The organism is Streptomyces sp. NBC_00775, from assembly GCF_036347135.1.
GTDB classification, from domain to species: Bacteria; Actinomycetota; Actinomycetes; order Streptomycetales; family Streptomycetaceae; genus Streptomyces; species Streptomyces lutosisoli.
In genome coordinates this window covers 10089360-10315458 of the sequence record NZ_CP108938.1, presented here as the reverse complement: position 1 = coordinate 10315458, position 226099 = coordinate 10089360, and the positions used below count along the sequence as shown (strand labels likewise).

Genomic DNA, 226099 nt, shown 5'->3' with positions numbered 1-226099 from the left:
CCCGGCCGAGGGCGTCGAGTCCCTCGCCTCAGCAGTGGAACGCCTCCGCGACGCCTTGAGTATCGAGCCGACGTTCCAGGCTCTCGGCATCGACGAGCGGTCCTTCCTGGGCGCACTGCCCCAGCAGGCTCTCAACGCCTACGAGGACCAGTGCGCCCCGGCCAACCCACGGATGCCCATGCTCGACGACATGCAGGAACTCATGCGTAGGGCCTACTACGGCCGTGTGCAGGGCCCTGGGGACGACGAACGGGCAGAACGACCGTAACTGGCGCATCGCAGCCGCCGTTCCGATGAGCTGACCAGGCCTGGCGTGTTCAAGCGACCGTGTGGGCGGGCCTCGTGGCTCGTCGCCGCCCGCACCGTCCGGGCGACGACCGCCTCGTAAGCGCGCCTCCGCGAGGACGGCCGTGGCAGGGGCCGAGGGGGCAGCGCCACAGCGCCGTCCGACCCCGGCCGCACGGACCCTGTGGGGCCGATGCGCCCGAGGTGATGGGGCCCTTCGGCCCCTCTTCGCCCACTGGCGCCAAACGGCTCCGAAACGCGGTCCGACGCCTGCTACACAGAAGACCGCCGCCCCCACGCGATGCGGCCCTTTCCCCTTCATACGCCCTGTCCGGGAGGTCCCATGCTGTCCGCAGAATCCGCCGCTCTCGTACGGGCCACCCTGCCCGCCGTGGCAGGGGCGCTCGACGAGATCACCACCCGCTTCTACGACACGATGTTCCATGACCGGCCGGAACTGCTCGACGGGATGTTCAACCGCGGAAACCAGGCCAGCGGCGCCCAGCGCCGCGCCCTGGCCGGCTCGATCGCCGCCTTCGCGACCGCGCTCCTCGACGATCCGGACACCCGCCCGGACGTACTGCTGGCCCGGATCGCGCATAAGCACACGGCCGTCGGCGTCACCGAGGACCAGTACACGATCGTGCACAAGTACCTGTTCGGCGCGATAGCCGAGGTCCTCGGCGGCGCGGTCACACCCGAGGTGGCGGCCGCCTGGGACGAGGTCTACTGGCTGATGGCCGGCGCCCTGATCAGCCAGGAAGCCCGCCTCTACCAGGACGCAGGGGTGCAGCCCGGCAAGATCTGGCGGCAGTGGACGGTCGTCGAACGCCGCGCCGAGACCACCGACGTCGTGTCCTTCCTGCTCCGCCCGGCGGACGGCGAGCCGGCGCCGCGGGCTCGGGCGGGACAGTACGTGAGCGTACGCGTGCGCATGTCCGACGGAGTGCACCAGTTGCGTCAGTACAGCCTGTCCTCGGACCCGGGCGGAGAACTGCGGCGGATCACCGTGAAGCGAGTCACGGGTGACGCCGACGGTCCGGAGGGCGAGGTCTCCAACCTGCTGCACGACCACGTCCGTGAGGCGGACGAGCTCACGCTGTCCACGCCGTTCGGCGATGTCTTCCTCGACGACCAGGCCGACGCCACCGTCCCACTCGTCCTGGTCTCGGCGGGAATCGGCTGCACTCCCATGGCCGGCATCCTGGCCCACCTCGCCGCGCACGGCTCGACCCGCCCGGTACTGGTCCTGCACGCCGACCGCTCCCCCGCCGACCACGCCCTGCGCGCCGAGACGCGCGACCTCGTCGGGCAACTGCCGGGCGCCCAAGCCGCCTTCTGGTACGAGCGACCCGGACCGGGAGAACCCGCCTCCCGCACGGGCCTGATGGACCTGAGCGAGACCCAACTCCCTGACGGCGCCACGGTGTTCCTGTGCGGCCCGCTCCCCTTCATGCGCGAGGTACGCGGACAACTGCTGAGCGCCGGGGTTCCCGCACGACGCATCCGCTACGAGGTCTTCGGGCCCGACCTCTGGCTGCCCGACACCGCGGCCTGAACCGCACCGAACGTTCTGATGTCCCCAAGGAGGAACCCCGCATGACGACCGACAACACCCAGGCGTCGCCCAGGGTGTCCCTGGAGGACTACACGCAGGAGACCCGCTGACCGTCAGCAGTCCTCAGCAGGTCATCGAGAAGACGCTGACCTTCCGCGAGTACGCCGGCGACTACCAGCGGCAGTTGTTCCTGGTGGACCACGCCGGCCTGCCGCTGAAGACCGTCCTCGACCGACTGACATGCTCGGCGAGGAGGTCGTTCCGGTACTGCGCAAAGGAGTTCGCGGTGGGCCGTCCGGCCGGTGTCCCGGACGCGTCCACGCGCCAGTCCCTCGTCAGGGCTTGATCGGGCCCTTATGCCGGGAGCAGTACGAGCTTGCCGCCCAGGTGCCCCGACTGGCTCACCTCCAGCGCGGCCGCCACCTCGTCGAGGGGGTACGTCCGCCAGATCGGCACCCGTAGCTGCCCCGCCTCGATGAGGGCGAGGATGTCCCGGAGCGCTTGAGGACCGCCCGCTCCCGGCTCGGTCATGTGGATCTGGATACCGCTGCCGGCCGCGTCGAAGGCCACGAGAGACAGGACGCGCGACGGGCCACCGGCGAGCTCGATCGAGTCCGGGATCTCACCGCGGCCGGAGGCGTCGAGGACCGCGTCGACGCCCTGGGGGGAGATGGCCCGTACGCGCTCGACCAGCCCCTTGCCGTAGGTGACCGGTTCCGCGCCGAGGGAGCGGAGCTGCTCGTGGTTGCGCTCGCTCGCGGTGCCGATGACGCGCGCCCCACGGGCGACGGCCAGCTGCACGGCGAACGTGCCCACGCCACCGGCGGCGGCATGAACCAGCAGCGTCTCGCCCTTGGCGACCTTGAGCTTGTTCAGCACCTCCCAGGCGGTGATGCCCGGGCCGGCCAGGGTCCCGGCCACCTCCCACGGAACGGAGGCCGGCTTGGCGACCAGCGCGGCGGGGTCGGCGAGTGCGGACTGGGCGTAGGACGGGGTGATGGAGGCCCCCAGTACCTCGTCGCCGACGCTGAACCCGGTCACACCCTCGCCGACCTGGTCGACCACACCGGCCACGTCGGACCCGAGGCCGCCGGGAAGGTCGAGGGGCATCACCTGGCGCATGTAGCCGTGCAGGATCTTCCAGTCGATCGGATTGACACCCGCGGCCCGCACCGCGAGCCGTACCTGGCCGGGACCCGCGGTAAGCGGTGGAACATCGACGACACGCAGCACGTCAGTGGCGCCGTACTCGGAGAACTGCACTGCGAGGGGCATCTGCTCGGCTCCAAGCTCTTGTGGTTTCTTGAGGGGCGATTGCTTGCGTGGGGATGGAATGGGCGGCGTGGCGGTGTCACTCGCCGCAGGGCCCCGCGTGGTCGCAGTACGGCTGAAGACGACTCTGACCGCAGCCGCACAGCACGACCCTGGTTTCGGCACGCGGGCCTTCCGGCGTGTCCACGCTCAGCTCACCGCGCACGGTCAGCTGTCCGGTAGAGCCGCGTGTGATCTGCGTAGGCCGGTCCGGGGACTCCGTCCCGCCGTCCGCGAGTTGGTACTGCAGCGCGCCCGAGGGACAGCGGCGCACCACTTCGGCCGCGCGCTCGGCCGTGGCACCGTCGGGCCGGATCCACGGGCGCTTCTCCGTGTCAAAAACCTCGGGCAGGCCATGGACGCACTCGGCGGCATGCAGGCAGCGCCCGGCCTCGAAGGTCACCGTGATCGACTGCCCCTGGTACGTCTTCTTCTCGGATCTGCCGCTCATACCGGCCTCCGTCACTGCCGTGCTCGGCTGTTCAGTCGCTGACTCTGCTGCGGGACTGGTACAGCAGGTCCTGGTACTCGGGGTGTCGGGCGATCCATCCCGCGAAGAACGAGCAGGTGGCCAGCACCCTCAGGTCCGCGGCACGTGCCTCGTCGAGGGCGGTGCGGACCAGTGCGGACCCGACTCCCCTGCCCTCGTACTCCGGCGCGACCTCGGTGTGTACGAACGCAACGAGTTCCGTCGTACGGATGTACTCTGCGACGCCCGCGACCTTGGACTCCCCGTCAACCCGGGCCTCGTACCGCTTGGCCTCGGGAACATCGCTCACTTCTACAGCCATAAGCCCTCCTCTAGGACCTGATCCCGCTCAAGCCGACGGGAGTCCGACCAGTCGGGCTCAAGACTAGCCCCACCCGGTTGATGCATCAACTTATTCCCACCGCAAACGAGTTAACGCCGGCTCGTCTCTGCGCAATACGAGAGCGCGTACACGACACGTATGCATTCATGCTGCCGGATGGCCTGGGTATCGATCGGACCCACCACGTCAAACGCAAGTAGATGAGCTGTCAACGATCTCGTTACACTCGTTTCCATGAACGCGACGCCGCGCTGGCTCAGCCCCGAGCAGAAGGCCTCCTGGGACAGCTTCATCCGCATGCAGGAGACGCTCATCGGCCGGCTGTCGCGACGGGTTCAGGCCGACTCCAAGATGTCGGCCTCCGACTACATCGTGCTGGCGAATCTCACCGAGACAGGCGGCGGACGGATGCGCTTCCTGGACCTGGCCAAGCTGGTGGAGTGGGAGAAGAGCCGAATGTCCCACCAGGTCACGCGTATGACGAAGCGCGGACTGGTGACGCGGGAGGAGTGCCCCGACGACGGACGCGGAGCGTTCATCGTCGCCACTCCGGCCGGCTACAAGGCGATCCAAGAAGCCGCTCCCATACACGTCGAGCATGTTCGCCGGCTGTTCATCGACGCCCTGACCCCGGAAGAGCTCAGCACACTCGCCCAGATCTCGAAACGGGTCCTGGACCACATGGAGAAGCAGCCCGACTGACCGATTGAGGGGCAGGAAGGCCATGACCTGTGCCTGTGGAGGCACCCACGATGCAGTCGGCGTGGAGAGCGGAGCGGTCCACCGCGCGAGCGGCAACATGCTCGAAGAGTGAGCAGCCGAGCAGAGTGAGGGAGCACTCCACGCGGGGCAGGACCTCGGGGCATGGGGCGCGCTCGACGGACCCGTCCACGCGAAGGGGCGCCAGTCCCGTTTGAGCGTCTCGCCGCACACGCCGTCGGCTGCGAGCAGGAGCCCCCAGCCTTGCTCGGTCCCGGGAGCCGTATCGCCCAGGGACCACCGACGTCCCAGCGCGCGGACAGCGCGCCCTCCACGTTCAGCAGGGCGAGAACGTCGGACAGCGGATCCACGTGAGGCGCTCCGAACGATCGGGAGGACTCTGGGAAACAGGACCGGCGGCCACCACCGCGGGCGCGCTCACCGCGGGTGGCCGATGCGAAGCCGCCGGTTCACATGGCCAGGATCAACGTCACGACGGTCGCGACCGAGACAAGGGCCAGCACAATGGGCGCCATCGCGTTCCCCTTGGTCTCGGGGTTGACATAGTCCCCCGCCCTGGCGTGAAAGACGACCGCACCGACCAGCGTGATGGTCATGCCGACAGCGGCGGCGATACCCAGGGGCTGCCAGAAGAGCCCGATGACCAGGCCCACGGCGGCGGCGACCTCAGCCAGTCCGATGAACCGGACGAACCCTGCACTCAACCCCATGTGGGACTGCAGCCCGGCGGGGACATCACCTTTGAGCAGCGCCTTGGGCGCACCTGCGGCCAGGCTCACTAGGGCGAGGATCACACTGAGGATGGCGGCGGTGATGTACATGGGATTCCCTTCACGCTGCCCGCGCCCACACGGGAAAAGGCGCAGGATTAGTTGATTGATCAACTGCAACCCTAGGATGACATTGTTGACTCGTCAACCGTCGACTCCGCGATGACGTCGCCGCACGCCAGGGGGCGGGAGCCCCCGGCGGTACAGCAGGAATACCCGCACCCTGCATCACGTTCCCCGCGAGAGTTGACACATCAACCATATGGAGATGGGTGCGATGCAGTTCGGAATCTTCACCGTCGGTGACGTGACACAAGACCCCACTACCGGCCGGACACCGACCGAGCATGAGCGGATCAAGGCGATGGTCACCATCGCGCAGAAGGCCGAGGAGGTCGGGCTCGATGTGTTCGCGACCGGCGAGCACCACAACCTGCCGTTCGTGCCCTCCTCCCCCACCACCATGCTGGGCTGGATCGCCGCGCGCACCGAACGCATCATCCTGTCCACGTCCACCACGCTGATCACGACCAACGACCCGGTGAAGATCGCCGAGGACTACGCGATGCTCCAGCACCTGGCCGACGGACGCGTCGACCTGATGATGGGCCGCGGCAACACCGGCCCGGTCTACCCCTGGTTCGGAAAGGACATCCGCCAGGGCATCAACCTCGCCATCGAGAACTACGCACTCCTCCACCAGCTCTGGCGCGAGGAGGTCGTCGACTGGGAAGGCAAGTTCCGCACGCCGCTGCAGTCGTTCACGTCCACGCCCCGGCCGCTGGACGGCGTACCTCCCTTCGTCTGGCACGGCTCCATCCGCTCCCCCGAGATCGCCGAACAAGCCGCCTACTACGGCGACGGCTTCTTCGCCAACCACATCTTCTGGCCCAAGGAACACTTCCAGAAGCTGATCAGCCTCTACCGCGAGCGGTACGCGCACTACGGCCACGGCACCCCCGAACAGGCCATCGTCGGGCTCGGCGGCCACATCTACATGCGGCCCAACTCCCAGGACGCCATACGCGAGTTCCGCCCCTACTTCGACCGCTCACCGATCATGGGCGGCGGACCGTCCCTGGAGCAGTACATGGACGAGACACCGCTGACGGTCGGCAGCCCCCAGCAGGTCATCGAGAAGACCCTGACCTTCCGCGAGAACTTCGGCGACTACCAGCGCCAGCTGTTCAACGTGGACGGCGTGGGCGTGCCGCTGAAGACCGTGCTCGAACAACTCGACCTCCTCGGAGAAGAGGTACTGCCCGTCCTGCGAAGGGAGTTCGCCAAGAACCGGCCCGCCGACGTACCCGACGCACCCACCCACACCTCACTGGTCGCTGCCCGCGACGCCGAGCGCGCATCATCCGCCCAGACGACCGCCTGAGACGCGACGACGAACGCGCGGGCATGTTCCGTTCCGGCCAACGGGACGTGCCCCCGTCTCTCAGGCGATCGGGAGTGCCTCATCAGCCGACGCAAGTGGGGCTGTGGACTACTCGTAGATCTTCGCCGCTTGGAGCGCGCGGGCGATGAAGGTCCAGTCACCGCCTGCTGGAAGCTCTTTGCCGAAGTTCTGATACCAGCCTGGGGAGTTGTCCACCCATGCGGCGAGGGCTTCGAGGAAGTTGCCGAGTGTGTTGTTCTCCCACGCATCGCCTTGCTGCTGGAAGTCCTGGTGCAGCTTGCGAACGAAGACGACCAATTCCTCACGGCTGCGGATCTCATCATCTGGAGTGAGAGACATGACGGCAAGGTATCCAGTGGCCCCGCCCTACTAGCGCGTGGCGAGCCGCTCCAGCAGGGCGGCGCTCCGTGCCAGCAACGCCCGCTCCTCATCCGTGAGTTCGGCCTCGATGGCCTGCGCGAGCCAACCGACCCTGCGGCCGCGCTCCGCTTCGAGCGCGGCCCGGCCCGCATCCGACAGCTCGACCAGCGACTTGCGGCCGTCCGTGGGGTGCGCCCGGCGCGTGATCAGGTTCTGTTCCATGAGCAGCCCCACCGCCCGGGCCATCGACTGGGGGCGTACGCGCTGATCGGCGGCGAGGTCGCTGGTGGTCATGGCGCCGTCGCGGTCGAGTGCACCGAGCACGGCGACCTGGCCCAGCGGGATGCGGTCCTCGTGTTTGACGCGTCGGGTGAGCTTGCCCATCGCGGTGCGCAGTTCGGCGGCGATGGCGGCGGCTTCCGAGGTGGGCATAGGGCACTTTAGCCCGTTGGCCAGCAAAGCTGTGCACCTGACCTGCACAGCAATGATGTACAGCAAAACTGATCAGCATTGCTGTAGAGTTTGGCGTCGTCGGGCTCAGCGCCAGCGTTGTCGCAGCCGGGGCCACGGCACACGACAACGGGAAGGGACTCCCATGTCCGTAAAGGCAGTCGGAACCGTCAACGCCGCCATCGAGACCGTCACCGCCCGCCGGATCATCGACAGCCGGGGCAACCCCACGGTCGAGGTCGACGTCGTCCTGACGGACGGGTCCCTGGGGCGCGCGGCTGTCCCCTCCGGCGCCTCCACCGGTGCCCGGGAGGCCGTGGAACTGCGCGACGGAGACTCGGCGCGCTGGCACGGCAAGGGCGTCGACCGCGCGGTGGCCCACGTCAACGGGGAGATCGCGGCGTCCGTGCGCGGCCGGGACGCGGCGGACCAGGCGGGTCTCGACGCCGCGCTGGTCGCCCTCGACGGCACCGCCACGAAGTCCCGGCTCGGCGCCAACGCGATCCTCGGCGTCTCCCTCGCCGCCGCCAAGGCCGCCGCGGCGGCCCACCGCCAGCCCCTCTACCGCTACCTCGGCGGCGCCGACGCCCACCTCCTGCCGCTGCCGATGATGAACATCGTCAACGGCGGCGCCCACGCCGACAATCCGCTGGATTTCCAGGAGTTCATGATCGCGCCCGTGGGCGCGGACACCTTCGCCGAAGCCGTCCGCATGGGCAGCGAGGTCTTCCACACCCTGCGCCGCGATCTGCTGGCCGCCGGGCACTCCACGGGCGTCGGCGACGAGGGCGGCTTCGCGCCCGCGCTGCGCACCGCTGAGGAGGCGCTCGACTTCGTGATGACCGCCATCGAGCGCACCGGCTACCGCCCCGGCACGGACATCGGCCTGGTCATGGACCCGGCGTCGTCGGAGTTCTTCCGCGACGGGGTGTACGACTACGCGGGCGAGGGGGTGCGCCGCACCCCCTCCGAGAACGCCGACTACCTGGCCAAGCTCATCGACGCCTACCCGGTCGTCTCCATCGAGGACCCGATGGCGGAGAACGACCTGGACGGCTGGCGCGAGCTGACCGCCCGCGTCGGCGACCGCTGTCAGCTCACCGGCGACGACGTGTTCTGCACCAACGAGACGCTGCTGCGCGAGGGCATCCGCACCGGCGTCGGCAACTCGGTCCTGGTCAAGGTCAATCAGATCGGAACCCTGACCGAGGCGCTGGCCGCGGTGGCCACGGCCCACCAGGCGGGCTGGACGGCTGTCATGTCGCACCGCTCGGGCGAGACGGAGGACACCACCATCGCGGATCTGGCGGTGGCGACCGGCTGCGGTCAGATCAAGACCGGCTCGCTCTCCCGCTCCGACCGCACGGCGAAGTACAACCAACTGATCCGGATCGAAGAGGAGCTGGGCGACTCGGCGCGCTTCGCGGGCCGCTCCGCACTGCGTCGGGCGTGAACGGCAGCCAAAGGTCCAGGCGCGACGGACTGGACGACTCCCGGCTGCCCAAGGGTCTGCGGACAGACACCACGCTTCCCGGGGGCACCGGCGTACGCCTTGACCGCCGCGCGACCCAGCGCAGACTGCGCACCACGCTGCGCGGCGGCCACCAGTTCCTCACCCCGGCGGTTTGAACGGCGGAGCCCGGCGGCTCGCTGTCGCAGATCAGGCATGTGATCCGCTGAGCGCTGACACACCACCACAAGGGGTGAGGCGCGGAGTGGTGAGGGGCCCTGTCACTCCCTGGCTCACTGCGGCCTGCCACCGAGCAGTCGGAAGCGCGAGGCTGGACAGCGTCACCCATTCCCACCCGAGGAGCGGAGCACCACTCCATGGCGGACGAGCAGGACGTTGACCAGGTCGTCCGGGCCCTCCACGCGCAGGTGTGGCACTGATCGAGGACGACACCGACGCGCTCGAAGACCTGCTCGACGAGGGCTTCACCCTCACCCACCTGTCCGGGTACGTGCAGCCGAAGCAGGAGTGGCCGGCGCTTCGCGCGGTCGGCACCAGCTGGTGACCGGGCCGCATCGCCACCCGAACAGATCGAGAAGGATCCGACCAGCATGAGCGGGCAGAACAAGGAAATCGTCGTCGTCATCGGCCCTGGCAGCATCGGCCAGGCCATCGCCCGCCGGGTCGGCTCCGGCCGCACCCTGCTGCTCGCCGCCCACAGCGAGGAGGCGACCAAGGCCGCCGCCGAACAGCTGCGCGGAGACGGATTCGAGGTAGCCACCCAGGCCACCGACATCTCCGATCCGGCCCAGGTCGAGGCACTGGCCGCCACAGCCGCCGGGATGGGCGCGGTCACCCATGTAATCCAGGCCGCCGGCGTGTCGCCCACCCAGGCCGGCATCGAGCGGATTCTGCATGTGGACCTGCTGGGCACCGCTTACGTGCTCGACGCGTTCGCGCGGGTCATCGCACCCGGCGGGGCCGGCATCGTCGTCGCCAGCATGGCCGGACACCGGGAGAGCCCCTACGAGCGCGACATCGAACACGCGCTCGCCACCACCCCGACCGACCAGCTGCTCTCCCTGCCCTTCCTGAAGTCCGACCAGATCGGCACCACCGTCCACGCCTACGCGCTGTCCAAGCGCGCCAACTCGTTGCGCGTGCAGACCGCCGCCGCTGCGTGGGGCAAGCGCGGGGGGCGCGTCAACGCCATCAGCCCGGGCGTGATCATCACTCCGCTGGCCCTGGACGAGCTGTCCGGCCCGCGCCGCGAGTGGTTCGAGCACGTGCGCGAGGTCTGCGCCGCCAAGCGGTTCGCCACCTCCGACGAGGTCGGCGACGCCGCGGCCTTCCTCCTCGGCCCGCAGGCCGGCTTCATCACCGGGACCGACCTCCTGATGGACGGCGGCGTGACCTCCGCCCTTCGTGTCGGGGAGCTGACGACCCCCTGATGGATGAAAAGTATCGACCGCGGATCGGCAAGGACCGACCCGCCTGGATGAGCGCAATGGCGCAGCTCGCACAGATCACGAAGGAGGCACAGGGATGACCGAGTGGACCGACGGCGAGCTCGACCGGATCGGCTCGGCCGAGGAGCTGGACCTGGAGTCCGAGCGGGGCGACGGCACCCTGCGGGACCGCGTGACGATGTGGGTCGTACGCGACGGCGACAGCGTGTACGTACGCTCGGTCAAGGGCCGGGGCGGCCCCTGGTTCCGCGGCATCCAGACCCGCCACCAGGGCCGTGTCCACGCGGGCGGGGTGCACAAGGACGTCACGTTCGAAGAGGCGGACCCAGGCGAGTACGCGGGGGTCGACGCCGCCTACCGCCGCAAGTACGGGCGCTACACCAGCATCGTCGAGCACGTCCTCACCGCCCACTCGCGCGAGTCGACCCTCAAGCTCGTCCCCCGCTGATCCGCACGAGCGGGAGGCCTGGCCCGGGAAGTCCTCGTTGAACTCCGGGATCTTGCAAAGCAGTTCGTCGGTTCACTGCTTCACGCCGGTCCATCGCCCGGTAGCCCTCCGGTACTTCGGCTGATACGTCGGCCAGGGAGACGGTGCGGTCGGAGACCCGGCTGATCACGCCGCCCGCGCGGACGGCGCCGGCGGACTGGTTCGGCGATGCCGGTGGGATGTGGGTGTCTGAGACCATTGGGCTCGGGCGTATGACCATCGGGAGGCACCATGACGCGGGAGACAGGGCGGGGCAAGAGTTCCACCCCGCCGCGCAGCGCGGACGTGGCCCAGTTGGCAGGGGTCTCCCAGAAGACGGTGTCGAGGGTCTTCAACGACGAGGCGTACGTCTCCGCGGACGTACGTCGACGCGTGCTCAAGGCCGCCGAGGAACTCGGCTACCGGCGCAACAACGCGGCGCGCGCGCTCGCCTCGGGCCGGACACGTTCCATCGGTGTGGTGACGCTCGGTACCGCCTTGTACGGACCCGCGTCGCTGCTCATGGGCGTCGAGCGGGCGGTCCGGGACACGGGATACGCGCTGCGTGTGGTCAACACCGTGGAAGGCGACCCGACGGGCATCGCCGGCGCCGTGGACTCGCTCCTGGACCAGGGTGTGGACGGCATCGTCATCTCCGAGCCGATCGACGAGGGCGGGGACGGGGACAGGACAGAGGGCTCCCTCCGCGTCGACGTGCCGGTCCTCGTCTGCGGCGCGCCACCGCCGTTCGCCGCGCCCAGGGTGCTGGCCGCGGGGGTCGGCGCCGAGCAGATGGCGCGGACGGTCACCGAACATCTGCTCGACCTGGGACATCTCACCGTCCACCACCTCGCCGGTCCGCAGCGGTGGTACGCCGCCCGGGACCGTCTCGACGGATGGCGGGCGGCACTCGCGGCGCACGGCCGGGACGAACCGCCGGTCGTCGAGGGCGACTGGTCGGCCGCCTCCGGCTACGCGGCGGGCCGAGAACTGGCCTCCGACCCCGACGTTACGGCGGTCTTCGCAGCCAACGACGACATGGCCATCGGGCTGATCCGCGCGCTGACGGAAGCCGGCCGACGCGTGCCCGAGGACGTGAGCGTCGTCGGTTTCGACGACATCCCGGTCGCCGCCTATGTGTCCCCTCCCCTGACCACGGTGCGTCAGCCGTTCGACGCCGTGGCCCAGGAAGGACTCAAACGTCTCGTGCACGCCATCGAGAACCCGCAGGCCGACCCTTTGGCGGCGAGTGACCCGCCGGTCGACCTCATCGTCCGCGCCTCGACAGCGCCTCCGCCGCCGCCGAACGGACGTGCCTCCACCCAGCGCTGATCAGCTCAGCCGGAGGCAGCGATCTCCGGGGCGGCGTCGAGTCTTTCGGCGATCTGCTGGGACTGGTGCGCGACCTGGCGCAGGGTGTCGTCGCCCTACATGCCTTGGCTGCCGGTGAGAAACCAGATCTCCTGGCCGGTGTGCGTCTGGGCTGGTGTCGTCATGACGGGGTTCCTTTCGGGCGTGAGCACACGTGGGTGGCTCAGGCGGATGCCGCTGCGCGGATGCGGCGCAGCCGGTGCATGACCTCATTGGTCCCGCGGCCGAAGTAGTCGTGCAGGAGCCGGTATTCGGCGTACAGGCGGTCGTAGGCGGCGGCTCGTTCGGGGTCGGGCTGGTAGGCCCCGCGGTGGGCCTTGCCCATGGCGTGGGCCGCGGCCCGGATGTCGGGGTACGCTCCGGCGGCGACGGCGGCGTGCATCGCGGCGCCGAGTGCCGGGCCCTGGGCGGAGCCGATGACGCCGAGCGGACGGCGGGTGACGTCGGCGTAGATCTGCATCAGCAGCGCGTTCTTCGTCAGGCCACCGGCGACGATGAGTTCCTCCACCGGTACGTCGGCTGCCTCGAAGGCGTCGATGATGGTGCGGGTGCCGAAGGCGGTGGCCTCCAGCAGGGCCCGGTAGATGTCCTCGGGCCGGGTGGAGAGCGTCAGTCCGACCAGTACACCGCTGAGGTCGTGGTCGACCAGGACGGAACGGTTGCCGCTGTGCCAGTCCAGGGCGATCAGCCCGTGCTCCCCCACCTTCTGTTCGGCCGCCAGCGCGGTGAGGTGTTCGTGGGCGCTCCGTCCCAGGCTCGCGGCCCGCTCCGCGTACTCGGCCGGAAACCCGTTGCGGACGAACCAGGCGAAGATGTCGCCGACGCCGCTCTGTCCGGCCTCGTATCCCCAAAGACCCGGCAGGATGCCGCCGTCCACGACCCCGCACATGCCCGGCACGGTCGCCCGCTGGTCGGAGCTCATCACATGGCAGGTCGAGGTGCCCATGATGGCCACCATCTGTCCCGGCTCCACGGCTCCCGCCGCGGGCGCCGTCACATGGGCGTCGACATGGCCCACGCACACGGTGATGCCCTCGGGCAGCCCCGTCCAGGCCGCGGCCTCGGCCGTCAACGTCCCGGCCGGCGCGCCCAGTTCGGCGATCGGCTGGTCCAGCTTGTCGGTCACGAAGTCGGCGAAGTCCGGGTTCAGCGCCGCGAGGTAGTCGCGGGAAGGATAGGCGCCGTCCTGGAGCTGGCCCTTGTAGCCGGCGGTGCAGGCGTTGCGGACGTACGTTCCGCACAGCCGCCATACGATCCAGTCCGCGGCCTCCACCCACCGCTCGGTCCGGCGGTAGACCTCCGGATCCTCCTCCAGCACCTGCAGCGCCTTGGCGAACTCCCACTCCGAGGAGATCTTCCCGCCGTACCGCGCCAGCCACGGCTCCTTGCGCTCCACCGCGAGCGCGTTGATCCGGTCCGCGTGGCCCTGGGCTGCGTGGTGGCGCCACAGCTTGACGTAGGCGTGCGGGCGGCCGGTGAGGTCGGGCTGTTCGCACAGGGGGGTGCCGTCGGCCAGCACGGGCAGCACCGTGCAGGCGGTGAAGTCCGTGCCGACACCGATCACCTGCTCCGGGCGCACTCCGGCACGGGACAGCGCCTCGGGCACCGCGTGGCGCAGGGCGTCGAGGTAGTCCGACGGAACCTGAAGGGCCCAGTCGAGCGGCAGCCTCGTGCCGTCGGGCAGTTCGCGGTCCAGGACCGCGTGGGTGTAGGCGTGTTCCGCCGTGCCCAGCTCCGCCCCGTCCCGGACGCGGACCACCACGGCCCGCCCGGACAGCGTGCCGAAGTCGACTCCGACGACGCAGGGTTCGAGGTTCGCGCGGTCATCGTGGTCTGTGTTCACGGCTGGCCGTCCTTTCGGTGAGGTGATCGTCGTGGTGGGCCGTCCGGACCTGGCAGCAGGGATGTCGGCGAACGTTCGATCGGGCGAATGAGGGTGGGGGGCCTGGCAGCGAGTGCCAGGCCCCGGCTTCACGGTGACTACTGGACGAGTTCCCAGTCCTGCGAGCCGTCGGTGGCCGCGGTCTGCAGGGTCAGCTGTGCCCCGGTGGACGCTCCCGTCAGGTAGAGGCTCGTGTTCTTGACAGACTGCAATTTGTAGAACCCGTCGCTGGTCTTGACGAGGTTCCAGCTGCCGGTGTCGCTGTTGTCGACCCATTGGCCGATCTTCTGGCCTGCGGTCGCGCTGCCGGTCCAGATGGCCGCGGCCCGGCCGCCCGACTTGTTGAGCAGGGTCACGCCGCCGCTCGGCTCGGTCACCATGTGCCAGTACTGGGTGTCCGCGTTCGCCGCCGAGCCCGCGGCCTCCAGGCGGACGTCGGGGACGTCACCGTTGCCGATGTTCGCGTCGTTGGTCTTGTTGCCGGTGCCGATCACCTGGTCGGTCTTGCGGTTGACCAACTGGTAGTAGGCGCCGTCCGAGTGGCCGAGGTCGGTCTCGGCGTAGGCGATGGTGGAAGTGCCCTGGTTGTTGAGGATCGCGAGGCGGCCGGTGCCCGCCACGTACTGGAGGTCGCGGCTGTAGCCGGCCGGGGAGGTCGTCTGGTACTCCTTCCACGTGCCGTCGCTGCGCCCGCTGTCGTTGACCCAGACGTTGCCGCTGCCGGCCGCGTTGTAGACCAGGCGTCCCCCGGGAAGCCTGATGACGACTGGACTGCCGTTGACCGCGAGAGCGTGGGATCCGCTGTCGAGGGACAGGGAGGTGACGCCCGTGCCCGTGGCGGAGCCGAGGAAGAACTTCAACGGGTTGTCGGCGAGCACGTACCGGGTGTTGACCCCTCCGCCCCAGTACTCCAAGGTCAGGAGCCACTTGCCGTCCGTGGTGCGGACGACGTTCGCCATGCCCGGCCGCCCGCCGCCGATCTCCGTCTTGCCGCCTCCCATGTCCTGGTTCAGTCCGGCGATGTCGACGACGGGGTTGCTCCACTGGGCGCTGGTGCCGTTCCAGGTTCTGTGGGCGAGGATCTGGCCGTGCGAGTCCGTGGCGGTGTCGTTGGCGGGGTCCAGTGTCGGGACGCCGGTGGTCGCGTTGAAGCCGGTGTAGTCGTTCTCGTCGGAGTAGTAACAGACGAGTTGGCCTTTGTAGACCATCAGGTACGGCTCCCAGACGGGGTCCACCTGCTTGTTCGTGTTGGCGGCCGCGATGTTCTGGCCGACCGCGCCCGCGCTGCCGCCCTGCCAGCCGCCGGTCGCGATGACGTTGACGACACTCCACGTCGCACCGTCGTCGGTGCTGGAGTACAGGGCGATCGCCAGGTCCTTGCGGTCCCCGTCGTTCGACGGCGTCCAGTTGGGGTCGGCCGCCTTGTGCTCCTTGTAGTAGTAGTCGTCGCCCGAGACGACGCCGGCGAGGAGGAGCGTGCCCTGCTTCAGGTTCCCGACGTCCTGCGGAAGCGTGTAGAGGTACGGGTTCGTCCAGTTGCTCGTGTACTTGGCGTACTGGGGGTCGCTGGAAAGGTACGCCGGAGCCTTGACCTCGGACAGTGACTGCCAGGTCGTTCCGTGGTCGTCGCTCTTGTAGACGGGGAGGGTCTGCTTGTCGGCGCTGCCCGTCGACGTCACGACGGTGGACTTCTCGAACGACGCGACCAGTCGCCCGCTGGGCAGCTCCGCCGACTTCGGGTAGACCGCGCAGTTGCCCCGGCCCTTCAGGCACGGCTCGCTGCCCAGCTGGTAGAGGATGCCGCCCGTCGGGTCGTAGGCCTGCGCACTGAACATGGGTGTCGCCAGGATCGCGGATGTCGCGGTGAAGATGCCGAGGGCTCGTCCAAGCCTTCTTCGCTGCATGGCCCCTCCTCAGGGGATGACTACGGTGAGGTGCTCACAAGGGGTGGATCAGGAGACGAACACGCGTACGTCCCAGGCGCCGAGGTCCAGCGGCGTGCCTGCGGGGTGGGACGTGCCGTTCAGGGCGTCGGAGAGGTCCGCCGGGGCGGGGAGGCTCACCGGCTCCCAGCTCCAGTTGTGGACGATGTGGACGCGGCGGCCGTCGGGTGACGTGCCGGTGGTCGCGGTGACGGACGCGGGGAGGTCGCGCCACCCGCTGCTCGCGGCCGGGGCCAGCCACTCGGCCAGCGTCCGGGCGAGGTCGCGGCCCGGTATCGCGCCGACGCAGGTGACCCGGCCCTCGCCGTGGCGGCGGGTGGTGACGGCGGGCCAGCGGCCGTAATGCGGGTGCTCGTACGTGGCGAGGACATCCGCGTCGACGACCGTGAGTCCCTCGATCCACTGCATCGCCGTGGCGTCCGCGGACACGTCGAGCGGGCTGCCCGGCACGGCGCGGACCGGGACCTCGCGCGTGAGGTTGCTGAACTCGTCGTACCGGACGCCCGCGGCGGGGACGAGACGTCCGGGGGTCGGCTCGTGGCGCGCCCGTGCCTCGTGGTCGGCGTAGGCGGTGCGCGGGCCAAGAACCAGGTGGCCGCCTGCTCGGGCGTAGGCCTCCAGCCAGTCGAGCGTGGTGTCGTCGACGACGTACAGCGCCGGGGCGACAAGGACGGGGTGGCGCTGGACGGCCTCCTCCGGTGTCATCCCCTCCCGTTCGCCGCGCGGGTCGTGCAGTTGGCGGGCGTGGACGATGCGGACCTGGCGGCCGGCGTCGAACGCGCCGCGGTAGAAGGGGTCGAAGAACCGGTGGTAGGCGGTGGCGTCCGGTTCGCCGTCGGCGGTCGCGAGCGGCGGGTACTTCTGCATCAGCCACTTGCTCGGCATCGAGTAGACCATCGTGATGTCGGCGTCCGGTTCCAGACCGGCGACCAGCGGGCCGGCCGCCTCGAACTCCGCGCCGAGACGGGCGACTTCGGCATAGGTACGGCCGGGCAGGCCGCTGTGCGGGAGGACTCCGCCCCAGTAGGTCTCCGCGCCGAAGCGCAGGGTCTGCCACTGCCAGTACTCGATCATGCGGGCACCGCGGCCGACGAGAGCCCAGGCGGCCTGGCGCCATTGCCCGTCGTAGCCGGGCCGGTTGTCCCACGGAAAACCGATGCTCTGGGCGTTGGTCTCGGTGACCAGGAACGGCTCCTGGCGCGAGGAGAACATCCAGTCGGCGGTCTGGTACATCGACCACACCCCGGTGGTCTTCCACTGCTGCTCATGGGTGTCGGGAGTCGGATCGGGCAGCAGCAGGCCGTCCTGCATGTCGTAGTACGGGTTGCCCGACGCGATGTCGAGGCCGTCCGTCATCTCGTCGTCCTCCACCCCTTGGCGGGTGTAGGAGATGCAGGTGGTGACGAAGTGGTCGGGGCGGGCGTACTCACGGACGATGTCGGCCTGCCAGCCGATGAACTCGGTGACCTGCCGGGCCTGGAACTCCCGCCATGCGACGTCGTACTGGGGCTGTTCGTTGCCGTCAGGCGTCCACAGGTCCGCCCAGGTCGACAGCCGATGGGACCAATACACCAGCCCCCACTCGCGGTTCAGGGTCTCGACGTCCCCGTACTTCTCCCGCAGGTGGTCCACGAAGCGCTGGAAGACACCGCGGTTGTGGAAGAGGTGCAGGCCCGGCTCGTTGTCCACCTGCCATCCGATGACCGCCGGGTGGTCGGCGTACCGGGCCACCATCTTGCGGATGATCCGCTCGGCGTGGAACCGGAAGGCGGGGTGAGTGAAGTCGATCTCCTGGCGGGCGCCCCAGCCGAGGCGCTGCCCGGTGGAGTGCTCTGCGGTGATCTCCGGGTACTGACGGGCCAGCCACTGCGGCGCGGCGTACGTCGGGGTCCCGATGATGACGGAGATGCCGCGCTCGTGGGCGCCGTCCAGCACCGGCTGGAGCCAGTCGAGGTCGAAGCGGCCGTTTTCCGGTTCCCAGGTCGACCACACCGACTCGCCGACCCGGATCACGGTGAACTTCGCCTCGGCCATCAGGTCCAGGTCGGTCTTGAGGCGTTCGTCGGGCAGCAGTTGGGAGCCGTAGGCGGGCGTGTACTCGTGGTAGTACGCGGCGCCGAAGAGGACGCGGGCAGGCAGAGCCGCCATGAAGGGAAACCTCCGGGGAAACGGGGAGTGGTGTGAGGACAGCGCGGGCTACTGCTTGACGCCGCCGGTGGCCAGGCCGCTCTGCCAGTACCGCTGGAGCAGCAGGAAGGCCAGGACGAGCGGGATGATCGAGATCAGGGAGCCGGTCACGACGAGGGCGAGCATGTCGCTGCTGGCTCCGGCGCCACCGTTCTGCGCCTGGGCGGCCCAGGAGGAGAGCCCGACCGTGATGGGGTACAGGTTCGGGTCGTTGAGCATGATCAGCGGCAGGAAGTAGTTGTTCCAGGTGGCTACGAGCGTGAAGAGGATGACCGTCACCAGGCCGGGGGCCAGCAGCCGCAGCGCGATCGTGAGGAAGATCCTGAGTTCTCCGGCGCCGTCCATGCGGGCGGCCTCGATGAGACTGTCGGGGATGGCGTCCTCGGCGTAGATCCGCATGAGGTAGAGGCCGAAGGGGCTGATCAAGGACGGCAGGATGACGGCCCAAGGGGTGTTGACCAGGCCCGCTTTGGCGAAGAGCAGGTAGGTGGGGATCGCCAGGGCGGTGGTCGGGATCATGATGGCGCCGAGGATGAGGTTGAAGGCGGCGCCATGGCCTCGGAAGCGGTACTTGGCGAAGCCGTAGCCGGCCGCCGCCGCGAGCAGTGCGGCGCCGAGCGCGCTCACCCCGGCGTAGAGGACCGTGTTGAGCAGCCAGCGCCCGTAGACGCCGTCGTCCTGGGTGAAGGTGGCCTTGATGTTCGACAGCAGCTGCGGGGCGTGCGAGAACCACAGGCCGAAGCTGTTGAAGAGATCCTGGGTGCTCTTGGTCGAGGCGATCAGCAGCCAGAACAGCGGGAGCAGGAAGTACGCGAGGACGGCCAACATGGCGATCGTCAGCGGGGTGCTGCGCCGGCGGGCCGACGACCGGCGCCGTGTGCGGGCCTCGGCGGGCGGCCGCTTACCCGTCGAAGCCGGCGAGTGTGCGGGGGTCACGGTGGTCATGAGGTCCTCCTGCGGTTCGCGGTGAGCAGGAAGGCGTACGACACGATCACGATGACAAGACCGAGGATGAAGGACACCGTGGCCGCGTAGTTGGTCTGCTGGCTGATGAAGGCGACGGAGTAGGCGTAGAGGTTGGCGGTGTAGGAACTGCTGATCACGTCCGGGGCGACGCTCATCAGCAGCTTCGGTTCGTTGAACAGCTGGAAACTGCCGATCACCGAGAACAGCAGAGTGAGGGTCAACGCCGGGCGCAGCGCGGGGAGTTTGATGGACCAGGCGATGCGCCAGGCGCCGGCGCCGTCCATGGCGGCGGCCTCGTAGAGCTCGGCGGGGATGGTGCGCAGGGCGGCGTACAGGATGATCATGTTGTAGCCGACGAACTCCCAGGTCACGATGTTCGCGAGGCTGCCGAGCATCCAGCTGTCGCTGAGGAAGTGCGGGGCCGGCAGGTGGAGATGGCGGCTGATCTGGGCGAAGGGGCCGAAGTCGGGGCCGTAGAGGTAACCCCACATGAGGGTGGCGATCACGCTCGGGACGGCGTACGGGACGAAGATGCCGAGGCGGATCACTCGGGCGAGGCGGAGCAGGCCGCTGTCCAGGGCGAGCGCGAAGAACAGGGCCAGCAGCAGCATCACCGGGACCTGGATCAGGAAGAACAGGGCGACGCGGCCGATGCCCTTGAGGAAGAGCGGGTCCTTCAGCGCGGTGACGTAGTTGTCCAGGCCGACGAAGGTCGAGCCGCCGATGAGCTTCTCCTGGAAGAGGCTCAGGTAGGCGGCGTAGCCGAGCGGGGCGAGGAAGAGCAGCAGGAACAGCGCCATGAACGGGGCGATGAACAGTGGCCCTGCCGACCGGCGGCGGCGCGTGCCACCGCGCCCGGGGCGGGTCGGCCCGTCTCGGCGCTGGCCCTTGGGGGAGGCCGCGGCTGTGGCAGTCATCATCGGGCCTTTCTGAGGGGTGGGATCGGGGGTGGGGGACGGCCGGGTCCCACGCCGCGGCGCGGGACCCGACAACCCGTCAGGAAGTCTTGACGGTGAAGCCCTGGCTCTTGGCGTAGGTGGTGAGCCGCGTCTGCCATGCGCCGAGCGCGCGGACGGTGTCGGACTTGCCGGCGAGGGACTTGCCGACGGTCTCGGTCCAGTCCGTGGCCACCTGGTCGAGGAACGGCGGCCACTGGAAGGAGGGGTTGACCGTGCTGCTGACGTCGGCGAAGACCTGGTTGACCTTCTGGCCGCCGTAGAAGGACGGCGCGTCTCCGACGAACTCGGCGTCCGCGAGCACGGCTTTCGTCGCCGGGAAGAAGAACTGCTCGGTGGCGAACATCTTGGCGCTGGCGGGGTCGCTGTTGAGGAACTGGGCGAACCGGGCCGCCGCGATCGGGTTCTTGGTGGAGCGGATGACCGCGGTCGTCGAGCCGCCCCAGTTGCCCGAGCTGGGCTTGGCGGCGTCCCACTGCGGCAGCGGGGCCGCGCGCCACTTGCCCGCGGTGGACTTGGCCGAGCCGGAGAGGAAGGCGGGCCCCCAGGCGGCGGTGAGCCAGGTGGCGTACTTGCCCTTGTTCAGTCCGGCGTACCAGGAGTCGGTGAAGTCCGGATCGACGCCGATCACGCCTTCCTTCGCCAGTCCGCCCCAGTACGCGCCGAGCTTCCGGGAGATGGCGTCGTCGACGCTGATGGCGATGTCGCTCTTGCCCGAGGTCACGTACGGCTTGGCGCCCGCCTGCCAGAGCAGGCCATGCCATGCGGCGGCCTGGTTCGCCGCCAGGTTGGTGAGGTACACGTCCGGATCGGACTTGTGGAGCCTCCGGGCCGCGGCGGCGAACTCGTCCCAGGTGGTGGGCACTTGGATGCCGTGCTTGTCGAAGATGTCCTTGCGGTAGAGCATGCCCATGGGCCCGGTGTCCTGCGGGATCGCCCAGACCTCGCCCTTGCTGCCGCTGACCTGGCCCCAGGTCCAGTCGACGAACCGGCTCTTCAGCGCGGAGGCGCCGTAGGGCCGCAGGTCCAGCAGGCTGTTGGTGATGGTGAAGGTCGGGATGGCCTGGTACTCGATCTGCACCATGTCCGGGGCGCCGCTGCCGGCCTTCAGGGCAGTGCGCAGCTTGGTGTACTGCGGAGTTCCCTGGCCGGCGTTGACGACCTTGACCTTGATGGCCGGGTACTTCTTCTCGAAGAGCGCGACCTCCTGGGCGATGTTCGGGACCCAGGTCCAGAACGTCAGCTCGGTCGGGGTCTTCATGGCCTTGTCGATGTCGGCCTGGCTGACCGGCTTGGCGGACGTGGCGGACGAGCCGCCCGAGTCGCCGCCACCGCAGGCGGACAGTGTGCTCGCAAGCGTCAGGGCTCCGGTCGCGGCGAGGAAGCCACGACGGTTCAGGGAGGCCGAGGAGGAGGCTGTGGAATATCTGGACATGGTGAACTCCGCAGTGAGGCGTAAGGGATCCGCGCGCCGGGCGACGGCGTGCTGAAGGGATGCCGGGAGGAGCGTTCAGGCGTGAGGAGCGGGGCAAGGCCGGCGGGACGAACGCATTTCCTCGCGGATCCCGGGGCCGAGCACGTCACGCTCGTTGACCGAAAGGGGGCTCGCGCCGGTGAGGGCGTGAGAAGGGGCGCCGGCCTGGGCGGTGATCGGCTCAAGCGGAGGTGCCCAGGCCGCGGCTCTGGTGAGTGGGAGGTGCGGCGACCTGATGCAGGTGGGTCGGCTCGCTCACTCGAGTACGGGTGTCGTAGCAGGTGGGAGGGGTGGACGGGCTATGAGTGGGCGGAACTCCCCTCGTGGTCGGGGCCGGAGAACGGGGTTCTTGCGGAGTCAGTCGGTGGTCCGTCGGCGTTCCGGGGTCGTCCGGTTCGGCGGGGGTGCGGTCGACTCGCGGACGACGAGGTTGACCGGCGGGTTGTCCACCGGTACCGGGTCCGCGTCCGGGTTCTCGATGGCGTGCACGAGCAGCTTGAGGCCGTCCTGCGCCGTCGCGTCGAACGGCTGTCGGACCGTCGTCAGGGGCGGTGTCACATAGGCGGCGACCGGGATGTCGTCGAGTCCGACGACACTGATGTCCTCCGGTACGCGCCGGCCGGCTTCCAGCAGTGCGCGGATCAGACCGATGGCCATGTCGTCGTTGGCGGCGAAGACGGCCGTCACGCTGTCGTCGGCGGCCAGCCGGCGACCGGCCGCGTAGCCGGAGGCGGCCGACCAGTCACCCTCGATGACGGGCGGTTCCCGTCTGCCGTGCGCGGCCAGCGTCGCCCGCCATCCCTCAAGACGGTCCCGGGCGGCGTACCAGCGTTGGGGACCGGCGAGGTGATGGACGGTCGTGTGCCCCAGTTCGAGCAGGTGCTCGGTGACGGCCTGGGCCAGCTGGTGGGAGACGAGCCCCGTGGTCACCACGCGGGAGGCGGCGAACGGCGGCGGTGCGCCGAGGATCAGGACCGGGACCTCGACGCGGACGGAGAGGTTCGCGCCGCCCTCCTCGTCGATCGGCTCGGAGATGACGATGCCGTCCACGCCCTGATCGAGGAGCGAGTCGACGGCACCGGCGATGCCCGCGGCGTCGCCCTCCATCGTGTTGACCACGCGGAGCGCGTAACCGGTGTCCCGTACGGCGCGTTCGACGCCCATCAGCAGTGAGGCGGGCCCGTACAGGGCCGTTCCGAGCGTCACCACACCGATGGTCTGGGTCCGTCCGGAGGCCAGCGCCCGGGCGGCGTGGTTCAGCCGGTAACCGAGGGTGTCGGCGGCTTCCAGGACACGTCGGCGTACGTCGTCGGAGACGTACTGCTCACCGTTCATGACCCGGGACACCGTCTTCTGCGAGACGCCCGCCAGACGCGCCACGTCGATACTGCGCGGCGCGGTGCCTGTGCTGCGGCCTGTCAGTCGTGCCATGGGCGCCTCCTGATCTCCGGCAGGTGACAACGCGGCCAGTTCCCGCCTGACTGCGCTGCCATGACTGCGCAGACATATCTACGCAACGGAACGAGACGCGTCAAGGGATTGCGCAACATCTCTGTCATCGAGGCGCGCTGTCGAGTGGCGGCGGCCAGGGTGCGAGGCTGCGTCCGCCGCGCACTGCCAGAGCCGGATGGTGGGGAGTTGGGACAAGGGCCGGCTCGGGCACCGCCTCGTGGCGGATGGCGCCTGCGAGAGCGGTTGCTAGCATCCCGCAACGTGAACGACAGCGTGTACGTGGGCAATGCGGGCAAGGACGCGCCACTGGACCGGGGGTGGCTACTCGGCCATTTCAAGGACGTCGACGATCCTCGTCACAGCGAGGCCGTGGAGATCAAATGGGGCGTCCATCCTCGCGGCGACGAGCGATTGCAATGGGTGAGAGGCGAAGAACGCACGGCTCTCCTGGTTCTTGTCAGCGGCCGCTTCCGCGTTGAACTACCCGGCCGCAGCGTTGTTCTGCAAGAGCAGGGCGATTACGTCGTGTGGGGCCACGGAGTCGACCACTCGTGGTTCGCGGAGGAGGAGTCGGTGGTGCTGACCGTCCGGTGGCCGTCCGTGCCCGGCTACGCGGTGACGGAGAAGGACCGGGCGCGACTGGAGAACTGAGTACGGAGGTCGGTCCGCGTGGGTTCCAGCGTGTGGACCTGCGACACCATCGCCCTGCCTCGACCGGAGGCGCGGCCGGCTGCCGATGTGGCCGGCGGGAGTGGCGACGGACACTCAGCACGCACACCCGGAGGGGTCACGGGGCTGCCGCAGTGAAGAACATGGCACGTGAGCAGCACAGCGGTGGCAGCGGCGGTACCGAGCTGGGGCGTTTCCCGCGCGCCCGCCGCTCCCGGTGACACCCGACGACGTCGGTCTGCCGGTCAGCGGAAGGCTGCGCCGCACGCCCGGCCTGCGCCGCGAGGAAGTGGCCACCCTCGCCGGGATCAGCAACGACTACTACGCACATCGCGAGCACGGCACGGAGACCCGCCCCAGCCCCTCCGCCATCGACGCCCTCGCTCGCGCTCTTCGCCTGGGCGACGCCGAACACAAGCACCTGCGGGACCTCGCCGCCCGTGCCGACGGGCAGCCGGCCGCACCGGCGGCCGTGCCCATCCCGTCCGTGCCCGCCGGCACCGAGCTGCTCCTGGAGAGACTGCGTCCCAACCCCGCGTACGTGGTCGGCCGCACGCGTCCACAGCGACAACTCGGACTGCACCGGCGATCGGTGGCTCCTGCGGACTCAGGCCCCCACGGTCCCGTCGACACCCTCACGCAGGAAGTCCGCGTGTCCGTTGTGGCGGCCGTACTCCAGGAGCACGTGCACCATCACCATCCGCAGCGACACCTCCTCCTCCCATCTTGGCTGATACCCGGCCAAGTCCATGGACTCAGCCTCCCGCTCGATACGGCGCGAGTTCTCCACCTCGGCCTCCCAGGCTGCGAACGCCTCGCCCCTGGTCGACGCGCTCGCGTCGTACGCCGCCTGGAAATCGATCTTGTCGGACCAGACCATGGGCGCGTCGTTGTCCTCGAACACCCGACGGAACCAAGCACGCTCGACCTCCGCCATGTGCCGCACCAGGCCCAGCAGCGAGAGCGTCGACGGCGGCATCGACTGCTGTCGCAACTCCTCGTCGGTAAGCCCTTCGCACTTCATGGCGAGGGTCGCGCGGTGGTAGTCGAGAAAAGCCCGCAGCATGTCGCGTTCGCTGCCAAAATTGGGCGGTCCTATGCGGTTGTCGCTGGTCACTGACCGTGCTCCTCATCCGTGCCTGCATTCGGGGCCAGTATCCACTCCCGTCGGCCGTCCCCATGCGAGTGCCGCCAACCGGATCTGACTGTCACCACAGAGGTCGCCGGTCACAGGAGTCAGCAAGGCTCATCTCGGCAGGAGCCCTGCGGGCCACCGCCCGGCAACCGTCCGGCCCAGCCTGCCGTCACCCGTTCGGATCGGTGGTGCAGCACGTCGCTAGGGTCCCGGCCATGGCTAACGATCTCGGCTTCACCTGCTCCTGCTGCGGCGAACACCACGCAGAACTCCCGATGGGGTTCTCCACCATGGCGCCCGACGTCTGGTCCGAGAACTTTGCAGACGATTCCGCCAGCATGCTCTCCTCCGACCAGTGCATCATCAAGAACGAGCACTTCTTCATCAGAGGCCTGATCGAGATACCCGTGATCGACAGCGATGACGCCTTCTCCTGGGGTGTCTGGGTCTCCCTCAGCAGGGACAACTTCGCCCGTGCCCTCGACCTCTGGGAGGCACCCGGCCGAGAAGCCGAACCCCCCTATTTCGGCTGGCTGACCACCGAGTTGGGGCTCTACTCCCCCAGCACCACCAACCTGAAGACGCACGCTCACACGCGTCCTGTCGGCCGGCGTCCGTTCATCGAGCTGGAGCCCACTGACCACCCCCTCGCGGTCGAACAGCGGACCGGCATCACCATGGACCGTGTCCGAGAGATCGCCGAGGCGGTCCTGCATCCCAAGAGCAGTAACGCCTGACCTGGCATCGCTCCGCTCTACTGCGGGCTGCCCGCCTGTCCCTGAGCGTTCAGAACCGGCAGGCCAGGGCGGACCAGGTCCAAGGGATCCGCAGCTACTACCTTGAGCTGGTCCGCCTGGAACTTGACGACATGCCACTCTTCCAGCCCGTTTGGGGCGACACCGACATCGTCGATCCTCACGAGCAGAAGCGGCATGTCTACGCCGACCTCATGATGAACTATGCGTGGATGGGCTTCGAGATCGGGACCATACGCGAGAGTCTGCTGCGGGACATGCTCGCCGGGATGTTCACCGGAGAGGCCGGGCGGCACTACTGGAGCAGAGCCCACACCTCGTGGATCGCCAGTTCGTCCGGAAGCCGCGTCGGTCGTCGCTTCCTGGCCGTTGTGGGCGAGGAGCATGCTCGGGCTGTCGCTTCCGGACCGCCGACTCGCTCGCCCCTCGCCTCCCGTCCGCCTGCCGTGCCCGGTGCGGGGGCGTCGCCCGCGTTGCGGACATCGGTGGGCGCGTTGATCGGCCTGGGCGCCGGCCTGGCGCTCGGATCGCTGGTGCGCAGCCGACGTTAGGGGTGCCGGTCGCATGCGAGATGATCGCAGTGTGGCTCGTGTAGTTGCGGAACTCCTCAGTACTGCTGCTCCACTTGGTGCATCTTGATCGCTTTCTGAGGTGCGTCTAGGCTCCCGTGCCATGGGGGAACCGGACCACGGCCGTCGGCCGTGGCGCGAGCGGCCGGGCGGTCGTCGTGCGGTCGCGGCACTGCTCGGGGCGGTGGGACTGGCCGTTCTGGGAACCGTGTTCGTCGTTCTGCCGGGTGTGGTGGTCGACCACGATCTCGCCGGGGCCGTCGTCACGCCGCAGGATCGACTGAAGGCCGTGAACGACGTCCGGACCACTCTCCTGCAGGTGGTCGGCGGCCTGGTGGTGCTCTTCGGCGCCTATGCCACCTGGCGGCAACTTCGGGTCAGCCAGGATGGCTTGCGTGCTACCCAGGAGGGCTACGTCACCGACCGGTTCAGCCGGGCCGTCGATCAGCTCGGCAGCGACAAACTGGATGTGCGCGTCGGCGGGCTCCACGCGCTGTGGCGGGTCGCGGAGCAGTCCGCTCGTGACCGCGAGGCCGTCATCTCCATCCAGGCCGCGTATCTGCGGACGCACCTGCCCTGGCCGCCCACCGGGCCGGAGGCGCCGGCGGCGGACGTGCCCATCAACGACATTGCACCGTTGGAGGCCCGCGCCGCCGACTCGCAGGTGGCGCTGACCGGCCTCGGCGTGCTGTGCCAGCACCGGGAGCAGTCCTGGGTCAATCTCAGCGCCACCGACTTGCGACGGGCCGACTGCGACGGGCTGTGGCTGCCCGAGGTCAATCTCGACCGCTCCTGCATGGAGGCAGCGGGCCTGTACCACGCCAACCTGACCCAGGCGTCCCTGGTCTCGGTCAACCTGCGGCACGCCGACCTCAAGACCGCGATCCTCCGCCGGGCCCGCTGTGCACTGGCCGACCTGCGCGGTGCGCGGCTGGCCGAGACGGACCTGCGGGACTCCGACTTCACCGGGGCCGATCTGCGCGAGGCGAACCTCCGCAAGGCAAACGCGCGCGGTGCGATATTCCGCCGGGCCGACCTGCGCCTGGCCGACCTGCGCGGCACCGACTTGAGCACGGCCGACCTTCTCCAGGCGCGCCTGACCGGCGCCCGGGCCAGCGCTCACACTCGCTGGCCCGCCGACTTCGACCATGCGGCCGCCGGCGTCGTCGTCACCGAGGACCCCGGCCCTGAGCCCCCGCCGCTGCTCCAGCCGCCGGGGATAACGGCGCAGCACCCCCCGCTGCAATCCATGCCGTGACGCCCGGACAGAGGAGCACAACCGCTCGCGCCGATGAGGCGGTGCGGTGGGACGAACTCATCTGGTGAGGGCTGGTGTGCCATCTCATGACGTTGGTGCCATGAAGGAGGACATAGGTGTGCCCAGCCACAGTGGGCCGGGAGGCGGGTGACGGCTGAGTCATCGGTGAGTGCATACGGTCGCGTACTCGACCGTCCCGCGAAGCAGGCGGCTTCCCGCTTCACGCCCACCCCTGCGCCGGGACTCGGGGGCCGACCCGCTCAGCGATGAGCCGCCGGTAGTTCGGGCACTGGGTGACGTCCTCGTGCTCGCAGTTCAGGCCGCCCTCGATGAGTTCCAATGAAGCCCGGGCCGCCGCGATTCTCGATCGGAGCGCCTCGGCCTCGGGCCGCAGCATCTCGTGCCGGGTGGCGCGATCAACGGTGGCGGCCAGCCGGCCACACCGGGCGCCCCGCCTCAACGAAGCACCGGCCTGCGGGGGATGAACGTTCGCGTATGACCTGCCCATTGGTCGGGCGTCGCCTGGCCCCCGGATATGAGGCTGCTGTGAATCTGTGAGGCGGTTGAACGCGACTGGGCTCATCTACGTATGGGACGGGGGATTTTCATGCCTGGCCTGCTACGAAGCGTAGGAGCACACACGTGAGACGCAACACACGCAGACGGCCCACGGGTGCGCGTCGTGCGACATTTGCCGCAGCCGCGCTGATATTGGGCGGAGGTGGGCTGGTAGCGGTCAACGTCTACGCTTCAGCGACGGAAGGCAGCTCGAGCGGCGCGCCCAGCCAGCAGGGGAACCCAACTGGCAGTAACCAGACCAAGGCATGGGGAGCCGCCACAATCGACTGCCCGGACGTGGGCAGCCAACTCACGGAGGTTCCGCAGCAAGCGAGGGCGGACACCGACAAGCAACTCGCCCTCCTCGACGAGCAGATCTCCGAAGCGTATGCCCGACTGGCCTCGACGCAGCAGGCACAGGCGGAGGATGCGAACTTCGTGCAGAACTCGATCCTCGGCCCGCTGAACGAGAAGCGGGGCGCGGTCATCGAGCGCATCAAAGCCGGCTTCAAGGGCGCGGGCGCCGAGGCGCCGAATTCGCTCGACGGTCTCGCCTCTTGCACCGCGGTCCCCGCCGACCCGGCCCAGAACAACGCAGGTGGCCAGAGCGACAACGGCCAGCAGCAGAACAACAACGGCGATCAGAACAACGGGCAGCAGGGCGGCAACGCGAACGGTGTCAGCAGTCCCGTCGCCGCGGACTTCGTGGACATCACGACAGTTCAGCCGAACGTGCAGCCGAAGCCGCGCAGCGGCGGCGACGCCTCGACCGGCACGTTCACCAGTTCGTGTGGTGTGAACGCCAACAAGAAGTTCAACACCGACAACGTGATCGTGGCGCCCGGTGTCGCCAACGGCGCCCACCACCTGCACGACTACGTCGGCAACCAGTCGAACGACGGGTTCGCCAGCAACGACGATCTCGCCAACGCCTCGACCACGTGCCAGAACCAGGGCGACAAGTCCACGTACTACTGGCCGGTGGTCCGGCTGCAGGACGGTACGCAGGAGTTCGACGCCGACAAGAACGGTGGCGGCCTGGAGGGCAACGTCGGGAAGGTCCTGCAGGCAAAGCAGGCGCAGATCGAGTTCATCGGCAACCCGCAGAGCAAGGTCGTCGAGATGCCGACGTTCCTGCGCATCATCACCGGCGACGCGAAGGCGTTCATCAACGGCACCGCGAACGCCAACGCCCACTGGAGCTGCACCGGCTTCGAGGACAAGGTGCAGTTGACGGACAAGTACCCGATCTGTCCCCAGAACAGCAGCGTGGTACGGACGTTCGCCTTCCAGAGTTGCTGGGACGGTCAGAACATCGACAGCGCCAACCACCGCGCGCACGTTGCCTTCACCGACGCCGACGGCAACTGCTCAGGCGGCTTCAAGGCGATTCCGCAGCTGACCATGCGGCTGGTCTACGACGTACCGGCGCCGACCATCGAGAACGGCCAAGTGAAGAACCCGTACGCCGTGGACGGGTTCCCCGAGCAGCTGCACAAGGCGATCACCGACCACGACGACTTCATCAACGTCTTCGACGCGTCCCTCATGCGGGAGATGGTGGACTGCATCAACTCCGGCCGCCAGTGCGGCGACGGTGCAGGCGGTGGCGACGACGGTGACGGTGCGGGCAGCAGTGGCGGTGGCGGTGCAGGCGACGATGGCGGTGGCGGTTCTGGCACGGCTGAGCCGTCGCAGGACGAGCCGACACCGAGTCCTGACGCCTCGTCCGGTGGCGACGAAGCGACGGACCCCGGCACCCCCGCGGGCACGCAGACTCCGCCGCCCCCGACCAGCACGCGGGGCACCGAACCGGCAGGCGGCGGCTCGGCCACCGGCGACGGTGGTGTGGTACCCAAGGCGGACACGAAGCCCTCGGCCGCAGGAAGCGACGCGGCCGCCACACCGCAGGATGGCACGGACGACGACCACAGCAGCGAATCGTCCCACCCCGGGCAGACGCCGGCCTCAGGTGTAGATGCTCCGTCCGCGCAGGCGACGGCGCAGAGCACGTCGCAGGCGCAGACCGAACCGCAAGCGGTTACGGGCGATCTGGCCAACACCGGCACGAACCTGTGGCCGGCCGCGGCCGGAGGGATTCTCGTGATCGCGGGCTTGGTGCTGCTGCGCCGTATCAGACGCGGCTCCGTGTGACCCAGTGGCGGGTGGCCGGCCGCCACCCGCTGGGTGGGATGGGCACTGGCTCGGAAGAGCTCCTGCACTGATCGGGAAGGGGAACAGCGCGCTGAGGCAAGGCAGCCGATGTCTTGCCTCCGCGTCGCGACGCCCATCCCACCGCTCCCCAGCCGGATCCCTGGGCTCGCGATCCTCTCCGGACCGTTCCCCGCATGGTCCGCTTCAGGTGAGTGGCGGTGCCAGGGTTGCGGGGGTGGGCCCGTCGGGGCGGACGGTGATGCCGTACACCGCCTTCGTCGGGGTGGAGTGGAAGGCCAACGTGTGGACCGGCAGCAGATGTTCGAGCAGGACCGTCGATTCGCGGAGCGCGAATTGCAGACCGAGGCAGGCGCGGGGACCGATACCGAAGGGGAAATAGGCGCCCGGGTGAGTGGGCCGGCCGTCCGGGGTGATGAAGCGCCGGGGGTCGAAGTCCTCCGGGTCTGGCCACAGTTCGGGATCGCGGTGCGTGAGGTACGGGCAGACCAGGATGTCGGTGCCCGCCTTGACGGCGTAGCCGGCAAGGGTGTCGTCCTCGGTGGCGTGGCGGGGCAGGATCCAGGCGGACGGGTAGAGCCGGAGCGTCTCGTGGACCAGCGCCTGGATGGCCTGGCGGCGTTGCGCTGAGCCTTCGCCGCCGACGGCAAGAGCTTCTTCGCGTGCGGCGGGGTGCCGGTCGAGGAGCAGGTAGAGCCAGGTCAGGGTGGTGGCGGTGGTCTCGTGCCCAGCCACGAGCAACGTGACCAGCTCGTCGCGGATCAGCCGGTCGGTGTACTCGGGGCGCTCAGTGGCGGCGTCGATCAGGACGTGCAGCAGGCCGGGGCCGTCGGGGCCGGCCGCCCCGCTGCGGGCGGCCTCGATGGCGTGCTGGGCGACCGCATCGATCCGGGCGAGATCGGCGGCAACGGCGTCCTGGGCGTCGGTGACATCGGCGGGCAGAGTCGGTAGGGCGGTCGCCACGGCTGCCACGGCGGCCAGTTCGCGCTCGGTCCCTTCGTCGAGAGGGTGCCCGGTCAGGGAACGCCAAATGGCGTCCAGGGCGAAGCGGCGCAACTCCCGCCCGACATCGAGGGTTTGCCCGGTACGGGCGTACCCGTCCCAGCGCCCGGCGGTGGTCCGGGCAGCCTCGGTGATCCGCTGCTCGTAGCGGCGCATGCCGGTACCGGTGAACTGGGACTGCAGCAAGCGGCGTTGCCGCTTCCACGCCGTACCGGTGGCGGCGAGGACGCCGTCGCCGATCAGCACACGGGCACGGTGGGAGCGCTTGACGTACCGCTCCGGGTGCCGGGCGAGTACGTGCTGGACCGCCTGCGGGTCGGTGACGAGAACGGTGGGGGCCGGCCCGAGGCGGAACGCGGCGATGCCGCCGACCCGCTCGCGCACCTGGAACAGCAGTTCAACCAGTTCGCCTCCCCCTGATCGCCACCGCTCCACGACTCCAGGCTCGGCTTCGGGAACCGGCCGCCCCGTTCCGGGAACGTACGGAAGGGAGCCGAGACTGGCTTCGGTGTCCATGTTTCCTCTCCTGGTCAACCGCTGGGCTTGGCCGTAGCGGAGCGCCGGCACCACGGACTGTACGGGAGCGGGCACATCAGGTGACAGTCCGCCTCGGCGCGGGAACTGCCCGGGCATCGCCCGGATCCCGCCACCCCCGCGCCGTGCAACCGCACGCTCCAACGGCGGGCGTACCCCTTCCACTTGGTCTCCTCGAACTGCTCCCAGGGCCTGTCCGGAGCTCTGGTCACGCGCCAGGGAAAAAGGGTTGGGCGAGGCGATGTTCGCGCTGGTAGCTTGCAGACGACCGAGACACCGCCCGAGGAGGTGAGACCCATGAACGCTGTATTCGTTTGGGTGCTCCCCCTGTTCGTCACGGTCGGGCGATTGACGTAGGTGTCGCCGGGAGCGCCGCAACAACAAGGCACTCCCGAAAGGCAACAACCTATGCATTCTGTGCAGTTCACTGCGGAGACATCGTCGAACGGTGTCCTCGAACGAGACTTCACCGTGGGCGAGCTCCCCGGCGTGCTCTGGTCACCCGCATCCGGCGCCGATCGCGCGCCCCTGGTGCTGATGGGCCACGGCGGCGGCACGCACAAAAAGGCACCGGCGATGACGGGCCGTGCACACCTCCTCGTGACCGGCTGCGGCTTCCACGTCGCCTGCATCGACGCGCCCGGGCACGGCGACCGGCCGCGCACAGCGCACGACGAGCAGGAGATCGCCGTGATGCAGCGGGCGATGGCGGCGGGTGAGCCGGTCGGCCCGATCGTCGTCCGCTACAACGCCCACCTGGCAGAGCGCGCCGTGCCCGAGTGGCAGGCGACCCTGGACGCCCTCCAGGAACTGCCGGAGATCGGCACCGATGGGCCGGTCGGCTACTTCGGCCTGAACATGGGCACCGCGATCGGAGTGCCGTTGACGGCGATCGAACCCAGGATCACCGCCGCGGTCTTCGGTCTCTTCTGGCCCGATCCCCTGGCCGAAACGGCGAAGCGGATCACCATCCCGATCCAGTTCGCGCTCCAGTGGGACGACGAGCACATCCCGCGCCAGTCCGGTCTCGCGTTGTTCGACGCCTTCGCCTCGAAGGACAAGACGTTGCACGCCAACGCTGGCCGGCACAAGGAACTGCCCAGGTTCGAGGCCGACAGCGCGGTCCGGTTCTTCGCCCGGCACCTCGGCCGAGCGGTCACCTCGCCGGCCTGACGTGAGCGGTGGCGGCGTCCGGCCTGCCAGCGGGACGCCGCCACCGCGGCCCGGGTCGAGACCGCGCATCCACATGACGGATCCACGCAACTGAAGCCCCGCCAGGACACCGTCTTCCTCGCTGCCAACAACGAAGGGTGTGAACGGCCGTGGTGTGGCGGCGCATGGGCTTCTTCGAAGCGAAGCGTTCTGCTGTCGGCCAAGACTGTCGCGGCTCCGATGACACGGGCGACAGGATCGTCACATGCAGCCGACCTTCGTTCTCGTGCACAGTCCGTCCGTAGGTCCCTCGACCTGGCACCCGGTGGCCGAACACTTGACGGCGGCGGGACACCGCGTACGGGTGCCGTCCCTGCTGCACATAGGCGCCGGTGCTCCGCCATTCTGGCCCCGCATCGTCAATGCCGTCCGCGACGACCTCCGGCAGGTCTCGGCCGGCAGTCCCGTCACCTTGGTGGCCCACAGCAACGCAGGCTTGTTTCTCCCGGCGATTCGCTCGGGCCTCGACCATCCGGTGACCAGCTCGGTCTTTGTCGATGCCGCGCTGCCGGCCCTGATCGGACCAACCCCTGTTGCCTCACCCGAGTTGCTGGAGTTCCTCGGCCCGATGGCTGTGAACGGCAGGCTGCCACGCTGGACCGACTGGTGGGACGAGGCAGACGTCGCACCCATGTTCTCTGATCCGATGGTGCGACAGACAGTCATTGAGGAGCAGCCCACCCTGCCGCTGTCCTACTACGAGCAGCACATCCCGGTCCCCGACGGATGGGACGACCATCCCTGCTCCTACCTGCTGTTCGGCCCTCCGTATGACGACCCTGCCGCCGAGGCACGCGAACGCGGCTGGCGCGTGGCACACCTGCCCGGCGCGCACCTCCATCAGATCATCGATCCTGCCGGCACAGCCCGGCATCTCGTCGAACTCGCCACTGCGACTTGATCCACTTCCGACAGGCACCCCAATAGCAAGGCGACGAGAAGGTGATTCTCCTAATCCGGCCACGACCCTCGACGGCCAGGTGTACCAACAGCCCGCGAACAGAACCTGCCTCATGAGGCCGCCCGACCGGATCGTCTCGACCAGTTCGGCGACGGGTTGCAGGCCGATGGCAACCAACCTTGCCTGGGCGGCCACTTAGGTCTGACATCCCGAGACCTTCCCGAAGGATCCACCTCATGAGACCGCCCCGTACGACCCACCGCCTGCGCAAACGCCTCATGCGCCCGATCCCTGTCGCGGTCGCCGCCACACTCGTGGCGGCGACCGGTGCTCTGGTGCCCATGCTGGCGAACGGCGCTGAGTCCAGTTGCAAGGTGGACTACCGCGTGACCGGCGAGTGGGCCGATGGCTTCCAGGGGGCCGTCGAGATCGCCAACTCCGGTAAGCCGCTCGCCCGTTGGAAGCTCACCTTCGAACTCGCCGGCGGCGAGAAAATCACCCAGAGCTGGAACGGGTCCTGGACCCAGTCTGGTACGACCGTCACGGTGAAGAATGTGAGCTGGAACGGCTCGCTGGCCACCGGAGGCACGGTCTCCACCGGATTCGTGGGATCGCGGTCCGGCGCCACCTCGGTGCCCGGGTCGTTCAAGCTCAATGGCAAGGCCTGCGACTCCGGCGTGGACTCGAGCCCGAGTGCCGGTTCGACCGTCGCCCCCAGTTTCAGTGAGTCCAGCTCCCCCACGGCCACCCCGACCGCCGCGGCCACGCCGTCGGTGACCGCCACCCCCAAGGCCAGTACTACGGCCACCCCCACCGCCACCGCCACCGCCACCGCCTCCGCGGCAGCCACGGCGACGGCGACGAGCGCGGCCGAGTGGAACCCGCCGTCCGGCCTCGTCACGCCGCTCGGCCAGGTCTGGGACCACATGGCATCGACGTACCCCGACATCTACGGCTTCAAGAATTACGGCTTCGACCAGATCATGGCCAACAAGGGCAGCATCAACTACTGCGTCCGCTGGGACTCCGACAACCCGGTCACCGCCACCCTCCGCGACCGGATCGAGTCCACCCTGCAGAAGCAGTTCGGGAAGTGGATGGCCGCCCTCACCGAGGACGGCAAGGGCTACAACCAGTGGCCGTACGCCAAGGTCTCGGTCAAGGTCGTCGGCTGGGCCGTCAAGGACCGCTCCACCCTGAAGTGGACCGATGACTCCGTCGACATCTACGCCGGCAACCTCGACGAGGGAGGCGCCCCCCAATGTGCCCCGCCCTGCGGCCGGTTCTTCCACCAGGACGGCGACTACTCCCAGTGCCCCGGCAAGGAAGAGCACCACTACGACCAGTCCCTCTGGCTCACCAAGGGGATGGGCTTCGGCGGCGCCGGCGGTGACTGGGGCCAGCGCGTCGACCAGGAGTACTTCACGGACGCCCTGGACGAGGAGAACCTGCACATCTATCTTCACGAGGTCGGCCACACCTTCGGCCTGGACGACTTCTACGACTGGACCCCGACAGGCGTCGGCGGCTTCATCATGAACGCCGGCAGCGCGACGGAGATCACCGAGTTTGACAAGTGGATGGTGCGCGACTTCTGGCGCCACATCAAGAGTCGTTACGGATACTGATCCACGCCCGTCCTCCGGGAGTGTGAGGGGTGGCGGTCCGGGATTCGGACCCCGACAGCCATCCCTGACACGTGGGAGTCGGCCGTACCGAACAGCGGCCGGTGGTGCGGGCGCAGTTGCTCCGCGACTGCTGCGACTGCTGCGACTGCTGCGACTGCGAACTGGACAGTGAGTTGAGCCCCATCACTCCAGCCGTTGCCCACTCCGGTCGGCAGCACCTTCACCGACGCGCTGGTCAGCCCCGTACGGTCCGCGCATGTACGCAGCAACACCGCCCCCGGCACGAGCCGCTGCACAGCCGTCCCACGCCCGTACGGCAGGATGGGGCCATGAGCGTAGTCAAGATCAACGTACTGACCGTCCCCGCCGAGCAGCGAGAGACGCTGGAGAAGCGCTTCGCCTCTCGCGCCCATGCCGTGGAGAACTCCGACGGGTTCGAGTGGTTCGAACTCCTCCGCCCCGTCGAAGGCACCGACAGCTATCTCGTCTACACACGGTGGCGTGACGAGGAATCCTTCCAAGCGTGGATGGAAGGCCCCATGAAGACAGCCCACCAGGGCGGTGACACGGCCGGCGGCGAACGCCCCAAGCCGGCCGCGAGCGGGTCCACCCTGTGGTCCTTCGAGGTCGTGCAGCAGGCGGCACCGACAAGCGCGTAGGGCGAATCTCGGGTCCAACGAGCCGGGGTCGGGCCATCCGATGATGCGTTCCGTACGGGAGTGCGTCACGACCTGTGCCGGTGCCAGAGCCGGGCTGCGGTCCCCATCCGGCGGGTCGCCCACGAAGGCCTTCCCGTCGGCCGGGTCGCCGACGCAGCCGGACAGAGGCTGTTCGGGGCGGCGGAGTGCGATGGCGGAACACGGGGTCTCCCCGAGACGGGTTCGCCGGGCTCCGGAATGCGTACCCCGATCTCGAACTGGACGCGTGGACGCGACCGCAGTTGCGCGACCTCATCGGCACGGTCCGCCGACGCCTCGTCACTCCATGGTCCCGAGCGACACGACGCATGATCGACCCGGATCACGCGCCCACCTCCTCCGCCTCCTACCCTGGGGGGGCAACCATTCGAATCCAGAGGAGCAGAGCAATGAGCGACAACGTCTTTTTTGAGGTGTCCGCCAACGGCGAGCTGATCGGCCGTATCGAGTTCAAACTCTTCGACGACGTCGTCCCGAAGACCGCGCAGAACTTCCGCGAACTGGCCACCGGCGTGCACGGCTACGGTTACAAGGGCTCGCCGTTCCACCGGGTCATCCCGGACTTCATGCTCCAGGGCGGCGACTTCACCAACCAGAACGGCACGGGCGGCAAGAGCATCTACGGCGAGAAGTTCGCCGACGAGAACTTCAAGCTCAAGCACACCAAGCCGGGCCTGCTGTCCATGGCCAACGCGGGCCCGAACACCAACGGCTCGCAGTTCTTCATCACCACCATCGTCACCGACTGGCTGGACGGCAAGCACGTCGTCTTCGGTGAGGTAGTCGAGGGCATGGACGTCGTGAAGGCGATCGAGGGGCTCGGCAGCCGTTCCGGGACCACCGCCAAGAAGATCGTGATCTCGGACTGCGGCACCGTCTGAGGAGCCTGACGGCCCAGGATTCGTCCGGCCGATCATGAGCCTGCCCCCTGTCCGAATCGTTGATGCGGACAGGGGGCGAGCCAACGAGAATCCGCTCATGGCCGGGACCACCTGGCGGCTCGATGGGGCGCCCGTGTGCTCGCGCCGGGTGGATCACCAGGTCGTGGCGACTGAGCGGAGGGCGGTCCAGGTGTCGCTCTCGCGGGCGTAGTCCATGGTGAGTTGCAGTGGCCAGGCCGCGTGCGCACCGTAAACGGTCGCGTCGGTGACGATCCGGCCGACGAGGCGGGCAGTGCCGCCGTCGACGTCGACGAAGGTGACCTCCTTGGACACTCCGCCGGCCTCGACGGGGCCCTCCTGTCCACGCGGGGTTGGGACGCAGGCTCTCCAGCAGCAGTTTCACCCCGGGGTGGCCAGGTCCTTGCGGCGCAGCCCGGGGGTGCGGCGCCGCCCGGAGCCGACTGTGAGACTGGCCTCGGCGTGGGTCTCCCCGGCCCGGCGGGCGCGCAGGAAGCGACCCATCTCGGTACCCCTGCCGGACTGCTGCTCATGTGTCATGTCTTCGAGTGTGCGGGCACCGGTGACCGCGCGGTAGGCGCGAAGGGGGCCGTGTCGCACCCCGGAACCGCGCTCCCCGGCACGAGGAAGGCGTACGGGCCGTCCACCGCGGTCCAGGGCTCGCTGAAGCGGCTCGGCACCGACGACATCGACCTGTACCCACCGTCAACCGTCACCAGGCCGAGCCCACTATGAATGATCTCTAGACCACTGAGCTCAGTGGAGTCGCCAGGACCTCGGGAGCGTGGGGGTAGGCGGCTGACCGGTGCTGGAAAGAGAGGATCTTCGGGTTCTGGACGACGCCGTCGCGGATCTCGATGGCCTTTCTGACCGTGACGTCGGTGTCCCATGCCGCGGGGCCGCTCATGACCTTGCGCAAGTAGGGAAGGAGCGCCTCGCTGATTTCCCAAGTGGCGGAGTTCCACAGGTGGGACGGGCTGTGATCCACCGCGTAGTAGTGGCAGCCCGACCCCACCACGGGCATGGGCTCGCCGAAGGTGGTCGGGCGGGCCCATTCGAAGCCCATGCCCTCGTCGCAGGCGACGTCGATGAAGAAGGTCCCCGGACGGAACAGGGCGAGTTCCTCGTCGGTGACGAACATGAGCGGCGCGTCGGTGTCCTGCAGGACGCAGTTGACGATGATGTCGAACCCGGACAGGTACTCCGCCAGCGGCACGGAACCGGCCGCGGTGAATGCCCGCAGGCGCGACGGATCGTCCTCCTGCTCCTCGAAGTGACCCATCACGACCGAGGGCATCGGCGAGGCCACCGCCGCGGCGGCGCGCTGGGTGAGCACCGTGACGTCGGAAACCCCCATGGCGCCCAGACCCGTGACCGCTCCGCGCGCCGTGGCGCCGAAGCTGATGACCACCGCGCGCAGGCGACGCCCGTAGCTGCCGGTCAGACCGCCGAGTTGCAGGGCGTGCAGCACCGAGCAGTAGCCCGCGAGTTCGTTGTTCTTGTGGAAGACATGGACGCTGAAGGCGCCCGTGGACGTCCAGTGGTTCATGGCTTCCCAGGCGATCAGGGTCAGCCGTCGGTCGATGCCGATCTGGGTCATCTTCTCGTCCTGCACGCAGTGCGGCCATCCCCACAGCACTTGGCCCTCGCGCAGCTCGGCGATGTCGTCGTGCATCGGTTTGGGCAGCAGCAGGACGTCGCACTCGGCGACGAGCCGCTCGCGCGAGCGTAGGCCGCCCACGAGTGGTCGCAGCGCGTCGTCGGCGACGCCGAACCGTTGGCCGTAGCCCTGTTCGAGGAAGATCCTCTCGCGTACGTCCGGGGCGATCCGGTCGAGGTGGCGGGGGTGCAGCGGCAGCCGGAACTCGTTCTCCTTGCGGGAGGAGGCGAGTACTCCGAGACTCATCAGGCTCATGTGGGGCGGCTCATTTCCGACCGGACGCTATGTGCTCCGGCCTTGCCGTTCCCCGAGGGCGACGCCGACATGGATGACGGCGTGCGAGGTGCGCTCGGTACCGCCACCGTACTCCCGCCCCGACCGCGGACCGCCCACCGCTCGTTTGAGCTCGATCGAGGCGAGGGTCGGTGATCAGGAGGTGGTTCGGGCCGACGGCCCCAGCTGGTCCACCGCAGGAAAGCACCGCTGCCGATGCATTCCGTTGCTGCGTTCAGTCGTCGTGCTCGCCCGCAGCGGCCGGATCGATGTCGTCGCCGACGGAGTAGGTGTCTTTGACCTTCACTTGAGCGACACCGCGGCCTTCCGCGAAGACGCCGCGCCAGTCACCGACGACGTGCAGTTCGTCGGTGCCCATCGCGCGGACGACGGTGAGGCCCTCGTCGTATGCCTTGTAGGCCTTCATCCAGAGATTGGCGAAGGCCTGGGAGCGGATGAGGTGCATCCAGTCGGGGCGGTACAACTCACGGTTGTAGTTCGACTCCCCCATCGTGGAGACGAACTTCGAGTACATCGCCTTCACGTACTCCAGCGTCACCTCGTCCTGCTCCGCGATCGCCGCGTCCCGGGCGTCCTTGAGGATGATGCGGAACTTCTCCAGCAGGCCCTCGGTCGCTCCGGAGGTGAACGACTCGTGGATTTCGGGCGGGTCGCACAGGGCGTAGGCGGGTGAGGACAGGCGGAGCAGGAGGCGGAGGGTGGGTTCGGTGACCCACAACGGGCCGGGTTCGTCGCGGTTGCCGAGCGGGCTGGGAAGGACGGTGTCATGGTCCCAGGCCGGTGGGGTGATGAGGTGGACCCCGGCGCGGCGGCGGTCGTGGGTGGGGTCGGTGGAGTGTTCCAGCTGGCCGATGGGCAGGTGGGTCTTGAGTGCGGACAGGTAGGCGCCGTTGATGTCGAGTGCGGTCACCTCGTGGCGTCCGGAAGGGAGTTCGGGGCGGGTCCATTTCGGACGGGCCTCCCAGATCCGGTCGGCGCCGCGGGCGGTCTGCTTGCGCAGGATCTCGGGGATCCACGGGTGGGCGACGATGTCGTAGCGGCCGCCCTTGCGGGTCTCGTCCAGCAGCGCCATCGCGTCCGGGATCGCCCGCTTCACCAGCGCCGCGGTCGCTTCCTCGACATCGCCGGCGTGCTGGGCGAGTGCGGCCACGACGGCCTCACCGATCAAGTCGGGAGCGTCGGACGCGGCCTGGATGCGGCGTCCGACGGGGACGATTTTCACCTGCTTGCGCAGACCGGAGCCTTCCGGCTTCACCCGCGTGCGCGGACCGGGGCTTTCCGAATCGCCCTCACGCAGGGCCGGTTGGGACGGTCGCGACGCCTGTGCGGGCTCTGCCGTGCCGCAGTCGGCGGGGTCCAGGTGCTGCGGGAAGCCGGCGACCTGGTCGTAGGCCGGACTGCCGCACAGCACGCAGGGCCGGGGCTCCGCGAGGGTCTCCACCTCGTACGCGATGCCGTCGGCCGCCTCGGCCTCGGCTTCACCCTCGTCTTCGCCGGTATCGGAGCCGACGTCCGCGCCCTCGTCCGCGACAACGACCGCTTCCTGGGCCTCGGTCTGAGCCTGCAGTTTGGCCTGTGCGCTCTCAAGGAAGTACGCGTACTTCTCCCGGACCTCGCCGCCCGGGTCCCGGCCCGACTCCCAGCCACCGACCGTGGAAGGGCTCACCCCGAGAGCCTGTGCCACCTGCGTGCGCGACAGGTTCAACTCCTCGCGCAGCCCGCGTCGTACCTCGACGGGCGGCAGCGGAACCTCCTGCTTGGCGGCTGCCAACAACGCGTCGATCGCGTCGAAGTTCGTCATCGGGCGACCCTCTCCTGCACAGCCGAGCCATCGCCAGGGCCACGCCGGCCGAGCGCGCGGCGCCGGAGGTCCGGCAGGGATTCGGAGGCCCGGGTCGGCCCGGCCATCAGGTCCAGCACATCGATACCGAAGTGTTCGGCGACCGCCTCGCAGTCGTCCAGGCTCCATGCGGCCGCACCGGACTGCCGGCGGCTCACCTGGCCCTGACTCACCCCTAGAGCGGCGGCGAGATCGGTCTGCGACTCGCCCGTGGCGTGCATGAGCGCCGCCACCGCCGAACGGACCCGGTCGGCCAGAGACATCCCCATGCCACCGAACCTACCACTCAAACCTCATGAACTATGCGAGTTGAGCATGGCTTGATCACAACCACCCTGCGGACCATGACCCTATCCAGCGGCACCGATGCTCACGGGAGCGATGCCGCGGCCCGGACAGGCCAAGCAGCGCCTAGGCGCAGGACGGGCACAGCCCTCGGTAGGTGACCTCGACCGCCGACACCGTGAAACCGAACCGCTCCTCCGCCGGGAGGTCGGACAGCGGGTTGCCTGCCGGGTGGACATCGCGGATGGTGCCGCAGCTGGAGCAGACGAGGTGCTGGTGCGGGTGGTGCGCGTTAGGGTCGTAGCGCTTGGCACGGCCGTCGGTGGAGACCTCTGTGACCTCACCGAGCGACACCAGTTCGCCCAGGGCGTTGTAGACGGTCGCCCGCGAGATCTCGGGCAGCCGCCGTGCCGCGCGGGCGTGCACCTCGTCGGCCGTGAGATGCACGTGGTCGCCGTCGAGGACCTCCGCAACGACACGCCGCTGGGATGTCAACCGCCAGCCACGCGCTCGCAGCCGCTCCAGCAGGTCACTCATATCGGTTCACCTATTCAGGTTCGGTGGGATACCGGAAGTTTACCTATGGACATCCGGGTTCCGATTGGATATGGGTTTGGCGCGCTTCTTGACTTGGACTCTGTCCATCGTAGGATCAGTTCTGGCGATAGCCAAGGGACAGAGGGACAGGAAGATTCCAGTACGGCAGGAGACAGAGACGTGACGGGACCACCGCCGAGCAGTTGCGGCGGTGCCGGCCTGCGGGTGACGGCCGCGCACGTCGCGCCGCTCGGGACCGTCCGGGACCTCCACGCGCTCACCGCGGCGGGAACCGTACGCCGCGTCGAACAGGCCGGCAGCCCGGCCCGGTTCGAGGGACGCGTCGAGGACAACCACCATCACGTCGTGTACCGGTCGTACGGTGTCGTCGCCGACGCCGACCGCGCGACCGGCGAAGCGCCCTGCCCCACCGCGTCCGACGACCACGGCTTCTCGACCGACGAGGCCGAGGTCGTCCACGGGGGCCTTGCGCCCCGCCCGTTCCATCGCCCGCAGTTCTTGAGCACCGTGATCCGCCTGGTCCGGAAGGATTCCCATGTCTGACAACCAAGATGCAAACGTCGTAGACGCGAACACGGAGGGCGGAGGTGGTTGCCCGGTCGCGCACGGACGCGCCCCGCACCCGACCCAGGGCGGCGGGAACCGCCAGTGGTGGCCGGAGCAGCTCAACCTGAAGATCCTCGCCAAGAACCCCGCCGTGGCGAACCCCCTCGGCGAGGAGTTCGACTACGCCGCGGCGTTCAAGACCCTTGACCTCCCGGCCGTCAAGCAGGACATCGCGGAGGTGCTGACCACCTCGCAGGACTGGTGGCCGGCGGACTTCGGCCACTACGGCCCGCTGATGATCCGCATGGCGTGGCACAGCGCGGGCACCTACCGGATCAGCGACGGCCGCGGTGGCGGCGGCGCCGGTCAGCAGCGCTTCGCCCCCCTGAACAGCTGGCCGGACAACGGCAACCTCGACAAGGCCCGCCGTCTGCTGTGGCCGGTCAAGAAGAAGTACGGCCAGAGCCTGTCGTGGGCCGACCTCATGATCCTGGCCGGCAATGTCGCCCTGGAGTCGATGGGCTTCGAGACCTTCGGCTTCGCCGGCGGTCGCGCCGACGTGTGGGAGCCCGACGAGGACGTCTACTGGGGCCCGGAGCAGGTCTGGCTCGACGACCAGCGCTACACCGGCGACCGCGAGCTGGAGGACCCGCTCGGCGCGGTCCAGATGGGCCTCATCTACGTCAACCCGGAGGGCCCGAACGGGAACCCGGACCCGATCGCCGCCGCCCGCGACATCCGCGAGACGTTCCGCCGCATGGCGATGAACGACGAGGAGACCGTCGCCCTCATCGCCGGTGGCCACACCTTCGGCAAGACCCACGGCGCGGGCGACGCGGACCTCGTCGGCGCCGAGCCCGAGGCCGCCCCGATGGAGCAGATGGGCCTCGGCTGGAAGAGCGCCTACGGCTCCGGCAAGGCCGGCGACGCCATCACCAGTGGCCTTGAGGTGACCTGGACGGCGACGCCGACCCAGTGGGGCAACGGGTTCTTCACGAACCTCTTCGAGTACGAGTACGAGCTCACCCAGAGCCCGGCCGGTGCGAACCAGTGGGTGGCGACGAACGCCGAGGCGATCATCCCCGACGCTCACGACGCGTCGAAGACGAAGCTCCCGACGATGCTCACCACCGACCTCTCGCTGAAGTTCGACCCGGTCTACGAGCCGATCGCGCGCCGCTTCTACGAGAACCCGGACCAGTTCGCGGACGCCTTCGCCCGCGCCTGGTACAAGCTGACGCACCGCGACATGGGCCCGATCCAGCGCTACCTCGGCCCGGAGGTTCCCTCCGAGGTGCTGCTGTGGCAGGACCCGCTGCCGGCGCGCGAGGGCGCGGTCATCGACGCCGCCGACATCGCCTCCCTCAAGGAGCAGATCCTCGGCTCGGACCTGACGATCGCGCAGCTCGTCTCCGCGGCCTGGGCCTCGGCGTCCTCCTTCCGCGGCAGCGACAAGCGCGGTGGCGCCAACGGCGCCCGCATCCGCCTCGAGCCGCAGCGCGGCTGGGAGGTCAACAACCCGGACGACCTCTCGCAGGTGCTCCGTACGCTCGAGGGCGTCCAGGAGTCCTTCAACTCCGCCGGCGGCAAGCAGGTCTCCCTCGCCGACCTGATCGTTCTCGCGGGCTCCGCGGCCGTCGAGCAGGCGGCCAAGGCCGCCGGCGTCGAGGTCGAGGTGCCGTTCACGCCGGGTCGTGTGGACGCTTCGCAGGAGCAGACGGACGTCGAGTCGTTCGCCGCGCTCGAGCCGAAGGCCGACGGCTTCCGCAACTATGTCGGCAAGGGCAACCGCCTGCCGGCCGAGTTCCTGCTGACGGACAAGGCGAACCTGCTGAACCTCAGCGCGCCCGAGATGACGGTCCTCGTCGGTGGTCTGCGTGTCCTCGGCGCCAACTCCGGCCAGTCCAAGCACGGCGTCCTCACCAACCGGCCGGGCACGCTGACCAACGACTTCTTCGTCAACCTGCTCGACCTGGGTACGGAGTGGACGTCGACGTCCGCCGCGCAGGACGAGTTCGAGAGCCGCGACGCCTCAGGCGCCGTCAAGTGGACCGGCACCCGTGCCGACCTCGTCTTCGGCTCGAACTCCGAGCTGCGCGCGCTCGCGGAGGTCTACGCGAGCGATGACGCGAAGGCGAAGTTCGTGAACGACTTCGTCGCGGCGTGGGGCAAGGTCATGAAGCTGGACCGGTTCGACCTCGTCTGACACGACGGTCTGATCAGGGACCTCTGATCAGACCGTCCCATCAGGCGCTCCTGATCACGAGCGCCTGATCACGACGCCCAGGTCGGCCCGCGCGGGCCGACCTGGGCGTCCTCAGCCCGAAGATTCCCGACACCGTCCGCCCCCACCGCGAACCGGCTCCGCTCATCCCACGGATAGCCCTAAAGCCCGATATCTCGCCATTTCTGCGGTGAGCCCTTGAACGTCCTATGCTGATCTCGGGAGGGCTCGGGCATTTGTGACGGCCGGTCCTGGGCCGGCGGGAAGCGGGCTTCCATGGCTGAGCGTTTCAAAAACTCTGGGCTGATCGGCGAGCTGTCGGCTGAATTCGCCGGCACCATGATCCTCATCCTCTTCGGTGTCGGCGTGGTGGCCCAAGTGGTCGCCGGCGGAGGGCTCACGACGCCACCAGGCGGCCTTGGAAACCACGACAGCATCGCCTGGGCGTGGGGTATCGGCGTCACCATGGGTGTCTATGTCGCAGCACGGCTGAGCGGAGCCCACCTCAACCCCGCGGTGACGCTCGCCCTCGCCGCGTTCAAGGGTTTCCCTTGGAAAAAGGTGGCGCCCTACATGGTGGCCCAGACGATCGGCGCGTTCGTGGCGGCCCTCATCGTGCGCTGGAACTACACCGAAGCGCTGGGGACGTACGACCCCGGTCACACCATCAAGACGCAGGGTGTCTTCTCCACGCTGCCCGCCAACGGCAACCCGAACCTGCCGGTCCACGAGTGGGGCGCGTTCCGCGACCAGATCATCGGCACCGCCATCCTGCTGCTGATGATCCTGGCCATCACGGACCTGCTCAACACACCTCCTGGCGCCAACCTGGCCCCGTTCATCATCGGCCTGGTCGTGGTGGGCATCGGCATGGCCTGGGGTACCGACGCGGGCTACGCGATCAACCCGGCACGTGACTTCGGTCCCCGGCTGGCCAGCTTCCTCACGGGCTACGGCGGAGCGTGGCGAGATCAGTACGGGAACTTCTACTTCTGGGTGCCGATCATCGGTCCGCTGATCGGCGGTCTGGTCGGCGCTGGCGTGTACAAGACCTTCATCGGTCGGTTCCTGCCTGGGGCGGAGCCGGAGCCTCCCGGGCGCATCGCCGTCCCCGAGGACTGACACCGACAACAGAGGCGGTAACCCATGGCTGACTTCGTAGGCGCGGTGGACCAAGGCACCACCAGTACCCGATTCATGATCTTCGACCACGCCGGCAACGAGGTGGCGAAGCACCAGCTGGAACACGCCCAGATCCTTCCGCGCTCCGGGTGGGTCGAGCACGACCCGGTGGAGATCTGGGAGCGCACCAACTCGGTGATCCAGAACGCCCTGCGGCACGGGAATCTGTCCCCCGAAGATCTGGCGGCGATCGGCATCACCAACCAGCGGGAGACCACCGTTGTCTGGGACCCGCGCAACGGCCGTCCCTACTACAACGCCATCGTCTGGCAGGACACCCGCACCGACTCCATAGCCGCGGCCCTGGAACGCTCGGGCCAGGGCGACGTCATCCGCCGCAAGGCGGGCCTGCCGCCGGCGACCTACTTCTCCGGCGGCAAGATCCAGTGGATCCTGGAGAACGTCGACGGCGTCCGCGAGGCGGCAGAACAAGGGCATGCCATCTTCGGCAACACGGACTGCTGGGTCCTGTGGAACCTGACCGGCGGCCCCGACGGCGGGATCCACGCCACCGACGTGACCAACGCCAGCCGCACCATGCTGATGGACCTGGAAACCCTCGACTGGGACGACGAGTTGCTGGGCTTCTTCAACATCCCGCGAGCGATGCTGCCCACCATCAACCCCTCGTCCCACCGGGAAGCGTACGGAGTGACGCGCAGCTCGAGGCCGCTGCGCGCCGCCATCCCCATCGCCGGGGTGCTCGGCGACCAGCAGGCGGCCACCGTCGGTCAGGTCTGCTACGCGCCCGGCGAGGCCAAGAACACCTACGGCACCGGCAACTTCCTGGTGCTCAACACCGGCACGGAGCTGGTCCGTTCGCAGCACGGCCTGCTCACCACCGTGGCGTACCAGTTCGGCGACAGCCCGGCGATCTACGCCCTGGAGGGCTCCATCGCGGTCACCGGGTCCGCGGTGCAATGGCTGCGCGACCAGATGAAGATCATCAAGGACGCAGCCGACAGCGAGACGCTGGCCCGTACCGTCGAGGACAACGGCGGCATGTACTTCGTCCCCGCGTTCTCGGGCCTGTTCGCCCCGTACTGGCGCTCCGACGCGCGCGGCGCGATCGTCGGCCTCGCCCGGTACAACGACAACGGCCACCTGGCCCGGGCAACCCTGGAAGCCATCTGCTACCAGAGCCGCGACGTCGTCGAGGCCATGGAGCAGGACTCCGGAGTCCACCTCGATGTGCTCAAGGTCGACGGCGGTGTGACCGCCAACGACCTGTGCATGCAGATCCAGGCCGACGTTCTGGGCGTACCGGTCAGCCGTCCGGTGGTCGCCGAGACCACCGCGCTCGGCGCCGCCTACGCGGCCGGTCTGGCCACCGGCTTCTGGCAGGACACCGACGAACTGCGCACCCACTGGCAGGAGTCCAAGCGCTGGGAGCCCCAATGGTCCGAAGACCAGCGCGCGGAGGGTTACGCGGGCTGGAAGAAGGCGGTGGAGCGCACGCTCGACTGGGCCAAGGTCGAATAGACCGGCCGCGCCACCGGCGCCCACTGCCGCGGCCCCGTCCCGCACCGCGATGCCCTGCCGGACGGGGGCACGGCCGTCCCCGGCTCATCCATGCCGGCGGGCACGAGGGCTGTGATGCCGACATGAGAAATTCCCGCGCTGACGACGACCCTCCGAACCGCGCGTGCCGGAGAGGAGCCCGTCCCGGGACCTCGCGCGCTGCCCGGCGTACGGCTCTGCCCGCGGCGTGCGCGGCCCTGCTGATCGGAGGCTGCGCCCTGCCCCCGGGGACGAGCGGCACGGCGCTCTCTGCCGCGTCGGCCACGCCCGCGGCTACGGCGAGCGCCTCCGCCCCCACTCCGTCGGCGCTGAAGCCCATCGATCCGGCCGCGCTCCAGTCCGCCGTGGAGCGTGCGGCGAAGGAGCTCATGGTCCCCGGCGCGGTGGTCCTGCTCCGCACTCCGCAGGGAACCTTCCGGGCGGTCGTCGGCACGACCGAGCTGGGCACGGCCACACCGCCCACTACGGGTGACCACTTCCGGATCGCCTCCAACACCAAGACCATGACCTCGGCGCTGATCACCCTCCTCGCCCAGGACGGGAGGCTCCGGCTGGGCGACCCGGTGTCCGCCTACGTCGCGGGAGTGCCCAACGGGGACCACATCACCATCGCCGAGCTGCTGAAGATGCGCAGCGGGCTGTACAACTACACCAGCGCACCCGAACTGGCCGCGAGCATGGACGCCGACCCGGGGAAGGCCGAGACGCCGCAGGCGCTGCTGGACATCGCGTTCCGACGCCCGCCGAACTTCGCGCCCGACGCGTCCTACGAATACAACAACACCAACTACGTACTGCTCGGCCTGGTCGCCGAGAAGGCGGGTGGCCGCCCCTTGGCCCAGCAGTTCCGGGACCGGCTGTTCACCCCGCTCGGACTGGACGGTACGTCGCTGCCGGCCTCCGACAACCTGTCCCTCCCCGTCCCCTACTCGCACGGCTACATGTACGGCGGAACGGCCTACGCGCTGGTCGACCAGCCCTACCCCGTCGACATGCAGGCGGCGGCACGGTCGGGAAAGCTCCGGCCCTTGGACTACACCCACCAGAACCCCTCCTACGCCACCGCCCCCGGAGGCGTCATCTCCACCGCGGACGACCTGGCCACATGGATCCGGGCCCTGGTGACGGGCAAGGTCCTGAACGCCGCGTACCAGCAGCAGTGGCTCCACAGCCCGCAAGCCGAGGACCCGGCCGCGCCCGACGGGCAGAAGTACGGGTACGGCATCGCCCACCAGCGCTTCGGTCCGAACGCCTCGATGTACTACCACGGCGGTGAACTCCCCGGATTCAACTCCTTCATCGGCTACGACCCGGACAACGACGTCACGCTCGTGATCTGGACGAACCTGACCCTGTCGCCCGACGGCCGGACCACGGCCCAGGCCCTGCTGCCCACCGTCCTCAACCAGGTCTACGCCGGCCTCTCTCTGCCCACCGGCTCCGGCTAGTGCTGTGAGCGCGCCGGCAGCCTTACGCCTCCGCGGGGGTGGCCGGTCGTGTCGCGTAACGGTGACGCATGCCGTCGCTGGCCGCGGGACCCGCCGTGAAGACGTAGGTGTCGCTGTCGTCGAGTCGGCGGCCGGTCTTGGCGTCGACGACGACGGGCTCGACCTCCTCGCCGCTGTGTGCGTCGACGAGGATCATGCTGCGTTCGGCCGGTGTGAGGCGGGAGTTGCCCCACGCGGCCAGGGCGACGATCACCGGTCGCAGGGAGCGCCCGAGTCCGGTGAGAACGTACTCGTGACGTACCGGGTTGGTCTGGTAGGGCCGGCGCTCCAACAGCCCGTCCGCGACGAGGGTTTTCAGCCGGGTGGTGAGCATGCTGGAGGAGATGCCCAGGCTCTCCTGGAACTGGTCGAAGCGGGTGTAGCCGTCAAAGGCGTCGTGGAGGATCAGCAGCGTCCACCACTCGCCCACGTGTTCCACCGTCGTGGACAGCGGGCACTCCCGGTCCTCCAGCCTGATCCGGCTCGCCACGGCGACCACCCCTCCAGTTACTGCTAAAGTCGAAGTTAGTAGCTTCTATTTTAGCAGGAATGACGGGAGCGGCGCTTTCCGCGCCCGCACCCGGGAACGGAGCACGCCGTGACCACACCCATCAGCGAATCCCTCGAAGGCCGACGCGCTCTGGTCACCGGCGGCACCAAGGGCACCGGAGCCGCCATCGCCCGACGTCTCGCCCAGGCCGGCGCAACCGTACTGGTCACCGCCCGCAGCCGCCCCGACGACGTCGAGGAGAAGGCGTTCATCACCGCCGACCTGTCCACCACCCAGGGCGCAGCCCACGTAGCCGCCGAGGTGGACGCCCGTGCGGGAGGCGTCGACATCCTGGTCAACACCCTCGGCGGGTCCGAGGCACCGGCCGGGGGGTTCAGGGCGCTCGGCGAGGACGACTGGGCCAGGGAACTGAACACCAACCTGCTGGCCGCCGTCCGCCTGGACCGCGCACTCCTGCCGCACATGATCGCCACGGGCAAGGGGGCCGTCGTGCACGTCACCTCGATCCAACGCCGCATGCCGCTGTGGAACGGCACCCTGGCCTACGCCGCCGCCAAGGCCGCCCTGACCACCTACAGCAAGGGTCTGGCCAACGAGGTCGCCCCGCACGGCATCCGAGTCAACACCGTCTCACCGGGCTTCGTGCAGACCTCGGCCGCCGACCACCTCGTCGCCCGGATCGCCCATGACGCGGACATCACCCAGGAAGCGGCGCTGGGCCGGCTCATGGACTCTCTGGGTGGCATCCCGCTCGGCCGTCCCAACCGGCCCGAGGAAGTCGCCGAACTCGTCGCCTTCCTCGTCTCCGACCGCGCCTCGGCCATCGTCGGCGCCGAACACGTCATCGACGGCGGCACCACCCCCACCGTCTGAAGCCTCCACCACCCCAAGGAGCGTCATGCACGACAACCAGCCCCGAACCATCACCCCGGACACCCTGCCCGAGGTGATCACCCGCTACCTGAAAGCGCATCGCGCCCACGACACCGCCACCGCCATCACGGCGTTCACCCGCGAAGCCACGGTGATCGACGACGGCAACACCTACGACGGCATCAAGGCGATCGAGGGATGGCTCGACCGCTCCGCCACCGAATTCACGTACACCATCCACCTCACCGACGCCCAGCAGACCGACGCAACCCGCTACATCGCCACCCACCACCTCGAAGGCAACTTCCCCGGCGGCACCATCGATCTGCGCTACCAGTTCACACTCCGCGACGGCCTCATCGAACGCCTCGTCATCGAACCCTGAGTCCCCTCCCACGCGTTCGGGTTCAGCACGTGCACGCCTGACCTGACGATGACCTCGATCACGCGGCCGGACTGGTGACCGCCGCACGCCGGGCGGGAAGGCTTCCCCTGCAAGGGAGACCCGGGGGAAGGGGCGGGCGTGTTGGAAGAAACCCATGTTGATCAAGCTGCGCTGTGGACTGCGGCCGTGGATCCTTCCGGCTCCTCCGCGCCCGTGTCTTGCTGCGATCGTGAAGTACCAGAGGCGGCAACGGCGAAAGGACCTGACGACGTGCACCTCTCAATCGTCACCCGACCCAGGGTGGAGGGAAACAAGATCCCTGAGTCGTGCCGGTGCCAGCTGGTGAAGGTCTACGGGCGCGCACGGGCGTGAGCGCGGTGCACGCGTCACTGGCTCGGCCGACTGACGACCAGCACCAGGCGACGGTCCGAACCGGTCATTCGGCCGGAGTCGAGTAGTACGGCGATCGCCGCCACTCCTCGCGGCCCACCGAGGACAGCGCCGGCTTCCACAGGACCACGCCGTGCCGTCGTTCCCAGACCGCGATCCGCCACGCGTGAACGAGCGAGATCAGCAAGACGGCCGGCAGCGTCAGCGCGAGCAGCGGCTGGTGGAAGAAGTACACGCACACCAGCGTGTACACCAGCATGGCTGCCGCGAGACGGATCCGTCCCCGCCTCATGAGCCGCCGCTGCTCTGGCTCCTGCCCGCTCAGCGCCTGCGGATCGCCGACCGGTACCGCGCTCTCGTGGGCGCGCAGCTCGCGAGAACGCCCTGCGAGGAGATTGACGGTCCACAGAGCAGCCACCGCAACCAGGACACCTATCTGGATCACTCCGGCACGGCCCGAGAGCCTGAGGTCGCCCCGCTCGATGAAGAGCACGGTGTCCAGCACCACAGCCACGGAGGTGCCTGCCACAGCTTCGCCCGCTCCGGATGCGACGACGCGCACCAAGACACCCGTAGCCAGTTCGCTCACAACGTTCCTTCCTTGCATCATCGTTCGGGTGCCGCACTCATGCGGTTCCGCTCGGAAAGCGCGTAACACCGTCGAGCGGTGCATCAAGAGACTGAAGCAGTGGCGCGACATTGCCACCCTCTACGAGAAGACCGCCACCATCCCCTGGTCCGCAAGGTGATCCAAAACGAACCGTCTGTCCATGACGAGCCGCGCCAGCATGTCCAGGTCATGAGGCGCCACCGACCGCGCGAGTACGTGACTCTTAAACGAGGCCAAATCGCGACCTACTCGGATCCAATCGGTATCAACCACACTTAGACACATGGGGGGTTTATCCGATCAATACCAGTTCATATGTGATCGCTGCGGCGAGGCGAGCTCCACCGTGCGCGAGCGAGGGCGAATCGACCTCATGGCCAAGCTCTGCGATGCCTGCTGGAACACCATCGCCAACGAGATGGCCGAAGTCGATGGAGCCACAGCCGCCCCGCGACCCGATCCCGACCCCGACGACACGACATGGATCGAACCGCCCATCTGCCCCAAATGCGGAGTAATGATCCAGGTGCGTCCCACTAATTACGATCGGTGGGTCAGCCTCGCCACGGTGGAGCTGCCCGCCAAGGACGTCCCAGAGCCCTTCCGCTGGCGTTTGACGAAGCTCTCGGCCCGGTCCTCCATCGTCACTGACATCGTCGCCGTACGGGTCCGTGGCGTCGATCCGCTGCCGAGCGAGCCCGTCGTGCCGGCTCACCGCATGATGTGCGTCCCCGACCAGGGCGTGTATCGAAAGTGGATCTTGAGTGATGAATGATCGTGGTTCATGGCGCGGGGAGATCTCACGGATGCGCAGTGGGCGTTGTTGGAGCCGTTGTTGTCCAAGGCAGCGAAGGTGGGACGGCCGCCCATCTGGCCCCAGCGGCAGTTGATCGACGGCATACGGTTCCGGGTCCGGACAGGAGTTCCTTGGCGGGATACGCCCGTCGAGTACGGTCCCTGGGGCCGGATCTACGATCTGTTCCGCCGATGGCAACGAGACGGCACCTGGCACCGGGTCCTCACCCGACTTCAGTCCCAGGCCGACGCGAAGCGCGGGATCACGTGGGACCTGAGCGTCGATTCCACAGCGTGTCGCGCCCATCAGCATGCGACAGAGGCCAGGAAGCAGGGGGACCTACAGAAGGAACCACCGGGCGGAGTGCCGGCCGAGGCGACTGTGCTGGTCGCAGCCGTGAACGAGTGGCTGTGACCAGCAATGTCGCAACGGCCCTCAGACGACGTCGAATTCGTTGCCCTCGGGGTCCTGCATGGCGGCGGCGTAGAGACCCATGTCCGGCTCATCCTTGATCCGCAGCACGGTGGCACCAGCTATGACCAGCCGTTCCACCGTAGCCTTGACCCGCTGTGTGCGGACGTCCAGCGAGACGTCACGGCCACCGCCGACCTTCAGGTCGAAGTGCCACCGGTTCTTGGCGGCCTTCGGCTCCGGAACCTGCTGGAACCACACCCTCGGTCCACGTCCCGCGGGATCGATGATCGACTCCGGAATATCCCCGGCACCTGCCGGCAACTCTGCCTCGGGCACCCCCACAGCCGCCCAGTAAGAACGCCACGTGGCGTGCCCGCCCGGCGGAGGCTCGGGCACGTAGCCCAGGGCCTCGGCCCAGAAAGTCACCATTCTCTGCGGATCGGAGCAGTCGATCGTCAGCTGCACTGTCATCTCCATGATCGGAGCATCCCAGGCAGGTCTGACAGACGGTCCACTTTCGCAACAGGCCCCAGGGGAGCCACGGGGAACGTCGGCGAACAGCGCGAGAACCCGCACGTCAGCGTCTCGGCAGCTCGGGCCCGATCCGCATGGGCGATCTTCCGAACTGGGGCTCCAAGACTCAGGCGGCGCGCTTGGCCGGCGCCGACCTCGTGGGCAGCTGCCGCACTACAGGTTTCGATCAGAGAGGACAGATGCGGCCACACCCGAGGAAGTGAGGCGCAACTCAGCTTGACTTGCCAGTCGCCTGTAGTGAGGCCAAACAGGGATTCCTGGAAACATTCTGTCTCGATGTTCAATAAAGGGTGCGGCGGCGTACTTCAACCGGCCCAGAGTCGGAGCCCAGAGATCCAGGAAATCCTGCTCACTCACGTATTTCTTCTCGCAGTAATATGCGGCAACGTCTAGAGCCGCCAGGGCCCTATTGGCGAGTTCGTAGTCTTCCTGCCTGAGGTCCTCGACTACACCCTGCCGACGATAGAGATCGAACAATACCCTTCTCCCTCTCTGCAATTCAGGAGAAATGAGTGTCTCGTGTAGCTTCAGGAATACATCCCTCTTATCCGTCCGCGTCGTATAGCGAACGGCGACACCACTCACGAGTAGAGCGATAGCCGAGACGACGAGTCCCGTAATCTGCATTTCCGACTCCCGAACGACAGAGCGATCGCACCCTTGGACTGCGCACAGGGCGCAGTAGCAGGCAGTCTGGCAGAGGCGCGCCACGGCCGTGCCACATCGTGCGGTCTACCAGGGGCAATAGCGGTTCGCCGTAGTCGAGATGCGCCGCTGACCTGGCCACGCATATACGCGAGTCGTTCCAGGCCCGCCCCGCGCCACCCAAGTTCATGCACAAGAAGCACTTCCCATTGGAACCCCACCGGGCGTTCGCTTTGGTGATCTTTCCGTCGACTGGCGACCGGTGGACAATGCGGCGCGACGCCGATGAGGATCTCCGAATCCCCCACCGCAGCTCGGTCGTTCCCGCAGACTTGCTCTGGTTTCCCAGTGACGAAGGGACGGCAAGCATGGCGAACAGCGCCTTACTCGTGATGGACGTTCAACGGGACATCGTGGCCATCGCCGACGATGGCTCCGGATATCTGCCGCGCTTGCGCAGGGCGATCGACGGTGCCCGGGCTGCCGGCATCCCCGTGATCTACGTGGTCATCGGGTTACGGCCGGGCGATCCTGAAGTCAGCCCTCGCAACAGGGTGATCACAAACGCCGTGCGGGCCGGCCTGTTCACCGAGGGTGCCCCTGGCACCGAGATCCATCATGACGTCGCGCCCCAGCAGGGCGACGTCGTGGTCACCAAGAGGCGGGGAAGCGCGTTCTCGGGCAGCGACCTCGACTTGGTACTCAGGGCTCGCGATATCGACAGCCTTGTTCTCACCGGCATCGCCACCAGCGCTGTAGTGCTGTCCACCCTGTGGCACGCCATCGACCTGGACTTCGGCCTCACCGTCCTGGCGGATGCCTGCCTCGACACCGACCCCGAGGTGCACCGGGTCCTCACCGAAAAGCTGTTCCCGCAGTGGGCAGATGTCCTTGCCGTCGAGGACTGGCTCAACGCCATCAGCCGCGGCGGGACAGCCAATCAGTGATGCAACATGACTCACACCAGTTCGGGTTGCGGTTCCGGTTGCCGTACCGGTGCGGCCTTCGGTTCCCACATTTTGGTGGTCCGTACGTAGCGGTGGACCACTGAGGTCATCGCCAGAAGGAGAAGTGGTCCAGCCACCCACGGATGTTGGGCCATCTCCATCGGCAGATAGCGATAGGACACCAAGAGCGCGGCGAAGACCGTTGCGCCGTAGGTGACCAGCTGGATTCCCGGCCGGTCCCAGCCGCGGTCGTGCGCGCGCAGTGCCGCCTCGATCGTGAGCGCGAACACCACGCCGGCAATGAGATCCGCGCCATAGTGGTAGCCGAATCCCAGCGTTGCGCTGAGCGTGGCGATCAGCCAGAACGCGCCCGCCCATTGCAGAATCCGTGGCCCTTTGCGGGAATGAACGAAGATCACGGTGGCCCACGCCGTGTGCAGGCTGGGCATGCAGTTGCGTGGGGTGATCTCGTCGAACGGCATCGGGTGCGGGGTAGTGAGCGGCGGCGGCGTGTCCGGCCACAGGTTGGCCACCGGCCAGTGCCCGCCGCCAGTACCGAAGGCGCCGGTGCCGTAGGCGAAGACCGGTCCGACCACCGGGAAGATCATGTAGATGGCCGGCCCGAGGAGGCCGATGACCAGAAAGGTGCGCACCAGATGATGGCGCGGGAAGCGGCGCTCGACCGCCACGTTGCGCAGTTGGTACAGCGCGACGACGACCGCGGCCACCGCGAGCTGAACGTAGACGTAGTCGAGAACATGGGCGCCGATCGGTCCGGTGGCCTCGACAACCCGGCCTGCCAGCCACGACGGGTTGCCCAGCGCGTGATCGGCGGTAGCCACGTACTGGTCGAGCACAGTTGGGCGGGTCTTCGAGGTGACGAGTAGCCAGGTGTCGCCGGTCTTACGGCCGGCCACCAGCAGCAGGGCCAGCCCGACGCCCTTCAGCAGCAGGACACGTTCCCGGCCGGTGCGGCGGGTGACGGCGATGACCGCGCAGCCCAGAATCACCCACAACGCGCCGTTACCGAAGGGCTGGCCGTCGGTCGTCCTGGCGTCGACCGCCCACCGCACCAGCGCGAAGACGACATCGATACCGATCGCGGCACCAGCCGCGATGAACCGCTGTCGCCAGGTGAGCACCACCATCATCAACGCCATACTGGCGTACAACAGCGGCCCCGATTTGGGGGCGAATATCAGCTCTCGCACCTGGTTGGTGATCGGCCCCGGCAGGCCGTAGCGACGCGCGACGATCTCCAGAATGATGAGGAATCCGAGTGCCACCACACCCGCCGTGGCCCACAGCATCGCCCGCGGTTGACGCCACGCGGCGAACGGAGTTCTGCACTTTATTCGCGAAAATATCCGCGACGCTATAGATATCAATTGTCGTTTGGCCGATTTGTAGATGTTGGTTACATTGGTCGCCCTTCATGCCGGATGGCATGGTTTTCCGGCATGAAGGGCGGACGATCAAGACACTCGCCGTGAGTTCGAACATGTTAGCGGAGCGGTGCGGGTGTCAGGAGCTCGTGAGGATGACGAGTTGCTGGGTCGCCCGGGTCATCGCGACATAGCGGTCGACCGCTCCTTCGATGCCCTTGCCGAACGCCTCTGGGTCGATGAGGACGACCAGGTCGAACTCGAGCCCCTTCGAAAGCTCCGGGGTCAGCGCCCGGACACGGGACGTCGTGCGGAATGTGGGATCGCCGATGACGCAGGCGATCCCGTCGGCATGTGCGGCGAGCCAGGTGTCGAGGATCGAGCTCAGATCCGAAGCGGATCCGTGGACGACGGGGACGCCGCCGCTGCGGATGGAGGTCGGCACGTTGGCGTCCGGGAGCACGGCCCGGATGACCGGCTCGGCTTCCGTCATGATTTCTTCCGGCGTCCGGTAGTTGACGCTCAGGGAGGCCAGGTTGATCCGGTCGAGCCCGATCCGTTCGAGCCGTTCCTGCCACGATTCCGTGAACCCGTGCCTCGCCTGGGCGCGGTCTCCGACGATGGTGAAGCTCCGGGACGGGCACCGGAGCAGCAGCATCTGCCACTCGGCGTCGGTCAGTTCCTGGGCCTCGTCCACGACGATGTGCGCGAACGGGCCGGCGAGCAGGTCCGGTTCGGTGCCGGGCAGTGCGCTCTCGTCGATCAGGGTGTCCTGCAGGTCCCTTCCGCGCAGCATCCCCACCGCGCCTTGACTCTCGTCGATCTCGGTGTCCCGCAGCAGGATCTCGATGACATCGGCCCTGCCCGCGCGTTCGGCGGCGACAGCGGCCTCGTTCCGACGCTTGCGTCGGGACGCCTCCGGGTCGCCGAGCCGCTGCCGTGCCGCGTCCAGGAGCGGCAGGTCGGACACCGTCCAGGCCTGGGCTTCCCCGCGCTGCAGCAGCGACACGTCATCGGGGCTGAGCCAGGGAGCGCACATCCGCAGGTAGGCGGGTACCGACCACAGGTCTCCGACCAGGTCGGCCGCTTCGAGGAGCGGCCACGCGCGGTTGAAGGCCGTGAGCAGCTCCCTGTTCCGCAGCAGCGACTTGCGGAGCAGGTCATCAGGGGCGTCGCCGTCGTGCTTGTCCACCAGGATCGTGAGCAGCTCCTCCAAGACCTGGTCGCGCGCCTCGTTGTGCGGAGTACCGGGTTCTGCCGCTTCGAACGCTGTGGCCCATTCATCGGCGCTCAGCCAGATGTCGGACCAGTGGGTCGTGACCGTCATCCCCTTGATGGGCGGCTCCTCGTAGAACCTGACGGCCGTCTCGATCGCTTTCACCATGTGCGCGGACGACTTGAGGAGGGCCACATTCGGGTCGGCCTCGATCGCCGCTGCGGCTCCCTCGTCGACCAGGTCCCGCAGGGTGCAGGTCTGCACGCCCTCCTCTCCGAGGCTGGGGAGGACGTCGGCGACATAGGCCAAGTAGGGCCGGTGCGGTCCGACGAACAGGACGCGGCCCCGGTGGTGACCGAGGCGAGGATCGGAGTAGAGGAGGTAGGCGGAGCGGTGCAGGGCGACGACGGTCTTCCCGGTACCCGGACCGCCGTCGACGACAAGAGCGCCGCGGGATCCCGCGCGGATGATGGCGTCCTGGTCGGCCTGGATGGTGCCGAGCACGTCTCGCATCCGTGGCGACCGGTTGCTGCCCAGGCTGGCGATGAAAGCGGACTGGTCGTCGAGCGCGGCGTGCCCCACAATCCCGTCCGAGGTGAACACCTCGTCCCAGTAGTCGCTGATCCGGCCGCCGGTCCAGCGATACCTGCGGCGGCTCGCCAAACCCATCGGGTTGCCGTGGGTGGCTCCGAAGAACGGTTCGGCCGCGGGCGAGCGCCAGTCGACCAGCAGCCGACGACCCGCACTGTCCGTAAGGCCAAGTCGTCCTACATACACGGGTTCGGGGTCGTCCACGCCGACCATGTGTCCGAGGCACAGGTCCAAACCGAAGCGGCGCAGCGCGCGCAGGCGAGCGGTCAGCCGATGGATCTCCATGTCCCGGTCCATCCCTTGCCGGCCCAGGCCTCCGGGCGCCCTGCGCGCGGCTTCGAGGCGGTCGGACAGCTCGGCGATCGACTGCTCAAGGCACTCCGCGATGGCCGCGAAGTGCTGGTCGTCGCCGGCGATCAGCGTCGGGTCGCCCTTTGCGGAGAGGTGGTCGGGAAGGTCAAACGCCCTGGTGGTCAGGGGGTTCACGTGATGGGCTCCGATCTGAGGTCACTTGCGACCATTGCGTGCGGCAGGGGGTCTGGACCGGCGTGACGAACCTGGCGGACATGACGAGCGACGCTCCGCCCGAGGTGGACTCCGCGGCCGTAGCCGGTCCAGGTCGCCAGGGATCGCAGGTTCTCGTGTTCTGGGTCCTGGCTCGACGATCCCGCGTGGTTCACGCGGGCACCGGCGGCCTTTCTCGGCCGACCGCGTCGAGCAGCAGCTTCGCGGCCACCGTCGCCCCGTCGGTGCGGATCGTGCCGGCCACGGCCCTCGCTCGTGCGCGGGTCTCGGGGGTCAGGGCGGTGGTGAGCGCGGCCGACAGGGACTCGAAGGTCGGAGTCGGACCGTCGTGTGCCGCGCCGATGCCCAACTCGGCCACCCGGGCGGCCCAGTACGGCTGGTCCACGATCTGGGGTACCACCACCTGCGGCGCGCCAGCCCGGGCGGCCGTCGTCGTCGTACCCGCGCCGCCGTGGTGCACGACGGCGGCCACCCGGCCGAACAGTGCCTGGTGGTTGACGTCGCCGACGGCGAAGCAGTCGTCCCCCTTGTCGATCAGGCCAAGGTCGGCCCAGCCCTGGGCGACGATGGCGCGACGGCCCTGCGCGCGCACCGCCTCGATGGCCACTTGGGCGACGTCCGTCGAGTCGCGCATGGGCATGCTGCCGAAGCCCACGTACACCGGCGGTGCGCCGGCCTCCAGGAACGCCGTCAACTCGGCCGGCAGCGGGCGTTCGTCCGGAAGAAGCCATGCGCCGGTCTGCACGACATCGAGGTCCGCCGTCTCCTGCCACGGACCCAGGACCGGGTCCGCCGCCAGCCACGGCCGGTCGGTGAAGACATGGCTGCGGACGTCGTCCACCGGAGGCCGGCCGATCGACACCCGGTGAGCGTTGAGCCCGGGGCCGAACAGCGCGTTGAAGCTCTCGGCGTTCCAGTCCCACCGCGCACGGTTGTCGGTCATGCCCGGTGGGAACGGCCGGCCCGGCAGCGCGTGCGGTGCGTGGTGCGGGGACGGCAGCATGGTCGGGAAGTAGCTCACGTACACGAAGGGGATGCCCAGTTCCTCGGCCACCGACTGCGCGGCGGCCACGGCCGGGACCAGGCCGGTCGCCACCACCGCGTCACATCCCTCGGCCGCCGCGGCGACCGCCTCGTACTGCGCGGCGACCAAGGCGGCCGCGCGCTGGGGCAAGCCCTCCGGTGTCGGTGACGCCGTCCCGGTCACCAGTGTGCGCACCGGCTCGGCGGCCGGCACCAGCTCCACGCCGACACCGGCCAGCAGCTTCGCGAACTCCTCGTCCGGCGGCGCGCAGACCCTCACCTCCGCGCCAAGTTCCCGCAACCGCACCGCGAGTCCCGCCATCGGCTGGACATCCCCACGCGACCCATACGTCGACAACAACACACGCACTCTGCGACTCCCGATTTCCGCGGATTCTGGCCTCGGCCGGAGATTCTGCGCCACGACCGGGGCCTTGCCGCAAGCCCCCCAGTGCGCTATACGTTGAGAGTGGAAAGGAGTGGGTACTCCCCCTTTCCCTTCATCGTCCGCTGTGGACGGACAACCTCCTCGCGAAGCGCCGACGCGCCGCGTACGACGGTGCCATCGGTTCGACTCCGGACAGACCTGCTGTCGCCGTATGGATCGGTGGCGGCGGGCGAGGTTCCTCGACCGGCTGCACCGGTCGTCTTGCTCGAATGGGAGAACGCCGCGCCGCGCAGCGGGTGCCACCGAGCGCTGCCGTGCGAGTGCGTACGGCAGCGCTCGGTGTGTGTACGGACCGCTTCCGCGCAGAGGTGAAGAGACCGGGCGGCCATGATCACCGTGATGGCTCTGCCGCCGTCGGCACGCGGACCGGAGTGCGCGGTGAGACGGAACGGAGGAGCGTGGTGGTGTAAGGAGGAGTGACATGGCCAGCAGGGCCGCTTCCGGGCGACGGGACGGTGAGGAGCGGGGCTGGCTGCGTGGCTCGCCGCCTCCGCGCTGGGTTCGGATGCTGCCGCCGGCGCTGCTGGTGGGGGTCTGCGCGGCGGGGTTCGCGAGTAGCCAGCCGCTGGACATCGGCTTTCTGCTGGGCACCATTCCGTCGCTGGCCGTGCTCTCCTACGGGCCTGTGGCGACGGCACTGTTCGGCTGCGCCGTCGTCGTTCTGATGAACGTGCCCGCTCTGCAGCTCAACCACCCGGGCAACACCGACCTGCTGACCATCAGCTTCATCGCCGTGCTGAGCGTGTTCGTGTCCCTGGTGCGCAGCCGTCGGGACGCCCACCTGGTCACGGTACGGACCGTCGCGGAAGCCGCCCAGCTCGCGGTCCTGCCGCCGCTTCCCGAGCGCGTCGGCCGGGTGCGCTGCGCCGGTCTGTACCGGGCGGCACAGAGCGGGACGCTGGTCGGCGGCGACTTCTTCGAGGTGCGCGAGGGACCCTACGGAGTCCGGGCCGTCATGGGTGATGTGCAGGGACACGGGCTGTCGGCCGTCGGTACGGTCGCGTCGCTTCTCGGAGCGTTCCGGGAGGCGGTTCTCGACCAGCCCGAGCTGGAGGCGGCCGCGGCCCGCCTCGATCGGAGGCTGGTCGTGGACTCCGCGGGAACCGAACACGCCGAGTTGTTCGCGACCGCCCTACTCCTGGAGTTCTCGCCCGGCGCGGATGAGGTGCGACTGATGTCCTGCGGGCATCCGCATCCGCTGCTTCTGCGGGGAGCGGAGGCAGTCGAACTCGCTCTCGAACCGGGGGCTCCGCTGGGTCTCGGGCTCTTGGACGTCTCCACGCCGAAGGGGCGCACCGTCCGGCTGGAGCGCGGTGACCGGCTGTTCCTGGCATCCGACGGGGTGACGGAGAGCCGGGACAAGAGCGGCGCCTTCTACCCCTTGGCCGAGCGTCTGCCCAAGTTCGACGAGGAGACGCCGGCCGCTCTGATCGACAGCGTGTGGGAGGACCTTGTCCGGTTCTGCACCACGGTGCGTGACGACGTCACCATGCTGGTCCTCACACCGCTGCCGGAAGACGCGGAAGGCGGCCCGGCCGGCCCCGGCGGGCACCTCGGTTGAGGACTCAGCACACCCCCGGGGCTGTACCTACTAGTATGTACGGTCGTGATCACGGAGGCGTGGGACCTCCGGCGAAGCACTCGCGTCGCCGTCAGCCCGCCGCCCCCGCCGCGATGTCCAGCGCCGCGATGTAGCCGAACGTCATCGCCGGACCGATCGTCGAGCCCGCGCCCGCGTAGCTGTGACCCATGACCGCCGCGCTGGCGTTCCCGGCCGCGTACAGGCCGGGGATCACGGTGCCGTCCGAGCGCAGCACGCGCGCCCGGGCGTCGGTGCGCATCCCGCCCTTGGTGCCGAGGTCGCCCGGGACGATCTTGAAGGCGTAGTACGGGGCGAGCCACAGGGGTGCCAGACAGGAATTGGGGAGGATCGCGGGATCCGTGTAGTAGTGGTCGTAGACACTGTCGCCGCGGTGGAAGTCGGTGTCCTTCCCGTTCTGGGCGAGGCCGTTGAAGCGGCTGACGGTGGTGCGCAGGGCGGCCGCGGGTACGCCGATGGCGGTGGCCAGGGCGTCCAGCGTCCAGGCCTTGTGCGCGGCGCCGGAGGTGTACCACGCGTCCGGGAACGTGAACGTGGGCGCGACGTCCTTGAAGAGGTAGCGGTTGCGGTAGTTCTGGTCGACGATCAGCCAGGCCGGGATGTCGGGCGCGGCCGCGTCGCGCTCGTACATGGTGTGCACGACGTCGCTGTAGGGGGCGGCCTCGTTGACGAAGCGCGCTCCGGCGGCGTTGATCAACAGGCCGCCGGGCAGAGTGCGTTCGGCGAGGCAGAAGTAGGGCTCGTCGGGGAGCGGGATCGCCGGGCCCCACCAGGCGTCGTCCATCAGGTCGAGTGCGGCGCCGGCCCGCTGCCCCGCCCGGATGCCGTCGCCGGTGTTCTCCTTGGCGCCCACCGTCCAGGCGGTGCCGATGGGCTGCTGCTGGTACTGGGCGCGCATGGCCGCGTTGTGCTCGAAGCCGCCGGAGCCGACGATCACCCCGCGCCGGGCGCGGACCAGGCCGGATACGCCGTTCTGGGTGACCACCACACCGGTGACGGCGCCGCTCTCCACGTACAGGTCGGACAGCGGGGTGTTCAGCCACACCGGCACCTGGGCGGCGAGCAGCCCGGCGCGCAGCCCGGCCGCCAGTGACTGGCCCATCGTCAGGGGCTTCTGGCCGAGGAGTGACGCCTTGGTGCCGCGGGCGAGGCATTCGGTGGCGACGGCGGCGCCCTTCGCGCTGACCAGGGAGAGCGTGAGCCATTTGTAGTCGGCGCTGAAGACGACCATGCCGCTCGGCACCGCCATGTACGGCGGGTTCAGATGGGCGAGTTCGGCGCCCAGGATGTTCCCGTCGAGCTGGTCCGGCTCCATGGAACGGCCATTGGGCAGGCCGCCCGGCAGCTCGGGGTAGTAGTCGCTGTAGCCCTCCATCCAGCGGAAGCGGAGCGGGCTGTTGGCCATGACGAAGGAGATCATGGCGGGTCCGTTGCCGAGGAAGGCCTGTTGGCGGTCGGCGGAGACGGCGGAACCGACCACCGCGGCGAGATAGGTGGCGGCCTTCGCCGGGGTGTCGGGGACGCCGGCGGCGAGGATCACCGGGTTGTTCGGGATCCAGATGCCCGCGCCGGAGCGTGCCGCCGAGCCCCCGAAGGTGGCGGCCTTCTCCACGACCACACAGCTGAGGCCCTGTTTCGCGACCGTCAGCGCGGCGGTCATCCCCGCCGCTCCGGAACCGATCACCACGACGTCGTACGTGCCGAGCAGGGGCAGATCGGCCGCCTCGGTGACACCTGGGAGGCCGGCCGCGAGCGCGAGCCCGGCTCCCGTCGCGGCACCGAGCACGCGGCGCCGCGAGGGGCCGGGTGCGGCGGGGATTTCGGTACGTCTTGCGGGGTCCGCGCTCGTGGACATGGCAGGGCGCTCCAGCAGGGCGAAGGAATGTGAGGCGTGCAGTGCTCCGGGAACCAACGGGCCCCCGCCGTACCGATTCTGATGCGGCGTCAGGAATGTGGCGCGGGGGTCTTGTGAAGTCAAGAGGCCCGGACCGCAACTCCCCTACCACCCCAAGATCGGGCAGAAGTTACCAACCGGTATGTAGTGACTTAACACGCAAGCAACAGTAGAACGTGTTCCCACTCAAAGAGAGTGAGGAGCGTCACATGAGTGACACTACCCAGCAAAACAAGGACTTCAGGGGTGTCTCCCGTCGAAGATTCATTGCTGGAACAAGTTCTATTCTTGGAGCCATGACCCTTGCGGGTCACGCCGCGGCGGCTGCGGAACAGGTCGTCACGGCGGCCGGACCGATCGCCTCCGGGGCTCACGTTCCCGTCCTCGTGATCGGCACCGGATACGGCGGCTCCGTCGCCGCCCTGCGCCTCGCCCAGGCCGGTGTCGACGTACAGATGATCGAGATGGGGATGGCCTGGGACACCCCCGGCTCGGACGGCAAGATCTTCGCCAACACGACGAGTCCGGACTACCGGTCGTACTGGCTGCGCACCAGGACCAAGCAGCCTCTCAGCAACTTCCTCGGCTTCCCGATCGACAAGGACGTCCCCCTCTACACCGGGATCCTGGACGCCGAGGAGATGGGCGGCATCATCGTGTACCAGGGCCGCGGCGTCGGCGGCGGTTCGCTGGTCAACGGCGGTATGGCGGTCACGCCCAAGCGCGAGAACTTCGGCGCCATCCTCCCGTCGGTCGACGCCGACGAGATGTACGGCACCTACTACCCGCGCGCAAACGCCGGGCTCGGGGTCGGCACCGTCGATCCGACGTGGTTCGAGAGCGCCGACTGCTACCAGTACGCGCGAGTCGGCCGCAAGCAGGCCCAGCGTTCCGGCTTCCCCTTCGTCTTCGTGCCCGACGTGTACGACTGGGACTACATGGAGCAGGAGGCCGCCGGAACCGTACCCAAGTCGGCGCTGGCGGGCGAGATCCTCTACGGCAACAACTACGGCAAGAAGTCGCTGCAGAAGACCTACCTCGCCCAGGCGGCGGCCACCGGCAAGGTCACCATCTCACCGCTGCACAAAGTCACTTCGGTCTCCCCGGCCGCCGCCGGCGGCTACACGGTCGTCATCGACCAGCTCAACACCACCGGCGGCACCACGGCCACCAAGACGGTGACCGCGGACCGGGTGTTCTTCGCGGCGGGCAGCGTCGGCACCAGCAAGCTGCTGGTCAAGCTGAAGGCCACCGGGGCGCTGCCCAGCCTCAACTCCGAGATCGGCCAGGGCTGGGGCGACAACGGCAACGTCATGTGCGGCCGCGCCAACCACCTGTGGGACCCCACCGGGGCACTCCAGGCGAGCATTCCCTGCGGCGGCATCGACAACTGGACCGCCGGGGGCGCGTTCGCCGAGGTCGCTCCGCTGCCCACCGGCATCGAGACCTACGCGTCGTTCTATCTGTCCATCACCAAGAACCCGAACCGCGCCCAGTTCTCCTGGAACGCCGCCACCAACAGCGTCGACCTGAACTGGCAGACCGCCTGGAAGCAGCCGGCCATCGACATGGCCAAGTCGATCTTCGACAAGATCAACGCGAAGGAAGGGACGATCTACCGGACCGACCTCTTCGGCGTCTACAAGATCTGGGGCGACCACCTCACGTACCACCCGCTCGGCGGCGCGGTACTCAACAAGGCCACCGACAACTACGGCCGTCTGCAGGGCTATTCGGGCCTGTACGTGATCGACGGCTCACTCATCCCCGGCAACACCAGCGTCAACCCGTTCGTCACCATCACGGCGCTCGCCGAACGGAACATCGAGACGATCATCGCCACCGACCTCTAGCGCGTCCGGGCCGACCGGGCGGCCCGGACCCCGCTCAGTGGGTGGGCAGCACGCACACGGTGTCCAGGCCCAGCACATGGTTGAGCCGGCCGAAGGCCAGCCAGGATCCGATGCTCATGCTCAGCTCCACAATCTCGCGCTGGCTGTAGAGCGCGGTCATCCGAGTCCAGAACTCGTCGTCGAGACCGTGGTGATCCAGGGCGTACCGCTCGGCGTACTCCGCGGCCAGCCGGGTGCGGTCGTCGAAGGCGTCGGTGGTACGCCACTGGGTCACCGCGTCCGCGAACTCCTCCTCGACCTTTTGCCCCTCGCGCTCCGTGCGCCAGTCGAGACAGAACTGGCACCCGTTGATCTGCGCGACGCGCAGCCGCGCGGCCTCGAACTCGCGCAGGCCCAGGGTCGAGTGCTCGTACACCGACAGCGAGAAGTTCGCGGCGGCCATGCCGATACCGGGGACCATCTCGCCCCACACGTACCCGATCGGCTCCTGGTCCTCGGGAATGTCGATGCGCATGGTCATTGGGTCACTTCCTTCCGAGTCTGCCGGCTGCGGGGCGCAGCGGGACGTCGAGCGCGTCATACAGTCCGGGTGCCGCGTCGACGAGCCAGTCGATGGCGCTCACCAGCCGGCCGACCGCGGTGGCGTTCCCGCCCGCGGAGCGGTTCTCGCCCTCGTCGGTGGCCTCGACGGTGACCTGGATGCGCGGGCGGCCCTCGATGATCACGCGGTGGGCGCCGTCGCCGTCCGGCGGCGTCGGCCAGTCCGGTGCGCAGGACGGATGGATGCGGGTGACGTGCTCGATGACGATCCGGGGTTCGCCCCCGACGATCCCTCGCACCTCGAACCGCACCGCGCCCTGGGTGCCTGCCGCGAACTCGCCCATCGTCCGGGTGCGCACCGTGGTCTCGAGCGGGCGCCGGTCCATGGTCTCGCGGATGTCGTCGAGTTCGACGCCGAGGGCCCTGGCCATCAGCCGTATCTGCCCGCCCCACACCATGGTGGGAATGGAGGGCGCGAGCATCAGCGGCTCGTACTCCATCGGCTGGCCCATGCCGACCAGGTAGCGGACGGATTCTTCCTGTTCGTACGTGGAGTAGTCGAAGATCTCCTGACAGCGGATGGCGTCCACCTCGGTGCCAAGACCACTGATCAGCAGGGGCAGTACGTCATTGCCCCAGCCGGGGTCGACGCCGGAGACGAAGAGTGAGCCGCCGCCGTCCTCGATGGCGGCGAGCACCGGATCGCGGAACTCCGGCGGGGCGTTGCGCTGATCGTAGAGCGGGTACAGCGCGGGGGTGACGACCACCGCACCAGCCCGGATCGCCCTGCCGATGTCGGCGAGGGCCTCGTCGGGCCGGATGTCGCCGGACGCCGCGTACACCACGGCCCCGGGACCAAGGGCCAGTACCGCGTCGATGTCGTCGGTCGCGGCGACCCCCAACTCCTGGTCGAGCCCGGCGAGTTCGCCCGCGTCGCGGCCGACCTTGCCCGGGTTGTGGACGAGCACCGCCGCGAGTTTCAGCGCCGGGTGGGCCTCTACGGCGCGGATGGCCGCGCGGCCGACATTGCCGGTACCCCAGACCACCGTGGAAATCATGCGGCGGAGGGTAGCGAGAGGACCTCAAGGTTCCTATAGCCGTGACCGGTGAAGATGCCGGATCCGGGCGCCGGCCGCCCCGGCGGTTCACCGGCGTCGGTGGTCCGGGGAGGGGCCCGCGCGGTCCTAAGCTCGGCGTATGGCCAAGTACTTCGACGTGCACCCGGAAAACCCGCAGCGACGCATCATCGGCCAGGTGGCCGAGATCGTCCGAGGCGGCGGGCTGATCGCATACCCGACGGACTCCTGCTTCGCACTCGGGTGCGCGCTGGGCAACCGGGACGGGCTCGACCGCATCCGCTCGATCCGCCAGCTCGACGAGCGGCACCACTTCACCCTGATGTGCCAGGACTTCGCGCAGCTGGGCCACTTCGTACGCGTCGACAACGCGGTGTTCCGCGCGGTCAAGGCGGCGACCCCCGGCAGCTACACCTTCATCCTCCCGGCGACGAAGGAGGCGCCGCGCAGGCTGCTGCACCCGAAGAAGAAGACGGTCGGGGTCAGGATCCCCGACCACGTCGTTGCCCAGGCTCTCCTCGCCGAGCTCGGCGAGCCGCTGCTGTCGACCACCCTGCTGCTGCCCCACGAGGACAAACCCCTCACCCAGGGCTGGGAGATCAAGGAAGAGCTCGATCACGTGGTGGACGCGGTCATCGACTCCGGTGACTGCGGCACCGAGCCGACGACCGTCATCGACTTCTCCGGCGCGGAGCCGGAAATCGTCCGCCTCGGGGCGGGCGACCCCTCACGGTTCGAGTAGCAGGCCCATGGACTTCGAACCGTACCGCGGTGAACTGGTCACGTACTGCTATCGGATGCTGGGATCGTTCCACGAAGCCGAGGACCTGGCGCAGGAGACGTTGCTGCGCGCGTGGAAGGCCCGCGACCGGTACGACGGTACGCGGGCGTCCCCGCGGACCTGGCTGTACCGCATCGCCACCAACGTGTGCCTGACCGCGTTGGAGGGGCGCGCGCGGCGTCCGTTGCCGTCCGGGCTGGGCGCCCCGAGCGACGATCCCGGGGCCCCGCTCACACCGGCGTACGACATCCCTTGGCTGCAGCCGTTCCCCGACACGCGGTTCGGCACAGAGGCACGGGCCGACCTACGGCTCGCGTGGGTCGCGGCGGTGCAGGTCCTGCCGCCTCGGCAGCGGGCCGTGCTCGTGCTCCGCGAGGTGCTGGAGTTCACCGCCGCCGAGGTGGCCACGCAGCTGGGAACCACGGTCCCGGCCGTCAACAGCGCGCTGCAGCGGGCCCGCGCCGCCCTCGTGGAGGTGGGTGAGGCGGACGAGGTCGCGGAGCCGGACGATCCCGAGGTACGCGCGGTGGTCCAGCGGTACCTGCGGGCGTTCGAGGCGGCCGACGTCCCCGCGCTCGTGCGGCTCCTCACCGACGACGCCATCCTGGAAATGCCGCCGGTCCCGCTGTGGTACCGGGGCCGTCACGACTACGGCCTGTTCATGCGCCGCGTGTTCGACCTGCGCGGGACGGGCTGGCACATGCGGCGCCTGGCCGCCAACGGCCAGCCCGCGCTCGCCGCGTACGCGCCGGAACCGGGCGGCGGTCATCGGCTGCACACGCTCCAGGTCCTCACGATCACCGGCGGCCGGGTCGCACACAACGTCGTGTTCGCCGATCCACACGTGTTCCAGGCATTCGACCTGCCCCCGGGGATCTCCTCCGACAAGTCGCGCCGGGCGCGATGAGTTCGGCCGATGCCGCCGGTATGTACAGGTGAGCATCGACCGAAGGGACATTCACCATGAGCGTCATCGTCATTCAGTTCATCACCCTGGACGGAATCGTGTCCGACCCGGACGGGTCCGGGGGCACAGCGACCGGAGGCTGGGCGTTCCGGCACGGTCCCGAGACGGCCGCAGGGGACAAGTTCCGGCTCGGGAGCACGCTGGACACCGGGGTCCTGCTGCTGGGCCGTACGACCTGGCAGCTGTTCTCCCGGATCTGGCCGGGACGCGACGACGCGTTCTCGGCGCGGATGAACGCCGCGCCGAAACTGGTCGCCACCCGCACGCTGACCAGCACATCGGCATGGGCGAACTCCCGGGTCCTCGACCACGACCTCGTCGACGCCGTCAAGCACGAACAACGCGATGTGATCGTCACCGGCAGCCTGAGCGTGGTACGCGCGCTGATGGCCGCGGACCTGATCGACGAGTTCCGGCTCCTGACCTTCCCCACGGTCCTCGGCACCGGCGACCGGCTCTTCCCTGCCGGCGGTCCGCCCGCATACCTGGAGTGCCTGTCGGCCGAGCGGGCGGGCGCCGCCGTCCTCGCCCGATACGCGCGGCCGACGCGATAACAGTCAGCGTGGCCCGGGGCGTCCTCGCGGACGCCCCGGGCCACGGCCGGTTCGGAAGGGATCAGGTGGTGCCGGTCAGCTGGTCGTGACGGCGGTGTCGTCGACGACGAAGCTGGTCTGGAGCGAGGAGTCCTCGACGCCGCTGAACTTCAGCGCGACGGTGGTACCGGCGTAGGAGGACAGGTCGAACGTCTTCTGGGTGTACCCGGTGGCCTTGTTGAGGTTGGAGTACGTCGCCAGAGTCGTCGACCCCGCGGTGACCGTCAGCTTGTCGTACTGGGTGCTGGTCGTGGTCTCCGCACTGTCGATGTGCAGGTAGAAGGTGAAGCTGGCCTTGCAGCCGGAGGGGATGGTCACCGACTGGGAGAGCGTGTCGGTGTGCGTCGAGCCGTAGCCGTCCAGCCAGGCCTTGTACGAACCGGCGTGGGCCGCCTGGCTGCTGGAGCTGGTGATGACACCACTCGTCGCGGTCCAGGTCGTGTTGCCGGACTCGAAGCCGGGGTTGCCGAGCAGCTGCGCCGAGGTGCACGTGCCGCCGCCACCGGAGGAACTGACGGTCCAGGTGAACGACGCCGTGCCGGTCGCGCCGGTGCTGTCGGTGACCGTGACGGTCGTGCTGTACGTGCCCGCCGTCGTCGGAGTGCCGGTGATGGCGCCGGTCGAGCTGCTGATCGACAGGCCGGTCGGCAGTCCGGTCGCGGCGTACGTCAGCGAGCCGCTGTTGGTGCTGCTGGCCGAGATCTGCAGGCTGACGGCGGTGCCGACGGTGGAGGACTGGCTGCCCGGGTTGGTGACCGTGACACCCGTGGTCGGCACGGTGATGTGGCTGCCGACGTTGATACCGGCGAAGGCGTTCCCGACCCCGGCGTACTGGGTGGAGCTGGTGCCGTACAGCGCCGCGGCGGCGTTCAGCGCGGCGGTGCGGGCGCCCGCGTAGTTGGTGCTGGACGTCATGTACGTCGTCAGCGCCTTGTACCAGATCTGCAGCGCCGCGGCCCGGCCGATGCCCGCGACGGCGACACCGTCGGAGGTCGGCGAGTCGTAGGTGACGCCGTTGATGGTCTTGGTACCGCTGCCCTCGGAGAGCAGGTAGAACATGTGGTTCGCCGGGCCCGAGGAGTAGTGGACGTCCAGGTTGCCGACTCCGGAGTACCAGCTGTCGGCGGAGCCGCCGTCCTTGCTGGGCTCGTCCATGTAACGCAGCGGCGTGCCGTCGCCGTTGATGTCGATCTTCTCGCCGATGAGGTAGTCGCCGACGTCGCTGCTGTTGTTGGCGTAGAACTCCACGCCGGTGCCGAAGATGTCGGAGGTCGCCTCGTTGAGGCCGCCGGACTCACCGGTGTAGTCCAGACCCGCGGTGTTGGAGGTGACGCCGTGGCTCATCTCGTGGCCGGCGACGTCGAGCGAGGTGAGGGCGTGGGTGCTGCCCGAGCCGTCGCCGTAGGTCATGCAGAAGCAGTCGTCGTCCCAGAACGCGTTGACGTACGCGGTGCTGTAGTGGACGCGGGAGTAGGCGGCGACACCGTCGTTCTTGATGCCGCTTCTGCCGAAGGTGTTCTTGTAGAAGTCCCAGGTCGTCTGGGCGCCGAAGTGGGCGTCGACACCGGCGGTCTGGGTGTTGGAGCCGGAGCCGGTGCCCCATGTGTCGTCGGCGTCGGTCATCAGCGTGCCGGTGCCGGACGTGCCGTTGCTGAGGCTGTACGTCTTGTGGCCGCCGCGCGTGGTGTCGTACAGCTGGTACGTCGAGCCGGACAGCGTGGTGTTGATGCTGACGGTGCCGCTGTACTGGCTGTTGCCCGTACCGGTCTCGACGCCCTGGAACTGGGAGAGCTTCGCCCCGGTCGCGGCGTCGGTGATGACGTGCAGCTTGCTCGGGGTGCCGTCGTCCTGGAGGCCGGTGACCACGGTCTCCCAGGCCAGGACAGGGGTGCCGGTGCCGGCCCAGATCACCTTGCGCGCCTTCTCGGCGGCGGGCTTGACCGCGTCGAGCGCCTTGGCGGCCTTGAGCGCCTTGCCCTGGGCGGTGGCCGCGGCGAGCTTCGGGGTGGTGGAGGCGACCTTGATGGTGTGCTTGTTGTTGAAGGTCGTGCCGAGCGTGCCGGTGCCGGAGGCCGGGGTGTGGACGACGAGGTCACCGCCGAGGACCGGAAGGCCGGCGTAGGTGCGCTCGTAGCGGGTGTGGAGGGTGCCGTCGGCGTCCTTGACGACGTCCTTGACGACCAGCTTCTCCTTGGCCCCGAGGCCGAGCGAGCCGGCGGTCGTAGCCGTCTTCGCCGTCGCGGTCCTGATGAGCGCGGTGCGCTGTGCGGGGGAGAGCTTGGCCTGAAGTGCGCCTGCCTTGAGGGGACTTGCGTGGGGGGCGGGCTTGGCGGCCGCCGGGACCGCCTGTATGCCGACGGCCAGGAATGCGGCGGTGGCCACGAGGGCTCCGGCCGCGGTCGCCTGACGGGGGATACGTCTCACTCGTACTCCTTCTGCGACGGCCACATGTGGGGCGGCCGGTGACAGACCCGGGCAGACGGGTGTGCTGTCCGGGACGAGCTGAGCAGGGGCGTGCGGGAACGAGACCGTGGGGCAGGCCGTGTGCGACCCGCGCGACAGGTGGGGGAAGGATTGCATCGTTGACCGATGCATGACACCTACTTGGGGGTAATCAAGGGTTATCCCTACTCCGCGTTGGAGCACCCCGCCGCTGCACCCTCGCGGACGCGATGTCCGAGAATCGGCGCATGGACGTGACCGAACTGCTCGAAGCGGCTTCCCTCTTGGTGCCCGAGGAGACCGCCACCGAGAACGACCTCACGGTGCGCGACGTCTGGGACCACCTCGTCGCCGACGAGTGGGAGATCGCCCTCGGCCTGCTGGAGCAGCTCGGCGACGCCGGTCCCCTGCCGCTGAGCTTCTGGGAGACGCTCGCCGGAGCCGCCGAGCAGTTGCGGATGGAGCGGAGCGCGGCCTGGTGCCACTGGCGCTGCCACGAGATCCGTCAAGGCGTGATCCGGGCGGACTTGACACTCCGTCCGGCCGGGGAGAGCCGACGGACGACGCCCATCGGCGGAGCGGGTGCGTTGCGGCCGATGTGGGACATCGGCCACAGAACCCCCGCGGGTGAACTGTCCGTCAACATCGCGGCACTCTGGGTCGAGCAGAAGCCCTTCCTGGAGCCCGGCGGGCGGGCGCTGGTGCGGCTCGTACCCCTCGTTCCCTCCGGGTGGCGGCATGTTGAGCCCGGCCAGCGGATCGACTTGTACGAGGACCGGTCCGTGGGCGGCACTGCGGTGGTCCTGGAGGTACGTCCCCCCGTGTGAGCGAGGCGGTTGCGGAGGTACGTCCGCCCGCCGCGACGCCCGACGGTCTCACGGCCGGCCCGCACCCGGGACCTCGACTTCCGTTGCCAGCACCTGGCCGGATCCGGGCGTGACCATCTCGGACTCCGTCATCCCCCGCCACTCGGCGGCCACGATGAACAAGGTGGTGCCGTCGGGGCCGCCCAGCGCGCAGGCGAAGCCGCCACGGTCCAGATCGATCCGGTCCAGGACCTCGCCGCCCTCGGCGACGCGCACGCAGCACCGGCCCGGCACGTCGGCGTACCAGACGGCGTTCCGCGCGTCGACGCAAATGCCGTCCGGCGTGCCCTCGCCGAGGTCGGCCCAGACACGCCGGCCGGACAGCCCGCCGTCCGCGCCGATGTCGAAGGCCACCAGGCTGTGCCGGTAGGAGTCCGCGACGATCAGCGTGGAGTTGGCCGGCGTCACCGCCATCCCGTTGGGGAACGCGATGTCGTCGGCCACCTGGCGCACCGAGCCGTCCGGCGTGACCAGCGAGACCGAGCCGGGCCTGAACTCCTCCCCCGCCATCGGGTTGAAGTCGCCGCGGTTGACATAGGTGTTGCCGCGGCCGTCGATCACGATGTCGTTCCATCCCGGCCTGCCCAGGTCCGCATACGTGGCCAGGGAGCCGTCGGGTTCCCGGCGCAGCAGTCGCCCGTCCGGCGACGAGACGATCACCATCCGCCCGTCGGGGAGCCAGGCGGTGCACAGCGGCAGCGACGCCACGCGCGCGATCACCTCGCTGTGACCGGCCGCCGGATCGACGGCGACGACCTCGCCGGCGGTCCAGTCGGAAAAGTACAACCGGTCACCGTGCCAGCGCGGCGACTCGACCAGTCCCCGTCCGCCGAGCAGCGTCCGTACCTCGTTCATCCTCACCACAGCCCTCGTTCCGCACCGGCACCGCACCGGCGGCTCACTGTCTGAACGAACGGCCACCCGCGGAATCGACAGGGCCCGGCGCCGTTCCGTCGAACGGGACGGAAAAGGTCGAACAGGGCGGAGGAAGACGCCGGACGCGCCTGGTGTGACGGGCGCTGTCCCCACCCGAGATCGGGTGGCTGGCCACGGCGACCGCTTCGCGTGCCGGTGATGTCATGATCCATATGGCCATCACTTCACGTCCGCGCGAGCGCGCCGCCGTCCGGCTCGGGGCGCTCTGCTGGATCGCGGGTTCACCTTCACCGACCCCGACCGCCTGGACCTCGGCCGGACCAACGCACGTCAGCACGTCGCGTTCGGGTAGGGCATCCACCAGTGCCTCGGCCAGCCGCTGGCCCGCGCCGAACTCCAGATCGTCCTGCCCGAGCTGTTCCGACGGCTGCCCGGACTGCGTCTCGACGCGCCCTTGGAGGACCTCTCCTTCAAAGAAACCTCGGGCGTCGACGGAGTCAGCGAACTGCCGGTGACCTGGTGAGCGAACCGCCGCCACCCGGCCCGAACCCGTCACCACTCGGCGAACCAAGCGGAGACCCCCCATGAACATGAAGGTGGAAGTAGACGTCCCCAAGTGCGTCGCTTCCGGACAGTGCGCGCTGCTCGCCCCGGAGGTCTTCGACCAACGGGACGACGACGGCATGGTCGTCCTGCTCGACGAGACCCCGCACCCGAACTGCACGACAGCGTCCGCGAGTCGGCGCTGGTCTGCCCGGCCGCCGCGATCCGGCTGGTGGAGTCATGACCCCCAGCACGAACCCCCTGAGTTCCGCCGGCCTCCCGGACCGCGTCGTGATCGTCGGCGCATCCGCCGGCGGCCTGGCCACGGCCGAAGCACTCCGCAGGCAGAGCTACCGGGGAACGCTCACCTTCATCGGCGACGAGCCGCATCTGCCGTACGACCGTCCCCCGCTGTCCAAGCAGTTCCTGAGAGGCGAATGGCAGCCCGAGCGGCTCAGGCTGCGTCCACCGGCGGAGATCGACGCACTGGACATCGACCTGCGGCTGGGCACCTCGACCACCAGCGTGGACCGCGACGAGCGCACCGTGACCCTCTCGGACGGCCAGCCCCAGCCCTACGACGCCCTGGTCGTCGCCACCGGAGTCCGGCCGCGGCGCCTTCCAGACAGCACGGGCGTCTCCGGGGTGCATGTGCTGCGCACCCTGGAGGACGCGACGGTTCTCAAGACACGGCTGACTCCCGGGCGGCGCCTGGTCGTCGTCGGCGCAGGTTTCATCGGCGCCGAGGCCGCCGCGGCGGCCCGTAGGCTCGGCATCGACGTGACGATGATCGAACCGGCGCCCATACCGCTGGCGCACGCCGTGGGCGAAGCCGTGGGCCGGGCCCTGACCCGGCCCCACCTCGACCACGGTGTCGACCTCCGCACCGGGGCCACGGTCAGCGAGGTCCTCTCGTACGACGGCCAGGTCACCGGCGTCGGCCTGGCGGACGGGACCGCCGTCCCGGCGGACGACGTCGTGGTGGGCATCGGCTCACACCCGAACGTCGAATGGCTGGAAGGCCCCTCTTCATGGCCGACCGCGCCGCGGTTGAACGCTGGAAGCAGACCTTCGCCCTCTACTTCGGCGAGGTCAAGGGCGACCCGACGCCCGGCTGGCTGGGACTGCACCCAGGGGCATAGACCTGGGGCGGGGGGCGCCCCTCTCTCCGCACCAGGCACCCTGCCGCCCCGGGCATGATCGGTACGGTGATACCCGGGACGGCAGAAGGGGCGGCGAGGCCGTGAGCGAGCAGGCGGGCATCAGTACGGCGAAGGAGGCCGCCGACCACGAGCTGATCCTCGCGTTCGGGCGGCTGCAGGGGGCGGCCAACCGACTGGAGTACATCCTCGGGCGGGCCCTGGAGGAGGAGTGCGGGATCAGCCATTTGATGTTCGAGGTGTTGCTGATCCTCGGGCGGGCGGGCGCACCGGGTATGTCGATGCGGGCCATCGCCCAGGAACAGGTCCTGACCACGGGCGGCGCCACCCGACTGGTGGACCGCATGGTGGCGGCGGGACTCGTGGCGCGCACCGACTCCCCCGAGGACCGGCGCGCGAAGCTGGTGCGACTCACTCCGCTGGGTGAGGAGACGGTGGTGCGCGCTTCTCAGGTGCACGTGGCGAACATCAAGCGGCACTTCGTGGAGCCGCTCCCCGCCGAGGACCGCGAGCGGTTCGCGGAGGACCTCCGCATCCTCAGCCACGCGGCCCGGGACGTGCTGCCCCGACTGCCCTGACCTGCGGACCGGCGACTGCCCTGATGTAATGACCACTGCTCCAGCCGTGTGTCCCACCTCACACCGCCCAGGAAATATCTGACGCGTCAGTTACTGTTTTGTCAGATGAATGCCCGCACCCGGTGGGCAGGGCACGCCTTCGAGGTCATCAATGAAGCTTGTCTACGTCTTCGACGCCTACTGCGGCTGGTCGCACGGATTCTCCGGAACACTGCGCGAGGTCACCACCCGCCACCCCGAACTGCCGGTCCACGTAATCTCCGGCGGCCTGTTCACCGGACCGCGCCGGGTCCCGATCCGTGAGTTCGGCTACGTCCAGGGCGCCAATGCCAAGATCGCCGAGCTGACCGGCGCCGAGTTCGGCGAAGGCTACGAGCGGCTGATCGCCGACGGCTCGTTCGTGATGGACTCCGAGGCTGCCGCCCGCGGCGTCGCCGCCCTGCGCCAGGCGGCTCCGGCCCGCGCGGCCGAGCTCGCCGTCGCCCTGCAGCACGCCTTCTACGTCGACGGCCTGAGCCTGTCCGACCCGGTCACGTACCGGACGGTGGCCGCGGCGGCCGGGCTGGACTCCGACGCCGTACTCGCCGCGTTCTCAGCACCCGAGACACGGGCGGCCGCCGAGGCCGACTTCCGCCGCGCCGCCGCGCTGGGCGTCACCGGCTTCCCCACCCTGCTGGCCGTCGACGGCCACTCCGTCACTCCCCTGGCCTACGGCCACGCCACCGCCGACGAGGTCGCTGAACGCCTCGCCACCGTGGCCGCCTGACCTCCCACCCCCCTTCGCAAGGAGCCCCGCATGACCACGCTCGCCTTCAAGATCCTGGACCTCGACTTCCCCGCCGGCAGCAAGAACAAGACCGCCACGCTCGTCACGGGGGAGAGCGAGGCGCTGCTGGTCGACGCCGCCTTCACCCGCGCCGACGGACACCGCCTGGCCGCCGAGATCCTCGACTCCGGCAAGAAACTGACCACCGTGTTCGTCAGCCACGCCGACCCGGACTTCTACTTCGGCGCCGAAGTGATCGCCGACGCCTTCCCCGACGCGGTCTTCGTCGCCACCCCGATCGTCATCGAGCACATCCAGGACTCCTACGAGGGCAAGCTCAAGGCGTGGGAGGCGCTCGGCCCCAACCTCCCCACCCGCCTGGTCGACCTCACCCCGCTGACCGGCGACCTCACCCTCGAAGGCCACCGCTTCCAGCTCAAGGGCGGCCCGGCCGGTCTGCCCGACCGCCACTACCTCTGGCAGGCCGAGCACCGCGCGCTCCTCGGCGGCGTCCTGCTCTTCCAGCAGGAGCACGTCTGGGTCGCCGACACCCCCACCCCGGGCGACCGCGCGTCCTGGATCGACCTGCTGGACGAAATGGCCGCCCTGAAGCCGGGGTTGGTCGTCCCCGGCCACCGCCTGCCCGACACCGCCGCCGACGCGACCGCCATCACGGCCACCCGCGACTACCTGCTCGCCTTCGAGGAGGAGCTCGACAAGGCCGCCGACGGCGCTGCGCTGACCGAGGCGCTCGTCACGCGCTACCCGGACAACGGGATGCTGATCGCCGCCCAGATCGGGGCGAAGGTCGCCAAGGGCGAGATGAAGTGGGGCTGACCATGAGCGAGTTCGCCACGTCCACCGCTCCCGCCGACGTCGTACGCCGCCAGTACCTGGCCTCCGCCGCCGGTGACCTGGAAGCCCTGCGGACCACCCTCGCGCCCGACGTGGAGTGGACCGAGATGGCAGGCTTCCCGCTCGCCGGCACCTACCGGACCCCGGACGGCGTCACCTCCAACGTCATGGAGCAACTCGGCAAGGAGTGGGACGACTGGGCCGCCCACGACGACACGTACGTCGTGGACGGCGAGAACGTCGTCGTCCTGGCCCGCTACACGGCCGTCAACAAGGCCACCGGCAAGCCGATCGCCGTCCGCGTCGCCCACCACTTCGTCGTACGCGGCGGACTCATCGTGCGCTTCGAACAGTTCGTCGACACCGCACTCGTGCGGGAGGCCATGAGCGACTGAACGGTTCTTGTTCCGGCGGCAATGCCCGCTCTGCGTCGCCGGAACCCTTCATGCCGCAGTTACTCATTGCGTGTGCGCGGCCGGTTGTACCGCCCGTCGGTGACGGGCTCAGCCCAGGGGGCTCGGGGCTGCCGTCGGACACCGAAAGGTCATCCGAGATGGCTGGCCGGGCCCCAAACTGCCCGATTGGCGGGCGCCGGTGACTCACCGCACTCTGATGGAGAACGTTCCTCACGCCGGTTCGGATGCCCGCCGCCTCAGCAGCGCGCTCCACGTGAACCGGGACCGCCGGGAACAACGAGAGCTGTGGGAGTAGCTGTGACGCAGGAGGAGACCAGGTCGCCGGCCGAGTTGTACGACGAAGCCCGGGCCGAGGGCGGCACCCTGACCGTCTACGCGGGCGGTGACATCGCCAATCAGCAGGACATGACGGTGGCGGCGTTCAACGCCGAGTTCCCCGACATCGAGCTGAACATGATCGTGGACTACAGCAAATACCACGACGTACGCATCGACCGTCAGCTGGCCGCCGGCACGCTGGTGCCGGACGTGACCCATCTGCAGACCACCTTCGACTATCCGCGCTGGAAGGGCCTTCGGGTACTGCTGCAGTACAAGCCGGCCGGCTGGGACACGATCCACGACCTGTTCAAGGATCCGGACGGATTCTGGGTGGCGGGCAACGTCTTCGCGTTCAGCTACATGTACGGACCCGGCGGTGGTCCGGCAACACCCAAAGACCTCGTCGACCCGCAGTGGAAGGGCCAGATCGCGTCCTCCCACCCGGGCGACGACGACGCAAGCCTGTTCCTGTTCAAGAGCTACGTCGAGGCGTACGGCTGGGAGTGGCTTCAAGCGTTCGCGGACCAGCAGGTCGACTTCCACCGCGGCACCAACACACCCGGCGAGGCCGTCGACGAAGGCCGCAAGAAGGTTGGCGTGGGCGGCGCGGCCACCGGCGGCCCAGGCTCCACCTGGGCCGTCCCCGGCGACGACCACCCCTTCCTCGCCTGGGGCCAGCGGGCCGCGATCCTACGTGCGGCACCCCATCCGGCCGCCGCGAAGCTCTATCTGAACTGGCTGGTCTCACCCCAGTGGCAGGCCGCCGGCTTCCACGGCTGGGGCGTGCGTACCGACACCCTGCCCGAGGACGGCCGCGCCATCTGGGACTATCCCAACGCCGGGCTGACCGAATTCCCCGCCTTCATGGAAGACCGCGCCGAGGTCGAACGCTGGCGCCAGACCATGAACCTCTACCTCGGCGAAGTCACCGGGGAGCCGACCCCCGGCCGACTCGGACTGCACCCCACCCGCCACGCCTGACCACATCCTCCGCTGCGCGGCTTGCACACGGGAGCCCGGCCGTTGCTGCTCAGTCCCCACCCGGCGCCGGGACAACCGCACCTCCTCGATGTCGAGCTGCCGCTGGACCTGGCGCAGCACGGTGTCGTCGATCTCGTTGTCGTCGCGCAGGCGGAGCACAGAGGCGCGTTTACGGGAGAGGAGGGCCAGGCGCAGGGCGGTGTAGTGCCGGTCGTGGCGCAGGGCTTCCTCGTCCTCGGTCTCGCCGCCGCCCGCACGGACAAGGAGGAGGTGGGTCTCGTACTCCTGGCGCAGGCGTTCGGCGACGGCCGGGTCGGTGCCCAGGTCGTCGGCGACCTCCGGGAGTGCCTTGAGTGCCTCCTCGGTTGCGGTCGTCTCGGCGAGGAAGCGTTCCTCCTCCACCGATGTGTCGCGGGGCAGCCGGGCCCAGCGCACCACGGCCGGCAGCAGCAGTCCCTGTACGACGAGCGTGGTGACGATGACTCCTGAGGTGACGAAGACGATCGTGTCGCGGTCGGGGAACGGGGCGCCCGAGTCGAGCGTCATCGGCACCGACAGGGCCACCGCCAGCGAGACCGCGCCGCGGAAGCCCGCGACCGAGGTGACCACCCGGGCCCGGTAGTTCATCCGGCGAAGGCGCTGCCGCGGGCGGTGGTCGAGCAGGCGGATCAGGTACGGGAAGCTGAAGTTGAAGGCGAAGCGCGCCGCGACGACCACGGCGGAGACCGCTCCGACGGCGATGAGGGCGTGGGTGAGGTCGTCGCCGTGGAGTTCGCGTACGGCCGCCTGGGCCTGCAGGCCGACGAGGACGAACAGGGAGCCGTTGAGCAGGAAGGTGGCCTCACCCTCGGCTACGCCGGCGTGTACTCCAGTTTCCTGCGCCACGCCGAGGCGGCCTCGGCCCGCTACGGCATCGACGCCCGCAGCCTCCTCGTCGAGGTCGGCCGGCGCGGCATGGTCGGCGGCCAGGAAGACATGATCACCGACATGGCCCTCGACCTGCTCGCCGCCCGGGAGGCCACGTCATGACCGACAGGACAGGCCGGGTCGACGTCCACCAGTACATCGTCCCCTCCTTCTACCGCGACCTCCTGACCAAGGCGGGCATCGCCGAAGCCGGCGGCCGCGGCCTGCCCGAGTGGAGCCCGCAGGTCGCGCTGGAGCCGATGGACCTGCTGGGCACCAGCACGGCCATCGTGTCCGTCTCCACCCCCGGCACCGGCTTCCTCACCGACCCCGGCGAGGCCGCCGACCTGGCGCGGCAGCTCAACGACTTCTCCGCGTCCCTCGCCGCCGATCACGCGGGCCGTTTCGGGTACTTCGCCGCCCTGCCCATGCCCGATGCCACCGCCTCCGCCGCGGAGGCCCGGCGGGCGCTGGACGAACTCGGCGCCGACGGAGTCGCCCTGCTGGCCAACAACCAGGGCGCCTACCTCGGCGCAGGCGGCCAGGACGCGCTGTGGCGGGTCCTGGACGAGCGGGGCGCGGTCGTCTTCGTGCACCCCGCCGAGTTGCCCGCACCGGCCGTCGAGGGCGTCCCGCCTTTCGCAGCCGACTTCCTCCTGGACACGACCCGGGCCGCGTACCTCCTCGTACGCAACGGCATCGCGCGCACGTACCCGGACATCCGGTTCATCCTCAGCCACGCCGGCGGCTTCGCGCCCTACGCCTCCCACCGCATGGCCGTCGCCATCGCGAGCGACACCGGACGCAGCCCCCTGGACGTGCTGGACGACTTCCGCGACTTCTACTTCGACACCGCACTGTCCTCCAGCCCCGCCGCCCTGCCCACCCTGCTCGCCTTCGCCCGCCCCGGGCACGTCCTCTTCGGCAGCGACTGGCCCTTCGCCCCCACCCCCGCCGGCCAGTACTTCGCCAACGGCCTCGACACCGGCGTCGACCCCGACACCCTCGGGGCCATCAACCACACCAACGCCGAAGCCCTGTTCCCCCGCCTGGCCGCCACCCCCGCACCGACTCCGTCCCGTCCGGTCCCGATTCGTCTGCGCCAGGCCGCCCAACGGGCCGCGGCCCGCCTCTTCTTCAAGCTCGTCCAACCCGGCACCGATTGAGGCACGTGGCCCTTCAACTGGCCCCGGTGGTAGCGCCGCCGTCCGGCTCGGGCACCAACACCGCGCCCAGCAAGGCGACTTGGTCCGCACGTCAACGGGGAACGCGCCGATATCGCACCTCCCTCGGCGCGAGGGTGCCTACCATGGCCGGATGCCTCGACTTCAGCGCCTGCGCCTCGATCACGCCCCCGCTCTTCTTGAGTTCGAGCGGGAGAATCGCGAGTACTTCGCGGCGTCGATTCCCGACCGCGGCGACGCGTACTTCGCGCACTTCGACGCCCGGCACGATGCGCTGCTGGCCGAGCAGGCGGACGGGCTGTGCTTCTTCCACCTTGTGGTGGACGACAGCGGGGCGGTGCTGGGGCGGGTCAACTTGATCGATGCGGCGGGCGGTTCGGCCGAGCTCGGATACCGGATCGCCGAGCGGGCCGCAGGGCGGGGACTCGCCACGGCCGCCGTGCGCGAGGTTTGTGCCCTGGCTGTCGCGGAGTACGGCCTGAACACGCTGCGCGCCAAGACGACTCTCGACAACGCCGCTTCGCGAGCCGTCCTGGCGCGTACGGGATTCCGGCCCGCCGGTGACATGCTCCTGAACGGTCGCCCGGGTCTCCGCTTCCTCCGGGAGCTGCGGGACACCGACGAGGTGGCGCCGGAAGGTGCGCCGGCCGTCAGGGAATCGGTTCGGCGGAGGGGTTGATCGGCGACTGGTAGGCGCCACTGGCCAGCATGCGCACCTCCCCCGCCGCGCTGATCTCGGCGCGGAGGATGCCGGTGGGATCGCAGTACACCGGGTTGCCGCCCGGTCCGAGGGCGTCGGTCCGTTCGACGACCACCTCGTCCGTCACGAGGCTGGTGCCCGATCCGGGATGGGTGAAGCTCAGCCGATACTGGTCCGGGGTCTTCATGACGACCTCCCACGCTCGGGAGACAAATGCGGGCAAATAGATACCCCTCCATGATGCGGCCAGATCCCCTCGGCAGCAGCACCCGGCGACGGCGAACGCCCCCGGACCGTGCCACAGGCCCGAGCCCACCGCCACTCACCATGTGTGACGCCCCTCGCCACCCGGCGCCGGGCAGTGTAGACATAGCACATGGTCGGACTATTGGGTCGATCCCGGGCTCAGTCGACCCGCCGCCTCAAGACAGCGCTCGGTCAGCGTGAGCCACACGGAGGCAGGCACCGACGCAGCCCGTCCGCCGGGCCACGGTCGGCGCTGAGCGGGCGCAGCGTCGCCGGACAGGTCTTCCTCCTGCAAGTGGTGATCGTGCTGCTCCTGGTCCTGTCCGCGGTCGTGGCCCTGGTGCTGCAGGTCCGGCACGACAGCACACAGGAGGCCCGCAACCGTTCGCTCGCCGTCGCCGAGACCTTCGCCAACGCACCGGGCACCGCCGCGGCGCTCAGCGCCCCCGACCCCACGGCCATCCTTCAGCCGTCGGCCGAAGCCGCCCGCAAGGCGTCGAAGGTGGACTTCATCGTCGTGATGAACACCGACGCGATCCGCTACACCCACCCCAAGCCCGACCGGATCGGAAAGAAGTTCGTCGGAACCACCGCCCCCGTACTCGCCGGCCACTCCATCACCGAGCAGATCACGGGCACCCTCGGGCCGCTGGTGCAGGCCACCGTTCCCGTCAAGGCGCCCGACGGCAAGGTCGTGGGCATGGTGTCGGCCGGGATCACCACCGCGAATGTCGGCGGTGTCGCGGACCGGCAACTGCCGATCCTGCTGGCTGCCGCGGGCGTCGCCCTCGCCCTGGCCACGGCGGGGACGGCGCTCGTGAGCAGACGGCTGCTGCGCCAGACCCGTGGCCTGGGCCCGTACGAGATGACCCGCATGTACGAGCACCATGACGCGGTGCTCCACGCCGTACGGGAGGGAGTGATCATCGTCGGCGGTGAGGGGCAGCTGCTGCTCGCCAACGACGAGGCGAGCCGGCTGCTCGACCTGCCCGACGACGCCGAGGGGCAGCAGGTCCTCGACCTCGGCCTCGACTCGGACACCGCCGGCCTGCTGGCCTCGGGACGAGTCGCCACCGACGAGGTGCACCTGGTCGGCGACCGGCTGCTGGCCATCAACCAACGGCCCACGGACCTTCAGGGCGGCCCGGCCGGCAGCGTCGCGACGCTCCGTGACTCGACCGAACTGCGCGCGCTCTCCGGCCGGGCCGACGTGGCACGCGAGCGACTCAAACTGTTGTACGACGCAGGGGTGGGCATCGGTACGAGCCTGGACGTGACCCGCACCGCCGAGGAACTCGCGGAGGTGGCCGTCCCGCGGTTCGCGGACTTCGTCACCGTGGACCTCGCCGACGCCGTGCTGAACGGGCAGGAGCCGGACGCGGGCACCGATCTGCGCCGCGCGGCGTCCGGCGGAATCCGCAAGGACGCTCCGCTGTATCCGGTCGGCGAACACATCGGATTCGCCTCCTCCACACCACAGGCCCACAGCCTCCGCACCGGCCAGGCGGTCGTCGAACCCGACCTCGGCGGGTCTCCGGGATGGCTGGCACAGGACCCCCCGCGCACCGCCCAGGTCGTGGACTACGGAATCCACTCCCTGATCACGGTTCCCCTGCGGGTGGGCCCCCTGGTGATGGGCGTGGCCAACTTCTGGCGCTCCGAGAAGCCCGAGCCCTTCGACGTGGAGGATCTGGCCCTCGCCGAGGAGCTGGTGGCCCGTGCGGCGGTCTCCATCGACAACGCGCGCCGCTACACCCGCGAGCACACCATGGCCGTGACGCTGCAGCGCAGTCTGCTGCCTCGCAACCTGCCCGAGCAGAGCGCCCTGGACATCGCCTACCGCTACCTTCCCGCCCAGGCGGGAGTCGGCGGCGACTGGTTCGACGTCCTGCCGCTGCCGGGCGCCCGTGTCGCGCTCGTCGTGGGCGACGTCGTCGGCCACGGGCTGCACGCGGCGGCGACGATGGGCCGGCTGCGTACGGCGGTCCACAACTTCTCCGCCCTCGACCTGCCTCCCGACGAGCTCCTCGGGCTCCTGGACGAGCTGGTCGGCCGTATCGACCAGGACGAGGTCGCGGAGGACAGCGGAGCCGCCGTCACCGGCGCCACCTGTCTGTACGCCATCTACGACCCGGCCTCCCGGCGCTGCACGGTCGCGCGGGCCGGACACCCGCCGCCGGCCCTGGTCGGCCCCGACGGCGGCGTCGAGTTCCCCGAGGTGCCGGCCGGTCCCCCGCTCGGCGTGGGCGGCCTCCCGTTCGAGACGGCCGAGCTCGAGCTGGCGGAGGGCAGCCGCCTGGTGCTCTACACGGACGGGCTCGTCGAGGACCGGGAACGGGACATCGACACCGGCCTTGAGCTGCTGCGCACCGCTCTGGCCGGGGCCGACCCGTCGCCGGAGGACACCTGCCGGGCCGTACTCGACGCCCTGCTGCCGGCCCGGCCGAGCGACGACATCGCCCTGATCGTCGCCCGCACCCACGCGCTCGGTCCCGACCGGATCGCCGAGTGGCAGGTGCCGTCCGACCCGGTGGCCGTCGGCGAGGTGCGCGCCTCGGTCACCCGGCAGCTGGCGGAGTGGGGGCTGGACGAGCTGGCGTTCACCACGGAGCTGATCCTCAGCGAGCTGGTCACCAACGCGATCCGTTACGGCAGCGGCCCCATCCGCGTCCGTATGCTGCGCGACCGCACCCTGATCTGCGAGGTCTTCGACGGCAGCAGCACCTCACCCCACCTGCGCTACGCGGCCACCACGGACGAGGGCGGACGCGGCCTGTTCCTGGTCGCCCAGCTCGCCGAGCGCTGGGGCACCCGCTACAACCCCGCCGGCAAGGTGATCTGGGCCGAGCAGTCGCTGGCCTGAGCCGAGGCACCACCGGGGACCGGCTGGTACGGGCGCGCTGGAGGCGTCGGCGCTCAGCCGGGTGGCGAGGGACCTCTGCGTACGTCCTCCTCCGCCGCGGGCGCCGAGTGCGTCGTCCCGCTCGCGTCGTCCGTGGCCTCCTCGGCCGGTGCGATCGGAAGGGCGCCGCCGCCGCGGAGCCGCTCCAGGTCGGAAGGGCGCACCTGGATGACAAGCAGAGCGATCAGCGCGCCGAGGAGGGCGAAGACGGCGGCCATGACGAACGCGCCCGAGATGCCGGACGTCAACACCTGGTCGCTCCAGGGCGCCGGAAGCTGACCCGTTCTGCGGAACTGCAGCTGCTGCGCAGGGGTCGCCTCCGCCAGGAACGTGCCGACCTGATCCGTGGCCTCGTTGCGGCTGGCCGTACCGAAGACCGTCACCAGCACGGACAGGCCGAGCGACCCTCCGACCTGCTGGGTGGCGTTGAGGATTCCGGAGGCGGCTCCCGCCTCCTTCGACGCCACGCCCGAGACCGCCATCAGCGTCAGCGACACGAACTGCAGGCCCATGCCAAGGCCGAAGACCAGGATGGGGCCAAGAATGCTGCCCAGATAGGTGCTGTGAACATCGGTCATGGTCAGCCAGGCGAGCCCCACGGCAGCCAGGATCGCGCCCACCACCATGAAGGGTTTGGGCCCCCACTTGGGCAGGAGGTTCGAGGTGAATCCCGCGCCGATCGCGACGATTGCGCTCACCGGCAGGAAGGCGAGGCCGGCCTCCAAGGGGCTGAAGCCCAGGATGTTCTGCACGAAGAGCGTCAGGAAGAAGAACATCCCGAAGATCGCCGCGGCCAGGCTCAGCATCATCCCGTAGACGCCGGCGCGGTTACGGTCGCGAAACATCCACAGGGGAGTGATGGGCTGCCTCGACCGGCGCTCGACGGTGATGAACACGACTAGGAACACCAGAGCCGCCCCGAAGGCCGCGAGGGTGACGCTGTCACTCCAGCCGTCCTCCGAGGCCCGGATGAAGCCGTAGACGAGCAGCACCATGCCCAGCGTGGAGGTGATGGCGCCGAGGAGGTCGAAGTGGCCCGGGTGGCGCTCGGACTCCCGGATGTGGCGGGGTGTGGCAAGTACGATCAACAGGCCGATCGGGACATTGACGAAGAACACCCAGCGCCAGTCGAGCCACTCCACGAGAACACCGCCCGCGAGGAGCCCGATCGCACTGCCTCCGGCGGAAACGGCGGCGAACACGCCGAACGCCCTGTTCCGCTCGGGTCCTTCGCGGAAGGTGGTGGTGATCAGCGACAGCGCGGTGGGGGAAGCGATCGCGCCGCCGACACCCTGCAGTGAGCGCGCCGCGAGCAACTGCCAGTCCTCCTGGGCGAGTCCGCCGAGCAGCGAGGCCAACACGAAGAGCAGGACGCCCAACATGAAGACCCTGCGCCGGCCGAGGATGTCGCCGGAACGTCCGCCGAGCAGCAGCAGACCACCGAAGGTCAGCGTGTAGGCGTTGATCACCCAGGACAGGTTCTCGGTCGAGAAGCCGAGCGAGGTCTGGATGTGCGGCAGCGCGATGTTCACGATGGTGATGTCGAGGACCACCATCAGCTGGCACGAGGCGATGACGAGGAGCGCGATACGACTGCCTCGGCCCCGCTCCGGGGACTCGGCAGGTGCGGCAGGTGTCGGGTGAGCGGCCGTCATGGGAGGGCCCAGTGTCTCGGGTCAGCAGTGAACGCAGACGTTCACTACATCGACGTTAAGCCTGAGCTCCCGACCCCACCAATCGATCAAAGGGCCCCGGTGGGAAGGCGATGGGACGGGCCGAGCTCAGCGGGCCAGGCGGCCGAGCAAGGACGAGGCGGACAGGATGCCGAGGGCCGCGGCCAGGACAAGAACCCCGTAGTCGAGGGCCAGATGGGCGGGTGTGCCGAGCAGCAGGCCGCGCAGCGCGTCCACCTGGTAGCTGAGGGGGTTGAACTTGCTGACGGTCTGGAGCCAGCCCGGCATGACGGCCACCGGATAGAGGGCGTTGGAGCCGAAGAACAGCGGCATGGTGATGGCCTGGCCGATGCCCATCAGGCGGTCGCGGGTGAGCACGATGCCGGCGATGGTCATCGAGAGGCAGGAGAAGAAGGCCGAGCCGAGGACGACGGCCACCGCGACGCCGAGCAGCCGCAGCGGATTCCAGGTCATCGCCACCCCGAGCAGCGCGGCGATGACGACGACCACGACCGCCTGGATCAGCGCCTTCACCCCGGCGGCGAAGGCCTTGCCGGTGATGAGCGCCGAGCGCGGGGTCGGTGTGACGAGGAGCTTGGTGAGGATCCCGGCGTCCCGCTCCCAGATGATCATGATGCCGTAGAAGATGGCGATGAACATCGCGGACTGGGCGATGATGCCGGGCGCGAGGTAGTCGAGGTAGGGGATGCCGCCGGTGGGTATGGCCTTGATCCGGGTGAAGGTCTCGCCGAAGATCAGCAGCCAGAGCGCCGGCTGGACGGCCCGGGTGTACAGCTCGGTGCGGTCGTGGCGCAGCTTCTGCAGTTCGACCGCGCACATCGCGCCGACCCTGGCGGGCAGCACCTTCCAGCCGGTGCGGGCCCGGGGCGGGACCAGGAGCAGGTCGAGACCGGCCGGGTGGACGCGGTCAGCCGACACGGGACGCGGTACGGCGGGTGCTTCGGACATCGCTGAAGTCTCCTGACTGGTCGTCGAGGCCGCTGCCGGCGATGTCGCGGAAGACGTCTTCCAGCGTGGGCAGTTCACCGTTCTTCGTGGTGCCGCGCCGCTCACCGAGGCCGGTCCTCAGCTCGTCGGGGGTACCGAGCGCGCGGACGCGGCCCCGGTGCATCAGCGCGACCCGGTCGCAGTACTGATCGGCCTCGTCCATGTAGTGGGTCGTCACCAGGACGGTCATACCGGTGGCCGCGCGCACGGCGTTGATGTGCTCCCACACGCTCGTCCGGGCGATCGGGTCGAGGCCGATGGTCGGCTCGTCGAGGATCAGCAGCCGGGGCGCGCTCACCAGTGCCTGGGCGAGTTCGAGGCGGCGGACCATGCCTCCGGAGTACGTCTTGGCGAGCCGGTCGGCGGCGTTGGTCAGGTCGACCGCCGCGAGCGCCTGGCCGACGCGCGCCGCGCGCTCCCGGCGGGAGACATCGAAGACGCGGGCGAACAGGGCCACGTTCTCCCGGCCGGTGAGCCCGGAGTCGGCGGAGAGCTGCTGCGGTACGTAACCCAACAGGCGGCGTACCGCCATGCGTTCGCGTGTGGCGTCGTGCCCGAAGACCCGGACCATGCCGGCGGGGACGGGCAGCAGCGTGGTGATGCAGCGGATCGCCGTGGTCTTGCCCGCGCCGTTGGGCCCGAGCAGTCCGAACACCTCGCCGTCGCGGACGGAGAGCTCGAGCCCGTCGACCGCGGTGGTCTCACCGAAGGCGTACGCGAGCCCGGCACAGGTGACGGCGTCCGTCCCGGCGTCCGCCGCTGCGGTCCGGGGGCCGGCCGGATCCGGGCCACTGCTCGCCGGCGCGGCCGGCCCGTCGGCGGCATCCGTACCGCTGTCGATCGCCTGGGCATGCCCCTCGGCGGCGCCGGTCCCCTCGGCGTCCGGGCTCCCCCGCCGGGCGGGGTCTCCCCCTCCGGTCGTGTTCCGCGTCATGTCTCCTCGGCCTCCTCGTGCAGGTTCGCCGCCAGCTTGCGCAGGGCCGGAAGGGCCGCCTCCAGGGCCGCGCGGTCCGCCTCGTCGAGACGGGTCACCTGGCGGCGTACGAGTGCCGCGCGCCGCGCGCGCCAGTCGCGCAGCCGTGCGTCGGCGGCCGGTGTGGGCAGCAGTCGCGCGGCCCGCCGGTCGGCCGGGTCCGTCTCGCGGATCAGATAGCCGTCCCGCACCAGTTGGTTGACCAGCGTCGAGACCGAATTGCCCGCCAGGTAGAGCTCCTTGGCGGCTTCCGACACGCCGATGCCCGGGCGGGCCACGACCAGGCGCAGCAGCTCGACCTCGGCGCCACGCAGCCGCGGGGCGGTCATGCCGCGGCGCAGCCGCCGCCGGATCAGCCGCTGCACTCCGGCCAGGGTGTCGGCCAGCGCCTCGGGGAAACTCTCTGACTCCACTCTTCGAGAATAGCTCTGTGTCAGAGGTATTTCAGGAAAGGGAGAGTCAAGAGGGGGCAAGCGGAAGGCCGGGCGGCAGCCCAGGGGCCGGGCACGAGAGGCCGGCGCGGCGGCAGCGTCGTACCCGGCCCTGGTCCTGGCCGAGAGCCCGGTGTCCCCGGTGTCAGCGGTCCTTGAGTTCGTCGATGCGGACGGGTCCACCGGTGGTCACCGACTGGATGGCGGCGAGGGCGATGGACAGGGCGGCGCGGGCGTCCTCGCCGGTGACGGCGGGGGCCCGGCCGGTGCGGACGCACTCGGTGAAGTCGGCGAGTTCGGCCACGTAGGCACCGTGGAAGAGGTCCTGGTCGTACCGGACGGATTCGGCTGTGATGCCGTCCGAGTCGTAGGAGGTCAGAGGGGTGCGGCGGAGGTCGCCCATGGTGAGCATGCCCGCCGAGCCGAACACCTCGCCGCGGACGTCATAGCCGTACACGGCCTGGAAGTTGGCCTCGGCGGTGGCGAGCGCGCCGTTGTCGAAGCGGATCGTGACGACGGCGGTGTCGAGCAGCCCGTGGTCCTTGAAGTCGGGGCGGACGAGCGCGTCGGCCCACGCGAAGACCTCGACAGGCTCCGCGCCGGGGTTGAGGAAGCGCAGGGTGTCGAAGTCGTGGATCAAGGTCTCCAGGAAGATCGTCCACGGCGGAATGCGTGCCGGGTCCGCCAGCCTCGGGTCACGGGTGAGAGAACGGAGCAGCTGGGGGGTGCCCACCGCGCCGGCGGCGACCTTGTCGTGAGCGGCGCGGAAGCCCGGGTCGTAACGCCGGTTGAAGCCCACCTGGAGGGCCACGCCGGCCGCACGGGCGGCGGCGATGGCGCGGTCGGCCTCGGCGAGAGCGACCGCCATGGGCTTCTCGCAGTAGACCGCCTTGCCCGCCCGTGCCGCCGCCTCCACCAGGTCGGCGTGGGTACGCGCAGGCGTGGCGATCACCACCGCGTCGACCTTCGGGTCGGCCAGCAGGTCACCGATGTCGGTGTACGCCATGGCACAGCCGAGCGGGGCGGCGAGGCGCTCCGCGGCGCCCGGGGCGGGGTCGGCGACGGCGGCGAGACGGACGCCGGGCAGACGGTGGGCGAGGGTCTCGGCGTGGAAGGAGCCCATCCGTCCGGCGCCTATGAGACCGACGGCGAGCGGTTGCTGCGTGGCCATGCGAGTTCTCCGTACCTGAGTGAGGGGGTGCGTGGGAGGTCTTCGTCGGTGAGCGAGCGCGGGAAGGGCCGTTGTCAGTGAGCGAGTGCGGGAAGGGCCGTTGTCAGAGCGTGAACGCGGAGCGGAAGCGCTCCAGGGCGAGGTCGCTGTCGTCCGAGGCCCACGCCTCCATGGCGACCGTGCCGTCGTAGCCGAGGTCCGCGAGGGCGCGCGCGACGGCCGGGTAGTTGATCTCCCCGGTTCCCGGCTCGCAGCGGCCGGGTACGTCGGCCACCTGGATCTCGCCGATCAGACCCCGGCCGTGGGCGCGGCGCAGCAGCTCGATCAGGTTCCCCTCGCCGATCTGCGCGTGGTAGAGGTCGAGGTTCATCCGCAGTCCGGGGCGGCCCACGGCCTCGACGAGGGCCAGGGTGTCGGCGGCCTTGGCGAAGGGCACTCCGGGGTGGTCGACAGCGGTGTTGAGGTTCTCCAGGGTGAAGACCACCCCGGCGCTCTCCCCCAGTTCGGCGATGCGGGTGAGCGTACGGTGGGCGGCGATCCACATCGGGCCGGTGGCGTCGCCGGTGACGGCGGTCACCGGGAGCCCCTCGGAGTCCAGGCCGGTGCCGTGCAAGTTCAGCCGGGGGCAGCGCAGCCGCTCGGCCGCCTTGACCGACTCCTCGGCGGTGCGCAGCAGTTCGGCCGCTCCGTCCTCGTCGGTCAGACTGCCGCTCAGGTAGCCCGTCATCGAGGAGAAGACCGCCCCGCTCCGCTCCAGTGCGGTCAGGTCGTGCCGGGTCCAGTCCCAGATCTCGACCTGGAAGCCGGCGTCGTGGATACGCCGCGCCCGGTCCTCGACCGGCAGCTCCCGGAAGACCATCTCGGCGCAGACCGCCAACGTGTACATCGCCCATCACCCGCTTTCCGACGTCCGGGCTTCTAGAACGTTCTAGTCCCGGAGCAGCAGTACGCCAGCCTCCGAGCGGCTTGTCAAGGCTCCGCGAAGGCCCAGAGCTAGAACGTTGCAGTTGTACCGACCAGGGTGTTCGCGTCTGGTCTACGATCCTCGACGGGAAGACCACTTCGACCAGGAAGGGCCTCCGTGCCACCCACTCCCGCGGTCCCGAGCGGAAAACGGCCGACCCTCGCCGATGTCGCGGCGCGGGCGGGCGTGTCCGTCGCCCTGGTCTCGGTGGTGATGCGCGGGGCCAAGGGTGCCGGAGCCGCCACCCGCGAGCGGGTGCTCCGGGCGGCGAAGGAGATCGGCTACCGACCCGACTCCCGGGCGCGCCTGCTGCGCAGCAGCCGCTCACGCCTGCTCGGGGTGCAGTTCGGACTCCAACAGCCGTTCCACACCGACCTGGTGGAGTTCCTGTACGCCGCCGCCGAGCCCGTCGGCTATCAGATCGCCCTCAGTGCCGTCGCCCCCAGCCGCAGCGAGCGGCAGGCCGTGGAGGCGCTGCTCGGCGACCGCTGCGAGGCCCTGATCCTGCTCGGTCCGCAGGCCCCCGCCGCACGGCTGGCGGAACTCGCGGCGCAGCTGCCGGTCGTGTCCGTGGCCCGGCGGCTGCGTCCACCCGCCGCGGGCGTGGATGTCGTACGGACCGCCGACGACGAGGGCGCCCGCCAGGCCGTCGACCACCTCGTGGCCCTCGGTCACCGCGACATCGCCCACATCGACGGCGGCCGGGCGCCCGGCGCCGCCGACCGGCGCCGCGGCTACCGCACGGCCATGAACCGCCATGGCCTCGCCGACCGCGTCCAGGTCCTGCCCGGCGGACTGACCGAGGAGGACGGCGCCGCGGCGGCCCGCGACCTCCTCGACGCCGGCCTCGCCTCCACCGCCGTCCTCGCCTTCAACGACCGGTGCGCCACCGGCGTCCTCGACACCTTTCTGCGCGCCGGCGTACCCGTCCCCGGCCGGATCTCCGTCGTCGGCTTCGACGACAGCCGCCTGGCCCGGCTCAGCCATGTCGACCTCACGACCGTCGGCCAGGACATCTCGCGCCTCGCGCAGTTGGCGGTCGGCCGGGCCGTGGCACGGCTGGAAGGCGAAGCGGGGTCCGGCGCGCCGGGGCAGGAGATCGTCGTCGAGCCGCACCTTGTCACGCGCGGCACCACCGCCGCTCCCCCGCCGGCCTGAGCCGTCGGCGCTCCGCACGGGTCCTCGATCCTCCAGAACCAGGCAATCGACATGCCCACCCGCCCCATTGACACTTACCGTCCAGTAATATCGCGCGACAGGCCCCCAGAGGAGGAACCGTGCCACGGTCGGAACGCTCGCCCTTGTTGCTCGCCGGCCTATTGGCCGCCGCGGGCGTCACCCACTTCGTCGCACCACGGCAGTACGACGCGACCATCCCGCGGGCCCTGCCGGGTACGCCGCGGACCTGGACCTACGCGAGCGGTGCCGCCGAGCTGGCGCTGGCGGCCGGGGTGGCGCTGCCCCGTACACGGCGGGTCGCCGGGCTCGCCACCGCCGCCTTCTTCGTCGGCGTGTTCCCTGCCAACGTCAAGATGGCCGTGGACTGGCGCAACCGTCCCGCGCCCCTCAAGGCTGCGGCTCTCGCCCGGCTCCCGCTGCAGGTGCCGCTCGTGCTGTGGGCCCGTGGTGTCGCCCGGAGTGGGGAGGGACGGTCATGACGTCTCGCGTGAACGTGGGTGACACGGTCGAGGACTTCGCCCTGCCGGACGAGACCGGGGCGAGCCGGAGTCTGTCCGAACTGCTCGGCGACGGGCCGGTCGTGCTGTTCTTCTATCCCGCCGCCCTCACCGCCGGCTGCACCGCCGAAGCCTGCCACTTCCGTGATCTGGCCGCCGAGTTCGCCGCCGCCGGCGCGCGGCCGGTGGGGATCAGCGGCGATTCCGTCGACCGGCAGCAGGAGTTCGCCGGGCGCCACACGCTCGGATTCCCGCTGCTGTCCGACACCGACGGGACCGTCCGTGAGCGGTTCGGGGCGAAGCGCGGCTTCTCCTTGGCCCCCACCAAGCGGGTCACCTTCGTCATCGCACAGGACCGCACGATCCTGGAAGTGGTCCGCAGCGAAATCCGGATGAGCGCACATGCCGACCGCGCTCTCGCCGCCCTGCGCGAGCACGAGAGCTGAATCGCCGACGGCCCAAGGGCATGCCCACGTGAACAGGCCCCGCCCCATTGCGGATGGCGGGCGGGACCCGTTCACTGCGCCTCATTTTCGGCGGCTCTCGCGGCCTCGGGCAGGGCGCGCGACCGGGCATGTCCGCAAGGCGGCACGTACCCGGTGCGAGCGCCGCACATCCCGTGCGAACGACTACCGGTCACCGCGCAGGGATCGTGGTCATCTCACAGGGGATTGAGGTGATTGCGCGTCAGATCGCCTACACCGCACGGAAGTTCGTGATCACGGCAGGAGTCGCTGCTCCTTGGCGACGGACACCGCGCCCGCTCGGGTGTCCACCCCGAGCTTGGCGTAGATCCGGCCCAGGTGGGTCTTGACCGTGGCCTCGCTGATGAACAGGGCCCGGGCGATCTCCCGGTTGCCCAGGCCGCGCGCCAGCTGCTCAAGGATGTCGCGCTCGCGGTCGGACAGGGCGGGACGTGGGCTGCGCAGCTGGGCCAGCACCCGGTCGGCGACCGGGGCCGACAGGGCGGTCCGGCCGGATGCCGCGCTGTGGATCGCCGCGAAGAGCTCTTCCGGGCGCTCGGCCTTGAGCAGATAACCGGTGGCGCCGGCCTCGATGGCCCGGGAGATGTCGGCGTCGGTGTCGAACATCGTGAGCACCAGCACGCGGGGTCCCCGCACGCCGGGTTCGTCGCCGTCGCCCGACGACAGGTGCCGGGTGGCCGTCACGCCGTCCATGCCGCCGCCGAGCTGAAGGTCCATCAGGACGACGTCGGGCCGGACGCGGGCGGCCACGGCGAGAGCCTCCTCTCCGCTGCCCGCCTCGCCGACCACCTCGATACCCTCGGTACTGGCCAGCAGCGCGCGCAGCCCGGCACGCACCATGGCATGGTCGTCGCACAGCAGCAGCCGGATCGGCGCGGGGGATTCCTGGGGGCTCACGGGCCGTTCTCCGTCGGGGTGTTGGGGGCGAGGGGCGCGAGGGGAATCGCCGCCGAGACCACGGTGCCCTCGCCCGGCGTGGATTCCACGGTGAGTGTGCCGCCCGACTGTCGGGCCCGGATGTGCATGGCCGGCAGCCCGTGTCCACGCGACCGGTCCGCTGCGGGGGCCGCCAGCGCGGCCGGGTCGAAGCCGCGGCCGTTGTCGGCGATGTCCAGCGAGATCTGGTCGTCCAGACACGTCAGGGTCAGCGCGGCCCGTGTCGCCGCGGCGTGCTCGCGCACATTGGCCAGCGCGCCCTGCGCGACGCGCAGCAACGCCGCCTCGACCCGCTCCGGCAACGGGCCCGGAGTGCCGTCGAGCCGGAAGGCCACGGTCAGCCCCGTACCGCTCTCCCGGTCGGCGAGCGCGCTCAACGCCTCGGCCAGCGAACGCTCGGCGAGGTCGGCCGGGGCCAGGTCGTGCACGAACCGGCGCGCCTCGACGAGACTGCGGGAGGTGATCTCGGCCGCGTCCCTCATGTGTCCGCGGGCCGCTTCGGAGTCCGCCTGCCACATACGGTCGGCGGCCTGGAGCAACATCTGCTGGCTGGACAGGCTTTGGGCGAGTGTGTCGTGGATCTCCGTGGACAGCCGCTGTCGCTCCGCGAGGATGCCCGCGCGCCGCTCGGTGGCGGCCAGGTCCCGTCGGGTGCGGACCAAGTCGTCGATGAGGACGCGCTGTCGGGCAGCCTGCCGTTGCAGATGGACCAGTACGGCCGTGGCGACCGCGGCGATGGCCGGAGGGGCCACCACCATGTTGGGGTTGAGCGTGCCGTGCGACACCCGTATCTCGGAGGCGACGACCAGGGCGGTGAGCCCGGCCACCACGGGCACCGCGATCCGCGCGGGCAGCGTGTGCAGTCCGGCGAACAGCAGCGGCATGGCACACCAGGTGGCGCTCGGTGCCAGGGCGAGCAGGGCGATCCAGGCGGCCGAGACCGATCCCAGCCAGGCCAGGTGCCGTGCGGTGGGCCGGCCACCCGGGCGCGGCGCGGGGGCCCACCACCGTCCGAGGACGTAGAGCAGCCAGAAGAGGGCGAACAGCGCCATCACCCAGGCGGTGCGCGGGCCGCTCTGATCGCGGGTCAGGAAGCGGGCGAGCGAGGAACCGAGCAGCAGGAAGAACGCGGCGTGCATGACGAGCGCCAGCCACCGCCCGTCGGGATCGTCCAACTGGCCCTCGACCCCGTCGCGCCGATCCGGATCGCCCGGCTCGCCCTCCGGCTGGTCGCGCGCGTCGCGATCGTCCAGATCACCCTCCACCCGGTCGCGCCCCTCTCGATCGCGCCCCTCCCGATGGCCCAGCTGCCCCTCCGCCCGAGCGCACCCATCCCGCTCACACCGCTCGCCGTCCAGCGCCGCCCCCTGCCCGATCGCCGCCGTCACAGGGCGCACGCCCCCGCGTGACCGATCACCCTGTCGCACCGACGGCCCCCTCGCTCGCCCAAACCGGCCTCTCTCGTTCGACAGTCCAGCGTCCCCGGCGCGACGGCGCATCATCCGATCGGTTGACATCGGCGTCCCCCGAACCGCCTCCGCATCGAGGCCGGTCGGCCGCGTCGGGCCCCCGCTCGTGCGCCGAGGCTGGGGGCGAGACCCGCGAGGCGCGGCGGCCCGGCCGCGGCGCCCGCGCCGAACGAGGAGGGCTGATCCGCGTGCCTGCCAAGAACGTCACCGTCAACCGGGCCGCCCTCGGGCACCGCGTCGCCTACGCGCTGCGTCATCCCGAGCGGGTGCCCCGCCATCTGGTCCGCGCCACTCGGGACGCGTGGCTTCGTCACCGCCGGCCGGACCACATCGCGTACTACCGCGCGGTGATGCGGTCCGACACCCGTGCCGACCCGGACGCGGCGGTCGGCAGCCATACGCATGAGCGGTGGCTGGCGCTGGGGGCCATGCAGTTCGACTACCTGGTCGGCCACGGTCTGCGCCCTGAACACCGGATGCTGGAGATCGGGTGCGGCAACCTGCGGGCGGGCTGGAGGTTCATCCGGCACCTGGAACCGGGGCACTACTACGGCATCGACATCTCCCCCGACATCCTCGTCGCCGCCCAGGACACGATGGTCCGCATGGGGTTGCAGAAACGGCTCCCCACGCTCACCCCGGTCAACGATCTGACCCTGCGCTTCCTGCCCGACGCCCACTTCGACGTGGTGCACGCGCACAGCGTCTTCTCCCATTCCCCGCTGCCCGTCATCGAGGAGTGTCTGGCCAACGTCGGCCGGGTGCTGGCACCCGGCGGCTGGTTCGACTTCACCTTCGACCGCACCGAGGGCAAGGAGCACCACGTCCTGCGGGAGGACTTCTACTACCGCACCGAGACGCTCGTCGCCCTGGCCGAGAAGCATGATCTGACGACGCGCTTCATGGCCGACTGGGAGGAACTGCCGCACGGCCAGTCGAAGATCCGCGTCACCCGCCGCGATGCGCCCTGTCCTGAGGCGGACCCAACGGTCATGCTGGACCCCGACGAGCCGGCCGCACGATCAACGGAGCCCACATGACAGACCAGGTCACCCGTCTCGAAGTGAAGCCGGTCGCCGGCCATATCGGCGCCGAGATCACGGGAGTCGACCTGGCCGAGGAATTGAACGACGAGGTCGTTGCCCGGATCCGGGAGGCGGTGCTCCGCTGGAAAGTGGTGTTCTTCCGCGAACAGAAGCTGGACCACACCTCGCATGTCGCGTTCGCACGGCGGTTCGGCGAACCGATCCGGCTGAGGTCACGGGGCAGTGCCTCGCCCCGGGACTTCCCCGAGGTCGAGACGACGGCCGACCGGCTGGAGCTCGGCGGACGGTACGGCATGGACCACGAGGAGTGGCTGCGCCGGCGCCGCCATTCGCTGCTGCGCGGGTGGCACTGCGACCACGGCGCCCGAGTGGATCCGCCGGCCGCCACGATCCTGCGTGCCGAGACCGTGCCGCCGTACGGCGGTGACACGACCTGGTCCAATCTGGCGGTCGCCTACGCGGGACTCTCCCAGCCCGTACGGGACTTCGTCGACGGGCTGCGCGCGGAGCACCGGCTGGGGGTCGGGTACCAGGCGCGGCCCGGTGACGACGCGTACGTACGGCATCTGCTGGACCATCAGGTCGCCTCCGAGCATCCGCTGGTGCGGGTGCACCCGGAGACGGGTGAGCGGGTGCTGTTCGTCAACGGCTACTACATCGAGCAGATCCTGGGGGTGTCCCGGATGGAGAGCCGGGCGCTCCTGGAGATGCTGCTGGAACAGGCGACGCGGCCCGAGTACACGGTCCGGTTCCGGTGGGAGCCGGGCAGTGTGGCCTTCTGGGACAACCGGGCCACGGTCCATCTGGCGCCCAGTGACACGGCGCATGTCGACCACCCCCGGGTCATGCACCGCGTGATGCTCGCCGGCGAGGTCCCGGAAGGGGTGGACGGCAAGCCGTCGGTGCCGATCGTGGGCAGCGAACCGCAGCGCTGGTAGACGGCGGGGCAGGATCGGAGCGCCGTCAGAAAATGCCCTGTCCCGGTACCAGGATGCCGTGCGGGTCGTAGGTGTGTCTGGCGGTGGCCAGTTGGCGCCAGCTGGAACCGAAGTGGTCGCGCCAGTCCGACGGGCCGAAGGGGACGGAACCGACCGGGTAGTGGGTGCCGCCGGCCGCGTGGACGGTGTCGTAGGCGGTGCGGTTGGCGGCCAGGAGACGGTCGATGGTCGCGGTGTCGTCGGGCGGGGTGGTGCGCAGGACTGCCAGCAGGTAGGGCACGGGGTCGTCGGGGGTGCGCAGCAGCGGCGTGTGGAGCCGTTCGCGCAGCAGTGGGTAGAGGAGGACGACGCCCGGGCCGAGGTCGGCCGAGGTGAGGTCGTCCAGCAGGGATCCGGCGACGGAGACCGCGGAGCGGCCGGGCAGCAGCAGGTTGAGCCAGGGATGGGCGTACGCCCAGAGGCCCGCTTCCTTCAGGGCGGCGACGCCGGGGGCGAGCCGGTCGAGGAAGTCGTAGTACGCGAGGTCGGACGTCTGCACACCGGACGGGTCGTGGCGCAGTCCGCGCAGCAGTGTGCTGTCGTCGGGGGTGGGACCGACGGGCGGGCCGTAGGCGACGGCTTCGAGGAGGTAGCCGCGGAAGGCTCCATCGGTGTCGGCGGTGACTTGTCCCTCGACGTAGGCGAAGCGGCCTTCCCGCACCAGCAGTCGCTGGTCGTCGAGGAACATCCGCAGGTCGTCGTACGGGAGGAGGTAGTGGCGTACGGTCTCGGGCGCGGGGACCAGGCGCAGGGTGGCGCCGACGATGACCGCGCACTGGCCGAGTCCGGCGAGTACGGCGCGGAACAGGTCACGGTGGCGCGTCGGGGAGCAGCGGACGAACTCGCCCGCGCCGGTGACGACGTGCAGTTCCGTGACGTTGTCGACCTGGGCACCGTGCCGGTGGGTCTGGCCGCCGAGACCGCCGACCGACAGGGTGCCGCCGACGGAGAGTTCGAGATAGTCGGTGAGCGTGGGCGGTGTGAGGCCGTGAGCCAGGGTGGCCTTGGCGACGTCGCTCCACTTGGCACCCGCCCCGACCGTGACCGTCGCACTCCGTGCGTCGACGGGGCCGATGGCCGCGAGCGGTGCGGTCTCGATGATCAGGCCGCCGTCGACCTGTGCCTGGCCTTGAGTGGCGTGGCCCTGGCCTCGGGGGGCGACCCGCAGCCCGTGCGCGGCGCAGAAGCGGATCATCGCGGCGATGTCGTGGACGGAACCGGGTCGCAGGACCGCGGCCGGACGCCGGTGAACGATGTGACCGAAGTCGTCGGCGGCGGCGTCGAGCGCTGCCGCGTCGGTGTGCAGGGTCCCGTCCAGCGGCGGAAGGCCGGTGAGCGGACGGTCGGACGCGGTGGCCGCCCAGCTGCGGGTGAAGGGGTCGAACCCGATCACCGCGGCGCCGGCGGCGGCGAGGCCGTGCAGTGCGGTACGTCGCGACGGTGTGCGGGGCATGCGCTCCTCCTGGGGCGGACCGGATGAAGCGATCAATGTTCGCCGAGTGTAAGACAGTTGACACTGATGAACCGGGCGGGACACAGGGGTGTCGAAGGGTTCTCGGGAGCGGAGCCGGACCACAGCGGTGGCGAACCGACGGTCGCGTTCCGCCGCTGCGGTGTGCGGTGAGACGAGTGCGGCCGCCGTCCGGGAGGGACGGCGGCCGACTTCACGCCTGCGCGGCGCGGATCATTCGTGGGGCGTCTTCACGCCGCCGCGGCACGGTCACTCGTCGCAGACCACTCCGTCCTGGGTGTCCTCGCAAGTTGCTTTCACCTGCGCCCAGTTCGACACGAGACGTGCCAAGGGAGTTGTGGTGCCCCGAGGGGCCGTGACACAGCAGTGACATGTGTTGCGGAATGCGGGCCACCGGGTGCGCGGTCCGGCCGCCCGCCGGAACCTTCCGGCGGACCACCGGACCGCGCACCGCAGGGTTCACTCGCCGGCGCGGTCGTCCTTCGGCTCGTCCCCGTCCGTGTCCTTCTCCGGCCCACTCAGGTACCCCGGCAGTTCGAGCAGACCGCCGGCCTTCTCGGGGCGGCCGTCGGAGTTCTGGCCGCTCAGGTTCTGCCGGACCGAGTCCAGGATCGTCAGGCCCTGGGCGACCAGCCCGGCCGCGATCTCACCGAGGCCGTCCGCGCCGTTCAGGACGTTGACGTTGGCTCCGGCGAGTCCGCCCGCCGCTTCCTTCACGATCTGCGGAAGCTGCTCGATCAGCATCCGGTCGAGTGCGACGCGGTCGTGCGACGCCGCGGCCTCGGCCTGGATCTTCATGCGTTCCGCCTCGGCGATGGCGAGCACCTTGATCCGCTCCGCCTCGGCCTCGGCGGGCTTCACGATCTCGCCCACCAGCTGCTGCTGGCGCAACTCGGCCGCACGCTGGGCGAGTTCGGTCTGCGCGGCGAGCACCTCCTGCTGGGCGTGGGCCTGCGCCAGCGGTCCGGCCTGGGCGGCCTGCGCCTGGGCGCGGTCCACCTCGGCCGAGTACTCCGCCTTCACGACCGCGGTCTGCCGGGCGTACTCGGCCTGGTTGCGCGCGGCCACCTGCTCCGCCTCGACCGAGGCCTGGGTGGCCTGGGCCTGCGCGATCTGGGCCTGCCGCTGGATGGCCGCCTTGTGCGGTGCGGACATGGCCTCGATGTAGCCGACGTCGCCGTCGTCGATCGACTGGATCTGCAGCGAGTCCACGATCAGGCCGATCTTCGCCATCTCGACCTTCGAGGTGTCCAGAACCTCCGCGGCGAGCTTCTGCCGCTCGGTGACGATCTCCTCGACGGTCATCGAGCCGATGATGGCGCGCAGATGACCGGCGAAGATCCGGCCGGTCAGCACCGACATCTGGTCCTGGTCGGAGAGGAAGCGCTGACCGGCGTTGATGATGCTCTCGTGGTCGTTGCCGACCTTGAACGCGATCACGGCGCGGACGTGCAGCGCGATGCCCTGCCTGGTCACACAGGTCTCGGTGACCTCGGCCTCGCACATCGACAGGGTGAGAAAGCGGGTCTTACGGAAGACGGGCAGCACGAACTTTCCGTGCCCCGTCACCACTCGGAACGGCGCGCCCCCCAGTCCCCGCCTGCCTCCCGATATCAGCATCGCCTCATCGGGGGCGGGAACGCGGTAACCGAACATCCTGATTCTCCTTAACCGGCGTCGACGGGATCGCCGTCCAACGCGTCCAACGGGTCGACCCAGCGGATGACGTCGACCTCACGACATCCGCGGGATTCGACCACGAGCACGGTCGCCCCCATGGGCAGGGGCTCCTGCGACCAGGCAAGGAAGGTCTCGGATCCGCCTCTGACCCGCACGAGGATCTCGCCTGGACCGGCGCTTCCCCGCGTGCCGATGAGGAGCTCCCCGGTACAGCCGATCACGGCATCGTCCTGCACCATTGTCGGCCGCCTCCCCGTATCTCTGGTTCTGCTTCCGACCTTAGACCTCACCCCCGTCGGACGCCTACGCGCCTGTCGCTCTCCGAGTCACGCGCCGCGGTGCCTACGCTCAGCTCTTGGTGAACCGGTAGGTCTTGCTGTCGGTCAGGACACAGAAGCCGGGCGACACGACGATCACCCGCAGAGTGCCGGTGCGCCGGTCGTAGTCGATGCCCTCCGCCTCGAAGGTGCCCGAGCAGGAGCTGCGCAGCGGGAGCTGGCGCAGCGCGGTGACATGGCCGGACACGTCCGCCGTGCCGTTCGGCTCGCCGGACAGGTCGATCTGCAACAGCGGCTTGGTGATGCCGAAGAGCGTGCCCGCCGGGTCGTCGGACGAGCACAGCAGCCGCGTCGCGGTGACGAAGTCGCAGCCCTGTACGTCGCGTACGGCGTGGTCGAGGTTGACGGTGGACGCCTGCGGGAGGTTCGCCGAGGGCGAGGTGCTCGGGTTCACGCCAGGAGTCGGGAACACCAGCAGCCGGCTCATCGTGCCGTACTCGCCGGACACCATCCACGTACCGCTGGGCGAGATGGTGACGAACGAGTTGTTCAGCGCCTCTCCCGCGCTCAGCGCGTGGACGTACTCCGACCAGCCGCCGCCGGGCGCCTGCACCCGGAACATCTTCGCGCTGCCGGAGTCGGCCTGGTACGGCTCGACGTAGTAGCCGTCGTAGGAGGCGTCGGGGTCACCGACATGGTTCCAGCCGCGACTGCTGACGCTGGACGGGATCGTGCCGATGCCCGTGTAGCGGTTGGCGCTTCCCGCCGGCACCTCGACCGAGGTCAGCCCCTGGCTCTCGGTCAGCGGGTCGGCGCGGTCCGAGCCCACCTCGTTCCAGGTGTCGGCGGCCGCGGCGGGCGTGGTGGTGGCGACGGAGAGGACGGCGGCCGTGGCGAGCGTGACGAGACCGGCCAGGACCGTGTGACAACGTTGCCGTGCGAGCATGCGCATGAGGTCTGCTCCTCGGTGGGGGGTGTCTGTTCGGCGCACAGTCTGACCCGTCACAGTGGTCATGTACAGACCAATGAATGGACGTCAGTCGTCATCCCGTCGTCCAGCGGGCAACCTGGTCGGTCCCCCTACGCCAGTGCCACCGCGCCGAGTTCCGTACGCGCGCGGAACGCCGCGCCGAGCGCGACGGCACCGTCGCCGAGCCGGGCGCCAAGAAGACGCGCAGCCATGCCGCAAGGAGGAGCCATGCCGCAATCCCGCACCGCCGTCGCACGCCCCCGCATCGCCATCGCCGGACTCGGCATCGAGTCGTCGACGTTCTCGCCGGCGCGGACCGAGGCTCCCGCGTTCCATCCGCTGCGCGGCGCGGGCGTCCTGACGCGCTATCCGTTCCTCGCGCCCGGGACGCCGCTGCTCGGCGCCGCCGAGTGGCGCGGCGCGCTCGTCGGCAAGGCACTGCCCGGCGGCACGGTGACCGCCGCCGCGTTCGCCGGGCTCTCCGACGAACTCGTCGGCGGCTCGCGGCGATGCCACCTCTCGACGGCCTCTGGTACGACATCCACGGCGCCATGACGGTGGAGGGCGTCGACGACGCCGAGGCGGTCCTGCTCGCCCGGATCCGCGCGACCGTCGGCCCGGACGTGATCGTGTCCACCTCCATGGATCTGCACGGCAACGTCTCGCGCGAACTCGCCCACATGAGTGACCTGATCACCTGCTACCGGACGGCCCCGCACGAGGACCACGTGGAGACCAAGGAGCGGGCCGCGCGCCATCTCGTGGACCTGCTCACGACCGGTGCGCCCCGGCCGGTCAAGGCCTGGATCCCGATGCCCGTGCTGCTGGCCGGCGAGCAGACCTCGACGCGGATCGAACCGGCCAGGAGCGTCTACGCGGCGGTCGACGACGTGGAGGCGACGGACGGCGTCACCGACGCGGCGGTCTGGGTCGGATACGCGTGGGCGGACGAGCCGCGCAACCGCGCCGCCGTCGTCGTCACCGGACCGTCCGAGGCCGCCGTCACCGCAGGTGCCGAACGGCTGGCCCGCGGATTCTGGGAGGCTCGGCGCGCGTTCGCGTTCGTCGCGCCGACCGGATCACTGGACGAGTGCCTCGACGAGGCTCTGGCCTCGGACGCCCGGCCGTACTTCATCAGCGACACCGGCGACAACCCGACAGCGGGCGGCGCGGGCGATGTCACCTGGGGGCTCGAACGGGTGCTGGCCCGGCCGGAGTTCAAGGAGACGTCCGGCCCGACGGTCATCTACGCCTCGGTGCCGGGCCCGGACGCGGTGGAGGCCGCGGAGAAGGCGGGCGTGGGGGCGGCCGTCACGGTCACGGCCGGTGCCGCGGTGGACAACCGGCATGCCGGGCCGCTCACCATGACCGGGGTCGTGCACGCGGTCCGGCACGGCGACCGGGACGCGGAGACCGAGGTCGTACTGCGCGTGGGCAGCGTGCACGTGATCATCACCAGGCTCCGCAAGCCGTACCACCACGAGCACGACTTCACCGCTCTGGCGCTCGACCCGCGCGGCGCGGACATCGTCCTCGTCAAGATCGGCTACCTGGAACCGGAACTGTTCGACATGTCCGTCGGCTGGAAGCTCGCGCTCACTCCGGGCGGCGTCGACCAGGACCTGGTCCGGCTGGGGCACCGCCGTATCCGCCGCCCATTGTTCCCGTTCGACCCGGACATGGCCGCACCGGACCTCACGGCCCGGATCATCCCTCCCTCGAACACACCGCTCACCGGGGGAGACGAGTGAGCCGCGGCTCTCCGGGAAGTCCCGGGGACCCTGGAACTCGGACCCCGGAAGTGTCGCGGCCGCCCGGGAAGTCCGGGACGTTTGGATGTCCCGGACTTCCCGGGCCGTCCGCCGGGCAGGGCAACCCTGCCCGGCGCGACCAGGCCGTCAATGGTCGGTCGTCAGTCGTTCAGGCAGACATTGCCGATCGCCGGGTTCAGCAGACCCACCACGTTGACGGTGTTGCCGCAGACGTTGACGTCGAAATCGACGGGGATCTGGATGACGTTGCCGGACAGGACTCCGGGACTGTCCACGGCGACACCGACCGGGTCGGGGTCGGCGGCGGAAGCGGTCCCGGCGGTGGCCAGAAGGGCCACTCCGGCCAGCCCGGCGGCGGCCATCAGACGAACACGCATTGCAAGCTCCGATCAGTCGCAGGGGTGCGAGTTCCTCCACCATCACCTCCGCGAGCGGCGACCGACATCGCTGTACGCCCGAACGGGGCCCTCGTGCCGAGGGCCACCCCCTGAGCTGCGTCGGGGCACACCCCGCGCAACGCGTCGCGCGGGGTGTGCGGAATGCCCGTAGCGTGAGAACAGGTCAGGTGGAACAGGGAGAGATCATGTCAACCAGCCAACCCGATTCGCCCGCACCGTCCGACGACACGGTGACCCCCGACGCGCTGCTGCACATCGGTTCCAACGGCGAGGTGACCGCCGAGGACCTGGTGCTCGCCGCAGGGCGCGACATCACACCGGCGAACCTCGCCTGGGCCGAGCGCAAGCTGAAGGAAGAGGGACCGGCGGCCCTCGACAAACTGCTTCCCTAGCTTGACCGGCTCCGATGCGGAGGAGCCGGTCAAGGAACCGCGGATCGAGAACCGCAGGTCAGGAAGGGTGGATCAGGAGCTGGGGCACTCCTTCCAGGCCAGGTGGTAGACGGTGCTGATGTCACCGTCCGTCGAGTCCATGGTCATGAAGCTGCTGCTGCCGGGAGCGGAGGTGCCCGCGTTGACGCGGAGCTCCGTGTTGATGTTGAAGTTCCGCTGAACCCCGCAGGGCGCCCACACCAGTTGGGCCCAGTCGGTGGTGTCGGTGGACTGCCAGTTGTCGTCGTACGGGCCGCTGAAGGGGTGGGTGATGGCGGCCGTGTTCGGGGAGCCCTGGAAGTAGTACGAGGCCTTCTCGGTGCTGCTCGCGCCCCGCTGGAGTGCGGCGAAGCCGCGGTAGTCCGCGCTGGCGATGGCGTACGTGAAGCCCTGCGGGACATGGACGATCAGGTTGAGCTGGCAGTTCTTGCGGAACGCCGTGGGGTCGGAATTGCCTCCGACCTGGGCGAGGTACTCGCTGTAGGTCACCGTGAAGGCCGTGTTGTCCGGGGAGACCGCGACAGCGGCGGTCCCCTGGGGACAGCCGGATCCGTTCACCGTGGCGACCTTGATGACGATCTTGTCCGGGGGCGGGTCGACGAACCCGGAGGACGGGTCCTGAGTCGGGAGCGCTGAGGCGAACAGGGCGGCGATCGCGCCACCCAGAAGCAGCCCACCAGCCATGGTGCTCCAATCCGTTGCGTTGGTGTTCCGGCGGCAGCACAGGGCGTGTGCCGCCGTGAAATGGGGGGTGCGGTTCCCCGCGCGAGCGGGGAACCGTCGCAGACCAGTGCGTTGGATCAAGCGTGGCTCGTTTACGCATGCACATGACAAGCACACATGCGCGTCTCGCCCCCGGATGTGAAGGAGCCGTGAAGACCGGGGGTGACCGAATCGTACGTACGCGTGTCCGGGGCGGCCAGGGTCATCTCCGGCCATTCGACGCCGTGATTCGACGACGCCGTTCGACGCGCGTCACGCCAAGCCGGTGATCCGCGCCGCTCACCGACCGTAGCGGCCGACCAGCGTGCCGGATCCGGTGGTATGTCCGGCGAGCGCGTGCTTCACCTCGTCGGCCGAGGCGCCCGCGGAGAGGGTCGGTTTCCCGTCGGCGGCGAACACCGAGAAGACGTAGCGGTGAGGAGCGCCCTTGGGCGGGCAGGGCCCGCCGTAGCCGCGTTTCCCGAAGCCGTTACGGCCCTGCACGGCCCCGCTCGGCACCTCACCCGCACCGAGCGCCGTCTCATGGGGATCGATGCCCCATACGACCCAGTGCACGAAGGTGCCGCGCGGGGCGTCCGGGTCCTCGACCAGGACCACCAGCTCGGCGGCGTCGCGCGGCACACCGGAGAAGTTCAGCGGCGGCGACACGTTCTCGCCGTCGCAGGTGTAGCGGCGCGGGATGGTCCCGCCGGCGTCGAAGGCCGGACTGGACACCGTGATCGTCTTCGCCGCGTGGGCCGCCGATGCCGCGGACGCGGTGGAGGTACCGGGGGCGGAGGCGGTGGGCGTGCGGGAAGCTCCTCCGTCGCCTCCGCACCCGGCGATGAGCCCCAGCACGGCTGCCGCGACGAGGGTTACGGCCCTCCGGCGGCTTCTTCGGCGCATGTCCGCCACGTTAGCGCCGGGCGGGCGGAGGGGCAGCTCGACGACCCACGGAGTCAGCGGCCCGGAACAGCGCGCCCAGCACCTGACGCGTGGCCAAAAGTCGCGCGTCGACGGGGAGTTGGGGTCGCGGAGCCCGGCGGGGCCGCACCGGTTCGTCTAGGTTGATGTTCGGCCGTCGAACATCGCTGCGCAGGAGGCGCTTCCGTGTCAGACCCTGACCCCCAGCTCGTTGCCGCCGCGGAGATACGCGCCCGGATCGACACGAGCAAGCCCCACTCCGCGCGCTTTTGGAACTACTTCGTCGGCGGCAAGGACAACTACGAGGTCGACCGCGAGATCGGTGACCACATCAAGCAGATCTTCCCCGGCCTGGTGGACGTGGCGCGCACCAGCCGTCACTTCCTGGGCCGCGCGGTCCGGTATCTGGCGGTCGACCAGGGCATCCGTCAGTTCCTGGACGTCGGGACCGGACTTCCGACCGCCGACAACACCCATGAGGTCGCCCAGCGGCTGGCACCGGACGCGCGGATCGTCTACGTCGACAACGACCCCATGGTGCTCGCTCACGCCCGTGCGCTGCTGACCAGTACGCCCGAGGGCGAGACCGCGTATCTCGACGCCGACCTGTACGACCCCGACGCCATCCTGAAGGCCGCCGCGGGCACGCTGGACCTCTCCCGGCCGGTCGCCCTGATGATCCTCAACACGCTCGGCCACGTCGCCGACTACGAGCAGGCGCGGGCGCTGGTGTCCCGGCTCATGGACGGGCTCGCGCCGGGCAGTTACCTGGTGATCAGTGACAGCACCGCCACCAGCGAGGGCATGATCGCGGCGTCGGAGGCGTACAACTCCAGCGGGGCCGTGCCGTACTACGTGCGCAGTGTCGAGGAGATCGGCGGCTTCTTCGACGGGCTCGAACTGGCCGAGCCCGGCATCGCCCAGGTCACGGGGTGGCGTCCGGAACCCGGGGGTTCATCGAGCACGGACGTCGCCGTCGACGCCTACGGAGGAGTGGGCCGCAAGGCGTAGTGATCCGGCCATACGGTGGCGGGGCGACGGGCATGGTGGCGGGCGGAGAAGCGTGGTGACCGCGCGAACAGCCCGCCGCCTCATCGTGCCCTGCCCACCCCTGCGAGACTGAGCCGCATGGATCCACGACACCTGAGACTCGGTCGCCGTCGCATATGGATGAGCAGCGCGGCCTGCTTCCTGGTGCTCGGGCCGATCGGCTGGTTCCTGGCCGGCTGGATTCCCGTCGTGCTGCTGGCCGTCGCCCTCGTCGCGGCCACGTCGGTCTCGCACTGGAAGGCCACTTCCTGGCTCGCGCCCGCCATCGCGAAGGGACAGCGGGAAAGCCGCCGGGACGTCGCGACCTTCTGCGTGGTCATCGCCGTCAGCGGCTACGCCCAGCCCCTGGCGATGCCTTCCAGCTCTCCCCGGGACACGGCCGCCCTGCGCCTGGAGGCGTACCGGGCCGCCGCGGACGACGACCTGGCGGAGGATCTCCGCCATCTGGCGGCCGACGCACTGGGCGCCGCCGACCACGCGTACGCCGAGGACACCCCGGCAGGCTGGCGAGCCGCCCGCGCGAGCGCGGAGCGCCTGGCGCACGCCGCCCAGGAGGGCAACCCGTACGTGCGACAGCTCCTCATCCAGTGGGTGGAGCAGAACCCCGCCGGGGAACGTTAGGGCCTGTCTTTCGGATCAGCCCTGGGCCGCGAGGCCTGCACCGCCCCGGTCGGGGTTCACGAGTCCGCTTCCCGCCGAAGGAAGTTGGTCACCTGGCAGGCGAGACTGTCCCTGGTCGTGCCGGAGCGTGTGCTCGCGTCGGCAGAGGTCTCGTAGAGGTCGATGCCGCCCGCCCAGAGGTAGCGCTCGGTCCACTCGTCGTCGACCTTCAGCTGGATCTGGATGTCGGCGCGGTGCAGGACGGCGTCGGGACCGGCGGCGTAGAGGACCGCTGTGGCCCGGCGCAGGGGGTAGACGTCGTAGCCCTCGATGAACTGTGAGTTCCGCCAGTCGAGGAACGCGCTCTCGCCGTCGGCACCGATACGGATATCGATCTGACCGTCTTCGAGATGGATGCCGAAATGCTCAGTGGTTCGGTTTTCCACGGTCACCCGAAACCTGAAGTAGGTGAGTCCGTCGGCGGCGTCGTCACGCCCTCTCGGGGGCTCCGCCTTCTCCACACCGTGGACGCGGACACGCAGGCCGGCATGCTCCTCGTACTCCTGCCAGTCCCCGACCACGTTCGGCTCGCGCACAGTCCACCTCTCCACTTCAGAGAGCTGTTTCCTATCTGTGCCCTCAACGAAGTGTCAAATGAGCGGAACATGCCGTGGCCAGGGATTTCCCTTTGCTTGATCGGCGATCAAGCCGTGCCCAGCCAGAACCTTTCCCGGGCGGCTTCGACGGCATTTCCGCGCGTGCTGCACATCACGTTCCGCACATGACGTTCTCCGGCGTCTCATCCGCCGTCGCGCAGTGTCCGCATCTGCTCGTCGAGCGGGCCGAGGCCGACGTCGCGGCGGCGTTCGTCGAGGGTCTGGGGGCGGCGGATGGGGTACGGGCGGAGGGTCAGGGGATTGACGCGGGTGCCGTAGAACTGCGGCCGGCCCTCTTCGACGGCGCAGTGGTCGGCGATATAGGCGTGGTGCACGGCGGGGCAGCGCCCGTCCGCCGCGGCCTGGGCGATCAGGTCGCGGCACCTGAGCTGGAGGTCGAGGTCCGGTGCGTGCAGCAGGATCATCAGGGCTGCCGTCGAGGCGGGCGCGCCGACCACGTCGGCGGTCGGCCAGCCGTGCCGGCGGACGATCGTCCTGAGCGCTTCGGCATTGGCTTCGCGGCACTCGGTGAGCAGGCGTCGGCACTGGGCGATGGGGTCCACCCGCGCCTCCCGCATCAGTCGCTGCTCGTCGTCCGCCCGGCGCACGAGTTCCCCGGCGAGAGCCGCCGCGAGTTCCGGGATCATCGGCCGCGCGTCCTCATGCCCCGGCCGCGCGTCGCCGCCGACCGCCAGATGCCCCGGGGAACCCTTCACGGCATCCCCCGAAGCATCAGCGCGAACCACACCTTCTTCCCTGCGCTGCCCGGGTCGGCCTGTGCGATCCCCCAGTCGTCGGTCAGCGCGGCGACGATGGCCAGTCCGCGTCCCGACTCCTCGGCGCCGTCCGCCGTGCGCAGCCGAGGCAGGGCGGGCGAGCGGTCGGCGACCGTCACACGCAGCTCGCGCTCGGTGTACTCGACGGTGACGGTGATCGTGCCGCCGGGATCGGGGCTGCCGTACTTGACCGCGTTGACGAACAGCTCGTCGGCGGCGAGGACAGCGTTGTCGAGGTGATCGGGCGAAAGCCCCAGATGGGTGAGGTACTCGGCGAGCATGCCCCGGACCCCCGCCGCACGCGAGGGATGGGCGGGGACCGTGGTCCGCAGGAGGTGGGCTTCGCTCGCCGACAGCACGGGCATCGCGGGAGTCATAGGCGTTCCGGGAGTCAAGGGAGACACGGGGGACACGGGGATCGCGGCGGGGTCAGCGGACAGGGCCCGGCCCGCAGGCGCGTGGGCGTCCGCCGCGCGGACGTCGTGCGCCGCTGACCGCGCATCGTGCGCCGTCGCCTGCACGTCGGGTGCCAATGAGGGCGAGGGCCCGCGGCGATGCGCCCTGGATGCCGTCATCGGTCCTCCTTCGGATGCAGCACGGGTGGGGGGTCGGTCTCGGTGGCTGCCCGTGCAGCCAACACGCCGGACCGGCGGCGGGACCAGGGGGTATCGGGGTTGTCCGGTTGCAGGCACGTAGTGGCATGGGATGTATGTTCGATCGCGTGAGCAACGTGAACGGGGGCCGGCCGGCGCTGGACCGGCCCGGCGGCACCGGATGGCCGGGGGTGCTCGGCAAGCGCGTACTGGTCACCGGTGGTACGCGGGGGCTCGGCGAGCAGATCGTGCGACTGCTGGCCGCGGAGGGCGCGCGGGTGGCGACCTGCGCACGCACCGCGCGGGATCTGGAGACGCTGGCCGCGTCGATGGACTCCGGCGTGTTCACCCGGCCGCTCGATGTCACCGCGCCCGAGGAGTTGGAAGGGTTCGTAGCCGCCGTGGTGAAACGTTTCGGCGGCCTGGACGGGGTGGTGGCCTGCGCGGGCGGTTCCCGCGGGGGCGGGTTCGAGCAGGCGGACGCCGTGGACTGGGCGGCGACCTGGGAAGTGAACGTCGGCCACACCGTGCGGCTGGTGCGGGCCGCGGTCCCGCATCTGCGGGCGGCGGGCGGTGGCTCGGTCGTGGTGATCTCGTCGATCTCCGGCTGGAAGCCGGGCCCGCCTGTCCAGTACGGGGTCGCGAAGTCCGCGCAGATCCAGCTGGCCGCGTCGCTCGCCCGCGAGCTCGGTCCGGACGGGATCAGGGTGAACGCCGTCTCCCCCGGGTCGATGCTCATCCCCGGCAGGCGCTGGGAGCGGATGCGCAGGGAGGAACCCGAGGCATTCGCCCGGTTCGTGGCGGCGGAGCTGCCGGGCGGAGAGCCGGTCGCGCCCCAGGAGGTCGCCCGGGTGGTGGCGTTCCTGCTCTCGGACTGGTCGAGCGGGATCTCGGGCGCCCACCTGCCGGTCGACCGCGCCCAGAACGCCCCCTCCCCGGACGGGTACTGAGACACCCGGCGGATCGGACCGGAAGAGAGCAGCGGTGCCGGTCACGCCCGTCTCGGGCGTGACCCGCCGTCCAGTCCCTGAGTCGCCCGGCGTCCCGGCCGCGCCCTTCCCCGTCATGCCACCGCTCCCAGCACCCCCCGAGACCTGCGCTCGAACTCCTGCACCACGGGCTCGTGACGGCGGGGCTCAAGGCGTTTGCGGAAGTCGCGCAGGGCCTGGATCGACCGTTCGCTGTGCACGGTGCTGAGGGTGTCGAGCGCCTCGGTCGCGGTGCCGACGGCCTCGTCGAGGCGGTCCTGCTGGAGATGGGCGGTCGCCAGGACGGAGCGGCTGATGGCCTGGCGCCTGCGCCGGTCCGCGTTGGCGCTGAGCGACTCGCTCGCCGTGCGCTCGGCCTGGGCGGCCTGCCCCAGATCACGGAAGCACAGGGCTGACTCGGCCTGAAGATAATGATGGTCGAGATAGCGCACCCACACCGACTCTTGCGCTGCTCCCTTGCTCGCGTCCAGCTCCCGCTCGGCGAGACGCAGGGCTTCGGACGCCTCGTCCGAGCGGCCCTGCGCCGCGTGCCCGCGCGCCGACATGGCGTACAGGCGCATCAGGCCGAGCGGGCTGCCCGCGCCCTTCGCGGTGACGATCCCGGCGCGGGCCAGGGCCACCCCCTCGTCGGGGCGGCCGAGGTTGGTGGCCAGATGGGAGAGTCCGGCCAGGATCTGGCCGCCCAGCACCCGGTCGCGGCCCTCGGCGCAGAGTCTCAGCGCCTGGGTCATATAGCGCTGGGCCAGGCCGTACTCCCCCGCGTCGTACGAGCTCCAGCCGGCCATCGCGGCCAGGCGCGCGGCGGCGGCGTACAACTGGCGGCGCAGCCGCGGTGGCGTACCGCGCCGCTGGAGCAGGGGGACGACCTCGGTGGACAGGTAGTGCACGATGCTGGTGCGCACTCCGCCGCCGCCGTAGTGGTTGTCCATCTGGTCGAACATGGCGATCATCGCGTGCACCTGCTCGACCGGTCCGCCGCTCGCCGTCAGGGCCGGTTCGACGGCCTCATGGTGCTCCAACAACCAGAGCAGCCACTCGCGTTGAGGGTTCGTCAGGGCGGCGGCCACAAAGGGGACCGAGCCGAGGAGGCTGCGCCGGGAAATGTCGGTGGACCCCAGCTCCGCCAGGGTGTGAAGGGTTTCTGCCACGTCTTCGCCATAGCCGAGCGCCCGGCTCACGACCGGGCGCTGCTGATCGGAGAGGAAACCGAGGTCCGCGGGTGACACAGCACGGCAGAGCCGCTCGGACAGTACGGCGGCGATCAACTCCGGTGTGGTTCCCCGCGGTTGCTGGCCCTGGAGCCAGCGGGTGACCGACGCCTTGTCGTAGTGGGAGTCCGTGCCCTGACGCCGCCCCAGCTCGTTGACCCGCAGGGCGAGTGAGGCGTAGGAACAGCCGGCTTCCTTGAGGGCGGCCGCCAGCACCTTGTTGGCCCCGGTGGGGACCTTGCCGGCGTTCCTCGTTTGTCCGTCGGTCACGGTGGCCATCCCGGTCTCGCCTCGCGGTCGCGTACGGCTGCGCTCGTACGTACGTACCTGCCGAGACGTCAATCCCCGGACGGGCGAGCACAGTTGGACGCCATCGCCACGGAGTGTGCGATACGTCACTCGATCACTATGGTCGCCGACACACTCAGTGTGCAACCGGCGTTCTGATAATTTCAGAACGATTCGCATCGCCCTGTCTCTGTCATCGACCGCGTGGCACACTGCACGCTGTGACGGCCGTTCCGGGAGGTAGGACGTGAGCGAGAACCGCTCTGGCGGCAGCGCCCCCACCGTCCTGCGGATGGTTCTCGGGAAGCGGCTTCGGCAACTGCGGGAACAGGCGGGGGTGTCGTTCGAGAACGCCGCACGGGCCATCGAGGTCACTCCGCTGACGGTTCGCCGGATCGAGAAGGCCGAGGTCGGGCTCCGCATCCCGTACGTACGGGAGTTGCTGCACACCTACGGGGTCCCGGCGGCGGAGATCGACGACTTCCTCGCCCTGGCCAGGGAAGCCAACCAGCCCGGCTGGTGGTACAAGTACCGCGACGTACTGCCGGAGTGGTTCAGCGCCTATGTGAGCCTGGAGAGCGAAGCCAGCGTCATCCGCCTCTACGAACCCCACTACGTTCCCGGCCTGTTGCAGACGCGCGACTACGCCACCGCACTCATGCGCGTCGGCTTCCCCAACGAGTCGAAGGAGGACATCGCCCGCCGCGTCGCCCTGCGGGTCAAGCGCCAGGACCTGCTCGCCAAGCCGGACGCGCCCGCCATCTGGGCCGTTCTGGACGAGACGGTGCTGCGCCGGCCGGTGGGCGGGGCCGAGGTGATGCGGGCTCAGATCGACCGGCTGCACGAGGTCCTGGACATGCCGAAGGTCCGGATCCAGATCATGCGTTTCAGAGTGGGGGCCCACCCGGGTGCCTTCGGCCCGTTCCACCACTTCCGCTTCGGCTTCTCCGAACTCCCCGACGTCGTCTACACGGAGAGCCTCGTCGGAGCGGTCTACGTCGACCGGCCCGACGACGTCGTCAGCTATCTCGAAGTACTGGACCGGATGTCCGTGCAGGCGGAGCCGGTCGCTCGGACCAGGGCCATCCTGGGTGAACTGCGTAAGGAGTTGTGATCCATGGGATCCGTCCACAGCGGCATGTCCGCCGTCGATCTGGGAACCGAGGGCTGGGAAAAGCCCTGGAGCGGCACGAACGGCGGAAGCTGTGTCGAGGCCAAGCGGCTGCCCGACGGCAGCGTCGCCTTCCGTCAGTCCAGGGACCCGGAGGGGCCCGCGCTGGTCTACTCCCGGGACGAGATGATCGCGTTCCTCCAGGGCGCCAAGTCCGGGCAGGCCGACTTTCTGATCGCCTGAGCACCACCACCGCGTGGCCCTGAGGCCACCACTACGCCCGCACAACCGGACAACCCGCACGGCTACTCCCCCCGTGCGGGTTGTCCCCTGCACACTGGGGGAGTCGGTCGTCCGGGAGGGAGTGGGTGCGGGGATGATCCTCCACCAGGCCCTCGCCCAGTGCCGGACGCTGGTCGTCGAGGGTCCCGACGGCATCGGCAGAAGCGGTCTGATCGCCGAACTGGCCCGGCACGGATTCATGATTCGCCGCTCGCCTGGGCACCTTCACCATGTGAATCCCACCCAGCCTTACCGCGAACTCCTCGCCGCGCCGGGGCGGTTGGCCGTCGACGGCGGTCTCGTCCACGAGCTGGTCTACGGCCCGCTGCGGCGCGGGCGTTCCCGGGTGACGTGGATCCAGGCACTCGACTTCGCGGAAGCGGTGGCCGAACGCGACGGCGCCCTCATCCATGTGACGGGCGAGACGGACGACACCGAGGCGGTCGACGCGTACGAACGGGCGCTGCGCACCCTGTCCCAGCATGTCCCCGTGGTCACCCTCGACGCGGCACAACTGGGCCGCCCGATCCGCGCCCCCGCCACCCCACAGCCCCAACTCGGGGGCTGCACACAGGCGTTGACGATAAGTTAGAGACCGACCGAGTGACGTACGGCAGGAGACTTCCCATGGCAGACGGCCACCCCACCCCCGACCAAGAAGCGCTGTCCAAGATCGACACCACGGTGCCGCACTCGGCTCGCATCTGGAACTACTGGATGGGCGGGAAGGACAACTACGAGGTCGACCGGGTGGCGGGCGATGCCTACCGCGAAGTCGCCCCGAACATCGAGACGATGGCCCGCGCCTCCCGCGGTTATCTGATCCGCACCGTCACCTTCGTGGCCGGCGAACTCGGCATCCGACAGTTCCTCGACATCGGCACCGGCCTGCCCACGTACGACAACACCCACCAGGTCGCCCAGCGCGTGGCGCCCGAGTCCCGGATCGTCTACGTCGACAACGACCCCTTGGTGCTCCGGCACGCCCAGGCGCTGCTGACCAGCACCCCCGAGGGCGTGACCGACTACATCGACGCGGATCTGCACGAGCCCGAGAAGATCATCGAAGCGGCGAACCGCATCCTGGACTTCGACCAGCCCGTCGCCCTGATGCTCATGGGCATCCTCGGCCACATCCAGGACTACGAGGAGGCCAAGTCGATCGTCCGCCGCCTCCAGGCCGCCCTGCCCTCCGGCAGCTACTTCGTGCACTACGACAGCACCGACACCGACGCCGCGCTCAAGGAGGCCCAGCAGGGCTACGACGACACGGGAGCGATCCCGTACGTCCTGCGCAGTCCCGAGCAGGTCAGCGCCTATTACGAGGGGCTCGAACTGGTCGAACCCGGCATCGTGTCCTGCCCGCTGTGGCGCCCGGAGCCCGGTTCCTCGCCCGAGCCCACGGACGTCCACGGGGGCGTGGCCCTCAAGCCGTGATCAGGCCTGTGCCGCCGGTTCGATGTTCTGGTTGAGGCGGAACAGGTTGTCCGGGTCGCGGTCGGCCTTGATGCGGGCCAGGCGGGCGTAGTTGTCGCGGTAACTGGCCCGCACGCGCTCCTGGCCCTCGTCCATCATCATGTTGACGTAGGCGCCGCCCGCGGAGAACGGGTGCAGGGCGTCGGAGTAGTCGACGCTCCACCGCTTGATGAGCTCGGCATGGGCCGGGTCGGGGTCCACGCCCGCGAACACGGAGGCCCAGCGCGCGTCACGGTAGCTCCACGCGGTGTCCGTCGGGGCGTGGTCGTGCACGGCGCCGTCGATGGGGTACAGATGCATCGTCGACTTCCATGTCGGCAGTTGGGCACCGAACTTGGCGTGCAGGTCGATCGCGTCGCCGGGGATCTCGTTGACGAAGTCGGCCCGCCAGTACCACTGGTCGCCGGGCGGGTAGACCCCGTCGAACGCCGACTGGATGGCGGGGTGCGGCATCGGCGCGGGGCCGTGCAGCAGCGGTGCGGGCAGGGCGTCGAGCAGGGGTGCCATCTCCCTGGCCGCCGCCTCCGTGTCGTCCCCGACACGGCACCACACGACGCCGCAGACCTTGCGCAGATGGATCTCCTCCGGGAACGGCGGGCCCGGCGGGACGGATCCGAACAGGAAGAAGGCGCTCAGCTCGCGTGGCGCGTGCGGGATGAAGTCGCGGTAGGCGGCGAGGACTTCGGCACCGAGTTCGACGGGCCAGAAGGTGGGCCCCGCGACGACATTGCTCACCTCGTGCAGGCGGAACACGAACGAGGTGACGACGCCGAAGTTTCCCCCGCCCCCGCGGATCGCCCAGAACAGGTCGGCGTTCTCGTCGGCGCTCGCCCGCACGGACTCTCCGTTCGCCAGTACGAGGTCGGCCTCCAGGAGATTGTCGATGGTCAGCCCGCAACTGCGGGTGAGGTGCCCGAGGCCGCCGCCCAGCGTGATGCCGCCGACGCCCGTCGTGGAGATGATGCCGCTCGGTGTGGCCAGACCATGTGCGTTGGTGGCACGGTCGACCTCGCCCCACACGCAGCCTCCGCCGACGCGTACCGTGCGGGCCTTCGGGTCGACCTCGACGTCCTTGAGCGGGGAGAGATCGAGGACCACGCCGTCGTCGCAGGTGCCCAGGCCCGCTCCGTGATGGCCGCCGCCGCGCACCGCGAGCGGGAGGCCGTGGTCGCGGGCGAAGCCCACGACATGGGAGACGTCCTCAGCGCCGGTGCAGCGAGCCACCAGGGCGGGCCGTCGGTCGATCATCGCGTTGTACACGGTACGGGCCTCGTCGTACCCGGAGTCGTCCGGTCCGATCAACTGCCCTTTGAATCCCGCCAGTTCCTGGCGTGCCGCCTGTGCCGGTGTGATGGACATGCGCATCCCCCGTGTCTGGGGACCGGTTCCGGGGTCCCGTGTCCGGGTCCCCGTCTTTTCCAGTCTCCCTCTGATGAGTCCGATACGCCCGTTCTAGCCCGGTTCCCGGTATGCGGATATCCGTGCCCGCCACCCACCTCGCGCCCGGCGGCTACCTAGGGATGGGCCAAGAAGTCGTCCCGGAAGTGTGACGTGAGAGCGAACGGCTCCTGCGGGACATCGTGGTGCAGCAGACTCACCTCCGACGGCGGTCCTGGGACCAGTGAAACGCGCGCTCTGGATCAGCACGAAGGATCACACCAGGACCGCCGTCGCCGCGATCCATCGCCACAGCAATCCCCCCTTGCGCGAGGTCCTCAGCCTTCGGCGGCGGGAAGCATGCCCAGTTCCACCGCTCGCGCGGCGGCCTGGCGCCGGCTTCGGACGCCGAGTTTGTCCAGGACGGCGGAGACGTGGTTGTCGACCGTGCGCACCGACACCACCAGCTTGTCCGCGATCTCGGGGTTGGTCAGCCCCTCCGCGAGCAGCCGCACGACCTGCAGCTGGCGCTCGGTGAGACCGGCGGGATTCTCCCGTGTCACCGCGAGCGGGCCCCGCGGGATCCGGCGTATTCCGAGCGCGCGCAACTCCCCGCGGACCAGGCGGGCGAGCGGCTCCGCACCCAGCGCGTCCAGAGCGGCGAGCGCGGTCAGCTTGTCCTCGGGATCAGGGCTCTCGGCAAGGGCGGCGGCATGCTCGTACGGGCACCCGGCCGCCGCCCAGATCTGGGCGGCCTCGCGCCAGTGGCCCGCGGTCTGGAGAGCGTACGGGTGCTCCGAACCGTCCGCCTCGACCGGATGCCCGGCCTTGGTGAGCCAGTAGCCGAGCTCCGCCCGGTGCGGCATGGCGGAGAGCCGATGAGCCTCCGCGAACACCGGGCCGGCGGCCTCGGCCACCGCGAGGTGATCGCCTCGCAGCCAGGCCGCCTCGGCCAGGGCCGCCGCGACCGGTCCGGTGCGCTGGAGCTCGCTGCTGCGCACCGCGATCTCCCAGGCCTGGGTGAGCAGTTCGTCACCGCCGCTCCTGCCGCGGCGGACTCGTACGCGTGCCAGCACGGTCAGCGCGGGGCAGCGGGCGGGCACGAAGTCGTGTGCGCCGGCCTCGGCGTACTTCTCGGCGTCGTCCCAGGCCCCGGCGGCGAGTTGCCGCAGCGCCATCTCGACGTTGAGATAGCTGAGGAAACCCAAGTGCTCGGCCCGGTCCGCCAGTTCCATCGCCGGGGCCAGGAAGCGGTCGGCCTCGGCGAAGTCGAGGTTTTCCAGCAGGGTCCAGATGATGTTGGCGTAGGCGCGGCACGCGTGCTCGACCTCGCCCGCGCCCAGGGCCACTTTCAGGCTCTCCTCCACCTGCGCCCGTCCCCGTGGGTCGCCGGTCCGCCAGCGGGCGGAGCCGACGTTGTTGAGGGCGTGCGCGAGGATCTCCAGGTCGCCCGCCCGGCGGGCCAGGGCGATGGCGCGCTCACCGACGGCGATCGCCTGCGCATGCCGGTCGGACAGCATGTGCAGCTGGGAGGTGTTGCTCAGCGCCAGGGCGAGCAGCCGGTCGTCACCCGCCTCTTCCAGTACGGCGATGGCTTCCCGCGCGGCCTCCCGCGCCTCCTCGGCGTCACCGGCCCACCAGTGGATCCTCGACAGCCACCGCAGATCCGCACCGAGCGCCCGCGCGTCTCCCAGGGACCTGCGCAGCGCGACCGCCTCCCGCTCGGCGCGGACGGCGGCCCCGGAGTCCGCGATCGTGTAGCTCTCCACGGCGTATCGCTCAAGGAGGCCGGCCAGCTCAAGTGGGGTATGGCGCTCGCGCTGCCGCAGGACGAGCCGCAGGTGGGCGGCGGCTTCGCGGTGTGCGCCCGCACGGGAGGCGTCCCGGGCGGCGTCGGGTCCGTAGCGCGCGATCGCCTCCTGGTCGCCGGCCTCCGCCGCGTGATGCACGATCCGTGACGCGTCGGAACCCGGCAGGGCGACGAGTGCGGCGAGCACGTCCCGGTTCAGTTCGATCCGCCGTGCGGCGGGCAGTGAGTCGGCGATGGCACGGCGGATCAACTCGTGCCGGAAGCCCGCCCGCTCCGGCGTGACGACCAGCAGCCCGCGCCGCTCGGCCGCCGCCAGCTCGGCCATCCCTTCTGTCAACAGTGCGTTGACCAGGGGGCGTTCCACCGCGGACGGCACCACGGCCAGCTGCTCCAGCGCGTCCCGGGTCCCCTCGTCCAGCCCCCGCAGCCGGGCCAGTACGGCGTCCACCACCGTCGGAGGCACGCTGCCGGTGCCACCGGCAGCCACCACCTCGGCGACGAAGAACGGATTGCCCGACGTCACCTCGTACACCTCGGCCGGATCCAGTCGGCTGGCCGCGCTCAGCCTGCGTACGGCCTCCGGCGAGAGCCGGGACAGCGGCAGCCTGTGCACCCGCTCCGCCCGGGACACCTGGCCGAGCAGATGACGCAGCGGGTGCTCACGGCCCAGTTCGTCGTCCCGGTATGTCAGGACCAGCACGGCCGGGAGCCGCTCCACCCGGCGGACCAGGAAGCGCAGGGCGTCGAGCGACGCCTCGTCGGCCCAGTGCACGTCCTCGACGACGAGTATCGCGGGGTGCGGTGCCCCTCTCAGCTCGATGCGCAGGGCGTCGTACACCCGATGACGGTCGCCGCCCTCGGTGAGCGCCTGTGCCAGTTCCGGGCCGACGCTTCCGACGAGGTCACGGAAGGGTCCCAGTGGCCGTCGCGTCGCGAGATCATCGCACTCCCCCAGCAGCACCCGCGCCTCGGGTGGCATGACCTCCGGCAGGGCCTTCACCAGGCTGGACTTGCCGATACCGGCCTCGCCGAAGACAAGCGCCACCGATCCGGCGCCGTCGGCCGCTTCCCGCGCGGCGGCAGCCAGTCGGGCGAGCTCGTGGTCGCGTTCGAGGATCCCCCCATCCACGGCGCAATTCTGGCACAGCCACGCTTTTCCGGCGGGGTCTCGGCGAACTCGCGGGCGCCGGGTGTACGGGTGTACGGGTGAGGAGTTTGCCCGAATCAGGTCGCGGACCGCCCGCGCCGCGTCTCGGTCCGGTGCGGGCGGGACAGCAGCACGAGACTGCGGGGTTCGACACGGACGTCGGTGTCGGCCTTGCGTTCCGACTCGTCCGGCAGGCCCTGCGGATCGGCGGTGTCGATCCGCACCGTCCATCGCTCGCCGTAGCCGGCGTCCGGCAGGCGGAAGACCACGGGCTCCCAGTAGCTGTTCAGGAGCAGCAGGAAGGAGTCGTCGGCCACGGGGTCGCCGTACGGGTCGGGCTCGGCGATGGCGTCGCCGTTGAGGAAGACGGCGACGGCGTGGGCGTCGGGGCGCGCCCAGTCCTCGTCCGTCATCTCGCGGGCGTCCGGCCGCAGCCACATCAGGTCCGGCAGCGGCTGATGCTCGTGCGTCGCGGTGTCGCCGAGGAAGAAGCGGCGGCGCCGCAGTACCGGGTGGGCGGCCCGCAGGGCGATGGCGCGGCGGGTGAACTCCATGAGCTCGCGCTGGTCGTCGCTCAGGTTCCAGTCGATCCAGGAGATCTCGTTGTCCTGGCAGTAGGCGTTGTTGTTGCCCCGCTGGGTGCGGCCGAGTTCGTCGCCGTGGGCGAGCATCGGAACGCCCTGGGACAGCAGCAGGGTGGCGAGGAAGTTGCGCTGCTGGCGGGCGCGCAGCTCCAGCACCCCCTCGTCGTCCGTGGGGCCTTCGACGCCGCAGTTCCAGGAGCGGTTGACGCTCTCGCCGTCCCGGTTGTCCTCGCCGTTGGCCTCGTTGTGCTTGTCGTTGTACGAGACCAGGTCGCGCAGGGTGAATCCGTCGTGCGCGGTGACGAAGTTGATGCCGGCGCGCGGCCGCCGCCGGTCGTGCTGATAGAGGTCGGACGAGCCGGTCAGCCGGGACGCGAACTCACCGAGCGTGTGGTCGCCGGCGCGCCAGAAGTCCCGTACGGAATCACGGTACTTGCCGTTCCACTCGGACCACAGCGGCGGGAAGTTGCCCACCTGATAGCCGCCCTCACCCACGTCCCAGGGCTCGGCGATCAGCTTCACCCGGCCGACGACCGGATCCTGCTGGACCAGGTCGAAGAACGCCGACAGCCGGTCCACCTCGTGGAACTGCCGTGCCAGGGTGGCCGCGAGGTCGAAACGGAACCCGTCGACGTGCATCTCGGTGACCCAGTACCGCAGCGAGTCCATGATCAGCTGGAGCACGTTGGGGTGCCGCATCAGCAGACTGTTCCCGGTCCCGGTGGTGTCGTAGTAATGCGCGCGGTCGCCTTCCACCAGACGGTAGTACGAGGCGTTGTCGATGCCCCGGAAGGAGAGCGTGGGGCCGTGCTCGTTGCCCTCGGCCGTGTGGTTGTAGACGACGTCGAGGATCACTTCGAGGCCGGCCGCGTGCAGCGCCTTGACCATCGACTTGAACTCGGTGACCTGCTGTCCGCGGGTGCCGTGGGCGGCGTAGGCGTGGTGCGGCGCGAAGAAGCCGATCGTGTTGTAGCCCCAGTGGTTGGACAGCCCGCGGTCGCGGAGGAAACCGTCCTGGGCGAACTGATGCACCGGCATCAGCTCGACGGCCGTCACTCCCAGCGAGGTCAGGTGCTCGACGACCGCCGGGTGGGCCAGTCCCAGATAGGTACCGCGCAGTTCGGCCGGGACCTCGGGGTGCGTGCGGGTCAGACCGCGCACATGGGCTTCGTAGATCACCGTCTGCGCGTACGGGTGCCTCGGCGGACGGTCGTCGCCCCACTCGAAGGCCGGGTCGGTCACCACGCCGAGCAGGGTGTGACCGGCGCTGTCGGCCGGGGAGGGCCCGTCGGGTGTCTGCTCGAAGAGCGAGGCGTCGTTGTCGGCCTGTCCGTCGACCGCCCTGGCGTACGGGTCGAGCAGCAGTTTCGCCGGATTGCACCGGTGGCCGGCGGCCGGGTCCCAGGGGCCGTGCACCCGGTAGCCGTAGCGCTGCCCCGGGCCGACGCCGGGGAGGTAGCAGTGCCACACGAAGCCGTCGACCTCGGTCAGCGTGACCGTACGAAAGTCGCCGGACACGCCGGACGCGCCGATCAGGACGAGATCGACGCGTTCGGCGACTTCGGTGAACAGGGCGAAGTTGGTTCCTTCGCCGTCGTATGTCGCGCCCAGTGGATAGGGGCGCCCGTTCCAGGTGCGCACGTGATCACCGTACGGCGATCACGGCCGCGGTGCCGTCACAGCGTCCGCTGATGGCGGTGACCGCGTAGCTGCCGTCATGGGATCACCCGACGGCGACGGCAGCCTCCTTCTCGTCGAGGGGGCCTGCGAACGCCGGCTCCGGCAGCGGTACCTCGCGAGGCGCCTGTCGCGCCTCGCGCAGGCTGGGCGCGGGTGCGGCCGGGACCAGCGGGGCGCGTTCCGCGGCCCGGGCCCGCCACGAGAACCAGATGATCTTGCCGCCGGCGCCGGTGGCGCAGCAGCCCCAGCCGTCACTGAGCGCGGCGATCTGCGCGAGGCAGCCCTGCGGCGCGTTGTGCGGGCGGATGTCCTGGCTGTTGTCCGAGACGGCCGCGATGAGGTGCTGGCCGTTCCACCACATCTCGATGGTCGTGTTCTTGTCCGCCGCGTGCTCCTCGATCGTATGGAGCAGCGCCTCGGCGCAGTGGCAGACGGACTCGACGAGATTTTCCAGATTCCAGTACCGGAGGTGCGCGGCCAGAATGCGCCTGACCTGCCCGACCCTTTCCGGGCTGACCTCCACGTCGAGGTGGTAATAGCAGGGCACTGCAGCTTTCATCGTCGTTGGCTCCTCACCGGCGAAGCTCTTGCTTCTCCTCGCCCCTGCGGGCCGAGCCCCGAACACGAAGCGTGAGCAATGATCGCTTCTGAGTCAGTCCCAGAGTGAGAGTGCTACTCCATTCGTGCAACACGAGAGCGCCCCCCAATATTGTTGAAGACCTAACAAGACGCTCGGTGGCGGTACGGGCACCATGAGTGAGAGCTCTGATCTCCGTAATGGATCGGTGCCTCTGCGTGCACGGCCCTCACCCGCCATCCAGGCGAGCCGTGCGCGGTCCAAAGAGTGGGAAGGTGACCAGCGTGATGCTGCTGCCTGCCAAAGCCGAGGTCGCCAGGCATCTGGAGCGATACCGGGCCTGGGAACGCCTGTTGCTCGCGGCCCCCGCCGACCACGAGGTGCGGGGCAATTTCGAGAACACCGGGTACACCCTGTGCGTCCTGATGGGGAAGCGCTGCGCGCGGGAGGCCGCGGACGCCGCCGAGCACTATCTGCGGGATGTTCCGGCACGGATCTGAACCGGTTCGGCGTGACGCGGATCCCAACCGCGGGTTGGGCTCAACGACGGCGGAGGCGAAACCCATGGACACAACCCCGGACACCGGCCGCATCCCGATCGTGGATGTCCGTCCGGTCGTCGAGTACGGCAGCCGCCCCGCGAAGGCGGTCGCCGGCGAGACCTTCGAGGTCACCGCCACCGTCTTCGGCGAGGGCCAGGACGCGGTCGCCGCCAATGTCGTGCTGCGCGACCCGAGCGGCCGCCTCGGCCCGTGGACGCCGATGCGCGAACTCACCCCCGGCAGCGACCGATGGGGCGCGCACGTCACACCGGACGAAATCGGCCACTGGACCTATCTGGTGGAGGCCTGGAGCGACCCCGTCGCCGCCTGGCGCCGCGCCGCCGAGATCAAGGTCCCGGCCGGGATCGACCTCGGGCTGACCCTGGAGGAGGGCGCCGCCCTGTACGAGCGCGCCGCCGCGGGAGTACCGGAGCCGACGGGCCGGGACGTGGTGCTGGCCGCCGCGAACGCCCTGCGCGACGAGTCCCGGCCACCGGCCGCCCGACTCGCGGCCGCCCTCACCCAGGAAGTGGACTCCGCCCTCGCCGAGCACCCGCTGCGTGAACGACTCACCCGCTCACTGCCGTTGCCCCTGCTCGTGGAACGGAAACGGGCGCTGTACGGCGCGTGGTACGAGTTCTTCCCCCGGTCGGAGAACGGGCAGCCCGAGAGCGGGCTGTCGGAGAACGGACGGCCGGTCCCGCCGGTGCACGGCACCTTCCGTACGGCCGCCGAACGCCTGCCCGCCATCGCGGAGATGGGCTTCGACGTCGTCTACCTGCCCCCGGTCCACCCCATCGGCACGACCTTCCGCAAGGGCCCCAACAACAGCCTGTCGGCGAGCTGTTCGGATGTCGGTGTGCCCTGGGCGATCGGCTCCCCGGAGGGCGGCCACGACACCGTCCACCCGGATCTGGGCACGATCGACGACTTCGACGCGTTCGTACGCCGGGCAGCGGACCTGAACCTCGAAGTCGCCCTCGACTTCGCCCTCCAGTGCTCCCCCGACCATCCGTGGGTGGAGAAGCACCCCGAGTGGTTCCACCACCGGCCGGACGGCACGATCGCGTACGCCGAGAACCCGCCGAAGAAGTACCAGGACATCTATCCGATCGCCTTCGACGAGGACATGCCGGGGCTGATAGCCGAGACCGTACGGCTGCTGCGCTTCTGGATGGATCACGGCGTCCGCATCTTCCGCGTCGACAATCCGCACACCAAGCCGGTGGTGTTCTGGGAGCGGGTCATCGCCGAGATCAACCGCATCGACCCGGACGTGATCTTCCTGGCGGAGGCGTTCACCCGCCCGGCGATCATGCACCGGCTCGCGACGGTCGGTTTCCAGCAGTCGTACACGTACTTCACCTGGCGCGACACCAAGGAGGAGCTGACCGGCTATCTCACCGAACTCTCCGGTGAGACGGCCGCGTTCATGCGCCCCAACTTCTTCGTCAACACCCCCGACATCCTGCCCGGCTACCTCCAGCGTGGGGGTCGGCCGGCCTTCGAGGTACGGGCCGTGCTCGCCGCGACTCTCTCACCGGCGTGGGGGATGTACTCCGGATACGAGCTGTGCGAGAACACCCCCGTCAAGCAGGACAGCGAGGAGTATCTCGACTCCGAGAAGTACCAGCTGCGGCCGCGCGACTGGACGTCGGCCGAACGCGAGGGCAGGTCGATCGCGCCGCTGATCACCCGGCTGAACCGGATCAGACGGCGTCACAAGGCCCTGCACGAGCTCAGGAACCTCCACTTCCACTCGGCGGACAACGACGCCCTCATCGCGTACAGCAAGCGCACGGGCGACGACACGGTTGTGGTGGTGGCGAACCTCGATCCTCACCACACCCAGGACGGCACGGTCTCGTTGGACATGCGGCACATCGGCCTGGACTGGGACAAGTCGGTGCCGGTGCGCGACGAGCTCACCGGCGAGACCTACCACTGGGGCAGGGCCAACTATGTGCGTCTGGGACCGGGCGGTGCGCATGTGCTCACCGTCGGCCCCTCGTCGCGGATCGGAGCGTCACCCGCATGATGGTCAACGAGCCCGTCCCGGACACGTTCGAGGACACACCGGTCAAGGACCGCGATCCCGAATGGTTCAAACGCGCCGTCTTCTACGAGGTCCTGGTCCGCTCCTTCCAGGACAGCGACGGCGACGGTGTCGGCGACCTCAAGGGCCTCACCGCGCGACTGGACTATCTGCAGTGGCTGGGCGTCGACTGCCTGTGGCTGCCCCCGTTCTTCAAATCGCCCCTGCGCGACGGCGGGTACGACGTCTCCGACTACACCGCGGTGCTGCCGGAGTTCGGTGACCTGGCGGACTTCGTCGAGTTCGTGGACGCCGCCCATCAGCGCGGCATGCGGGTGATCATCGACTTCGTGATGAACCACACCAGCGACCAGCACCCGTGGTTCCAGGAGTCGCGGTCGAATCCGGACGGCCCCTACGGCGACTACTACGTCTGGGCCGACGACGACAAGCAGTACCAGGACGCCCGCATCATCTTCGTCGACACCGAGGCCTCCAACTGGACCTTCGACCCGGTCCGCAAGCAGTACTTCTGGCACCGCTTCTTCTCCCACCAGCCGGACCTCAACTACGAGAACCCGCGAGTCCAGGAAGAGATCCTGGCGGCACTGCGCTTCTGGCTCGATCTGGGCATCGACGGCTTCCGTCTCGATGCGGTGCCGTACCTCTACCAGGTCGAGGGAACCAACTGCGAGAACCTCCCCGCCACCCATGAATTCCTGAGGCGGGTCCGTACCGAGATCGACGCCCTCTATCCGGACACGGTGCTGCTGGCGGAGGCGAACCAGTGGCCGGAGGACGTGGTCGACTACTTCGGCGACTTCCCCTCGGGCGGCGACGAGTGCCACATGGCGTTCCACTTCCCGGTCATGCCGCGCATCTTCATGGCCGTCAGGCGTGAGTCGCGCTACCCGGTGTCGGAAATCCTCGCCAAGACCCCGGCGATCCCCTCCAGCTGCCAGTGGGGCATCTTCCTGCGCAACCACGACGAACTGACCCTGGAAATGGTCACCGACGAGGAACGCGACTACATGTACGCGGAGTACGCCAAGGACCCGCGGATGCGCGCCAACATCGGCATCCGCCGCCGCCTGGCCCCGCTCCTCGACAACGACCGCAACCAGATCGAACTCTTCACCGCCCTGCTGCTGTCCCTGCCCGGCTCGCCGATCCTCTACTACGGCGACGAGATCGGCATGGGCGACAACATCTGGCTCGGCGACCGCGACGCCGTACGCACCCCCATGCAGTGGACCCCCGACCGCAACGCCGGCTTCTCCTCCTGCGACCCCGGCCGCCTCTTCCTCCCCACGATCATGGACCCCGTCTACGGCTACCAGGTCACCAACGTCGAGGCGTCGATGTCGTCACCCTCGTCGCTCCTGCACTGGACCCGCCGCATGATCGAGATCCGCAAACAGAACAAGGCATTCGGCCTCGGCTCCTACACGGAACTCCAGTCCTCCAACCCGGCGGTCATCGCGTTCCTGCGCGAATACCAGGACGACCTCGTCCTGTGCGTCCACAACTTCTCCCGCTTCGCCCAGCCCACCGAACTGGACCTCCGCGTGTTCGACGGACGCCACCCTGTGGAGCTCATCGGCGGGGTGCGGTTCCCGGCCATCGGTGAGCTTCCGTACCTGCTGACCCTGGCAGGACACGGCTTCTACTGGTTCCGGCTGCGGCGCGCTGTCGCACCCGGCGCCACCAGGCGTTCCTGACCGTGTGCTGCCGCCCGCTCCCTCAGCCCACATGCCTCAGGCTCCCCCAGCCCGCATGCCTCAGAAAGGACGTGTCGCCATGGCGAAGACCGCACTGCACCGTCCCAGCGGCCTCGGCACCGCTCCGCTGCTGACCTCGCTCGCCGAGCTGCTGCGTGCTTGGCTGCCTCGGCAGCGCTGGTTCGCGGGCAAGGGCAGGCCCGTCACCGATCTGAGCCTGATATCAACGACCGAGCTGTACCCGGGGTGCCTCCATCTGCTGGTCCGCACCGAACACCTCGGCCCGCCCGCCCACGGCGGCCCCGGCACTCCCCCGCCCGACGACTGCTACCAACTGCTCGTCGGCGTACGGGACGTCCTGCCGCCGCGTCTGGCCCACGCCGTCATCGGACGGGCGAGCGCGGGCCCGCTGGCCGACCTGATCGTGTACGACGCCCTCCACGACCCCAGGGCGGCAGGCCTGCTCCTGGAGCGCCTGCGCCGGCCGGGCACACTGGGCCCACTGCGCTTCGAGCGCGACACACGCGTGACGGTGCCCGCCGGTCTCGCTCCGCGTCTCCTGGACGCCGAACAGTCCAACACCTCCCTGGTGTACGGGGATTCGTTCATCCTGAAGATCTTCCGCCGCGTCCAGCCCGGCATCAACCCCGACCTGGAGGTGCCGTGGGCGCTGGCCCGGCAGGGCTGTACCCGCGTGCCCGCTCCCGCTGCGTGGTTCCGGACCTCGCGACCGCAGGAGGCGACACTCGGCGTTCTTCAGCCGTACCTGCGCGAGGCCGCGGACGGCTGGACTCTCGCGCTCGAGTCCCTCTCCCTGGGGCGGGAGTTCACCGAGGAGGCGTACGAACTGGGACGGGCGACGGCCGAGGTGCATCTCGCACTGGCCTCAGCCTTCCCCGTCGATATGCCAAGCCCCCGCCAGAACAGGCACCTTGCGGCTGCGATGAGTGAGCGTCTCGACGCCGCGGTCCGATCCGTTCCCGAACTCCGGCCGCATGCACCGGGCTTGCGGTCCGCCTTCGACGCGCTCGCGGCCCTCGACGGGGCGGTCCGTCCCGCACAGCGGATTCACGGCGACCTCCACCTCGGCCAAGTCCTGCGGGCCCGACAGCAGTGGTCCGTCATCGACTTCGAGGGCGAGCCGGCCCGCCCGCTCACCGAACGCCGACGCGTCCAGTCCCCCGTGCGCGATGTCGCGGGCATGCTGCGCTCCTTCGACTACGCGGCCCGTTCCCGCCACCCATGGCGTCCCGAGTGGGCGCAGAGCTGCCGCGAGGCCTACTGCGCGGGCTATGCCGCCGAGGCGGCCTGGGACCCTCGCGAGGAGCCCGAGCTGCTGCGCGCGTACGAGACGGACAGGGCCGTGTACGAGGTGCTGTACGAGGCGAGACACCGTCCTGACTGGCTGCCCGTGCCGATGGCGGCGGTCAGGCGTCTCGCCGAACGCTGCTGAAGGCCCTCCGGCAGTGCTGCCCCACCCGCCCGTATCCCCCCTCTTGAGGAGGCTGACGTCGTGACAGTTCGCACCGCATCGGTGAATGTCCAACCGGCCGCCGCCGCTTCGTTGGACGCGACAGACCGGGGGCGACTGCTGTCGGGCGCCCACCACGATCCGCACGCGCTGCTCGGCGCACACCCGGTGCCGGGCGGCGTCGTCTTCCGGGCGCTGCGGCCGTTCGCCCAGGCGGTGGCCGTGGTGATCGATGGAACGCGTACGCGGCTGGACGACATGGGCGACGGGCTCTTCTCCCGCGTACTGCCGCTCGACACCATCCCCGAGTACACGCTGTTGGTGACGTACGACGGCACCGAGTCCGAGGTGCGGGACCCGTACCGTTTTCTGCCCGCACTCGGCGAACTCGATCTCCACCTGATCGGCGAGGGCCGGCACGAGGAGCTGTGGACCGCGCTGGGCGCCCACCCGATGACCCACGAGGGCGTCCTCGGCACCCGCTTCACGGTGTGGGCCCCGAACGCTCAGGGGGTCAGGGTCTGCGGGGACTTCTGCCACTGGGACGGCAACACGGGATTCCCGATGCGCTCGCTCGGCTCCTCCGGGGTGTGGGAGCTCTTCCTTCCCGGCTTCGGCGAGGGCACGCTCTACAAGTTCGACATCACCCGCCCCGACGGCACGCACACGCTGCGCGCCGACCCGATGGCCCGGCGCACCGAGGTGCCTCCGGCGACGTCGTCGATCGTGACGGAGTCGTCCCACGTGTGGGCGGATGCCGAGTGGATGGCGGGCCGGGCGGCGGAGCACTCTGTGCACGAGGCTCCGTTCTCGGTCTACGAGGTGCATCTGGCGTCCTGGCGACCCGGGCTGACGTATCGCCAACTGGCCGAACAACTACCGGCGTACATCGGCGACTTGGGCTTCACCCATGTGCAGTTCATGCCGGTGGCCGAGCACCCCTTCGGCGGATCGTGGGGCTACCAGATCACCGGGTTCTACGCGCCGACGGCGAGGCTGGGCACCCCGGACGACTTCAAGTACCTGGTGGACGCGCTGCATCAGGCCGGCATCGGCGTCCTGATGGACTGGGTACCCGCCCACTTCCCGCGCGACGACTGGGCGCTGGCCGAGTTCGACGGCCGACCGCTCTACGAGCACGAGGACCCGCTACGGGCCGCGCACCCCGACTGGGGCACCCTGGAATTCGACTACGGACGCCGCGAGGTCCGCAACTTCCTCGTCGCCAACGCCGTCTACTGGTGCGAGGAGTTCCACATCGACGGCCTGCGCGTCGACGCCGTCGCCTCGATGCTCTACCTCGACTACTCCCGCGAGCCGGGCCAATGGGTCCCCAACGAACACGGCGGCCGCGAGAACCCCGACGCCGTCGCCTTCCTCCAGGAGATGAACGCCGCCGTCTACCGCCGCAACCCGGGCGTCGTCACCATCGCGGAGGAATCCACCGCCTGGGACGGCGTCACCCGGGCGACTTCTGAGGGGGGTCTGGGCTTCGGCCTGAAGTGGAACATGGGCTGGATGCACGACTCGCTCGAATACGTGCAGCGCGATCCGATTCATCGCCAGTACCACCACAACGAGATGACGTTCTCGATGGTGTACGCCTACAGCGAGAACTACGTCCTGCCCATCTCCCACGACGAAGTCGTCCACGGCAAACGCTCACTCGTGTCGAAGATGCCCGGCGACTGGTGGCAACAACGCGCCAACACCCGCGCCTACCTCGGCTTCATGTGGGCCCACCCCGGCAAACAACTCCTCTTCATGGGACAAGAATTCGCCCAGGGCGCCGAATGGTCCGAAGCACACGGCCCCGACTGGTGGCTCCTCGACCCCGCCTACGGAGCAGAACCGGACCACCGGGGCATACGCGACCTCGTCCGCGACCTCAACACCGTCTACACCCGCGAACCCGCCCTCTGGCAACGCGACACCGACCCCACCGGCTTCACCTGGATCGCCGGCGACGCCGCCGAGGACAACGTCTTCGCCTTCCTCCGCCACGACGCCCACGGCACACCACTCCTGGCCGTGTCCAACTTCTCCCCCGCCGTCCGCCACGCCTACCGCCTCGGCGTCCCGGAGGACATCCCCGCCTGGCACGAGATCCTCAACACCGACGCCGCCCGCTACGGCGGCAGCAACGTCCTCAACCAGGACCCCGTCAAACCCGAACCCCACCCCACCCACGGCCGCCCCACCAGCATCCAACTCACCCTCCCCCCACTCGCCACCCTCTGGCTCCGCCCCGCCTAAACGTTCTTCGCCCCGCCGCCCCTACCCGACCCATCCCCAGGGGCTCCGCCCCTTCAACCCCGTTCGGCTGTGCGTCGGGTGCGGGTGGGTGGGGGCTGGGCGCGCAGTTCCCCGCGCCCCTGGGGTAGGTGGGCGTGAGGGCTGCTTGTTGGGTGCGGGGCGGTGGGGGGCCGGGCGCGCAGTTCCCCGCGCCCCTAAACAACCGCCGGCCCGCCCCGGGTTCTTTTAAGGAGCGCGGGGAACTGCGCGAGCAAACCCCACCGGCCCGCGCCCGACACACAACCGAACGGGGTTGAAGGGGTGGCGGGGGCGACGAAACCCCTCAGGGCGCCGACGGCTTGCCCGGAGTGTCAAGCCAGGTGTGGAACAGGGTCGTCAGATCCTTGCCTGATGCGTGCTCCGCGAGGTGGATGAACTGGGACGTGGTGCCGTGCCCGTCGCGATGGTCGGCGGCCCAGGACCGCAGGATGTGGAAGAACACCGGGTCACCGACGGCCGTACGCAGCTTGTGGAGGGTCATGGCGCCGCGGGCGTACACGGGAGTGTCGAAGATGTGCGCGCCGCTGCCGGGGTCGGCGGGCGGGAACGCCCACAGGTCGCTGCTCGCGGGGCTGGCGTACAGCGAGTCGAAGGTCTTCTGCGCGCTCTTGCCGCCGTGCTGCTCGGCGTAGAGCCACTCGGCGTACGTCGCGAAGCCTTCATTGAGCCAGATGTCCTTCCAGCGGGTGAGGGTGACGGAGTCGCCGAACCACTGGTGGGCGTTTTCGTGGACGAGGGTGCTCAGGTCCGGTGCCGAGTCGTAGACGGGCCGGGTCTGCGTCTCCAGCGCGTAGCCGACCTGGGGTGCGCGGTCGACGATCGACCCGGCGGCCCGAAACGGGTAGGGGCCGAAGATCTTGCTCTCCCAGGCGAGGACCGACGGCAGCTTCTTCAGGACCGGCGCGGCGGCTGCCGCCTCGCGCGGGTCGACGGCGTTGTAGACCTTGATCCCGTCCGCGGTGGTGTACTGCTCGACGTCGAACTTACCGACGGTCGCTGTGGCCAAGTACGCCGCCATCGGCTCGGACTGCCGCCAGCGGAAGGTGGTCCGGCCGTGGGCGGTCTTCTGCCCGAGGAGGACTCCGTTGGCGACGGCGGTGCGCCCCTTCGGCACGGTGAGCGTGAAGTCGTACGACGCCTTGTCCGTGGGGTGGCTGTTGGCGGGGAACCACGTCATGGCGCCCTGGGGCTCACTCGCGACGAACGCGCCGTCGTCCGTGGGAATCCAGCCGTCGAGGGAGCCGTCGGGGTCGGTGACCGGCTTCGGGGTGCCGGAGTAGGTGACGGCGACGCGGAACTCCTGGCCCTTGCACAGCGCGTCCCGCGGGGTGACCACGAGTTCCTGTCCGTCACGGCGGAAGGACGCCTTGGCGTGGTCGACCGTGATGCCCGTGACCTTCAGTCCCTTGAGATCGAGGTCGAAGCGGGTCAGCCGCTGCGTGGCCCGGGCGGTGATGACGGCCTTGCCGTCGAGGTGACGGCTCTGCGGGTCGTAGCCGATGGTGAGGCCGTAGTGGTGGACGTCGTAGCCGCCGTTGCCCGAGAGAGGGAAGTACGGGTCTCCCGCGCCGGCGGAGCCCACGGTCCCGGCCGCGGCCGGTCCGGCCCCCACGAGAAGCGCCGCGACGGCCACGGGGACCGCCGCGACAACGGCTTCTCGGCGAAGGACAGTTGTGCGTCTGGTCGTGGGCTGCTGCGGGCGTCGCGTCACGTTCGCTCCTCCGGTCGATGGAGATCACACAAGGGGTAGATGGCGATCACTCGGGGGTCGCGAGTGACCACACATGGGTCAGCGGTGATCACTCGCGCACAGCCTATGAGCCTCCTCGCCCCACAACCCCCTCATTCAGGTCAAGTTACGCCGGGCCTGGATCACGACCGTCCCCCAGAAGGCGTTGACACGGTCGGTGGGCCGGAAGACGTAATCGGTGGTGAAGCCCGACTCGGCGAGGATGCGCAGCCAGCCGGTGACGCTGTACATCCAGCGGACGGTCCACAGGGACCGGGCCGGGCCGGTGCGTACCAGCAGGCGGCGGCGCCCCTCGGGCGTCCCGGCCGAACGGGACAGGCAGGACAGCACCAACCGTCCGCCGGGCTTGAGCCGTTGGGCGACGCGGGGCAGCAGTCGGTGCGGGTCGGAGAACCAGGCGGCGCCGTAGTTGGAGAACACGGCGTCGAGCGGCGGCAGATGGGGCGCGACCGCCACGGCGTCGCCGAGCCACCACTCCAGCGCGTCGATGTCACGGAAGCTGGTGGCGGCGTGGTGGATGCGGACCGGGGAGAGAGACAGGGGCGCACGCCTGTCTCGCCGTGCGCCGGTCCCCCTGCCGCGCCCCGTGAGCCCGGTGTTTCAGGTGCTCTTCGTCCCGAAGCTCGAAGACCGCACCCCCTGGCCGGGATGGCGGACATCGTGGTGAAGTTTGTCCACCCGCCCGGAGATCCGGCGCCCGGCTGCCGCCGCTGTCGGTCGACGGCGCGTCATCGCCCCGCACACCGCACAGGAGACTTCTCGTGACCGGAACCCCGCACACCTGGCCCCACGCACCGGTCAAGGTCGGGCTTGTCGGCGCGGGGCCATGGGCGCGCGCCGTGCACGCGCGCGTGCTCGCCGCCGGGCCCGAGACGCGGCTGACGTCCGTGTGGGCACGCCGCCCCGAGGCGGCGCGAGAGACGGCCGCTCCTTACGGTGCCGATGTCGCCGCGACGTTCGAGGAACTGCTCGACGGCTGCGAGGCGGTCGCCTTCGCGGTTCCGCCCGCCGTGCAGGCGGAGCTCGCGTCGGTCGCCGCGAAGGCGGGCAAGGCCCTGCTCATGGAGAAGCCGATCGCGCTGGACCTGCCGTCGGCGCAACGCCTCGTGGACGCCGTCGACACCGCCGGTGTCGTCTCCCAGCTCGTCCTGACGAACCGTTACCACCCGGCCACCCGGCAGTTCCTGAAGACCGCCCAGGGCCTCGACGTCGTAGGCGCACGGTCCTGCTGCCTGAGCGGCGCGTTCCTGGGCGGTGACTTCGCGACCCCGTGGCGCCTCGAACACGGCGCTCTGCTGGACCTCGGGCCGCACCTTCTCGATCTGCTGGACGCGGCCCTGGGGCCCATCGTTCGTGTGCGCGGTGCCGGAGACCTCCGCCGCTGGATCGAGCTCACCTGTGAGCACGCGAGCGGGGCCATCAGCCAGGCGTCCCTGTCGGGGTCGGTCGACGTCGAGCGCGGCATCACGCGGATCGAGTTGTTCGGCCGGCATCCCGAGCTCGTGTTCGACAGCACCGCCCTCGACCACGAGGAGTCCTGGCCCGTGCTGCGCCGGGAGTTCGCCACCGCCGTACGGACGGGGCAGTCCGGCGAGCTCGACGCGCGCCGTGGGCTGTATCTGCAGACCCTGATGGCCCAGGCGTTGGAGAGCTAGAGCATCGCCACCCGGAAGGCGACGCCGTTCAGGCGAAACGGCCGGCAACCGGGAGTGGGTGCGAGGAGGTGTGTCGACAACACAGCTGTGAGTCTGCCGCTGATCGCTCCCATGCTCGCCACACCCGGCACGCTGCCGCCCGCCGGGCAGGACATGCGCTGGGCGTACGAGACGAAGCAGGACGGGCAGCGTGCCGTGGTCTATCTCCCCGGGGACGGAAGCGTGCTGCTGCGGGCCCGGTCGGGCGAGGACATCACCGCCGCGTATCCCGAACTCCGTTCGCTGGGCGGCGTTCTCGGCTCGGCCCCCGCGATCCTGGACGGCGAGGTGCTGGTCCTGGACGAGCAGGGGCGGGGTGACTTCCAGCTCCTGCAGTCCCGTATGGGGCTGGCCCGGTCGCCGGGCAAGGCAGCGCGTCGTGCGGCGGAGGCTCCCGCGCATCTCGTCCTGTTCGACGTGATGTACCTGCGGGGCGATCTGACGGGCCTGCGCTACGCGCGCCGCCGGCACGAGTTGGAGGGGCTCGCGCTCGACGGGCCGTTCTGGTCGACACCGGCCGCGCTCGTCGGCCATGGGGAGCTGGCCCTGCGGGCGACTCGGGAGAGCGGCCTGGAGGGGCTGGTCTGCAAGCGGTTGGACTCCGTGTACGAGCCCGGGGTGCGCTCACGCGCCTGGGTCAAGATCCGCAACGTACGGACCGTGGACGTCATCGTCGGCGGCTGGGTCCCCGGCAAGGGACGCCTGTCGGGGCTGCCCGGTGCCGTTCTCGTGGGACAGCGCGAGGCGGGGCGGCTGCGCTATGTCGGGAGCGTGGGGACGGGCTGGAGCGAGGCCGAGCGGTCGGAACTCGCCCGGCTCCTGCGGACCGCGGAGACCGACCGCTGTCCGTTCGAGACCGTCCCACGGGTGGCCGCGGCGCACTGGGTCCTGCCACGGCTGGTCGGTGAGGTCCGGTACAGCACCCGTACCCGGGCCGGACTGCTGCGGCAGCCGTCGTGGCTGCGCCTGCGCCAGGACCTGGCCCCCGAGGACTCCGCGGCCGATCTTCCTTAGGGCACACAGAGAGAACGCACAGACAGAGCGCACAGACGACATGACCGCCCCGTGGGGCGGTCATGTCGTGCCGCGGCCCTGTTACGTCCTTCCGGGGCCGCCGCTGCCGAAGGATCCGCTGGATCCGGGGACCCAGCGCTTTCGATGCTGGTCGTCGGCGTGCCTGCTCCCCGCGGCGTGGATGTTGTACGGCATCAGCCGCTCGCTCTCGTCCGCGGCGAGCGGTACCTCGTCGGGTTCCCGCATCTCGCGGATTTCGTGGACCGCCCCGGTCGCGGGCAGCCTGGGCTGCTCGTCGGGGGTGGGCGGGGCCGACTCCTGACGCCGTACCTTGATGCCCAGCCGGACGGCCCAGACCAGCGCACCGGCGATGACGAGGCCACCGATAAAGGCGGAGACCGCGTTGACCGTCGAGTTCGCTGCGATCAGTTCATAGCTCGCGGTGTTCATGGTGCTCGCGTACCCCCAATGCCAGGGGAGACTTGCGTGGTGCCGCCATCAGCGACGGCGTTCCTATTGTATTCCGGTTCATTGCATTCTGGTTTATTCCGGACAGTGCGCCACGGCCCCGAACATCGTGACGGACATGTGCAGCGCACCCTGCGCGGCGGCCTCCGTGAGGTCCGCGTACAGGCGGTCGCGCTGCCCTTCGGTGATCAGCGCACGGCGCAGGGCCGACTCGCCCAGCATGCGGATCAGCGGCCAGGCGACCGAGGTGTGGTCCTGGAGCAGGGCCTGCGATCCCCGGTCGTCGATCACCAGACCGGCCGCCGTCAGCCGGCCCACCAGCTTGCGTCCGGAGTACGGGTCGGCGGCCGCGGACAGCGCGCCGGAGGTGAGGGCCGCGACGGTCTCGGGGTCGCCGGGGTGCAGGATCGTGGTCGCCCAGTCGGTGTCCAGCAGGGCGACCCGCCCGCCGGGGCGCAGCACGCGCGCGATCTCGGCGACGGCCTTCTCCGGTTCGAGAAGGTGCTGGAGCACCCGTTCGCACCACACCACGTCGACCGAGGAGTCGGGAACCGGCAGGGTGAGCGCGTCGCCGTCCACGAAGCGGGCCGGGCTGCCGGCCTCGGCCGCCCGCTGTTCGGCCACCGCGCGCAGCCCGGGGTTCGGTTCGATCCCGAGTACCTCGCCCCCGGGAGTCACGGCGGCCGCCAGGTGCCGGGTCTGCGATCCGGAGCCGGAGCCGATGTCGAGCGCCCGCTCTCCGGGCCGTGCGGCCAGAGCCTCGTGCGCCCACGCCCGCAACCGTCGTACGCCGTCGTTGGCGTCCTGCGCGTCCAGTGCCCCCACCAGCCGTGCGACGCTCTCGGCGGTGAAGTTCTGGGCGTGGAAATCCGACGTAGGTCGTGTGTCCCCCATGGCGGTCACTCTATGACCGTCGCGGGCGCTTCCGGCGTCAGATCGTGTAACGCCTCAAGGCCGGTGTCACGGCGGCCAGGCCCAGCACGGCGGCGATCACCAGCAGGCCGCCGCCGGCGACCGCCGCGCGTGCCCCGAGGACCGATCCGACCGTGCCGTGCAGGACATCGGCGAGGCGCGGGCCGCCCACGACGACCACCGTGAACACACCCTGCATCCGGCCGCGCATCTCGTCGGTGGCGGCCGACAGCAGGATCGCGACGCGGAAGACGCTGGAGACCATGTCGGCGATCCCGGCCGCGGCGAGGAAGGCCACCGCCACCCACAGGCTGGTGCTGAGCCCGAACCCGGTGATGGCCGCGCCCCATGCCGCGACCGCGACGATGACCATCAGGCCGTGTCTGCGGGCGCGGGAGAAGGTGCCCGACATCAGTCCGCCGATCATCGCGCCGATGGGGATCGCCGCGAACAGCAGGCCGAGTGCGAGCCCTTCGCCGTAGGGCGCGTACGTGTGTGTGGCGAGCTGCGGGAACAGGGCGCGGGGCATGCCGAAGACCATGGCGATGATGTCGGCGAGGAAGGACAGCAGCAGCACCTTGTGCGCCGAGATGTAGCGGAAGCCGGCGGCGACCTCGCGCCAGCCCGCCCGCTGGGCCGCCCCTTCCGTCAGCGGGGGCAGGGCGGGGAGCCGCACCACCGCCCACACGGTGAAGCAGAGGGCGAGCGCGTCGATCAGATAGAGCTCGGGCAGGCCGACGACGGGGATGAGCACACCGGCGAGCAGTGGCCCCATCACCAGGCCGGTCTGCATGACGGTCGCGCCGAGCGCGTTGGCCGCGGGCAGTTCTTCCGCGGGGACCAGGCGGGCGATGGAGGCGCTGCGGGCCGGGGAGTTGAGGCCGAAGAACGCCTGCTGGAGGGCGAGCAGCGCCATCAGGACGAGCACCGAGCCGAGTCCGGTGACGGCCTGTATCCAGAAGAGCAGCGAGGTGACGGCTATACCGCTGTTGGTGATGAGGAGCAGCTTGCGCCGGTCCATGCTGTCGGCGATGGCGCCGCCCCACAGCGCGAAGACCACGAGGGGCAGCAGTCCGGCGAGGCTCGCGTAGCCGACCCAGGCCGAAGAGCCGGTGATGTCGTAGATCTGCTTGGGCACGGCCACGGCGGTGAGCTGGCTGCCCACCGTCGTGACGACGGTCGAGGACCACAGCCGGCGGTAGGCGGGGCGGCGCAGCGGCCGGGTGTCCATCGCCCAGCGGCGCCATCCGCTCCGGTTCGCCCGCTCCGGTGCCGGTGTCCGGTCCTGTGCCGCGGGGCCGCTGTCCGTACTGTTCTCGCTCGTGTCCACGCTCGTCCTGGCTGCTCGATACATCTTTCGGTTCAGGGATCACTATGGCCGAGCGGGAGCGGAACGCGTCCACGGGGGACCGGACTTGCGGGGGCCGCAGGGACTACAACACCTCAGGCACCGGCGATCAGCGAGGCACCCATGGCGATCATCGTCGTGGCGACCAGGCCGTCCAGCACGCGCCAGGACGAGGGCCGGGCCAGGAAGCGGCTGAGCAGCCGGGCGCCGAAGCCGAGCGCGACGAACCAGCACAGGCTGGCCAGGGCCGCGCCCAGGCCGAAGGTCCAGCGCAGCGGGCCGCGGTCGGCCGCGATCGAGCCGAGCAGGAACACGGTGTCGAGGTAGACGTGCGGGTTGAGCCAGGTCAGGGCCAGGCAGGTGAGTACGGCGCGACGCCGCGAGCCCGTCGGCACGGTCGCCGCTTTGAGGGCCGAGGGCTTCAGGACCCGCCGTGCGGCGAGGAATCCGTAGACCAGGAGGAAGGCGCCGCCGACCAGCCCGACCGCGGTGAGGGCCGCCGGCCAGGCCACGACCACCGCACCCACCCCGCCGACACCCAGCGCGATGAGCGCCGCGTCGGACAGGGCGCAGATGCCCACCACGGTGAGGATCGCGTCCCGGCGGATGCCCTGGCGCAGCACGAACGCGTTCTGGGCGCCGATGGCGACGATGAGGGAGAGGCCGGTGCCGAATCCGGCGGCCACGGCGGTCAGGGCGTCTGTCATGACATCGACGCTAGAAAGATGATCGTCAAGAGTACAGCTAAAGATTCTTACGTATCATTAGCGTTCGTGATGACGGAACTCCCCCTCGACCAGGTGCGCACGCTGCTCGCGGTGGTCGACGAGGGCACCTTCGACGCGGCGGCCGCCGCCCTCCATGTGACGCCGTCGGCGGTCAGCCAGCGCGTCAAGGCGCTCGAACAGCGCACGGGCCGGGTCCTGCTGATGCGGACGAAACCGGTACGGCCGACCGATTCGGGCGAAGTCGTGGTGCGCTTCGCGCGTCAGCTGGCCCGGCTGGAGCGCGACGCGCGGGCCGAGCTCGGTCTGACCGGTTCCGGGGAGCCGACGCGGCTGTCGATCGCCGTGAACTCCGACTCCCTGGCGACGTGGTTCCTCCCCGCGCTGACCCGTGTCCCGGAGGAGCTGCGGCTCTGTTTCGAGCTGCGCCGCGAGGACCAGGACCATACGGCCACGCTGTTGCGCGAGGGGCTGGTGATGGCGGCAGTGACCTCGTCACCGGACGCGGTCACGGGCTGCTCGGTCCGCGCGCTCGGCCGCATGCGCTACCTGCCGGTCGCGAGCCCCGGTTTCGCCGGGCGATGGCTCGGCGGCCCGCCGAAGACGCCGCTGCGGGACGTGATCGGCGACGCGCCCCTGGTCGTGTTCGACCGCAACGACGGCCTCCAGGACGACTTCGTCCGCGCGTTCCGGGGCGGACGCGGCGCCGGCGCGCTGCGGCACTTCATGCCCACGTCGGAGGGGTTCGTGGACGCCGTCGTGGCCGGCATGGGCTGGGGAATGGTGCCCGAAGTGCAGGCCGAACCGCTGCTGCGGGCCGGGCGGTTGGTCAACCTCGCGCCGGACCGGGCGGTCGACGTTCCGCTGTTCTGGCAGCAGTGGAAACTCGACTCCCCCGCGCTCGCCGCCGTCGCCGCGGCTGTGGCGGCCGTCGCCGCCGAGACGCTCGCTCCCGGACCGGGTTCCTGAATCACTCGCGTACGAGCGGCTCCCGAACCTCGTACGACCCGGTATCTTCGCGCTGGGCACAAGCGAGCGCAGCCGCGGAAACGGCCGCGCGACGCCGTGCCCGGGAGGGCGTCGAGGTGCGGTCAGGGGCCTGGGAGGCGCATTCTTGCTGTGGTACCCCCCTGGCGGTGGGCGGACGAGGGCAGACCGATGACTGGGAGCGCCGAGCGTGAGGACCAGGCGCTGGCAAGCCTGGCCGACCTGCTCAGCGGCGCCGTGACGGACGCGATCCGGGCGGCGCGCGGCTTCGCGGGAGGCGTATACCTGCGTTCGAGTACGCCCGGGCTGCTCAGGCTGGCCGTGCTCGCGGGGCTGCCCGGCCCGCTGTTCCGCCCCTGGTGGCGCATGCACGTGGACCGCCCGTTCCCCGCCGCCGACGCCCATCGGCTCGGCGTGGAGGTGCTGCTCACCGACCCCACGGAGACGATGCGCCGCTACCCGCAGCTCGCCGCGGGACTGCCGTTCCCTTTCGGTTCGCTGTATGTCCCTGTCGTGGGCGCCGCGACGCCGTTCGGCGTCCTCACGGTGCTGCGGCCCTCGGCGTCGGACGCCACCGAGGTGCTGCCGGACCGTGACCGGATGACGGCGGTGGCCGAGGAACTGGGTGCCGTTCTGGCGTCGCTGGACAAGAACGGGCAGAGCGTCTTCTGGGACGGGGAGCCGCTGTGCACGCGGCCACCGGCCGACGCTCCTTCCTCCCGGTGTGTCGGCGGCTTCACCTGGGATCCCACCGACGACACGGTCATCGCCGACGACGCCCTGTGGGCCCTGCTCGGCACCAGCCGCGAGGGCTTCACCGGAACGCCGGAGGCGCTGGCCCGTGCGGTCACCCGCGACGATCCCCGACTGCTGCTGGCGGCGCTGCGCGACACGGCGGCCGGGAGCCCGCCGCCCCACCCGCTGCCGGTGCGCACCGCGGACGGCGGACTGCGTCTGCTGGAGCTGTGGATCTCGGGTGCCGCGCCCGCCCCGCCGTACCGGGTCAGCGGCGTGGTCGTGGATCCCGGCCCGGGCCCGGCGGCGGACGGAGCGGCGGATCTGCTGCCGGAGGGTGTGTTCGCCTTCGACCGGCTCGGACTGATCACCTACGCCAACCCGCGCGCCGCCGAGCTGCTCGGCCGGCCGCTCCCGGAGCTGCTGGGGCGTCCCCTGTGGGACGCGGTGCCCTGGCTGGACCGGCCGGCCTACGAAGATCATCTGCGTGGGGCGCTGCTGTCGCCGGATCCGGTGCACTTCCAGATCAGACGACCGCACGGAGACGGCCGCGAGGAGACTCCGGGGCGCACCGGAGGCACCTGGCTGACGCTGTCCGTCTACCCCGGCCCCAACAGCCTGACGTGCAAGATCGTGCCGATGGGGCGGGTCGCGGACACCGCGGAGGCCATCCCGTACGACGAGCGGGCGATGGCGGCCGTGCCGGTGGGGCCCGATGCCGACGAGCCCATGTCCGGTGTCCCGACGACACCGCCGCAGTACCGGCCCATCATCCTCGCCATCGCACTGACCGAGGCGGTGACGGCCCGCCAGGTGTCCGAGGTGGTGATGCGGGAACTGCTGCCCGCGTTCGGCGGACGCCGGCTCGCCATCTATCTGCTCCAGGACCGGCGCATGTACCTGGCCTGGGAGACCGGCTTCCCGCAGGGATTCCTCGCCCCGTTCGACGGGGTGGGCCTGGACGCCAAGCTGCCCGGGGTCGAGGCACTCACCAGCGGCCGCCCGCTCTTCTTCGAGTCGATGCGGCAGCTGGCGGCCGCCTATCCGGATATCGCGCTGGACGCCAAGGAGGGGGCCCGTGCCTTCCTGCCGCTGATCGCCTCGGGGCGGCCGGTAGGCTCCTGCATCCTCGGCTTCGACCGCTCCCGCGACTTCAGCACCGAGGACCGTACGGTGCTGACGGCGCTCGCCGGGCTGATCGCGCAGGCCCTGGAGCGGGCCCGGCGCTACGACGACGAGTCCGCCCTCGCCCGCGGGCTGCAGGAGGCCCTGCTGCCGCACCGGCTGTCGGCTCACCCGCTGGTGAAGACGGCCGGGCGGTATCTGCCCGGCACCGTGGGCATGGATGTGGGCGGCGACTGGTACGACGTCGTGAAGGCGGGCGACGGGCTCGCCCTGGTCATCGGCGACGTACAGGGGCACGGCGTCCAGGCGGCGGCCACGATGGGCCAACTGCGCAGCGCGGTACGGGCGTTCACGCTCGGCGACCATTCCCCGGACGAGGTGATGAGCGGCACCAACCAGCTGCTCATCGATCTCGATCCGGGTCAGTTCGCCAGTTGCTGCTACGTCAGGGTCGACCCGGTCACGGGAGTCGCCCGAGCCGCCCGGGCCGGCCATCCGCAGCCCCTGCTGCGCCATCCGGACGGCCGCACCGAGGTGCTGGACCTGCCCGGCGGGGTGGTGCTCGGAGTGGACCCGCGGGCCCAGTACCCGGTGACGGAGCTGCTGCTGGAACCCGACGCCGTGCTGGCCCTGTACACGGACGGCCTGGTCGAGCGGCCCGGCACCGACATCGACGAGGGCGTCGAGATCCTCCGCGCGGCCCTGGCCCGCGCGGGCACCCCGCACGGCAGGCCGGGCAGCCCCTCGTTGTCCCGTGCGGCCGACCTGCTCACCGCGGAGGCCCGGCAGGCCATTCAGCGCCCCGACGACATCGCGCTCCTGCTGACCACACGCCGGTCACGGCGCGGCGGTGGCCACTAAGCGCTCCGCTGGATGTGCCGCGATATGCCGTCGATCGTCTGCGGCACCGTCGTGGCTGGTCGCGCAGTTCCCCGCGCCCCTTCAGGGCGCTGCGGAACCGCAGCGGACTTCACCCGACCTGCTTAGCCACCGGCCACGACGAGGACCGTGCCGTTCCTCTCAGTGAGCGGCGTCCAGCCGGGCCCGCTGATCCGCCGTCAGTTCCAGCTCCACCGCGGCCAGGTTCTCCTCCAGCTGGGCCACGGAGGACGCCCCGGCGAGGGGGATCACCGGCAACTCGGCACCGATCTGCCAGGCCAGCACCACCTGGTTGAGGCTCGCCCCCGTCTCCTTCGCCACGTCCCGCAGCACGGCGAGCCGGGCCGGCGTTCCCGGGTGGTCGTAGGCGGACAGCAGCGGCTTGTCCGGCCGTACGTACGCGCCGGTCAGCAGGGGCGAGTAGGCGACCAGCGTCAGCGCGGGCTCGGCTCGCAGATAGCTGAGCAGTTCCCCCGTCGCCGCGCCGAGATTGCCCTCGGGGAAGAGTTCGCTGGGCACGTCGGCGCGCGGCCGCAGGAGGCTGTGGTGGTACTGCAGGACCTCATAGCCGGGCAGTCCGGCCGCGGCGGCGAGGGCGCGGGCCCGCTCCACCCGCCAGATGGCGTGGTTGCTCACCCCGAGCAGCCCGACACCGCCCTCGGCGACCAGCTCACCGAACGCCTCCACGGTCTCCCGCGGTTCCACGGTTCGGTCCTCTATGTGCGCGTACAGCAGGTCGATCTTCTCCACGCCGAGGCGTTCCTGGCTGCGCTGGGCCGCCTCGCGGATCACCTTGGCGGACAGGCCCTCCGGGTTGTCGATGTATCCGGTGCCGGGGGCCAGCGGCCGCGCGCCCAGTTTGGTCGCGATGACGATCTCGTCGCCGATGCCGCGGCTGCGCCGCCAGCGTCCGAGCAGCGCCTCGCTCTGGCCGCCCTGGCTGTCGTCGGTCCAGAAGGCGTAGTTGTCGGAGGTGTCGATGAAGTTCCCGCCGGCCTCGACATAACGGTCGAGGACGGCGAAGGAGGTCTTCTCGTCCGTCCGTGAGCCGAACAGCATCGCACCGAGTGCGAGCACGCTCACCTCACGGCGGGTCTTCGGGTCGGTGCCGATCGTGCGGTACTTCATGGTGTCCCTCCCGTTCGGGCCCGAAATCCGCGGGCCTGAACAGGAGTCTGGAACTTGAAGTGCTCTTTAAGTCAAGCCTTGTTGTCAAGCCTTGTTGAACGGTCCTTCCAGGGCTGCCCATTGCAGCAGCATGATGGTCTTCGCGTCGGCGATCTCCCCGGTGCGGATCATGTCCAGGGCGCTGCGGAAGGGCAGTTCGACGATCTCGATGTCCTCGCCTTCCTCGTCAAGCCCGCCGCCCTCGTGGGTACGGGTGGAGGGGCCGTACGAGGCGGCGTAGAAACTCACCCGCTCGGTGACCGAGCCCGGGCTCATGTAGACGTCGAAGACGTGGTGGACCTCGCCGACGGTGTGCCCGGTCTCCTCGATGACCTCGCGCCGCACGGCGACTTCGGGATGCTCGTCCTCCTCGTCGAGCAGCCCGCCCGGTGTCTCGATCAACATGCCGTCGGGGTGCCCGTTGACGTACACGGGGTAGCGGAACTGCCTGGTCAGCAGCACGGTTTCGCGTTCGGCGTCGTACAGGAGGAGGGTGGCGCCGTTGCCGCGGTCGTGCGTCTCGCGCTCCTGGGTGCTCCAGGTGCCGTCGGCGTGCCGGAAGTCGAAAGTGGTGGTGCGCTCCACGTACCAGTGGCAGGACAGGAGTTGCACGTCCCGGATCTTGACGCGGGGGTTGCCGGTCAGGTCGCGGCCGACGCGGTCGAGTCCGGTGCGGCCCCGGCGGTCCGGGGTGTCGATGCCTGCGGTCATCGTGCGCGGGCCGGGCGGGAGCGGGAGAAGTCGTTCATGGCCACTGTCTACCATCTCGAATCGAATACCGAGGTCACAGCGGGGCTTCGCCCGTCTAGGCTCACGGCATGGAACAGACGGAGATCATCCTGCGCGCCATCGGCGTCCTCACCGAGACCAACGCGATGGTGCGCAGGATCGCCCAGGACGAGGACGCCGAGGTCGAGTCGGCCGAGACCCACCTCGGCGCGCTGGTCACAGAGGTGTTCCCCCGCGTCGAGGTGCCCGCCGACGCGGGACCCGCGGAGGCGGGCCAGGCCGTCGCAGACGCCTACCTGCCCGCCGCCATCTCGCTCGTGGGCGCCTTCGCCTTCCTCTTCTCCGAACTCGCCGACATCCACGACTCCGGCCGAACCGACATCAAGACGGCCGATCTGCTCCGGGACCTCGCCCTGCGCATGTCCAGGGCAGAGAACACCTAGGGATCAGCCGCGCACGGGCCTGCCCGGCGCCCCGGTCACCTGTTGCTGGACATGGCCACCACGGCGAGTTCCGGCTCGGCCCGAGGTGTCAGGCGGCCCGAGCGGGCCAGCAGGCCGACGCATCCGGCACAGAGCGCGCCCGTCGCCGCGAGCGCCCACCACGTCAACTCCGGGTGCCCCTCGCGTTCGGCGGCGTCCCAGAGGGCGCCCGTGATCAGGTTTCCCAGAGTGATACCGAGTCCGGAGACGGTGTTGTACAGGCCGTAGTGGGTGGCGACCAGCCGCCCGCCGGCGAGCGAGACGACGGTGTCCATCTCGAACGGGTAGACCACGGCCGTGCCCAGTCCGAGCAGGGTGACCGTCGCGAACAGGGGGGCCAGAGCCGTCAGCCGGCCGATGGCACCGGTGTCTCCGGTCACCGCTCCGGTGTCGAGGAGCAAGGGCAGGAAGGCAGCGCCCATGAGTGCGATGCCGTGGACGATGGCGCGACGCGCGGTCCATCGCGCCCGCACCCATGCCGTGATCTTCATCTGTCCGGCCACGGCCACCCCGGCGGAGACCGCGAACAGGGCCGTGGTCACCGCGTCGCCGCTGTCCGGGGCCACCCGGTGCGCCTGCAACGGCAGCGCGAGGTAGACCTGGAAGGACAGGACGTACGAGCCGATCATGGCGGCGGAGAAGAGCAGGAAGGGCCGGTTGCGGACGACGGTGCGCCAGTCGGCGAGCAGGCCGCCGGGTTCCGTCGTCGAGTTGCCCCCGCGATCGGGCAGCATGCGGAACTGAATGACCGTCAGGGCGAGGAACAGCAGCGCGGCGACGGAGCAGACCAGCCCGAAGTCGGCGGACAGCAGCGCGAGTCCGACCAGCGGACCGACGAACATCCCGGCCTGGTAGAAGACGTTGAACGTCGCGAACGCCGCCACTCTCCGCTCCCCCACCTCCTGCGCGAGACAGGCGCGGACCGCCGGGTTGAACAGGGCTCCGGCGAACCCCGTCAACGCCGAGGCCGCGACGAGAGCCGGCAGCGAGTCCACGAACCCCAGCAGGCCGAATCCGACGGTACGGAGCCCGCATCCGGCCATGATCATGGGCTTGTGGCCGAGCCGGTCGGCGAGCGTGCCACCGATCAGGAACATCCCCTGCTGGGTGAAGTTGCGCACCCCCAGCACCAGGCCGACCGCCCAGGCGGCCATCCCCAGCCCGTCCGCGAGATGAACGGCGAGATAGGGCATCAGCATGTAGAACGCGGTGTTGATGGTGAACTGCTGAACCATCAGCAGCCGGACGCATCCGTTGAACGAACGGAACTGCTCGGCGAGTGACTTCATCGCGCCGCCCCTCCCGTCCCGACGGGTGCGGTGACGCCGGTGCAGCGGGTCCAGCGCTCGACCGTACGCTCGCCGGGGTGCGCGATCTCGTCCGGCTCGGCGGCCGGGAGTCGACGGAGGAGGTCGTGGGTCCGGCAGTAGTCGTCGCTGTAGACCGTGTCCCAGTAGCGGTGCACACCGTCGGGGAAGACCGCCGCGATACGGGTGCGCGCGGGCTGCGTACGGGCCAGCCAGTTCGCCACCAGCGCCACCGCGCCGACGCTCCATCCGCCGCTGGCGTAGTGGCCGCGGGCCAGTTCGCGGCAGGTCCACACCGCCTCGCCGGGAGCGACCCAGTGGACCTCCGCGAAGGCCGCGTGGTCGACATTGCCCGGATGGATGCTGCTGCCGAGGCCCCGCATCAGGCGCGGGCCCGCCGGCTGGCCGAAGACGGTCGAGTGCACCGAGTCGACGCCGACGAGTCTGAGCTCCGGGTGGAAGGCGCGCAGGGTGCGGGCGATGCCCGCCGAGTGTCCGCCGGTGCCGACCGCGGCCACGAGGACGTCGATCCGGCCGAGCTGGACGGTGAGTTCGAGGGCGAGCGGGGCGTAGGCGGCGACGTTGTCGGGGTTGTTGTACTGATCGGGGCACCAGGCCGAGGGCGTACGGGCGAGCAGTTCGCCGACCCGTTGCCGGCGGGCTTCCTGCCAGCCTCCCACCGGGTGCGGCTCGGTGACGACGTCCACGTGCGCGCCGAGGGCGCGGAGCTGGTGCGCCATCAGTGGCTCCAGGCCGGGGTCGGTGACCAGCGTGACCGGGTGGCCGTAGGTGATCCCGGCCAGCGCCAGGCCCAGGCCGAGGGTGCCGCTGGTGGACTCGATGATCGGGGCGCAGGGCGCGAGGTCGCCGCGCTCGCGCGCCGCGGAGACCATGTGCAGCGCCGGACGGTCCTTGATGCCGCCAGGGTTGGCGCCTTCGAGTTTGGCCCAGAAACCCCGTCCCGCGGGGTTGAAGGGTTCGCCGATCCACAGGACGGGGGTGTTGCCGACCAGGCCGGCGGGTGACCGGCGCGGTGCGCCGAGCGGGTCGGGGAGTTCATGTGCCGCGAGGAAGGAGGAGATGTCGCGCGAGGAGATCCTGCGCAGGGCCGTGCTCATGTCGTGGTCCTTCCGCGGCCCGCGATGAGGCCGCGTGTCTGTGCCGTACGGGGAGGTGTGCCGGACACCCGGCGGGCGTGCCGGGCGGGCGACGTCACGTACGGCTGACGCAGACGAGTCGCAGCAGTCGGGGACCGCCGAGGGGCAGTCCGTCGGAGATTTCTCGTCGCCCGGGTGGCCCGCCGGATGTGGCCGGTTCCTCCCCGCGGCCGCGGAGCACGAGGAGGGCGAGCAGCGACAAGGTCAGCAGCAGGGCCCCTGCCGGCGCGCGTACGTTCGCGGTCCAGTCGGCCGGGTCGCAGCAGGTGGCGCCGTGTCCTGGGTCGTCGTCGCCTTCACCGTTCGCCGCGCAGTCCGACGCGGCGGAGACCCACGGCGGGTCGTCGGCGCCGGACTCCGCGTGCGCCGAGGGCGCGGCCGCCGCAGGGTGGGGGTGGCTCGCGGCCGCATGCGCGGCACACGCCACGACGTGGGCCATGAGCAACAGAGTCAGGCCCACGAGGAGTGCGAGGGTCGGCTTGCGCGACGCCGTGCGGCCGACCGGTTCCTGCGGCATGTGACTGATCGTAAGCGGAACGTCACGACGCGGGCGTATTAACGCTCTTCCGGTTAGCGCTCTTCCGGGTGAAGCGGCCCGGTGCCGGCTGACCTGACATCTACGCCCGCCGCCGCACGGCCACTCCCCCTTCGGTACTGTCGCAGAGCAACGTCCGGAGCGATCACAGGCGTAGACCCCAGAGTGCGTGTGAGCCGAAACGTACGAACAGGAGCGGCCCTCGGGCACCTGCTGCTCGTCGTGGTGCTGGCGCTGGGCGTGTTCGTCATGCACACCGTGGGACACCCCGACGGCTCCGCCGGACCGGAATCCGCGACGCTCCGCGTCGCCACCATCAGATTCGCTTCACCCCCGGCCTGAAGGCCGGAGCACTGCGAATGAATCCCGGTAGCGCCGGCTGACGTCGGCGACGGCGTCAGCGGGCCCGGGAGGTCCTGTCTCGGCGCAGGACGAAGCGGCCCAGGCCCGTCAGGACGGTGACCTTCAGCAGGACGACCGCCAGGACGACGCCCACGGCCCATCCCGTCCACCGCAAGTTCGCGAGCAGGACTCCGCCCAGCCCGAGGTGTACGGCGACGGCGAGCACGCCGATCGCCACGAGGGCCGCCGTCCTGGCGCGCCGACGGCTTCGTACGACCTCTCCTCGCGTCGCCGGAGCCAAGTCGACGGCGTTGTCGTCGGCCGGCTCCATCGCGGTTTCGGGCCCTTTCCAGGTCACCGTCAGCTCCTCACGCCTGCCGAACCTCGCGACGTGCCCGGCGACGAGGTCCTGGAGCCGCCGCAGGTTCTCCTCGTCGACGGCTTCGACATGTGCGGTCAGCGCGCCCGGTTCGGCCCGCAGCTCGCACCGGCCCCAGGGAAGGCGGACGCTCCCCCGCGTCTCGGACCATTCGACCTGCGCCTGGGCTGCCGCCGCCCGCGTCTCGTCCAGCGCCTGCGCGTCCTCGCCGTTGTGGCCGCGCGGCCGATGGCTCAAGTGCCGCCCCTTGTTGTCGAAGTGCTTGCAGAGCTGGACGAGATACCGGCTCGGACGATCGGTCTCGACACGGGCTTCGGCGGTCAGCATGGTGTTCCTTTCTCCGCGCGGGCAGTGAGGTGCCGCCCCCGTGAAGGCTCAGATCCGGGTGAGGGCGACCAGCCAGGCCTGGATGCCGACGGGGTCGGTGGTGATGTCGAGCGTGGCCGGTTCGATCGAGTCGATGCGCCATCCGTCGGCGAACGCGGCCTCGATCTCGCCGCGCGTCAGCCGGTGCACGTGTCCCCACTCGCCCGGCTGCCGGTCACTGAAGGCGAGGATGAAGCAGCGGCCGCCCACCGGCAGTACGGACCGCAGGCCGTCGACGTAGGCGGCGCGATCGTCGCCGTCGAAGATGTGGAAGAGCCCGCAGTCGAGCACGGTGTCGAACCGCTCGTGCAGATCGGCCAGTCGACGGGCGTCGTGGAGCATGAACCGCGCCGGGAGGCCTCGGTCGCGCGCCTTCGTTTCGGCCACGCGCAGGGCGTTGGAGGCGAGGTCGACGCCTGTCGCGTCCAGACCGAGCCCCGCGGCCAGCAGCGCGTGCTCACCGGTTCCGCAGCCCGCGTCCAGCACCCGGCCGCGGAGGGCGCCGGCCTCGGCGAGGGCGAGAAGCGCCGGCTGAGGGCGGCCGATGTCCCACGGCGGCGGACTCGCGTACAGGTCCTCCGGCCTGCGCGCGGTCTGGGGATCGTAGCGAGGGTGAGGGGTTGAGCCAGCCATGGTCGTGTCCTTCCCTGGCCGCGAAGGTCCGGAGTCCCGGTACGACTTCAGCTTTATCGAGACACTCTGTCGCTGTCAACCCACACTGTCTCGTCAACGTCGGGTCGTACACTGGGGAAGTGCCGAAGCTGTGGAACGAGACGATCGACGCGCACCGGGCGGCGGTGCGCGCCGCGGTCATGGACACCACCGCGGCGCTGGTCGCCGAGCACGGACTGGCGTCGGTGACGATGTCCCAGATCGCGAAGGAGTCCGGCATCGGCCGGGCGACGCTGTACAAGTACTTTCCGGACACCGAAGCGATCCTGCTCGCCTGGCACGAGCGGCAGATCGGCGGCCACCTCGATCTCCTCGTCGAGGCCCGGGACCGGGCCGTCGGCCCCGGCGGACGGCTCAAGGCCGTGCTGGAGGCGTTCGCCCTCATCTCCCACGAGTCCCGCTGGCGCCATGACACCGACCTCTCGGCGTTCCTGCACCGGGATCAGCACGTCGCTGAGGCACAGCAGCGACTCCACGGCATGGTCCGGGATCTGGTGGCCGAGGGCGTTCGCACTGGCGACCTCCGCGACGACATCGCCCCCGGCGAGCTCGCCACCTACTGTCTCCACGCCCTCACCGCGGCCGGCGACCTGCCCTCGAAGGCGGCGGTCCGCCGGCTCGTCACCGTCACCCTGGCCGGAATGCGTCCCGACGACACTCCTTGAGTCGGGCATGTCCGGCTTCCCGCACCCACGGTTCCCCGTCGACCGCGGTGCGGTCAGGCGACGTCAGTGCACATGCGGACCCCCGGTCATCCGAGGCTTCCCGCGCGGTACGAGCAGCAGCGCGACCCCGGCCGCGACGGCGGCCGCGACCGCGCTGAGCGTGAACGCGTCCCTGAAGCCGTCGATGGCGCCGTGCTCGATGCCCGCGGCCGCGACGGTGGACATGACCGCCACGCCGATCGAACCACCCACCTCGTGGAAGGTGCTGACAACACCCGAGGCGACCCGGCCCCCTCATGCGCGACCATGGCCAGCGCCGTGGTCGTGGCGGTGACGAAGACCGCGCCGATGCCGAGCGAGGCGACAGCGAGGCCCGGCAGCAGGTCGGCGTACACGCTGCCGTCGCCCGACAGCCAAGCCAGCGGCACGGTCCCCGCCGCCGCGACCAGCATGCCGCCCACGGCGGTCGGCCTGCTGCCGATCCTGCGCATCCTCGCGCTGCGCAACGTCGTCGCCCGGGAGCTGCACCGGTTCCCCGAACTCAGCGAGGCCTGGCGGCACGGCAGTACCGAGCGCCACCACCCCGCCGTCGCGGGGGCGCTCAGGAAGCTGGCCGAACAGGGCCGACTCGACATCTCCGACTTCGATGTGGCCACCCTTCAGCTCTACTCGCTGCTGCTCTATCCCCACATGGTCTTCAGCGCCTACGGCACCGACATCGACGACAGCCTCACCGACCGTCTGATCGCCGACGGCGTCGACATGTTCTTGAGCCACTACGCTCCGCGCCGCACCTGGTCGTAACGGGGTGCCCGAGTCCTCAACGGCGGCGCCACCAACGTCGTTTCCGCTGGGCCTGGAGAACCTTGAGGTTGTCGGCGGCGACAGGGTTGCCGTCCGATCATCCGTTGACCGCTGGTTGAGGCAGTGGCCGGCAGGACGTCAGACGTCCGAGGTCGACCGCGTCGGCCATCGCCTGCATTCCCTTGTCGTTGGGGTGCAGGTGATCGCCGCCGTCGAAGAACGGCAGGATCAGTTGCGGGTCGTACGGACTGCGTGTGATCTTGTCGAAATCCGTCACGGCGTCGAGCGCGCCGCTGTTCCTGATCCAGTCGTTGACGCCCTGGCGCACGGCCTCGGAGGCGGCGTCGTACTCGTACCAGCCCTTGAACGGCATGACGGTCGCGCCGACGACACACTTGCCCGCCGCGTGCGCCCGGTCGATGATCTGCTGATAGCCGGCGATCATGTCGTCCACCGTGACGCCGGAGTGGGCCTTGATGTCGTTGATGCCTTCGAACAGGAACACCGTGCTGACCCCGGGCTGGGAGAGCACATCACGCTGCAGCCTGTTCAGCGCGGCCTCCCCGGCGCCGTCCGCGAGCACCTTGTTGCCCGAGATGCCTTCGTTCGCCACTCCCTTCACGGTGCTGCCGGACGCGGCCTGGAGCCGCCGGGAGAGATAGTCGGGCCAGCGGCGGTTCTCGTCCGTGGTCGAGGCCCATCCGTCGGTGATGGAGTCGCCGAGGGTGACCACCGAGCCGACCGCCGTGGACGTCTCCACGTCGACGGCGTCGAGCCAGTACCAGGAGCCCATCGGATCGGTCCAGTTGGCCGCGCCCTCCTCGGCGGCGTGGTTGCCCGCGGTCGCGTAGTTGGTCTGCATGGCCATGCCGTGACCGGTCGTCGGTCCCTGAGCGCCCGTCACGTACAGGCTGATGACCAGGTTGGCCTGGGCGGCCAGCTTCCCGGGCAGCGGATCGCTCAGCACGGTCTCGCCGGCCGGGACGCTGACGGACGCCGCTGCGCCGAAGGACAGGGGGTGGTTGGAGCCGGGGACCAGCTCCGCCCCCTGCTTCTGCAGCCCGGCGTACGCACTCGCGAAGGTCACCGGGTGGTCGCCGAAGGCGTTGGACAGCCGGATACGCATGTTCGTGCCGCCGACGCTGGTACGCACGATCAACCGGTAGCTGCGGTCGGCGGGCCCGGCACCCTGCCGGTCGGCACTGGCGCCCCACGTGACGACGGAGTGCTTGCCCTTCGCGGCGGCCGGGGTCGCCATCGTGCCCGTCGGGGCCTGCGACAGCGGTCGTGCCTGCGCCGGGGACTGCGCCTGTGCCGCCGACGAGGCGGTCAGGGGACCGCAGACCGCCAGGACCAGTGCTGAGACGACGCCCACCGCGGGGCGCCGGTACCAGGCGGCCCTCATCCGAGGTTCCGCAGCGTGACGGACTCACCGGGCTTGAGGCTGATCTTCCGCGAGGCGCCGCCCGCGACGACGGTCGTGTCGCTGCCGCCGACACTCTTCAGCGTCGCCCGGGTGACCTTGCCGTTCTTCCAGCTGAGGTCGGCGACGAAGCCGCCGCGGACGCCCACGCCGGACACCGAGCCGGATGCCGCCCAGGCGGCGGGCAGCGCGGGCAGCAGCTCGATGTGCCCCGGACGCGAGTAGACCAGCATCTCGACGATCGCCGCCGGGGTGCCGAAGTTCGCTTCGATCTGGAAGATGCCGCGGCCTGTCTCCACCTCGTAGATGTCGAAGAGGTTCATCGCGCTGCCGTTGCTGCCGTTGACCGACGGCTTCAGGTTGTTGACGACCAGTTGGTACGCCTTCTCCGCGTTCTTCAGCCGCGCCCAGCACAGGCTCCGCCAGGCGTTGGCCCAGCCGAAGCTGTTCATACCGCGCGCGGTGAGCAGGGCGGTCGCGCCGTCGAGGATGTCCTTCGGCGTGGAGTCGTCCGGACGGATCCGGTCGCCGGGGAAGAGCCCGATGAGCGGGGAGAGGTGCCGGTGGGTGGTCTCGCCAAGGTTGTCGGGCGACATCCACTCCTCCAGCCAGCCGGTCTTGGGGCTGACCACGGGCAGGTACAGGCGCTCGCGCAGACCGTCGATGGTCTTGCGGTAGGCGGCGTCCTTGGCGAGCACCTCGGCCGCCGTGTGGAAATCGCCGAAGAGGTTCCACACCAGTTCCTGGGCGTAGGTGATGCCCTTGGCGTCCAGCGGGCCCTGTTCGGGCGACCAGTCGCTGTCGGCGATCAGGACCTCGCGCGAGGCCCCGGACGCGTCGGTGACGGTCGTGGTGATCAGCCGGGCCTCCCAGAACTCCACGGCGCCCTTGAGGAGGGGGTAGACCTTCTTGAGGTAGGCGCGGTCCTGGGTGTACTCGTAGTGCTCGAACAGGCTCTGGCACAGCCAGGCGTTGCCGGCCGGGTGCCACCACCAGCCGCCACCGCCATAGGGGTTGGTGGAGATGGCCACGGTCCAGCCGGCGATCTTGCCGCTGGAGTTGCGGTATCTGTTGGTGGAGTCGTTGAACAGCCGCTGGGTGACGTCCGTCCAGTCGGGCAGCTGCGCGAGGCAGTAGTCCGTGAAGGCGTCGAAGCAGTCGGACAGGCCCGCCCGGTCGGCCATCCAGTAGTTCATCTGGATATTGATGTCGGTGTGGTAGTCGGCCATCCAGTCCGGGTCGTTGCCGTCCAGCCACGGGCCCTGGAGGCCCATCGGCAGGCTGCCCCGCGATCCGGAGATCATCAGATAGCGGCCGAACTGCAGGTAGGCGGCCTCCAGTTCCGGGTCGGGGACGTCGTCCCGGTGGCGCGCCTGCACCCGTTCCCAGGTGTCCAGCTCGCGCTGCGCGGCGGACGACGTGCCGAGGTTGATGTCCAGCTGTCCGAACACGGCGCGGAAGTCGGCGACATGCGTGTGCAGCAGCGTGCTCGCCGAGTGGCCGGCCGCGCCCAGGACCTTGGTCCTGGCGAGGCGCTGCGGGTCCACGGAGGGGTCGCGGAACTTCGCGGCCGCGTCGGGGGCGTAGTTGGTGCCACCGCTGACGACGATGGTGAGGTCCTTGCAGCCGCTGAAGGAGATCGACGTACCGTCGACGCGGACCCTGCCGGTGCTGCTGTAGGCGGTGACGGCGGCGCCGTACTTCAGGCCGTTGGCGAGGGAGGCACCGAACGACGCGTACCGGCCCGCGCTGTTGGCGGTGGTGGACTCGCCGTGGGTGCCGGCGAGGGAGACGGTGCCGGTGTAGGAGCCGCCGCCCTGCTGGGAGAAGTACAGGACGATGGCGTCGTCGGGGCGGCTGGCGAAGATCTGCCGCCGGTACGTCACGCCGGAGATGTCGTACGAGGTGCTGACCAGGCCCTGGGCCAGGTCGAGGGTACGGCGGTAGTTGTTGACGTTGCCCAGGTCGTGGTCCGGGATGGCGACGGTGAGCTTGGCGAGCAGCGTCAGGGAGCCGAAGTCGTCGCGGCCGTAGGGGAACTGGCCGTCGCTCTGCAGCTTGTCGTTGAGATCGCCGGTCCACAGGGTGGCGTCGGTGATCATCAGCAGTTCATGGGAGGGGTCGTTGCTCGCGAGCGCCCCGAGGCGACCGTTACCGACGGGCAGCCCCTGCTCGATCATCGAGGGGGAGGAGCCGGGAGCCTGCCACCACAGCTGGTTCTTCGCGGCGTCGGCCGCGGACAGCAGGGGCGACTCGGTGGGGCGCAGGGGGGCCGCCGAGGCGGTGAAGGCGGGCAGACCGCCCAGCGCGGTGGCCGCGCCGGCAACGGCGGCGAGAGCGAGGAAACCTCTGCGGCTGGTTCTGTCGTCACGTGGTTCGGTGTGCTGGATGTCCACTGTCGTGCACTCCATATCCGGGGAACGGCTCGTGCAGAAGGGGCCCGAGCAGAAACGGCTCGTGCAGAAATGACGGCTGCGGGCCGTCGGCGCTGGACCGGTCCCGCGGGACCCGGGTCGTGACACCGGACCCCACGGGAGCGGGGTGGACGGACCGAGAGAGGTCAGACGGATTGCGGGACGACGATCTTGTCGATGTCGGGTGCGTATCCGCTGCCGCTGTCGAAGGTGATGGTGTTGGAGCCCGCCTTCAGTGCCAGCTGGACGCTGACGGTCTCGGCCGTGCTCCAGTCGCCCGTGGAGGGGAACTTCAGGCTGGTGCCGTTGCCGCTGTTGGAGAAGACGGTCACCGAGCGGGGGTCGCCGCTGACATAGGCGACCTTGACGGTGTAGATCCCGTCCTTCTTCGCCGTGATGTCGTTGAACCGCAGCTTGCCGCCGGAGTAGAGGTTGCCGACCTTCTTGCCACCGGAGCAGGCGTCGCATCCGGCGACAGAGGCATTGCCTGACAGGGTGTTGGCCGCGGCCTCGGCCTCGTAGCCCGTGGTCGTCAGCGTGCTGCCGCCGGGCTTGACGGTGAACAGCCGCGAGCCGTGCGCGGGCAGCGCCTCGGTGATCTTGTTCTTGTAGGTCCCGAGGTTCGCCTTGTTCCACAGGTCGCGCACGGAGGCGTTGCCGGTGAATCCGAAGGACGCCCAGTCGGCGGTGACGGAGGCCGGCGAGTCGCCGAGGTTGAACAGGGCGACGGTGTAGCTGCCGTCGGCGTTCTTGGTGCCCCAGACCTGCTGGTCGCCCACCGGGGTGACCGGACGCGCCACGGGCGAGGCGTTCTGGTCGACGGCGATGACTTCCTTGTTGGTCAGCAGGGATACGCCGTAGCTGTCCAGCTTGGTGAGGTCGTCACCGGTGAACAGCGGCGACTTGTTGATGGCCCACAGGGTCATGTAGCTCTGCCGCTCGGCCTTGGTGAGACCGTCCATCTCGCCGTTGCCGACATCGATGCTGTCCAGGTCGTTCCAGCCGCCCGGGCCCGCTTTGCGGCTCCACGCGGGGGCGTCGTCCCACCGGTCGTCGACCGAGTTCTCCCAGCTGACAAGGGTGTTGCAGTAGCACTCGACGTCGGTGTCTATGCGCCAGCCGTTGGAGTACCGCTTCCAGTCGGCGGCGTGGCCGATGTCGAGCGACCAGGAGAGCTCGAGATGGATCGGGCGTCCGGCGGCGGCGATGGCCTTCTGCCAAGCGGCGACATCGGCGACGTTGTCGTAGTTGTCACCGGACTTGAACGAGCCCGGGCCCACACCGTCCAGCTTGAGGAAGTCGTAGCCCCAGTCGGCGAACATCTGCGCCTGGGAGTCGATGTACTTCTGCGCACAGGAGTTGCCGAAGTCCAGCTTGTAGGCGCTGTCCCAGCCATTGGTGGTGCGCAGGTTCGGGTAGACGATGTCGGCGGTGGTGCAGCCGGGGGCATTCCAGACGGGCACCTTGCCGTCGCCGTACGCCCCCTTCTCCAGGCCGGCGGGCAGGTAGATGCCGGCCTTGAGGCCCTTGGAGTGGATGTGGTCGGCGACCGACTTCATACCGTGGGGGAAGCGGACCGGGTCGGGTGTCTGCCGGCCGTACTGGTCGAACCCCGACTTCCAGTTCTTGTCCATCCACCAGCCGGCATCGATGTTGACATGGTCGTAGCCGTACTGCTTCAGCTTGGCGGAGAGAGCGTCCGTCTGCTTCAGGACGTTCGCCTCGGTGAGGTAGCTGTAGTCGCCGTCCGGGTTGAGGCCCGGGTATTTCGACGACTGCATGCTCCAGCTCGACCAGCCCATGTACGGCGTGGCCGCGATCGGTGCGGCGGCGGTGTCCTTCTCAGTGGAATGGGTGTCGGCCTGGGCGGCCGGGACGGTCGTCGCGACGCCCGCGGTGAGGGCGAGGACCAGCACGGCTCTCAGCGCGCGGATGGGCATGACGGAGTACGAGGGTGACCGCATGGGTCGGACCTCCAGGGACGGTGTCAGCGGGGGCGGCGAAGGCGGGGGCGGCGAGCGCCCCGGCCTTCCGGCGGCTCAGCCCTTGCCCGAGCCGATGGTGAGTCCGCTGATGAACTGGCGCTGAAGCGCGAAGTACACCAGCAGCGTGGGGATCGCGGTCATCAGCGCACCGGCCGCGATGAGGTTGGGGTTGGTGAAGTACTGGCCCTGGAGGTTGGCCAGGGCGGAGGTGATGGGGCGCTTGTCGCCGGTCTCGATGAGTGCGAGCGGCCAGAAGAAGTCGTTGTAGATCCAGATCGATTCGAGCGTCGCGAGTGCGGCGAACGCCGGTCGGCACAGCGGCAGGATGATCTGGAAGAACTGCCGCCAGACGGGAGCGCCGTCGACGAGCGCGGCCTCGGAGATCTCCCGGGGAATCGTCTTCATGTAGTTGCTGAGGACGAAGGTGCAGAACCCGCACTGGTAGGCGATGTGGATCGCGATGATGCCCCAGGCCGAGTTGTAGAGGAGGAGGGAGTCGCTCATCCACTGCGGAAGCGGGACAAGAAGGTAGAGCCGGTACAGCGGGGTGATGAGGACCTGCGCCGGAAGCAGGTTGCCGGCGGTGAACAGCATCAGCAGGACGATGTTCCAGCGGAAGTCGAAGCGGGTGACGAAGAAGGCGACGGCCGCCGAGAAGAGGAGCGTGCCGAGGACCGACGGGACGGTGATGAGGACGGAGTTCCAGAAGAAGTGCGGCATCCCGGACTGCTGCCAGGCGTCCGTGAAGTTGCCGAGGCTCAGGCTGTGCGGCCAGGAGAGATAGCCGTGCTTCGCCGTGTCCGAGTAGGGGCGCAGCGAGGTGTACATGGCCCAGAGGAGCGGGACGAGCCAGAGGAGGGCGATGCCGGCCAGCATCAGATGGCGGCCCGTCTGGCGGCGGGGTCCCGCGGGGGTCTGCCGTGTCTGGGGCTCCCGCGTTCGGGAGGCGGGCCGCGTCGCCGTCGTGGTCACTGGTCCTCCTTGCGGACGGTCTGGACGAGGAACGTCCCGATGGCGGCCAGGGAGACCAGGAGCAGGACGACGGCGAGGGCGGAGCCGTAACCGATGTGGCTGGACTCGCCGATGATGTTGTCGGTGATGAGGAGGGACAGCAGCTCCATGCCGGGCTTGCTGCCGACGCCGCCGCCGAGGACGTAGACGATGTCGAAGGCCCGCAGGGACTCCATGACGGTGACGACCAGGATGATGATGTTGACCGGTTTGAGGGCGGGGAAGACGACGCGCAGGAAGGTCTGGCGGCCGTTCGCGCCGTCGAGCGCGGCTGCTTCCTTGAGCGCCGGGTCGAAGCCCTTCAGTCCGGCCAGATAGAGGATCATGATGTAGCCGGTGTGCCGCCATCCCGAAGCCACCAGTACGGCCCACAGGTTGAGGTCGGGATTGCCGAGCCAGTCGATGTGGTGACCCGAACCGGCCGCGTTCAGGATGCCGTTCAGGAGTCCGGTGTCCGGGTTGTAGATGATCTCCCAGATGAAACCGACGACGGCCAGAGAGAGCACCATCGGCAGGAAGATCGCGGTCTGGTAGATCCTGGTGAAGCGGATCTTCCGGTCGAGTTGATAGGCGAGGAAGATGCCGAACGGGGTGGGCAGCAGCGCCGTGAACAGCAGCCAGATCACGTTGTGCCGGACCGCGGGCCAGAACGGCGGGTAGTTGGTGAAGATCTGCTGGTAGTTGTCCAGGCCGGTCCAGTGGATGTCGGCCAGGTCGATGCCGTCCCAGGTGGTGAAGGAGAGTCCCAGGGAGGCCAGTGCGGGCAGCCAGACGAAGAAGAGCAGGGCGGCGAGCGGGATGCCGATGACGACGGTGAGGAAGAGCCGGTCGCCGGGGCCGAGCCGGCGGGCGCGGGAGCGTTTGGGTGTGACGGGCGTGACGGGGGCGGAGGACACGTGGGGGCGACCTTTCCGGTCCTGGTCAGGCCGTGAAGAAGCGCGAGCGCTGGGACTCGATCTTCTTCAGCGTTCCCGAGCCGTCGTCGGGGTGGCCGAGCCACTGGGTCAGGCCGGGGAGGACCACGGTGGAGATGAAGCCGGGGTCGCTGTCGCGGTCCGCGAACTGGCTGATGTGCCGCGCGGAGGCGATGAGGTCTGCGGACTTCTTCTGGAGTGCGTTGTACGAGCCGGTGTCGGCCTGTTCGTTCACGGCGAGGTTGCTCGGGTCGACACCCATGTACGACTCCTCGGCGTGGGCGCCGCCGAGGAACTCCAGGAGCTTCTTGGCGCCGTCCTCGTTCTTGGGCCTGCGGCTGAGCATGAAGCCGTCGGTGGGGGCTTCGACGGCGTCCTGGCCGTGGGCGGCCTCGATCTCGGGGAAGGGGAAGAAGTCGATGTCGGCGCGTATCTTCTCGTCGGTGATCTGCTGGCCGAGGAAGAGCCCGATGACGGCCATACCGGACTTCTTGTCGAGCAGGGACTGGGCGGCGTCCTGCCAGGAGCGGCCGCCGGCGCTCGGCTGGTAGTAGGGGGTCAGCTCACGCCACAGGTCGAGGACGGCGACGGTCCGCTTGTCGGTCCAGGAGACCTTGCCGCGCATCAGGGACATGTGGAAGTCGTAGCCGTTGGCCCTGAGGTCGAGGTAGTCGAAGGCGCCGAGGATGCTCCAGCTGTCGCCGCCGCCGTATCCGGAGGCGATCGGGGCGAGGCCGTCCTTCTTCATCTGCCGGGCGAGCGCGATGAACTCGCCCCACTTCTGCGGGACTTGGTAGCCGCGCTCCTGGAAGAGGCTCTTTCGGTAGAACACGGCCCACGGATAGTTGTACAGCGGCACGAAGTAGAACTTGCCGTCCTCGCCGCGCGAGAGCTGCTTGGTGGCGTCACTGAAGCCGGCACCGATCTTGTCCCATACGTCGTCGAGGGGGCTGCAGAGCTTCTTCTGGGCGAAGTACTGCATGCGGTAGCCCGCGAACCAGGTGAAGACGTCGTCCGGGGTGCCCTGAAGGTAGGTGGAGATGCTCTTCTGGAAGGTGTCGTGGTCGACGGTGTTCGTCTTCACCTTCAGCCTGCTGTCCTTGGCGAATGCCTCGGTCACCGCGGCGTAGGCCTTCTTGGGGGTGGCGTCGGCGCCGTTGGATCCGAAGGTCACCGTCTTCGGGTCGGCGCCCGCTCCCCCACCGCAGGCGCTCAGGACGGGCGCCCCCAGTGCGGCCGCGCCGAGTCCGAACAGCCCACCGACCACTCTGCGCCGGCCTGGTCCCCGCGCAGCCAGGTGATCGCGGCTCTGCTGCGTCATCGTTACTCCTCGTGCGTGCGGTTACGTGTCTGATCTGATGAAGGACTGGATCGCGGTGGCCGCGGCCCCGCGCGCCCACTCCTCGAAGGGCAGCGGGCGGGTCCGCACATCGCACCGCGCGGCCGATCCGAAGGCGGCCGCGGTGAACGCGTCGCGGATCTGCTCGGCGAACAGGTCGTAGGCGGCGAGGCCCTCGCCGGAGATGATCACTCGCTCGGGGCCGAGCAGGTTGGCCACGGTCGCGATGCCCCGCCCGATCGCCTCCCCCGCCCGCGCGTACACCTCGCGCGCTCCGGGGTCACCGTCGTGCGCCAGCTCCAAGGCCTCGGCTGCGTCGGCCACTTGTACGCCGGTGACCTCCCGGATCCGGCCGACGATCGCCGAGTCCGCGGCGATCGCCTCCACACAGCCGCGGTTGCCGCAGTGACACAGGGGCCCGGCCGGGTCGATGGCGACGTGCCCGATCTCGCCGGCCACGCCGTGCGCGCCCGAGACGACCTGCCCGTGCACCACCAGGCCGCAGCCGATGCCCGCGCCGACGGTCACCACCGCGAAGTCGGACAGGCCCACTCCGGCGCCGAACCACTGCTCGGCGACGGTCAGCGCCCGGACGTCGTTGTCGACGGTGACCGGCAACCCGGTGGTCATCGCGGCCAGTTCGGCGAGCGGTACGTCGCGCCACTCCAGGAACGGCGAGTAGCGCACCACTCCGGCCGCGCGGTCCACATCGCCGGACACCGCGATGCCCAGTCCCTGAACCGGCACCCCGAAGCCGTCGGCCTCGGTCAGCAGCTCCTGGACGAGCCCCGCGGTCAAGGCCAGCACCGCCCTGGGATCGTGGGTCGTGAGCGGCATGTGCCGGGCGACCCTGATACGGCAGCACAAGTCGGTGAGCACGGCGATCAGTTCGTCGCCCGTCATCTTGACGCCGATGAACAGACCCCTACCGCCGTCGACCCGCACCGGGTTGGCGGGCCGCCCGAGGGACGGCTGCCGCGTGTCCTCGTCGACGTCCTCCAAGAGGTATCCGGCCTCGATGAGGGGCCGGACCGCCTTGGTGACCGCCGCCGCCGACAGCCGCGTCCGTCCGGCTATCTCCGAGCGGGTGAGCGGGCCGTGCGACAGCACGGTGGTGAAGATCTGAGCGGCGGCCGGCGTGTGTGCCGGGAACGCCTCGGTGCGAGAGGTCGAGCGCATGGCCGGAACCTAAGTCCCTTATTTTCTGCTGTCAATGAAAGAAGCAGGATTATCTTGAGAGCCACCTTTGACGGTCCAGTGACCTGCAAATGATAGATGCAGATGGGGTGTTGACATGTGATCGAAGGTCGCGGTTGGCTTTCGAGCATCTCGTGGCACCACCGGAACGTGAGGACGCCTCTCGATGATCTCCTTCGCCCCGGACACCGGGGTCTGGCTGCTGGACACACCGCGCACGTCGTACGCGCTGAGAATCGACGAGACCGGAGCACCCTGCCATCTCGGATGGGGCCCACGCCTGACGCTCGCGGAGGCCGAGGAACTCACCCTGCCGCGGCCCGTCCCGACCAGCAGTTTCGAGGGAAGACCCCCCGCCGGGGAGGAACTTCCCGTAGACAGCGGGACGCGCTACGGGCCGCCGTCGCTGCAAGTCCGGTTCGCGGACGGATCCCGCGCCTTCGAATGGCAGCCAACCGGCCATCGCGTCCACGAAGGCGAGCTGGAACTGTCCTTCCGCGACCGCCACTACCCCCTGCGGGTGGCGCTCCACTACCGCCTGCGCGGCGACACGGACGTCATCGAGCGCTGGACCGTCGTCCGCAACGCCGGCGACGAGCCCGTCACCCTGCTGCGCGCCGACTCGGCCGCATGGACCCTGCCCCCACTACGGGACTACCGGCTCAGTCGTGTCACCGGACAGTGGTCCGCCGAGACCCAACTGCACCGATCCCAACTCCCTTATGGGGAAACGGTGTTGACGAGCCGCCGCGGGATCACCAGCCATCACGCGAACCCGTGGGTGATGCTGGACGGGGGCGAGGCGACAGAGGAACACGGCCGGGTGTGGAGCGCCGCTCTCGCCTGGAGCGGGAGCTGGCGGATCACCGCGCAGCGCACCCCGGACGGGCACGCGGGATTCACCGGTGGCCTGGGCCATGACGGTACGGCCGTGCCGCTCTCGCCGGGCGAGGAGTTCACCACTCCCCCGTTCGCGGGCCTGTTCACCGACGGCGGTTTCGGCGCCGCCAGTCGCGCCTGGCACACGTACACCCTGACCCATGTCCTGCCGCATCCGGACGAGGTCGCCCCGGTGCTCTACAACTCCTGGGAGGCCACGGGCTTCGACGTCGACGAGGTCGGCCAGAAGGCGCTCGCCGAACGGGCCGCCGAGCTCGGAGTCGAGCTGTACGTCGTCGACGACGGCTGGTTCGGGGCGCGCCGCAGCGACCGGGCCGGCCTGGGCGACTGGACGCCCGCCCCCGACCGCTTCCCCGACGGGCTGGCACCGCTGGTCGAGGCCGTGCACCGGCTCGGGATGGGCTTCGGCCTGTGGGTGGAGCCCGAGATGGTGAATCCGGACAGCGACCTGTACCGCCAACACCCGGACTGGGTCCTGCACTTCACCGATCGCCCGCGCTCCGAGCTGCGCAACCAGCTCGTCCTCAACTTCGCTCGCCGGGACGTCGCGGACTGGGCGTACGGCTGGCTGACGCGACTGGTCGGCGACCACGGCATCGACTTCCTCAAGTGGGACATGAACCGGGCGTTCAGCGAGCCCGGCTGGCCCGGCCGGCAGGACGGCGCCGACCGGCTCGGCCCGCAGTACGTGCGCAATCTGTACGAGGTCATCGACCGCCTGCGCGCGGACCACCCGGCGCTGCGCATCGAGTCGTGCAGCGGCGGGGGCGGCCGGGTCGACCTGGGCATTCTGTCCCGTACGGACCAGACGTGGGCGTCGGACAACACCGATGCCGCCGACCGGATGGGGATCCAGCACGGCTACGGCCAGGTCTATCCCGCGCGCACCATGGGCTCGTGGGTCACGGACACACCGAACCAGCTCACCGGCCGCACGGTTCCGCTGCGCTTCCGCTTCCACGTCGCGATGGCCGGGGCGCTGGGCATCGGGGGCGATCTCGCGCGCTGGTCCGAGGAGGAAATGCGGGAGGGGGCCGCCCTGGTGGCCGAGTACAAGAAGGTGCGCCATCTGGTGCAGCACGGGCGACTGGACCGGCTGTCGGCACCTGCCGAGGACTCCGTATCGGTGGTCCAGTACACGGCACCGGATGCCTCCGAAGCCCTGCTGCTCGCGTACCGCCGTGTCACCCGCCACGGAGCGCCCCAATTGCCGGTCCGCCTGCGTGCCCTCACCCCGGGTACCCGTTACCGCGACACCCGCATCGGCACCGTCCATCACGCCACCGTGCTCGGCGAGTACGGGCTCCATCTCGATCTGCCGCCGGGCGACTGGTCGAGCATGGCGGTGCACCTGGTGCGGGAAATGGACGGCTGACGGCGGAGGGACCGCGACGATCGACGGCTTACGTAGTGTTACTGAAGCGCGAAGCTGGCCTCGACCCGCCTCCAGGGCGCCGAACTGCGGGACGCCGACCTGAGCAATTCCGACTTGAGCAACTCGGCCCTCAGCGAGGCGAATCTCCTGAACGCCGATCTGAGCGGTGCGAACCTCGAACACGTTGACCTGTCACGCGGTCAGCTGTCCGGCGCCAATCTCTCCAAAGCGAACCTGAAGAGCGCGAATCTGCAGAGGACGCAGCTCGACGGGAGCGACTTGCGTGGCGCGGACCTCAGTCACGCCGATGTGCGGAGCGCCAGCCTCCGCGGCGCCAACCTGATCAGGGCAAACCTGTCCCACACCCGGCTGTTCGGTGCGCGCTGGACGCTCGGCACGAAGTGGCCGACCGCCATCTATCCGGCGATCATGACCAGGTCGGTGGAAGTGGAGCCCGGCGAATGGGAGATCCGGGGCGACGGCGCCGACGAGCGCACGCAGGCGCCCAGTTCCGTATAGCCGACTGAAAGAGTTGAACGGACGAGCCGGCGAGTCGTACGACCATGCCGTCGACCGCGACACGTACGCCACCACAGCGGTTACGGAACGCCCGCTGTGGTGGCGAGCCGTGCGGTCAGGAGGGCTTGGTGGCGGAAACGGCGGTGACGGTCACCGTGTCGTCGCACTCGGCCAGTACACCGTCGTCAAGGGCGACCTGGTGGAATCCGGCGGCCGGGAGGCCCACCACCAGGGTCGGATACGTGACGGGCGTGGACCCGGATGCGCAGTAGCCGTCGGCCTCGCCCTGGACCTGGACGAACGTCAGCTTGGTCCATGCCTTGCCGCCCGGTGCGACGACCACCGTGGACGCGGAGCCCTCGGCGGTCACCGTGAGGGGATGGTTCTTCGCCGGGGAGCCATTGCCCGCTCCCGCCACGGTCGGATGGCCCTGGACGGTGCACGGCTTGGCGGACACATTGGTGAACTCGACGATCGCCGCCCCGGTTCCGGTGCCGTCCGGCCGGACGGCGGCCTGGTACATGGACGCCTCCAGGTCCGCCACGCCACAGGTCTTCGTCTTCGTGGCGGGGGTCGATGTCGGGGTCCCGGCGGGGGTCGACGGTGCGGTCGTGGCGGGCCCCGACGGCGCGGACGTCGGGGCGCTGGACTTGGAGGCCGCCGGCTTGGCCGGAACGCCCGACGGTGAACTGGCCGCCCCGGTTCCGCTTCCGCCCGGCTGGCACGCGGTCATGAGCAGTGTGGCCGCCGACGCGGTGACCATCGCCAGAGCGCCTCTGCGCATACCCGTCGCGTACTGCATGTAGTCCCCCGAAGTAGAAGTTCAGGCGCCGGTCGCTCACCGGCACTCGTGGCTTCAGAGTGCATGGGCGGCTTGCGGGGTTCACCTGCTCAAGGGTCTGTGACATGACAGTGACAGACCATGTCCCGGGCGGCGGCCTAGTACCGCTGCGCCTTGGTGAGCCGAGCCGTCAGCTGGGGCTCGGAGGGCTGCCTGCTGATGGCGATGGGCTGGGCCCGCTTCCCCGGGTCGAGGTTCTCCGCGCCGACGTACCTGGTCTCCACGACCTTGCCATCGGAGTCCTTGAAGTCGATCTGCACGGCGTACGACGCCTTCTGGTCGGTCTTGTTGGTGATGGTGACGAGCACGGCGAGCAGCCCACCGGTCTCTGCCTTGGGCAGGCCGGTCATGGCGACCTCGGACGTCGCGTTGCCGCTCCCCTGTACGTCCTTCAGCTCCTTCTTCGCGGCCGCACTGGCGCGTGCCGTGTCGGCGGAGACGGACGCCTCGAACGCCGACGCCGCGGCCGCCGCGGAGGAGGCTGCCGCCGACGCCGAGGCGCGGGCGGAGCCGATGATCGAGGAGGCGGCCGAGGCCAGGGCGGACGGCGCCGACCCGCTGAAGTTCGACGCGTTCGGCGCGGTGGGGAGGCTCACCGAGGAACCGCCGCTGTCGTTGCTGTCCGTGCTGCACGAGACGAGCACGGAGCCGCACGCGAACGCGGCCAGGAGGACAGCGATCCGGCGTGATCGGCTCGATCGGCCTCGGGCGTCGGCGGTGCGTGTGCTCATGGGGGCTCGTCCTCTTCCTTGCCTACGGGACTCCCTCATGCTCCGTGCCGGGACCGGGCTCCGCGAACGGCGCTGGACCGTTGGAGTGTCCGGTGCGACGAGGGAAGGCCTGGAGTGGCCGGAGCCTCAGGGGGTTCCCGGGCCGCCCTCCCGTTCCAGCCAGGTCTCCGCGATCGCCAGAGCCGCCGCCATGATGCTCAGCTGGGGGTTGACCTCCGGGCAGCTGGGCAGGGCCGAGGCGTCCGTGACGAGGATTCCGTGGGTGCCGCGGAGTCGGCCCTCGGGGTCGGTGGGGGCGCGCTGCGGGTCGGCGCCGGCGGCGGCTGTGCCGGTGGGGTGGAACGCCGAGAGATGCAGGTCGCGGGCGGTGACCCCGGTGAGCAGGTCGTCGAGTTCCTCCAGCGAGCGGGCGCGCGGGGCGCGGGGGACTCCGGTGAGGATCTCCTCGGCGCCCGCCGCGAAGAGCAGGCGGCCCATGGCGCGTACAGCGGTCATCAGCCGGTCGCCGTCACGGGGGTCCAGGTCGTAGCGGACGAGGGTGCGGTCCCTGCCCTGGACCCGGCCGGAGGGGCGGTCGGCGATCATGGCGCCGAGAGTCGCGAGATGGTCCGCGTCCTCCAGTTCGCGCCGCAGCTCGCGGCCCAGACCGGGGAGGACGAAACTTCCCATCCCCGGCGGGCTCGCGGTCGCCTCGATGAGGACGCCGCGGTCGTGCAGTTCCTCGATTCCGGCGCTCTGCAGCACGCCCTGCCAGGCGGTGACCGGCTCGGTGAAGCGTCCCGCGACGCTGGTGGCCGGGTGCACGCTGAGGTTGCGGCCCAGCCGTGGATGTCCGCCGAGGCCTGAGCGGCGCAGCAGGGGCGGTGTCTGGAGGGCTCCGGCCGCGGTCACGACGAGCGGGCTGAGGATCTCCAGTTCGCTGCCGTCCGGCCGCCGCGCCTGTACGCCCGCGGCGCGCGGTGCTCCCGGTCCGTCGTGGTCCACCAGGACGCGGCGGACCCGCGCGCCCGTGACGATCCGGGCCCCCGCGGCGCAGGCGTCGGGCAGGACGGACAGCTGCACGCTCTGTTTGGCTCCGGTGGGGCAGCCGACCACGCACTGGCAGGAGCCCCTGCAGCCGGGCGCGTTGCGGCGCAGCGGTCCGGCCCGCCAGCCGAGCCGCTCGGCGCCCGCGAGTGCGAGCAGGCCGTTGTTGCCGAGCACGTCGAGCGGCTGGGTGGCCACGCGGAGGGTGCGCTCGATCTCGTCGAGCCGGGCCCCGAGGCCCTCGGCGAGCCCGAACCCGTACGCACTGCTCCATCGGTCCAGCACATGCTCCGGAGTCCGGTAGCAGGTACCGGAGTTGACGACGGTGGTGCCGCCGACCGCGCGGCCGACCGGCAGCAGCAGCGGCGGGTTGCCGACGGCGACGGTGGCGCCGCCGTCCCGGTACAGCTCGGCGAAACGGTCGAGTGGTGTCCGGCGTCCGAAGGAGGCCGTCGAGTGGTGTTCGCCCTCCTCCAGGACGACCACGCTCAGTCCGGCGCGCGCGAACGTCCGGGCGGCCACGGCACCGCCCGCGCCGGACCCGACGACCACCACATCGGCGGTGGAGCGTGTCGGCCACTCGTGCGCCGGGGTGCAGTCGAGGGGCGGGTCCGCGGGTGCCGTCACAGCAGCGGCGGGCGTGGCGGGCATGCGCTCGGTTCCCGCCGCCAGCAACACGGGCACCTTGAGGACGTCGAGCAGCGGGGCGAGCCGGGGGTGTGCGGCCAGCGAGCCGAGCACGCTCTCGCGTTCGTCGGGGGCGAGTGCGGCCAGGCGTCTGCCTGTGCGCAGGACGGCGTACGTCTCCAGGGCCGCGACGGCCGTGTGCAGCCCGGCGCGGGCGGGCCGGGGCAGCGCGGCGAGCACCGTGTCGAGCCGCTGCGGCACGCGTGCGGGCCAGCTCTCGTCACCGGTGTCGGCGAGCAGCGCGGCAACGAATCCGTCGGCGGTCACCGCTCGCCCGCCTCGGCGTGCGCGGTGCCGTCCAGGACCCAGGAGGCCTCCGGGCGCCAGCGGCCCCACCAGCGCTCCAGCACGATGCGGGCGTCGGCGGACTCACTGTTGCGGCACACCGCGCGGGTTCCGTCCGGGTCGCGGTACTCCAGGGTGAGGGTGCGTTCGGCGGGCTGGTCGACCTCGACGCGGATGCGGCGCAGCGCCGTCCGGCCGGTCACCGTCCACTCGGGGAGGCCGAACGCGGCCCGGAACCGCCCGACGCCCAGCCAGCCCACCGCCGACCGTTCCGCCCGTCGCGGCCAGGTCCTGCCCTGGCGGCGCAGCCGCAGGAACACCAGCGGAGGCAGCCGCCGCAGGCCCGGCCGGGTGGACACCGCCGCGACGATCTCCAGGACGTCGCCGTCACCGAGCTCCGCGTGGAGCCAGGTCCACCGGTGAGCGTTGCCGTGCCCGTAGATGCGCGCCGAGGCGCCGGGTGCGCCGCGCGGCGTCAAGGTGTGTTCCCCGTAGGAGAATTCGCCGTCGTACGTGGCCCGCGCGGCCGGGAGCATCTGGGCGGCGGGCAGCAGGGGGCGGCGCCAGGACCAGCGCGGGAAGGTGAACAGGGGTGGTGCTTGCGGGCGTTCGGTGAGCCTCCAGTGGAAGTCACCCGCGCTGCCCGCGAGTTGCCCCGGGTCGGCCGTGACCTTGTCTCCCGCGAACCCGTCCGAGGGCCGGGTCCAGGGAACGGGCCCGAAGCGGGCATGCCGCACCTCGCCCTCGCGGGGGAACGCCGCGACCCATCCGTGGGCGAACGGTTCGGATCCGTCGGCGGGCGCGGTCAGTTCGTGGTGCAGCCAGATCCCGGTGCCGCTCGCCGGATCGGTCAGCGTGGTGTACCAGACCTCGGTGCGGCCCGGTGTGCCGTTCCAGCGCGGCGCGAAGTGCTCGGACCGGCTCTCGCGCCGGGGGAAGCGGAAGCTGAGGAGGAACGGCGCGAGGCCGGTCGCGAGCGGGAAGCGCAGGACACCCTCGCCGGCCCGCGCGTCACCCTCGTACAGCGTGAACGGCAGGACGGTCATCGACTCCAACGGGCGGCGCGCGGTGACGGACTTCCAGCCGTCCAGGGTGAGGCCGCGGCCGTCGGCGGTGAACGCCAGTCGGTAGCGGATGCGCCGCCTGGCCAGCGGTGACACCTCCAACTCGCCCTCGGCGTCAGGGGCGTCGGCGAACCCGGCGATCCGAACGCGGCCGGTCACGCGCGCCCGGGTGGTGCGATGCGGGCGCAGAATCCCGTCGGCTTCGGCGCGCAGGTCGAGGCGTATGCGGCGCTCCCCTGTCTCGGTGTCGAGCCGGACCGTGCCGAGCATCGTCTCCTTGAACGCGGTACCCCTCATGCGAGACCGTCCAGCATGATGCGCTCGGTCGCCCGCAGATAGGCGTCGGCTGTCGTGTGCGCCTGCCGGGCGTCTTGGGATGTCACCGCCTCCACCACCGGGGCCAGCCGTTCGTACGCCGCCGCCGGGTCGGTGAAGGGCCCCTTGAGCAGGGAGCGAACGGGCAAGTAGGCGTTGAAGAGCGTGTTCGTCAGCAGGACGTAGACACGGTTGCCGGTGGCCCGGGCGAGGGCACGGTGCACCTCGACGTCGGCGAGCTGCACCGCGTCGGCGCCGTCGGCCTCCCGTACGGCTTCCAGCAGCGCGCGCAGTTCGGCCCGCTGGGTGCGGGTGGCTCGCGCCGCGGCCCGTTCGGCGATCAACGCCCCCACACCACGCCGCACTTCGAAGATCTCGTGGACCCATTTCGCATCGTGCCGCACGAGCATGGGCAGCAGGTCCGCGCCGCCCAGGCGGGCATAGTCGCGCACCCGGGTCCCCACACCGTGCCGGGTTTCCAGCAGGCCCGCCTGGACGAGCCGGCCGAAGGCGTGCTTGAGCGTGGTCCGGGTGACTCCGTAACCGTCGGCGAGTTGACGCTCCGGAGGAAGGTAACTCCCCGCCGGATGACGGCCGTTGAGTATGTCCGTGCGCAGCCGGTCTTCCAGGACGTCCACGATGGTCTCGCGGGGCAGTGCCTCCACGGTTCCCCCTCCGGCAAGTGGATGAGTGGATGATCCACTGAACCAGTGGCCGTCCTTCTCGGTCAACCCCTCTTCCACAAACGGCCGTTAGCCGCTCATCGCCGAGCCGAGCGCGAGCCACTCCTCGTCCGGCAGGCCGAGGAGGCGTTCGATCCGCTCACTGTCCTGGGGCGACGGAAGTTGGACCAGACCAATTGTGTGTGAATCGTTGACATGTACGCCGCCCGGGAGAATTCTGAGAGCGCTCTCAAGAGGAACCGGACGACTGTCGTCCGCAGGAATCCACCTCGCTGAAACCCCCACATCAAGGAGGAAGAGAGTGCCTGGAAAACCCACCTGGCGGGCCTTGGCAGCGGCGGCGGCCACGCTCACCGCGGCGCTGTTGACGTTCGGGGCCCCGTCCCGGGCCGAGGCCGCCGTCCCGGCGACCATCCCGCTGAAGTTCACGAACAACTCCGGCCGCAGCGACCCGATTTACATCTACGACCTCGGCACACTGCTGTCCACCGGCCAGCAGGGCTGGGCCGACGCGAACGGAACGTTCCACGCCTGGCCCGCGGGCGGCAATCCCCCGACGCCCGCGCCCGACGCGTCGATCGCGGGGCCGGCCAATGGACAGTCGAAGACGATCCGGATCCCCAAGTTCTCCGGACGGATCTACTTCTCCTACGGGCAGAAGCTCGACTTCCGGCTGACGACCGGCGGCCTGGTGCAGCCGGCCGTGCAGAATCCGAGCGACCCCAACCGCAACATCCTCTTCAACTGGTCCGAGTACACACTCAATGACTCCGGACTGTGGATCAACAGCACACAGGTCGACATGTTCTCCGCGCCCTACGCCGTCGGAGTCCAGCTCGCCGACGGCACGACGAAGAACACCGGCCACCTCAAGGCAGGTGGGTACAACGGGTTCTTCAACGCCCTGCGGGGTCAGCCGGGCGGCTGGGCCAATCTGATCCAGACCCGGTCCGACGGCACCGTCCTGCGGGCCCTCGCTCCCGGCCACGGCATCGAGGCGGGCGCGCTGCCGGGCACCGTCATGGACGACTACGTCAACCGTGTGTGGCAGAAGTACAGTTCGTCGACGCTCACGGTGACGCCGTTCGCCGACCAGCCGAACACGAAGTACTACGGCCGGGTGTCCGGTGACGTCATGAACTTCACCAACAGTGCCGGAGCCGTCGTCACCAGCTTCCAAAAGCCCGACTCCGACAGCATCTTCGGCTGCTACAAGCGTCTCGACGCGCCCAACGACCTGGTGCGCGGCCCCATTTCACGCACGCTGTGCGCGGGCTTCAACCGCTCCACACTCCTGGTCGATCCCAACCAGCCCGACACCACCTCGGCGAACTTCTACCAGGACACGGTGACCAACCAGTACGCCCGCAAGATCCACGCGCAGATGGCCGACGGCAAGGCCTACGCGTTCGCCTTCGACGACGTCGGCAACTACGAGTCGCTCGTCCACGACGGGAATCCGCAACAGGCCTACATCACGCTGGATCCGTTCAGCTGACGGATCGTTCCGGGGTGGCGGAGTCCCGCGCGGGACTCCGCCACCCCTTCACATCCCGTCGTCGGGATCGGGATCGAGGCAGAGCACGGGGACCCGCTGGACGAGGTTGTTGACGAAGCCGCCCCGGTTCCACGGCTGTTCCAGGGGCTGGGTGTGGCCCTCGGCGTCGGTGGCCCGCGCGCTGAGCACATGGTGGCCGGGTGTGGCCGTCCAGTCGAAGCGCCAAGGGCGCCAGGCCCAACGCGGGCCGCTTCCCCCGTCCAGGTGCGCCGCGGACCAGGACCGTCCCGCGTCCCGGCTCACCTCGACCCCGGTCACCGGCGCGCGCCCCGACCAGGCCCGGCCCTCCAGCGCCACGACACCCGGCCGGACCACCCGGGTCCGGGACATGAAGTCCGGGAAGCCGGGCGGGATCAGCAGGGCACGCGGGGCGATCCAGGTGACCGGTTCGCCCTCGTCGCCGACGCCCTGCCGCAGCCGGTAGGCCACGGCCTGCTGGAATCCCGTGAAGGGCGTGTCCGACACCGTGATGTCGCGCAGCCACTTCACGTGTGCCATGCCGTACCAGCCGGGCACCACCAGCCGCACCGGATGTCCGTGCTGGGGTGGCAGCGGGGCGCCGTTCATCCCGTACGCCACAAGCACCTCGGGCTCGCCGCTCATGGCCACGTCCAGCGGAAGGGCACGCTGGTAGTCCTGCTCGACCCCGCGCTCGACACCGTGATCGGCCCCGGTGAACACCACGTCCACCGCCCCGGGTTCGACGCCGGCCTCGGCGAGCAGCACCCGCAACGGCACGCCGGTCCACTCCGCCGTACCGACCGCCTCCACCAGCCACGGCTGACTCACCGGCCGGGGCGTCAGCAGGGCCCGCCCATTGCCCGCGCACTCCAGCGTCACCCGTTGCGTGACCGCGGGATACGCCTTCAAGTCAGCGATCCCCAGCAGCAGCGACCGCCGCACCCGTCCCCCGAGCGTGAGCTGCCACGAGGAACTCGCGGCGTAGGGGATGTCGTAGTGCGTCAGTACGTAGTGCAGACCCGGCGGCGTGACGTCGTACCGCAGAGCCTCCAGCGGCATCCCATGATTCCGGGCGGCGAGGGCCAGCTCCTCCTGGCTGACGCCCTCTTCCGGGCCGGCCAGCCGGGCAGGTCCACTCACATCGTCGAGGCGATGACCCATGCCCGCATTGTCCGCCTTCCCGGCGCGCGGAGGCTAGGCGGACGGCGGACGGATACTTCGGTCCACCAGGTCGTGCCAGCCGGACTCCAGGCGCTCCAGCGGCATGTCGCGCTGGCGGCTCAGGTGGTGGATCAGGGCGGGTTCCAGGTATCCCATCAGGGTCTGGGCGACGAGTTCGATGTCCGCGGCCGGGCGGACCTGGCGCAGCAGCATGCAGACGTGCATGAAGCGAACACGGTACGGGGCGGAGCTGAAGCGGCGGGAGGCGTCGGGCTCCGCCGCGAGGTACAGGTCGAGCCGCTCGGAGGTCTGGCGCACGGCGCGACAGCCGAAGGCGTGCAGTCGCTCCGCCGGTGACGCGCCGGGGCCGAGCGGGGGCGGACCGCTGATGAAGTCGGCCTGGAACCGCTGCTCGGTGTGGTCGAGCAGCGCCATCAGCAGGCCGGTGCGGTCGCCGAAGCGCCGGAAGACGGTGCCCTTGCCCACCGAGGCCTCTGCGGCGACGGCCTCCATCGTCACATTGGCCACCCCGTGCTCCTCCACCAGCCGGGCGGCGGCCTCCAGCAGACGCGCGCGGTTGCGTGCGGCGTCGGCGCGCAGCTGCGGGGCGTCACCGGGCGCGGTGAGCTCCGTCAGCACGGGTTCGTCGGACGGTTCCTGTCGCTTCGGGAACGGCGGGAGCGGGGTGGACATGAAGCCAGCGTAACGGCACACGGGGAAAACTGGACTCCGGTCCGCTTCAGTGCTACAACTTTAAACGGACCTCGGTCCGCTTTATTGCGGCAATGTTTCAGCTTCGGGAGTTACTCATGTCTGTACGTATCCTCGCGCTCGTCGGCAGCCTGCGTGCCGGCTCCCACAACCGCCAGCTCGCCGAGGCGGCCGTCAAGCTCGCCCCGGAAGGCGCCGAGGTCGAGCTCTTCGAGGGCCTGGCCGAGATCCCCTTCTACAACGAGGACATCGACGTCGAGGGCAGCGTGCCCGCCGCCGCTGCCCGGCTGCGCGAGGCCGCCGGCCGCGCCGACGCCTTCCTGCTCTTCTCTCCCGAGTACAACGGCACGATCCCGGCCGTGCTGAAGAACGCCATCGACTGGCTGTCCCGCCCGTATGGCGCCGGCGCCTTCACCGGCAAGCCGGTCGCCGTGGTCGGCACCGCGTACGGCCAGTTCGGCGGCGTATGGGCGCAGGACGACGCCCGCAAGGCCGTGGGCATCGCGGGCGGCACCGTCCTGGAGGACGTCAAGCTCTCCATCCCCGGCTCCGTGGTCCGCTTCGCCGAGACCCACCCGGTCGACGACGCCGAGGTCGCCGCCCAGCTGACGGAGGTCGTCAGCCGTCTGCACACCCAGGTCGGCGAAGTCGCCGCCGCCTGACAACTCCCGTGAGGGCCGGTCCGGTTCAGCCGGGCCGGCCCTTTCGTATGTCTCAAGATCGCCACCGCGTGTCTCAAGACCGCCACCGTATGTCCCCGGCGTCTCCTGGATCTTGGCGGAACGAAATCCTCCGCGCCAAGATGCCCGCATGAAGGGTGATCTCTTTTCCAGTGACCACATGGTGCAGCCCGCCGTCGCGCCGGGCATGACCATTCAGAACGCCAAGTCCATCAAGTACGCCGTCAACGGCGAGATGCGGGCACGGCAGGGGGCGATGGTCGCCTACCGGGGGAATCTGCAGTTCGAGCGCAAGGGCCAGGGCGTGGGCGGCATGCTCAAGCGGGCGGTGACCGGTGAGGGGCTGCCGCTGATGACCGTCCGCGGGCAGGGCGAGGCCTGGTTCGCGCACGAGGCGCAGAACTGTTTCATCGTCGGCATCGAGCCGGGCGACGTGTTCACCGTCAACGGGCGCAACGTCCTGTGTTTCGACGCCACCTTGTCGTACGAGATAAAGACCGTGAAGGGCGCGGGCATCACCGGCGGCGGCCTGTTCAACAGCGTCTTCACCGGCCACGGCGGTCTGGGACTGATCTGCGAGGGCAACCCGCTGGTCATACCCGTCTCGCAGCAGCAGCCGGTGTACGTCGACACGGACGCCGTCGTCGGCTGGACCGCCCATCTGCACACCTCGCTGCACCGCTCGCAGTCGATCGGCTCGATGATCCGCGGCGGTTCCGGTGAGGCGGTGCAGTTGAAGCTGGAGGGCGAGGGTTACGTCGTCGTGCGTCCCAGCGAGGTGACGCCGCAGAAGGCACAGCAGCACTGACACCCAGGCCGCGGACGAAAGGGCGCCCCGCCGGATGGCGGGGCGCCCTCATGTGGTGCGTCAGCGCCCCGCGGCGGGGGTGTTGGCGGCCGTCACATTGACGGCGGCCCAGGCCTTGTTGACCGTCTTGTACTCGGTGCTGCTCGACCCGTACATGTCGGCGGCGGCCTTGAGAGTGGCCTTCCGCGCGTCATGGAAGTCGGTCGTGGAGACCATGTAGCGGGTGAGCGCCCGGTAGAAGATCGCGGTGGCCTTGGTCCGGCCGATGCCGGTCACCGTCGAACCGTCGTACGTCGGCGAGTCGTACGTCACCGAGCCGATCGTCTTGCGGCCGCTGCCCTCGGCGAGCAGGTAGAACGCGTGCGAGGAGACGCCGGAGCCCGCGTGGACCTCGGTGTCGTAGACCTCGGGCGCCCAGTAGTCGACCGTGCCTTCGAGCTTGTCGAGGGAGGGGTGGTCGAGGCGGCGCAGGAACTTCTGCTCCAGGCCCAGCTTCTCGCCCAGGAGGTAGTTCGGCGGGTTCTTCGGGTTGTTGGCCGAGAACTCGACGTTCGAGCCGAAGATGTCGGCGAGCGACTCGTTCAGGGAGCCGGGCTCCCCGTACTGGTTGCCGTCCTGGTCCACGCGGGTGGGTTCGAGGGCGGCGGTGGCGTCGACGACGCCGTGCGTCAGCTCGTGACCGGTGACGTCGAGGACGACCAGGGGCTTCTTGAACAGGTCGCCGTCACCGTCGCCGTACAGCATGCAGCCGCACGTCGAGTCCCAGAAGGCGTTGCCGACCTTGTTGCCGAAGTGGACCATCGCGTGGGCACCGGCGCTGTTGTTCTTGATGCCCTTGCGGCCGAAGGTCTTCTTGTAGAAGTCCAGCGTCTTGGTGATGCCGTACTGGGCGTCGACCGCGGCGGTGGCACGGCTGGACGTGGTGCCGTTGCCCCACTTGTTGTCGCCGTCGGTGAACTTCTTGCCACCGGCGAAGGATTCCAGCTCCTGGCCCCTGGCGTCCCGGGTCTCGGTGTTCCACCGGGTCCGGTCCTTGAGCAGGAAGCTGGTCCGCGCGGTCTGCGTCGTGCTCAGCGCCACCTTGCCCGCGAAGAGCGAGGCGCCGCTGCCGGTGACCGTGGCCGGGTAGTGGCCCGCCGCGGTCGCGCCGCTGATGCCGGTCAGCCCGGTGACCGCCGTACCCGTCTCGGGGGTCGCCGACTCACCCCGCTTGCGCAGCGTCTCCTCCAGGGACGGCGAGATGAACTCGTCGCTGTCGGGGGTGCTGCTGCGTACCTTGCCGGTCTGGGCGTCCACGACGACCGTGCGGGAGCCGCCGGCCTCCGTGGTGTCGCTGTCCGTCACGCGCACCTGGTAGGCGAGCGCGGCGGCGCCGTCACGGGCGTCGACGACCAGTTCGGCGCTGCCCGCGTCACCCTTGGCGACCGCGGCGGCCTTCTGCTCGGCCTGCTGGGGCGTCAGCTTCGCCTCGGTGGTGGCCGGCTTGACCACGTGGTCGGCCGCCCGGGTCACACCGAGGTAGCCGGACTGCCTGCTGAGGTGGACGACCAGGTCGCCGCCGAGGACCGGGAGGCCCTGGTGGGTGCGGACGAAGCGGACGTGCTGCTTGCCGTCCGGGTCCGTCATCACGTCCTTGGCCTGAAGGGTGTCGCCCTGGGTGACACCGGTGGCCGACGCGTGAGCGAACGCCGCGGCCCTGGCGGCGTCCACCGGCGAGGAGGCCGAAGCCGCCGCGCGGGCGGGCGAGTCGGGCGCGGCCGCGAAGGCGGAGCCCGCCGGGAGAGTGGCGGCCGTCGTCACCGCGACGGCTATCGCCACGCGGCGTATGTGGGGTCTACGCACTGAGTTCCTTCGAACAGGGCGGCCGGGATCGCCAACCACCACGAGGCACGGCGCTGTTGGGCGCCGTGGGAGCTGTTGGGCCCCGAGGCGAAACCTTCACAGATTTCTCATGTACATGTAAAGACGAAAGATCCCTTTTATTGGTTTCTGGGCGATCTCTTTACGAATGTTCACTTCTCGGTGATCAACGGGTGACCAACTGCGCGCCGTCCGGACAGATGTGAGGGGGAATGAGGCGGTTGCCTGGTGAGGCCCATCGACACGCGTATGTGACCCATGTCGCAGCGCCGGAGGTGTCAGATGGTGCGGTGGGCGAGGGAGGACAACAGGGTGCGCAGCTCCCCGGCGGGGCGCGGGGCGAGCGACGCGTCCGCCAGCAGCGCGTCCGCCGCGGCGAGATGACGGCGGGCCTCACGCAGGGCCCCCGTGCGACCGCCGGCCCGCTCGACGAGGGACGCCGCGTGGCGAACGGCGGCGTCGTCGAGGGCGGCCGGTGAGGCGAGGAGTTCGGCGAGCGCACCGTGGCCGGGCGCGTTCAGGGCGACGAGAACCGGGAGGGTCTTCTTCCCCTGGCGCAGGTCGCCGTGGACCGGTTTGCCCGTGACGGCTGGATCGCCCCAGATGCCCAGAAGGTCGTCGGCGATCTGGAAGGCCACCCCGAGATGGCGCCCGGCGCGGTCCAGGGCGGTCGTGGTCTCCTGCCGCGCTCCCGCCAGTTGGGCGCCCAGGGCCAGCGCGCAGCCGAGCAGCGCACCCGTCTTGTGCTCGGCCATCGTCTCGTACTCCCCCACACCGACCGCCCCGGGTCCGCTCCAGGGGCGGTCGGCGAACAGCAGGTCGTCCGCCTGGCCGCGGACCAGGTCGCGCAAGGCCGTGGTCAGCTGCCGTACGGCCGCGGCGGCGTGCGCGGTCGCGGGCCCCGCGGTGAGGGTCTCCACGGCCAGGGCGAACAGCGCGTCGCCCGCGAGGACGGCGGGACCCGTGCCGTACGCCTTCCACACGGCGGGGCGGCCGCGGCGCAGTGCGTCGCCGTCCATGATGTCGTCGTGGAGCAGCGAGAAGGTGTGCACGAGTTCCACGGCGACGGCGCCCGGCACGCCCGCTTCGGCGGGACCGCCGGCCGCCTCCGCGCCCAGTACGGCGAGCGCCTGCCGTACGCCCTTGCCCTGGCTGTGGGTCGCGGGGGCGCCGCCCACCTCGCAGCGGCCGAGCGCGTATCCGGCCATCTCCGCCACCCAGGGGTGCAGACCGCCGATCACCTCCGCCAGGGCGGGGGCGACGATTTCGCGGCAGCGGATCAGGATCTCCGGCGCGGCGGGCGGCGACTGCAGGGCCGTACCGAGAGGGGTCATCGGGCAGCCTCCGCGTCCACGCTCCCGGCCGGTGTGAGGCCGAGTTCGGTCCGCGCCCGCTCGACCATGTCCCGGGCGTGCCGCAGCCCGATCCCCTCCAGCACCCGTGCCAGTTCGGCCAGTTCGGCGGCGGTCTCGGCGCGGTCGCGGCCCAGGCGCGCCAGGGACTTGACGAGACCGAGCCGCGACAGGGCCCGGCCACGGGGCTCGCTCATCGCCTCGAACTCCGCGAGCGCCTGCGCGTAGACGTCGCGGGCCTCCTCGTACCGCCCGGCCCGGTAGAGGACGTTGCCGCGCATCTTGTGGTTGTAGGCGAGCGCGCCGGACAGGTTCATCGCCCGGCAGGACACCTCCGCCTCGCCGAGCAGTTCCAGCGCGCGGTCCACGTCCCTGTCGCGTACGGAGACGATGTCCGCGAGGCCGCGCAGGGCCCAGGCGTGACCGCGCCGGTCCTCGGCGCGGGCGGCGATCTGGGCCGCCTCCTCGAACATGGCGTACGCGGTGTCGTAGGCGCCGGTGTTGCGGTGTATCTGCGCGATGCCCTCCAGGGCCCACACGGTGTGGCGGGCCTCGCCCCGTTTGCGGGCCTCGGCCAGGAGCTGTTCGTGCAGCGCGGTCACGGCCGCGTAGTCGCCCTGGATACGGCCGGTCTCCGCCATCCCCGCCAGGGAGTAGCCGCGGACGACCACATCCCCCGCCTCCTGGCCGAGTTCGGCGGCCAGCCGCAGCAGCCGCCACGCCAGCGGGAACGCGCCTCGCTGCCGGGCCAGCGTGCCGCCGCTCCACAGCGCCCATGCCATCGCTCCGGTGTCGCCGGCCTCGCGGGCGGTGCGGTAGCTCGCCTTCCACGCCCGGTCGGCATCCGCCACCTGCCCGAGGCGGCGGTGCGCCTCGGCGACCGCGAGCCCCGAACGGGCCGCCTCGGCCCGCGCCCCCGCGCGCTCGGCGGAGCGCAGTTGCTCGGTGCCGGCCGCGAGGACGTCGGTCAGTGACGAGTTCACGGACAGGGTGGTCAATGCGCCCTGGTACTCCGGGGCGAAGGCCTTGCCGTACATGAATGCCTTTCCGTCTGCCACCGGTCGGCCGCGTTCGCTCGCGGGCCGGCGGTGATGGCTGTTGCTGGCTTCAGCGGGTCGGCGGCCTGTGACGGTTCAGCTATACGCACGACGTATACACGATATGTATACGCAGAGCGTATAGCACGTCGGATTTCCACCTGGGAATCCCTTACTCACCAAGGTTCACGCGCTGCCCACCCGTTGCCGATCAAGACGACGGCGGCGCCCGCAAGGTTGCCTGGCCTTGCGAGGAAGCCGAAATTGCGCTGCGAGGAAGCGTGAACGAGCCACAGAATGGCGGAAGTTGACCTCTCACCCCGGAAGCAGGCGCCCATGCCCGCAAGCCCGATGCACGCCGACGAGGCGCGGATCGACGACTCGCTCGTACGACGGCTGCTGGCCGCGCAGTTCCCGGTGTGGGCCGACCTGCCGTTGAAGCGCGTCGAGTCGTCCGGCACCGTCAACGCCGTCTACCGGCTCGGCGACGACATGGCCGTACGCCTCCCGCGCATCCCGGCGGGCGCCGGTGACGTGGAGAAGGAGGGGGAATGGCTGCCACGGCTCGCGCCGCTGCTGCCCTTCGCCGTGCCCGAGATCCTCGCCATCGGTGTGCCCGGGGAGGGGTACCCGTGGTCCTGGGCCGTGCTCCGCTGGCTCGACGGCGAGCTTCCCGTCCCCGGCCGCCTCCCTGACGCCCAGGCGCTGGCCGTCGATCTCGCCCGATTCGTCGCCGCGCTGCGACAGGTCGACCTGCCCGGCGGGCCGCCCGCCTACCGGGGCGGGCCCCTGACGGCGGTGGACGGCGAGACGCGCTCCGCGATCGCCGAGCTCCACGACGTGATCGACACGTCGGCCGCGACCGCGGCCTGGGAGGCCGCGCTGGCGGCACCTCGATGGACCGGCCCGCCCGTGTGGGTCCACTCCGACCTGATGCCGATGAACCTGCTCACCCACCAGGGCCGCCTCGGCGCCGTCCTCGACTTCGCCACCCTCGGCACCGGCGACCCCGCCAGCGACCTCATCCCGGCCTGGAATCTCCTCCCCGCCGAGGCGAGACCCGCGTTCCGAAGCGCCGTGGGCACCGACGACGCCATGTGGGCGCGGGGGCGCGGCTGGGCCCTGTCCATGGCCCTGACCCAACTCCCGTACTACCGCACCACGAACCCCGTCATCGCGGCCAACGCCGAGCATGTGATCGGTGAGGTCCTTGCCGACCTCTAGCCCGGACTCGTACGAGATCCGCTACGGGTGGACACGCCGAGGGGCGTGGATCGCGCCGACGCCGGCGTCGTTCATGGGCGTCGGCCTCCTTCCGGGCGCCGAGCCACCTGTCGGTTATCTCCTGGAACCTTCCGGGGCACCACGATGTCGACTCGCGGCATGGTGCTGTGCCGGCTGGATCCCGCCCGGCTCAAGGAAGCGGTCCAGGGGTTCGCCCCCGGGGTACGGGTCTTCGGCGACGTCGACTAGGACTCCGCGAGCGCTTGCGTGCCCAACACGCCCAGCAGCGCGACCCGTTCGGCGTCCTGGGTGCCGGGCTCGGCCGTGTAGAGCATGATGCGCAGGTCGCCGCCCGCGACGCTGAGGATGTCGCAGTCGAGGGTCACGGGCCCGACCTGGGGGTGGTCGACGGTCTTGCGGGACGCCTCGTGGTGGCCCACGGCTCCGGACTCCCACAGTTCGGCGAACCGGTCGCTGTTCGCGCGCAGTTCCGCGATCAGGCGCCGTAGCCGCTGGTCGGCCGGATACCGGCTCGCGGTCGCGCGGAGGTCGGCGACGAGCGTGGCCTCGAAGGTGCGCCGCTCCTCGAGGGTGTGGCGGACGCGGCTGCCCGGGCCGATGAAGTTGCGCCAGACGCCGTTGCGTTCGTTGCCGCGCCAGCCCGACGGATCGCCCAGCAGCGCCGCGTACAGCGGGTTGGCCAGCAGCAGGGTCCACGCCGCGTCGTAGACCGCGGCGGGCGTGCCGGTGAGCCGGTCCAGCAGCCGGTGCACGCCCGGCGTGATGTGGGCGGGCACCATGTCACGCCCCGGCGGTACGAGCCCGGCGACATGGAACAGATGCTCGCGCTCGGCTCCGGACAGCCGCAGCGCGCGGCCCAGCGCCTCGACGACCTGCTCCGACGGGTTGGCCGCCCGGCCCTGTTCGAGGCGGGTGACGTAGTCGACCGAGATCCCGGCCAGCAGGGCCAGCTCCTCGCGGCGCAGCCCGGCGGCGCGACGGTGGCCGCCGGCCGGCAGTCCGGCCGCCTCCGGCGGGACCCGGTCGCGCCAGCGCCGCACCATCTGCCCGAACTCCGTACTCGCCATGCCATCAACTGTGCACCGCCCGGCGCGGACATGCCTGGTACCGACAGTCCCAGGAAGACAGGACTCCTGGCTGCCCGCACCGTCGCGCCGGAACCTGGACCCATGACTACGACACTGATCACCGGAGCGAACAAGGGGCTCGGTTTCGAGACCGCCCGTCAGCTCATCGAGGCAGGCCACACCGTCTACATCGGCAGCCGGGACCCGGAGCGCGGGCGACGGGCCGCCGAACAGCTGGGGGCGCGGCTGGTCGTCCTCGACGTCACCGACGACGCGTCCGTCGCCGCCGCCGCGAAGACCATCGAGGCCGACGGCGGACTCGACGTGCTCGTCAACAACGCCGGCGTCGAAGGGCGCGGCGAGGGGAACACCGTGGTCGGCGCCGCGGACGTGACCGCCGACATGATGCGATCGGTGTTCGAGACGAACGTCTTCGGCGTGGTACGCGTCACCCACGCGTTCCTGCCGCTGCTGCGGCGGTCCGCCGCCCCCGTCGTGGTGAACGTGAGCAGCGGCCTCGGCTCAATGGCCCTCGTCACCGCCCCCGACACCCCGACGTACGCCTACCCGGGCCTCGCCTACCCGGCGTCCAAGACCACCGTCAACATGATCACCGCGCAGTACGCGAAGGCGTTCCCGGCCATGCGGATCAACGCGGTGGAGCCGGGCTACACCGCGACCGACCTGAACGGCCGCACAGGTACGCAGACCGTCGCGGAGGGCGCCGAGATCATCGTCCGCATGGCGCGGACCGGCCCGGACGGACCCACCGGCGGCTACTTCGACGCCTCGGGACCGGTCCCCTGGTGAGCGAGACGACCACACCGGGCATGGAACATATATTCGATTACGGGGGTACGCTGGTCGCATGGCCATGCACCTCCAGGGCTCGCTCTTCGACCAGACGGACGAGCTCCACCTCACTCCGCTGAACCGGATGCGCCGGACCGCGCTGGGCGCCGGGGCCTGGATCGACCTGCTGCCCGGGTGGCTCGGCGGGGCCGACGCGCTCTTCGACCGGCTCGCCGCGGAGGTGCCGTGGCGAGCCGAGCGACGGCAGATGTACGAGCACGTGGTGGACGTACCGCGGCTGCTCGCCTACTACCGCGCGGGCGACCCGCTGCCGCATCCGATCCTGGACGAGGCCCGGGACGCGCTGTCCGCGCACTACACCACCGAGCTGGGCGAACCGTTCACGACGGCCGGGCTCTGCTACTACCGGGACGGCCGGGACAGCGTGGCCTGGCACGGGGACAAGATCGGACGGGGCGCCCGTGAGGACACCATGGTCGCCATCCTGTCGGTGGGCGCCCCACGCGATCTGCTGCTGCGGCCGCGCGGTGGCGGGGACACCGTGCGGCGCCCGCTCGGCCACGGCGACCTGATCGTGATGGGCGGCTCCTGCCAGCGCACCTGGGAGCACGCCATCCCCAAGACGGCGCGGGCGGCGGGACCTCGGATCAGCATCCAGTTCCGGCCGCACGGGGTGAACTGAGTCCGCGGTCACACCGAGCGGAACGCGCTACCACTCTCCGAGGGACACCTCACGGTGTGAGCTGGCTCTGCACCGTCGGTGCGTACCGTTCGACGATGTCGTCGATCGTGGTGGCGCGCAGGTGGGTACCGCGCGCGATGCCGTACATCACGCCGAGGCCGAGCAGGGTGCTGACGACGAGTTCGGCGCGCAGGCCCGCGTCGGGACCGGTGAGGCGCCCGGCGAGGCGGTCGCTGACCTGGGCACGGAAGTTGGCGCGGAGTATGTCGCCCTGCTCGCCCTGGAGCGGGGCGAAGACGATCCGCAGAATGGGGTCGGCGCCGCGCTGGGTCTGGCCTTCGAGAAGATGGCGGACCATATGGCGGCCGAGGTCCTCCAGCGGCGCGTCCAGCAGGGCGTCGGCGTCGGACTCGAAGGACATCACGCGCGCGAACAGCGCGTCCTTGTTACCGAAGTACTTGAGGATCAGCGGCGCGCTCACTCCCGCCCGGTCGGCGACCGCCTTGAGCGTGATGTCCGCGTGCGCATGCCGGGCCAGCAGATAACGGGCCGCACGCAGGATGGCCGCCTTCGTCGCCTCCGCGTCACGGCGCGGCGGTGCGGCGGGGGGTGCCGTGAGACCGGGGTGCGGGGTGGTCACGGTGCTCATGCTCCTTCGAGGGCTTCGTCGCGGGGCGCAGCCGTACGGCGGCGGGCGCGCCGGGTGTCGCTTGAGGCGGGGTCGGCGGGTATGGCGAGGGCGGCGGCGCAGGCCACCAGTGCGACCGTACCCGCCATGGCGAAGGCCAGCAGATAGCCGTGCAGCGTGGGCACCGGGGCGCCACCGATCAGGCTCGTGTGGTGGACGAGTACGGCGGCGACGGCGGCGCTGCACACGGCCTGTCCGATGGTGCGCATCAGGACGTTGACGCCGTTGGCGGACGCGGTCTGCCCGGGGGGAACGGCGCGCAGGATGAAGGTGGGGAGGGCCGAGTACGCGAAGGTCGTGCCCGTCGCGCAGACGGTCGAGCCCACGATGATCACCCACAGGTCGCGGCTGTCCGCGATGCGGATGACATAGCCGAAGGCGATGATCGCGGCCCCGATGGCCAGCGTCACGCGCGGACCGCGGGCCGCCGAGATGCGCGCCGACACGGGCGACAGCAGCAGCATGGTCACTCCGCCGGGCAGCAGGCACACGCCCGTCGCCACGATGGAGAGTCCGAGCCCGTAGCCGGTCGCTTCCGGCGCCTGCACCAGTTGCGCCGTCACCAGCGAGTTGCCGTAGAAGGCGAATCCGGTCAGGAGCGCGGCGATGTGCGGCAGGGCGACCCGCGGGCGGGCGGCCAGCTTCAGGTCGACCAGGGGGCGCTCGGCACGCCGCTGCTGCACCCACCACAGGGCCAGGACGACCACGCAGGCCACGAGCAGGCCCAGGATCCGGGGGCTGGTCCAGCCCCACGTACCGCCCTGGGACACCCCCAGCAGCAGGCATATGAGACCCGCGGCCAGGCCCAGCGCGCCCGTCGTGTCGAAGCGGCCCGGCTCGCGTACGGGCGACTCGCGCACCGCCCACCAGGCCAGCGTCAGTCCGCAGGCGCCGAGCGCGGTCGTCGCCCAGAACATGACGTGCCAGTTGGCGTACTGGACGATCAGCGCGGCGAGCGGCAGACCGAGCGCGGCGCCGATCCCCACGGTGGAGCTCATCAGCGCGACGGCGGAACCCGTGCGCTCCGGCGGCAGTTCGTCCCGCAGGATGCTGATCGACAGCGGTACGACGGCGGCGGCCGCGCCCTGCAGGGCCCGCGCCGCGATGAGCAGACGGATGTCCGACGTGAGGGCACACACGAGCGAGCCCACCGTCATCATCCCGAGGGCCATCAGCAGCACGCGCCGCTTGCCGTACATGTCTCCCGCGCGGCCCAGCACCGGCGTCAGCACCGCTCCGGACAGCAGTGTCGCCGTCACCATCCAGGAGACCGTGCTCGCCGAGGCGCCCGTCAGCCGGGGCAGATCCGGGAGGAGGGGCACCACCACCGTCTGCATGACGGCCATGAGAATCCCGCCGAACGCCAGGACAGGGACCGCCAGCCGATCGCGCAGGGCCGCCATGAACACTCCTGAAGTCGACGCGAAAAAGAAGGTGAATGGTGATTCACCATACCGGTGAATCACCATTCACCCAATGTGCCGCCGACATATCGCCAGGTTGCTACCGGTGGGAGCGGGCCTGCACCGTGCGGGCCACCCGGGGCCCCAGCCAGCGCTTGAACCGGCGCAGCGCCTCCAGCTGTCCGGCCGCGCGGTCGATCCGGTAGTACAGCTGCGGCGGGATGTACGGGAGCAGCGGTGAGTGCCGCTGGCCGAGCAGGGCGAACATCTGCGCCGGCGGGAGACGGATGTAGCGCGGGAGATTCTCGTACCACTGGGCGCTGTGCCGGGCCGCGCTCTGGACCGACAGGAGCGCGGATCTGCGTTCCCGCTCGTAGTGGGCGAGCGCGGACTCCAGTTCCTGATGGTCGCGCAGCGCTCCGGCCAGGGAGATGGCGTCCTCCAGGGCGAGGGTGGTGCCCGCGCCGATCGAGTAGTGCGTGGTGTGGGCGGCGTCGCCGAGCAGGACGAGGTTGCCGCGGTGCCAGGTCCGGTTGGTCAGGGTGCGGAAGTTGAGCCACTGCGCGCTGCCGTCGGCCTGCGCCCTGCCGATCAGCCCGTGTCCGTCCAGCAGGTCGGCGAAGAGCTTCTCCAGCAGGGCCAGCCCGTCGGCCTCGCCCGCCCGGTCGAGCCCGAGGCCGGTCCAGGTCTCCGGGGAGCATTCGACGACGAGGGTGCTGTGGTCGTCGCTGAACCGGTAGGCGTAACACCAGATCCAGCCGTGGTCCGTCTCCACGAACGAGAAGGTGAAGGAGTCGAAGACCTTCGTCGTGCCGAGCCAGATGTAGATGTTGCGGCCCAGCGTGATCTCGCTGCCGAAGTGGTCGGCGTGACGCTCGCGCAGCGCGCTGTTCACCCCGTCGCCGGCGACGACGAGGTCCGCGTCGGGCAGTCGGCCGGGCGTGACCTCGTGCTCGAACTCGACGCGTACGCCGAGCGATGCGGCACGCTCGGCGAGCAGGTCGAGCATCCGCCGACGTCCGATGCCGAATCCCTCGTCACCGTGGTGGACCGTCGTCCGGTCGCCGACGTGGGCCACCCCGTCGCTCCAGCGGACCGAGTTCTCGCTGACGGCGAGCGCGGACTCGGGGTCGCCCTCGTGCAGTTTGTCGAGCAGGCCCGACCAATAGGTCACCCCCCAGCCATAGGTGGATCCGGCCGGGTTCCGCTCGTAGACGGCGATGTCATGGGACGGGTCCTGGCGCTTCATCAGGATCGAGAAGTACAGGCTTGCGGGTCCGCCACCGACGCACGCGATCTTCACGCGCACTCCCCTTTGTTGCACAAAGCGGTCAATTGATCACGAAGAGTAGCAGGAGGTATCACCGTGGGAGTTCACGTCACCTTGCGGGCGTGAGCCGCGCCACTCACCGCGGGCCACCCCAGCAAGATCATCGACAGCGGGCCGCTCAACGGGAGGAATTTCACCCTCCGGCGGCCCGCGAACCCCTCCGACAGCAAGATCATCTTCGTTCAACCTTGCACGACATTTGCTTAATTGTCCGGATCACAGCCAACCGACATTCGGCGATTTCTCCCGCTCTTTGAGGACCCGATAGGCATGACGAGTCGTCAACAGAGCTGATCACTGGAGGTCTCCGCATGCCGGAACTCACTCGTCGCCGTGCCCTCGGGGCCGCGGCCGCCCTGGCCGTCGCGGCCGGAACCCAGGCCGTCGCCGCACCCGCGGCGTCCGCCGCCGAACACCACCACGGCGGGCCCGACCCCTTCGACGAGGTCTACCGAGGCCGCCGAATAGAAGGCCGGCCCGACAGCGGGGGCGGTCACCACCACGGCGCCACATACTCCGTGTTCATCGACGGCGTGGAGCTGCACGTGATGCAGAACGCCGACGGCAGCTGGATCAGCGTCGTCAGCCACTACGACCCCGTACCCACCCCGCGCGCCGCCGCCCGCGCCGCGGTCGTGGAGCTGCAAGGGGCCCCGCTCGTCCCCTTCCACACCAACTGACCCACCCCGCAAGCAGATCGTGGAGTCCCGCACATGACCGTACGCAAGAACCAGGCGAGCCTGAGTGCCGACGAGAAGCGGCGTTTCGTCGACGCGCTCGTGCAGCTCAAGCGCAGTGGCCGGTACGACGCCTTCGTCACCACGCACAACGCCTTCATCATGGGTGACACCGACAGCGGCGAGCGGACGGGTCACCGTTCACCGTCGTTCCTGCCCTGGCACCGCAGATTCCTCCTCGAGTTCGAGCAGGCCCTGCAGTCCGTCGACTCCTCCGTCGCGCTGCCGTACTGGGACTGGAGCACCGACCGCACGGCGCGCTCGTCCCTGTGGGCGCCCGACTTCCTCGGCGGCACCGGGCGCAGCCTGGACGGCCGGGTGATGGACGGCCCGTTCGCGGCCGCGTCGGGCAACTGGCCGGTCAACGTACGTGTCGACAGCCGTACGTACCTGCGCAGATCGCTCGGTGCCAGCACCCGGGAGCTGCCGACCCGCGCCGAGGTGGAGTCCGTGCTCGCCATGGCGACGTACGACATGGCGCCGTGGAACAGTTCCTCGGACGGCTTCCGCAATCACCTCGAAGGCTGGCGGGGCGTCAATCTGCACAACCGCGTCCACGTCTGGGTGGGCGGTCAGATGGCCACCGGTGTCTCCCCCAACGACCCGGTCTTCTGGCTCCACCACGCCTACATAGACAAGCTGTGGGCCGACTGGCAGCGCCGCCACCCCGACTCCGGCTATCTGCCCCTCGCCGGTACCCCCGACGTCGTCGACCTCAACGACACGATGAAGCCGTGGAACGACGTGCGGCCGGCGGATCTGCTGGATCACACCGCGTACTACACGTTCGACACCGCCTGATCAGGACCGGCTCCGGTCGCGGAGGATCCTCGCACCAGGGGCCTCCGCGACCCGCGGAAAAGGAGCGGCGCTCAGCCGGGCCGATCGGCAGGATGAGAGGCGTGCTGATCATGGACGCCGTACTGGAGACCTACGAAGCCACCGACTTCACTCTGTGGCCCACCGCCGAACAGCCCGCGGACCGCTTGCTCGCCCTCTCCGGCGACCTGTCGCCGCTGGAGGTCGGCACCGCCATGGCGGTCCTGGCCGGCTACAACAAGACGCAGCACACACGCGATGACCCCGGCCCCCAGGACGGCCTCGCGTTGCTTCGCCGCCTGGTGTCGGTCGAGTCCGTCATCGCTCCGGGCGGCCTGCGGCTCAGGGACACCGCCACCGGAATCACCGTGTCGCCGGGGTGCTGCTTCGGTCTCGAGAACTGGCGGGACTGGCTGGGTCTGCTGGACGGCAAGACGCCCTGGCTCGGCCACGACCCCGCGCCGGGCGTGGAGCACTCCGGCTCGCTCGCCCGGCTCCGGCCGGACGCGGAACGCCCGGACGGCACTGGGGTCGAACTGCCCCTGAGCGAACTTCCGGTGCTGCTCGACACCGTGCGGAGCGCGCTGGCCGGATTCCTGAGCCTCGTCGGGCCGTGGACGGAACGGGACTTCCCCTCCGCGCTCGCCGCACAGATCGTCGCCAAGCTCGACGACGGCCTGGCCGTCGGCGCACCTCTTCGGGAAGTCCCCTGAAGCTCCGGAAACCCCTGATCCGAAGGCCGCCTACGCGTTGCTCGTCTCGGCGGTACGGCACTCCGGGTGCCCCCACCCCTGGCCGAGCTTGGCGATCGACTCACCCGCCGCATACGAGCGGCCGCACAGGCACCGGCCCGGGAACTTCGCCTTGATGGTGCGGCTCGATGTGCTCTGCCGCGCCGTCTTCGTGGTCGTACGGCGGCGGGCGGGGGCAGGCGTGTCGGGAGAGGACGGCGGCTCCGGAGAGCCGAGCTCGCTGCCCGCGGGCTGCTGGACGATCGCGGCCTGGCTCGCGGCGCGGTCGGCGAAGTCGTTGAGCCGGTCGCCGTCGACCTGGTGCGCGGGGACGTAGCGGAACTCCACGGTGCGGCCGTCGAGGAGCTCGTCGATGCGGGCGACCAGTTCCTGGTTGGCGACGGGCTTGCCCGCGGCCGTCTTCCAGCCCTTGCGCTTCCAGCCCGGCAGCCAGGTCGTGACGGCCTTCATGGCGTACTGGGAGTCCATCCGGATCTCCAGCGGCACATCCGGGGCGATCGCCGTCAACAGCCGCTCCAGCGCGGTGAGTTCGGCGACGTTGTTGGTCGCCGTGCCCAGCGGGCCGGCCTCCCAGCGGGTGGGACTCTCGTCCCCGTCGGCGACGACCCAGGCCCATCCGGCGGGTCCCGGGTTTCCCTTCGAAGCCCCGTCACAGGCGGCCACAACGCGTTCAGGCATGGCCCCGATCATGCCACGGTCCGGCCGGGGCCCCGCGCCGCGGGCTCACCGGGCCCCGGAGAAGCTGCCCGCGCCGAGGAGTCGCCGGCCCAGCGGGGTGGCCGTGTGCAGGACGTACTTGCCGTCGCGGTGGCTGGCCACCAGTCCCCCGTCGCGCAGGACGCCGAGCTGGTAGCTGACGCTGGGCAGCGCTATCCCGACGGCCTCGGCCACTTCGGAGGTGGTGCGCGCGCCGCGGCCCGCCACCTCGGTCAGTACGGCGGTCCTGGTACGCCCGAGCAGGCGTTCGAGCCCGTCGTCCGTGCCGCGCGCGAGGGCGAGGGGCGCCTTCTCGACCGGGTAGACGAGCACCGGATCGAGGCCCGGGTCGGCCAGCGCGGTCGGCCGGCGCCAGCAGAAGTAGGACGGGACGAGGAGCAGGCCGCGGCCCTCCAGATACAGATCGCGCTCGGTGGGGTAGTCCACTTCGAGCACGGGAGCGTTCCAGCGGGCCAGCGGGCGCAGTCCGTCGAGGAGCGCCCCGGTGCCGCCGTCGAGGAGGGCCCGGGAGCGCAGGTCGACATCGTTGCCAACCGCCGTGCGGATGTGTGCCCAGTACGGTTCCAGCAGCGCGCGGAAGTAGCCGCCGAGGGCTCCCGCCAGGGACTTGAGGGCGTCGCTGCCGGGTCTGCCCAGTGAGGTCGTCCAGTTCGGCAGCGGGCGCGAGTCGGCCAGCCGCGTCAGTTCGCGGACCAGCCGTGGGCGAGGGGTGCTGCGCAGTTGGTCGAGAGCGGCGGGCAGACCCGCGCCGGTGACCGGCGGGGTGAGGAAGTCCGGGATGTAGCCGGCCGTGGGGATCAGTGCCCGCAGCGGGCGCAGCGCGCGGCCCGCGACCGCGTCCCTGGAGAGCCGGTCACGGGCCGAGCGCCGCCACTGTCCGAAGTCGAGCGGACCCTCCCCGGTTTCCAGCCGGCAGACGCTGCAGATCAGTTCCCACAGCGGATCGGGTTGCCGGGCCACGCGAATGTTCTGCAGATCGTGCGAGGTGAAGTGAATGCGGAGCATGCGGTCTCTTTCGCTCGCCGTCCTGGTGGGGGATCCGGCCACCCGAAGGCGGCACGGCCACAAGGTGGGACGAGCACCGCATCCACGCGGTTGCCCTCGTGCGGGAATGCCTCACACGTCAGACGTCTTGGGCATGTCCCCTTGGGTGGTCTTCATGTCGATGACGGAGAACGACGCGCCCTGCGGGTCGCTCAGCGCGGCGAACCGGCCGAACGGGCTGTCCATGGGCCCGAAGCGCAGGATGCCGCCGCGCTCGGTCGCCTTCGCCACGGCCGCGTCGCAGTTCTCGACGGTGAAGTACAGGTTGACGTACGACGGCACCTCGGGCGGGAAGTCGTCCGTCATCTTCATCCGGCCCAGGACCGTGCCCTCGCCCAGGTTGTACATCCGGTAGTCGACCGCGTCGTCCTGCATCTGCTTGGCGGTGTACCCGAAGACCGCCGGGAAGAACACGTCGGACTTATCGGGTTCGCGGGTGAAGACCTCGGCCCAGGCATACGCGCCGGGCACGCCCGTCGCCTCGAAGCCTTCGTGGGTTCCCGCCTGCCAGACGCCGAAGACGGCGCCGCCGGGGTCGCGGGCCAGTGCCATGGTGCCGAACTCGCCGACCTGCATCGGCTCCATCAGCACCTCACCGCCGTTGTCCTTGATCTTCGTCGCGGTCGCGGCGGCGTCGGGCGAGGCGAGATACAGACACCAGGCGGACTGGCCTTCCTGCCCGGGCATCGGCGGGACGACGGCGGCCACCGCCTTGCCGTCCACGTACGCCTGCGTGTAGTTGCCGTACTCGGAGGACGATTCGCCGAACGTCCAGCCGAGTACGTCACCGTAGAAACTCTTCGCTCCCTCGACATCGCTGAACATCGCGTCCGCCCAACAGGGCGTTCCTTCAGGCTGTACGGCCATGACGTCGACCTTCTCCGGTTCGGTGAACGGTTCCGCCTGTCACGCTAGCCAGCCTTCCACCGGGCCGCGCGCCGAGCGGGGTGTCCTGCACGACACTGGAGGGCGGGCACGGTGGTCGTCGACGCGACGGGACGGACGGGCGATGATGCAGGCGTGGGAAGTGGCCCGGCCTGGGCCGATCGACGGGAATCCGCTGCGCTTCGTCGAGAAGCCGGTGCCGGTACCCCGATCCGACGAGCTCCTCGTGCATGTCCGCGCCTGCGGGGTGTGCCGCACCGACCTGCACGTCGCCGAGGGCGACCTGCCCGTGCGCCGGCCGGGGGTGACGCCGGGGCACGAGGTCGTCGGCGTGGTCGCGGGCACGGGGGAGGACGTGAGCGGGTTCGCCCTCGGCGACCGGGTGGGCGTCGCCTGGCTGCGTCGTACGGACGGCACCTGCCGGTACTGCGTGCGCGGGTCCGAGAATCTGTGCCCGGCCTCCGAGTACACGGGCTGGGACGCCGACGGCGGCTATGCGGAGTACACGACCGTTCCGGCCGCCTACGCCTACCGGCTGCCCGCCGATGTGGACGACGTCGCCCTGGCCCCGCTGCTGTGCGCGGGCATCATCGGCTACCGCGCGCTGCTGAGGGCCTCGCTGCCGCCGGGCGGGCGGCTCGGGCTGTACGGCTTCGGCGGCAGCGCCCACCTGTGCGCACAGCTCGCCGTGGCGCAGGACGCCACCGTGCACGTCCTGACCCGTGACCCGGCCGCCCGGCGGCTGGCGCTGGAGCTCGGCGCCGCGTCCGCCCGCGGGGCGTACGACGAGCCGCCCGAGCCGCTGGACAGCGCCATCCTGTTCGCGCCGGTCGGTGACCTCGTCCCGGTGGCGTTGCGGGCGCTCGACCGGGGCGGGGTCCTGTCGGTCGCGGGGATCCACCTGAGCGACACCCCGCCCCTGCGCTACGAGCGCGAGCTGTTCTACGAGAAAGAGCTGCGCAGCGTCACCTCCAACACCCGCGAGGACGGCCGGGACTTTCTGACGCTCGCGGCGCGGTACGGCGTACACGCCACGACGCACACCTATCCGCTGTCCGGGGCCCAGCAGGCCCTGAAGGACCTCGCGGCGGGCCGCTTCGAGGGGGCGGCGGTGCTGGTGAACGACCTTTCGCCGCGGCACTGAGCATGCGGGCGCCCCGCCCGCGTGCGTGGATGGACCCAGGCGTGTGCGGCGGTGGAGGTGGCATGGCGGGCCGAGGCGGTGCAGACCCCGCGGGTGACCGGACGCCGTCCGGCGCCATGGAGGACGCCGTCGAGTCGATCGGCACCACCTTGGACGAGCTGACCACGTGTACCGAGCTCGCGGCGTTCGTGTGCCGGTACTTCTGCGACGCGGCGGCGGTGGATCTGCTGCCCGCGGACGCCCCGGCCACCGGGTACACGCCCGACCCCGGCCTCTCGCGGGCCGCCACGGCGGGCCACACCGAACTGCTGACCCCGGCGCGGGGTGCGCGTCCCCTGGCCGTGCGGGCGCTGGACGAAGGACACCCGATCACTGCCTCGCTCGACCTGTCCGGCCTGGTCCCGCGGCAGGTCATGACGGTGCCGCTGCTGGCGCACGGCCGTCTGTACGGGGTGCTGCTGACCGTCCGGCGGGGGCCGGCGTACACCGACGCGGAAACCACCGGCACGCACTACGCGGCACGGCTGGCCGCCGTCCACCTCGGCCATTCCCGCCAGCACAACGCCCTCCGCAGCACGGTCCTCGATCTCCAGCGGGCGTTGCTGGCCGAGCCGGGCCGGCCGCATCCCAACCTCGATCTGGCCACCCGCTATCTCCCGGCCGGGGGCAGCACCCTGGTGGGCGGGGACTGGTTCGAGACCGTACGGCTGCACTTCGGGCGCACCCTGCTGGTCGTGGGCGATGTCATGGGGCACGGGCTGGAGGCGGCGGTGGACATGAACGCGTACCGGTCGATGCTGCGCTACGTCGCCTCGACGGATCTGCCGCCGCACCGGGTGCTGAGCCGCCTGGACGCCGCGGTCGCCGAGGACGGCACCCGGCGTCCGGCCACCTGTCTGCTCGTCCAGGTCGACCCGGCCCGCGGCACGGCGGTGCTCACCGCGGCCGGGCACCTGCCGCCGGTGGTGTTCGCCGGGGACGGAACCGGCGAGCTGCTGAATCTGCCGGTCGGTCCCCCGCTGGGCACCGGCGTCGGCGGCTATGAGCCGGCCACCCGCTCACTAGCGCCCGACGACACCCTGGTGATGTTCACCGACGGTCTGGTGGAGCGGCGCGGGGAGGACATCGACGAATCGCTCGCCCGGCTGGCCGGGCTGCGGATGCCGCCCGGGGCGACCGCCGACGAACTGCTCGACGAGGTCCTCCTCAAGCTCGACGCCCGTCACGCGGAGGACGACGTGGCGGTACTGGTCGCCCGCATCCGCCGCCGGCCCCCGACATGACGTCGGTCAGCGGGCGCATCCCCGGCTCCGCCGGGCGAGCGCTTCGTCCAGGGTGGCCGCGGGGCTGAGCATGTCCAGGCTGCGTGCGCGCGCAGCAGCCGGTGGACGCGCCGCGCGCAGAGCAGACCGAAGTCCGCGTCGGCGTCGGTGACCCGTTCGCGGAAGCGCAGCACCATGCCCAGGCCGGTGCCGTCGACGAAGGACGTGCGGCGCAGGTCCACGACGTACAGCCGGGCGGGCAGGGCCGCCACCGAGTCCAGCCACGGGCGTACGCGCGGGACGGCGGCCAGGTCGATGCCGCCGCGCAGTTCGACGAGCAGCAGACCGGCTCCCGCGTAGAGGTGGGCGTGGTCGCCGGGCGGTGGCCAGGAGACACTGTTGATCCGCTCCAGGGCGTGCATGCTCAAGCTGTCGCGATCCGTTCTGTGGGCGGCGCGCGGGCCTGTCGGGGCGTACGCGGCCGGATCACCGTGGCACCGGGAGGTGACAGCCGGCGCGTCCCGGCACGGGTCCGTGCGGCGGCGATCCATCCCCGCACCGCACGAGCCCGCGCCGGAACTCCCCCCGTGCGGCTCCCCCTTGAACCGTGGGCGGTTTCTGTTCTACCTTCGCCACATGGTCGGGGCATCAACGCCCGCTCACCAGCGCAACAACGTGGGGGCGGCGGCAACTGGGCCGGGTGGTGCGGGATGCGTCCTCACCTCGCGCTGATCGAAGACGATCCCGACTTCGCACTGATGTGCCGTACGTATCTGGAGCGCGCGGGGTTCACCGTCACGTGGGCGATCGACGCCCGGGCCGGCAAGTCCGCCCTGTACGACGGCGGCATCGCACTGGCCGTCCTCGATCTGGGGCTGCCGGACGGCAGTGGTCTGGAACTGCTGCGGGCGCTGCGCTCCACCAGCCGCCTCCCGGTGATCGTCGTCTCCGGGCGCGGCGAGGAGGCGGACCGGGTGGCGGGCCTGGAGATCGGCGCCGACGACTATCTGGTCAAGCCCTTCTCACAACGGGAGTTGGTGGCTCGCATCCGTGCGGTGCTGCGCCGCTCCCAACCGCCCGACGCACCGGTCGTCCTGGAGGTCGGGGCGCTGCGCGTCGACACGGCGGGCCATCAGGCCGCCGTCGCGGGCATCCCGCTGACGCTGCGGCCCAAGGAGTACGCCCTGTTGGAGCTGCTGGCCCGCTCCCCCGGCCGGGTCTTCTCCGCCGAGCAGTTGCTGGAGCAGATCTGGGGAGCGTCCTGGCAGCAGCCCGCGACCGTCGTCGAGCATGTCTACCGGCTGCGTGGCAAGCTCTCCGGGCTCCCCACGCCCGCGCCGCGGATCACCACGGTGCGCGGCTTCGGTTACCGACTCGATCCCTGAGGGCCGCCATGTCCACGAGCACCCCGCATCCCGCCCCGGACTTCCGGAGCCTGTTCGACGCGACGCTCTCCCCCCTGCTCGTACTGGCGCCCGACTTCACGATCGTGGAGGTCAACCGTGCGTATCTGACGGCCACCCGCACCGAGCGGAGCATCGTCGGGCGCCCCATCTTCGACGTGTTCCCCGACAACCCGGACGACCCGTCGGCCGACGGCGTGGCGAACCTGCGCCGTTCGCTGCGGACCGTGGTGGACACCGGGCGTACGGACTCCATGCCGTTGCAGCGCTACGACATCCCCACAAGTGACGAGGGCGCGTTCGCCGAGCGGTACTGGAGCCCGGTCAACACGCCGGTGGTGGACGGTGACGGCCGGGTGACCCACATCATCCACCGCGTCGAGGACGTCACCGACTTCGTCCATCTGCGCCGGGTCGGGCGCGAGCAGGAGCGTGCCGTCGCCCAGGCGCAGATGCGCGCCGAGGGCATGGAGATCGACCTCTTCGTCCGTGCCCGGGAGATCCGCGAGGTCAATGAGCAGCTCAGCCGCGTCAACGCCGAACTCGACGCGGCGGGGCGGACGTTGAAGGAGGAACAGCAGGCCAAGGACCGGTTCATCGCCACCCTCTCGCACGAGCTGCGCAATCCGCTCGCCGCCGCCACCGCGGCCACCGAACTGCTCGCGCTCGACCTGCCGGACGGCCATCCGGCGCTGCCGGTGCTGGAACGGCAGCTCGGCACGCTGGTACGGATGAGCAACGACCTGCTCGACGGGACCCGGGCCGTGACCGGGCGCCTGGAGCTGGTGCGCGAGCGGACGGACCTGTGCTCCGTCGTGCACGGCGCCTGCGCCGACATCCGCGGCCTGTTCGGCCACGAGGACCGCGCCCTCGACGTCGACCTGCCCGCCGACCCGGTGCTGGTCGACGGGGACCGGCTGCGACTGGCCCAGGTGCTGACCAATCTGCTGTCCAACGCGCTCAAGTACACGATGCCGGGCGGCCGTACGCGGGTTCGGCTGTCGACGGCGAACGCGGCGGCCACGGCGCGGGCCCCGTACGGGCAGGTGCGGCTGACCGTCGAGGACGACGGGATCGGCTTCGCACCGGGTCAGTCCGAGGAGTTGTTCGGGGTCTTCATGCGGGCCGTCCCCGCCGGACCGAGCACCCCCGAGGGCCTCGGTCTCGGGCTCGCGGTGGCCCGGACGATCGTCGAACTCCACGGCGGCACGATCACCGCGCACAGCGACGGACCGGGAACCGGCGCCTCGTTCACCGCGCTGCTCCCCCTCGCCCCCTCCGGCGCCCCGGAGCCGCGCCGCACACCGTCCGCCCGGCCCGCGCCACGGCAGTTGGCCGTCCTGATCGTCGAGGACAACACGGACCTCGCCACCACCTATCGCACCCTGCTGGAGCGGCAGGGACACCACGTCACGGCCGTGCACACCGGCGCGGACGCGCTCACGGCCACCGAGTCCCACCTCTTCGACGTCGTGCTGTGCGACCTGGGGCTGCCCGACATCGACGGCTACGCCGTGGCGCGCGCGATGCGCTCCCGCCCGCACGGCCACAAGGCCCGCCTCATCGCGGTCTCCGGGTTCAGCCGGGGCTCCGACCGCGGCCAGTCGACGGCGGCCGGGTTCGACGCCCATCTCGCCAAGCCGCTGCCCCTTGCCGACCTGCTGGAACTCCTGGAAGGCACACTCCCCGAGCGGTGATCTCCGCTGGTTTCACGGGTGCCGGAGTTGGGCCGACCGACTGAGGCGGGGCGGCCCGCCGGAGGTTCCGTCCCCGGACACGCCGCGTGGCCGACGCGTGTCTTCCGCCTTCCGCCTGACTGTGCTTGCCTGGGGAGCCCTTTCGACGGGCGGGGCGGGAGTTGCCGTATGCGGAAGCCGTGGATCGTGGGCGTGCTGTTGGCCGCACTGCTGCTCGGCGCGTGCGGTGATCCGGCCTCGGGCCCGGAGGCGTCGCCACCCACTCCCGAGGCGCCCGGAGGCGCGGGGCCGGCGGCCCCGACCACTCACCAGGGAGCCGTCGTGTCCCCGGATCCGAGCGCCCCGGCGAAGGCGCCCACGGTCCTCTATCTCGGGGACTCGATCGCCATGGAGAACCAGAAGGTGCTCGGCGGGCTGCTCCGGGACCGGCTGCACGCCCGCTACACGAGCGCCCCGTACTCGGGCACCACCCTGTGCGACTACCTGGAGGGCACCAACGAGAAGTCCCTCGTCCCGACCGCGGACAAGGCGGCCGCGCTGGTCCGCTCCCTGCGACCTGACTTCGTCGTTCTCCAGTTCTGGGGCAACGCGTGGGGCTACACGCCCTGCATGGACGGCATCACCTACGACCAGGCGCGGAGCACGTACTTCACACGCTACGAAGCCGACATGAAGCGGCTGACCGACCAGATCGCGCAGGCGGGCGGAGCCCGACGCCCGAGGATCGTGTGGGTCCTCCAGGGTCCCGACCCGATCACCCCCACCCGGGTCCAGACCGTGAACACCCTGTACAAGGCACGCGCCCGCGCCGCCGGCGACCTCGTCGCCGACGCCGGCCGGACGGTGAGCCCGGCATCCGCCCGCTACACCTGGACTCAGTACCTGCCCTGCACGGCGTACGAGCACGACCACCCCGCGTACTGCACCCAGCCGACCCGCGACCGAACCGCCCTCCACCGCGACGACGACTACCTGCACTTCTGCCTGGCCCCCACCACGACCACCCCGAAGCCGTGCCCGGTCCGCTCGCCGGGAATCATGCGCATCACGCGCGAGATCACCCGGGTCGTCGCCCAGGCCACCGACGGGGCGTCCCCTTAGCACCCCGTAGCAGGAGTGTGCGCGGATTCATCGGTTCGGCGGCGCGCCGTCACTGGATGAGACGGGCACCCAGGACAGGAAGCAACCGGTCCGTCAGGAGGCGGCGGGCCGGCTCGGAGGCCAGCCACAGGAGCTTGTGCCGCGTGCCGTCGACCATCGAGACCGTCAGGGCCGACGTGGTGAGACCGCCGTGCAGACGGGCCCTTGCCACGGCGTCGAACGGGATGACCTTGTTGGTGCGGTGTCCGGCCAGGACGGCCGTGGGGTCGTAGCCGATGAGGTGGCCCGGATTCGGCGCCGTCAGCGAGGAGCCCAAGGAGTTCGCCACGGTCTCCGTCAGCCCACTGCGTATCCGGACCAGGCTCGTCGGCAGCAGCCACAGCTCCCCGTGGATCCAGTCCAGCCATCCGGTGGTACAGGTGCGGGCCAGCAACTGGGCGTGCGTCAGACGGAGTCGGGAGGCGCGCGACACCGCCTCGTCCAGCAGGCTGCTCCACCTGTCGAGCGACCGGACCCGCCACCGCTCGTGCACACCGCCGCTCTCCGCCAGGAAGCGGAGATGCGCCCACCCCGTGGCCTCCAGCTCCACAACGACCCGGACCTTCCAGCCCACATGGGCCACGTGCGCTCCCAGGCGGTCCGGACTGGCCAGTGCACTGCGGTCGGCGGCGGGAGGACCGTCCTTGCCCTGTCGCCACCGGATGGGAGAGACCACGCAGTGCTCGGACGTCCATCGCGCCGCGTGCTCGAGCAGCGTGGCCGCGGCGTGGTCCAGGTGTATGCGCTGTCTCACTCCGCCGATCATGGCCGACCCTTCCCTCCCTGTGCCCTAACCGCGTATGAGGCCGGACGTGTTTCTCAGCAGCCCCCGAAGCCCGATGTGAGCCTCTACGACCAGGTGCACCCCGTGCCATTCCACCGCCAAATACCACACTCCCGGCTCTAGTTCGGCGATCTGCCGGTCATCGCTCTCGGACACCAGCGGGCGACGCTCGGGCACCGCGAACCAGTAGGGCGAGAAGGGCTTGGCGAGGGGCTGGCCGTCGAGGCAGGCCTTGATGTCGGCGCGCATCTCCTCGGCGGACTGGTAGCGATACTCCGGGTCTTTGACCAGCGCTTTCAGGACGATCGCGTCCATCTTGGGCGTGATCTCCGGGTTCACTGCGCTCGGCGGCAGCGGCTCTTCTCGTACGTGCTGATAGGCCACTGCCACCGGGTGGTCCCCAATGAACGGAGTTCGGAGCGTGAACAGTTCGTAGAGAAGGCAACCCGTCGCGTAGAGGTCCGAGCGGGCGTCGACCTGCTCGCCCTTCGCCTGCTCCGGCGAGAGGTACTGGGCCGTGCCGATGACGGCGGCCGTCTGTGTCAGCGTCACGCCGGTGTCGCCCAGGGCGCGGGTGGCGCCGAAGTCCCTCAGCTTGACCTGGCCTTTGCGCGTCAGCATGACGTTGCCCGGCTTGATGTCGCGGTGGACGACGCCGGCGCGGTGGGCGAACTCGAGCGCCTGGAGGATCCCGATGGTCACTTCCATGGCGCGTTCGGGCAGCAGTTTGTCACCAGAGCGCAGCACGTCGCGCAGCGTGGCTCCGTCAACGTACTCACTCACGATGTACGGGATGGAGGTGCCGTCGACGTCCTCCTCACCCGTGTCGTACACGGCGACGATCGCGGGATGGTTGAGCGAGGCGGCCGACTGGGCCTCCCGGCGGAACCGGGTCAGGAACGACGAGTCGCGTGCGAGATCCGCGCGCAGCGTCTTCACCACCACGGTGCGGCCGAAGCGGGTGTCATGCGCGAGGTAGAACTCCGCCGAGCCACCCCGGCCGAGCAGCTGGCCCAGCTCATACCGGCCACCAAAGCGCGACCCTTCGGCCCAAGTCGTCCCCTCACTCTGGGCCTTCGGGCCGGGCGCCTTCGTCCGCTGTCCCGTCGGCAACGCCTCCCTTTCCTCCCTTTCCTCCCTTTCCTCGCGTTCGTCGCGTTCGTCGCGTTCGTCGCGCTCCGCCCGCCTGTCGCCCAGGAGCGAGCGCGCGATCACGACCCGGTACTCCAGTTCCGCCCACATCTGCGGTCGTTGCTTGACCCCTTCGGCACGCAGCCGCTCATAGACGTAGTCGTACAGGTCGTGCACGCTCACCAGGCCGTCCCGATTGCCGTCGGCCTCGCCCGAACGCAGGCCTTCGATCACCGCGCCCGTGAAACGCGATGGTTCGGGTTCCAGTTCACTGAGCTGGTTGCCCTCCCAGGCGTATTCGGCGCGGTTGGTCGCCGTGAGCACGGCCCGGCCGTGCCCGGCCAGTTCCTCGTTGACGTGGACCGCCGTATCGCCCTTGCTGCCAGGGAGGAAAGCGCCGCTGTAGCAGCAGTCGAGCAACAGCACGATCGACCTGGCGCGGCAGCGGCGCATCTGGGTGTGCAGGAAGGCGGCCGAGACGCCCGTGGAGCCGAGCAGCCTTCGGTCGGTGTCGCGGGCCGCGAAGTACAGTTCGCCGTTGTCGTTCTTGATGCCGTGGCACGAGATGTGCAGCAGGAGGAGATCATCCCTGCCGCGGTCGAGGAAGAAGTCCTCGATGGCCCGGTTCACCTCATGCTGGCGGCCGTCGACGACCGTCCGCACATCGAAGCCGCCGATGCGCTGGTCCTGGAGGACCTCCGTGAGGCCTTCGGCATCACGCACGGGTGAGCGGAGCTGTTGCAGGCCGGAATGGTCGTAACGGCCTGTGGCGATGAGCAGCGCGAAGCGACTTTCTGACACGGCCGCGACCTCAGGCCCCCTCGGCGGTACCGCCACCGGACTCCGGTGGCGGCCCACTCGCCGGCTCTTCCGCAGGTGGTGGCGTCGGACCCTGCCGGGTGATGAACGCGTCGATCAGTTTCCGCTGGTCACCGGCGGAGACCGCCTGCAGTTCAAGGCTGTCCTCGCCGATCGTGATGCTGACCGTACGAACGGGCCGGTGTCCGATCCACGTCTCCAGCAGCCGCACGACGCTTCGCAACGCGAACGGAGCCATGGTCACCGCGAGAGCCCCGAGGGCGATCACATCGCCGGGCTTGGAGCCGTCCGGCGCCCCGTCGGAGCGGTTCAACTCGGCTCGGTCGATGTCCAGTTCCAGCAGTCGCTCACGCAACTGGAGGGTGAGTGTGTCCAGTTCTTCCTGGTCACTGTCCGCGCTGCCCTCCAGCACGAGATTCATCACGCGTGTCGCGTCGCCGCCCACCGCGCCCCCCTTCCCCCGGTGCAGCTGATGCGGAATCAGCTTAGCCGTCCACCAGGGGATTCCGGGCGGCGATCGCGGCGGACGAGACGGCCTTGATGCGGTTCAGCCCGTCGAGAGGGAGTGCGGTCAGGCGCGCGGCACCGTCGTCGTACTCCTGTCCGCAGCCGAAGGCGGGGTTTCCGCAGCGGACGGGCGCGGAAGCTCACTCGTCAAAGACGCCGCCCGGGGCGAAGGCCAGTTTGGCGAAGCGTTCGCCGATGCGGCGGTGAGTGGCGGCGTCCGGGTGGAGCTGGTCGGGCAGCGGCAGCTCGACGGAGTCGACCTGACCGTAGAGGTCACGGCCGTCGAGGTAGTGCAGGTTCGGATCCTCGGCCGCGCGCTGCTCGACCATCCGGGCCAGCTCGTCGCGGATGACGCCCAGGGTCAGTTTCCCGTCGGCGCGCTCCGCCGGATCGCCCGCGGCCCGGAACCGCAGTTGCCCGGTGCTGAGGGCGGTGAGGTCCGGGACGCTGGGGCCGGGTGTGTCTTCGTGGATGGGGCACAGGACGGGCGAGACAACCAGCAGCGGTGTGGTGGGGTGGCCTTCGCGGATGGTGTCGAGGAAGCCGTGGACGGCGGGTGTGAAGGCGCGCAGGCGCATCAGGTCGGTGTTGACCAGGTTGATGCCGATCTTGACGCTGATCAGGTCGGCGGGCGTGTCCCGCAGGGTGCGGGCGGTGAACGGGTCGAGCAGGGCGCTGCCGCCCAGGCCCAGGTTGATCAGTTCCACACCCGCGAGGGAGGCGGCGAGTGCGGGCCAGGTGGTGGTGGGACTGGCGGCGTCGGAGCCTTGGCTGATCGAACTGCCGTGGTGCAGCCACACCTTGCGGCCTTGGTCCGGTGCCGGCTCGACGGGGGCGTCGGTGCGCAGGGCGACGAGTTCGGTGGTCTCGTTGTGCGGCAGCCAGATCTCGATGTCCTTGGCGCCGTCGGGCAGATCGGTGAAGCGGAGGGTGCCGACCGGGCCGGGCTGGGCCTGGACGGATCCGGTGGTCAGGTCGATGGTCAGGGTGTTGCCGCTGCTCACACCGGCCTGCCCGGCCGGGCGGCCGTCGACGAGCAGGTCGTACACGCCGCCCGGGCGGAGCGGGGCACCCACGTAGACCCGCTTGGTGGGCAGCGTGTCCAGTTCGACGGCGGTGGCCCGGGTCCGGAAGACCAGCCGTACGCCGGAGGGCTGGGACTCGGCCATGGCGAGCTGCCCGTCGGGGATCTGCTTGCGGGCCCAAAAGGGCAGCCGATGCGGCAGCCATCCGTGCTCGGTGCGCTCCAGGTCGAGGGCGCCGTGCAGGAGGTCCGTGGTGATGGGTGTGGTGATCCAGTCGCGCTTGGTGTGCATGGCCTCGTTCCCCTGATCAGAATGTTCGCGCTGTTCCCGTTCGTCCTGTTCCCGTTGTTCCCGCTGTTCCCGTTCCTCCTGTTCGCGCTGTTCGGAGTCGCCGCCAGGCCCCGCGGCCGACGGACTCGGGCCGGTGCGGGGCCCCGGTCAGGGCGCGGGCCAGTTCCGCAGCAGGGCGTCGAGGGCGTCCAGCATCCTTGACCAGGTTTCCTGTGTGTCGGGCGCGCTGTGGCTGAACCCTCCGCCCATCTCCAGGCTGATGTAGCCGTGGAAGGCGCTGCCCAGCAGCCGGACCGCGTGCGTCTGATCCGGTTCCGTCAGCTCGTAGCCGCGCAGGATCGCCCGCGTCATCTGCGCGTGTCTGACTCCGGCGCTGGCGGCCGCCGTTTCCGGGTCGAGCCTCATCTGGGCCGCCGCATAGCGGCCGGGATGCTCCCGGGCGTAGTCGCGGTAGACGTTCGCGAGAGCGGTCAGGGCGTCCTTGCCGGCCCGGCCGGCCAGGTCGGCGGCGCCCCGGTCCGCGAGTTCCTCCAGCGCGAGCAGGGCGATCTTGGTCTTGAGGTCCTGGGAGTTCTTCACATGCGAGTACAGGCTCGCGACCTTGACGTCGAACCGCCGGGCGAGCTCCGAGACGGTCACCTGGTCGAAGCCGACCTCGTCCGCCAGCTCCGCCCCTGCCCGAGTCAGGCGCTCCGTGGTCAGCCCTACGCGTGCCATACCCTTCCCCTCAATCGACAGACCACATTATGCAATTGCCTAAAGCCTTTAGGCAATTTAGCCTGCCCCTTATGAAGCCGCTGACCGAGCAAGAGATCCGTACCGCGTTCGTGAACTGCACCAAGGGCGAGGCGAAGCGCCTGTCCGTCCCACGGGACCTGACCGACCGCCCCTGGGACGACCTGGACTACCTGGGCTGGCGAGATCCCCAGGCACCCGAACGCGCCTACCTCGTCATCGAGCTGGACGGCCTGACAAAGGCCCTCGCGCTGCGCTGCCCCAGCCCCGCCGCCTCCCAGATGCGGCGCAGCATGTGCTCCATGTGCGTGACCACCCACACCGGCGGCGTCTCCCTGATGGTCGCGCCGAAGGCGGGGAAGGCCGGGCAGCAGGGCAACTCGGTGGGCGCCTACATATGCAGCGACCTCTCGTGCTCGCTGTACGTGCGGGGCAAGAAGGACGCGGGCGTCGGCTCACGGCCCCACGAGTCACTCACGTCGGAGGAGAAGATCCAGCGGACCGTGGCGAACCTCGCCGCGTTCATCGCCAGGGTGACCGCCTGACTCCCCTTCGACGGGCCGGTCAGGAACTTCGACGCGGACTGGAAGGCCGCGGCGACATGCGGCACATCCCGGTGGACACGCTCGCGTTGCCGCCGGCGCCGGGGCGGCCGGCCCCGCTTCGGCCCCCGACCACGACGCTGGACGAAGTTCGGGTGCGCGGAGCCCGGCCGAGGGAGAATCGGAACATGGGCTTCCGATTCCGTGGCCGTGGGGCAATCCCTGGACACGGGCGAACCGTATACACGGATATGTCGAGATCTCCGGTTTCCGTGGGCCGGCTCCCGGACGAGGCTCTGCTGTCCGGGCTGGCCACCGGCGATCCGGAGCTCGCCGTCACCTTCGTACGGAGGTTCCAGCACACGGTCTTCGGTGTCGCCATCGGCGTCATCGGGGATCCACAGCTGGCCGAAGACATCGCCCAGCAGACGTTCGAGCGCGCGTGGCGTTACGCGCAGATCTACGACGCGCGCCGCGGATCGGTAAGGACCTGGCTGATGGCCATCGCCCACAACCTCGCTATCGACGCCGTCCGGTCGCGACGGCCGGAGCCGGTGGCGCCCGAGGATCTTGACGCGATGCTCGGCGTCATCGGCGAGACGCCCGAGCGGCACGCACTGGCCGCCGAGGCGTCCTCCCAGCTGCGGGCAGCCGTGGCGGAGCTGCCGCGCGAGCAGGGCCGCGCCCTGGTGATGGCGGGCATCTACGGTATGACCGCCCAGCAGATCGCCGACTGGGAGAAGATCCCGCTGGGCACCGCCAAGACGCGCATCAGGACGGCGATGGGCAAACTGCGCATCACGCTCGCGTCTCCGAACCGAGGCGGCCATGGCAAGTGATGTGACCTGCGAGAAGCTGCGGGAGGTCGGCGCCGAGCTCGCGCTCGGCGTGCTGCCCGGCCGTGAACGGGCCTGTGCGGTCGCCCATCTGGAGGGGTGTGCGGACTGCCGGGAGTACATCGAGCAGCTGACCCTCGTGGGCGACGGGCTCATCGGACTGCTGCCCGGCAGCGAGCCGCCGGTCGGGTTCGAGACCCGGGTGGCTCAGGCGCTGACGCAGGGGGCGCCGGTGCACGAGGGGCATGCGCACGCCCGAGGGTCCGCCGTACCGCGCAAGCGCCTCCGTGGTCCGGTACGGCTGCGGGTCGCCTCCGCCGCGGCCGCGCTCGTCGTCGCGGTCGGGTTCGGCGGCTGGGCGGCCGGCACGGCGATCGAAAGCGTCGTGGCCGGGCCTTCCGCCACCTCCACCGACACCGACCTGTTGTCCGGAGACCTGACCTCGGCCGTCGCCCCGGGGAAGTCCGTCGGCGAGGTCTACGCACACGCCGACCCGGAGGGCTGGGTCTACATGACCATCGACCTCACCCACGCCGGCACCCCCTCCAGCGGCAAGGTCGTCTGCCTGCTGGAGCGCAAGGACGGCACCACGGTTCCCGTCGGCACGTTCACCCTGCATGAGGGCAGTGGCTCCTGGGGTGGCCCCGCCTCCGTCGACCCCTCGACGCTCTCCGGCGCCCGGGTGACGGCGCCCGACGGCACCGTGCTCGCCACGGCTCACCTGGGCGTGGACACCTGAACGACGAGGGGTGGCCCGGCGGACCGGCGGATGACGGGTTCCATGACGGACGGCCCTTGGGAGGGCGCCGTGGCGGGCCTTGTGACGGTCCCGCCAGGCCGCGTGCATGTTCGTCAGGCTCGGCGTCACCGGGGTTTTGATACGCCGGGCCCCACCGAGACCGGCTCGCGGTCCGCCCTGTACGGCAGTTTGGGCGCTACGCCGTGCGCGGCCCTGTCACCGAGCCAGGCGAGGAAGGCGAAGACGAAGAGTCCCTCAACGAGCAAGGACAGGGGGCCGTACGGCGACTCCCAGCCGGGTTCGTAATAGCCGCCCGGCAGGCCGACGGTGCGCGAGAGCACAAAGCCGACGATCATGCCGAGGCTGACGAGCGTCCCGGTCAGCCAGGCGATCAGGGGACGCTTGACGATGACCAGCGCCACTGCCACGACGAGCATGATGGCGCTGCCCACGGCGAACAGAAGACCGATGTAGAACATCTCCTCAAGATGATCAGGAACAAGGAGCGTGTGCAGGACCGTGTTGCCAACGGCGCAGCACACTCCCAGTCCCTTCAAGGTGGCTTCGGCGGCATTCGTGGAGTTCATCGTGACTCCAGGTGTTCAGGGGCATTGAGCAGAGGGCCCCGGGTGGGGAGACGGCATCCGGCCGCGTCCTCGCCACACGGTTCGACGCAGCACGAACCAGGTCGCGGGGCGATCACTGCTTTGATCTTGAAGATTTTCAGGCCGCGCGGGTAACCGGTGCCTTTGCCGTCCGTGGGTGAAAAGGCAGTTGCGCAGCCGCACCAGCGTTGGGCGACACCCAGGGGCACCCCGCACTGGATCGCCGTGCGGAGCCCGGCATCGCGAGCTGTTGATCAGAAGGAGTTGCCTCCTGTGAATCAATACGGAAAACCGCTCTCAGGGGATTGCACTTTCCGGCACTTGATCCAGGCGGTGACGGATGACGCGCGTCATCAGCCGAGCCGCAACGCATCAGGACGGCCTCGGCGACGGGGTCGCTGTGGAGGTCGGCGTGCAGTCGACGCGGAATGTCCGGCCGTAGCCGACGGTGCTTGATCACCGTCAGCAGGAGCCAGCCGTGATTCCCGTACAACGGCGCCCTCGACCCGGTGTACTCCGGCGCAACGCGGGCAGAAAGCGCTTGCTCTCTACTCGGCCACTGGGGAGGACCAACGCCGATGGCGTCGTCCGAGAAACCGCTCGACCATCGCTACCGGGGCGAACACCCGATACGCACCCTTGCCTACCTGTTCCGCGCCGACCGCCGAAAGCTGGCCGCGGCGTTCCTCGTCTTCACCGTTAAGCACAGCCCGGTGTGGCTGCTGCCGCTGATCACGGCGTCCATCATCGACACCGTCGTCCAGCACCAGCCGATCGGCCGGGTGTGGCTGAGCGCCGGGGTGATTCTGTTCATCCTGCTGGTCAACATCCCGCTGCACCTGCTGTATGTGCGTCTGCTGTACGGGAGCGTGCGCCGCATGGGCACCGATCTGCGCTCCGCCCTGTGCACCCGTATGCAGCAGCTCTCCATCGGCTACCACTCACGGGTCAGCGCGGGCGTACTGCAGGCCAAGGTCATCCGGGACGTGGAGACCGTGGAGCAGATGGTGCAGCAGACCGCCGAGACCGGGCTCGGCGCACTCACCGTGCTCACAGGCGGCCTGGTCGTGATCGCCGTCCGCACACCCGAGTTCGTGCCCGTCTTCCTGTGCGTCGTGCCGGTCGCGGCCCTGCTCGTGGCGCGGCTGCGGACCCGGCTCCGCTCCCAGAACGAGCACTTCCGGCACGAAATCGAGCATCTGTCGTCGCGAGTGACCGAGATGACCCGGCTCATCCCGGTCACCCGGGCACACGGCCTGGAGGGCAAGGCGCTGCGCCGCATGGACGGCACGCTGCGGCAGGTGCTCCGCTCCGGGCTGCGCCTGGACCTGCTCAACGGGCGGTTCGCCTCGCTGGCATGGGTGTTCCTGAACGTCGTCGGCGTGCTCTTCCTCACCGGCGCGGCGCTGGTGTCGTACTACGGCTACTGGGGTGTGACACCCGGCGACGTCGTCATGCTCAGCGCCTTCCTGACCACCCTCACCAACTCCACGACGACGCTCGCGGGTCTGGCCCCGGTCATCACCAGGGGCCTGGAGTCGGTGCGTTCGGTCGGCGAGGTGCTCCAGGCGCCCGAGCTGGAGGACAACGAGGGCAAGGCGGAGGTCACCTCGCTTCGCGGTGCCGTCACCTTCGACGGCGTAGGACATACGTACTTCGAGGGGGCCGGGCCCGCGCGGGAGGAAGGCAGGCCCGCCGTACGGGACTTCACGCTGGCCGTCGCTCCCGGCGAGACCATCGCGCTGGTCGGCGCATCGGGAGCCGGGAAGTCCACCGTGCTCAATCTCGTCATCGGCTTCATCCGTCCCACGTCGGGCCGGTTGCTGCTCGACGGGACCGACATGAGCACGCTGGACCTGCGCACGTACCGGCGTTTCGTCTCGGTGGTGCCGCAGGAGTCGATCCTCTTCGACGGCACGGTCCGGGAGAACGTCGCGTACGGCATGGACGACGCCGGTGACGCCACGGTGCGCGAGGCGTTGCGCGACGCCAACGCGCTGGAGTTCGTGGACCGGCTGCCGCAGGGCCTCGACACCGTGATCGGCGAGCACGGAGCCCGGCTCTCCGGGGGTCAGCGGCAGCGCCTCGCCATCGCGCGGGCACTGATCCGCGATCCCCGGGTACTCGTCCTCGACGAGGCCACCTCCGCGCTGGACACGCACTCCGAGGCCCTCGTCCAGCAGGCACTGACCCGGCTGCTGAGCGGGCGCACCACGTTCGTCGTGGCGCACCGGCTGTCCACGATCCGGGGCGCGGACCGCATCGTCGTGATGCGGGACGGGGCCATCCAGGAGGTCGGCGCGCACGAGGAGCTGCTGCGGCGCGGCGGCGCGTACACGGCGCTGCACAGCGGCCAGCTCGCCTGATTCGTACGGGAGGCCACCGAGAGGCGCGCTGGACAGGAGGTTCCTGACATGGGGGCGGACCGCACACCGAGTTCGACTCTTGTTGTGCGGCCGGCCCCTGCGGATCCGCTACTCCCCCGCGTACGCCTTCTCCAGGGCCGCGATGTCCAGCTTGGACATCTGCAGCATCGCCTCGGTCGTGCGGGCCGCCTTCACCGGGTCCGGGTCGCTGATCAGGTCGATGAGCCTGCTCGGAACGACCTGCCAGGACAGACCGAACTTGTCCTTGAGCCAGCCGCAGGGGCCCCCTTCGCCGCCGTCGTCGATGAGCTTGTTCCAGTAGTGGTCCACCTCTTCCTGGTCCTCGCAGTGGATCTGGAACGAGATCGCCTCGTCGAACGTGAACTGCGGGCCGCCGTTCAGCGCGACGAACTTCTGCCCGTTGGCCACGAACTCGGCGGCGATCACGGAACCGGCGGGCCCGGGCCCGGCCTCCGTGTAGCGGCCCATCCTGCCGAGCCGGGAGTTCTTGAAGATCGAGACGTAGTAGTGCGCGGCCTCTTCGGCCTGGCCGTCGAACCACAGACATGTGGTGAATCCGTCGGCTGGCATGCGTACCTCCTCGGGCGGGAAACGTCGTCACTTCTGTCGACTGATCGTCGTCCGAAAACTCATCGTCGGCACGGCGAAAATATTCGGACACACCCCTGGATGCCCGGAGCTAGCATGCGCGGCGATGACTTCTTCAGACGGCACACGCATGGCCCCCTTCCGCATCGACTTCCCGCAGAGCGACCTCGACGACCTCCATCAGCGCCTCGACCGCACCCGTTGGCCCGACGCGTTGCCGGGTGTTGGCTGGGCGTACGGAGTTCCCCGGGACTATCTGGAAGGGCTCGTACGGTACTGGCGGCACGTGTACGACTGGCGTGCGGCCGAGGCGCGGCTGAACGCATGGCCGCAGTTCACGACGGAGATCGACGGCGCGCGGATTCACTTCGCCCACATCCGGTCGCCGGAACCGGATGCGACTCCCCTGATCATCACGCACGGGTGGCCCGGCTCGATCGTCGAATTCACGGACGTCGTCGGTCCGTTGACCGATCCCCGGGCGCACGGCGGTGATCCGGCCGACGCGTTTCATCTGGTCGTGCCGAGCATTCCCGGATTCGGGCTCTCCGGGCCGACGCGGGACACCGGCTGGGAGTTCCGGCGGGTGGCCGCCGCCTTCGCCGAGCTGATGGAGCGTCTCGGCTATCGGCAGTTCGGCGCGCAGGGCGGGGACTGGGGCGGGGCCATCTCGCGTGAGCTGGGCCGGGCGTACCCCGACCGCATGATCGGCGTCCATCTGAATCTGCTCCCCGGGTCCTCGGCGACGGCCGAACCGGACCCGGACGAGCTGGCCGCGCTGAGCCCCGCCGAGCGCGAGCGCACGCTGTTTTCCTGGCGGCGTGGCCAGGAATGGCTCCGCGACGAACAGGGGTACGCCGACATCCAGTCGACGCGGCCGCAGACCCTCGCGTACGGGCTCACGGACTCTCCGGTCGGCCAACTCGCCTGGATCGCGGAGAAGTTCAAGCAGTGGACGGACTCGCGAGACCGCCCCGAGGGCGCCGTCGACCGGGATCTGCTGCTGACCAATGTGATGCTGTACTGGCTGACGGGCACGGCCGGTTCGTCGGCCCGTATCTACTACGAGCGGGCCCACGCGGACTATTGGGGCCTGCCGCCCGAGCCGTCGACCACCCCGACCGCTCTCGCCGTCTTCCCCCGGGAGAACTTCGTACCCCTGCGACACCTGGCCGAGCGCACCGACAAAATCGTCCGCTGGACCGAGTTCGACCGGGGCGGTCACTTCGCCGCCTTGGAGGAGCCGGATCTGCTGATCGACGATGTGCGGGCCTTCTTCCGGGAGCTTCGCGAGGCCGGCTGACGGCACGGGCTCCTCGCACAGGGGGTGATCAACACCGGGTGGGAGCCGTCTCGTACCGTGATCACCGGCGCCACCCGTGAGAACTCCGTCCTCCGGCGAACGGCACCCCAGGTGAAAGGACCCGCATCCCCGTGACCGGCGCAACGCCCCAGAGCTTTCGCAGGACCGCGATAGGCGCCGCCGCTTCGCGGCCCTGCACCCTGGTCGTCTGCCGGGGCTGCTGCTGCGGCAACCCGCGCAAGTACCCCGACATCGACCACGACTGGCAGTTGGACCGGCTGCGCGCCGGTGCCGACGCCTCCGGTGGCCGTTTCGCCGTGCGTACGACGGACTGTCTCGGCCCGTGCGACCAGGCGAACGTCATCGTCGTGCAGCCGTCCGGGGCCGGGCGCCGGGCCGGCGGCCGGCCCACGTGGATCGGCTTCGCCATGGACGACGACTGCACGGACGAGGTGCTGCGGTGGGCGGCCGCCGGAGGACCGGGCATCGCCGAACCCCCGGTCACCCTGGAACTCCAGTTCATCCGCCCGCCGAGCGAGGCCCGGTCCCGTACCCGCCGATGAGGCCGGTGCCGTAGATCTCGACGTGGACCTCTGCTCGCAGCGAATCTGCTGCGGGCCGAGAAAGCTGATCCACGGGCGTGTTCGGGCCGAGAGTGGAGCGTGTGCGGCGACGGCAGCCGCGTCACGACTAGGAGGACCGATGACTCCACTCATCACCGGCTGGGACCCGGCCCGTGCGCCACGGGCCGAGGAGGGCGACACCCCTGCGACACGCTTCGACGACCATCTGGCCGCGCAGCTGCTCGCCCAGCGGATCGTCTTTCTCGGCACGCAGGTCGACGAGGTCTCCGCGAACCGGGTCTGCGCGCAACTGCTCCTGCTGTCGGCGGAGGACGCGCGGACCGACATCAGCCTGTACCTCAACAGTCCGGGCGGATCGGTGACCGCGGGCCTCGCGATCTACGACACGATGCGGCTGATCCCGAACGACGTCTCGACGCTCGTCATGGGATTCGCGGCGAGCATGGGCCAGTTCCTGCTCAGCGTGGGCACGCATGGGAAGCGCTTCGCGCTGCCGAACGCGCGGATCATGATGCACCAGCCGTCGGCCGGCATCGGCGGCACCACCGCCGACATCGAAATCCAGGCGCAGAACCTGGAGTTCACGAAGAAGGCCATCGAGCGGATCACCGCGGAGCACACCGGCCAGAGCGAGGAGACGATCTCCCGGGACGGCGACCGCGACCGCTGGTTCACGGCCGAGCAGGCCAAGGAATACGGCATGGTTGACCGGGTCGTGGAGTCGCTCGACGACGTCCGCCCGGCCGCGTCACGGCGCCGGATGGGACTCTGACATGGGTACGTACACGATTCCGAACGTCATCGAGCGGACCCCGCAGGGCGAGCGGTCGTACGACGTCTTCAGCCGGCTGCTGTCCGAGCGGATCATCTTTCTCGGCACGGAGATCGACGACGGCGTCGCGAACGTCGTCATCGCGCAACTCCTCCATCTGGAGTCCTCGAACCCGGAGAGCGAGATCGCGATCTACATCAACTCGCCCGGTGGTTCGTTCACTTCGCTCATGGCGATCTACGACACGATGACGTTCGTGCAGGCGCCGATCTCGACGTTCTGCGTCGGGCAGGCGGCCTCGACGGCGGCGGTGCTGCTGGCCGGGGGCGATCCGGGGCGGCGGTTCGTGCTGGAGCACGCGCGGGTGCTGCTCGGCCAGCCGGCCAGCGGCGGCCGGCAGGGCACGGTCTCGGACCTCACTCTCCAGGCCAAGGAGATGCTCCGCATCCGCTCCCAGGTCGAGGAGGTCCTCTCCCGGCACACGCACCACGACGTCGCGACACTGCGCGCGGACATGGACCGCGACAAGGTCTTCACCGCACAGGAGGCGGTGGCGTACGGGATCGTGGACGAGGTGGTGAGCCGGCGGCTCGCGGTGGTCTGACAACCGGGGTCGCGCCGAGGGCCGGACCACCACGGGCCGGTCAGGCAGCCAGGCACATGCCGTCGTACCGCGAGGTCGAGGCCCTCGGGGTGGCGCGGCCCGGCCTCACACGGTCGAGCCGGGTGAGTTCGTCCTGGGCCAGCGACAGCAGGTCGGTGAGGCCGAGGCCCAGGGCGCGGGCGGCGGCCGCGAGGACTTCGGAGGAAGCCTCCTTGCGGCCGCGCTCCAGCTCGGAGAGGTACGGCATGGAGATCCGGGCCGCGTCGGCCACGTCCTTCAGGGTGCGCTCCTGGGCGAGGCGCTCGTGCCGCAGGACGTCGCCGACGACGTCGCGCCACAGCGGTTCCCGGCCGGCGGGGGCCGGTGGCGCCTGCCGTGGCGCGAGGACCGGCCGGGGCCGCTGCGGCGCGCGTGCCGGGGCGGCGGCCGGGCGCAGCGGGATGACGCGGGCTTCGTCCGGCGCTTGGTTGCTGTTCGGCGCTTGGTTGCTCACCCCTTCAGCCTAGAAGCGCTGGGCCGTGGGGGAAGGGATCGGCGTTCTGCTCTCGGTGAATCCGGGGCGCCCTGCGGGGGGCTACTGCCCCACCCGGCCGTCGATCCGCTCGCGCAGGAAGTCCGCGTGGCCGTTGTGCCGGGCGTACTCCTCGATCATGTGCACCAGCACCTCGCGGAGAGCGATGGGCTCGCCGTCGTGCGTGCCGGTGACGCCCAGGTCGGGGGCCTCGGCCACGAACCGTTCGGCGAAGGCGACTTCGGAGCGCCAGGTGTCCCAGGCCTGTGCGACGGACTCGGGGTCGGGCAGCGCGCCGTTGAAGTCTCCGTCCGGATCGTCGTCGGAGCGGTAGTGCCGTGGCACGTCCTGTCCGGCCATCACCCGCCGGAACCACGCTTGTTCGACCCCGGCGAGATGCCGCACGAGCCCGAGCAGCGACAGGTTCGAGGGCTCGACCGAGCGCCTGGCCATCGCCTCGGCGTCGAGCCCTGCGCACTTCATCTCCAACGTCAGCCGCTGGTCCCGCAGAAACCCGACCAGCGTGTCCCGCTCCCCCACGAACCCTCCGTCGGACCGCGGATCCTGGTCCGGATGCAGGAACATGTCCCACCATCCGAAGCTCCGCTCAATCCCGGGACTGTCACCGGACTCCGGTCGGACGCTGTCAGCCATGCCCACGAGCATCGATCGCCACCACACGATCCGCCACCGGTTTTCCACCGCCCGCCGGTCCTCCTGCCGTCCCTGCCACAATCCTTCGCGTGTTCGACTTCGGAATCGCGGGCTACGGACCTCGCTGGATGAACGGCGCGTCCGCCGTCAAAGCCGCGCACGGCGAGCGGTTGCGCGCCCTCACCGGTCGTCCGCTGACCCGTGTCTGGGCGGTCTGGGACCTTCACGACGACGAGTGGTTCGCCGACTGTCCCGTTCTGTTCGACTTCGGAGGTGAGCAGGTCGAGGTCAATCACTGGAAGTTCGACGACCTGTCGGTCACCTGGAACTCGATCGACCCCCAACGGCCCGTGAAGTGGCCCGGCTTCGCACTCCGGTGGCGGCGGGACCCGTTCCCTGGGACGCGGGCCCTGCTCGACCAGCCCTTGCAGGAGGTCGAACTGCTGGAGTGGACGGGTCGGGATGTCGCTCTGGGTGCCGTGGACGTCAGCTTCGTCTTTCCCCAGGGGCGCGTCACGGTCTTCAACGCGCTGGATGAGAACGGGCTGTCGTTCGATTCGCGAGATTCATGAGACGCGCCGCCTCAGTTCTCGGACATATCACACTAAAACGTGTGTTATTCATTCATGCACACACCTACGCGGCGCACCTTGCTCGGCGCCTCGATCGTGGCCGCCGGCTCGGGACTGCTGGCCGCCTGTTCCGGGTCCGACTCCCCCTCCGAGGCCGGCGCCCGCTCGGGGGCCGGATCCCGCTCCGGGTCCAGCCCTCGACCCGGGCCCGGGTCGCACTCGGGGGACGGCTCGCACTCGGGGACCGGCGCGCACTCGCAGGCCAGGACCACCGGCCATGACCATGGCGGCAGACCCTTTGTCCCCAAGGGGCCCAAGGGATACGTGAACCCGTCCGATCCCGAGGTCATCGCCGCCGAGCAGGAGCGCGGGCACGGCCGCCTCCGCACGTTCATGTTGACCGCCACCGAGACATCCCTCGACCTGGGCGGGCGGACCGTCAGGTCGTGGGCGTACGGCGACGCACTGCCCGGCAAGGAGGTCCGGGTCACCGCGGGCGACATCCTCAATCTGAGGCTCGCCAACCACCTGCCCGTGTCGACAACGCTGCACTCGCACGGTGTCCGGATGCGCTGTGACATGGACGGCGTCCCGGGCCTGACCCAGTACTCCATCCAGCCCGGCGCGGACTTCACCTACCGCTTCGCCGTGTCACACCCGGGTACGTACTGGCTGCATTCGCACTCGGGACTCCAGCTGGACCGCGGCCTGTACGCACCGCTCATCGTCGAGGACCCCAAGGAGCCGTTGTCCTACGACAAGGAGTGGGTCGTCGTCCTGGACGACTGGCTGGATGGCGTGGGCGGCTCCAATCCGGACCGCGTGCTCGCACAGTTGCGGCACGGCAATGGTGCGCCGATGGACATGGGCGAGGACGACGCCGGCGACGGCTCCGGCCACGACATGTCCGCCGACGGGCACGCGTCGGATCACGACAGGTCCAACGGCCCCTCCCGCATCCTGCGGAACTCCCACAGCCGCATGCTGCACGGCGAGGGCGGCAACATCGCCTACCCGTACTACCTGGTCAACGGCCGCCTCCCGCACGCTCCTTCGGTCTTCCGGGCCCGCCCCGGCGACCGCATCCGGCTGCGGATCATCAACGCCGGGGGCGACACCGCCTTCCGGGTGGCGCTGGGCGGTCACGAGATGACGGTGACGCACACGGACGGCTACCCGGTCGAGCACAAGAAGACGGAGGCGCTGCTGATCGGTATGGCCGAACGCTATGACGTGCTGATCACCGCCAAGGACGGGGTGTTCCCGCTGGTCGCACTCGCCGAGGGCAAGAACGCACAAGCCCTCGCCGTCCTGCGTACCGGCAGCGGAGGCCGCCCCCACCCCTCCGCACATCCGGCGGAGCTCGACGGCCGGGTCGTGCCGGCCAGACGCCTCGTGCCGGACGAATCCGTCGCCCTCTGCCACCGCGAGCCGGACCGCGAGATGCGCATCAGACTGACCGGCGGCATGAGGAAGTTCGACTGGAGCTTCGACCACCGGCCCTACTCCATCGAGGAACGCCATCCGGTCCGGGAGGGTGAACGGGTCCGCCTGACCCTCATCAACGCCACCGACATGTGGCATCCCATCCATCTGCACGGCCACACCTTCGCGCTCAGGGGCATCGACGCGGCCGGAGCCCGCAAGGACACCGCCTACGTACTGCCGCACCGCAAGATCGTCGTCGAATTCAACGCCGACAACCCGGGCCTGTGGATGCTCCACTGCCACAACCAGTACCACTCCGAGTCCGGCATGATGACCGTCCTCGGCTACCGGAAGTGACAACGGCTCCGGCTCCCCGACCGCGGATCGGCTGAGGCTTCGGGCTCCGCTTCTCAGGGCCCCGGGGACACCACTTCGGACGACTCCGGGGCGCTGAAGGGCGAGGATTCCGTCGTCGTGGAGGTGTCGGCGGAGGAGGACTCCGACGAGGACTCTGTCGTCAGATCGGCGGACGCGGAGCCGGAGGTCGACGCCGACTCCGACTCCGACTCCGACGCGGTCGTCGGAGGCTCGGTGGACGTGGACTCGGACGCCGATGACGAATCCGAGGACTGTGACGACGGCGAAGACGGCGAAGAGGAGGACGACGAAGGCGAGGAGGAGGACGACGAGGGCGAGGAGGAGGACGAGGGCGACGAGGGCGACGAGGAGGACGACGACGGGGAGGACGGGGAGCACGTGCCGTGCGAGCCCTTGGGCTCGGAGACGCACGGCGACGGAGAGCTGGGGGTCGGGGAGCTGGGAGTCGGAGACGAGATGCTCACCGACGGGGTGGGAGGGTGCGCCGGCGGCTTCGTCTGGTGGTCGCGGTGGCCGGTGTCGCCCCTGTGCCGGGCGATCCACACGTCGTGGTCACGGTCGAAGATGACGAACACGTTGATGATGGTCGTCGAGGGCGCGACGACCACGACGTTCTGCGTCCGGTACGACGGCCACGAGTCGCCGGTCGGCTTGGGCGTGGTCTGCTGCGCGACCGGCCCCAGCAGCGGGTTGCCGCACGCACAGCGCACGCGGGGCACGCCGCGGGAGTCGACGAGGACGGCGGTGCCCGCCTGGAGGACCGCCTGATAGCTGGTGGTGGCGCCGTTGCGGTAGCCGTGGTTGGTGACGCGGGTGTCCATACGCAGCTGTACAGGGGTGAGCGAGCGCAGATACGCGGGGACCGCGGACGGCTGGATGCCCTCCACCGAGGCGAACGCCCTGTTCTTCGCCGGGTCCGCCTGGAGCGAGCTGATCTGCTTCTCCACATTGCAGCTGGAGACGTTCTGGGTGCCGCCGTAGAGACCGGGCGCGGAACCGTCCACGCCGCGCGTCACCCGGGCGGACTCCGACGCGGCCGACGCCGTGGCTGTCTCGGGCGCGGTGGAACTGTTTTTCGCCGTCGACTCGGTGAACGGATCGGGGCCGGCCTTGCTCGCGGACTGGAGGAAGACCTCGCCGCCGGTGTTCTTGCTGCCGCCGCCGTTGTTGGTGGTGAAGACGAGCCCCAGGATCACCGCGGCGGCCACGACACCGGTGAGCAGCGCCACGCGGGGCGCCGACTTCCACCAGGGGGCCTCTGGCCCCTTGCCCGGCTCTCCGGGCCCGGACGGACCACCTCCGGGCCCGGAGGGTCCACCTGTACCGCCCGATCCGCTCCCCGCTCCGCTGTCACCGGCGCCGGAGGCACCGCTCGGCGGTTCCGAGGGCGGACGGCCGATCGGCTGGGTCGGGGTGGGTTCGGACCGGCCCGGCTGCGACGGACCCGACAGCGGGCCCGAAGGCGGTCCGGTGGGGCGGCCGGAAGTCGGCGGTTCGACGCTCACGAGCTCTTCTTCCAGGCGTAGGGATCCTGCGGCACCTGAAATGCTTTGTGCCGCTTTCTTCCGCAACGAACCTATTGTGTGCTCCAGTCCCGTACTGCCCGCAAGCTGACGCGGTCGGCCCTCCCGAGGGGCGGACCGCGTCGGCGCTGCTTAGCGTGGCAGCGTGAGCCCCCAGACACCGTCCGACCAGGCAGTTGCCCGCAGCGGTGAGCGAACGGCCGCCCGACACGGCTGGGTCCAGGCCGTGGTGGCGGTGCTGGCCGGGCTGATCGTCATGGTGGTGGTCGCCGCGCTCGGGCTGTGGGCCTCGGGCGCCACGGATCTCCCCGACAACGCGTTCCCGCGGGTCGTCGCGGCCACCGTGGTGACGGCGGTCGGCGGCACCATCGAGCTCGCGGGCGACGCCGGAGTCATCGCCGACACCCAGGCGGGTCTGACGGTGACTCCGCTCTCGGTCACGCTGGCCGGAGCCCTGGTGATCGCGGCCGGCTTCCTGCGACCGCTGCGGCACCGTGCCGTCGCCGGCGCCCCCGAACTGGCCGGGTGGGCCGCCCGGATCGCCGTCCTGTGGGTGCTGGCCCTGGTCGGACTCGGGCTCTTCGCCCGACAGAACTTCACGGTCTCCCTCGGGAACGGGACCATCGGCGACGTCGGCGACCTGTTCGGTGTCACGCCCAAGGTGGGCTTCAAGACCGACATGGCGCCGACGCTGCTCTTCGGAGTGCTGTGGCTGGCGGGCGTGTTCGTCCTCGCCCTGCTGGTCTCGCGCGGGGCACCGCTCCCCGCCCGGCTGCTGCGCTTCCAGGAGTCGGTGCGTCCGGCCGCGTACGCCATGGTCGCGCTGTTGCTCGCGTGCGTCGCCCTGGGCCTGGTCATCGCACTGGTGGTGGCGGCGACGCGTGGGCACGCTTCCGAGACGTTCGCCGTGATCCTCCTCGGACTCCCGAACCTCGTCTGGCTCACCTTCACCATCGGGCTGGGCGCCACCTGGAACGGGCGCGTGGACGGTCCCTTCGGGCTGCCGATGCCACATCTGTTCGACGAGGTGCTGCGCACCCCGGACGTCTCCACGCTCAACCTCCACACCCTCGCCGAGCACGACGGCAGGGTGTGGTGGCTGATGGCCGTCGACGCGGTGCTGCTGCTCGCGGCCGCGTTCCTGATGGCGGCCCGATCACCGGCCCGGATGCGGTCCTGGCAGCACGCCGTGCACATGGCGGTCGCGCTCGCGCTCACCGTGCTGATGATCTGTCTGGTCGGCCGGATCTCGGCGCACTACGGCCTGTCGATCCTCGGCATCGGCGACGTCGGCGGGGGCCTGAAGGGGGAACTCTTCCTGAAGCCCGAACTATGGACCGCGCTCGGGTTCGCCGTGCTGTGGGGGCTGGTCACCGGGTTCCTCGGCGGTCTGCTGGCGAAGGGCGTCCACCGCAAGGGCGAGGTCGATACGGCCGCGCCCGACCGGCGTTGACATCGCGTCAGCCGAGCGAGGCCGCTCAGCCCCGGAAGACCGGCCGGGCCCAGCTCGGCGGCTCCGGTGGCGGACCGGGAGGTCCGGCCTCCGGTGACGGGCCGGGATGTTCGGGCGCTTCCACGGCTTCGGCCTCCGGCTGAGTCGTCGTCCCGCCCACGACGGTGGGGCTGCGTGTCGCGGCCCGCAGCGCGTTCACGAAGGCGAGGCAGGAGTCGTACCGGTCGTCGGGGCACTTCGCGAGCGCCTTCTCCATGACCTCGTCGACGCCGGCGGCGAGGTCGGGGCGCTTCACGGTCAGCGCCGGCGGCTGGTCGTACTGGTGCGCCCACAGCAGCGCCATGGGGTCCTCGCGTTGGAAGGGCGTCCTCCCGGCCAGGGTCTCGTAGACGACGACGGCGAGGCTGTAGACGTCGCACCGGCCGTCCACGGGCTTTCCGGAGATCTGCTCCGGCGCCACGTACTCGAGCGTGCCGACGAACTGGCCTCGGCTGGTGAACCCGGTCATGGCCAGCGACTTCTTCGTCAGGCCGAAGTCCGTGAGGTAGACGTGCTCGGGGTGGTCGCTGTCGGTGCCCCCGGACACCAGGATGTTGCCGGGTTTCACGTCCCGGTGCACCAGGCCGTGGTCGTGGGCCGCGTCGAGGGCGGAGGCGACCTGGCCGGCGATCCGGGTGGCCAGCGCGACCGGCAGCGGCCCCTCGTCGGCGAGCAGATGGCTCAGGTCGCGCCCGGGGACGTACCGCATGGCGATGTACAGGATGCCGTCCGTCTCGCCCGCCTCGAAGATCGGGACGATGTGCGGGTGTTCGATCGCGGCGGCCACCCGTGACTCGTAGGTGAAGCGCGCTCGGAAGGTGTCGTTGCTCGCGAGTTCCGGCGTGAGCAGCTTGAGGGCGACTATGCGGTCCAGGCGAAGGTCCTTGGCACGGTAGACGACGGCCATCCCGCCGCGGCCGATCTCCCCGACGATCTGGTAATCCGCGATCTGCCGTCCGATCAGCTCGGACGGGCTGCTCGGGAACAGGCTGGTCTCGTGCCGCGCCCCTTCCATCAGCCACCCCCCGGGTCATGCCGTGTGCCGCCCATCAGGCGTCACTCCGGTCGTCCTCGTCGTACGTCACGAGGCGGGTCGGTTCATGGCCGTCCGGAGCGGCATTCGGTACGACCCCGGCCCGCCCCGGCGCCTTGTGCGCCTGATCCGGTTTCACGGGCGCCGGATCCCCCTCGGCCGCGAAGGTGCTCAGCCGTGTCCCGTCGCAGTACACCCATCGCTCGTGCTCGCCGTCGTACAGCCAGAGGGACTCCCCGTCGACGACCACCCCGATCCGCTGCCCCTGCGTACGGCCGCGGAAGGACTCCCCGTCGAGTTGTCCGGCCGCGAGTTCCTCGGCGGCGCTGCGGTAGCGGGCGAGGGCCTCCTCGACACGGGCGAGCAGCGGGCGCGGGTCGGCCGTGCGGGCGAGTGGGCTGGTCGCTGCGGGCGGTGCCTGCGGTACGGGGACCAGGAGGCGGCCGTCGACCCAGGCCGACCAGCCGTTGGCGCAGAGGACCCGGCCCCAGTCCCCGCGCCGGTCGACGAGCTGGACCGGCAGCAGGGCGTCCAGCGGCACGGTGCGCCGGGACGGGTCCGGGCTCTCCCAGGCGGCCAGGCCGTCCTGGGGGACGACATGCGTGGGGCGGAAGCCGGGGGTCGTCATCGGCGCCTACTTCCGCATGACCGCGGGTTCGTGGCGCCGCAACAGGCGGGCCACCGCGAATCCGAAGACGACGGAGAGGACGACCAGCATCCCCACGTTGAACAGCCAGACGCCGGTCAAGTGCCGAAACAGCGGGTCGACGGTCAGGGGCCCAGGGAAGATCCGGGCAAGGCCAACGGTCCCCGCCATGGCGCCCAGGCCCCAGCGCGCGGGGACGAGCCAGGCCAGTTGCTCGATGCCGGGCACCCCGTGCAGCTTCAGCAGCGCACCGCTGAAAACCACCTGGACGATGGCGAGCAGCACCAGCAGTGGCATGGTGACCTCCTCCTTGGTCACCACGGCGGAGACGACGAGGCCGAGCATCATCGCGGCGAAGGCGAGCAGGGCCACGGAGAGCGTGATCTCGAGGAGCGGCGGCATGAGGACCCCTTTGCCGCCTGGCGCGTTGAGGTCGACGCCGAACAGGGCGACCAGGGTCAGGACGACGGCCTGGAGCACGGTGATGGTGCCGAGGACCACGACCTTCGACATCAGGTACGCCGATCGGGACAGGCCGACCGCGCGCTCCCGCTGGTAGATGACCCGCTCCTTCACCAGTTCGCGCACGGCGTTGGCCGCCCCCGTCAGGACTGCGCCGATGCACAGGATGAGCAGCACGTTCATCGCCGTCTCCACCGTCAGTGCGCTGCCGGCCACCGCGTGGGCCATCGCGCCCATCACGCAGGGCAGGCCGACCATGACGGCGAGGAAGGTCCGGTCGGCGCTGAGCACGGCCGCGTACCGTCGCACCAGGGTGCCGAGCTGGGATCCCCAGCTCTGGGCCTTGGGCGGCGGTCCAACGACGGCGCCCGGGGCAGCCTGCGGCAGATGCGGCTGTGAGCTGGAGTTGTCGATGTACTCCTGGTGGAACGGCGACTCCCCGTACTCCCCCGCCCAGTCCCGGTCCTGGTCCCGCTCGAAGGCCTCGAACGCCTCGGGCCAGTGCCGGTAGCCGAAGAAGGCGAGAGCGTCGTCGGGCGGCCCGTAGTAGGCGACCTTGCCGCCGGGCGCGAGCACCAGGAGCCGGTCGCAGACCTCGAGGCTGAGCACGCTGTGGGTGACCACGATGACCGTACGGCCGTCGTCTGCGAGACCACGCAGCATCTGCATCACCGAGCGGTCCATGCCTGGGTCGAGACCCGAGGTCGGCTCGTCGAGGAACAGCAGCGACGGCTTGGTCAGCAGCTCCAGGGCCACGCTGACCCGCTTGCGCTGGCCGCCGGACAGGCTGTGCACGGGCTGGTCGACGCGCTGCTCCAGACCCAGCTGGCCGATCACCTCGTCGACCCGTTCGCGGCGCTCCGCCTTCGCGGTGTCCTGCGGGAAGCGCAGCTCAGCGGCGTAGGTGAGGGCCCGGCGCACGGTGAGCTGCGCGTGCAGGATGTCGTCCTGCGGGACCAGACCGATGCGCTGGCGCAGCTCGGCGTAGTCGCGGTAGAGGTCGCGGCCGTCGTACAGGACGGTGCCGCGGTTGGCGGGGCGCAGCCCGGTCAGGGCGTTGAGGAGCGTGGACTTTCCGGCGCCGCTCGGGCCCACGACGGCGAGCAGGGATTTCTCGCCGACGGGAAAGGACACCTGGTCGAGGAGCGTCTTGCGGCCCCGGTCGACCTCGACGGTGATGTCCTGGACATCCAGGGAGACCTCGCCCGTGTCGACGTACTCCTGCAGCTGGTCGCCGACGAGGCAGAACGCGGAGTGGCCGATACCGACGATGTCACCCGGTGTGACGGGGGCGTGCGCGACGGGGCGGCCGTTGAGGAACGTGCCGTTGTGACTGCCGAGGTCGACGATCTCGTACGTCCCGTCCGGGTGGGCGCGCAGCTCCGCGTGCCGTCGGGAGACCACCAGATCGTCGATGACCAGGTCGTTGTCGTCGCCGCGGCCGATGCGTACGGTGCGGGCCAGCAGGGGCCGTACGGTGGTCGGCTGCCGGAAGGTGCCCGTGGCGGCCGGTACGGAGACGCCCGAGGGACGCTCCGAGGCCGGTGGCGGGCGGTCGAGGAGAACGGCGCGCGGGCCGTCGGCGGGGCTGCCGAAGCGGATGACGCTGCCCGGTCCGACGCCCCACTCGTGGATGCGCCGCCCGTCGGCGTACGTACCGTTCGTGCTGTTCTCGTCTTCGAGCGTCCAGTGGTCGGCCTCGGGCCGCAGCACCGCGTGGTGCCACGAGACCCGGACGTCGTCGATGACGACGTCGCTCAAGGGGTCGCGCCCCACGTGATAGTCGCGGCTCGGACTCATCACCGTGGAGCCCGTCTCGGTCTCGAGGACGAGTTCAGGCGCAGTCGGCGCGACCGGCCGCTCTCCCATGCCAGAATTCTAGCTATTCGCCCACATGTGCGCCTGATCAGCGCACCCGGGCAAAACCCTGATGAGTACGACGCGGGCGGAACAGGAGGCGATCAGACGGCTGTCAGGCGGCGGAAATGCCCAGCACGGCGGCGGTCCGCTGCATGCGCAGGGCGTCCACGGATTCGGCGAGCAGTTCGTATTCGGTGGTGTCGTCATTGGTGGCGATGCGGACGAGTTTTCCCGCGGCCAATTCCTCGGCGACCAGTTCCTGTTGGTCCGAGTCGCCGCACCAGGCGCGGAGCATGCTCGGCACGTCCGGGACGGTGGCCGCCACCGGCGCGATCGAGTTCGGCGGGAAAGTGGGGTCCTCGGGCTGCGGATCGAGCCGCTCGGCCATCCACGCGGCGCGGTCCCGCATCCACCACAGGGCCAGCGCCAGGGTCGGCGCGCGATACGTCCCCAGGGGTACGCCGACGCGCTGACCGCCGCATATTCCGTACGCGGTGACATGGCACAGGAATTCGTCGTGCACGATCGTTCCCCCATCGGCGTCGCTCGCTGCCGGTCCGGCCTCGCTTTCCCTGCGGCTCATTGGTTGTGCACGATGGTGCTGTCCCCGGGCGTGGCTGAGTCGCCCTAGAATTGAGTATCGCCACTCCTGACACTCTGTCACCACGTGATTCCAGCCAGTCTCTTGGCATATTCACAGCTTGGTATGGCTGAAACGGCACAGACGGCGCCGACGCCCCCACGTTCGGGGCATTACCCGCGGGGTAATCGACGCCCCGATCGCCGCCCGGCAAGGTGGTCGTACCGGATCCCAACGGGGGCACGAAACGTGGGGATGCGGACCCTGACCAGCAGGTACGACCTCGATGGAGGCTGATTCACCATGTCCGCGAGCAACGACCGTTACGAAACCGCCGTCGCCCGTTACTTCGAGGCCTGGAACGCGGGTGGGCAGGACGCGCTGGCGAAGGCGGTCGCCGCCGCCTGGACCGCGGACGGCAGCTACACCGACCCGCTGGCCGACGTCCGCGGGCACGAGCAGATCGCCGCCCTGATCACGGCGGCACAGGAGCAGTTCCCGGGGTTCGCGTTCCGGCTCCTGGGCGCGGTCGACGGGCACCACGACGTCGCCCGCTTCGGCTGGGAACTGGTGAGCGAGGCGGACGGCTCGGCGCCCGTCGCCGGATTCGACGTGATCACCCTGGACGGCGAGGACCGCATCCGGAGCGTCCACGGCTTCCTGGACCGCGTTCCGGCCTAGGCCGCGATGAGTTTCCCGGCTCTCGGCGGTCTCCCTGAAGTAGGGCGACCCCCGGGACAGGGAGCATCGGATGAGCACAGTGAGCAAGGTGAACGTGGAATTCACCGCGGTACTGCGGAAGAGCCCGCAGAACGGTGGCTGGACCTATGTCGTCTGGCCGGAGTCCGTCGCGTTCTTCGGAACCCGCGGACTGGTCAAGGTCGGCGGCACGATCGACGGCCGGCCGTTCCGCAGTTCGTTCATGGCCCTCGGCGACGGCACGCACAAGCTGCCGGTCAAGGCCGACGTACGCAAGGCGATCGGGAAGGAGGAGGGCGACACGGTGACCGTCCACCTGGAGGAACGCCTCCAAGGTTGAAGGCGTTGCGCGGCGCGCGCCGGGCCGGACTCGTACGCCAGTCGAGCAGGGGGCGGCCACCACCGCGTGGTGCGCCACCGGCCCCCTGCTCGACGGATCGCCCTACGCCGTCGGCCCGGAGGTGGCCGACCGGCTGTCGGAGCTCAGCGAGCCCCGCCCTGCCCGGCCGCCAGGCGTCACGGCTCGATGATCGCGTCGATCCGGGCGAGCTCGTCCGGATCGAACTCCAGGTTCCCGATCGCCGCGACGCTGTCCTCCAGCTGCCGCGGGCTGCTCGCGCCGATCAGCGCGGAGGTCACCCGGCCGCCGCGCAGCACCCAGGCCAGCGCCAGCTGAGCCAGGGACTGACCGCGCGTCTTGGCGATCTCGTCGAGGGCGCGCAGCCGTCCCACGAGATCCTCGGTGACCGTGTCCGCGCTCAGGAACGGGCTGTCGCTCGCGGCGCGCGAACCCTCCGGGATGCCGTCGAGGTAACGGCCGGTGAGCAGGCCCTGCTCCAGCGGGGAGTAGGCGATGGAGCCGACCCGCAGCTCGTCCAGCGTGTCCAGGAGCCCCTCCTCCTCGGGGCGGCGGTCGAGCATCGAGTAGCGCGGCTGGTGGATCAGCAGCGGGGTGCCCAGCTCGGCCAGGATGCGGGCGGCTTCGCGGGTCTCCTCGGGCGAGTAGTTGGAGACGCCGACGTACAGCGCCTTGCCCTGCTGGACCGCCGAGTGCAGGGCGCCCATCGTCTCCTCGAACGGAGTCTGCGGGTCGGGGCGGTGCGAGTAGAAGATGTCCACGTAGTCCAGACCCATCCGGGCCAGGCTCTGGTCGAGCGAGGACAGCAGGTACTTGCGTGAGCCCCATTCGCCGTACGGGCCCGGCCACATCAGGTATCCGGCCTTGGTGGAGATGACCAGCTCGTCGCGGTAGGGCGCGAAGTCGGCCTTCAAGGCGTCGCCGAGGGCCGACTCGGCGGCGCCGGGCGGCGGCCCGTAGTTGTTCGCCAGGTCGAAGTGGGTGACTCCGAGGTCGAAGGCGCGGCGCAGGATCGCGCGCTGGGTCTCCACCGGCCGGTCGGGGCCGAAGTTGTGCCACAGGCCGAGCGACAGCGCGGGGAGCTTCAGGCCGCTGCGTCCGGTGCGTCGGTAGGGCATGTCCGCGTAACGGTCGGGGTGTGCGGTGTACAACGCGACTCCAGAGGGGTGGGCACTGCTGATGTGACCTCCACTCTTCCCCTGCACGCACCAGCGGTCCAACAGAAGAATCCGATGGAATTCAGCGATGACGCTGCTCAATCCAACGGGTCACGGGCCGTGGGGCGTCCGCACCTCCCAGAGCCGAGCGGTGCCGTCGTCGCTGGACGTGGCCAGCAGGTGTCCGCGAGGACTGAAGGCCGTGTGGGTGATCGCCTCCGTGTGGCCGGTGAGCCGGTCGCCGTCCGGTCGGCCCGTGGCCGGGTCCCACAACCGCACCGTCCTGTCCAGGCCGGCGGTCGCCAGAGCGCCGAACGGGGAAAAGGCGATGCCCCAGATCGGCGCCGTGTGCCCGGTGAGGGGGTCGCCGACCGGCTGCCCCAGAGCGCAGTTCCAGACGCGTGCGGTTCCGTCGTCGGCTCCCGTGGCCAGTAGCCGTCCGTCGTGGCTGAAGGCCACGCATGCCACCGCGGCCGAGTGACCGGTCAGCGGCTCCCCGACAGGCTCTCCGGTGAAGGGCTTCGACCCTTGAGGCATGGTGCGCGGCGCTGTCCACTCTGGGAGTTCCCACACCGGCCCGGCGCCGTGTTCGGCGCGGACGGGTTGTACCGCCTACTGGTCCAGGTCGGTGATCGCGAAGTCGGATGACGGGACGTCGGGTGTCCAGGGCT

212 protein-coding genes and 15 pseudogenes (2 of these 227 only partly in view) are annotated in these 226099 nt (G+C 70.0%); 111 read left to right on the top strand and 116 right to left on the bottom strand.

Going from position 1 to position 226099, the window contains the following annotated elements:
• From adhE to OIC96_RS45935, 3 genes and pseudogenes are all read left to right on the top strand, one after another.
• Positions 1–268, top strand: the 3' portion of a protein-coding gene (adhE, locus tag OIC96_RS45945; protein WP_330302110.1) for a bifunctional acetaldehyde-CoA/alcohol dehydrogenase. It extends 2426 nt beyond the left edge of the window; the window shows 268 of its 2694 coding nt (coding positions 2427–2694); its start codon lies off the left edge, out of view; the stop codon is at positions 266–268.
• Positions 269–628: 360 nt separating this feature from the next.
• Positions 629–1843, top strand: coding sequence for a globin domain-containing protein (locus OIC96_RS45940; protein WP_330302111.1), 1215 nt, complete (start codon positions 629–631; stop codon positions 1841–1843).
• 77 nt (positions 1844–1920) lie between these two features.
• Positions 1921–2189 (top strand): annotated as a pseudogene (locus OIC96_RS45935) (5,10-methylene tetrahydromethanopterin reductase); the annotation flags it as partial.
• A gap of 8 nt (positions 2190–2197) precedes the next feature.
• Here OIC96_RS45935 and OIC96_RS45930 read toward each other — a convergent pair.
• From OIC96_RS45930 to OIC96_RS45920, 3 genes are all read right to left on the bottom strand, one after another.
• Complete coding sequence (locus OIC96_RS45930) at positions 2198–3118, bottom strand: NADP-dependent oxidoreductase (protein ID WP_330302112.1); 921 nt, start codon at positions 3116–3118, stop codon at positions 2198–2200.
• A gap of 76 nt (positions 3119–3194) precedes the next feature.
• Positions 3195–3605 carry a (4Fe-4S)-binding protein gene (locus tag OIC96_RS45925; protein ID WP_330302113.1) on the bottom strand — a complete coding sequence of 137 codons (411 nt, stop codon included), beginning with the start codon at positions 3603–3605 and terminating at the stop codon, positions 3195–3197.
• A gap of 31 nt (positions 3606–3636) precedes the next feature.
• On the bottom strand, positions 3637–3945 hold the full coding sequence (locus OIC96_RS45920) for a GNAT family N-acetyltransferase (RefSeq protein ID WP_330302114.1): 309 nt from the start codon (positions 3943–3945) through the stop codon (positions 3637–3639).
• A 255-nt stretch (positions 3946–4200) separates the two neighbouring features.
• Here OIC96_RS45920 and OIC96_RS45915 point away from each other — a divergent pair, with 255 nt between their 5' ends.
• Positions 4201–4668, top strand: a complete 468-nt coding sequence (locus OIC96_RS45915; RefSeq protein WP_330302115.1) for a MarR family winged helix-turn-helix transcriptional regulator — start codon at positions 4201–4203, stop codon at positions 4666–4668.
• Between the two features lie 467 nt (positions 4669–5135).
• Here OIC96_RS45915 and OIC96_RS45910 read toward each other — a convergent pair whose 3' ends face one another.
• Positions 5136–5507, bottom strand: a complete 372-nt coding sequence (locus tag OIC96_RS45910; protein WP_330302116.1) for a DoxX family protein — start codon at positions 5505–5507, stop codon at positions 5136–5138.
• A 226-nt stretch (positions 5508–5733) separates the two neighbouring features.
• On the opposite strand from OIC96_RS45910, the gene OIC96_RS45905 reads away from it, so the two are divergent.
• Positions 5734–6840, top strand: a complete 1107-nt coding sequence (locus OIC96_RS45905) for an LLM class flavin-dependent oxidoreductase (protein WP_330302117.1) — start codon at positions 5734–5736, stop codon at positions 6838–6840.
• Between the two features lie 108 nt (positions 6841–6948).
• Here OIC96_RS45905 and OIC96_RS45900 read toward each other — a convergent pair whose 3' ends face one another.
• On the bottom strand, positions 6949–7200 hold the full coding sequence (locus OIC96_RS45900) for a DUF7660 family protein (RefSeq protein ID WP_330302118.1): 252 nt from the start codon (positions 7198–7200) through the stop codon (positions 6949–6951).
• A gap of 30 nt (positions 7201–7230) precedes the next feature.
• Positions 7231–7653, bottom strand: a complete 423-nt coding sequence (locus OIC96_RS45895) for a MarR family winged helix-turn-helix transcriptional regulator (protein ID WP_046930253.1) — start codon at positions 7651–7653, stop codon at positions 7231–7233.
• Positions 7654–7816: 163 nt separating this feature from the next.
• Here OIC96_RS45895 and eno point away from each other — a divergent pair, with 163 nt between their 5' ends.
• From eno to OIC96_RS45865, 6 genes are all read left to right on the top strand, one after another.
• Entirely contained in the window at positions 7817–9124 is a 1308-nt protein-coding gene (gene eno / locus OIC96_RS45890; RefSeq protein ID WP_330302119.1) for a phosphopyruvate hydratase, read from the top strand.
• The gene (locus OIC96_RS45885) at positions 9121–9300 is read left to right on the top strand and encodes a hypothetical protein (RefSeq protein ID WP_330302120.1); all 180 of its coding nucleotides are present in this window, start codon (positions 9121–9123) and stop codon (positions 9298–9300) included. The genes eno and OIC96_RS45885 overlap by 4 nt, the downstream gene beginning before the upstream one ends.
• Before the next feature lie 251 nt (positions 9301–9551).
• Complete coding sequence (locus OIC96_RS45880) at positions 9552–9686, top strand: hypothetical protein (protein WP_330302121.1); 135 nt, start codon at positions 9552–9554, stop codon at positions 9684–9686.
• 46 nt (positions 9687–9732) lie between these two features.
• The gene (locus tag OIC96_RS45875; RefSeq protein WP_330302122.1) at positions 9733–10572 is read left to right on the top strand and encodes an SDR family oxidoreductase; all 840 of its coding nucleotides are present in this window, start codon (positions 9733–9735) and stop codon (positions 10570–10572) included.
• 94 nt (positions 10573–10666) lie between these two features.
• Entirely contained in the window at positions 10667–11038 is a 372-nt protein-coding gene (locus OIC96_RS45870) for a DUF2255 family protein (RefSeq protein ID WP_330302123.1), read from the top strand.
• Positions 11039–11308: 270 nt separating this feature from the next.
• Entirely contained in the window at positions 11309–12388 is a 1080-nt protein-coding gene (locus OIC96_RS45865) for a LacI family DNA-binding transcriptional regulator (protein ID WP_330302124.1), read from the top strand.
• Between the two features lie 202 nt (positions 12389–12590).
• On the opposite strand, the gene araB is transcribed toward OIC96_RS45865, so the two are convergent.
• The 7 genes from araB to OIC96_RS45830 all read right to left on the bottom strand — a co-directional run bounded on the left by araB (position 12591) and on the right by OIC96_RS45830 (position 23266).
• Positions 12591–14270, bottom strand: coding sequence for a ribulokinase (araB, locus tag OIC96_RS45860; protein WP_330302125.1), 1680 nt, complete (start codon positions 14268–14270; stop codon positions 12591–12593).
• 137 nt (positions 14271–14407) lie between these two features.
• Entirely contained in the window at positions 14408–16213 is a 1806-nt protein-coding gene (locus OIC96_RS45855; RefSeq protein ID WP_330302126.1) for an RICIN domain-containing protein, read from the bottom strand.
• 48 nt (positions 16214–16261) lie between these two features.
• Complete coding sequence (locus OIC96_RS45850) at positions 16262–18400, bottom strand: beta-galactosidase (RefSeq protein ID WP_330302127.1); 2139 nt, start codon at positions 18398–18400, stop codon at positions 16262–16264.
• A 48-nt stretch (positions 18401–18448) separates the two neighbouring features.
• The gene (locus OIC96_RS45845) at positions 18449–19384 is read right to left on the bottom strand and encodes a carbohydrate ABC transporter permease (RefSeq protein WP_330302128.1); all 936 of its coding nucleotides are present in this window, start codon (positions 19382–19384) and stop codon (positions 18449–18451) included.
• Entirely contained in the window at positions 19381–20325 is a 945-nt protein-coding gene (locus OIC96_RS45840) for a carbohydrate ABC transporter permease (RefSeq protein WP_406501248.1), read from the bottom strand. Before OIC96_RS45840 ends, OIC96_RS45845 begins: the two co-directional genes overlap by 4 nt.
• 76 nt (positions 20326–20401) lie before the next feature.
• Complete coding sequence (locus OIC96_RS45835) at positions 20402–21796, bottom strand: ABC transporter substrate-binding protein (protein WP_330302129.1); 1395 nt, start codon at positions 21794–21796, stop codon at positions 20402–20404.
• 396 nt (positions 21797–22192) lie between these two features.
• On the bottom strand, positions 22193–23266 hold the full coding sequence (locus OIC96_RS45830) for a LacI family DNA-binding transcriptional regulator (protein WP_330302130.1): 1074 nt from the start codon (positions 23264–23266) through the stop codon (positions 22193–22195).
• Between the two features lie 282 nt (positions 23267–23548).
• On the opposite strand from OIC96_RS45830, the gene OIC96_RS45825 reads away from it, so the two are divergent.
• Together OIC96_RS45825 and OIC96_RS45820 are read left to right on the top strand one after the other, a co-directional pair.
• Positions 23549–23938: a signal peptidase I gene (locus OIC96_RS45825; RefSeq protein WP_330302131.1), complete on the top strand. Its 390-nt coding sequence runs from the start codon at positions 23549–23551 to the stop codon at positions 23936–23938.
• 235 nt (positions 23939–24173) lie between these two features.
• Positions 24174–24320: pseudogene (locus tag OIC96_RS45820) on the top strand (helix-turn-helix domain-containing protein); the annotation flags it as partial.
• Between the two features lie 243 nt (positions 24321–24563).
• Here the strand turns inward: OIC96_RS45820 and OIC96_RS45815 are convergent.
• Positions 24564–25073 (bottom strand): DinB family protein, encoded by a 510-nt coding sequence (locus tag OIC96_RS45815; RefSeq protein WP_330302132.1) that lies wholly within the window; start codon positions 25071–25073, stop codon positions 24564–24566.
• Between the two features lie 233 nt (positions 25074–25306).
• Between OIC96_RS45815 and OIC96_RS45810 the strand changes: the two genes are divergently transcribed.
• From OIC96_RS45810 to OIC96_RS45800, 3 genes are all read left to right on the top strand, one after another.
• A complete protein-coding gene (locus OIC96_RS45810; RefSeq protein WP_330302133.1) occupies positions 25307–25828 on the top strand; it encodes a DUF2199 domain-containing protein in 522 nt (173 codons plus the stop codon).
• Positions 25825–26397 (top strand): DUF6082 family protein, encoded by a 573-nt coding sequence (locus OIC96_RS45805; RefSeq protein ID WP_330462175.1) that lies wholly within the window; start codon positions 25825–25827, stop codon positions 26395–26397. Before OIC96_RS45810 ends, OIC96_RS45805 begins: the two co-directional genes overlap by 4 nt.
• A gap of 121 nt (positions 26398–26518) precedes the next feature.
• Entirely contained in the window at positions 26519–27673 is a 1155-nt protein-coding gene (locus OIC96_RS45800; RefSeq protein ID WP_330302134.1) for a pentapeptide repeat-containing protein, read from the top strand.
• A gap of 220 nt (positions 27674–27893) precedes the next feature.
• Here the strand turns inward: OIC96_RS45800 and OIC96_RS45795 are convergent, their stop codons facing one another.
• Positions 27894–28070: a hypothetical protein gene (locus OIC96_RS45795; RefSeq protein WP_443058485.1), complete on the bottom strand. Its 177-nt coding sequence runs from the start codon at positions 28068–28070 to the stop codon at positions 27894–27896.
• 245 nt (positions 28071–28315) lie between these two features.
• Between OIC96_RS45795 and OIC96_RS45790 the strand changes: the two genes are divergently transcribed.
• Entirely contained in the window at positions 28316–30385 is a 2070-nt protein-coding gene (locus OIC96_RS45790; RefSeq protein WP_330302135.1) for a DUF1996 domain-containing protein, read from the top strand.
• Between the two features lie 204 nt (positions 30386–30589).
• Here OIC96_RS45790 and OIC96_RS45785 read toward each other — a convergent pair whose 3' ends face one another.
• Entirely contained in the window at positions 30590–31921 is a 1332-nt protein-coding gene (locus OIC96_RS45785; protein WP_330302136.1) for a cytochrome P450, read from the bottom strand.
• Between the two features lie 426 nt (positions 31922–32347).
• On the opposite strand from OIC96_RS45785, the gene OIC96_RS45780 reads away from it, so the two are divergent.
• From OIC96_RS45780 to OIC96_RS45755, 6 genes and pseudogenes are all read left to right on the top strand, one after another.
• The gene (locus OIC96_RS45780) at positions 32348–33112 is read left to right on the top strand and encodes an alpha/beta hydrolase (protein WP_330302137.1); all 765 of its coding nucleotides are present in this window, start codon (positions 32348–32350) and stop codon (positions 33110–33112) included.
• A 244-nt stretch (positions 33113–33356) separates the two neighbouring features.
• Positions 33357–34052 (top strand): alpha/beta hydrolase, encoded by a 696-nt coding sequence (locus OIC96_RS45775; RefSeq protein WP_330302138.1) that lies wholly within the window; start codon positions 33357–33359, stop codon positions 34050–34052.
• Between the two features lie 236 nt (positions 34053–34288).
• Positions 34289–34708, top strand: a pseudogene (locus OIC96_RS45770) (cellulose-binding domain-containing protein); the annotation flags it as partial.
• A gap of 117 nt (positions 34709–34825) precedes the next feature.
• The gene (locus tag OIC96_RS45765) at positions 34826–35680 is read left to right on the top strand and encodes a hypothetical protein (RefSeq protein ID WP_406502232.1); all 855 of its coding nucleotides are present in this window, start codon (positions 34826–34828) and stop codon (positions 35678–35680) included.
• Positions 35681–36009: 329 nt separating this feature from the next.
• Entirely contained in the window at positions 36010–36339 is a 330-nt protein-coding gene (locus OIC96_RS45760) for an antibiotic biosynthesis monooxygenase family protein (RefSeq protein ID WP_327426157.1), read from the top strand.
• A gap of 428 nt (positions 36340–36767) precedes the next feature.
• Positions 36768–37259 (top strand): peptidylprolyl isomerase, encoded by a 492-nt coding sequence (locus OIC96_RS45755; RefSeq protein WP_330302139.1) that lies wholly within the window; start codon positions 36768–36770, stop codon positions 37257–37259.
• A 153-nt stretch (positions 37260–37412) separates the two neighbouring features.
• On the opposite strand, the gene OIC96_RS45750 is transcribed toward OIC96_RS45755, so the two are convergent.
• Both OIC96_RS45750 and OIC96_RS45745 read right to left on the bottom strand, forming a co-directional pair.
• Complete coding sequence (locus OIC96_RS45750; RefSeq protein WP_330302140.1) at positions 37413–37592, bottom strand: hypothetical protein; 180 nt, start codon at positions 37590–37592, stop codon at positions 37413–37415.
• A 66-nt stretch (positions 37593–37658) separates the two neighbouring features.
• Entirely contained in the window at positions 37659–37817 is a 159-nt protein-coding gene (locus OIC96_RS45745) for a hypothetical protein (RefSeq protein ID WP_330302141.1), read from the bottom strand.
• Between the two features lie 51 nt (positions 37818–37868).
• Here OIC96_RS45745 and OIC96_RS45740 point away from each other — a divergent pair, with 51 nt between their 5' ends.
• Positions 37869–38012, top strand: coding sequence for a hypothetical protein (locus OIC96_RS45740; RefSeq protein ID WP_330302142.1), 144 nt, complete (start codon positions 37869–37871; stop codon positions 38010–38012).
• 7 nt (positions 38013–38019) lie between these two features.
• Here the strand turns inward: OIC96_RS45740 and OIC96_RS45735 are convergent, their stop codons facing one another.
• The 4 genes from OIC96_RS45735 to OIC96_RS45720 all read right to left on the bottom strand — a co-directional run bounded on the left by OIC96_RS45735 (position 38020) and on the right by OIC96_RS45720 (position 41893).
• Positions 38020–39192, bottom strand: a complete 1173-nt coding sequence (locus OIC96_RS45735) for a N(5)-(carboxyethyl)ornithine synthase (protein ID WP_330302143.1) — start codon at positions 39190–39192, stop codon at positions 38020–38022.
• A 253-nt stretch (positions 39193–39445) separates the two neighbouring features.
• Positions 39446–41032: a helix-turn-helix transcriptional regulator gene (locus tag OIC96_RS45730; RefSeq protein WP_330302144.1), complete on the bottom strand. Its 1587-nt coding sequence runs from the start codon at positions 41030–41032 to the stop codon at positions 39446–39448.
• Positions 41029–41340 (bottom strand): helix-turn-helix domain-containing protein, encoded by a 312-nt coding sequence (locus OIC96_RS45725; protein ID WP_330302145.1) that lies wholly within the window; start codon positions 41338–41340, stop codon positions 41029–41031. Before OIC96_RS45725 ends, OIC96_RS45730 begins: the two co-directional genes overlap by 4 nt.
• Positions 41341–41482: 142 nt before the next feature.
• On the bottom strand, positions 41483–41893 hold the full coding sequence (locus OIC96_RS45720) for a Fur family transcriptional regulator (protein WP_330302146.1): 411 nt from the start codon (positions 41891–41893) through the stop codon (positions 41483–41485).
• A 180-nt stretch (positions 41894–42073) separates the two neighbouring features.
• Here OIC96_RS45720 and OIC96_RS45715 point away from each other — a divergent pair, with 180 nt between their 5' ends.
• The 5 genes from OIC96_RS45715 to OIC96_RS45695 all read left to right on the top strand — a co-directional run bounded on the left by OIC96_RS45715 (position 42074) and on the right by OIC96_RS45695 (position 48835).
• Positions 42074–42457: a transcriptional repressor gene (locus tag OIC96_RS45715; RefSeq protein ID WP_330302147.1), complete on the top strand. Its 384-nt coding sequence runs from the start codon at positions 42074–42076 to the stop codon at positions 42455–42457.
• Entirely contained in the window at positions 42450–44666 is a 2217-nt protein-coding gene (gene katG, locus OIC96_RS45710; protein WP_330302148.1) for a catalase/peroxidase HPI, read from the top strand. Before OIC96_RS45715 ends, katG begins: the two co-directional genes overlap by 8 nt.
• A 294-nt stretch (positions 44667–44960) precedes the next feature.
• A complete protein-coding gene (locus OIC96_RS45705) occupies positions 44961–45806 on the top strand; it encodes an MIP/aquaporin family protein (protein ID WP_330302149.1) in 846 nt (281 codons plus the stop codon).
• A 24-nt stretch (positions 45807–45830) separates the two neighbouring features.
• Positions 45831–47348 carry a glycerol kinase GlpK gene (gene glpK / locus OIC96_RS45700; protein WP_330302150.1) on the top strand — a complete coding sequence of 506 codons (1518 nt, stop codon included), beginning with the start codon at positions 45831–45833 and terminating at the stop codon, positions 47346–47348.
• Between the two features lie 122 nt (positions 47349–47470).
• Entirely contained in the window at positions 47471–48835 is a 1365-nt protein-coding gene (locus OIC96_RS45695; protein WP_330302151.1) for a serine hydrolase domain-containing protein, read from the top strand.
• 22 nt (positions 48836–48857) lie between these two features.
• On the opposite strand, the gene OIC96_RS45690 is transcribed toward OIC96_RS45695, so the two are convergent.
• On the bottom strand, positions 48858–49364 hold the full coding sequence (locus OIC96_RS45690; RefSeq protein ID WP_330302152.1) for a winged helix-turn-helix transcriptional regulator: 507 nt from the start codon (positions 49362–49364) through the stop codon (positions 48858–48860).
• A gap of 108 nt (positions 49365–49472) precedes the next feature.
• On the opposite strand from OIC96_RS45690, the gene OIC96_RS45685 reads away from it, so the two are divergent.
• Positions 49473–50258 carry an SDR family oxidoreductase gene (locus OIC96_RS45685; RefSeq protein ID WP_330302153.1) on the top strand — a complete coding sequence of 262 codons (786 nt, stop codon included), beginning with the start codon at positions 49473–49475 and terminating at the stop codon, positions 50256–50258.
• Between the two features lie 25 nt (positions 50259–50283).
• A complete protein-coding gene (locus tag OIC96_RS45680) occupies positions 50284–50643 on the top strand; it encodes a nuclear transport factor 2 family protein (RefSeq protein ID WP_330302154.1) in 360 nt (119 codons plus the stop codon).
• A 436-nt stretch (positions 50644–51079) separates the two neighbouring features.
• On the opposite strand, the gene OIC96_RS45675 is transcribed toward OIC96_RS45680, so the two are convergent.
• Positions 51080–51622, bottom strand: coding sequence for a hypothetical protein (locus OIC96_RS45675; protein ID WP_330302155.1), 543 nt, complete (start codon positions 51620–51622; stop codon positions 51080–51082).
• A 304-nt stretch (positions 51623–51926) separates the two neighbouring features.
• On the opposite strand from OIC96_RS45675, the gene OIC96_RS45670 reads away from it, so the two are divergent.
• Positions 51927–52418 (top strand): DUF6083 domain-containing protein, encoded by a 492-nt coding sequence (locus OIC96_RS45670; protein ID WP_330302156.1) that lies wholly within the window; start codon positions 51927–51929, stop codon positions 52416–52418.
• A 9-nt stretch (positions 52419–52427) separates the two neighbouring features.
• A pseudogene (locus OIC96_RS45665) lies at positions 52428–52814 on the top strand (IS5 family transposase); the annotation flags it as partial.
• Between the two features lie 60 nt (positions 52815–52874).
• Here OIC96_RS45665 and OIC96_RS45660 read toward each other — a convergent pair.
• Together OIC96_RS45660 and OIC96_RS45655 are read right to left on the bottom strand one after the other, a co-directional pair.
• Positions 52875–53330, bottom strand: a complete 456-nt coding sequence (locus tag OIC96_RS45660; RefSeq protein ID WP_330302158.1) for a VOC family protein — start codon at positions 53328–53330, stop codon at positions 52875–52877.
• 210 nt (positions 53331–53540) lie between these two features.
• Positions 53541–54014: a hypothetical protein gene (locus tag OIC96_RS45655; protein WP_330302159.1), complete on the bottom strand. Its 474-nt coding sequence runs from the start codon at positions 54012–54014 to the stop codon at positions 53541–53543.
• A gap of 386 nt (positions 54015–54400) precedes the next feature.
• On the opposite strand from OIC96_RS45655, the gene OIC96_RS45650 reads away from it, so the two are divergent.
• Positions 54401–54979, top strand: coding sequence for a cysteine hydrolase family protein (locus OIC96_RS45650; RefSeq protein WP_330302160.1), 579 nt, complete (start codon positions 54401–54403; stop codon positions 54977–54979).
• Between the two features lie 11 nt (positions 54980–54990).
• Here the strand turns inward: OIC96_RS45650 and OIC96_RS45645 are convergent, their stop codons facing one another.
• From OIC96_RS45645 to OIC96_RS45635, 3 genes are all read right to left on the bottom strand, one after another.
• Positions 54991–56289, bottom strand: coding sequence for a phosphatase PAP2 family protein (locus OIC96_RS45645; RefSeq protein WP_330302161.1), 1299 nt, complete (start codon positions 56287–56289; stop codon positions 54991–54993).
• Between the two features lie 214 nt (positions 56290–56503).
• On the bottom strand, positions 56504–58657 hold the full coding sequence (helR, locus tag OIC96_RS45640; protein ID WP_330302162.1) for an RNA polymerase recycling motor ATPase HelR: 2154 nt from the start codon (positions 58655–58657) through the stop codon (positions 56504–56506).
• Positions 58658–58847: 190 nt separating this feature from the next.
• Complete coding sequence (locus OIC96_RS45635; protein ID WP_330302163.1) at positions 58848–60089, bottom strand: glycosyltransferase; 1242 nt, start codon at positions 60087–60089, stop codon at positions 58848–58850.
• Between the two features lie 499 nt (positions 60090–60588).
• On the opposite strand from OIC96_RS45635, the gene OIC96_RS45630 reads away from it, so the two are divergent.
• The gene (locus OIC96_RS45630; RefSeq protein ID WP_330302164.1) at positions 60589–61728 is read left to right on the top strand and encodes a PP2C family protein-serine/threonine phosphatase; all 1140 of its coding nucleotides are present in this window, start codon (positions 60589–60591) and stop codon (positions 61726–61728) included.
• 91 nt (positions 61729–61819) lie between these two features.
• Here the strand turns inward: OIC96_RS45630 and kstD are convergent, their stop codons facing one another.
• Entirely contained in the window at positions 61820–63622 is a 1803-nt protein-coding gene (kstD, locus tag OIC96_RS45625) for a 3-oxosteroid 1-dehydrogenase (RefSeq protein WP_330302165.1), read from the bottom strand.
• A gap of 248 nt (positions 63623–63870) precedes the next feature.
• On the opposite strand from kstD, the gene OIC96_RS45620 reads away from it, so the two are divergent.
• Positions 63871–65514, top strand: a complete 1644-nt coding sequence (locus OIC96_RS45620; RefSeq protein ID WP_330302166.1) for a GMC oxidoreductase — start codon at positions 63871–63873, stop codon at positions 65512–65514.
• Positions 65515–65548: 34 nt separating this feature from the next.
• Here OIC96_RS45620 and OIC96_RS45615 read toward each other — a convergent pair whose 3' ends face one another.
• On the bottom strand, positions 65549–66028 hold the full coding sequence (locus tag OIC96_RS45615) for a carboxymuconolactone decarboxylase family protein (protein ID WP_330309958.1): 480 nt from the start codon (positions 66026–66028) through the stop codon (positions 65549–65551).
• A 10-nt stretch (positions 66029–66038) separates the two neighbouring features.
• Positions 66039–67112, bottom strand: a complete 1074-nt coding sequence (locus tag OIC96_RS45610; protein WP_330302167.1) for an NAD(P)H-dependent amine dehydrogenase family protein — start codon at positions 67110–67112, stop codon at positions 66039–66041.
• Between the two features lie 139 nt (positions 67113–67251).
• Here OIC96_RS45610 and OIC96_RS45605 point away from each other — a divergent pair, with 139 nt between their 5' ends.
• The 3 genes from OIC96_RS45605 to OIC96_RS45595 are packed head-to-tail and all read left to right on the top strand — an operon-like array spanning position 67252 to position 69432.
• The gene (locus OIC96_RS45605; protein WP_330302168.1) at positions 67252–67872 is read left to right on the top strand and encodes an L-threonylcarbamoyladenylate synthase; all 621 of its coding nucleotides are present in this window, start codon (positions 67252–67254) and stop codon (positions 67870–67872) included.
• Positions 67873–67879: 7 nt separating this feature from the next.
• On the top strand, positions 67880–68818 hold the full coding sequence (locus OIC96_RS45600) for a sigma-70 family RNA polymerase sigma factor (RefSeq protein ID WP_330302169.1): 939 nt from the start codon (positions 67880–67882) through the stop codon (positions 68816–68818).
• 56 nt (positions 68819–68874) lie between these two features.
• Positions 68875–69432: a dihydrofolate reductase family protein gene (locus OIC96_RS45595; protein WP_330302170.1), complete on the top strand. Its 558-nt coding sequence runs from the start codon at positions 68875–68877 to the stop codon at positions 69430–69432.
• A 75-nt stretch (positions 69433–69507) separates the two neighbouring features.
• On the opposite strand, the gene OIC96_RS45590 is transcribed toward OIC96_RS45595, so the two are convergent.
• Positions 69508–71895 (bottom strand): M4 family metallopeptidase, encoded by a 2388-nt coding sequence (locus tag OIC96_RS45590; protein ID WP_330302171.1) that lies wholly within the window; start codon positions 71893–71895, stop codon positions 69508–69510.
• Positions 71896–72161: 266 nt separating this feature from the next.
• On the opposite strand from OIC96_RS45590, the gene OIC96_RS45585 reads away from it, so the two are divergent.
• Positions 72162–72740 (top strand): hypothetical protein, encoded by a 579-nt coding sequence (locus tag OIC96_RS45585; RefSeq protein ID WP_330302172.1) that lies wholly within the window; start codon positions 72162–72164, stop codon positions 72738–72740.
• Positions 72741–72788: 48 nt separating this feature from the next.
• On the opposite strand, the gene OIC96_RS45580 is transcribed toward OIC96_RS45585, so the two are convergent.
• The gene (locus OIC96_RS45580) at positions 72789–73634 is read right to left on the bottom strand and encodes an SMP-30/gluconolactonase/LRE family protein (RefSeq protein WP_330309959.1); all 846 of its coding nucleotides are present in this window, start codon (positions 73632–73634) and stop codon (positions 72789–72791) included.
• 307 nt (positions 73635–73941) lie between these two features.
• Between OIC96_RS45580 and OIC96_RS45575 the strand changes: the two are divergent.
• The 9 genes and pseudogenes from OIC96_RS45575 to OIC96_RS45535 form a co-directional block, all read left to right on the top strand.
• Positions 73942–74178, top strand: a pseudogene (locus OIC96_RS45575) (cytochrome P450); the annotation flags it as partial.
• Positions 74179–74245: 67 nt separating this feature from the next.
• A pseudogene (locus OIC96_RS45570) lies at positions 74246–74442 on the top strand (ferredoxin).
• Positions 74439–75158: pseudogene (locus OIC96_RS45565) on the top strand (NAD(P)/FAD-dependent oxidoreductase); the annotation flags it as partial. The pseudogenes OIC96_RS45570 and OIC96_RS45565, both read left to right, overlap by 4 nt.
• Positions 75159–75214: 56 nt before the next feature.
• A pseudogene (locus OIC96_RS45560) lies at positions 75215–75340 on the top strand (ABC transporter substrate-binding protein); the annotation flags it as partial.
• 101 nt (positions 75341–75441) lie between these two features.
• Positions 75442–75936 carry a MarR family winged helix-turn-helix transcriptional regulator gene (locus tag OIC96_RS45555; protein WP_330302173.1) on the top strand — a complete coding sequence of 165 codons (495 nt, stop codon included), beginning with the start codon at positions 75442–75444 and terminating at the stop codon, positions 75934–75936.
• A gap of 151 nt (positions 75937–76087) precedes the next feature.
• Entirely contained in the window at positions 76088–76702 is a 615-nt protein-coding gene (locus tag OIC96_RS45550) for a DsbA family protein (protein ID WP_330302174.1), read from the top strand.
• Positions 76703–76732: 30 nt separating this feature from the next.
• Positions 76733–77539, top strand: coding sequence for an MBL fold metallo-hydrolase (locus OIC96_RS45545; RefSeq protein WP_330302175.1), 807 nt, complete (start codon positions 76733–76735; stop codon positions 77537–77539).
• A gap of 2 nt (positions 77540–77541) precedes the next feature.
• Entirely contained in the window at positions 77542–77952 is a 411-nt protein-coding gene (locus OIC96_RS45540; RefSeq protein ID WP_330302176.1) for a nuclear transport factor 2 family protein, read from the top strand.
• Positions 77953–78270: 318 nt separating this feature from the next.
• Positions 78271–79275: an ABC transporter substrate-binding protein gene (locus OIC96_RS45535; RefSeq protein WP_330302177.1), complete on the top strand. Its 1005-nt coding sequence runs from the start codon at positions 78271–78273 to the stop codon at positions 79273–79275.
• A gap of 438 nt (positions 79276–79713) precedes the next feature.
• Here the strand turns inward: OIC96_RS45535 and OIC96_RS45530 are convergent.
• Positions 79714–80160 (bottom strand): annotated as a pseudogene (locus tag OIC96_RS45530) (cation:proton antiporter domain-containing protein); the annotation flags it as partial.
• Between OIC96_RS45530 and OIC96_RS45525 the strand changes: the two are divergent.
• The 3 genes and pseudogenes from OIC96_RS45525 to OIC96_RS45515 form a co-directional block, all read left to right on the top strand.
• Positions 80113–80304, top strand: a pseudogene (locus OIC96_RS45525) (4-hydroxy-2-oxovalerate aldolase); the annotation flags it as partial. The pseudogenes OIC96_RS45530 and OIC96_RS45525 overlap by 48 nt on opposite strands.
• Positions 80301–81347 (top strand): amidohydrolase family protein, encoded by a 1047-nt coding sequence (locus tag OIC96_RS45520; protein ID WP_330302178.1) that lies wholly within the window; start codon positions 80301–80303, stop codon positions 81345–81347. The pseudogene OIC96_RS45525 and the gene OIC96_RS45520, both read left to right, overlap by 4 nt.
• A gap of 151 nt (positions 81348–81498) precedes the next feature.
• Positions 81499–82044 (top strand): GNAT family N-acetyltransferase, encoded by a 546-nt coding sequence (locus OIC96_RS45515; protein ID WP_330302179.1) that lies wholly within the window; start codon positions 81499–81501, stop codon positions 82042–82044.
• Here the strand turns inward: OIC96_RS45515 and OIC96_RS45510 are convergent.
• A complete protein-coding gene (locus tag OIC96_RS45510; protein WP_330302180.1) occupies positions 82016–82252 on the bottom strand; it encodes a DUF6296 family protein in 237 nt (78 codons plus the stop codon). The genes OIC96_RS45515 and OIC96_RS45510 overlap by 29 nt on opposite strands.
• Before the next feature lie 189 nt (positions 82253–82441).
• Between OIC96_RS45510 and OIC96_RS45505 the strand changes: the two genes are divergently transcribed.
• Positions 82442–85174: a SpoIIE family protein phosphatase gene (locus OIC96_RS45505; protein WP_330302181.1), complete on the top strand. Its 2733-nt coding sequence runs from the start codon at positions 82442–82444 to the stop codon at positions 85172–85174.
• Between the two features lie 53 nt (positions 85175–85227).
• Here OIC96_RS45505 and OIC96_RS45500 read toward each other — a convergent pair whose 3' ends face one another.
• The 6 genes from OIC96_RS45500 to OIC96_RS45475 form a co-directional block, all read right to left on the bottom strand.
• The gene (locus OIC96_RS45500) at positions 85228–86868 is read right to left on the bottom strand and encodes an MFS transporter (RefSeq protein ID WP_330302182.1); all 1641 of its coding nucleotides are present in this window, start codon (positions 86866–86868) and stop codon (positions 85228–85230) included.
• A gap of 126 nt (positions 86869–86994) precedes the next feature.
• The gene (locus OIC96_RS45495; protein ID WP_330302183.1) at positions 86995–87855 is read right to left on the bottom strand and encodes an ABC transporter permease; all 861 of its coding nucleotides are present in this window, start codon (positions 87853–87855) and stop codon (positions 86995–86997) included.
• Positions 87815–88828: an ATP-binding cassette domain-containing protein gene (locus tag OIC96_RS45490; RefSeq protein ID WP_330302184.1), complete on the bottom strand. Its 1014-nt coding sequence runs from the start codon at positions 88826–88828 to the stop codon at positions 87815–87817. Before OIC96_RS45490 ends, OIC96_RS45495 begins: the two co-directional genes overlap by 41 nt.
• Positions 88825–89280 (bottom strand): MarR family winged helix-turn-helix transcriptional regulator, encoded by a 456-nt coding sequence (locus tag OIC96_RS45485; RefSeq protein WP_330302185.1) that lies wholly within the window; start codon positions 89278–89280, stop codon positions 88825–88827. Before OIC96_RS45485 ends, OIC96_RS45490 begins: the two co-directional genes overlap by 4 nt.
• Positions 89281–89443: 163 nt before the next feature.
• On the bottom strand, positions 89444–90469 hold the full coding sequence (locus tag OIC96_RS45480) for a Gfo/Idh/MocA family oxidoreductase (RefSeq protein WP_330302186.1): 1026 nt from the start codon (positions 90467–90469) through the stop codon (positions 89444–89446).
• Positions 90470–90572: 103 nt separating this feature from the next.
• The gene (locus OIC96_RS45475; protein ID WP_330302187.1) at positions 90573–91355 is read right to left on the bottom strand and encodes a TIM barrel protein; all 783 of its coding nucleotides are present in this window, start codon (positions 91353–91355) and stop codon (positions 90573–90575) included.
• A gap of 195 nt (positions 91356–91550) precedes the next feature.
• Between OIC96_RS45475 and OIC96_RS45470 the strand changes: the two genes are divergently transcribed.
• The 3 genes from OIC96_RS45470 (at position 91551) to OIC96_RS45460 (ending at position 93555) form a co-directional block, all read left to right on the top strand.
• Positions 91551–92591, top strand: coding sequence for a LacI family DNA-binding transcriptional regulator (locus OIC96_RS45470; protein ID WP_330302188.1), 1041 nt, complete (start codon positions 91551–91553; stop codon positions 92589–92591).
• A gap of 119 nt (positions 92592–92710) precedes the next feature.
• Positions 92711–93091, top strand: a complete 381-nt coding sequence (locus OIC96_RS45465; RefSeq protein ID WP_330302189.1) for a DoxX family protein — start codon at positions 92711–92713, stop codon at positions 93089–93091.
• Positions 93088–93555: a peroxiredoxin gene (locus OIC96_RS45460; protein ID WP_330302190.1), complete on the top strand. Its 468-nt coding sequence runs from the start codon at positions 93088–93090 to the stop codon at positions 93553–93555. Before OIC96_RS45465 ends, OIC96_RS45460 begins: the two co-directional genes overlap by 4 nt.
• A 273-nt stretch (positions 93556–93828) precedes the next feature.
• On the opposite strand, the gene OIC96_RS45455 is transcribed toward OIC96_RS45460, so the two are convergent.
• Positions 93829–94491 carry a response regulator transcription factor gene (locus OIC96_RS45455; protein WP_330302191.1) on the bottom strand — a complete coding sequence of 221 codons (663 nt, stop codon included), beginning with the start codon at positions 94489–94491 and terminating at the stop codon, positions 93829–93831.
• Positions 94488–95669: a sensor histidine kinase gene (locus OIC96_RS45450; RefSeq protein ID WP_330302192.1), complete on the bottom strand. Its 1182-nt coding sequence runs from the start codon at positions 95667–95669 to the stop codon at positions 94488–94490. The genes OIC96_RS45455 and OIC96_RS45450 overlap by 4 nt, the downstream gene beginning before the upstream one ends.
• On the opposite strand from OIC96_RS45450, the gene OIC96_RS45445 reads away from it, so the two are divergent.
• From OIC96_RS45445 to OIC96_RS45435, 3 genes are all read left to right on the top strand, one after another.
• Positions 95664–95939, top strand: coding sequence for a hypothetical protein (locus tag OIC96_RS45445; RefSeq protein ID WP_330302193.1), 276 nt, complete (start codon positions 95664–95666; stop codon positions 95937–95939). The two genes, OIC96_RS45450 and OIC96_RS45445, sit on opposite strands and share 6 nt — an antisense overlap.
• Before the next feature lie 248 nt (positions 95940–96187).
• Positions 96188–97039: a class I SAM-dependent methyltransferase gene (locus tag OIC96_RS45440; RefSeq protein WP_330302194.1), complete on the top strand. Its 852-nt coding sequence runs from the start codon at positions 96188–96190 to the stop codon at positions 97037–97039.
• Entirely contained in the window at positions 97036–97983 is a 948-nt protein-coding gene (locus OIC96_RS45435) for a TauD/TfdA dioxygenase family protein (protein WP_330302195.1), read from the top strand. Before OIC96_RS45440 ends, OIC96_RS45435 begins: the two co-directional genes overlap by 4 nt.
• Before the next feature lie 25 nt (positions 97984–98008).
• On the opposite strand, the gene OIC96_RS45430 is transcribed toward OIC96_RS45435, so the two are convergent.
• The 4 genes from OIC96_RS45430 to OIC96_RS45415 all read right to left on the bottom strand — a co-directional run bounded on the left by OIC96_RS45430 (position 98009) and on the right by OIC96_RS45415 (position 102403).
• Positions 98009–99475, bottom strand: a complete 1467-nt coding sequence (locus OIC96_RS45430; RefSeq protein WP_330302196.1) for an FAD-binding protein — start codon at positions 99473–99475, stop codon at positions 98009–98011.
• A gap of 477 nt (positions 99476–99952) precedes the next feature.
• Positions 99953–101149: an SPFH domain-containing protein gene (locus tag OIC96_RS45425; protein WP_330302197.1), complete on the bottom strand. Its 1197-nt coding sequence runs from the start codon at positions 101147–101149 to the stop codon at positions 99953–99955.
• 11 nt (positions 101150–101160) lie between these two features.
• A complete protein-coding gene (locus OIC96_RS45420) occupies positions 101161–101412 on the bottom strand; it encodes a hypothetical protein (RefSeq protein WP_327426208.1) in 252 nt (83 codons plus the stop codon).
• Between the two features lie 109 nt (positions 101413–101521).
• A complete protein-coding gene (locus OIC96_RS45415) occupies positions 101522–102403 on the bottom strand; it encodes a hypothetical protein (protein ID WP_330302198.1) in 882 nt (293 codons plus the stop codon).
• Positions 102404–102649: 246 nt separating this feature from the next.
• On the opposite strand from OIC96_RS45415, the pseudogene OIC96_RS45410 reads away from it, so the two are divergent.
• Positions 102650–104172, top strand: a pseudogene (locus OIC96_RS45410) (M81 family metallopeptidase).
• A 161-nt stretch (positions 104173–104333) separates the two neighbouring features.
• On the opposite strand, the gene OIC96_RS45405 reads toward OIC96_RS45410, so the two are convergent.
• On the bottom strand, positions 104334–104570 hold the full coding sequence (locus tag OIC96_RS45405) for a chaplin (protein WP_330302199.1): 237 nt from the start codon (positions 104568–104570) through the stop codon (positions 104334–104336).
• A 206-nt stretch (positions 104571–104776) separates the two neighbouring features.
• Between OIC96_RS45405 and OIC96_RS45400 the strand changes: the two genes are divergently transcribed.
• Positions 104777–104983 carry a hypothetical protein gene (locus tag OIC96_RS45400; protein ID WP_330302200.1) on the top strand — a complete coding sequence of 69 codons (207 nt, stop codon included), beginning with the start codon at positions 104777–104779 and terminating at the stop codon, positions 104981–104983.
• Positions 104984–105055: 72 nt separating this feature from the next.
• Here the strand turns inward: OIC96_RS45400 and OIC96_RS45395 are convergent, their stop codons facing one another.
• Both OIC96_RS45395 and OIC96_RS45390 read right to left on the bottom strand, forming a co-directional pair.
• Complete coding sequence (locus OIC96_RS45395) at positions 105056–105706, bottom strand: DUF4360 domain-containing protein (protein WP_330302201.1); 651 nt, start codon at positions 105704–105706, stop codon at positions 105056–105058.
• 318 nt (positions 105707–106024) lie between these two features.
• Positions 106025–106630 carry a YbhB/YbcL family Raf kinase inhibitor-like protein gene (locus tag OIC96_RS45390; RefSeq protein WP_330302202.1) on the bottom strand — a complete coding sequence of 202 codons (606 nt, stop codon included), beginning with the start codon at positions 106628–106630 and terminating at the stop codon, positions 106025–106027.
• Positions 106631–106834: 204 nt separating this feature from the next.
• Between OIC96_RS45390 and OIC96_RS45385 the strand changes: the two genes are divergently transcribed.
• Positions 106835–107659 carry an SAM-dependent methyltransferase gene (locus OIC96_RS45385; RefSeq protein ID WP_330302203.1) on the top strand — a complete coding sequence of 275 codons (825 nt, stop codon included), beginning with the start codon at positions 106835–106837 and terminating at the stop codon, positions 107657–107659.
• A 117-nt stretch (positions 107660–107776) separates the two neighbouring features.
• On the top strand, positions 107777–108319 hold the full coding sequence (locus OIC96_RS45380) for a hypothetical protein (RefSeq protein ID WP_330302204.1): 543 nt from the start codon (positions 107777–107779) through the stop codon (positions 108317–108319).
• 56 nt (positions 108320–108375) lie between these two features.
• On the opposite strand, the gene OIC96_RS45375 is transcribed toward OIC96_RS45380, so the two are convergent.
• The 3 genes from OIC96_RS45375 to OIC96_RS45365 all read right to left on the bottom strand — a co-directional run bounded on the left by OIC96_RS45375 (position 108376) and on the right by OIC96_RS45365 (position 110095).
• On the bottom strand, positions 108376–108894 hold the full coding sequence (locus OIC96_RS45375) for a hypothetical protein (RefSeq protein ID WP_330302205.1): 519 nt from the start codon (positions 108892–108894) through the stop codon (positions 108376–108378).
• Between the two features lie 203 nt (positions 108895–109097).
• Complete coding sequence (locus OIC96_RS45370; protein WP_406501261.1) at positions 109098–109670, bottom strand: DUF6624 domain-containing protein; 573 nt, start codon at positions 109668–109670, stop codon at positions 109098–109100.
• Positions 109667–110095 carry an ATP-binding protein gene (locus tag OIC96_RS45365; protein WP_330302206.1) on the bottom strand — a complete coding sequence of 143 codons (429 nt, stop codon included), beginning with the start codon at positions 110093–110095 and terminating at the stop codon, positions 109667–109669. The genes OIC96_RS45370 and OIC96_RS45365 overlap by 4 nt, the downstream gene beginning before the upstream one ends.
• Before the next feature lie 356 nt (positions 110096–110451).
• Between OIC96_RS45365 and OIC96_RS45360 the strand changes: the two genes are divergently transcribed.
• Positions 110452–111273 carry an SDR family NAD(P)-dependent oxidoreductase gene (locus OIC96_RS45360; protein WP_443058483.1) on the top strand — a complete coding sequence of 274 codons (822 nt, stop codon included), beginning with the start codon at positions 110452–110454 and terminating at the stop codon, positions 111271–111273.
• A 113-nt stretch (positions 111274–111386) separates the two neighbouring features.
• Here OIC96_RS45360 and OIC96_RS45355 read toward each other — a convergent pair whose 3' ends face one another.
• A complete protein-coding gene (locus OIC96_RS45355; RefSeq protein ID WP_330302207.1) occupies positions 111387–112799 on the bottom strand; it encodes a hypothetical protein in 1413 nt (470 codons plus the stop codon).
• 256 nt (positions 112800–113055) lie between these two features.
• Between OIC96_RS45355 and OIC96_RS45350 the strand changes: the two genes are divergently transcribed.
• The 4 genes from OIC96_RS45350 to OIC96_RS45335 all read left to right on the top strand — a co-directional run bounded on the left by OIC96_RS45350 (position 113056) and on the right by OIC96_RS45335 (position 115638).
• On the top strand, positions 113056–113922 hold the full coding sequence (locus tag OIC96_RS45350; RefSeq protein WP_330302208.1) for a helix-turn-helix domain-containing protein: 867 nt from the start codon (positions 113056–113058) through the stop codon (positions 113920–113922).
• A gap of 3 nt (positions 113923–113925) precedes the next feature.
• A complete protein-coding gene (locus OIC96_RS45345; protein WP_327426220.1) occupies positions 113926–114162 on the top strand; it encodes a DUF397 domain-containing protein in 237 nt (78 codons plus the stop codon).
• Positions 114163–114295: 133 nt separating this feature from the next.
• Entirely contained in the window at positions 114296–114793 is a 498-nt protein-coding gene (locus OIC96_RS45340; protein WP_330302209.1) for a hypothetical protein, read from the top strand.
• A 35-nt stretch (positions 114794–114828) separates the two neighbouring features.
• Positions 114829–115638, top strand: a complete 810-nt coding sequence (locus tag OIC96_RS45335) for an SAM-dependent methyltransferase (protein ID WP_330302210.1) — start codon at positions 114829–114831, stop codon at positions 115636–115638.
• On the opposite strand, the gene OIC96_RS45330 is transcribed toward OIC96_RS45335, so the two are convergent.
• The 4 genes from OIC96_RS45330 to OIC96_RS45315 form a co-directional block, all read right to left on the bottom strand.
• The gene (locus OIC96_RS45330; RefSeq protein ID WP_330302211.1) at positions 115639–117036 is read right to left on the bottom strand and encodes an FAD-binding oxidoreductase; all 1398 of its coding nucleotides are present in this window, start codon (positions 117034–117036) and stop codon (positions 115639–115641) included.
• A gap of 356 nt (positions 117037–117392) precedes the next feature.
• A complete protein-coding gene (locus OIC96_RS45325) occupies positions 117393–119993 on the bottom strand; it encodes a helix-turn-helix transcriptional regulator (protein WP_330302212.1) in 2601 nt (866 codons plus the stop codon).
• A gap of 95 nt (positions 119994–120088) precedes the next feature.
• Entirely contained in the window at positions 120089–122236 is a 2148-nt protein-coding gene (glgX, locus tag OIC96_RS45320) for a glycogen debranching protein GlgX (RefSeq protein ID WP_330302213.1), read from the bottom strand.
• Between the two features lie 82 nt (positions 122237–122318).
• Positions 122319–122834, bottom strand: a complete 516-nt coding sequence (locus tag OIC96_RS45315; protein WP_330302214.1) for a pep a2 — start codon at positions 122832–122834, stop codon at positions 122319–122321.
• Positions 122835–123139: 305 nt separating this feature from the next.
• Here OIC96_RS45315 and OIC96_RS45310 point away from each other — a divergent pair.
• The 5 genes and pseudogenes from OIC96_RS45310 to glgB all read left to right on the top strand — a co-directional run.
• Positions 123140–123331 (top strand): annotated as a pseudogene (locus tag OIC96_RS45310) (DUF5133 domain-containing protein); the annotation flags it as partial.
• Between the two features lie 85 nt (positions 123332–123416).
• Positions 123417–125432: an alpha-1,4-glucan--maltose-1-phosphate maltosyltransferase gene (locus OIC96_RS45305; RefSeq protein ID WP_330302215.1), complete on the top strand. Its 2016-nt coding sequence runs from the start codon at positions 123417–123419 to the stop codon at positions 125430–125432.
• A complete protein-coding gene (gene treS / locus OIC96_RS45300) occupies positions 125429–127150 on the top strand; it encodes a maltose alpha-D-glucosyltransferase (RefSeq protein ID WP_330302216.1) in 1722 nt (573 codons plus the stop codon). Before OIC96_RS45305 ends, treS begins: the two co-directional genes overlap by 4 nt.
• Positions 127151–127229: 79 nt before the next feature.
• Positions 127230–128603 carry a maltokinase N-terminal cap-like domain-containing protein gene (locus OIC96_RS45295; protein ID WP_330302217.1) on the top strand — a complete coding sequence of 458 codons (1374 nt, stop codon included), beginning with the start codon at positions 127230–127232 and terminating at the stop codon, positions 128601–128603.
• A 60-nt stretch (positions 128604–128663) separates the two neighbouring features.
• Positions 128664–130877 carry a 1,4-alpha-glucan branching enzyme gene (gene glgB / locus OIC96_RS45290; protein ID WP_406501265.1) on the top strand — a complete coding sequence of 738 codons (2214 nt, stop codon included), beginning with the start codon at positions 128664–128666 and terminating at the stop codon, positions 130875–130877.
• Between the two features lie 322 nt (positions 130878–131199).
• Here glgB and OIC96_RS45285 read toward each other — a convergent pair whose 3' ends face one another.
• Both OIC96_RS45285 and OIC96_RS45280 read right to left on the bottom strand, forming a co-directional pair.
• Positions 131200–132627 (bottom strand): M1 family metallopeptidase, encoded by a 1428-nt coding sequence (locus OIC96_RS45285; protein WP_330302218.1) that lies wholly within the window; start codon positions 132625–132627, stop codon positions 131200–131202.
• Between the two features lie 135 nt (positions 132628–132762).
• Complete coding sequence (locus OIC96_RS45280; RefSeq protein ID WP_330309964.1) at positions 132763–133206, bottom strand: class I SAM-dependent methyltransferase; 444 nt, start codon at positions 133204–133206, stop codon at positions 132763–132765.
• Between the two features lie 221 nt (positions 133207–133427).
• Between OIC96_RS45280 and OIC96_RS45275 the strand changes: the two genes are divergently transcribed.
• Positions 133428–134321 (top strand): Gfo/Idh/MocA family protein, encoded by an 894-nt coding sequence (locus OIC96_RS45275; RefSeq protein ID WP_330302219.1) that lies wholly within the window; start codon positions 133428–133430, stop codon positions 134319–134321.
• Positions 134322–134408: 87 nt separating this feature from the next.
• Entirely contained in the window at positions 134409–135374 is a 966-nt protein-coding gene (locus tag OIC96_RS45270) for an ATP-dependent DNA ligase (RefSeq protein ID WP_330302220.1), read from the top strand.
• A gap of 81 nt (positions 135375–135455) precedes the next feature.
• Here OIC96_RS45270 and OIC96_RS45265 read toward each other — a convergent pair whose 3' ends face one another.
• From OIC96_RS45265 to OIC96_RS45250, 4 genes are all read right to left on the bottom strand, one after another.
• Positions 135456–135824, bottom strand: a complete 369-nt coding sequence (locus tag OIC96_RS45265; protein ID WP_330302221.1) for a DUF6479 family protein — start codon at positions 135822–135824, stop codon at positions 135456–135458.
• Positions 135825–135917: 93 nt separating this feature from the next.
• Positions 135918–136736: a methyltransferase domain-containing protein gene (locus tag OIC96_RS45260; protein ID WP_330302222.1), complete on the bottom strand. Its 819-nt coding sequence runs from the start codon at positions 136734–136736 to the stop codon at positions 135918–135920.
• Between the two features lie 37 nt (positions 136737–136773).
• On the bottom strand, positions 136774–138084 hold the full coding sequence (locus OIC96_RS45255) for an MFS transporter (RefSeq protein ID WP_330302223.1): 1311 nt from the start codon (positions 138082–138084) through the stop codon (positions 136774–136776).
• 113 nt (positions 138085–138197) lie between these two features.
• Positions 138198–138809, bottom strand: a complete 612-nt coding sequence (locus OIC96_RS45250) for a LysE/ArgO family amino acid transporter (protein WP_330302224.1) — start codon at positions 138807–138809, stop codon at positions 138198–138200.
• 66 nt (positions 138810–138875) lie between these two features.
• Here OIC96_RS45250 and OIC96_RS45245 point away from each other — a divergent pair, with 66 nt between their 5' ends.
• A complete protein-coding gene (locus tag OIC96_RS45245) occupies positions 138876–139796 on the top strand; it encodes a LysR family transcriptional regulator ArgP (protein WP_330302225.1) in 921 nt (306 codons plus the stop codon).
• Between the two features lie 189 nt (positions 139797–139985).
• Complete coding sequence (locus OIC96_RS45240) at positions 139986–142535, top strand: SpoIIE family protein phosphatase (protein WP_330302226.1); 2550 nt, start codon at positions 139986–139988, stop codon at positions 142533–142535.
• 159 nt (positions 142536–142694) lie between these two features.
• Here the strand turns inward: OIC96_RS45240 and OIC96_RS45235 are convergent, their stop codons facing one another.
• Positions 142695–143681 carry an aldo/keto reductase gene (locus OIC96_RS45235; RefSeq protein ID WP_330302227.1) on the bottom strand — a complete coding sequence of 329 codons (987 nt, stop codon included), beginning with the start codon at positions 143679–143681 and terminating at the stop codon, positions 142695–142697.
• Positions 143682–143765: 84 nt separating this feature from the next.
• Entirely contained in the window at positions 143766–144431 is a 666-nt protein-coding gene (locus tag OIC96_RS45230; RefSeq protein WP_330302228.1) for an NUDIX domain-containing protein, read from the bottom strand.
• A gap of 107 nt (positions 144432–144538) precedes the next feature.
• On the opposite strand from OIC96_RS45230, the gene OIC96_RS45225 reads away from it, so the two are divergent.
• Positions 144539–144892 (top strand): hypothetical protein, encoded by a 354-nt coding sequence (locus tag OIC96_RS45225; RefSeq protein WP_330302229.1) that lies wholly within the window; start codon positions 144539–144541, stop codon positions 144890–144892.
• Positions 144893–144927: 35 nt separating this feature from the next.
• Here the strand turns inward: OIC96_RS45225 and OIC96_RS45220 are convergent, their stop codons facing one another.
• The 3 genes from OIC96_RS45220 to OIC96_RS45210 form a co-directional block, all read right to left on the bottom strand.
• Positions 144928–146220: an MDR family MFS transporter gene (locus tag OIC96_RS45220; protein WP_330302230.1), complete on the bottom strand. Its 1293-nt coding sequence runs from the start codon at positions 146218–146220 to the stop codon at positions 144928–144930.
• Entirely contained in the window at positions 146217–147356 is a 1140-nt protein-coding gene (locus tag OIC96_RS45215) for a PLP-dependent cysteine synthase family protein (protein ID WP_330302231.1), read from the bottom strand. Before OIC96_RS45215 ends, OIC96_RS45220 begins: the two co-directional genes overlap by 4 nt.
• A gap of 94 nt (positions 147357–147450) precedes the next feature.
• Positions 147451–147912, bottom strand: a complete 462-nt coding sequence (locus OIC96_RS45210) for a hypothetical protein (protein ID WP_330302232.1) — start codon at positions 147910–147912, stop codon at positions 147451–147453.
• A 189-nt stretch (positions 147913–148101) separates the two neighbouring features.
• Here OIC96_RS45210 and OIC96_RS45205 point away from each other — a divergent pair, with 189 nt between their 5' ends.
• Positions 148102–148272, top strand: coding sequence for a hypothetical protein (locus tag OIC96_RS45205; RefSeq protein WP_330302233.1), 171 nt, complete (start codon positions 148102–148104; stop codon positions 148270–148272).
• A gap of 55 nt (positions 148273–148327) precedes the next feature.
• Here OIC96_RS45205 and OIC96_RS45200 read toward each other — a convergent pair whose 3' ends face one another.
• The gene (locus OIC96_RS45200; RefSeq protein ID WP_330302234.1) at positions 148328–148978 is read right to left on the bottom strand and encodes a DUF2218 domain-containing protein; all 651 of its coding nucleotides are present in this window, start codon (positions 148976–148978) and stop codon (positions 148328–148330) included.
• Between the two features lie 48 nt (positions 148979–149026).
• A complete protein-coding gene (locus OIC96_RS45195) occupies positions 149027–149650 on the bottom strand; it encodes a class I SAM-dependent methyltransferase (RefSeq protein ID WP_330302235.1) in 624 nt (207 codons plus the stop codon).
• A 119-nt stretch (positions 149651–149769) separates the two neighbouring features.
• Here OIC96_RS45195 and OIC96_RS45190 point away from each other — a divergent pair, with 119 nt between their 5' ends.
• A complete protein-coding gene (locus OIC96_RS45190; protein ID WP_330302236.1) occupies positions 149770–150354 on the top strand; it encodes a TetR/AcrR family transcriptional regulator in 585 nt (194 codons plus the stop codon).
• A 63-nt stretch (positions 150355–150417) separates the two neighbouring features.
• On the opposite strand, the gene OIC96_RS45185 is transcribed toward OIC96_RS45190, so the two are convergent.
• A complete protein-coding gene (locus OIC96_RS45185) occupies positions 150418–150606 on the bottom strand; it encodes a hypothetical protein (protein WP_330302237.1) in 189 nt (62 codons plus the stop codon).
• 54 nt (positions 150607–150660) lie between these two features.
• On the opposite strand from OIC96_RS45185, the gene OIC96_RS45180 reads away from it, so the two are divergent.
• Positions 150661–151158 carry a TetR/AcrR family transcriptional regulator C-terminal domain-containing protein gene (locus tag OIC96_RS45180; protein WP_330302238.1) on the top strand — a complete coding sequence of 166 codons (498 nt, stop codon included), beginning with the start codon at positions 150661–150663 and terminating at the stop codon, positions 151156–151158.
• A 97-nt stretch (positions 151159–151255) separates the two neighbouring features.
• Here OIC96_RS45180 and OIC96_RS45175 read toward each other — a convergent pair whose 3' ends face one another.
• The 7 genes from OIC96_RS45175 to OIC96_RS45145 all read right to left on the bottom strand — a co-directional run bounded on the left by OIC96_RS45175 (position 151256) and on the right by OIC96_RS45145 (position 161423).
• Positions 151256–152563 (bottom strand): SGNH/GDSL hydrolase family protein, encoded by a 1308-nt coding sequence (locus OIC96_RS45175; RefSeq protein ID WP_330302239.1) that lies wholly within the window; start codon positions 152561–152563, stop codon positions 151256–151258.
• Entirely contained in the window at positions 152560–154992 is a 2433-nt protein-coding gene (locus tag OIC96_RS45170; protein WP_330462154.1) for a glycosyl hydrolase family 95 catalytic domain-containing protein, read from the bottom strand. The genes OIC96_RS45175 and OIC96_RS45170 overlap by 4 nt, the downstream gene beginning before the upstream one ends.
• 149 nt (positions 154993–155141) lie before the next feature.
• The gene (locus tag OIC96_RS45165; RefSeq protein ID WP_330302241.1) at positions 155142–156959 is read right to left on the bottom strand and encodes an alpha-galactosidase D; all 1818 of its coding nucleotides are present in this window, start codon (positions 156957–156959) and stop codon (positions 155142–155144) included.
• A gap of 75 nt (positions 156960–157034) precedes the next feature.
• Positions 157035–157952 (bottom strand): carbohydrate ABC transporter permease, encoded by a 918-nt coding sequence (locus OIC96_RS45160; RefSeq protein ID WP_330302242.1) that lies wholly within the window; start codon positions 157950–157952, stop codon positions 157035–157037.
• Positions 157949–158887 (bottom strand): carbohydrate ABC transporter permease, encoded by a 939-nt coding sequence (locus OIC96_RS45155; protein WP_330302243.1) that lies wholly within the window; start codon positions 158885–158887, stop codon positions 157949–157951. Before OIC96_RS45155 ends, OIC96_RS45160 begins: the two co-directional genes overlap by 4 nt.
• Positions 158888–158912: 25 nt before the next feature.
• Entirely contained in the window at positions 158913–160226 is a 1314-nt protein-coding gene (locus tag OIC96_RS45150; RefSeq protein WP_330302244.1) for an ABC transporter substrate-binding protein, read from the bottom strand.
• Positions 160227–160247: 21 nt separating this feature from the next.
• On the bottom strand, positions 160248–161423 hold the full coding sequence (locus OIC96_RS45145; protein WP_330302245.1) for an ROK family transcriptional regulator: 1176 nt from the start codon (positions 161421–161423) through the stop codon (positions 160248–160250).
• 184 nt (positions 161424–161607) lie between these two features.
• Between OIC96_RS45145 and OIC96_RS45140 the strand changes: the two genes are divergently transcribed.
• Entirely contained in the window at positions 161608–163716 is a 2109-nt protein-coding gene (locus tag OIC96_RS45140) for an alpha-galactosidase (protein ID WP_330302246.1), read from the top strand.
• A 54-nt stretch (positions 163717–163770) separates the two neighbouring features.
• On the top strand, positions 163771–164235 hold the full coding sequence (locus tag OIC96_RS45135) for a pentapeptide repeat-containing protein (protein WP_330309965.1): 465 nt from the start codon (positions 163771–163773) through the stop codon (positions 164233–164235).
• Positions 164236–164350: 115 nt separating this feature from the next.
• Here OIC96_RS45135 and OIC96_RS45130 read toward each other — a convergent pair whose 3' ends face one another.
• Positions 164351–164758, bottom strand: coding sequence for a DUF4232 domain-containing protein (locus tag OIC96_RS45130; RefSeq protein WP_330302247.1), 408 nt, complete (start codon positions 164756–164758; stop codon positions 164351–164353).
• On the opposite strand from OIC96_RS45130, the gene OIC96_RS45125 reads away from it, so the two are divergent.
• Complete coding sequence (locus OIC96_RS45125) at positions 164757–165041, top strand: hypothetical protein (RefSeq protein WP_330302248.1); 285 nt, start codon at positions 164757–164759, stop codon at positions 165039–165041. The genes OIC96_RS45130 and OIC96_RS45125 overlap by 2 nt on opposite strands.
• Positions 165042–165174: 133 nt before the next feature.
• Here OIC96_RS45125 and OIC96_RS45120 read toward each other — a convergent pair whose 3' ends face one another.
• The 4 genes from OIC96_RS45120 to OIC96_RS45105 all read right to left on the bottom strand — a co-directional run bounded on the left by OIC96_RS45120 (position 165175) and on the right by OIC96_RS45105 (position 169849).
• Positions 165175–165807 (bottom strand): hypothetical protein, encoded by a 633-nt coding sequence (locus OIC96_RS45120; protein WP_330302249.1) that lies wholly within the window; start codon positions 165805–165807, stop codon positions 165175–165177.
• Between the two features lie 126 nt (positions 165808–165933).
• Positions 165934–167787, bottom strand: a complete 1854-nt coding sequence (locus OIC96_RS45115) for a GMC family oxidoreductase (protein WP_330302250.1) — start codon at positions 167785–167787, stop codon at positions 165934–165936.
• Complete coding sequence (locus OIC96_RS45110) at positions 167784–169166, bottom strand: hypothetical protein (RefSeq protein ID WP_330302251.1); 1383 nt, start codon at positions 169164–169166, stop codon at positions 167784–167786. Before OIC96_RS45110 ends, OIC96_RS45115 begins: the two co-directional genes overlap by 4 nt.
• Positions 169163–169849: a FadR/GntR family transcriptional regulator gene (locus tag OIC96_RS45105; protein WP_330302252.1), complete on the bottom strand. Its 687-nt coding sequence runs from the start codon at positions 169847–169849 to the stop codon at positions 169163–169165. Before OIC96_RS45105 ends, OIC96_RS45110 begins: the two co-directional genes overlap by 4 nt.
• A gap of 346 nt (positions 169850–170195) precedes the next feature.
• On the opposite strand from OIC96_RS45105, the gene OIC96_RS45100 reads away from it, so the two are divergent.
• Entirely contained in the window at positions 170196–171365 is a 1170-nt protein-coding gene (locus tag OIC96_RS45100) for a glycoside hydrolase family 64 protein (RefSeq protein ID WP_406502233.1), read from the top strand.
• A gap of 48 nt (positions 171366–171413) precedes the next feature.
• Here the strand turns inward: OIC96_RS45100 and OIC96_RS45095 are convergent, their stop codons facing one another.
• Both OIC96_RS45095 and OIC96_RS45090 read right to left on the bottom strand, forming a co-directional pair.
• Positions 171414–172547 (bottom strand): sulfite oxidase, encoded by a 1134-nt coding sequence (locus OIC96_RS45095; protein WP_330302253.1) that lies wholly within the window; start codon positions 172545–172547, stop codon positions 171414–171416.
• Between the two features lie 33 nt (positions 172548–172580).
• Positions 172581–173240, bottom strand: a complete 660-nt coding sequence (locus tag OIC96_RS45090; protein WP_330302254.1) for a TetR/AcrR family transcriptional regulator — start codon at positions 173238–173240, stop codon at positions 172581–172583.
• Between the two features lie 116 nt (positions 173241–173356).
• Between OIC96_RS45090 and OIC96_RS45085 the strand changes: the two genes are divergently transcribed.
• Together OIC96_RS45085 and OIC96_RS45080 are read left to right on the top strand one after the other, a co-directional pair.
• Positions 173357–173920: an NAD(P)H-dependent oxidoreductase gene (locus OIC96_RS45085; RefSeq protein WP_330302255.1), complete on the top strand. Its 564-nt coding sequence runs from the start codon at positions 173357–173359 to the stop codon at positions 173918–173920.
• Positions 173921–174068: 148 nt separating this feature from the next.
• Positions 174069–174746 carry an AIM24 family protein gene (locus OIC96_RS45080; protein WP_330302256.1) on the top strand — a complete coding sequence of 226 codons (678 nt, stop codon included), beginning with the start codon at positions 174069–174071 and terminating at the stop codon, positions 174744–174746.
• Positions 174747–174806: 60 nt separating this feature from the next.
• Here OIC96_RS45080 and OIC96_RS45075 read toward each other — a convergent pair whose 3' ends face one another.
• From OIC96_RS45075 to OIC96_RS45065, 3 genes are all read right to left on the bottom strand, one after another.
• Positions 174807–176588: a M4 family metallopeptidase gene (locus OIC96_RS45075; RefSeq protein WP_330302257.1), complete on the bottom strand. Its 1782-nt coding sequence runs from the start codon at positions 176586–176588 to the stop codon at positions 174807–174809.
• 296 nt (positions 176589–176884) lie between these two features.
• Entirely contained in the window at positions 176885–177940 is a 1056-nt protein-coding gene (locus tag OIC96_RS45070) for a polyprenyl synthetase family protein (protein WP_330302258.1), read from the bottom strand.
• Positions 177937–178995 carry a tetratricopeptide repeat protein gene (locus OIC96_RS45065; RefSeq protein ID WP_330302259.1) on the bottom strand — a complete coding sequence of 353 codons (1059 nt, stop codon included), beginning with the start codon at positions 178993–178995 and terminating at the stop codon, positions 177937–177939. Before OIC96_RS45065 ends, OIC96_RS45070 begins: the two co-directional genes overlap by 4 nt.
• A gap of 336 nt (positions 178996–179331) precedes the next feature.
• Between OIC96_RS45065 and OIC96_RS45060 the strand changes: the two genes are divergently transcribed.
• Complete coding sequence (locus OIC96_RS45060; RefSeq protein WP_330302260.1) at positions 179332–180219, top strand: aminoglycoside phosphotransferase family protein; 888 nt, start codon at positions 179332–179334, stop codon at positions 180217–180219.
• Positions 180220–180464: 245 nt separating this feature from the next.
• On the opposite strand, the gene OIC96_RS45055 is transcribed toward OIC96_RS45060, so the two are convergent.
• The gene (locus tag OIC96_RS45055; protein ID WP_330302261.1) at positions 180465–181307 is read right to left on the bottom strand and encodes a helix-turn-helix transcriptional regulator; all 843 of its coding nucleotides are present in this window, start codon (positions 181305–181307) and stop codon (positions 180465–180467) included.
• Between the two features lie 102 nt (positions 181308–181409).
• On the opposite strand from OIC96_RS45055, the gene OIC96_RS45050 reads away from it, so the two are divergent.
• Both OIC96_RS45050 and OIC96_RS45045 read left to right on the top strand, forming a co-directional pair.
• On the top strand, positions 181410–182117 hold the full coding sequence (locus OIC96_RS45050) for an SDR family NAD(P)-dependent oxidoreductase (RefSeq protein WP_330302262.1): 708 nt from the start codon (positions 181410–181412) through the stop codon (positions 182115–182117).
• Between the two features lie 58 nt (positions 182118–182175).
• Positions 182176–182802, top strand: a complete 627-nt coding sequence (locus OIC96_RS45045; RefSeq protein ID WP_330302263.1) for an alpha-ketoglutarate-dependent dioxygenase AlkB — start codon at positions 182176–182178, stop codon at positions 182800–182802.
• Between the two features lie 49 nt (positions 182803–182851).
• Here the strand turns inward: OIC96_RS45045 and OIC96_RS45040 are convergent, their stop codons facing one another.
• The 3 genes from OIC96_RS45040 to OIC96_RS45030 all read right to left on the bottom strand — a co-directional run bounded on the left by OIC96_RS45040 (position 182852) and on the right by OIC96_RS45030 (position 186196).
• Positions 182852–183451, bottom strand: a complete 600-nt coding sequence (locus tag OIC96_RS45040; protein ID WP_330302264.1) for a TetR/AcrR family transcriptional regulator — start codon at positions 183449–183451, stop codon at positions 182852–182854.
• Positions 183448–184893 carry an MFS transporter gene (locus OIC96_RS45035; protein ID WP_330302265.1) on the bottom strand — a complete coding sequence of 482 codons (1446 nt, stop codon included), beginning with the start codon at positions 184891–184893 and terminating at the stop codon, positions 183448–183450. The genes OIC96_RS45040 and OIC96_RS45035 overlap by 4 nt, the downstream gene beginning before the upstream one ends.
• Before the next feature lie 100 nt (positions 184894–184993).
• Entirely contained in the window at positions 184994–186196 is a 1203-nt protein-coding gene (locus OIC96_RS45030; protein WP_330302266.1) for an FAD-dependent monooxygenase, read from the bottom strand.
• 338 nt (positions 186197–186534) lie between these two features.
• Between OIC96_RS45030 and melC1 the strand changes: the two genes are divergently transcribed.
• From melC1 to OIC96_RS45015, 3 genes are all read left to right on the top strand, one after another.
• Positions 186535–186903 (top strand): apotyrosinase chaperone MelC1, encoded by a 369-nt coding sequence (gene melC1 / locus OIC96_RS45025; RefSeq protein ID WP_330302267.1) that lies wholly within the window; start codon positions 186535–186537, stop codon positions 186901–186903.
• A gap of 33 nt (positions 186904–186936) precedes the next feature.
• Complete coding sequence (gene melC2, locus OIC96_RS45020) at positions 186937–187761, top strand: tyrosinase MelC2 (protein ID WP_330302268.1); 825 nt, start codon at positions 186937–186939, stop codon at positions 187759–187761.
• Between the two features lie 110 nt (positions 187762–187871).
• Positions 187872–188492: a hypothetical protein gene (locus OIC96_RS45015; RefSeq protein ID WP_406502234.1), complete on the top strand. Its 621-nt coding sequence runs from the start codon at positions 187872–187874 to the stop codon at positions 188490–188492.
• A gap of 30 nt (positions 188493–188522) precedes the next feature.
• Here OIC96_RS45015 and OIC96_RS45010 read toward each other — a convergent pair whose 3' ends face one another.
• The 3 genes from OIC96_RS45010 to OIC96_RS45000 all read right to left on the bottom strand — a co-directional run bounded on the left by OIC96_RS45010 (position 188523) and on the right by OIC96_RS45000 (position 191159).
• Complete coding sequence (locus tag OIC96_RS45010) at positions 188523–189221, bottom strand: ribonuclease H family protein (protein ID WP_330302270.1); 699 nt, start codon at positions 189219–189221, stop codon at positions 188523–188525.
• A 33-nt stretch (positions 189222–189254) separates the two neighbouring features.
• Positions 189255–190253, bottom strand: a complete 999-nt coding sequence (locus tag OIC96_RS45005; protein ID WP_330302271.1) for an ArsR/SmtB family transcription factor — start codon at positions 190251–190253, stop codon at positions 189255–189257.
• Between the two features lie 111 nt (positions 190254–190364).
• Positions 190365–191159 (bottom strand): VOC family protein, encoded by a 795-nt coding sequence (locus OIC96_RS45000; protein WP_330302272.1) that lies wholly within the window; start codon positions 191157–191159, stop codon positions 190365–190367.
• Positions 191160–191304: 145 nt separating this feature from the next.
• Between OIC96_RS45000 and OIC96_RS44995 the strand changes: the two genes are divergently transcribed.
• Complete coding sequence (locus tag OIC96_RS44995) at positions 191305–192321, top strand: zinc-binding alcohol dehydrogenase family protein (RefSeq protein WP_330309967.1); 1017 nt, start codon at positions 191305–191307, stop codon at positions 192319–192321.
• Between the two features lie 62 nt (positions 192322–192383).
• Positions 192384–193604, top strand: coding sequence for a PP2C family protein-serine/threonine phosphatase (locus tag OIC96_RS44990; protein ID WP_330302273.1), 1221 nt, complete (start codon positions 192384–192386; stop codon positions 193602–193604).
• Here the strand turns inward: OIC96_RS44990 and OIC96_RS44985 are convergent.
• Positions 193544–194005 carry an STAS domain-containing protein gene (locus OIC96_RS44985; RefSeq protein ID WP_330309968.1) on the bottom strand — a complete coding sequence of 154 codons (462 nt, stop codon included), beginning with the start codon at positions 194003–194005 and terminating at the stop codon, positions 193544–193546. The two genes, OIC96_RS44990 and OIC96_RS44985, sit on opposite strands and share 61 nt — an antisense overlap.
• Before the next feature lie 288 nt (positions 194006–194293).
• Here OIC96_RS44985 and OIC96_RS44980 point away from each other — a divergent pair, with 288 nt between their 5' ends.
• The 3 genes from OIC96_RS44980 to OIC96_RS44970 all read left to right on the top strand — a co-directional run bounded on the left by OIC96_RS44980 (position 194294) and on the right by OIC96_RS44970 (position 197784).
• Positions 194294–194968, top strand: coding sequence for a response regulator transcription factor (locus tag OIC96_RS44980; protein ID WP_330302274.1), 675 nt, complete (start codon positions 194294–194296; stop codon positions 194966–194968).
• Positions 194969–194976: 8 nt separating this feature from the next.
• Positions 194977–196683, top strand: coding sequence for a hybrid sensor histidine kinase/response regulator (locus OIC96_RS44975; RefSeq protein WP_330302275.1), 1707 nt, complete (start codon positions 194977–194979; stop codon positions 196681–196683).
• A 168-nt stretch (positions 196684–196851) separates the two neighbouring features.
• Positions 196852–197784 carry an SGNH/GDSL hydrolase family protein gene (locus tag OIC96_RS44970; RefSeq protein ID WP_330302276.1) on the top strand — a complete coding sequence of 311 codons (933 nt, stop codon included), beginning with the start codon at positions 196852–196854 and terminating at the stop codon, positions 197782–197784.
• Between the two features lie 49 nt (positions 197785–197833).
• Here the strand turns inward: OIC96_RS44970 and OIC96_RS44965 are convergent, their stop codons facing one another.
• From OIC96_RS44965 to OIC96_RS44940, 6 genes and pseudogenes are all read right to left on the bottom strand, one after another.
• On the bottom strand, positions 197834–198577 hold the full coding sequence (locus tag OIC96_RS44965; protein WP_330302277.1) for a hypothetical protein: 744 nt from the start codon (positions 198575–198577) through the stop codon (positions 197834–197836).
• A 234-nt stretch (positions 198578–198811) separates the two neighbouring features.
• Positions 198812–199624 (bottom strand): annotated as a pseudogene (locus tag OIC96_RS44960) (protein kinase domain-containing protein); the annotation flags it as partial.
• Between the two features lie 222 nt (positions 199625–199846).
• Positions 199847–200539, bottom strand: a pseudogene (locus tag OIC96_RS44955) (caspase family protein); the annotation flags it as partial.
• Between the two features lie 10 nt (positions 200540–200549).
• On the bottom strand, positions 200550–201002 hold the full coding sequence (locus tag OIC96_RS44950) for a hypothetical protein (protein WP_330302278.1): 453 nt from the start codon (positions 201000–201002) through the stop codon (positions 200550–200552).
• Positions 201003–201204: 202 nt separating this feature from the next.
• Positions 201205–202380 (bottom strand): GDSL-type esterase/lipase family protein, encoded by a 1176-nt coding sequence (locus OIC96_RS44945; protein WP_330302279.1) that lies wholly within the window; start codon positions 202378–202380, stop codon positions 201205–201207.
• Positions 202381–202527: 147 nt separating this feature from the next.
• Positions 202528–203097, bottom strand: coding sequence for a TetR/AcrR family transcriptional regulator (locus OIC96_RS44940; protein WP_330302280.1), 570 nt, complete (start codon positions 203095–203097; stop codon positions 202528–202530).
• A gap of 71 nt (positions 203098–203168) precedes the next feature.
• Between OIC96_RS44940 and OIC96_RS44935 the strand changes: the two genes are divergently transcribed.
• The 3 genes from OIC96_RS44935 (at position 203169) to OIC96_RS44925 (ending at position 205232) form a co-directional block, all read left to right on the top strand.
• Positions 203169–203660, top strand: a complete 492-nt coding sequence (locus tag OIC96_RS44935) for an FBP domain-containing protein (RefSeq protein ID WP_330302281.1) — start codon at positions 203169–203171, stop codon at positions 203658–203660.
• A gap of 248 nt (positions 203661–203908) precedes the next feature.
• Complete coding sequence (locus tag OIC96_RS44930) at positions 203909–204496, top strand: RNA polymerase sigma factor (RefSeq protein WP_330302282.1); 588 nt, start codon at positions 203909–203911, stop codon at positions 204494–204496.
• Positions 204486–205232 (top strand): hypothetical protein, encoded by a 747-nt coding sequence (locus OIC96_RS44925; protein ID WP_330302283.1) that lies wholly within the window; start codon positions 204486–204488, stop codon positions 205230–205232. The genes OIC96_RS44930 and OIC96_RS44925 overlap by 11 nt, the downstream gene beginning before the upstream one ends.
• Positions 205233–205357: 125 nt before the next feature.
• Here OIC96_RS44925 and OIC96_RS44920 read toward each other — a convergent pair whose 3' ends face one another.
• Positions 205358–205819 (bottom strand): hypothetical protein, encoded by a 462-nt coding sequence (locus OIC96_RS44920; protein WP_330302284.1) that lies wholly within the window; start codon positions 205817–205819, stop codon positions 205358–205360.
• 596 nt (positions 205820–206415) lie between these two features.
• On the opposite strand from OIC96_RS44920, the gene OIC96_RS44915 reads away from it, so the two are divergent.
• The gene (locus OIC96_RS44915; RefSeq protein WP_330302285.1) at positions 206416–208203 is read left to right on the top strand and encodes an ABC transporter ATP-binding protein; all 1788 of its coding nucleotides are present in this window, start codon (positions 206416–206418) and stop codon (positions 208201–208203) included.
• 108 nt (positions 208204–208311) lie between these two features.
• On the opposite strand, the gene OIC96_RS44910 is transcribed toward OIC96_RS44915, so the two are convergent.
• Positions 208312–208794 carry a VOC family protein gene (locus tag OIC96_RS44910; protein WP_330302286.1) on the bottom strand — a complete coding sequence of 161 codons (483 nt, stop codon included), beginning with the start codon at positions 208792–208794 and terminating at the stop codon, positions 208312–208314.
• A 124-nt stretch (positions 208795–208918) separates the two neighbouring features.
• On the opposite strand from OIC96_RS44910, the gene OIC96_RS44905 reads away from it, so the two are divergent.
• From OIC96_RS44905 to OIC96_RS44890, 4 genes are all read left to right on the top strand, one after another.
• Entirely contained in the window at positions 208919–210115 is a 1197-nt protein-coding gene (locus tag OIC96_RS44905) for an epoxide hydrolase family protein (protein WP_330302287.1), read from the top strand.
• Positions 210116–210246: 131 nt separating this feature from the next.
• Positions 210247–210678, top strand: a complete 432-nt coding sequence (locus tag OIC96_RS44900) for a (2Fe-2S) ferredoxin domain-containing protein (protein ID WP_330302288.1) — start codon at positions 210247–210249, stop codon at positions 210676–210678.
• Between the two features lie 139 nt (positions 210679–210817).
• Positions 210818–211471: an ATP-dependent Clp protease proteolytic subunit gene (locus tag OIC96_RS44895; protein ID WP_330302289.1), complete on the top strand. Its 654-nt coding sequence runs from the start codon at positions 210818–210820 to the stop codon at positions 211469–211471.
• Position 211472: 1 nt separating this feature from the next.
• Positions 211473–212075, top strand: coding sequence for a ClpP family protease (locus OIC96_RS44890; RefSeq protein WP_330302290.1), 603 nt, complete (start codon positions 211473–211475; stop codon positions 212073–212075).
• 40 nt (positions 212076–212115) lie between these two features.
• Here OIC96_RS44890 and OIC96_RS44885 read toward each other — a convergent pair whose 3' ends face one another.
• The gene (locus OIC96_RS44885) at positions 212116–212568 is read right to left on the bottom strand and encodes a helix-turn-helix domain-containing protein (protein ID WP_330302291.1); all 453 of its coding nucleotides are present in this window, start codon (positions 212566–212568) and stop codon (positions 212116–212118) included.
• Positions 212569–212649: 81 nt separating this feature from the next.
• Positions 212650–213171: a DinB family protein gene (locus OIC96_RS44880; RefSeq protein WP_330309969.1), complete on the bottom strand. Its 522-nt coding sequence runs from the start codon at positions 213169–213171 to the stop codon at positions 212650–212652.
• Positions 213172–213329: 158 nt separating this feature from the next.
• On the opposite strand from OIC96_RS44880, the gene OIC96_RS44875 reads away from it, so the two are divergent.
• Positions 213330–213812 (top strand): hypothetical protein, encoded by a 483-nt coding sequence (locus OIC96_RS44875; RefSeq protein WP_330302292.1) that lies wholly within the window; start codon positions 213330–213332, stop codon positions 213810–213812.
• A gap of 54 nt (positions 213813–213866) precedes the next feature.
• Positions 213867–215597 (top strand): multicopper oxidase family protein, encoded by a 1731-nt coding sequence (locus OIC96_RS44870; protein WP_406501278.1) that lies wholly within the window; start codon positions 213867–213869, stop codon positions 215595–215597.
• A gap of 206 nt (positions 215598–215803) precedes the next feature.
• On the opposite strand, the pseudogene OIC96_RS44865 reads toward OIC96_RS44870, so the two are convergent.
• Positions 215804–217123 (bottom strand): annotated as a pseudogene (locus OIC96_RS44865) (DUF6777 domain-containing protein); the annotation flags it as partial.
• Between the two features lie 163 nt (positions 217124–217286).
• Here OIC96_RS44865 and OIC96_RS44860 point away from each other — a divergent pair.
• Positions 217287–218594 (top strand): streptophobe family protein, encoded by a 1308-nt coding sequence (locus OIC96_RS44860; RefSeq protein WP_330302294.1) that lies wholly within the window; start codon positions 217287–217289, stop codon positions 218592–218594.
• A 25-nt stretch (positions 218595–218619) separates the two neighbouring features.
• On the opposite strand, the gene OIC96_RS44855 is transcribed toward OIC96_RS44860, so the two are convergent.
• The 4 genes from OIC96_RS44855 to OIC96_RS44840 all read right to left on the bottom strand — a co-directional run bounded on the left by OIC96_RS44855 (position 218620) and on the right by OIC96_RS44840 (position 223157).
• Positions 218620–219648: a serine/threonine-protein kinase gene (locus tag OIC96_RS44855; protein ID WP_330302295.1), complete on the bottom strand. Its 1029-nt coding sequence runs from the start codon at positions 219646–219648 to the stop codon at positions 218620–218622.
• Between the two features lie 34 nt (positions 219649–219682).
• Positions 219683–220294: a hypothetical protein gene (locus OIC96_RS44850; protein ID WP_330302296.1), complete on the bottom strand. Its 612-nt coding sequence runs from the start codon at positions 220292–220294 to the stop codon at positions 219683–219685.
• Positions 220295–220300: 6 nt separating this feature from the next.
• Positions 220301–222643 carry an ABC transporter ATP-binding protein/permease gene (locus tag OIC96_RS44845; protein ID WP_330302297.1) on the bottom strand — a complete coding sequence of 781 codons (2343 nt, stop codon included), beginning with the start codon at positions 222641–222643 and terminating at the stop codon, positions 220301–220303.
• Between the two features lie 103 nt (positions 222644–222746).
• Positions 222747–223157: a hypothetical protein gene (locus OIC96_RS44840; RefSeq protein WP_327426315.1), complete on the bottom strand. Its 411-nt coding sequence runs from the start codon at positions 223155–223157 to the stop codon at positions 222747–222749.
• 360 nt (positions 223158–223517) lie between these two features.
• On the opposite strand from OIC96_RS44840, the gene OIC96_RS44835 reads away from it, so the two are divergent.
• Entirely contained in the window at positions 223518–223895 is a 378-nt protein-coding gene (locus OIC96_RS44835) for a nuclear transport factor 2 family protein (RefSeq protein WP_330302298.1), read from the top strand.
• Between the two features lie 70 nt (positions 223896–223965).
• Positions 223966–224253 (top strand): DUF1905 domain-containing protein, encoded by a 288-nt coding sequence (locus OIC96_RS44830; RefSeq protein WP_330302299.1) that lies wholly within the window; start codon positions 223966–223968, stop codon positions 224251–224253.
• A 176-nt stretch (positions 224254–224429) separates the two neighbouring features.
• Here OIC96_RS44830 and mgrA read toward each other — a convergent pair whose 3' ends face one another.
• The 3 genes from mgrA to OIC96_RS44815 all read right to left on the bottom strand — a co-directional run.
• On the bottom strand, positions 224430–225422 hold the full coding sequence (gene mgrA / locus OIC96_RS44825; protein ID WP_330302300.1) for an L-glyceraldehyde 3-phosphate reductase: 993 nt from the start codon (positions 225420–225422) through the stop codon (positions 224430–224432).
• A 117-nt stretch (positions 225423–225539) separates the two neighbouring features.
• Entirely contained in the window at positions 225540–225965 is a 426-nt protein-coding gene (locus OIC96_RS44820; RefSeq protein ID WP_330302301.1) for a WD40 repeat domain-containing protein, read from the bottom strand.
• Between the two features lie 75 nt (positions 225966–226040).
• Positions 226041–226099, bottom strand: the 3' portion of a protein-coding gene (locus tag OIC96_RS44815; RefSeq protein ID WP_330302302.1) for a tetratricopeptide repeat protein. Its footprint extends 3004 nt past the window's final position; the window shows 59 of its 3063 coding nt (coding positions 3005–3063); its start codon lies off the right edge, out of view; its stop codon occupies positions 226041–226043.

Bases quoted from the DNA above. Each gene is read 5' to 3' on its own strand.
- OIC96_RS45940 (WP_330302111.1), top strand. From the start codon at position 629: ATGCTGTCCGCAGAATCCGCCGCTCTCGTACGGGCCACCCTGCCCGCC.
- OIC96_RS45930 (WP_330302112.1), bottom strand. From the start codon at position 3,118: ATGCCCCTCGCAGTGCAGTTCTCCGAGTACGGCGCCACTGACGTGCTG.
- OIC96_RS45925 (WP_330302113.1), bottom strand. From the start codon at position 3,605: ATGAGCGGCAGATCCGAGAAGAAGACGTACCAGGGGCAGTCGATCACG.
- OIC96_RS45920 (WP_330302114.1), bottom strand. From the start codon at position 3,945: ATGGCTGTAGAAGTGAGCGATGTTCCCGAGGCCAAGCGGTACGAGGCC.
- OIC96_RS45915 (WP_330302115.1), top strand. From the start codon at position 4,201: ATGAACGCGACGCCGCGCTGGCTCAGCCCCGAGCAGAAGGCCTCCTGG.
- OIC96_RS45910 (WP_330302116.1), bottom strand. From the start codon at position 5,507: ATGTACATCACCGCCGCCATCCTCAGTGTGATCCTCGCCCTAGTGAGC.
- OIC96_RS45905 (WP_330302117.1), top strand. From the start codon at position 5,734: ATGCAGTTCGGAATCTTCACCGTCGGTGACGTGACACAAGACCCCACT.
- OIC96_RS45900 (WP_330302118.1), bottom strand. From the start codon at position 7,200: ATGTCTCTCACTCCAGATGATGAGATCCGCAGCCGTGAGGAATTGGTC.
- OIC96_RS45895 (WP_046930253.1), bottom strand. From the start codon at position 7,653: ATGCCCACCTCGGAAGCCGCCGCCATCGCCGCCGAACTGCGCACCGCG.
- eno (WP_330302119.1), top strand. From the start codon at position 7,817: ATGTCCGTAAAGGCAGTCGGAACCGTCAACGCCGCCATCGAGACCGTC.
- OIC96_RS45875 (WP_330302122.1), top strand. From the start codon at position 9,733: ATGAGCGGGCAGAACAAGGAAATCGTCGTCGTCATCGGCCCTGGCAGC.
- OIC96_RS45870 (WP_330302123.1), top strand. From the start codon at position 10,667: ATGACCGAGTGGACCGACGGCGAGCTCGACCGGATCGGCTCGGCCGAG.
- OIC96_RS45865 (WP_330302124.1), top strand. From the start codon at position 11,309: ATGACGCGGGAGACAGGGCGGGGCAAGAGTTCCACCCCGCCGCGCAGC.
- OIC96_RS45855 (WP_330302126.1), bottom strand. From the start codon at position 16,213: ATGCAGCGAAGAAGGCTTGGACGAGCCCTCGGCATCTTCACCGCGACA.
- OIC96_RS45850 (WP_330302127.1), bottom strand. From the start codon at position 18,400: ATGGCGGCTCTGCCTGCCCGCGTCCTCTTCGGCGCCGCGTACTACCAC.
- OIC96_RS45845 (WP_330302128.1), bottom strand. From the start codon at position 19,384: ATGACCACCGTGACCCCCGCACACTCGCCGGCTTCGACGGGTAAGCGG.
- OIC96_RS45840 (WP_406501248.1), bottom strand. From the start codon at position 20,325: ATGATGACTGCCACAGCCGCGGCCTCCCCCAAGGGCCAGCGCCGAGAC.
- OIC96_RS45835 (WP_330302129.1), bottom strand. From the start codon at position 21,796: ATGTCCAGATATTCCACAGCCTCCTCCTCGGCCTCCCTGAACCGTCGT.
- OIC96_RS45830 (WP_330302130.1), bottom strand. From the start codon at position 23,266: ATGGCACGACTGACAGGCCGCAGCACAGGCACCGCGCCGCGCAGTATC.
- OIC96_RS45810 (WP_330302133.1), top strand. From the start codon at position 25,307: ATGGCTAACGATCTCGGCTTCACCTGCTCCTGCTGCGGCGAACACCAC.
- OIC96_RS45800 (WP_330302134.1), top strand. From the start codon at position 26,519: ATGGGGGAACCGGACCACGGCCGTCGGCCGTGGCGCGAGCGGCCGGGC.
- OIC96_RS45795 (WP_443058485.1), bottom strand. From the start codon at position 28,070: ATGCTGCGGCCCGAGGCCGAGGCGCTCCGATCGAGAATCGCGGCGGCC.
- OIC96_RS45785 (WP_330302136.1), bottom strand. From the start codon at position 31,921: ATGGACACCGAAGCCAGTCTCGGCTCCCTTCCGTACGTTCCCGGAACG.
- OIC96_RS45780 (WP_330302137.1), top strand. From the start codon at position 32,348: ATGCATTCTGTGCAGTTCACTGCGGAGACATCGTCGAACGGTGTCCTC.
- OIC96_RS45775 (WP_330302138.1), top strand. From the start codon at position 33,357: ATGCAGCCGACCTTCGTTCTCGTGCACAGTCCGTCCGTAGGTCCCTCG.
- OIC96_RS45760 (WP_327426157.1), top strand. From the start codon at position 36,010: ATGAGCGTAGTCAAGATCAACGTACTGACCGTCCCCGCCGAGCAGCGA.
- OIC96_RS45755 (WP_330302139.1), top strand. From the start codon at position 36,768: ATGAGCGACAACGTCTTTTTTGAGGTGTCCGCCAACGGCGAGCTGATC.
- OIC96_RS45745 (WP_330302141.1), bottom strand. From the start codon at position 37,817: ATGACACATGAGCAGCAGTCCGGCAGGGGTACCGAGATGGGTCGCTTC.
- OIC96_RS45735 (WP_330302143.1), bottom strand. From the start codon at position 39,192: ATGAGCCTGATGAGTCTCGGAGTACTCGCCTCCTCCCGCAAGGAGAAC.
- OIC96_RS45730 (WP_330302144.1), bottom strand. From the start codon at position 41,032: ATGACGAACTTCGACGCGATCGACGCGTTGTTGGCAGCCGCCAAGCAG.
- OIC96_RS45725 (WP_330302145.1), bottom strand. From the start codon at position 41,340: ATGGGGATGTCTCTGGCCGACCGGGTCCGTTCGGCGGTGGCGGCGCTC.
- OIC96_RS45720 (WP_330302146.1), bottom strand. From the start codon at position 41,893: ATGAGTGACCTGCTGGAGCGGCTGCGAGCGCGTGGCTGGCGGTTGACA.
- katG (WP_330302148.1), top strand. From the start codon at position 42,450: ATGTCTGACAACCAAGATGCAAACGTCGTAGACGCGAACACGGAGGGC.
- OIC96_RS45705 (WP_330302149.1), top strand. From the start codon at position 44,961: ATGGCTGAGCGTTTCAAAAACTCTGGGCTGATCGGCGAGCTGTCGGCT.
- glpK (WP_330302150.1), top strand. From the start codon at position 45,831: ATGGCTGACTTCGTAGGCGCGGTGGACCAAGGCACCACCAGTACCCGA.
- OIC96_RS45695 (WP_330302151.1), top strand. From the start codon at position 47,471: ATGAGAAATTCCCGCGCTGACGACGACCCTCCGAACCGCGCGTGCCGG.
- OIC96_RS45680 (WP_330302154.1), top strand. From the start codon at position 50,284: ATGCACGACAACCAGCCCCGAACCATCACCCCGGACACCCTGCCCGAG.
- OIC96_RS45670 (WP_330302156.1), top strand. From the start codon at position 51,927: ATGGGGGGTTTATCCGATCAATACCAGTTCATATGTGATCGCTGCGGC.
- OIC96_RS45660 (WP_330302158.1), bottom strand. From the start codon at position 53,330: ATGGAGATGACAGTGCAGCTGACGATCGACTGCTCCGATCCGCAGAGA.
- OIC96_RS45655 (WP_330302159.1), bottom strand. From the start codon at position 54,014: ATGCAGATTACGGGACTCGTCGTCTCGGCTATCGCTCTACTCGTGAGT.
- OIC96_RS45650 (WP_330302160.1), top strand. From the start codon at position 54,401: ATGGCGAACAGCGCCTTACTCGTGATGGACGTTCAACGGGACATCGTG.
- OIC96_RS45645 (WP_330302161.1), bottom strand. From the start codon at position 56,289: ATGCTGTGGGCCACGGCGGGTGTGGTGGCACTCGGATTCCTCATCATT.
- OIC96_RS45630 (WP_330302164.1), top strand. From the start codon at position 60,589: ATGGCCAGCAGGGCCGCTTCCGGGCGACGGGACGGTGAGGAGCGGGGC.
- kstD (WP_330302165.1), bottom strand. From the start codon at position 63,622: ATGTCCACGAGCGCGGACCCCGCAAGACGTACCGAAATCCCCGCCGCA.
- OIC96_RS45620 (WP_330302166.1), top strand. From the start codon at position 63,871: ATGAGTGACACTACCCAGCAAAACAAGGACTTCAGGGGTGTCTCCCGT.
- OIC96_RS45615 (WP_330309958.1), bottom strand. From the start codon at position 66,028: ATGCGCATCGACATTCCCGAGGACCAGGAGCCGATCGGGTACGTGTGG.
- OIC96_RS45610 (WP_330302167.1), bottom strand. From the start codon at position 67,112: ATGATTTCCACGGTGGTCTGGGGTACCGGCAATGTCGGCCGCGCGGCC.
- OIC96_RS45605 (WP_330302168.1), top strand. From the start codon at position 67,252: ATGGCCAAGTACTTCGACGTGCACCCGGAAAACCCGCAGCGACGCATC.
- OIC96_RS45600 (WP_330302169.1), top strand. From the start codon at position 67,880: ATGGACTTCGAACCGTACCGCGGTGAACTGGTCACGTACTGCTATCGG.
- OIC96_RS45595 (WP_330302170.1), top strand. From the start codon at position 68,875: ATGAGCGTCATCGTCATTCAGTTCATCACCCTGGACGGAATCGTGTCC.
- OIC96_RS45585 (WP_330302172.1), top strand. From the start codon at position 72,162: ATGGACGTGACCGAACTGCTCGAAGCGGCTTCCCTCTTGGTGCCCGAG.
- OIC96_RS45580 (WP_330309959.1), bottom strand. From the start codon at position 73,634: ATGAACGAGGTACGGACGCTGCTCGGCGGACGGGGACTGGTCGAGTCG.
- OIC96_RS45550 (WP_330302174.1), top strand. From the start codon at position 76,088: ATGAAGCTTGTCTACGTCTTCGACGCCTACTGCGGCTGGTCGCACGGA.
- OIC96_RS45545 (WP_330302175.1), top strand. From the start codon at position 76,733: ATGACCACGCTCGCCTTCAAGATCCTGGACCTCGACTTCCCCGCCGGC.
- OIC96_RS45540 (WP_330302176.1), top strand. From the start codon at position 77,542: ATGAGCGAGTTCGCCACGTCCACCGCTCCCGCCGACGTCGTACGCCGC.
- OIC96_RS45520 (WP_330302178.1), top strand. From the start codon at position 80,301: ATGACCGACAGGACAGGCCGGGTCGACGTCCACCAGTACATCGTCCCC.
- OIC96_RS45515 (WP_330302179.1), top strand. From the start codon at position 81,499: ATGCCTCGACTTCAGCGCCTGCGCCTCGATCACGCCCCCGCTCTTCTT.
- OIC96_RS45510 (WP_330302180.1), bottom strand. From the start codon at position 82,252: ATGAAGACCCCGGACCAGTATCGGCTGAGCTTCACCCATCCCGGATCG.
- OIC96_RS45505 (WP_330302181.1), top strand. From the start codon at position 82,442: ATGGTCGGACTATTGGGTCGATCCCGGGCTCAGTCGACCCGCCGCCTC.
- OIC96_RS45500 (WP_330302182.1), bottom strand. From the start codon at position 86,868: ATGACGGCCGCTCACCCGACACCTGCCGCACCTGCCGAGTCCCCGGAG.
- OIC96_RS45495 (WP_330302183.1), bottom strand. From the start codon at position 87,855: ATGTCCGAAGCACCCGCCGTACCGCGTCCCGTGTCGGCTGACCGCGTC.
- OIC96_RS45490 (WP_330302184.1), bottom strand. From the start codon at position 88,828: ATGACGCGGAACACGACCGGAGGGGGAGACCCCGCCCGGCGGGGGAGC.
- OIC96_RS45480 (WP_330302186.1), bottom strand. From the start codon at position 90,469: ATGGCCACGCAGCAACCGCTCGCCGTCGGTCTCATAGGCGCCGGACGG.
- OIC96_RS45475 (WP_330302187.1), bottom strand. From the start codon at position 91,355: ATGTACACGTTGGCGGTCTGCGCCGAGATGGTCTTCCGGGAGCTGCCG.
- OIC96_RS45460 (WP_330302190.1), top strand. From the start codon at position 93,088: ATGACGTCTCGCGTGAACGTGGGTGACACGGTCGAGGACTTCGCCCTG.
- OIC96_RS45450 (WP_330302192.1), bottom strand. From the start codon at position 95,669: ATGCACGCCGCGTTCTTCCTGCTGCTCGGTTCCTCGCTCGCCCGCTTC.
- OIC96_RS45435 (WP_330302195.1), top strand. From the start codon at position 97,036: ATGACAGACCAGGTCACCCGTCTCGAAGTGAAGCCGGTCGCCGGCCAT.
- OIC96_RS45430 (WP_330302196.1), bottom strand. From the start codon at position 99,475: ATGCCCCGCACACCGTCGCGACGTACCGCACTGCACGGCCTCGCCGCC.
- OIC96_RS45425 (WP_330302197.1), bottom strand. From the start codon at position 101,149: ATGTTCGGTTACCGCGTTCCCGCCCCCGATGAGGCGATGCTGATATCG.
- OIC96_RS45420 (WP_327426208.1), bottom strand. From the start codon at position 101,412: ATGGTGCAGGACGATGCCGTGATCGGCTGTACCGGGGAGCTCCTCATC.
- OIC96_RS45415 (WP_330302198.1), bottom strand. From the start codon at position 102,403: ATGCGCATGCTCGCACGGCAACGTTGTCACACGGTCCTGGCCGGTCTC.
- OIC96_RS45405 (WP_330302199.1), bottom strand. From the start codon at position 104,570: ATGCGTGTTCGTCTGATGGCCGCCGCCGGGCTGGCCGGAGTGGCCCTT.
- OIC96_RS45400 (WP_330302200.1), top strand. From the start codon at position 104,777: ATGTCAACCAGCCAACCCGATTCGCCCGCACCGTCCGACGACACGGTG.
- OIC96_RS45395 (WP_330302201.1), bottom strand. From the start codon at position 105,706: ATGGCTGGTGGGCTGCTTCTGGGTGGCGCGATCGCCGCCCTGTTCGCC.
- OIC96_RS45390 (WP_330302202.1), bottom strand. From the start codon at position 106,630: ATGCGCCGAAGAAGCCGCCGGAGGGCCGTAACCCTCGTCGCGGCAGCC.
- OIC96_RS45380 (WP_330302204.1), top strand. From the start codon at position 107,777: ATGGATCCACGACACCTGAGACTCGGTCGCCGTCGCATATGGATGAGC.
- OIC96_RS45365 (WP_330302206.1), bottom strand. From the start codon at position 110,095: ATGCCCGTGCTGTCGGCGAGCGAAGCCCACCTCCTGCGGACCACGGTC.
- OIC96_RS45355 (WP_330302207.1), bottom strand. From the start codon at position 112,799: ATGGCCACCGTGACCGACGGACAAACGAGGAACGCCGGCAAGGTCCCC.
- OIC96_RS45345 (WP_327426220.1), top strand. From the start codon at position 113,926: ATGGGATCCGTCCACAGCGGCATGTCCGCCGTCGATCTGGGAACCGAG.
- OIC96_RS45340 (WP_330302209.1), top strand. From the start codon at position 114,296: ATGATCCTCCACCAGGCCCTCGCCCAGTGCCGGACGCTGGTCGTCGAG.
- OIC96_RS45335 (WP_330302210.1), top strand. From the start codon at position 114,829: ATGGCAGACGGCCACCCCACCCCCGACCAAGAAGCGCTGTCCAAGATC.
- OIC96_RS45330 (WP_330302211.1), bottom strand. From the start codon at position 117,036: ATGTCCATCACACCGGCACAGGCGGCACGCCAGGAACTGGCGGGATTC.
- OIC96_RS45315 (WP_330302214.1), bottom strand. From the start codon at position 122,834: ATGAAAGCTGCAGTGCCCTGCTATTACCACCTCGACGTGGAGGTCAGC.
- OIC96_RS45305 (WP_330302215.1), top strand. From the start codon at position 123,417: ATGGACACAACCCCGGACACCGGCCGCATCCCGATCGTGGATGTCCGT.
- treS (WP_330302216.1), top strand. From the start codon at position 125,429: ATGATGGTCAACGAGCCCGTCCCGGACACGTTCGAGGACACACCGGTC.
- OIC96_RS45295 (WP_330302217.1), top strand. From the start codon at position 127,230: ATGGCGAAGACCGCACTGCACCGTCCCAGCGGCCTCGGCACCGCTCCG.
- OIC96_RS45265 (WP_330302221.1), bottom strand. From the start codon at position 135,824: ATGAACACCGCGAGCTATGAACTGATCGCAGCGAACTCGACGGTCAAC.
- OIC96_RS45260 (WP_330302222.1), bottom strand. From the start codon at position 136,736: ATGGGGGACACACGACCTACGTCGGATTTCCACGCCCAGAACTTCACC.
- OIC96_RS45250 (WP_330302224.1), bottom strand. From the start codon at position 138,809: ATGACAGACGCCCTGACCGCCGTGGCCGCCGGATTCGGCACCGGCCTC.
- OIC96_RS45240 (WP_330302226.1), top strand. From the start codon at position 139,986: ATGACTGGGAGCGCCGAGCGTGAGGACCAGGCGCTGGCAAGCCTGGCC.
- OIC96_RS45235 (WP_330302227.1), bottom strand. From the start codon at position 143,681: ATGAAGTACCGCACGATCGGCACCGACCCGAAGACCCGCCGTGAGGTG.
- OIC96_RS45230 (WP_330302228.1), bottom strand. From the start codon at position 144,431: ATGACCGCAGGCATCGACACCCCGGACCGCCGGGGCCGCACCGGACTC.
- OIC96_RS45225 (WP_330302229.1), top strand. From the start codon at position 144,539: ATGGAACAGACGGAGATCATCCTGCGCGCCATCGGCGTCCTCACCGAG.
- OIC96_RS45220 (WP_330302230.1), bottom strand. From the start codon at position 146,220: ATGAAGTCACTCGCCGAGCAGTTCCGTTCGTTCAACGGATGCGTCCGG.
- OIC96_RS45215 (WP_330302231.1), bottom strand. From the start codon at position 147,356: ATGAGCACGGCCCTGCGCAGGATCTCCTCGCGCGACATCTCCTCCTTC.
- OIC96_RS45210 (WP_330302232.1), bottom strand. From the start codon at position 147,912: ATGCCGCAGGAACCGGTCGGCCGCACGGCGTCGCGCAAGCCGACCCTC.
- OIC96_RS45200 (WP_330302234.1), bottom strand. From the start codon at position 148,978: ATGCTGACCGCCGAAGCCCGTGTCGAGACCGATCGTCCGAGCCGGTAT.
- OIC96_RS45195 (WP_330302235.1), bottom strand. From the start codon at position 149,650: ATGGCTGGCTCAACCCCTCACCCTCGCTACGATCCCCAGACCGCGCGC.
- OIC96_RS45180 (WP_330302238.1), top strand. From the start codon at position 150,661: ATGGCCAGCGCCGTGGTCGTGGCGGTGACGAAGACCGCGCCGATGCCG.
- OIC96_RS45175 (WP_330302239.1), bottom strand. From the start codon at position 152,563: ATGAGGGCCGCCTGGTACCGGCGCCCCGCGGTGGGCGTCGTCTCAGCA.
- OIC96_RS45170 (WP_330462154.1), bottom strand. From the start codon at position 154,992: ATGGAGTGCACGACAGTGGACATCCAGCACACCGAACCACGTGACGAC.
- OIC96_RS45165 (WP_330302241.1), bottom strand. From the start codon at position 156,959: ATGCGGTCACCCTCGTACTCCGTCATGCCCATCCGCGCGCTGAGAGCC.
- OIC96_RS45150 (WP_330302244.1), bottom strand. From the start codon at position 160,226: ATGACGCAGCAGAGCCGCGATCACCTGGCTGCGCGGGGACCAGGCCGG.
- OIC96_RS45145 (WP_330302245.1), bottom strand. From the start codon at position 161,423: ATGCGCTCGACCTCTCGCACCGAGGCGTTCCCGGCACACACGCCGGCC.
- OIC96_RS45140 (WP_330302246.1), top strand. From the start codon at position 161,608: ATGATCTCCTTCGCCCCGGACACCGGGGTCTGGCTGCTGGACACACCG.
- OIC96_RS45125 (WP_330302248.1), top strand. From the start codon at position 164,757: ATGGACGCCTCCAGGTCCGCCACGCCACAGGTCTTCGTCTTCGTGGCG.
- OIC96_RS45130 (WP_330302247.1), bottom strand. From the start codon at position 164,758: ATGTACCAGGCCGCCGTCCGGCCGGACGGCACCGGAACCGGGGCGGCG.
- OIC96_RS45120 (WP_330302249.1), bottom strand. From the start codon at position 165,807: ATGAGCACACGCACCGCCGACGCCCGAGGCCGATCGAGCCGATCACGC.
- OIC96_RS45110 (WP_330302251.1), bottom strand. From the start codon at position 169,166: ATGAGGGGTACCGCGTTCAAGGAGACGATGCTCGGCACGGTCCGGCTC.
- OIC96_RS45095 (WP_330302253.1), bottom strand. From the start codon at position 172,547: ATGGGTCATCGCCTCGACGATGTGAGTGGACCTGCCCGGCTGGCCGGC.
- OIC96_RS45090 (WP_330302254.1), bottom strand. From the start codon at position 173,240: ATGTCCACCCCGCTCCCGCCGTTCCCGAAGCGACAGGAACCGTCCGAC.
- OIC96_RS45085 (WP_330302255.1), top strand. From the start codon at position 173,357: ATGTCTGTACGTATCCTCGCGCTCGTCGGCAGCCTGCGTGCCGGCTCC.
- OIC96_RS45080 (WP_330302256.1), top strand. From the start codon at position 174,069: ATGAAGGGTGATCTCTTTTCCAGTGACCACATGGTGCAGCCCGCCGTC.
- OIC96_RS45070 (WP_330302258.1), bottom strand. From the start codon at position 177,940: ATGACCCCTCTCGGTACGGCCCTGCAGTCGCCGCCCGCCGCGCCGGAG.
- OIC96_RS45065 (WP_330302259.1), bottom strand. From the start codon at position 178,995: ATGTACGGCAAGGCCTTCGCCCCGGAGTACCAGGGCGCATTGACCACC.
- OIC96_RS45060 (WP_330302260.1), top strand. From the start codon at position 179,332: ATGCCCGCAAGCCCGATGCACGCCGACGAGGCGCGGATCGACGACTCG.
- OIC96_RS45055 (WP_330302261.1), bottom strand. From the start codon at position 181,307: ATGGCGAGTACGGAGTTCGGGCAGATGGTGCGGCGCTGGCGCGACCGG.
- OIC96_RS45050 (WP_330302262.1), top strand. From the start codon at position 181,410: ATGACTACGACACTGATCACCGGAGCGAACAAGGGGCTCGGTTTCGAG.
- OIC96_RS45045 (WP_330302263.1), top strand. From the start codon at position 182,176: ATGGCCATGCACCTCCAGGGCTCGCTCTTCGACCAGACGGACGAGCTC.
- OIC96_RS45040 (WP_330302264.1), bottom strand. From the start codon at position 183,451: ATGAGCACCGTGACCACCCCGCACCCCGGTCTCACGGCACCCCCCGCC.
- OIC96_RS45035 (WP_330302265.1), bottom strand. From the start codon at position 184,893: ATGGCGGCCCTGCGCGATCGGCTGGCGGTCCCTGTCCTGGCGTTCGGC.
- melC1 (WP_330302267.1), top strand. From the start codon at position 186,535: ATGCCGGAACTCACTCGTCGCCGTGCCCTCGGGGCCGCGGCCGCCCTG.
- melC2 (WP_330302268.1), top strand. From the start codon at position 186,937: ATGACCGTACGCAAGAACCAGGCGAGCCTGAGTGCCGACGAGAAGCGG.
- OIC96_RS45015 (WP_406502234.1), top strand. From the start codon at position 187,872: ATGGACGCCGTACTGGAGACCTACGAAGCCACCGACTTCACTCTGTGG.
- OIC96_RS45010 (WP_330302270.1), bottom strand. From the start codon at position 189,221: ATGATCGGGGCCATGCCTGAACGCGTTGTGGCCGCCTGTGACGGGGCT.
- OIC96_RS45005 (WP_330302271.1), bottom strand. From the start codon at position 190,253: ATGCTCCGCATTCACTTCACCTCGCACGATCTGCAGAACATTCGCGTG.
- OIC96_RS45000 (WP_330302272.1), bottom strand. From the start codon at position 191,159: ATGGCCGTACAGCCTGAAGGAACGCCCTGTTGGGCGGACGCGATGTTC.
- OIC96_RS44995 (WP_330309967.1), top strand. From the start codon at position 191,305: ATGCAGGCGTGGGAAGTGGCCCGGCCTGGGCCGATCGACGGGAATCCG.
- OIC96_RS44990 (WP_330302273.1), top strand. From the start codon at position 192,384: ATGGCGGGCCGAGGCGGTGCAGACCCCGCGGGTGACCGGACGCCGTCC.
- OIC96_RS44985 (WP_330309968.1), bottom strand. From the start codon at position 194,005: ATGCACGCCCTGGAGCGGATCAACAGTGTCTCCTGGCCACCGCCCGGC.
- OIC96_RS44980 (WP_330302274.1), top strand. From the start codon at position 194,294: ATGCGTCCTCACCTCGCGCTGATCGAAGACGATCCCGACTTCGCACTG.
- OIC96_RS44975 (WP_330302275.1), top strand. From the start codon at position 194,977: ATGTCCACGAGCACCCCGCATCCCGCCCCGGACTTCCGGAGCCTGTTC.
- OIC96_RS44970 (WP_330302276.1), top strand. From the start codon at position 196,852: ATGCGGAAGCCGTGGATCGTGGGCGTGCTGTTGGCCGCACTGCTGCTC.
- OIC96_RS44945 (WP_330302279.1), bottom strand. From the start codon at position 202,380: ATGCACACCAAGCGCGACTGGATCACCACACCCATCACCACGGACCTC.
- OIC96_RS44940 (WP_330302280.1), bottom strand. From the start codon at position 203,097: ATGGCACGCGTAGGGCTGACCACGGAGCGCCTGACTCGGGCAGGGGCG.
- OIC96_RS44935 (WP_330302281.1), top strand. From the start codon at position 203,169: ATGAAGCCGCTGACCGAGCAAGAGATCCGTACCGCGTTCGTGAACTGC.
- OIC96_RS44930 (WP_330302282.1), top strand. From the start codon at position 203,909: ATGTCGAGATCTCCGGTTTCCGTGGGCCGGCTCCCGGACGAGGCTCTG.
- OIC96_RS44925 (WP_330302283.1), top strand. From the start codon at position 204,486: ATGGCAAGTGATGTGACCTGCGAGAAGCTGCGGGAGGTCGGCGCCGAG.
- OIC96_RS44920 (WP_330302284.1), bottom strand. From the start codon at position 205,819: ATGAACTCCACGAATGCCGCCGAAGCCACCTTGAAGGGACTGGGAGTG.
- OIC96_RS44915 (WP_330302285.1), top strand. From the start codon at position 206,416: ATGGCGTCGTCCGAGAAACCGCTCGACCATCGCTACCGGGGCGAACAC.
- OIC96_RS44910 (WP_330302286.1), bottom strand. From the start codon at position 208,794: ATGCCAGCCGACGGATTCACCACATGTCTGTGGTTCGACGGCCAGGCC.
- OIC96_RS44905 (WP_330302287.1), top strand. From the start codon at position 208,919: ATGACTTCTTCAGACGGCACACGCATGGCCCCCTTCCGCATCGACTTC.
- OIC96_RS44895 (WP_330302289.1), top strand. From the start codon at position 210,818: ATGACTCCACTCATCACCGGCTGGGACCCGGCCCGTGCGCCACGGGCC.
- OIC96_RS44890 (WP_330302290.1), top strand. From the start codon at position 211,473: ATGGGTACGTACACGATTCCGAACGTCATCGAGCGGACCCCGCAGGGC.
- OIC96_RS44880 (WP_330309969.1), bottom strand. From the start codon at position 213,171: ATGTTCCTGCATCCGGACCAGGATCCGCGGTCCGACGGAGGGTTCGTG.
- OIC96_RS44870 (WP_406501278.1), top strand. From the start codon at position 213,867: ATGCACACACCTACGCGGCGCACCTTGCTCGGCGCCTCGATCGTGGCC.
- OIC96_RS44855 (WP_330302295.1), bottom strand. From the start codon at position 219,648: ATGGAAGGGGCGCGGCACGAGACCAGCCTGTTCCCGAGCAGCCCGTCC.
- OIC96_RS44850 (WP_330302296.1), bottom strand. From the start codon at position 220,294: ATGACGACCCCCGGCTTCCGCCCCACGCATGTCGTCCCCCAGGACGGC.
- OIC96_RS44845 (WP_330302297.1), bottom strand. From the start codon at position 222,643: ATGGGAGAGCGGCCGGTCGCGCCGACTGCGCCTGAACTCGTCCTCGAG.
- OIC96_RS44835 (WP_330302298.1), top strand. From the start codon at position 223,518: ATGTCCGCGAGCAACGACCGTTACGAAACCGCCGTCGCCCGTTACTTC.
- OIC96_RS44830 (WP_330302299.1), top strand. From the start codon at position 223,966: ATGAGCACAGTGAGCAAGGTGAACGTGGAATTCACCGCGGTACTGCGG.
- OIC96_RS44820 (WP_330302301.1), bottom strand. From the start codon at position 225,965: ATGCCTCAAGGGTCGAAGCCCTTCACCGGAGAGCCTGTCGGGGAGCCG.